We start from the raw sequence: 224,680 nt of genomic DNA, 5'->3' as shown, positions 1-224,680 counted from the left end.
AGGCCGAGGAAGCTCAGCGAAGCCTCGAAGATGATCACCTGGCCGACCTGCAGCGTGGCCAGCACCAGCAGCGTATTGAACAGGTTGGGCAGCAGGTGGCGGCGAAAGATGGTGAGGGTGCCGCAGCCGGCCACGCGCGCCAAGGCCACGTAGTCGCGCTGCTTGAGCGACATCACCTCGCCGCGCACGATGCGCGCGTACCACGTCCAGTAGGTGATCACGATGACCAGCACCACGGTCTCGAAGCCCGGGCCCAGCACTGCGGCCAGCACCAGGGCCAGCGCCAGCGCCGGGATCGACATCTGGATATCGACCAGCCGCATGATCAGCGCATCGAGCCGTCCGCCGAAGTAGCCGGCCAGCATGCCGGCGGCGGTGCCGATGCCTCCAGAGATCAGGATGGCGTATAGCGCCACCACCAGCGAGATGCGGGTGCCGGCCATGATGCGGCTGAGCAGGTCGCGTCCCATGTTGTCAGTGCCGAGCGGATAGGCCCAGCTGCCGCCTTCCAGCCATGCCGGCGGCTGGAAGGCGAGGCCGAGGTCGAGGCCGTTGGGATCGTGCGGCAGCAGCGCGTCGCCGCCGATGGCGCAAACCAGCAGCAGCGGAAATACGGCGAGCGCGAACCACGGCAGGTTGCCGAGTTCGCGCCGACGGCGCTTGCGGGCCGGCGACGCCGCTGCGGTCGAGGGAGGGATGGCGATCTCAGGCATGGCGGATCCTCGGGTCGATCAGGCCATAGCTCAGGTCGACCAGCAGGTTGGACAGCACGAACAGCACGGAGGTGAGCATCACGCCTGCCTGCACCACGGGGAAATCGCGCGCGAATACCGCTTCGACCACGGTGCGGCCGACGCCGGGCCAGGCGAAGATGACCTCGACCACGAAGGCGCCGCCCAGCATTGCCGCGAAATACACGCCCAGGATCGTCACCAGCGGAATCGCCGCGTTGCGCAGCGCGTACTTCCATACCAGCACGCCTTCCGGCAGGCCCATGGCGCGGCCCATGCGGATGTAGTCGCTGTCGAGCACGTCGAGCATGGCCGAGCGCACCACGCGCGTCTGCGCCGCCACCGGATACCAACCCAGCGCGATCGCTGGCAGCACCAGGCTGTTCCATGAGTCGCGCCCGAACGCCGGCAGCCAGTTCAGTTGCACCGCGAAGAACAGGATCAGCAGCAGCCCGACCCAGAAGTTAGGCATGGCCTGGCCCAGCATGGCGAAGACCTTGGCGAAGCGGTCGAACCATGAGCCCCGGTACACCGCGGACAGCACGCCGAACGGCACCGCCATCGCGATCGAGAAGCCCAGCGCGGCCAGCGCCAGTTCCACCGTAGCCGGCAAGCGCTCCAGGATCAGGCCGAGTGCCGGCTCCTGCCAGCGGTAGGAGTTGCCGAAGTCGCCGGTGACGGCGTGGCTCAGGAATACCAGGTACTGAGCCACCAGCGGCTTGTCCAGGCCCAGGTGCTGGCGCGTCTGCGCGATGACATCGGGCGGGGCATCGGCTGGCAGCAGCAGCGCGAGCGGATCGCCGGACAGGCGCGAGATCAGGAAGATGATCACGCTCGCGCCCAGGATGCTGATCAGTCCGTGCAGCAGGCGTTTCGCGATAGGCATGACAGGCTCCGTGGGGCAGCGTCAGCAGCGGGCCGCGCCTGCTGCGTCGCAGGCGCGGTGGCGGGTGCGCGCGAAGAATCAGCGCGAAAGATCAGCGCCGAAGGATCAGCGCTGTTTCCAGCTCACTTCCTGGAACGAGCGCCAGTAGTCGCGGATCGGCCACGGGACATAGTCGATCTTGTTGTCGCGCCAGGCAAAGGTGACCAGCGGGCGGTAGGTCGGCAGGCCGCCCAGCACGCGCTCTTGTTTCAGTCTGGCGATCTGCTTGAGCAGGTCGGTGCGCGCCGCAGGGTCCATGGTCTGGCGCTGCTTTTCAAGCAGCGCGTCGACTTCGGGGTCGTTGGTATAGGAGTACGTGCCCCAGCCACCGCCGCCCTGGTAGCTGTGCAGGTGGCCGGACCACGCCAGGCCCGGATCGCCGGGCAGGCCCTGCGACCACATCCAGCTCAGCACGCCATCCATCTCCGGCGGGCCAGTGCGGCCGCGCTTGCCGAGGCTGATCCACGCGCCGTATTCCAGGTTGCGCACCTGGCAGCGGATGCCGACCGAGCTCAGGTAGGCATACATGGCTTCGCCGACTTCCTTCACGCCCGGCTCGCGCGGCGTGGTGAGGTTGTAGCAGGGCGTGTCGAAGCCGTTGGGATAGCCCGCCTGCTTCAGCAGTTCGCGCGCGCGTTTCTGGTCGAACGGGTAGGGCTTGAGCGCGGGATCGTAGCCGTTAGACTCCTTGCCCACCTGCGCATAGCGCTCGCCCTGGCCGAACAGCACGCGCTTGATGATGGCATCGACGTCGATCGCATGCGCTGCCGCCTGCCGCACGCGCACGTCGTTGAACGGCGACTTCGGCATCTGCGTGTTGAAATTTAGGAAGAGGTTGTTGCCGCTCACCAGCGTGACGGTCTTCACGCCCGGCATCTTCTTGAACTCCTCGACCATCGCGGGCGGCACGTTGTCGATGAAGTCGACCTTGCCGGTCTTGAATGCCGCCACGCGGGTCAGGTCTTCCGGGATTACCTTGATGGTCAGGTCCTTGATGCCAGGACGCTTTTCCTTGTTCCAGTAGCCATCGAAGGCTTCCAGCTTCAGCTCGTCCTTGACCGTGCGCGACACGAACTTCCACGGGCCGGTGCCGATGGGCTTGCGCGCGAATTCTTCCTCGCCCACCTTCTGGATGTACTTCTTGGGCATTGCCCACAGCTGCATGTTGCCGACGATGAACTGCGCGTCGGGTTCCTTGAAATGCAGCTTGAAGTGGTGCGGGTCGACGATCTCGAAGCGTTCGATCGACGACACATAGTGCGAGAAAAAGCTGCCCTTGGGATCACGCTGGCGTTGCCAGGAAAACTCGAAGTCCTCGGCGGTCAGCGGATCGCCGTTGTGAAAGCGCACGCCCTTGCGCAGCCGCACCTCGAGAACCGGCTTGCCGTCCTTGGCGGTCTCCAGTTTCCAGCTTTCCGCCAGCCAGTTCTCGTCCTTCAGCGCGGCATTGCGGCGCACCAGCATCTCGAAGATCTGCCCGACAAAATAGTGGTCGACACCGGCGGAAATCTTGACCGGATCGAGCGTGGTCGATTCCGCGCCGAACGCCACGGTGAGATTGCCGGTGGCGGGGGTGGTATTTGCTGCATTGGCTGCATGCGCCAGCGGCAGGCTGGCGGCGGCCAGCATGCCGGCAAGCAGGCGTCGCTGTGCGGCGCCGGTCAACTTCGGTTGCATGGTGTGCTCCTCCTGGGTCGCCGTCGGTCGCGGCGTGTTGGGTATGCGGACGAAGTCGTTCAGCGGCCGGCTTCCGCGTCCAGCAATGCCTGCAGTTCGACCTTGCGCACCTTGCCGGTGGCGGTCAGCGGCAGCTCGGGCAGGATGCGGATCTCGGGCACCTTGTAGACCGCCATCTGCTCGCGGCACCACGCGTGCAGCGCGTCGGCGGTGGTGCCGCCCGCGTGCTCGGGACGCAGGCGGATAAAGGCCACGGGAATCTGCCCCTTGTCGGCATCGTCGCGCCCCACGACAGCCGAGCCCAGCACTGCCGGGTGCCGCGACAGCAGCACTTCCAGTTCGGACGGGAACACGCTCATGCCGCGCACCTTCAGCATTTCCTTGCGGCGCCCGAGGAAGTGCAGATAGCCCGCCTCGTCATACGCGCCGATATCGCCGGTGCGGAACCAGCCGTCGCGGAAGACTTCGGCGTCGACGTCGGGGCGGCCCCAGTAGCCCTTGAACAGCGACGGCGTGCTCACCACGATCTCGCCCTCGGCGCCCACCGGGAGCACGGCGCCGGTGTCGAAGTCGCAGATCTTGATGCGCGTGCCCGGCACCGGCAGGCCGACGAAGACGGGGCGGCCGCGCAGGTCCATGTCGTCGGCCTGCATGCCGGTGGTGAAGGTGTCGCTGGTGTGGGTCTCGGTCATGCCCCACGCGCCTTCGGCGATGATGCTGCCGGTCAGCGCCTGCCACCGCTGGCGGATGTCGGGGGTGATCTTGCGGATAAACGACGCGGCGCGCGCGTGCCGGAGCGAACGCAGGTCGTAGCGTCCGCACTCCGGGTGGTTCATTAGCTCGACAGCGTTGTCGACCACCAGGAAGGTGCGGTTGACACGGTAGCGCTCGATGGCGGCCATCACCGCCACCGGATCCCAGCGCGCCAGCAGCACGAGCGTGGCGCCGCTGAAGATCGGACTGATCAGCCCCAGGTTCTCGCCGGCGATCCAGAACATAGGCAGGAAGTTCAGCATGATCTCGTCCGAGCCTTCGGCGAGGCGCTGGGCGTCGGCGCTCCCGGAGAGCGCGTACGAAGCCGCGGCGGTGTAGACCATGTCGCGCTGCGTGTGCATGCAGCCCTTGGGCAGGCCGGTGGTGCCGCCGGTGTAGTTGAGGGCAGCGAGCGCGTCCATGTCGATCGGCGCCAGGCCGCTGGCTGGCTCGGTCTGGCGCAGTGCCTGCAGCAGGTCGGTGGCGCCTTCTACTACTACCGGCGGCGCATCCAGGCCGGCCGGCAGCGGCAGCGTGGGCTGGTCCGGCAGCATTGCACCCGCACTGGTGGTGTAGATGGTGCGCAACCGCGTCTGCGCGCGCACCGACATCAGCAGCGGCGCCAACTGGTCCTGCACGACGATGGTGGTGGCACCGGCATCGTTCAGCTCGTAGACCAGTTCGTGTTCCTTGAACAGCGGGTTGACCGGCACGTAGACCGCGCCCAGCTTCAGGATCCCGTAGAAGACCACGTGGAACTGCGGGCAGTTGCCCATCATCACCGCGACCCGGTCGCCCGCGCCGATGCCGTCGGCCTTGAGCAGCGCGGCGCAGCGCTCGGACAGGTCGTCGAGCTCGGCATAAGTCACGGTGGTGCCGTACCATGCCAGCGCGGCATGCTCGGGCCGCGTGCGCGCCCACGCGCGCAGGTAGTCGCCCAGCGGCGCTTCGCCGTGCGGGTAGGCCGGGGCGGTGGGCAGGCCGGCGGGCCAGATCTTGCGATGCCGGGCTTCCAGGTCTTCGAAGAACGCTTGCTCGTTCATTCCTGCTGTCTCCTCTCGCTCTTGTTCTGACTGTCCGTGCCGCGCGGACTGCTGCCCGCTACCGGGCCCCGCTTTTAGGTCCCGCTTCCAGGCCCCGCTACCAGGCGTCGACGTAGCTCCGCACCGGCCGGTCCGGATTCGCCGCGCCGGCGTCCAGGCCGCTGACCAGCCACTGGCGCGTGGCGGCGGGATCGATCACCGCATCGATCTCCAGCGCCGCCGCGGCATTGATGGCGTGGCCGCGCTCGTACATCTGCGCCACCAGTTGCTGGTACAGCGCATCGCGCTGCGGGCCCGCCGGCAGCGCTTCGAGCTCCTTGCGGAAGCCCAGCCGCACCGCGCCTTCCAGCCCCATGCCGCCGAATTCGCCGGTCGGCCACGACACCGTGAACGACGGCGCGCGGAAGCCGCCCGCGGCCATCGCCATTGCGCCCAGTCCATAGCCCTTGCGCAGCACCACGGCGAGGAACGGCACACGCAGCTTGGCGCCGACGACAAACATGCGCGATACGTGCCGCACCTGCGCGCGCGCCTCGACCTCGGGGCCGACCATGAAGCCCGGCGTGTCGATCAGCGAGACGATGGGCAGCCCATGCGCGTTGCACAGCTGCATGAAGCGCGCGGCCTTGTCCGCCGCGTCGGCATCGATGGCGCCGCCGAGGTGGCGCGGGTTGTTGGCGAGGATGCCGACCGGCCGGCCTTCGATGCGCGCCAGCGCGGTATGGATGCCGGTGCCGAAGCCCGCGCGCAGTTCCAGCACACTGCCGGCATCGGCCACGCCGGCGATGGCGGCGCGCGTGTCGTACACGCGCAGGCGGTTCTCCGGCACCACATGGCGCAGCGCCAGCGGATCGGGCGCCTTCCATTCGGCAAGGCGGCCCTGGAACATCGACAGGTAGTGCCGGGCGGCCGCCACCGCGGCGGCCTCGTCGTCGACCAGCAGGTCGGCCACGCCGTTGTGGTACTGCACCGCGGCCGGGCCGATGTCCTCGGGCCGGTACACGCCCAGGCCGCCGCCTTCGATCATGGCGGGGCCGGCCATGCCGATGTTGGCGTTGCGCGTGGCGATGATCAGATCGCAGCAGCCCAGCAGCGCGGCATTGCCGGCAAAGCAGCGCCCGGAAGCGATGCCGACCACCGGCACCTCGCCGCTCAGCTGCGCGAACGCGGCGAACGAGGGCTGGTACAGGCCAGCCACGGTCGGAAAATCGACATCGCCCGGACGTCCGCCGCCGCCTTCGGCAAAGATCACAGTCGGCAGGCGGTTCTGCAGTGCGACCTCCAGGATGCGGTCGGTCTTCGTATGGTTGCGTTTGCCCTGCGTCCCGGCCAGCACGGTGGCGTCATAGGCCAGCACCGCGCAGCGCGCGCGCTCGGGCGCGAACAGGCTGCCGTTGATGGCGCCGGTGCCGGTGATGAGGCCGTCGGCGGGGGTGTTGGCGATCAGGTCGGCTTCGCTGCGGCGGCTGGCCTGTGCCGCCACCGCCAGGCCGCCGTATTCGCGGAAGCTGCCGGGATCGCACAGGTCGTCGATGTTCTCGCGCGCGGTGCGCTGCCCGCGTGCGCGGCGCCGCGCCACGGCATCGGGGCGGGCGGCGTCGTAGAGGAAGGCATGGCGGTCGAGCACGCGCTGCAAATCGGACCGGACCGCTGACGGGTCGGTGCGTTCGGCCTCGCCTTCGGCATGGGCACCGGCATCGGCAGGTTCCAGCACCAGCATGACCTGGCCTTCGGCCACCTGCGCGCCGGCATCGGTGCGCAAGTCGATCACGCGGCCGGCGCGTTCGGCCACGATGGCGTGCTCCATTTTCATCGCGTCGAGCACGGCGACGGTCTGGCCGGCCTTGACCAGGTCGTTCTCGGCCGCCAGCTCGATCACGCGCCCGGTCATCGGTGCGCGCACCGCGCACAGGCCTTCGCCCAGTTGCTCGTCGAAGCTGGCCGCGGCTGCCACGGCGGCGGGGGTGCCGACCGACAGCGCCTGGCGGGCCGCGTCCTGTGCCGCAATCTGCGCCGCGCGCTCCAGCAACGCCGGCAGCGCCGCTTCCATATAGCGGGTGTGCAGCCGCTGGCTGGCAAAGTCTTCGCGTTCCGCCAGTGCGCGCAGCAGGTCCAGGTTGGTATCGATGCCGCCGATATTGAATTCCGCCAGCGCGCGCTGCAGCCGCCGCACCGCGTCGCCGAACCGGTCGCTGGCCGAGGTGACGATCAGCTTGGCCAGCAGCGTGTCATAGTGCGGCGAGGGCGCGTAGCCGGTATAGCCGTGCGTGTCGACGCGCACGTCCGGGCCGCAAGGCGGATCGAAGCGCTCCAGCCGCCCCTGCGCCGGCCGCGCCAGCCCTTGCGCATCGGTGGACTCGGCATTGACCCGCACCTGGATGGCATAGCCGCGCACGCGCGGCGGCTGCTGCGGATCGAGGCCGACCTCGGCCAGGCTGCGGCCTTGTGCCAGCCCCAGTTGCACGGCGACCAGGTCGACGCCGGTCACCTGTTCGGTGACGGTGTGTTCGACCTGCAGGCGCGGGTTGGCTTCGATAAAGACGAAGGAAAGCGCGGCGCCGTCGCGGCGCGTGCCATCCTCGGGTTCCTCGACCAGGAACTCGAACGTGCCCAGGCTGCGGTAACGCGCCTCGCGCGCCAGCGTGCAAGCGGCTTCGACGATGCGCCGGCGCAGCGCAGGGTCCAGCGCAGGACTGGGCGCGATCTCGACCACCTTCTGGAAGCGGCGCTGCAGCGTGCAGTCGCGTTCGCCCAGCGCGATCACGCTGTGGCCGTCGCCGGCGATCTGCACTTCGATATGGCGCGCGCGCGCGACCAGCCGCTCGGCGTAGATTGCATCGATGCCGAACGCCGAGCGCGCCTCGGAGCGGCAGCGCGCATAGGCTTCGGGCAGCGCCTCGCGCTCGCGCACCACGCGCATGCCGCGCCCGCCACCGCCGCCCACGGCCTTGAGCACGATCCCCGCGCCGTCCTGTTCGTCGAAGAAGGCGGTGACCGCTTCCAGGCTGGCGCCACCCGCGGTGGCCGGCATCACCGGCACGCCGCAGCGCGCGGCCAGCGCCAGTGCGCGGCCCTTGTCGCCGAACAGCGCGAGCTGCTCGGGCTGCGGCCCGACGAAGACGATCTCGGCCGCGGCGCACGCGCTGGCGAAGTCAGCGCGTTCGCTGAGGAAGCCATAGCCGGGGTGGATGGTGTCGCAGCCGGTGTCGCGCGCGGCGGCGATGATGGCGGGAATGTCGAGATAGGATGCGGCGCCCTGGCCTGGCAGCGCGACGGCTTCGTCGGCCAGCAGCCGGTGCCGGCTGGCGTGGTCGTCGGTTGCATAGACGGCCACGGTGGCGATGCCAAGGTCGCGGGCGGCGCGCTGCACGCGCAACGCGATCTCGCCGCGGTTGGCGATCAGGAGCTTCTTCACAGGTGTCCCCTTCCGTGCGAAGCGGCTTCACGCAGCCAGTGTTTGCGCGGCGCGCTTCTGTCTGTTGGTTTGTGATTCTGCGCAGCAAAATCTACGCGGCGGGCTCAAGTGCTTCAAGCGCGATGCGCCGGAACCATGTATGACATGCCGCGCGTGCATGACCGGGCCGCGCGCATGGAAGCGTGACGGGGGTGGCTGCGAGGGAGGACTGCGAGGGGGATTTTTGCCGCTGCCGGTTGGCGGCGACTGGAGGGGGTGAAACGATGCCGCGCTCCCGTGAGCGGGAGCGCGGCGCGCAGGTCCTGCGTTTAGCGGATGCGCATGCCCGGCACGGCGCCGCTGTGCGGCTCCAGGATGTACAGGCCCGGCGCGGCCTTCTCGTCAGCCGCGGATGCCGCCAGCACCATGCCCTCGGACATGCCGAATTTCATCTTGCGCGGCGCCAGGTTGGCCACCACCACGGTCAGCTTGCCGACCAGTTGCTCCGGCGTGTAGGCCGACTGGATGCCCGAGAATACATTGCGAGTCTTGCCTTCGCCCAGGTCCAGCGTCAGCTGCAGCAGCTTGTTCGAGCCTTCGACCTTCTGGCATTCCACAATTTTGGCCACGCGCAGATCCACCTTGGCGAAATCGTCGATGGTGATGGTCTCGGCCACCGGCTCGATCGACGGTGCAGCGGCGGCGGGCGCCGCCGTGGCCTGCAGCGATTCACGGTTGGCGGCCAGCAGCGCGTCGACCTGCTTGGCATCGACGCGCGTCATCAGGTGCTGGTAGGCCTGTACCGGGTTGGCTGCGGACAGCTGCTTGTCGATCGCGCGCCAGTCGAGCGGCTCGACGTTCAGGAAACGCTCCACTCCGGCGGCCACGTTCGGCACCACCGGCTTCAGGTACACCGTCAGCAGGCGGAAGGCTTCCAGCGACACCGAGCAGGCGGCGTGCAGCGCGGCGCGCTTGCTCTCGTCCTTGGCCAGTTCCCACGGCTTCTCGGTGTCGACGAAGGCATTGACCGCGTCAGTCAGTTCCATCACCTGACGCAGCGCCTTGCTGTACTCGCGCGCTTCATACAGCTGCGCGATCTGCGGCGCGGCCTGGCGCAGTTGCTCCAGCAGCGGGTGCGCCAGCGCAGCCTCGTCGACCTTGCCTTCGAAGCGCTTGACCAGGAAGCCCGCCGCGCGGCTGGCGATATTGACGTACTTGCCGATCAGGTCGCTGTTGACCCGGGCGATGAAGTCGTCCAGGTTCAGGTCCAGGTCTTCCATGCTCGCATTGAGCTTGGCGGCGAAGTAGTAACGCAGCCATTCCGGGTTCATGCCGGTGTCGATGTAGCTCTGCGCGGTGATGAAGGTGCCGCGCGACTTGCTCATCTTGGCGCCGTCCACGGTCAGGAAGCCGTGCGCGAAGACGTTGGTCGGGGTACGGTAGCCCGAGAAGCGCAGCATCGCCGGCCAGAACAGGGTGTGGAAGTAGAGGATGTCCTTGCCGATGAAGTGGTATTGCTCGGCGGTCGAGTGCGGGCCCACCCAGGCATCGAAGTCGATGCCGCGCTGCTGCGCCAGGTTCCTGAAGCTGGCGTAGTAGCCGATCGGGGCGTCCAGCCACACATAGAAATACTTGCCGGGCGCGCCGGGGATCTCGAAGCCGAAGTAGGGCGCGTCGCGCGAGATGTCCCAGTCGGACAGCGTCGAGGCCTCGCCCTCGCCGCCCAGCCATTCCTGCATCTTGTTGGCAGCCTCGGGCTGCGCCAGGTCGGCCACCCATTCGCGCAGGAAGGTCTCGCAGCGCGGATCGGACAGCTTGAAGAAGAAGTGCGTCGACGACTTGCGCACCGGCGTGGCGCCCGACACCACCGAGTACGGATTTTTCAGGTCGGTTGGCACGTAAGTCGTGCCGCAGACCTCACACGAGTCGCCGTACTGGTCCTTGGCGCCACACTTCGGGCATTCTCCCTTGATGAAGCGGTCCGGCAGGAACATGTTCTTGACGGGGTCGAAGAACTGCTCGACATCGCGCTCGGCGATCAGGTCCTCGGCCTTCAGGGCGAGGTAGATCTTCTCGCACAGCTCGCGGTTTTCTTCCGCGTCGGTGCTGTGGTAGTTGTCGAACGACACCAGGAAACTGTCGAAATCGCGCTTGTGCTCGGTCCAGACGCGGTCGATCAGCTGTTTCGGGGTGATGCCTTCCTTCTCGGCGCGCAGCATCACCGGGGTGCCGTGCGTGTCGTCGGCGCCGACGTAGTAGACCTCGTTGCCCATCATGCGCTGGAAACGCACCCAGATATCGGTCTGGATGTATTCCACCAAGTGGCCGATATGGATCTGGCCATTGGCATAAGGCAGGGCGGATGTGACGAGGATGCGACGTGCGGTCATAGACAAAGAGCCGGTCAGGAGCGGGGAATATCAGTGGCGACGGCGCTGCGCGCGGGGCGGGCGCGTGCCGGGGAGGGGCTATTTTAGCAATGTAGTGCCGCAGATGCGCCGGTTCCGCATGGCGGAATTTCCTGAAATGGGCGAGGCGATCCGCTTCAAGCAGCCAAAAAAAAGCGCCGGTCAGTGCCGGCGCAGCTTTCCACAACGGAAAAGGAGGAGAAATCAGGCACCGCCCGGGAGGTCAGCCACCCATCGCGAGCCAGCAACGGTGGCAAGCGGTACCTGTTTCTATGACTAGGTCACCCTTGAATTGGTTTCAAAAAAATTTCGACGCGGCGATTTTGTTGTCGGCCAGCATCGGTTGCGTTGTCTGCCACGGGCTGGGACTGGCCCCGGCCCTCGGCCGTCAGGCGGTTCCGGGAGACGCCGCGGTCACCCAGGTAGCTCGCCACGCTCTGGGCACGGCGCTGCGAAAGCTGCATGTTGTAGTTGGGATTGCCGGTGCTGTCGGTATGGCCCACGACATTGGCACTGACTTCCTGGTGCTGGCCCAGCGTCTGGGCGACCTGGTCGAGCACGGAGCGGAACGACGGCTTGATGCTGGCGCTGTCGGTATCGAAGGTCACCTGGCTGGGGATATTCACCTTCAGCGAGCCGTCCGGCTGCTCGCTGATCTGCGTGCCGGTTCCGGCGGTGTCCTTGTTCAGCTTGCCGCGGATGGCATTCCAGTTGTAGCCGGTCGCACCGCCGACGGCACCGCCCACGGCCGCGCCGACCAGCGTGCCGGTGGTATTGCCGCCGATCAGGTTGCCAAGCCCGGCGCCCACTGCGGCACCCACGCCGGTACCGACCGCCGTATGGGTCTGCTGTTCAGTGGCGCAACCCGCTGCCAGCAGGGTGGCGGCGGCGAGCGAGACAGTGACGAGCTTGATCTTCATGTTTTCTCCTTCTGATGTTCCCGTAAATGTTCCTGGTACCGCATGCAGATGGTAACCCCATGGCGATACCGCAGATAATCCTTTGTACGCGTTGGCGGCGGCGCGGCCGGCGCGGTGGCCAATGCCGGGTGCCTGTCCGCCCAACCGCACTACAATATGGATATGGCGGCGCGCGCACAAGTGCAAGGTTGTGAGATTTGTAAATGTGTGTAATCCCACACCTCGGACAGGGCCTTGCCCTGCGCGTTACCGGCAACCCATGGCCGGAGCTTCATACTTTGATACATTAAGTGCCGGTTCATCCGGCGCCGGCCCTCCGGGCCATCCCCACATTGAGAAAACCAAGCGGAGTTTGTCTTGAGCGTCAGCACTGAGCAGGTCACCGAAGCCCTGCGCACCGTCATCGACCCCAACACGGGCAAGGACCTGGTGTCCACGCGCTCGGCCCGGAACATCCGGGTCGACGGCGGCGAGGTTTCTCTGGAAGTCGAACTCGGCTATCCCGCCAAGAGCCAGCTGGACCCGATCCGCAAGCTGGTGGTTGCTGCGGTGCGGCAAGTGCCGGGCGTGACCAATGTCAGCGTGGCCGTGACCATGAAGATCGTCGCCCACGCGGTGCAGCGGGGCGTCAAGCTGCTGCCGGGCGTGAAGAACGTGATTGCCGTCGCCTCGGGCAAGGGGGGAGTAGGCAAGTCCACCACCGCCGTCAACCTGGCGCTGGCGCTGGCCGCCGAGGGCGCGCGCGTGGGCATGCTCGATGCCGATATCTACGGCCCCAGCTTGCCGATGATGCTTGGCATCGACGGCCGCCCCGAATCCGCCGACGGCCAGACCATGGAGCCGCTGGAGGGCCACGGCGTGCAGGCCAACTCGATCGGTTTCCTGATCGAGCAGGACAACCCGATGGTCTGGCGCGGCCCGATGGTCACCTCGGCGCTGGAGCAGTTGCTGCGCCAGACCAACTGGCACGACCTGGACTACCTGATTGTCGACATGCCGCCGGGCACCGGCGATATCCAGCTGACGCTGTCGCAGAAAGTGCCGGTTACCGGCGCCGTGATCGTGACCACGCCGCAGGACATCGCGCTGCTCGATGCCAAGAAGGGCCTGAAGATGTTCGAGAAGGTGGGCATCCCCATCCTCGGCATCGTCGAGAACATGGCGGTGTACTGCTGCCCGAACTGCGGCCACGTCGAGCATATCTTCGGCCAGGGCGGCGGCGAGAGGATGTGCGCCGACTATGGCGTGGAGCTGCTGGGCAGCCTGCCGCTAAACCTGCAGATCCGCGAGCAGGCCGATTCGGGCCGCCCCACCGTGGTGGCCGAGCCTGACAGTCCGGTGGCCGAGCTGTACCGCGGCATCGCGCGCAAGGTGGCGATCAAGGTCGCCGACAAGGCGCGCGACATGACCAGCAAGTTCCCGAGCATCGTCGTGCAGAACACCTGAGCGCGCGGCTTGCCGCGCCAGAGAGCCATGGAAGCCGAAACCGCACCCGTGCCGCAGTCGCCGCCACCCGGCGCCCGTCCCGCCGTCACCATGGCGGTGGTGATGCGCAAGGTTGCGCTGACCAGCCGCTGGCAGCCATGGAAGTGGCAACTCGACGCGGTACTGCCGGACCTGGGCGAGTTCGGCACGCACCCGGTCTGCCTGGAACACGATGAACACGGCGCGCGCTGGCTGTATCCGGGTTTCGAGGTCGAGCTGTTCCGCGACCAGGGCGAGGGCTACTATCTGAACCTGACCTCGACCACGCCATGCTGGTTCGTGCTGTGGCGCATGCCCGAGGACGAGGACGGCGGCGGCACCGGTGAAGACGCCCACCCGGTGCCGATGACGGTCACGCTGTCGTACAACGAAGCCGGCCGCTGGCTCGACGCCGGCGAGATCGTCGAGAACGTGCCGCTGGCGCCGGAGCAGCGCGACTGGCTGCAGGCCTACGTCAGCGAGCATTACCGGCCCGAGCCCAAGCAGCGGCGCCGGCCCGAATCCTTCAAGGCGCCGCAGGACCGCGCGCGCTACTGACCCCACTGTTCGAACACGCCGATGAGCGATTCGTCCTTCCTGTCACGCTGGTCGCGCCGCAAGGCCGCGGTGCGGGAGGGCGTGGCCGTGCCGGCGGAGCCGCCGCAGCCTGCCGAGGCGCCACCGTTGCCCGTGCCACCGAAGGCCGTGGGCGCGGTGTCGGAGGCCGAGCCGGAAGTCCCGCCGCCGACCCTGGCGGACGTGGCGGCGCTGCGCCCCGGCGACAACATCGCCCGCTTCGTGGCGCGCGGCGTCGATGAATCGGTCAAGCGCGCCGCGCTCAAGACGCTGTTTGCCGATCCGCACTTCAATGTGATGGACGGCCTCGATACCTACATCGACGACTACAGCAAGCCCGACCCGATCCCGCCCGAGATCCTGCGCCAGCTGCGCCAGGCCGAGTCGCTGGGGCTGTTCGAGCCGACCGACGAGGAGCGCGCGGCAGCCGAGGCAGCCGCCGCACGGCCGGACGCACCAGCGGATGCAATAGCAGACGCTCAACTGGACAACCCAGCGGACGATGTACCGCCGGCGGCGCCTGCCTTGGCCAGCGACCCGGCCGGTGCTACGGACATACCCGCATCTTCCGAAACGCCGCCGCCGGTGGCCAGTCAAAGCGCAAAACAGGGCCCGCAAGACCCGCAACATCTGGATAAGTGCGCATAGCCCGACCGGGCAGCGCAGCCTACAATAGGCATCCCACAATCCGCCGGGCCGCAGATCCTCGCAAGAAGGACGTCCGGACCGGTCAGCCGCATTCGCCATGCCGACGCTGATCTGCAATTGCAACGACACCATGCCGCTTGACGGGGCGGCGCTGTCGGAAGCCTGCCAGGGCCCGCAACAAGGTTCGCAACAAGGCCCGCAACACGGTCCGCTTAAGGTCCACCATCTGCTGTGCCGGCGCGAAATTGGCGCCTTCACCGCTGCGCTGGACGGCACCGACGATGTCATCGTGGCCTGCACGCAGGAGCGCGCGCTGTTTACCGAAGTCGCCGCGCAGACCGCGCAAGGCCAGGATGGCCGGCCGGTGGTGACCGCGCCGGTCCGCTTCGTCAATATCCGCGAGACTGGCGGCTGGTCGCAGGGCGCGCGGCGCGATCCGCGGACCGCCAATGCCAAGATCGCCGCGCTGCTGGCGGTGGCCGCGTTGCCCGAGCCGGACCCGGTGCCCGTGGTCGACTACCGCTCCGACGGCACGGTGCTGGTGCTGGGCCCCGCGCAGCGCGCGCTGCCCTGGGCCGAGCGTCTTGCTGCGATGCAGTTCGAGGTCACGGTACTGCTGACGGGCAGCGCACCGGGCGAGGGCGCTGCCGCTCAGCCTTTCGGGCGTACCTATCCGGTCCATAGTGGACGGCTGGCCGCGCTTGCCGGCTGGCTTGGGGCCTTCGAGGCCAGCTGGGAAACCGGCGCGGGACGCAGCAACCCGATTGACCTGGACCTGTGCACCCGCTGCAATGCCTGCATCGACGCCTGCCCCGAAAATGCGATCGATTTCAGCTATCAAATCGACCTGTCGCGTTGCCGCTCGCATCGCGACTGCGTGCGCGCCTGCGGCGCGGCCGCGGCCATCGACTTCGACCGGCCGCAGGGCACCGTGCAAGGCCGCTTCGACCTGGTCTTCGACCTGTGCGACCAGCCCGCCTTCACCATGCACCAGCCGCCGCAAGGCTACCTGCACGCCGGCGCCGACCCGGCCCGGCAGCATGCGCTGGCGCTGACTCTGGCGGGCCTGGTCGGCGAGTTCGAGAAGCCGAAATTCTTCCGCTACAAGGACAGCCTGTGCGCGCATGGCCGCAACCAGACCACCGGCTGCACGGCTTGTATCGACATTTGCTCGACCCGGGCGATCCAGTCGCGCTGGCATGACGGCAAGGGCCACATCGAGGTCACGCCCAACCTGTGCATGGGCTGCGGGGCCTGCACCACGGTGTGCCCGAGCGGCGCCATCAGCTACGGCTATCCCGGTCCGGAGACGACCGGCGCGCGGCTGCGCACGTTGCTGGCGGCCTACCGGCAGGCCGGCGCGCGCGACCCGATCGTGCTGCTGCACGGCGAGGAATATGGCACGCCCGCCTTGCTGGCGCTGGGCCGCGCCGCGCGGGCGGGCCGTGCCGCCGGCGTGCCCGCCAATGTGATGCCGCTGTCGCTGTTCCACCCGGCCGCGGCCGGGCTGGAGCTGTGGCTGGCCGCGCTGTGCTGGGGCGCCAGCCGCGTGGCGGTGCTGCTGACCGGCGACGAGGCACCGCAATACCGCACCGCGCTGCGCGAACAGATGGAAGTCGGCCGCGCATTGCTGGCGGGGCTGGGTTATGACGCCGAAGTGCTGTCGCTGGTCGATGCGACCGATGCGATCGATACGGCGGCACTGGATGCCGGCCTGTCCGCGTTGCGCCCGGGCCGCAACGCGCTGCCGCCGGCCTCGTTCGGCGCCGTTGCGGCCAAGCGCGAGATGCTGGACTTCGTGCTCGATCACCTGGTGCGCCACGCGCCGGTGCCCGCCGACATCGTGCCGCTGCCGGCCGCCGCGCCGATCGGCGCGATTGCCGTCGATACCGGCAAGTGCACGTTGTGCATGGCGTGCGTCGGCGCCTGCCCGTCACAGGCCCTGCGCGACAACCCCGAACGGCCCATGCTCAGCCTGATCGAACGCAACTGCGTGCAGTGCGGCCTGTGCGAGAAGACCTGCCCGGAAGATGCGATTACGCTGGTGCCGCGCCTGCTGGCAGGCGAAGCCGCACGCCGCCCGGTTACGCTCAACGAGGCCCAGCCGTTCCACTGCGTGCGCTGCGCCAAGCCGTTCGGCACGGCGCAGATGGTGGAATCGATGCTGGTCCGGCTTGCCGGCCACCCGGCGTTTGCCGGCGCCGCTGCCGAACGGCTGAAGATGTGCCCGGATTGCCGCGTGGTCGACATGATGGAGCACGATACCGGCACGGCAAGCGGCGCCACGCTGCGCTGAGCCGCCAGCGACACAATTCATCACGACATGACAGATTCCCAGCCGATCCAGCTCACCGCCGCACTGCCCGCCGACGATGCCGAGGACACCGCCCGCGCCGACCTGTACGGCCTGCTGGCCACGCTGTTCTATCGTGCCCCCGATGCCGCGCTGCTGCACCACATCGCGGCCAACCGCGCCGTCGGCGAAGACGCCGATACGGTACTGGGCAAGGCGTGGAATGCGTTGTGCGACGCAGCAGCCGAGACCACCGCGGCAGAGGCTGAAGAGGAATATCGGCAACTATTCGTCGGCGTGGGCCGGCAGGATGTGTTCCTGTATGGCTCGTTCTACCTGACGGGCTTTCTCAACGAGCGCCCGCTGGTGGCGCTGCGCGAAGACCTCGCCCGCTATGGCCTGGAGCGCCACGACGGTGTAAGCGAGACCGAAGACCACATCGCCACGTTGTGCGAAGTGATGCGCTTCCTGGTGGCGGGCGATGACCTGTCGGTGTCCAACCTCGGCGAGCAGCAGCGCTTCTACGCGCAGCACCTGCAGCCCTGGGTCGAGAAATTGTGCGATGCAGTGATTGCGCACCCGCAGGCGCGCTTCTATCGCAGTGTTGCCGGCTTGCTGGCCGCGTTTGCCAGTGTCGAGGCGCTGGCGCTGGAGATGAACTGAGAAGCGCTCGAAGTCAGGATAAACCCTTGCATATCATGGTCTTTCCTTTGAGATGCTTCTAGAATATGCATAACAACGCATAACGGCGAAAACCATCGGGCTTTGACAGCCGAGGAGCCCCCACATGAGAGAGAAGCCAACCCGGGTCGCGCGCCGCTCGTTTCTCGCGGGCGCTGGAGTTGTGGCTGCCGCAACCGGTGCGGCAGCGCTGACAGCGCGTGGACCGGCACTACCGGACCAGGCCGCCGCTCTACCGGAACCCGCCGACACCCCGTCGGACAACAAGGGCTACCGGGTCTCAGAACACATTCGCAAGTACTACCGGACCACACTGGTGTAAATGCCAGGGCGGCGTGGTTCGCCGCGCCGCCTGCAACCGGACGGCTCTCGTCCGTATCTGAGGTGAGACATGATCTTGACCCGCAAACGCGCGGCGCAGGGCGCATCCGCCCGCCTCGCTGACGGCCTCGCCAACCGGCACGACCCTGCCGGCGCGCAAGCCGGAACCGGACGCCTCTCACAGCGGCTCGCCGCAAGCCTGGCCGGCGCCATGCCGACCATGGACCGCCGCAGCTTTCTCAAGCGCTCGGGCATCGGCGTCGGTGCCGGCCTGGCGGCGTCGCAACTGACGCTGCTGCGCAAGGCCGATGCCGCCGACGACAAGAAGGGCGCCGCCGATGGCAAGAGCGGCATCGTCGTGCGCCGCACCGTGTGCGGCCACTGCTCGGTCGGCTGCGCGGTCGATGCGGTGGTGCAGAACGGCATATGGATCCGCCAGGAGCCGGTGTTCGATTCGCCCATCAACTTGGGCGCGCACTGTGCCAAGGGCGCCGCGCTGCGCGAGCACGGGCACGGCGAATACCGGCTGAAGTACCCGATGAAGCTGGTCAACGGCAAGTACCAGCGCATCGGCTGGGACCAGGCGCTGGACGAGATCACCGCCAAGATGAAGGAGATCCGCCAGCAAACGGGGCCGGACTCGCTGTTCTTCGTCGGCTCGTCCAAGCACAGTAACGAGCAGTCCTACCTGCTGCGCAAATGGGTCTCGTTCTTCGGCACCAACAACACCGACCACCAGGCGCGCATCTGCCACTCGACCACCGTCGCGGGCGTGGCCAACACCTGGGGCTACGGTGCGATGACGAACTCGTACAACGACATGCAGAACTCGAAGGCTGCGTTGTATATCGGTTCGAACGCGGCCGAAGCGCACCCGGTATCGATGCTGCACCTGCTGCACGCCAAGGAAAACGGCTGCAAGGTGATCGTGGTCGATCCGCGCTACACCCGCACCGCGGCCAAGGCGCATCACTATGTTCGCATCCGCTCGGGCACCGACATCGCGTTCCTGTTCGGCATGCTGTACCACATCTTCCAGAACGGCTGGGAAGACCAGAAGTATTTGAACGACCGCGTCTACGGCATGGACAAGGTCAAGGAAGAGGTGCTGGCCAAGTGGACGCCCGACAAGGTCGAGGAAGTGACCGGCGTGCCCGAGGCAGAGGTCTACCTCGTTGCCGAAACCATGGCCAAGAACCGCCCCAGCACGCTGGTGTGGTGCATGGGCCAGACCCAGCACACCATCGGCAACGCGATCGTGCGCGCGTCGTGCCTGGTGCAGCTCGCGCTGGGCAACATCGGCGTGGCGGGCGGTGGCGCCAACATCTTCCGCGGCCATGACAACGTGCAGGGCGCCACCGACGTCGGCCCCAACCCCGATTCGCTGCCCGGCTACTACGGCCTGGCCACCGGCGCGTGGAAGCACTACGCCGCGGTGTGGGGCGTGGACTACGAATGGATCAAGAAGCAGTTCGCCTCGCAGGCGATGATGGAGAAGTCCGGCACCACGGTGTCGCGCTGGATCGATATCGTCACCGAGAAGAACGAGCTGATCGACCAGGACAACAACGTGCGCGGCGTGTTCTTCTGGGGCCATGCGCCCAACTCGCAGACGCGCGGGCTGGAGATGAAGAAGGCGCTCGACAAGCTCGACCTGCTGGTGGTGGTCGACCCGTATCCGTCGGCGACCGCGGCCATGGCCAACATGCCGCCCGCCGAGGGCGACAAGGTCAACCCGAACCGTGCCGTGTACCTGCTGCCGGCGGCCACTCAGTTCGAGACCTCTGGTTCGTGCACGGCCTCCAACCGCTCGCTGCAATGGCGCGAGAAGGTCATCGAACCGCTGTTCGAGTCGATGCCCGACCAAACCATCATGCAGGCGTTCGCCGACAAGCTTGGCTTTGGCAAGGAGCTGTCGAAGAACATGAAGCTGATCGAGGTCAAGCGCGCCGGCCGCACCTGGATGGAGCCGGAGCCCGAGTCGATCCTGCGCGAGATCAACGCCAGCAACTGGACCATCGGTTACACCGGCCAGTCACCGGAGCGGCTGAAGTCGCATATGCGCAATATGCAGATGTTCGACGTCAAGACGCTGCGCTGCAAGGCAGGCAAGGACCCGGTCACGGGCTACGACCTGACCGGTGATTACTTCGGCCTGCCGTGGCCGTGCTACGGCACGCCGGAACTCAAGCACCCGGGTTCGCCCAACCTCTACGACACCAGCAAGCATGTGATGGACGGCGGCGGCAACTTCCGCGCCAACTTCGGCGTGGAGCGCGACGGCGTCAACCTGCTGGCCGAGGACGGTTCGTACTCCCTGGGCGCGGAGATCACCACCGGCTATCCGGAGTTCGACCACGTGCTGCTGAAGAAGCTGGGCTGGTGGGACGACCTGACCGAGGCCGAGAAGGCCAAGGCCGAAGGCAAGAACTGGAAGACCGACCTCTCCGGCGGCATCCAGCGCGTGGTGCTGAAGAACCATGGCTGCCACCCGTTCGGCAACGCCAAGGCGCGCGCGGTGGTGTGGAACTTCCCGGATCCGATCCCGCAGCACCGCGAGCCGCTGTACTCCACGCGGCCCGACATGGTGGCCAAGTACCCGACCCACGACGACAAGATGGCGTTCTGGCGGCTGCCGACGCTGTACAAGTCGGTGCAGCAGCGCAATATCGAGAACAAGGTCTACGAGAAGTTCCCGATCATCCTGACCTCCGGGCGGCTGGTCGAGTACGAGGGCGGCGGCGAGGAAACCCGCTCCAACCCGTGGCTGGCCGAGCTGCAGCAGGAGAACTTTGTCGAGATCAACCCGCGCGCAGCCTCCGATCGCGGCATCCGCAACGGCGACTTCTGCTGGGTCAGAACGCCGACCGGCGCCGCGCTGAAAGTGCGCGCGCTGGTGACCGAGCGGGTCGGGCCGGATACCGCCTTCATACCGTTCCACTTCTCGGGCTGGTGGCAGGGCAAGGACCTGAAGGACTATTACCCCGAAGGCGCAATGCCGGTGGTGCGGGGCGAGGCCGTCAACACCGCCACCACGTATGGCTATGACTCGGTGACGATGATGCAGGAGACCAAGACCACCGTTTGCCAGATCGAGCGGTTTGCATAAGCCACAGGACAGAGCAGAGGAACATCATGGCACGCATGAAATTCATCTGTGACGCCGAGCGCTGCATCGAGTGCAACAGCTGCGTCACGGCCTGCAAGAACGAGCACGAGGTGCCCTGGGGTGTGAACCGGCGCCGCGTGGTCACCGTCAACGATGGCATGGTCGGCGCCGAGAAATCGATCTCGGTGGCCTGCATGCATTGCTCCGACGCACCGTGCATGGCGGTGTGCCCAGTCGACTGCTTCTACCGCACCGACGACGGCGTGGTGCTGCACGACAAGGACGTCTGCATCGGCTGCGGCTACTGCTCGTATGCCTGCCCATTCGGCGCGCCGCAGTTCCCGTCGGCCGGCACCTTCGGCGTGCGCGGCAAGATGGACAAGTGCACGTTCTGCGCCGGCGGCCCGGAGAAGAACGGCAGCGAGGCCGAGTTCGAGAAGTACGGGCGCAACCGGCTGGCCGAAGGCAAGCTGCCCTTGTGCGCGGAGATGTGCTCGACCAAGGCGCTGCTGGGCGGCGACGGCGACGTGATTGCCGACATCCTGCGCAACCGCGTGATCAAGCGCGGGACCGGCGGCGATGTGTTCGGCTGGGGCACGGCTTATGGCGTGCCCAAGGCCGCGCCGGGGGCGCCGGCAGCGCCGGCTGGCCCCGCCGGGCCGGACGCGCCCGGGGCCCGCTCCACGCCAGCCGCGCCAACCCCAGCTGCCGCGCCGGCAGCACCGACTACCCCAGCCGCAACCGGCGCTCCGGGAGGCCAGTCATCATGAGCCGCACCAGCGCCATCCTCCTGTTGACACTGTGCGGCGCGCTGCTGGCCGCGTGCGGCGAAAAGCCGCAGACCATCAACCAGTCGCACCGCAAGGCCGACGCCCAGGCCTACCAGGGCGCGCCCGACGACCCCTTCGTCGCCAAGGGCTGGACCGCGGGCGACAAGACCAGCTGGGATAACCAGATCCGCCAGCGCAACCAGTACCAGAACGAGTACAACCGCGTGCAATGAATGCGCCGCAGTGGGGAGGCGGTGCCATCCGCGCGCCTGCTCCCGATGACCTGAAGGAGGGCGTATGACGCCGTCGCACAATGCATGCCGCAGCGGGCAGGGCGCCGGATGGCGCCGCTGGCTGGCGGCCGGCGCGCTGGCACTGATGGCCGTGGCCGGCAGCGCCGCCGCCCAGGCTCCCGCACCGGGGCCGTCGACCGGCCCGGCCACCGCGTCGGGCAGCGCCGATGCCAACAACCCGGCCACGCATCCGGCCCAGCCGCTGGCCGGCATCGCATCGCAAAACATCTTCGACGTGCCGCCCCGTGACATCGCCGCCGAGGCCCGCTCGCAGCAGGAGCGTACCGTCACGCAGCCCGGCAACAACGCGCCGGCATGGCGCGAGGTCAATTCCGACCAGCGCCACTACAGCAGCCTGCCCGACAAGGAAGCCGGCGTGCTGATCCAGCGCGCCGGACAGCAATGGCGCCTGTTCCGCAACGGCGTGATCACTGTCTGGGGCGGCTGGCTGATGCTGGTGGTGCCGCTGGCCATCCTGGGCTTCTACCTGTGGCGCGGCACCATCCCGCTGCGCGAGCCGCGCACCGGCCGCATGATCGAACGCTTTACGCCGCTGGAGCGCATCGTCCACTGGACCATGGCGATCTCGTTCGTGGTGCTGGCGGTGTCGGGCATCGTGATGCTGCTCGGCAAGCATTTCCTGTTGCCGCTGATGGGGCACATGCTGTTCGGCTGGCTCAGCTACATCCTGAAGAACCTGCACAACGTGGTCGGGCCGATCTTCACGGTGTCGGTCATTGCGGCCTTCGTGGTGTTCGTGCGCGATAACCTGCCCGGCCGCGAGGACGTGCGCTGGGTCACCCGCCTGGGTGGACTGGCGTCCGGCAAGCACGTGCCGAGCGGGCGCTTCAACGCCGGCGAGAAGATGTGGTTCTGGGTGGGCGTGTTCATCTTCGGCATCGTGCTATCGGCCTCGGGCTGGGTGCTCGACATGATCGTGCCGGGCATGGACTACTATCGCGCGACCATGCAGATCGCCAACGTGATCCATGGCATTTCCGCCGTGCTGATGATCGCGATGGCGTGCGGCCATATCTACATGGGCACGATCGGCATGGAAGGCGCCTACCGTGCCATGCGCGACGGATGGGTCGACGAAGCGTGGGCGAAGGAACATCACGAGCTCTGGTACGACGACATCCAGTCCGGCAAGATCCCTGCGCAGCGTTCGCCCGGCCCGGCCAGTCCGGATGCGGCGACGGGCCGGCCCGGGCGGCATACCCCGGGCGAAGCTTGATAGGGCAGGACACCCAACACTTCGGGAAGCATCGACCATGACACGCACCCTGACGCTGATCGCCCTGGCCGCCGGCGCCACCCTGAGCGCCGGCGCGCTGGCCAAGCTGCCGCCGCCCAGCGAAGCCCAGCAAGCCAAGGCCGCCGAGACCAAGGCCCGCGCCGCCTGGTCGGACAAGGTCGCTGCCTTCCAGTTGTGCCGCGCGCAGGACAAGATCGCGACACGCTACTACGCCGAACGCCAGGCACAGGGCAAGGACGCGCGCGCGGCGGCGCAGACCGCGCCATGTGCCGATCCGGGACCATTCGTTGCGCCCGTTTCGGCGGCGCCCCCAGCAGTGCCGGTGCCCGCGGTTGCGAGCACCGGTCCCGATGCCAGACCGGTTGCGCCCGGCACGGTACAATCTCCCGCAAAGGCACCGTAACCGCAGCCCCGATGCTCGCCTGAACGGCACGGGGCACCTTCCAGCAGCCCTTGGCCTTTCTGTCATGACCCTGCGTCCCGAGCTTACCCAGGCAGCCGTTCCGCTGATCGAAGAGGTCGAAGTCGTCGACGAGCAGGGACGCGTGCGCGCGGCCTACCTGCCGGGCGAGCGCCCGCTGACGGTCTACCTGGACAAGCGCGAGCTGGTCACGCTGATGACGCTGGGCGGCGCGCCCGAGCACCTCGTGCTGGGTTACCTGCGCAACCAGCGGCTGATCGAATCGATCGAGGACATCGCCGCGGTGCAGGTCGACTGGGAAACCGAATCCGCCGCCGTCACCACCCGCACCGGCGTTGACCGCATCGAGGAGCGCACCGCGCGCCGCGTGGTGACCACCGGCTGTGGACAGGGCACGGTGTTCGGCTCGCTGCTGGACGAGGTCGACAATATCCGCCTGCCGGTGGACGCCATGCTCGACCAGGACACCCTGTACGGCATCATCGACACCATCCGGTTGCAGCAGTCGGTCTACAAGCAGGCTGGCTCGGTCCACGGCTGCGCGCTGTTCAAGGGGACCGAAATGTTGATGTTTGTCGAGGACGTCGGCCGCCACAACGCGGTCGACGCCATTGCCGGGCGCATGTGGCTGGAGGGCATGACCGGCACCGACAAAATCTTCTACACCACTGGCCGCCTGACCTCGGAAATGGTCATCAAGGGCGCGCAGATGGGCATCCCTTTCCTGCTGTCGCGCTCGGGCGTGACACAGATGGGGTATCAGATGGCCAAACGGGTCAACCTGACGTTGTTCGCGCGCTGCACCGGCAAGCATTTCCTGCTCTACACGGGGCGCGAACGATTCCGTCACCGGATTCCCGAAGACGCAGTCGCTTGATTGTGTATTAAGCGCCACTTGTCGCCGGGCGGCGGATGCGGTGTTGTCTCAACGGAACGCGGGCGGAATGGTTGTACAATGCGGCGCACTCCGAGCCAGTGTGTCTACCTCCCAACTATGAGCATCAAATCCGACAAATGGATCCGCCGCATGGCGGAGCAGCACGGCATGATCGAGCCGTTCGAGCCAGGCCAGGTCCGGGAGGCCGACGGGCGCAAGATCGTGTCGTACGGCACCTCGAGCTACGGCTACGACATCCGTTGCGCCGACGAATTCAAGATCTTCACCAATATCAACAGCACCATCGTCGACCCGAAGAACTTCGACGAGAAGTCCTTCGTGGACTTCAAGGGTGATGTCTGCATCATTCCCCCGAATTCCTTCGCGCTGGCGCGGACGATGGAGTATTTCCGCATCCCGCGCAGCGTGCTGACCATCTGCCTCGGCAAGAGCACTTATGCGCGCTGCGGCATCATCGTCAACGTGACTCCGTTCGAGCCGGAATGGGAAGGTTATGTGACGCTGGAGTTCTCCAACACCACGCCGCTGCCCGCCAAGATCTACGCCGGCGAAGGCTGTGCCCAGGTGCTGTTCTTCGAGAGCGACGAAGTCTGCGAGACCTCGTACGCCGACCGGGGCGGCAAGTACCAGGGCCAGCACGGTGTCACACTGCCGAAGACCTGATCGCATTACAATGCCGGCGTTTGCCGGAACGGCCGCTCCGCGATGACCGCGCGGGGGCGCCCAGACCTGACGTGAGAGCCACATGTCGCCGTCGCAGGGGAACCCCTGCCGGCCATGTGGCTCAAGTCCTTTATGTCCTGCTTTCCATCAAGGATGCCCGATGAAATTCCGCTTCCCCGTCATCATCATTGACGAAGACTTCCGCTCCGAGAACATCTCAGGCTCGGGCATCCGCGCGCTGGCCGAGGCGATCGAGAAAGAGGGCATGGAGGTCATGGGGCTGACCAGCTACGGTGACCTGACGTCGTTTGCGCAGCAGTCCAGCCGCGCGTCGACCTTTATCGTGTCGATCGATGACGATGAGTTCGTGCGCGACGACGACCAGCCCGAAGTCGCCGCGATCGAGAAGCTGCGCGCGTTCGTTGCCGAAGTGCGCCGCCGCAACTCGGACCTGCCGATCTTCCTGTACGGCGAAACCCGCACCTCGCGCCATATCCCCAACGATATCCTGCGCGAGCTGCACGGCTTCATCCATATGTTCGAGGACACGCCGGAGTTCGTGGCGCGCCATATCATCCGCGAGGCGAAGGTCTACCTGGACACGCTGGCGCCGCCGTTCTTCAAGGCGCTGATCGACTACGCGCAGGACAGCTCGTATTCGTGGCACTGCCCCGGCCACTCTGGCGGCGTGGCATTCCTGAAGAGCCCGGTGGGCCAGGTGTTCCACCAGTTCTTCGGCGAGAACATGTTGCGTGCCGACGTCTGCAACGCGGTGGATGAACTTGGCCAGCTGCTCGACCACACCGGCCCGGTGGCCGCGTCCGAGCGCAATGCCGCGCGCATCTTCAACTCGGACCACATGTACTTCGTCACCAACGGCACCTCGACGTCGAACAAGATGGTGTGGCACGCCAACGTGGCGCCGGGCGACATCGTGGTGGTGGACCGCAACTGCCACAAGTCGATCCTGCACGCGATCATGATGACGGGCGCGATTCCCGTGTTCCTGATGCCGACGCGCAACCACTACGGCATCATCGGCCCGATCCCGAAGAGCGAATTCGATCCGGAAACGATCAAGCGCAAGATTGCTGCGCACCCGTTCGCCAGCAAGGCCAAGAACCAGAAGCCGCGCATCCTGACGATCACGCAGGGCACCTACGACGGCGTGCTGTACAACGCCGAGCAGATCAAGGAAATGCTGGCCGCGGAAATCGACACGCTGCATTTCGACGAAGCCTGGCTGCCGCACGCGGCGTTCCACGACTTCTATCGCAACATGCATGCGATCGGTCGCGATCGCCCGCGCAGCAAGGACGCGCTGGTGTTTGCCACGCAGTCCACGCACAAGCTGCTGGCCGGCCTGTCGCAGGCCTCGCAGATCCTTGTGCAGGACTCCGAGACGCGCAAGCTGGACCGCTACCGCTTCAACGAGGCGTACCTGATGCACACCTCGACCAGCCCGCAGTACTCGATCATCGCCTCGTGCGATGTGGCCGCGGCGATGATGGAAGCACCGGGCGGCACCGCGCTGGTGGAAGAGAGCATCCAGGAGGCAATGGACTTCCGCCGCGCCATGCGCAAGGTCGAGGGCGACTACGATGCCGGCCACAACGGCGACTGGTGGTTCAAGGTGTGGGGCCCGGAAGCACTGATCGAAGACGGCATCGGCGACCGTGAAGAGTGGATGCTCAAGGCCAACGAGCGCTGGCACGGCTTCGGCGACCTGGCGGATGGCTTCAACCTGCTCGACCCGATCAAGGCCACCCTCATTACCCCGGGCCTGGACGTGGATGGCGAGTTCAGCGAGCGCGGCATCCCGGCGGCGATCGTCACCAAATACCTGGCCGAGCACGGCATCATCATCGAGAAGACGGGCCTGTACTCGTTCTTCATCATGTTCACCATCGGCATCACCAAGGGCCGCTGGAACTCGCTGGTGACCGAACTGCAGCAGTTCAAGGACGACTACGACCAGAACCAGCCGCTGTGGCGCGTGCTGCCGGAATTTGTCGGCAAGTATCCGCAGTACGAGCGCATGGGCTTGCGTGACCTGTGCGATGCGATCCACAGCGTGTACAAGGCCAACGACGTGGCGCGCGTGACCACCGAGATGTACCTGTCGGACATGGAACCGGCGATGAAGCCGTCGGATGCGTGGGCAATGATGGCGCACCGCGAAATCGAGCGCGTGCCGGTCGACGACCTCGAAGGCCGCGTCACCGCGATCCTGCTGACGCCGTACCCGCCGGGCATCCCGCTGCTGATCCCGGGCGAGCGCTTTAACCGCACCATCGTGCAGTACCTGAAGTTCGCACGCGAGTTCAACAAGCTGTTCCCGGGCTTCGAGACCGACATCCACGGGCTGGTGGAGGACGAGGTGGACGGCAAGAAGGCTTACTTCGTGGACTGCGTGAAGCAGGTAGTCTGAGCTGTAAGCGAATCCGGCACTGGAAGGAGCCCCGCGCATGCGGGGCTTGAGGATGCTGACAAAGTCAAAGCTGCGAGTGTTGTCTCCCCTCTCCCATTTATGGGAGAGAGGAGGGGGAGAGGGCCGGAGTCTCCACGAAGTGAGGCGCTACGGTGCTTGCCATGCGCCTGCCCTCTCCCCCAACCCCTCTCCCGCAAGCGGGAGAGGGGAGCAAACAAGCTGGCACGCCAGCTTTGTCAGCAATCTGGAGCCCCGCGTATGCGGGGCTTTTTCTATCTAGTCAGCCGAACGGATTCAACAACTCCACCCCCGTCCCGCTGAAATCCTCCACATTCCGCGTGACAATCGTCAGATCGTGGATCAGCGCCGTTGCGGCAATAAACTTGTCCAGCGCATGCTCCGGACGCGGCACGCGTAGCCGCCCCCATATCTGGGCGACATCGGCATCGACGGGCAATACTTGCCGGCCGAAATCCTGCAGCACGGCCGTCAGCCATTGCTCCAGCGCCTCGGCCTGCGCCGTGTCGCCGCGATGGCGGATCAGCGCAATGCCGCGCCGCAACTCCCCCACGGTCAGCGCGGACAGGAAGAGCGCCGAACCATCGCGCGCCGCCTGCCGGAAGAACGCGCGCACGCCGGGATTGGCGCGTTCGCGCTTGCGCGCCTCGCTGATGACATTGGTATCAATCAAATACACGCGGCGCCTCGCCAGAATCCTGACCGCGTTGGAAATCGGCATCCTCGCCGACGTCCGGCATGCTGGCCAGCACTTCGGCAAAACTGCGCCTTCGCGTGCCGCCCAGTGCCAGCGCCAGGATGGCCCTGTGCTCGGCCTCGGCGCTGCGGCCATTGGCGGCGGCCTGCTCGCGCAGGCGCTGGACCAGGGATTCATCGATGCCACGAACGAGCAGGGTTGCCATCTTGCGCTCCTCACAATCGGATGCTCGGATGCTAGCATTGATAGCGTCGTGCCGCTCACGTATATGCGCTGGTACGTGCAATTTGTGGCGCGACCTCGCGGCAGGAGGGGCAGGAGGAAAGGGCAGTGGCGTGACGGCATGCATGGCGCGGCTCCGTGAGTTGGCAATAAGAGGCGCCCAGTGTGCGCCGCGCCCGGATGCCGGTCGATGAGGCGATTCGCATTTGCCCGCGCCACGCCACTGCCGAGCGCACCCGTCAGCGCTGTCCCATCGCTTCCGCCAGCGTCACGTGTCCCATGAAGCCGCCATTGCTGTGCGCGGCCTCCTGGCGCTCGATCGCGTGCGCGAAGCGCACCGCCGGATCGGCTTCGAGCTTGTCGAACAGACGCTGCAGGCCGGGATAGTCCTTGCGATCAAGCACCTTGTGGTAGCGGGTCCAGCGAGCGATACCGATGAAGTACGCATCTGCCAGCGTGCGTTGCTCGCCCAGCAGCCAGGGCTTGTCACCCAGCATGGCCTCCAGTTCGGCATGCACGTTGCGCACTTCGGCCGCGCCATAGCGGGTCAAGGCCTCCAGGTCGGCACCCTCTGCGCCATGCTCCAGCGCATACCAGAGCGGGGCGAAGGCACCGAAGAAGCTGGTGTTGAGGTAGGCCAGCATCTGGTTGAGCCTGTCGAAATCGCGCGTACCCTGGGCAAAGCCGAGGCCACGCCCGATGCCGCGCGCACCGATGTGGTTCAGGATGGCCAGGCTTTCGCTGATGGCGTTGCCTTGCGCGTCCATCAGCGTGGGTGTCTCGCCGACCGGGTTGATGCGGCGATAGGCGTCGCCGGTGACTTCTTCGGGCATGCCGATGCGGCACAGCCGATACGGTTCGCCCAGCCATTCGAGCGCGACGATGGAGCCGAACGAGCAGCCGGAAGGAACGCCGTAGAAGAGGGTGGGATGCATCTTGTTCTCCAGGATCAGGTTTCTGGCCCGCCAGCCGGGCACAGGAGAAATGTAATGCTGTGGACTTTGGCTGAGTAGTGGGCAAGAATCCGACATATCGTCCACACTTGTAGACTTTGCGCCGATGCTGAATCTCAACGACCTGCGCTTCTTCGTTGCCGCCGTGGCCAACGGCGGTTTTGCCGCCGCGGGACGGGCGCTCGGCGTGCCCAAGTCCACCGTCAGCAAGCGGGTGGCCGAGCTGGAGCAGGCGCTGCAGGCGCGGCTGGTCTACCGCAGTTCGCGCAGCTTCACGCTGACCGATGCCGGCCGCGATTTTCATGAACACGCGCGCGCGGCACTGATCGAGGCGGAGGCGGCGCAGGAGGCGGTGCAGCGACGCGTGGCTGAGCCCAGCGGCACGGTGCGGATCACGGCTTCGGTGCCGACCGCGCAGCTATACCTGGCGGCGCACCTGCCGGCGCTGGCAAGCGCCTACCCGCGCCTGCACGTGCAGCTGGAGGTATCGGACCGCATGGTCGACCTAGTGCAGGAAGGCTTCGACATCGCCGTACGCAGCCATTTCGCGCCGCTGCCCGACTCCGGCCTGGTACAGCGTGCGCTGGCGGTCGAAGCCATCGTGCTGGTTGCCTCGCCGGACTACCTGGCAGCACGCGGCGTGCCGGCCTTGCCTGAGCAACTGGCAGAGCACGATGGACTGCTGACCGGCGCTGCAGCCGGAACGTGGCGCCTCAACGGCCCGGACGGTGCGCACCGGGAGGTCACGCCGCGGGCACGCATGACCGTGAACGAATCCATGGTGCTGCTGGGCGCTGCCACGGGCGGGCTCGGGATTGTGCCGCTGCCCGAGCAGACGTGCCGCGCGGCGCTGGCGGCCGGCCAGCTGGTTCGCGTGCTGCCCGGCTGGAGCGCGGGCAGCGTGACGACGACGCTGCTGATGCCTGCGCGCCGTGGGCAGTTGCCTGGCGTGAGGGCTACGGTGGAGTTCCTGGTGCAATGCCTGCAGTCCAAAGCAGCAGCGGCAGCGGCAGCGAAATGAAACACGTAAAAAAAGCCCCGCATCGCTGCGGGGCTCGATTCATCGGCCGTTGCTTATCACTTCTTCTCGAACTCGAATTGCGGTCCGGCCGGTTCGCTCTCGGCTGCCGGCTGGCTTGGCAACTCAAGCGTGCCGCTCTCGGCAGGCCCGGATGCCGGTGCCTGCAGGGAGGGCGTCTGCGGCTTGGCACTGCTGCCCTCCATGTCGATCGACAGGTCGCGTGTAATGCTGCGGTCCTGCGCCTTGTGCCCGCCCGTGCTGACCAGGCCTGGGAAGACGATGATCAGCGCCACCATCACCAGCTGGATAACCACGAACGGGACTGCTCCCCAGTAGATGTCCGAAGTCTTCACATCACGCGGCGCCACCGAGCGAAGGTAGAACAGCGAGAAGCCGAATGGCGGGTGCATGAACGAGGTTTGCATGTTCACCGCCAGCAGCACGCCGAACCAGATCAGGTCGATGCCCAGCTTGTCGGCCACCGGGCCCACGAGCGGCACCAGGATGAAGGCCAGCTCGAAGAAGTCCAGGAAGAACGCCAGCAGGAAGAACAATACGTTCACTGCGACCAGGAAGCCGGTCTGGCCGCCAGGCAGGGCGGTCAGCAGGTGCTCCACCCAGATATGACCGTCCACGCCGTAGAAGGTCAGCGAGAACACGCGAGCGCCGATCAGGATGAAGATCACGAAGGCCGACAGCTTCATCGTCGCTTCCATTGCCTGCTTGGTCAGCTTCAGGTCCAGGCGGCGCTTGATCAGCGCCAGCACCAGCGCGCCCAGTGCCCCCATGCCGCCGCCTTCGGTGGGCGTGGCCACGCCGACAAAGATCGTGCCCAGCACCAGGAAGATCAGCGCCAGCGGCGGGATCAGTACGAACGTGACCTTCTCCGCCATCTGCGACAGCAGGTTCAGCTTGAGCAGCCGGTTGACCATAGCAAGCACAAAGGCGAACAGGATGGCTGCGCCCACCGAGATCACCAGGCGCTCGTCCAGCGGCGCCTCCGGCTTGTACATCTTGTCCACTGCCACGCCCACCGCGATCGCGAGCGCGGTCAGCACCAGCACCGAGGTTGAACCGCTCTTTCCGCTGGCTTCGCGGAAGGTGCGCGCCTCGAGCGGCAGGGCCGGGGCCGCGGCCGGCTTGATCAGCGTGACCAGCAGGACGTAGCCCATGTACAGGCCGGTCAGCACCAGGCCCGGCACGAAGGCGCCCTTGTACATGTCACCCACCGAGCGGCCCAGCTGGTCGGCGAGCACGATCAGCACCAGCGACGGCGGGATGATCTGCGCCAGCGTGCCCGAGGCGGCGATCACGCCCGATGCCAGCCGCTTGTCGTACTTGTACTTGAGCATCAGCGGCAGCGAGATCAAACCCATCGAAATCACCGAGGCTGCCACCACGCCGGTGGTCGCCGCCAGCAGCGCGCCGACGAAGATCACCGCATAGGCCAGGCCGCCGCGGATCGGGCCGAACAGCTGGCCGATGGTGTCGAGCAGGTCTTCGGCCATCCCGGAGCGCTCGAGTATCAGGCCCATGAAGGTGAAGAACGGGATCGCCAGCAGCGTGTCGTTCTCCATGATGCCGAACAGCCGGCTGGGCAGGGCCTGCAGCAGTTCGGGCGGCAGCATGCCCAGCTCGATGCCGATAAAGGCGAACAGCAGGCCGTTGGCGGCCAGCGCGAACGCGATCGGGAAGCCCGACAGCAGAAATACGACCAGCGAAGCGAACATGATCGGGGCCATGTTCGCGATCAGGAATTGCGTCATCGTGCGCGCCCCTTATTGTTTTCCGGACGGGCCGGGCTGGTTGGCCTCCGCGATCGCGGCGATCTCCAGCGCGGGGTCGACGGCGTGCTTGCGGAATGCCGAGAATGGCAGTTCGCCCTTCAGGTAGGCAAAGCGCTTGATCAGCTCGGAAAGGCCCTGCAGGATCATCATCAGGAAGCCCGCGACGATCAGGAACTTGGCGGGCCAGCGGATCAGCCCGCCGGCATTGCCGGACATCTCATGACCGGCATATGACAACCAGAAGTAGGGGATCGCCAGCCAGAGGATGATCGCGGAGATCGGCAGCAGGAAGAACAGGATGCCGAAGATATCGATCCAGACCTGGGTGCGTTCGGAAAAGCGCCCGGCAATCACGTCGATGCGCACATGCTCGTCGCGCCGCAAGGTAAAGGGCGCGCCCAGCAGGAATACGGCGGCGAACATATACCACTGCAGTTCGAGCCAGGCGTTGGAGCTGATGCTGAAGGTGTAGCGAATGATGGCGTTGCCCGCGCAGACCAGCACGGCCAGCAGGATCAGCCATTTCGCCCACTGCCCGATGAAATCGTTCACGGCATCGATAAGCCGTGAGATTCTCATGAGGAAAGACATGTGATCGTCCTAGGATGTGGGGGATACAGGGTGGCGCGTTAGTCTACGGCCTCGCCCCCGTGGCATCTTTAGGGTGAATCCCCAGTGCGTCACATATGCAGGCGTTGCTGCACTGAATTCGCGGTAATGGCGTGGATTTTTGGTCAGATTCGGTATTTTTATGCGCAACCACGTGCCCGGCGCCGCTGCACCTTCGTGTAATTCACAACAGATGGCGGTACGTTGAGCGCACCGAATAAAACAACGGGAGCCCCGTGGCTCCCGTCTTTCCGGACTGGCTAACCCGCGAAGGGGTTGACCGGATCAGCCGTTGAGCGCCTGGCGTGCCGCCGCGATGGCAGCGCGCACCTGGTCCGGCGCGGTGCCGCCGATATGGCTGCGCGCGGCGACCGAGCCTTCCAGCGTCAGCACGGCATGCACATCGTCGCCGATCAGCGCGGCCTTGTCGCCCAGGCCCGACACCTCGCGCAGCTCGGCCACGCTCAGGTCGGCCAGGTCGCACTGGCGGCTGTCGCAGGCACGGACAGCGTGGGCCACGGCTTCGTGGGCATCGCGGAAGGGCAGGCCCTTCTTGACCAGGTAGTCGGCCAGGTCGGTGGCGGTGGCGTAGCCCTGCAGCGCGGCGGCGCGCATCGCTTCCGGCTTGACGGTGATGCCCGGCACCATGTCGGCGAAGATGCGCAGCGTGTCCACGACGGTGTCGACCGTGTCGAACAGCGGCTCCTTGTCTTCCTGGTTGTCCTTGTTGTACGCCAGCGGCTGGCCCTTCATCAGGGTCAGCAGGCCGATGAGGTGGCCGTTGACGCGGCCGGTCTTGCCGCGCGCCAGCTCGGGCACGTCGGGGTTCTTCTTCTGCGGCATGATCGAGCTGCCGGTGCAGAAGCGGTCGGCGATGTCGATAAAGCCCACGCGCGGGCTCATCCACAGCACCAGTTCTTCCGAGAAGCGCGACACGTGCGTCATCACCAGCGCGGCGGCGGCGCAGAATTCGATGGCGAAATCGCGGTCCGACACGGCATCCAGCGAATTGCGGCAAACGCCGTCAAAGCCCAGCTGCTGCGCCACGAACTCGCGGTCGATCGGATAGCTGGTGCCGGCCAGCGCGGCGGCGCCCAGCGGCAGGCGGTTGACGCGCTTGCGGCAGTCGGCCATGCGCTCGGCATCGCGGGTGAACATTTCCACGTAGGCCAGCAGGTGGTGGCCGAAGGTGACCGGCTGCGCGACCTGCAGGTGGGTGAAGCCCGGCAGGATGGTGTCGGCGTTCTGGTCGGCCAGGTCCAGCAGCGAAGTGCGCAGCGCGCCGAGCAGGGCAATGATGTTGTCGATCTCGCTGCGCAGCCACAGGCGGATGTCGGTCGCGACCTGGTCATTGCGCGAGCGGCCGGTGTGCAGGCGCTTGCCGGCATCGCCGACCAGCGCGGTCAGGCGCGCCTCGATATTCAGGTGGACGTCTTCCAGGTCCAGCTTCCATTCGAAGTTGCCGGCCTCGATCTCGCCCTTGATCTGGGCCATGCCGCGCTCGATCTCGGCGCGGTCTGCCTCGGCGATGATGCCCTGCTTCGCCAGCATGGCCGCGTGGGCCAGCGAACCCTGGATGTCGAACAGGGCCAGGCGCTTGTCGAAGAACACCGAGGCGGTGTAGCGCTTCACCAGGTCGGACATCGGTTCGGAGAAGCGGGCGGACCAGGCTTCGCCTTTCTTGGCAAGTTGGGAGGTGGACATGGACGTCGGCTGCAGTGGTTCGCCGCGGGCGGCCGGCGCATGAGCGTCGGCGGGCGCAAGCGAATTGGAGAATTTGGGAAAAGGGCGATTATATCGTCCGCCGGGGGCATGGCGGCGCCGTGCGGGCGCCCGTTACAGCGGGTTGTGGAGTACAGGCCCCTTGAACACTACCGGGCCGCTCGGCCCGTCGGCATTGGGGGAGCCGCCGGTCGGCTCGATGCTGACCGCCAGGGCCGGCACCGCGGAGGGGGGCTCGGCCATCGCCAGGCGGGCCTGCGGCGCCCGGCCGATCACGCCGAGCGAGCGCGGCTTGCCGTCGGCCGGCAGGGCCCACAGCTGCAGCACCTGCCGTTCGCTCAGTTTCAGGTGATCCAGGCGCCGCACGATCAGGCTGCGTGCGCTCGCGTCCCACGACACCAGCATGGCGGGCTGGGCGTGGTCGTCGTTGAGCACGGCGATGACCGCGGCCGGCGCGGCCTCGCGCTGCTGCCCAACCTGCATGCCGATCCCGATCGACAGCACCGTCACCACGGCCATTGCCGCCGCCGCGCCGCGCCAGTACACCGGGGTCGACCACAGGCGCTGCCACCAGCCGGCCGCCGGTTCTTCAGCGGGCTTGGCGGACATAGCGGGCCGAGCAGGCTGGGCAGCCTCAACGGGCGGCTTCCAGCCCAGCCGGGTTTCGATGCCGCACCAGACCTTGTCGACTGGCTCCGCCGTCGCCTGCAACTCGGACACGCCGGCCAGCCGGTCCTGCCAGCGCAGGATGGCGGCGTGCACCGCCGGCTCTTCGCGCGCGAGGTGTTCCATGCGCCGGCGGGCACCGCCGCGCAGCACGCCCAGCGCGTACTGGGCGGCGAGGCGGTCGAGCAGCTCGGGATGGGCGGCCAGCTTCATGTCGCCGCCTCCATGCAGTGGCGCAGCCGCTCCAGGCCGCGGCGCACCCAGGACTTGACCGTGCCCAGCGGCACGCGCAGCCGCGCCGACAGTTCGGCATGGCTCAGGTCCTGCAGGTACGCCAGCACGATGGCCTGTCGCTGCGCCTGCTCCAGCCGTTGCAGGCAGCGGTTCAGCGCGCGCGCCTGCTGGCTGGCATCGGCCAGTTCGGCGGGGCCGGCGGCGTCGTCGGCAAGCCACTCGCCCAGGTCTTCGTCCAGCTCGACAGTTTGCGCAACGCGCGCGGCGGCGGCACGGCGCAGGCTGTCGAGCGCCCGGTTGCGCACGATCGCGGTCATCCAGGTCATCGGTGCGGCCAGGTGCGGCCGGTAGTCGCCGGCGTGGTGCCAGATGCTGACAAAGCTCTCCTGCACGACATCCTCCGCCCAATCGCGCCTCCCAGTAATACGCAGTGCGAGGCCAAACAGTTTCGTCGCCGTGAGGTCATAGAGGCCGCGCAGCGCCTGGCGGTCGCCCACGGCGACGGCCTGCAGCAGTGCCCCCAGCCGATCGGGACTGGCAGGCGCGGAATAGGACGGCTGGGGGGAGGACGGCACCGGGACAGGTCCTTGCAAGGGAGCTTTGCCGGATTATAGGTAGCGCCGCATCCAAACGCGCGGCGCGTGCGTAGAAGTGACAGGCGCAAGCCAGGCACCCCGGCCACGGGGTGCCACGTTGTCATCCCTCACAGGAGAACACCATGGACCGCATGTCACAGAAACCCACGCACGAGGCCGGAACCATCGTCACGCTGCCGGATGCCCGCCGGCGGGGCTTGCTCAAGGCGCCGGGCCTGTTCGCGCTCGGCTCGCTGGCAGTCATCACGCTCGGCGAGTCGATGCCGGCGTGGGCGCAGACGCAGTCGGGCAGCACCAAGGACGACATCAATATCCTGAATACCGCGCTGGGGCTGGAATACCAGGCGATCGCCGCTTACCAGGTCGGCGCCGAAAGCGGGCTGCTGCAGAAGCCGGTGCTGGCCACCGCGGTGAAGTTCCAGGACCACCACAAGGCCCATGCGCAGGTGCTGGCCGGGACGGTGTCGAAGCTGGGTGGCATGCCGGTGATGGCGAAGAAAGCGTCGGAATACAAGTTCCCGACCGAGAGCCTGAAGAACCAGGCCGATGTGCTGCGCTTTGCCGCGGGGCTGGAGAAGGGCGCGACCGCCGCCTACCTGGGTGTGCTGCCGAACTTCCACAACCGCGAGCTGACCCGCACCGCCGGCAGCATCCTCGGGGACGAGGCAATGCACTGGGCGGTCCTGCTGCACGCGCTGGGTGAGGATCCGGTGCCGGGGGCGTTTGTCGGCTGAGGCGTTGGGATCGGCTGAATCGGCTGAAACTTGCCGAATGTTGGCTCCCCTCTCCCGCTTGCGGGAGAGGGGCGGGGGAGAGGGCAGGCGGTGGCAGGACCGCAGGGATTCAAAGTCTCCGCGCGAGCCGGCAGTGGCGATCCGGGCGGTGTCATGCTGGCAAGCGCCTGCCCTCTCCCCCGGCCCCCCTCCCATAAATGGGCGAGGGGAGCCAACCGGCGGTCCCGCGATTGCCGTCACCCGGTATTGCGCAGCCCCGCCGCCACCCCATTGATAGTCAGGTGGATCCCCCGCCGGACACGGATATCATCCCCGTCCTTGCCGGCCCGGTAGCGCTTCAGCAACTCCACCTGCAAGTGGTTCAGCGGATCCAGGTAGGCAAACCGGTTCTTGATCGAGCGCGCCAGCAGCGGGTTGTCCGCCAGCCGGTCCTGGTGCCCGGTGATCAGCGCGAGCATCTCGCTGGTCAGGTGCCATTCCTTGCTGATGCGGTTGAACACGTTGCGGCGCAGCGCCGCGTCATCGCACAGCTGCGCATAGCGCGAAGCCACCGCCAGGTCGGTCTTGGCCAGCACCATGTCCATGTTGGACAGCAGCGTGGAGAAGAACGGCCAGGTCTTGACCATGCGGCGCAGCACGGTGACGGCGGACTTGCGGGCCTTGTCGTCCGGCGCGCGGTCCAGCAGCGCCTTTACCGCGCTGCCAAAGCCGTACCAGCCCGGCAGCAACAGCCGGCACTGTCCCCACGAGAAGCCCCACGGGATCGCCCGCAGGTCTTCGATGCGGCGGTGCTTCTTGTCCATCAGCTTGCGCGAGGCCGGGCGCGAACCCAGGTTCAGGTCGGCGATCTCGGTGATCGGCGTGGTGGCGAAGAAGTAGTCCTTGAAGCCCGGGGTCTCGTAGACCAGGTCGCGGTAGGCCGAGAAGGCGCGGTCCGACAACTGCTGCATCACCGCCTCGAACATGTCGAGGTCCTTGGGCGCGTTCTGCTGCGGCAGCAGCGACGCTTCCAGCGTGGCCGCGACCACGGTCTCCAGGTTGCGCCGGCCGATTTCGGCATTGGCGAACTTGCTGTTGATGATCTCGCCCTGCTCGGTCAGGCGGATCTGGCCGTTGACCGTGCCCGGCGGCTGCGACAGGATGGCGTCGTAGGTCGGGCCGCCGCCGCGGCCGACGGTGCCGCCGCGGCCGTGGAACAGGCGCAGCTTGACCTTGCGCTCTTCAAAGAGCTGAACCAGCGCCAGCTCGGCCTTGTACAGCTCCCAGGTGGAGGTCAGGAAGCCGCCGTCCTTGTTGGAGTCCGAATAGCCGAGCATCACTTCCTGCTCGATGCCATGGTGCGCGATCACCGAATCGAAGCCCGGCAGGTCCAGCAGCGACTGCATGATGCCGGCGGCGTTGCGCAAGTCCTCGATGGTCTCGAACAGCGGGATCACCATCAGTTCCATGCGCGCCGGGTCGGTCTTGCTGCCCAGCGTGCCCTGCAGCATGCCGGATTCTTTTTGCAGCAGCATGACCTCGACCAGGTCCGACAGCGTCTCGGTGTGCGAGATGATGTAGTTGCGCGCGATGCGCTTGCCGTAGCGCTTGCGCAGTTCGCGCGCGGCGGCAAAGATCGCCAGCTCCTTGCGGGTCTGCTCGGAGTACTCATGCCACGGCAGCGTCAGCAGGCGCGGCTGGCGCAACTCGGCCAGCAGCAGCTCCAGCTTGCGCTGCTCGGGCAGGGCGGCGTAGTCGGCGGCGATGCCGGCGGCGGCGAACAGTTCGGCGATGACGGCTTCGTGCACGTCCGACACCTGGCGCATGTCGACCGACGCCAGATGGAAACCGAACACGCCGATGGCACGCGCCAGCGCGTCGATGCGGGCGCCTGCCAGCGCCTGGCCGTGGTTTTCGCGCAGCGAGTCGATCACCACCTGCACGTCGGCGGCGAAGGCTTCGGCGCTGTCATACGGCTCGGCCGGCGCCACCGGACGGCGCGGCGCGGCGTGGCCGGTCAGCGTCTTGCAGGTGGCGGCCAGGCGCGCGTAGATGCCGATCAGCGCGCGGCGATAGGGCTCGTCGGCGCGGTGCTCGGAAATATCGGGCGAGCGTTCGGCCAGCGCCAGCAACTCAGGGCTGGCATCGACCATCAGCGTCGACATCGACAACTCGGCGCCCAGCGCGTGGACTTCATCCAGGTACCAGTCCAGGATCATCTGGGCCTGCTGGCTGGAGGCATGCTCCAGGGTCTCGGCGGTCACGTTGGGATTGCCGTCGCGGTCCCCACCGATCCACGAGCCCATCTGCAGGAACGGCGCCAGCGGTGCCGGCTGGTTACCCGCGGTGCCTGGGGTGCCCTTGCGCTTGCGCGTGGCCGGGAACACTGCCGCGATGTCTTCTTCCAGCTCCGTCATCAGCTGCGGGATGCCGCGCAGGAAGCAGGTGCGGTAGTAAGACAGCGCGTTGTCGATCTCGTCGCCCACCGTCAGGCGCGCGTCGCGCAGCATGCGGGTCTGCCACAGCGTGGTGACCTTGGCGCGCAGCTGGGCGGTGTTGTGCTCGCGCTCGCGCGCGGTTGTCGGCAGGTCGCGCTCGGCCAGCAGGCGGGCGATCTCGCGCTCGGCGTCCAGGATGCTCTTGCGCTGGACTTCGGTCGGGTGCGCGGTCAGCACCGGCACGATCAGCGCCTCGTCCAGGAACTTGCGCAGCTGCTTGCCGGTGACGCCGGCGGCGTCGATCTTTTCCAGCGCATGCTGCAGGCTGCCGGCCTGCGGCGGCGAGCCGGCCAGCGCATGCACGCGACGGCGACGGTTGTGGTGCTGGTCCTCGGCGATATTGGCCAGGTGGGAGAAATAGCTGAACGCGCGCACCACCTGGTTGGTCTGGTCGCGCGACAGGCGCTTGAGCAGGCGGTCCAGCTCGGTGCCGGCGGCACGGTCGTTCTCGCGCCGGAAGCGCACTGCCGTCTGGCGGATGGTCTCGACCACCTCGAAGGCGGCGTCGCCTTCCTGCTCGCGCAGGCAATCGCCGAGCAGGCGGCCCAGGAAGCGGATGTCCTCGCGCAGCGGCAGGTCTTTGTCGGGGGTGCGGCGGCCGGGGGCGGCCGCGATGGTGGTTCCGTTGCTCGACACGATGGAAAGCTGGGGTTTGGCGACGCGCTTGGCGGTGCGCGGGGTGGCGCCGCTGGTACCTTCGGTGCCGCTGCGGCGGGCCGCGCGGGTCGCGCGGGTAGGTTCGGCGGCGGATGCGCCCTTTGCTTCACCCGAACCGGCGGCCCGATCCTTCGCGGCCGAAGCGCCGGCGGATGTGCCCGAAGCGCCCGAAGTGGCGGTCTTGCGGCCAGTGGGGCGCGCAGCGTGCTGCGTCATGCAATCTCCTCGTCTGCTTATCTGATATGGTGCGGAGCGGCTATTGGGTCGCGTGCTACCATTTAGGATGCAAGCATCCGCAACCCCGTCTTCCTCTACCGCTGTCGTGTCTAGCAACCTTCCGCAAAAGCTCGTCATTGCCTCCCGCGAGAGCCGTCTGGCCATGTGGCAGGCTGAACATGTGCGTGCTGCATTGCAACAATACTATCCCGCGTGCGACGTGTCCATTCTGGGCATGACCACGCGCGGAGACCAGATTCTAGACCGTACGCTGTCCAAAGTCGGCGGCAAGGGTCTGTTTGTCAAAGAACTGGAGTTCGCGATGGACGAAGGCCGGGCGGACCTGGCGGTGCATTCGCTCAAGGATGTGCCGATGGAGCTGCCCCCCGGCTTCACGCTGACTGCGGTGATGGAGCGCGAGGATGCGCGCGATGCGCTGGTCTCGAACCGCTTCGCCTCGCTCGACGAGATGCCGCCCGGCACCGTGGTCGGCACCTCCAGCCTGCGCCGCGAGGCCTTGCTGCGCACCCGCTACCCGCACCTGGTGGTCAAGCCACTGCGCGGTAACCTCGACACGCGGCTCGGCAAGCTCGACCGTGGCGAATATGGCGCCATCATCCTGGCCGCCGCGGGGCTCAAGCGCCTGGGCTTGCATGACCGCATCCGCGCGGTGATCCCCGTTGAATCGTCGCTGCCTGCTGCCGGGCAGGGCGCGCTTGGCATCGAGATCCCTGCCAACCGCCCCGAGCTGGCCGCATGGCTGGCACCGCTCAATCACCAGCCGACGCTGCTGGCTGTGACCGCGGAACGCGCCGTGGCACGCATGCTGGGCGGTTCATGCCAGGTGCCGCTGGCCGCCCACGCCTGCTGGGAGGGCGATCAGCTCAAACTTGACGCCTTTGTCGGGATGCCCGACGGCACGCGCGGCCTGCGCGCCGCAGCCGCGGGCCCGGCCGCCGATCTGGCCGCCGCCGAGGCGCTCGGCCAGGCTTGCGCGCGCGACCTGCTGGCGCAAGGGGCCGAAGCGATTCTTGCCGCGCTCGACGATCAGGCAGCCGGCTCGCCCGGCACGCAAGCACCCGCCTGAGGCTGCCCGATGCCCCGCCCGACTGTCGTTGTCACACGACCCGCCGGGCAGTCCCGGCAACTGACCGAGGCGCTGCAGGCAGCGGGTCTCGACGTGCTCAGCTTTCCGCTGCTGGCCATTGGCCCGGCCGCCGACGACGCGCCGCTGCGCGCGGCGCTGGCGCGGCTCGATCAATTTGCGCTGGTGGTCTTTGTCAGTCCCAACGCCATTGCTTATGCGCTGGATGCGCTGGCCGGCGTGCAGGGTGCCGCCACGGCGCAATGGCCCGCGCAGGTGCCAGCCGCCGTGGTTGGTCCGGCCAGCGTGGCGGCGCTGGCCGAGCGTGGCATCGCGCCGCCCACCTGCAGGGTGATCGCGCCGGCTGGCGCCGCCACGAACGGGCAGGGTGCCGATGACGCGGGCGACAATGGCAATCACAGTCTCAACCACCACTCGAACCACGACTCGAACCACGACGCCGATGGCCCGCGCTTCGATTCCGAGGCATTGTGGGCCCAGCTCGATTCCGCCACGCTCGCCGGCAAACCAGTCCTGATCGTCCGCGGCAACGGCGGCCGCGACTGGCTCGGCGACCGCCTGCGCGAAGTCGGTGCCCGGGTCGAGGCCGTCGAGGCCTACCGGCGCACGCTGCCCGAGCCCGGGGCGATGCAATGGCAGGCCGTGCGCGACAGCCTGCAGGCCGGCGCGCCGCCCCATGTCTGGCTGCTGACCAGCTCCGAGGCCGTGCGTAACCTCGACACGCTCGCGCGTCAACATCTTTCACCGCAGGAAAATGCCGGCCTGCGGCAGGTGCAGTGCATCGCGCCGCATGCGAGAATCGCCGAACAAGCGCTGGCACTGGGCTTCAGCCACATCCTGCGCGCCGCGCCGGGCGATGCCGGCCTGCTCGCGGCGTGCCTGCAATGGGCCGATGCCCACGCCGGTCCGGTGCCGGCCCCGGTGCCCGCTGTGCCTGAAGCTCCCGGTGCGTCCGGTGCATCCGGCCGCGCCAGTGCGACAACAGACACCGGCCAGGCGCGCGCCGAGGCACCGGCGCCCGCGCCGGCTGTCGCAGTCCCCGCAACGTCAACGAAGGTCGAACGCGTGACGCAAGAAACCACGTCCTCCTCCGCTACGCCGCCGCCCTCGGCGGCCTCCGCGCCCGCTCCGGGCCCCGGCGCGCCCGCTTCGTCCGCCGGCCACCCTGCCGCCGCGCGCAGGCCCGCGGGGCTGTGGGCCCTGGTGGCCGTGCTGGTGGTCGCCACCGCCGGCGGCTTCTGGTGGCTGCAGCAGCGCGTGGACCACCTGACCGGCGAACTGGCCCGGCGCCAGCAAAGCAACGATGCGCTGGTGCAGGAGTCGCGCGTGCTGACGCGCAATGCGCAGGACACCGTCAAGGAACTGCAGGCCAAGGTCGGCGCGCTCGAGAACCAGGTCGGCGAGACCCGCGACAAGCAGGTGGCGCTGGAACAGGTCTACCAGGACCTGATGCGCAACCGCGACGACTGGGAAATCGCTGAGATCCAGCAACTGCTGACCAACGCCGGCCAGCAGTTGCAGCTGACCGGCAACGTGCAGGTCGCGCTGGCCGCGCTGCAGAGTGCCGACGCGCGCCTGGCACGCGCGGACAAGCCGCAGTACAACCTGCTGCGCCGTGCCATCGCCCGCGACATCGCGCGCATGAAGGCCGTGCCCGACACCGACCTGACCGGCGCCGCGATCAAGCTGGACGAAGCCATCAACCAGGTCGACGCGCTGCCGCTGCTGTCCAGCGAACGCATGCTCGAACGCACCGAGGCCGATGCCCGCAAGGACGTCGCGGCGGGCAAGGGCGGCGCCAGCGCCCCGGCGGCGGCCGCTGCCACCAACGGCTGGTTCTCCCGCCTGTGGACCTACCTGCGCGATGAAATGGCCCAGGTCGTCCGCATCCGCAAGGTCGACGATGCCGAGGCGCTGCTGCTGTCCGGCGACCAGGGCTGGTTCCTGCGCGAGAACGTCAAGCTGCGCCTGCTCAATGCGCGGCTGGCGCTGCTGTCGCGCAACGAGCCGGTATTCCGCAATGATCTGGCCGCCGCGCAGGCGATGATCGGGCGCTACTTCGACACCAAGTCGCGCCGCGTGCAGGGCGTGCTGACCCTGCTCAGGCAGGCACAGGCAGGCGCGGTGACGGTGCAGTTGCCGACCATGTCCGAGAGCCTGGGCGCGCTGCACGCCCTGAAGAAGGAGTAAGCCCATGCGCCTTCTGTTCTGGGTTGCAGTCCTGTTCGGCGGCGCCGTCGGGCTGGCGCTGTTCACGCAGTTCAACCACAGCAATGTGGTGCTGTTCTATCCGCCATACCGCGTCGAGCTGTCGCTGAACCTGGCGCTGGCCTTGCTGCTGCTGTTGTTCTTCGTGGTCTGGACGGTGATGTCCACCATCCGCCATCTGTCCGACATGCCGCGCCGCGCTGCCGCCTACCGCGAGCGCAGCCGCATGAACAAGGCCCAGGCGGCGCTGCGCGAGTCGATCGAAAACCTGTTCGCCGGCCGCTTTGCCCGCGCCGAGCGCTGCGCGCGCGAGGCCCAGTCCTGGGGAGACCAGGCCCAGACCGCCGCGCTGATCGGGGCGCGCGCCGCGCACCGCATGCAGGAAACCGACCGGCGCGATGCCTGGATGTCGCAGGTCACCGATCCCGAGCGCGAGCAGGCCCGGCTGGTGTCGATGGCCGAGCTGCTGGTCGATGCCCGCGACGCAGACGGCGCGCTGGAAACCATCGCCCAGCTGCAGGCGCAGGGCGCGCGCCAGATCCACGTGCAGCGCATTGCGCTGCGCGCGCACCAGCACCTGAAAAACTGGTCCGAAGTGCTGCGCCTGGCACGCTCGCTGGAGAAGCGCAACGCGCTGCATCCGGTGCTGGCGCTGCGGCTCAAGCAGATGGCGGTCGAGGCCATGCTCGACGAGCGCCGCCACGATGCCGACGCCCTCGGCGAATTCTGGCGCTCGCTGTCCGCCGACGAGCGCCGCGCCACGCGCATCGCCGAACCCGCCGCGCGCTACTTTGCCGCGCTGGGCCGTCAGAACGAAGCCCGCCGCATCGTCGAGGACGCGCTCAAGGTCAACTGGGACAGCCGCCTGGTGCTGCGCTATGCCGACTGCGCGGTGCCCGGCCACGCGCTGCCGCAGATCCAGCAGGCCGAGAAATGGCTGGCCGAGCATCCGGCCGATGCCGACCTCTACTACACGCTGGGCGTGCTGTGCCTGGGCGAGAAGCTGTGGGGCAAGGCCCAGTCCAGTTTCGAGCGCGCGCTGAAGTATGCGGATATCGACCAGCAGCGCCGCCTGCGCGTGCGCACGCACCTGGCGCTGGCGCGGCTGTTCGAGGAAACCGAGCGTTTCGAGGAGGCGCAGCGGCACTATCGCGAAAGCGCGATGCTGGCGGCGTGAGGGCTTCAGCCCGCGCGAGTTTTGCCAATTGTTTTCAGCCGGGCGGACCCTCCGATAGCGTTCGCGAATGCTGTCGTCCCTGGCAAACGCTCCCCTCTCCCGCGCGCGGGAGAGGGGTGGGGGAGAGGGCCGGAGTCTCCACGAAGTGAGGCGCTTCAGTGCTGCCGCCGCCGGCCCTCTCCCCCGGCCCCTCTCCCGCAGGCGGGAGAGGGGAGCAAACCGGCAGCAATTGGATATGGCCTCTCACGGCACGCGTACCACCATCCATTACTACCACCGAACCCCATGACACTCGACCGCATTCTCCAATCCCAGGGCTTCGGCACCCGCCGCTACTGCGGCGACCTGGTCGCCGCCGGGCTGGTCGAAGTCAGCGGCGAACTTTGCGACGACCCGCGCGCCCAGTTCGAGGTGGATGGCCTGCGCCTGACCGTCGACGGCGAGGCATGGATCGCCTGCACCAAGGCCTACCTGATGCTGAACAAGCCTGCCGGGTATGAGTGCTCGCAGCGCCCGCGCCACCACCCCAGCGTCTACAACCTGCTGCCAGTCCCGCTGCGCCAGCGCGACGTCCAGGCCGTGGGCCGGCTCGACCACGACACCACCGGCCTGCTGTTGCTGACCGATGACGGCCATTTCATCCACGCCCAGACCTCGCCCAAGCGCAAGGTGCCCAAGGTCTATGAAGTGACGACTGCGGAGCCGGTCACGCCGGAACAGGCGCAGGCACTGGTTACCGGCGTGCAGTTGCTGGACGAACCGGCGCCGATCGCCGCAGAAGCCTGCGAGATCACCGGCGAACACAGCCTGCGCCTGACCCTGCTGCAGGGCAAGTACCATCAGGTCAAGCGCATGGTGGCCGCGGCTGGCAACCACGTCAGCGCCCTGCACCGCAGCGCGCTCGGCAGCCTGCAGCTGGACCCGGAGCTGGCTGAAGGGGAATGGCGCTGGCTGACGGCGGACGAGCTCGCGGCGCTGACCCGCAAGGCATGAACAAAGGCCGTATCATCGGCCGGTAACTCCCGGCAAGCGGCTCGCGCGGGCGCCCATTGCTGCACTGCAACGCCCGCCAATCTTTTCCGGAAGACCCCCGGCGATTTGATAAAATGCAAGGCATGGCGAAGCCCGAAGCACCCATCAATCTGACCAATCAGTTCCTGATTGCCATGCCTGGCATGGCCGATCCGACCTTTTCGGGTTCCGTCGTCTATATGTGCGAACACAATGAGCGTGGCGCGCTCGGGCTGGTGATCAACCGGCCTATCGACATCGATATGGCCACGCTGTTCGACAAGATCGACCTCAAGCTTGAAATCCAGCCAGTGGCGCAACAGCCGGTCTACTTCGGCGGCCCGGTGCAGACCGAGCGTGGCTTCGTACTGCACGACCCGGTCGGCGTCTACGTCTCGTCGCTGGCGGTGCCGGGCGGACTGGAAATGACCACCTCCAAGGATGTGCTGGAGGCCGTGGCCAATGGCAGCGGCCCGCATCGCTTCCTGCTGACGCTGGGCTATTCCGGCTGGGGTGCCGGCCAGCTGGAAGAAGAACTCAGCCGCAACGGCTGGCTGACGGTACAGGCCGATCCCGAGATCATCTTCAGCGTGCCGCCCGAAGGGCGCTTTGCCGCGGCCATCGGCCTGCTGGGCGTCGACGTCAACATGCTGTCGGGCGAGGCCGGGCATGCCTGACGCCGTGGGGCGCGAACTGCCCCGCGACGGCACGGTCCTGGCATTCGACTACGGCGAGAAAAAGATCGGCGTTGCCCTGGGCAATTTCATTACGCGTGAGGCGCGCGCGCTGACCATCCTTCCCAATATCACCGTTGAAGGCCGCTTCGAGGCCGTTGGAGCACTGATCCACGAGTGGAATCCGGTGCAGCTGATCGTTGGCATGCCGGTCAACCCGGATGGCGACGAGCAGCCGATGATGCGGCTCGCGCGGCGCTTCGGCAACCAGCTCAACGGCCGCTTCAACCTGCCGGTGGAATGGGTGGACGAGCGCTACTCCTCGCGCGCCGCCTCGATGGCCGGCGCTCGCCGCGGCGAACTCGATGCGGAAGCCGCGCGCATCATCCTGCAACAGTACTTCGACCAATTCCCGCTATGACGCAGATTTCCGCACCCGACGCCGAGGCGCTGTACCGCAAGCTGCTCAACCAGGCCCGCGCCCTGATCCCCGACGCCGAGCGTGAGCGCTGGTCGGTGGCAGGCATCCATTCCGGCGGCGCGTGGATCGCCGCGCGCCTGGCCAAGGACCTGAACCTGCCCGAGCATGGCGTGATCAACGTCGCCTTCCATCGCGACGACTACGCCAAGAAGGGCCTGCACAGCCAGGCCCAGTCGACCACGCTGCCGTTCGCCGTGGAAGACCGCAACATCCTGCTGATCGACGACGTGCTGGCCACCGGCCGCACCATCCGCGCCGCCGTCAACGAACTGTTCGACTACGGCCGTCCGGCGCGCGTGGCGCTGGGCGTGCTGGCCGACCGCGGCGGACGCCAGCTGCCGATCGCCGCAGACCTGGTGGCCGCCGAACTCGAACTGCCGCGCGGCACGACGCTGGTGCTGTCGCGCCAGGGCGAGGGCGCCGACGCGCGCTTCACCTTCGCCACCGAACCTACCGACACCGTCGCCGGCTAAGCCGGCGTTGCTGCCAGGCGCCGAAATTCACTATAGCGCGCGCCTGGCCCCTGCCACGAGACCAGACCACCCCGTTTTTTGCCCGCGCCCGACCTGCCATGACCAAGACGTTCCGCAACCCGCAGCTCACCAAGAACGGCGAACTGAAGCATTTGCTGTCGATCGAGGGGTTGTCGCGTGACATGATCACGCACATCCTCGATACCGCCAGCCAGTTCGTATCGCTGTCCGACTCAGACCGCGACGTCAAGAAGGTGCCGCTGCTGCGCGGCAAGAGCGTGTTCAACCTGTTCTTCGAGAACTCCACCCGCACCCGCACCACCTTCGAGATCGCGGCCAAGCGGCTGTCGGCGGACGTGCTCAACCTGAACATCAATGCGTCGTCGACCAGCAAGGGCGAGTCGCTGCTCGACACCATCAACAACCTGTCGGCCATGTCCGCCGACATGTTCGTGGTGCGTCACGCCAGTTCCGGCGCACCCTACCTGATCGCAGAGCACGTCGCGCCGCACGTGCATGTGATCAACGCCGGCGACGGCCGCCACGCGCACCCGACGCAGGGCCTGCTGGATATGTACACGATCCGGCACTTCAAGAAGGACTTCACCAACCTGACGGTAGCCATCGTCGGCGACATCCTGCACTCCCGCGTGGCGCGCTCGGATATCCATGCGCTGACCACGCTGGGCGTGCCCGAAGTGCGCGCCATCGGCCCGCGTACGCTGCTGCCGTCCGGGCTGGAGCAGATGGGCGTGCGGGTCTTCCACAACATGGAAGAGGGCCTCAAGGGTGTCGACGTGGTCATCATGCTGCGGCTGCAGAACGAGCGCATGAGCGGCGCGTTGCTGCCGTCAGCGCAGGAATACTTCAAGGCGTACGGCCTGACGCCGGAGCGCCTGGCGCTGGCCAGGCCTGACGCCATCGTGATGCACCCGGGCCCGATGAACCGCGGCGTGGAGATCGACTCCGCCGTGGCCGACGGCCCGCAGTCCGTGATCCTGAACCAGGTGACCTTCGGCATCGCTGTGCGAATGGCCGTGATGGGCATCGTGGCCGGAAATAACGACTGATGACGATGCCGTCGAGCCAGAACATACCGAGCACGCCAAGCGAACGACAAGCCAAGCTTTGACATCCTCTCCTCCCTAAAAACTAAAAAGGGAGGGGATTCCCTCTGCAGGCGATCGATGTCCCGATCGGGCAAGGATATTTAGCGCAGCGTTCACATCGCGATCATGTACAGCACCGCATTCACTGCATACCCACTGCCTTATTCCAAGGTCTGCGATACCTTTCGGCCTCTCCGGCGGCATCGCGTCGCACGAAGAACAAACCTGGGTGGTGAAACGTTCGTCGACTTCCTCGTACCACGCGCCATGCGCAATCGCCTTGTACGCGAGCATTGTGCGGAAGGACGACCAGCCCGCATCGAGGACGGACTTTGCCATGCTGGTCCTGGCGAGTCCGGCGGCATTCACATTACCCACCGCGATGTAGTCAAAGTCCCGCACGATGCGATGCGAGAGTTGGTGCAAAAAGTCACGCCGCGCATTCTTAATGCGTGCGTGGAGGTTCGTGGTCTGTCGTTTCTTGCGCGCACGCTGCGCTTTGGCAAGGACTTGCTCGAGTTGGCCAAGGTGGCGCGGATTCCCGATCTTCTCGCCGGTCGAGAGTGTTGCAAGGTCCTGCAGGCCCAGATCGATGCCGACGCCGCGGTCCGGGCAGCGGGCTTGAGTGTCGGCAACTTCAATCACGATGTTCAGGAACCAGTTGCCTCGCGCGTCGCGCGAGAAATTCGTGCCGTCCTTGATCTTGCCTTCGGGAGGAGGGCGGGAGTTGAAAACGCGAAACGTATTGCCAGCAAAGCGGAAGGCATCGCCCGAACGCTTGAGATCCCGCCCCTTGAGTGGCACCCACCCGAGGGACTTACGGCCGCGATAGCGCAAATAGGGCCGGCGATGCTGGCTACGCGACTTGGCGTACTGCTCACAAACCGCATTGACGGTACCCGAATGGATACCAAGTTCCTTGCTGCTGCCGCTCGTCAGCACATTCAGATCGAAGCCCGTAGGCCATTTTTTGCCCCATTTGAGCGCGTGCTTCTGCTTGTCATTGCAGAAGTTCCAGACGTAGTTCACTACGCGGCTCTGCTGATTGAGCAGGCCGTTCAGCGACTTCACCCGGTAGCGATAGACGAGAAGCATGCCGGTCATTCTAATTTGGGATTGCTTGCTGCTGGCAGCGCTCCTTTCCTTCCCCGCCCTGAAGGTCGGGGTTTCTCGGAGCAAATCTGATGAAGATTCACATCCAGGGCGGCCGCCTGATCGACCCGGCCAGCAACACCGATGCCGTGCAGGACCTCTACCTCGCCGCCGGCAAGATCGTCGGCGTCGGCAGCGCCCCGGCGGACTTCACCGCCAACAAGGTGATCGACGCCAAAGGGCTGATCGTGTGCCCCGGCCTGGTCGACCTGTCCGCGCGCCTGCGCGAGCCCGGCTACGAATACAAGGCCACCCTCGAATCCGAAGTCGCCGCGGCCGCGGCCGGCGGCGTCACCAGCCTGATCTGTCCACCCGACACCGACCCCGTGCTGGACGAGCCGGGTCTGGTCGAGATGCTCAAGTTCCGCGCCCGTACGCTGAACCAGACCCACGTCTACCCGCTGGGCGCGCTGACGCTGGGGCTGAAGGGCGAAGTGCTGACCGAAATGAACCAGCTGACCGAGGCTGGCTGCGTCGGCTTCAGCCAGGCCGAGGAGCCGGTGCGCAACACCCAGGTGCTGCTGCGCGCGCTGCAGTACGCGCAGACCTTCGGCTTTACGGTCTGGCTGCGCCCGGAAGATCCCTTCCTGGGCGGAGGTGTGGCCGCCAGCGGCGCGGTCGCATCGCGCCTCGGCCTGTCCGGCGTATCCGTAATCGCCGAGACCGTGCGCCTGCACACCATCTTCGAACTGATGCGCTCCACCGGCGCCCGCGTACACCTGTGCCGCCTGTCCTCCGCTGCCGGGCTGGAACTGGTGCGCCAGGCCAAGCGTGAAGGCCTGCCGGTCAGCTGCGATGTCAATATCCATCACGTCTCGCTGACCGACATGGATATCGGCTACTTCAACTCGCAGATGCGCTTCTCGCCGCCGCTGCGCAGCACCCGCGACCGCGACGCCATCGTCGCCGCGCTGGCCGACGGCACCATCGACGCCCTGTGCTCCGACCACACGCCGGTGGACGACGACGAGAAGCTGCTGCCCTTCGCCGAAGCCACTCCCGGCGCCACCGGCCTGGAACTGCTGCTGCCACTGACCCTGCGCTGGGCCGCCGAGCACAAGGTGCCGCTGGCGCAGGCGCTGGCCCGCATCACCTCCGAGCCCGCGCGCGTGAGCGGCCTGAAGGCCGGCACGCTGGCCGCCGGCGTCGCAGCGGACGTCTGCGTGTTCGATCCGAAGCAAGTGTGGAAGGTCGATCGCCGCTCGATCAAGAGCCAGGGCAAGAACACGCCGTGGCTCGGCTACGAGATGGAAGGCAAGGTGCGGATGACGCTGGTCGGCGGCCAGATCGTCTATGGCAACGGCAGCGGCAGCGGTAACGGCAACCACGCCAACGCATGATCTGGCTGCGTAAGACCGCGCTGGTACTGCACCTGCTGCGTGGCCTGCTGACCTGCGCGGTGCTGTTCCCGTGGCTGGGCGCGCGTTCGCGCGCCTGGCACATCCGGCGCTGGTCGCGGCGTCTGTTGCGCATCTGCGGGGTGGAGGTCGAAGTCGTCGACGTCCGCGGCGCGGCCCCGCACGGTGCCGCGCGCCAGGGTGCGCTGGTTGTGTCCAACCATATCTCGTGGCTGGACATCTATGTGATCCATAGCTGGCAGCCGGTACGGTTCGTTGCCAAGTCCGAGATCCGCGCCTGGCCGCTGATCGGCTGGCTGTGCGACAAGACCGGCACCATCTTCATCGAACGCGCGCGCAAGCGCGACGCCCACCGGGTCCTGCACGACATCACAGACGTCATGCTCCAGGGCGACCTCGTCGGCGTGTTCCCCGAGGGCACCACCACCGACGGCACCGGGGTACTGCCGTTTCACGCCAACCTGATGCAGGCGCCGATCTCCGGCGGCCTGCCGGTGCAGCCGGTCGGACTGAACTACCTGGACGCGGCCACCGGCCAGCCGACGCTGGCCGCCGCCTATATCGACGACACCACGCTGCTGCAGTCGCTGAACGCCGTCCTGCGCGCCCCGCGCATCAGGGCGCGAGTGGTCGTCGGCCCGCCGCTGGCCCCGCTGGCTTCGGTGTCCGCCGACCGCCGCGAGCTGGCAAGCGCCGCCCGCGAGGTTGTGCAGCATCTCGCGCAGGGTGCCGGTGACGAGGCAGTGGCAACGGCCGAGCGGCTGAATCAGCCGGCCAAGCCTGCCGCCGAACCCGCGGTAGCCCCCGCTGCCATCAGCTGACGCGATTGTCCTCCCCGCCAACGCGGGATTGCGCCTCAGGCCAGCGGATCACAATATTGCGGGCAATCGACCTGGACCACGGTCCGCTCGGCCGGATCCGCCGCCATGCGCGCCGCCGTCAACTTGCCGCCCCAGACGCAGCCGGTGTCCAACGCCATCAGGTCCGGCCGCATCACCAGGCCCAGCGTCGACCAGTGCCCGCATACCACGGTCACATCCCCGGTGCGCCGTCCCGGCACATCGAACCACGGCATAAAGCCGTCCGGCGCCTTGCCGAGCCCTTCCTTGGTCTTGAAGTCCATCACGCCATCGACGGTGCAATAGCGCAGTCGGGTAAGGGCATTGACCACCACGCGATGCCGTTCGATGCCACGCAGGCCGTCGTGCCAGCGGTCGGGGGTATTGCCAAAGATGTCGGCGAGGAAGCCTTGCCAGTTGGGGCCTTGGAGTTGGGCTTCGACTTCCTGGGCTAGGTCGATGACCTGGGTGGCGGTCCATTGAGGGAGGACGCCGGCGTGGACCAGGAGGAAGTTGTTTTCGAGCAGGGCCAGGGGGCGGTGGCGCAGCCAGGTGAGCAAGTCCTCACAATCGGGGGCGGCAAGAATATCATCCAGGGTGTCGGACTTGCCTTTCTTGCGGACGCCGGAGGCTACGGCGAGCAGATGAATGTCGTGGTTGCCGAGGACGGTTTCGGCCCGGGGTGCCATGGCATGGACGGTGCGTAGAGTTTGGAGGGACGCCGGGCCGCGGTTGACGAGATCGCCGACAAAGCGAAGCGTGGGTTGCTCGCCGAGCTTGGGGAGTAGGGTGGACAAGGATGGTGCGCAGCCCTGGAGATCGCTGATGGCGAAATGTGGCGTAAAGGATACATCGAGTCTGGTCATTGAATGATCTGAGCAATTATTTCGCTTCTATTTGTAGTTTTGTGACCGATATACCGTGGCTCGGTTACATGAGGCTACAAAAAGAGGGAGGCAGCACGTAAGTTGGTGCATTCAGTCAGATAGAATACCGCCACTTCTGCAGGCACTTAACGCCCCGCCGTCCAGGAAGAGGACAAGGTGGGCGCTCGGCTTTTGTCGGGTCATCGAAACATATCGACGCAAGGAGCAAGTTTTGTCCCATATTTTGGTCACTGGGGGCGCCGGGTTCATTGGCGCCAATTTCGTTCTGGCATGGCTGGGCGACAAATCGGCGGATGGGGTCGTCAACGTCGACAAGCTCACCTATGCGGGCAATCGGAAGACGCTGGCGTCGGTCGAGGATGATCCGAGGCACGTATTCTCGCAGACGGATATTTGTGACCGTGATGCACTGGACAAGCTCTTTGCTACCCACAAACCGCGTGCAGTTGTGCATTTCGCCGCCGAAAGCCACGTGGATCGATCCATCCATGGGCCGGCTGAATTCATTCAGACGAATATCGTAGGCACCTTTACGCTGCTGGAAGCAGCGCGTGCCTATTGGGGCGGGCTCGAAGAACCTGCCAAATCAGCTTTCCGCTTCCTGCACGTGTCCACGGATGAAGTGTTCGGTTCGCTCAGTGAGACCGATCCGCAGTTCTCCGAGACAACACCATATGCGCCAAACAGTCCATATTCGGCGTCGAAGGCAGCATCCGACCATCTGGTCCGGGCATATCACCATACCTATGGCCTGCCGGTACTGACGACGAACTGCTCAAACAACTACGGCCCGTATCATTTCCCTGAGAAGCTGATCCCGCTGGTCATTGCCAATGCCCTGGCTGGCAAGCCGCTGCCGATTTATGGTGATGGGCAGAACGTGCGTGACTGGCTATACGTGCGCGATCATTGCTCAGCCATCAGGGAAGTGCTGGCGCGGGGCCAGCTCGGCGAGACCTACAACGTTGGTGGCTGGAACGAGAAGACCAACCTCGACGTTGTACACACCCTATGCGACCTGCTTGACGAATTGCGCCCCAAGGCGGCGGGCTCCTACCGCGACCAGATTACGTTCGTGAAAGATCGTCCTGGCCACGACCGCCGCTACGCCATCGATGCGCGCAAGCTGGAGCGCGAGTTGGGCTGGAAACCGGCGGAGACGTTTGAGTCCGGCCTGCGCAAGACGGTTCAATGGTACCTGGACAACCAGGCATGGGTGCAGGACGTGATGTCCGGGGAGTATCGGAACTGGGTGGAAAAGCAATATGCCGCGTAGTGCAGGCGTTCCCACTCTCCTCGTAACCGGTAGCAACGGCCAGGTCGGCTTCGAGTTGCGCCGCAGCCTGGCACCGCTTGGGCGGGTGGTCGCGCTGGATCGCGCCGGCTGCGACCTGTCGCGCCCGGACGAGATCCGCCGGGTGGTGCGCGAACACCGCCCCGATGTGATCGTCAACCCGGCTGCCTACACCGCTGTGGACAAGGCCGAGACCGAAACTGAACTGGCATTCGCGATCAATGGCACCGCCGCCGGCGTCCTGGCCGAAGAAGCGAAGGTGCTCGGCAGTCTGTTAGTCCATTACTCCACCGACTATGTCTTCGACGGCAGCAAGGACGGCGCCTACGTCGAAACCGACCCTGTCAATCCGCAATCGGTGTACGGCAAGAGCAAGCTTGCCGGCGAGCAGGCTATTGCCGCGGCCGGCGGTTCGGCATTGGTTCTGCGGACGTGCTGGGTGGCTGGGGCCCATGGCGGCAACTTTGCCAAGACAATGCTCAGGCTCGGCCGTGAGCGCGATAGCCTGCGCGTGATCGCCGACCAGTTTGGTGCCCCTACCACGGCCTCGCTGATCGCTGACGTGTCCGCGCAGATCGTGGCGCGGCACTGGCTCCACGGTGACCGCCGCACCTTCGCCTCAGGCGTCTACCACTTGGCTGCCGCCGGCGAGACAACCTGGCACGCCTACGCTACCGAAGTTCTGCACTACGCCACGGCCCAAGGCATCGAGCTGAAGGTAGACCCGTCCCGCATCGAAGCCATTCCTGCCACGGCGTATCCACTGCCTGCCCCGCGCCCGGCCAATTCGCGCCTGGACACTGGCAAGCTGCGCCAGACCTTCGGCATCCATCTTCCAGATTGGCAGCAAGGTGTGCACCACCTGCTGGACCAGATCTTTTCCTGAGTGAGTCGCTATGCGCAAGGGCATCATCCTGGCCGGAGGCTCCGGCACCCGGCTCTATCCGATCACGCGATCGGTCTCCAAGCAATTGCTGCCGGTGTATGACAAGCCGATGATCTACTATCCGCTGTCGACGCTGATGCTGGCGGGGATTCGGGACATTCTGATCATCTCGACTCCGGAAGATACGCCGCGCTTTGTTGATATGCTCGGCGATGGCAGCAAGTGGGGTATCAACTTGCAGTATGCGGTGCAGCCATCACCGGATGGACTGGCGCAGGCCTTTATCATCGGACGGGATTTTATCGGTCGAGATCCATCCACGCTGATTCTCGGAGATAACATCTTTCATGGCCACGATTTGGTGAATCAATTGACTCGCTCGGCACAGCAGCCGGACGGTGCGACCGTGTTCGCATATCATGTGCATGATCCTGAGCGCTATGGTGTGGTTGAGTTCGACGAGAATTTTCGGGCGCTGTCGCTTGAAGAAAAGCCGCTAAAGCCGCGATCCCATTATGCGGTGACCGGCCTCTATTTTTACGATAATCAGGTTTGCGATATTGCAGCCAATATCGAGCCATCGGCGCGTGGTGAGCTCGAAATTACCGATGTCAATAAGCGTTACCTGGAGGCTGCACAACTTGATGTGGAAATCATGGGGCGCGGGTATGCATGGCTAGATACGGGAACTCATGACTCCTTGCTGGAGGCTGCGAGTTTTATCGCTACACTGCAAAATCGCCAAGGTCTTATGGTGGCTTGTCCTGAAGAGATAGCCTATCGAAGTAGGTGGATCAGTGCTGAGCAGGTAGCTAAGTTGGCGGCACCTCTCTGCAAGAGCGGATACGGAAAATATCTGCAGCAAATTATAGCGGATCACGTTAAATGAATCTCACCGTTACAGCAACAACGCTTCCCGACGTATTGATCCTTGAGCCCAAAGTGTTCGGGGACGAGCGAGGTTTCTTCATGGAGAGTTTTAATGCCAGCGCATTCGAGGAAGCGACGGGGGTAAAGCGGATATTTGTTCAGGACAACCACTCACGTTCAGTGCGTGGAGTTCTGCGAGGACTTCACTTCCAGATTCAGCATCCGCAGGGGAAGCTTGTCAGGGTCGTGACTGGCGAGGTATTTGATGTCGCGGTGGATCTGCGTCGTAGCTCTCCAAATTTTGGGAAATGGGTGGGTGTTCATTTGTCTGCGGAAAACAAGAGACAGTTATGGATTCCCGAGGGTTTTGCGCATGGTTTCGTTGTTGTGTCGGACCATGCGGAGTTTCTGTATAAAACCACCGACTATTGGTATAAGGAGCATGAGAGGTCACTGTCTTGGCAGGATCCCGTGCTAAATATTAAGTGGCCGAATTTGCCAGAGTTGCTGCTGTCTGAAAAAGATCGAAATGCTCCTGCATTAGCGGATGCTGAGATTTTTCCGTAATCCGGTCACCTTCGGAGTCCATCGTTTTGTACCGGTGACGTCGCGTGGATGGTTAAGAAGTGGCTCGCAAGAAATGAGTCGCGCTACCTTATAGTTTAAATATTATGTCTCATTCCAGCCAATTTTCACTTTCGCCTTATTCCATGCTGTCTGTAGTATGGCGACAGCGAAATCTAATTTGGCAGATGACAAAGCGTGAAGTCATTGGGCGGTATCAGGGGTCGGTAATGGGAGTGTTGTGGTCATTCCTGAACCCATTGTGTATGTTGCTCGTATACACGTTTGTTTTTAGCATTGTTTTTCAGTCGCATTGGGGGAAGGAATCGGCTGGCAACAAGGGTTCCTTTGCCCTGATATTGTTTTCGGGATTGATTACATTTTCTGTTTTTTCAGAAGCGATAAGTCGAGCGCCAGGTCTAGTGACGTCAAATGTGAATTATGTGAAAAAGGTTGTTTTTCCTTTGGAAATTCTGCCGATAGTGTCGCTCGCGTCGGTTATTTTTCACGTGGCGATTAGCTTTGCAATATTATTATTCGCCTTTCTTGTAATTGAGGGGGTGCCGCCTCCAACAGTTATACTGTTCCCAGTAATTCTGGTGCCGCTTATTTTTTTTGTGCTCGGCGTGTCATGGGTATTGGCATCAATTGGGGTCTATCTTCGCGATGTTCAGCAAACGATGACCCTGTTGGTGACCGTCACAATGTTCATGACGCCGATATTTTATCCGTTAGAGGCGTTGCCTGTGCGATTCCGTCACTATTTGGAATACAACCCAATGGCCTACTTTGTAGAAGAAGCGCGGCGGGTCCTAGTGTTCGGGCTGCAGCCGCATTGGTCAGCATTTGTATTGGCGTTAATGCTGAGCTTCGGAGTTGCATACATCGGCTACGTTTGGTTCCAAAAGACCCGGTCTGGATTTTCAGATGTCCTATAAAGATAAAGCGGAATCCGCAATTGCCATTTCGGTAAAAAATATAAGTAAGGCCTTCGATGTTTATGAAAAACCTTATCACAGATTAATGCAATTCTTTTCGCCTCGTCCGCAAACTTGGTCGAGGCAGTTTTGGGCACTTCATGATGTTTCTTTTGAGGTCAAGAAAGGCGAGACCGTTGGAATTATTGGACGCAACGGGGCAGGAAAGTCCACGTTGTTGCAGATTATAACGAGGACACTTTCTCCAACCAGTGGTGAGATTGCGGTGAATGGCCGTGTCGCGGCGTTATTGGAGCTTGGCGCTGGATTTAATATGGAGTTCACTGGGCGCGAGAATGTGTTTATGAATGGCATGCTTCTCGGTATGAGTAAGGAGGAGCTGGCGGATAAATATGATGAAATTGTCGCATTCTCGGGGATTGGGCATTTTGTTGATCAGCCGGTAAAAACCTATTCTAGCGGGATGTTTGCGCGCCTCGCATTTTCTGTTGCGGTATATTCCGAGCCAAGTGTTCTCATTGTTGATGAGGCCTTAAGCGTTGGTGATTCTGCGTTTCAAGAGAAATCCGTGACGCGGATGAAGGAAATCAGAGACTCAGGCACATCGATTCTTTTTGTTACACATTCGCTTCCGATTGTACGAAATTTCTGTGACAGAGCTGTGTGGTTGGAAAAGGGATCGGTAAAGGCAGTTGGCGAGCGACTCTCAATATGTGAACAATATCAGATTACCGTTGATGAGGAAGTAAGGCGAGATAAAGTCTCTAGCAACCCTTCAACACGATCTGAAAAAAAACCAGATTGCGTTCTAGATAAGAAAATACAAGTTGTAAAAGTCGCTACGGATCAGGTGCGCTATCCCATGGGGGGTGATATCGGTATAGAAATTTCCCTTCAATTCATGACTGAGCCTCCGCCCTACGGCGTCGGTGTTCTTATTCATGACGTTCGGGGAAATTTGGTGGCAGTCCTGAATACCTTGCGAGATGATCTTGTGCTGACAGAGCGTCATGATATGGTTAGTCTCGAAATCAGGAACAATCATTTCAGTCCAGGGGAATACGCCATTACGGTCGCTATCTCCGACGCTGATGCTATGTTCCCCTATGATCGGGTGGATCATGTCTGTCAATTTTTTGTTGCTGGTGAATACTCACAACGAGGGTTGCCAACAGTAGAGGGTTATGTAAGGTGTGTGCATGAGTGGTCCTACTGATTGGGCGCTGGATGACGACGAGGAACTGCTGATAAAGCGATCTTTCGCGAATCGGGCAGTAAGATCCCCTCTGGTCGCCTTGACGCGGGTTCGTAATGAAGCTGCGATACTTCTTGATACCCTTGATCATGTTGCAGAGTTTGCGGACGAAATTATTGTCTATGATGATGCGAGCCATGATGGAACATTCGATATTGCCTGGGCGCATCCTAGCGTTGCCGGTGTAGTAAGAAACCGTAGATGGCGAGACAGTATGGAGGAGCGGCTTCTGTCTGAGACCCGCCATCGCGGACTTCTTCTAAATATCGCGAAGCAGCATTTCGCAGCGCGCTGGTTTTTTTGTTTTGACGCTGACGAGCGTTACATAGGGGATATTAGGAATTTTGTGCGATCGTCATGGGCGGATCGATTGGCAGCTGTTCGAGTTCGGCTATTTGATGCCTACATCACTGAAACCGATTCGGCGCCGTATGTGGAAGGACATTCGCTACTGAATTTTCGGAAGTATTTTGGTCCTGAGTACCGAGATATTCGGATGTTATGGAAAGATAATGGGACTGATCGCTATTCCGGTCTGGATGCACGTGAGCCGATTGTGGATGGAGATGAGGAGGTGCTGTTCTATTGCCAGCACTATGGAAAAAGTCTCTCCATCGAGCAGTGGGATGCAACTTGTGAATATTATGTGAAGTACTTTCCATATGAGCCATATGGAAAAAAATGGGCAGCAAGGAAAGGAAAGGCTGTTCACATACGATCGGACTTCGGCGCCTCGCTGTACCCATGGGGTGGGGAGCTCTTTGGACGTGCCATACCAGTCACTTGAAGCGGGTCGATGGATTTTATGAATATTAAGACGGCTGTTATTTCAAACTCTAGGCTAGTTGAGCTTGCCGGTTCTGAAATCTCTACAATGGAGATTGCCGAAGTTCTTACAGAACTCGGTGTGTCCGTTACGATTGCTGCTTTTGAGATATCCGAGTCATACCGCCTGGAGCTTGCGCGCCGTGGTTACTATTATATAGATCTTTCAGAGCCAACAGAGCTCAAACCAACGTACTTCGATTTAGCCTGGCTTCATCACACAACAACTTACTATTCTTTATTCTCTCTCTCCATTCAGGCGGGGCGAGTAATATTTTCATCGCTATCGTATTTCGAGCCTATCGAGTCACCACCGCTCGAAGTCTTTCCGGTTGATGCTTTTTTAGTGAACTCCGAAGAAGGGCTCGAAAAATTTGAGCAACTCTACGAGGAATATGCTCGACGGTGCCGGGTCTTCTCAAATGCCGCTCCCGCAGAATATTGGGATGCATTTGTTGAAAATAATGATAAGACGCTACGTAGCGTTGCCGTAATATCGAATCACGTTGCTCCGGAGGTAAGCCATCTCGGCGAAATTCTCGCGGCTGAAGGGGTGGCTGTGTCTTTTTACGGAATCGAAAGCCGCCCTCGTAAAATTACTGCGGATGTGCTTAAAGAGTACGACGCCGTTATTACAATTGGAAAGACCGTGCAGTATTGTCTTGCTGCAGGAATACCAGTGTTCTGTTACGACCGATTCGCGGGACCAGGTTGGATTACATTAGAAAATTTCGAGGCGGCACGCAAAGCAAATTTTTCTGGACGTTCGCACCCTAGTAAGCGACCTGCTGGTCTCCTCTATACGGAGTTTCTGAAGGGCTTCGATAATGCTATCGCGCAGAGGTGTCAATTGCGTGATATTGGAAAGCAATATTTCGTCCTTCGTGAGAATCTAATCACTCTTCTTACTGAGTTGGAACGAACAGATCGAAATCAGCGCCCGTGGCCAACCTTGAGCGCTACTACTTTAAATTTGATTCGCAGGCATAACGATATTATCCTTCGCAATCGTTCCATTTCTGCGAATGCGGAATTTAGGGCCAATATTGCTGATCAGAAGGTTGCGCAGCTGAGAAGTAGGAGTGACCAGCTTGTCGCCGAAAATGAATCACTCTTTGCTGAAAAGAAGACGCTCCAAGATAGGCTGATCCAGGTTCAGGATCAATTACAGCAGAGTCAAGATCGATTGAAGGGCGAGCATCAAAGAATTGAGGCAATATATCGCTCTACATCGTGGCAGCTAACATATCCAATTCGTATGGCAAAGACAGGAATCACCTCTAGCATTGAAGCAGTTCGAATCAAGGCTGCTTGGGTGATGTTTCTATTCTCGAAAGGAATAAGCGTGGCGAGACACGAGGGAATACGCCCATTCTTTCGCAAGAGCACTGGTTATCTGTCTAGTGTGATCAGAAATAGAGCGGCAAGAGTTAAGCGGCGGGGTGGCTCTTTCGATTTTGAACGAGATGCACGTGCACCACTGGTTTCCTTTGTAATTCCGATCTATGACCGCACAGATGTACTGCGGGAAGCGATTCAGTCCGCGCTTGGACAAACTATGCCTAATGTCGAGGTTATTTTGATAACCGACGGATCGCCGCAGGCAACACTAAATGTAGTGAGCGAATTTTCTGCAGATCGTCGAGTGAGAATTTTTCATTTTCCGGTGAGCTCAGGTAATGCCGTACGAGGCCGTAACAAGGGAATTTTAGAGGCACGCGGAAAGTACATCGCTTTCTTGGATAGTGATGATGTTGCGAAGCCAGATCGACTGGAGAAATCCCTCCCCCTTTTGGAGTCGGGTGCGGCGGACGTTGTCTACGGCGGATGGCAAGCTAAGCTTGACGGTAGCCGTCTGATCGATGGCATCAAAGACCGCCAGATAGTGTTCAGCCCGGATGCCGATTTAGCTCTTCTCAAGAAGCATTGTGTTCCTTGTCAAAGCACGGTATTGGTTCGGCGTGAACTGCTTATTAAAGCTGGTTTTTTGAAGCCGCAAATGGAGTATCGTGAAGATCACGAACTATGGGCGCGGATTGCCTATTTTGGCGGAGTTTTTAGATCGATCACTCAGGTTCTGGTGGACTTGCGTTTGCACTCGGGGAATAATGAGTTGAATTTTAAGGGTAATGATGAGCGTTGGTTGGCTATGCTCGAAGGTGAGTATGAGCGGCAGGGACCTCTACCCAAGAAAATCATGTTTATTTTGCCGGGCGTGGGAATCTCAGGAGGGGTTGCGGTTGTATTAAAGCACGCATCGATGCTAATGAAGGCTGGTCATGACGTTACGATTATTAATGTCGGATTGGCCGGAGATGCAACCTGGTATCCCGGAAACATTGCGCCCATTGTTAATGTAAATGATCCGAGGGATTATATCTTCCGATCGATCGATATTCTGATTGCGACGGGTTGGCAGACTGTAGAGTGGCTCGATCATTTTGAGGCGATACGTAAGCTCTATTTTGTTCAATCGGATGAGCGTCGTTTCCATGACGATCCATCTCTCAAAATGAAAATTGGGAATACTTATGGGTTGAAGTGCGAGTATTTCACCGAGGCTCGCTGGATACAGCGAATGCTTCGCGACGAATTTGGGAATGAATCAGCATATGTTCCCAATGGCTTGGATTCATTATCATTTTATCCGGATGCCCCTCTTGAACCTAAAAGTTCTCGGCGACCTAGGGTTTTGATTGAGGGGCCAATCGCAATCCCATTTAAGGGGATGGCGGATGCATACGCTGCCGTTGCGCCACTTGATTGTGAATTGTGGATTGTAAGTAGCGCAGGTAAGCCAGAGCCTCATTGGCGGTATGATCGCTTTTTCGAGGCCGTACAAATGAGTGATATGCGCAAAATCTATTCATCTTGTGACATTTTTCTCAAGATGAGTAGGGTTGAGGGGTTTTTTGGCCCACCAATGGAAGCGATGGCCTGTGGATGCGCAGTTGTCGTGGGCGAGGTCACTGGTTGGGATGAGTACATAGTCAGCGAAGAGAATGCACTAGTTGTCCCGCAAGGCGATGTGGCGGGTGCCCGGGCAGCGATTCAGCGCCTTATTGAAGATCCAGCGCTGCGAGGCCGACTTATCTCAGCCGGTACAGCTACTGCAAAGGAATGGACTTGGGAACGATCGGGGCATGCGATGCTCTCGGTAGTAAACGAGACGGCGATCAGCGAATCGGAAATCGAGAGCCTGGCTGCATAGGAATGGGGTCTCTACGAATCGGTAGCCTGGCGATCTAAAGCTCGGCGCCGATTCTGTATCTTTCAGAGTGTGCGCGATGTTAGGCATCTCTTGAGACCACGAACTCCCAACAAGGCTTCGAAGGTATACAGTTCATCGTTCACGTATTGGATTCTATAGAGAGCCAAAATCGTTATCGCTTTACGCTGGATCGTGGATCCTCGTTGCGAGAATGAGTTGGATCGTCATTAAGATGGAATGGACGCAGATAGGAAGGCATTCGTGCTTACGGTATCCATAGTAAGTCACGACCAAACCGAGCTTATGAAGCCGTTGCTAGAACAGTTGGCCGTGGCGGCACAGAGCATACCTTTGCGTGTTGTTGTGACGGAAAATCTGCTTACTCGGAGAAGTGAGAAATTGGTAGTGCCAGGTTTGGATATGACTTATATTCTGAATCGGACTCCAAAGGGATTCGGTGAGAATCACAATGCTGCATTCGCTTACTGTGATACACCTTTTTATTGTATTTTAAATCCCGATATAAGATTGATTGGCAATCCATTTCATGTGTTATTGGACTGCTTGAAGATGATGCCGGGGATCGCTGCACCCCGCGTAGTTGGTGAATCTGGATTGATTGAGGACAGCGCACGCAGGGTACCGAGTGTGAGTCGCTTGTTCAAGCGATTAGGCAGGCGGATGATAGGCCATCCTAATCGCTCAGATTATTATGGTGATGACACGGTCCTCGTTGATTGGCTGGCTGGTATGTTCCTTGTTTTTGACAGCGATGTATTTCGCCAGCTAGGTGGATTTGACAGTCATTATTATATGTACTGTGAAGATGTTGATATATGCCTGAGAACGTGGCTCGGTGGTAGAACGGTTTCCTGGGTAAATGAGGTAAGCGCGCGGCATGAGGCGAGACGTGATAGTCATCGCAAACTGCGCTACCTGAAGTGGCACTTGGCAAGTCTATCGCGGCTTCTTACGTCGCGAGCTTATTGGCAGTTTATTGATACGAAGACTTGATAGATGCAGTCGGCAATGTATTACTGAACGCGAGCATCCATGTTTAATTTTTTCTGGGTTCCAGCCTTTGCCTTTCTCGTGTCGGCACTGGGCATTCTGCTCTTGCGCCCAGTGGCAATGGTTGGTGGCTTGCTGGACCGCCCGGACAACCGAAAGCGTCACCACGGCGTCGTACCGCTTGTTGGGGGAATAGCAGTCACGCTTGCAGTGTGGGCCGGTTGCCTGCTTTTCATGCGTAACCAAGGATACTACGTTGCCTTGCTTGGCGGGTTAACCTTGCTTGCCTTCGTCGGGCTGATTGATGACCTGCAAGGCATGTCGCCAGTGGCTAAGCTCGCGGCACAACTGTTTGCTGCCATACTGATGACATCATGGGGCGGGGTTTATTTAACTTCGTTAGGCGATATTTTTGGCAGGCGTGAAATTGAGCTAGCGAACTGGGCCATCCCACTCACACTATTTGCCGTAGTTTCAGTTATCAATGCGATGAATATGAGTGATGGTCTGGACGGTTTGGCGGGTGGCCTGTCGTTCATCGTATTCGGCTGGTACAGCTATCTTGCCGGAGAGCTAGGAAACATGGCGGCTCAGCGCGTATGTGTAATTTTCTGCGGCGCAATTCTGGGCTTTCTGCTCTTCAACATGCGTAATCCTTTCCGAGGACGCATGCGGGTCTTTCTCGGTGACGCCGGCAGTCTGATGCTCGGATACGGCATCGTATGGTTCGCGGTGGAATTATCGCAGGAGCCATTCAACAATGGTCGACATGTGCCGCCGGTTGTGATGCTCTGGGTACTCGGCTTCGTGTTGATTGACCTGCTGGTTGTTGTGATTCGACGTGCAATGAAGCGCCGCAATCCCTTGGCGGCCGACCGGACTCACTTGCATCATGTGCTATTGCGCCTGGGGCTAAGTCCGGATGCAATTGTCTGGACGATTCTCGTAAGCAACGCGCTGCTAGGGTTTGTCGGAGTCTACGGCTGGAAGCAAGGTGTCTCGGAGCAGGTATTGTTTCTTGCGTTCCTGGGAGTTACTGCGGTTCACTTGTTGCTAATGCGCAATGCTTGGCGCTGCCTTCGCGTAGGACGACGCATCATAGTCCGTGGAAAGCGGGGTTTCAATGCGACCCAAAGCAAAGAATAAATTTGCGCCTGTCGTTCGGGCCGGCCTGTCAACTGTAAGACTTGGTTGTGTACTATGACTCGATTACTGAACCAATGAGTTGGGTCAGTTGGGGTTATGGTCTTGGGGACAAGGAGTGCTATTGCTGAGTGAATTAGGATAGCTTGCTTCTGGCGTGATTAGGTATCCCTTTTTCCGAGGGGTATGCTTCTATGCGGGACGTCCATGCTTCGTCATCAATGCAGAATCTACTGCATTCGGGGGATGTCATCGTGCTTGAGATGACTTAAAGTCATCCGACGCGACCTGCGACATGCTTGATACCATCCTGACTCTGCATTCACTAGTGTTTGGATGCTGCTATACCTTGCTTGCCCCAGTCAGCGTTAGATTTTTTGGGCATTCTAGCTCCGAGTTGCCGGACAATGGAGGTGATGTCTGGAGCATGTCTTCCGATCAGCGGCTGGATTCACGCAGGAGGCGAGTGCAGACGAGGAGATCGCGGGCTACCCTGCCGCAAGTCTAAACGGAAGTTGAACGGAGTTGAACGGAAGTTGAACGGAAGTTGAACGGAAGTTGAACGGAGGTTGAAGGGAAGTTTTCCCATTTCGCGACATATAACTAGGACGCGGAGGAAGATGAAAACTGAGAGCCGGAAGTCTGAGTCTTTGCTTTCTGACGCGGAGATTGAGCGGATCCGTTTGCAGATGCAAGGTGACATTGCATCTCCCCACAACGTTAAGTTGCTTTCTCGACTCTCCATCGCTGAGCGCGAGTATTTCTCGCTCAAATCGAAGACGGTGGTGCTCTATCTTGGTGATGAGGTTGGCCGCCTCACTCGGAGTGAAGAGGAGGCCGTGATGCGCGCAGCGCCGCCTGGCTATCCGCTCAGGAAACTGAATGGCCTGAATGTCGGTTGCGGAGCCAGGACCGTTTCGCCATATCTGATGCCAGTCGACATCATGCGAGAGGCAACCTTTGGTGCGCGCTGCGGCGAACACCAGGCGCTCAACAAAACCGCCTTCCTCGCCAATCCCACGGATTTACCATTCAGGGCAGGTTCACTTGATCTGATTGTTTCCCTGCACATGCTGGAACACTTAGAAGATCCTATCGACACCATTATCCATTGGCTGTATCTGCTCAAGCCAGGAGGTGGTATCGGTATTGTCGTACCAGACTGGCGCTACACATGGGATTCGCGGAACGATCATGCACCGCTCAGCCACAAATGGAATCCGACGCCAAGCCTGATCAAGGCTATTTACGAGACGCATTGGAAGCCATTCGCCGAATTGGAGCAGCTTTGCTCCTATGATATGAAACTGTCGTTCGATTTCGTGCTACGAAAGTATGGCGAGTTTGTCCCTTTCTCCCCACCAGACGTATCGACGATTCGCTCCGGTGCAACTCTCCACTCGGAAGGAGTTTTCCTTTCGGATGAAACTTTCGGATCGGTTGCATCTAAGGATCCGATTGCGGTAGCCAAATCAGCCTAGCGCAGATCCTCCACCTGCCTACTGATTGCTGACTAGATTGCGCTGCCAAATTGGGTCTTTGGATCGGCGTTGGTGTACAAATCCAGGGCTGCGCCTCACGTTTACGCGCAACGATTTGGGCAGCAGCTCTGTTACCTTGCGTAGAGTCTTGGTCTTTTGCCAAGACGATGCAGGGAAAGACGACAGCAAAGCGAGCCCAAGGCGGTCTACCGCGTTCGGAATTTGGCACAGTGCAAGTGCCCAAGCGAGGCCATCCGCTCGTCTATACTCTTCACGCTATCCCAGCCAAATAACAACTTGCCCCCGCCGAACCTCAACCTTTACCGATTGCCCAACTGCAAAGCCAGCCTCTTCCAACCAAACCCCCTTCAAACGAATCCAAGGTACAGCCCGCAGCCCGCTAAAGCCATTACTACGGGCAGGTAATACTGGAAAATAGGTACGCCCAGTGGTGAGAGTACGCACGTGCGTGCGATCAGATCCGTTCGTCATAGCCAACTCCTGTGAGATGTCAATTCGCCCCTGTTCAGAGGGCGGCCGGGTACTTGAACACCGCTCACAGACGGCCCGCATTCTTCCCCTTCCGGGTCTTGTATCAATGCGCGCTACCCGGCCCAAGTGAAAGCTATGGACGCAACGTAACCACGACTGTCGAGTGTGGTTGAGTCGCTGTGAGAGGTGTGTTCAGCACCAGCGGCAACACTACGCGGCAAGACGAGCCGGGAGAATGAGATAACTCTAAGAATCCCCAGAGGCGACGACAATGTGGTGCGCGCCTCGCCAGGCAAGAAGCGGTTCCGGATTGGCTTATGCCGACGCGATAGCAGTGGCAGGGCGCGTGCGAAGCACCAAAGCTAACCCAAAGATCAATGCGACGGCATTAGCCATGGCATAACCCAGCACGGCCCCGCGTGTGCCCAGGCGCGGTACAGCAACCAAGTCGACAACTACCGTTGTTGCGAGGACCAGCGCCCACTTTACTGCTACCCACCGCGGCTTGCGCAGATACACCGGCAATAAACTCAATCCAACATCCGCAAAGATCAGCGTCGACGCCAGCGCTGCCAGCCGCAACAGCACGACCGTCTCGCTGAACTCCTGCCCGTACAGCAACTGAACCACCCATTCAGCACAAAGTACCAGGATAATTGCCCCGCCAAGCCCGATTGCGATCATGCCGCCGGTTACGCGCAGCACATTCCGTCGTGCCGCCCCCACCGATTGCTGACCGAACACATACATCGGCGCAACCCCGGCCGCCAAGATCGTAGCGACAGTCGTAAAATTGTCCAGCACTTGCATCGTCGCTGCATATGCCCCCAACTCGGCTAGCGGCACAAGCGGCTTGAGAATTAACTGGTCGGCGCGGCGAGCGCACACCATCAGCATGAAGCTCACCCAGAACAGCGTCCCATCGCGTACCAGGTCTCGGGTCAGCGACGCGTCGCGGGTTGGTACGGTACCCGGCGCGCGTGACAGGTAGTACCAGGCTAGCAGCGCAGCGGCAATCAGCGGTTCGATGGCAAATGCTGTCGCATACGCAGGCACTAGGTTGACGCCGGTAAAGAACAGTGCGCCGATCAGCCCGGCCTTCGCAGCCAGTGCAATGAGGTTGAAGACTACGTTCGGCCGGTTATGCGTACGCGCCTGCATCCACGCGATGACCACGCCGAACGGTTCGCGCAGCATGATGGCTGTGCCGAGGATGGCTGCGGGAATCCACGTGTCTGCCGACTGTTGTGTGAATGCCAGGTAGGCGCACATCAGTGCATAGCCGGCAATGCCTGCGGTCAGGCGGATCGCAAAGGCATGGGCGAGCAGCGCGTGCGTGGCTTCTGGGGCCGGCCGGGCGACGAGCCGCGGCACGACGACTTCGGCCGAGCAGATCAATGGAATGGACGCCGCGATAAACACCAGCGACTGCGCATACTGGAAATGCGCGAAGCCCTCGGTACCAAGCGCGCGCGCCAGCATGCCGACCACGGCGATCCCGACCGCGACTTGAAGCCCGCGGTCCGTGAGCATCCAAAGCACGTTGCCGGCAACTCTGCTGCGCATCAGTGGGCTTCCATCAGCTGTTGGTATTGCGCCAGCCATTGGCCTGCGACGGCGGATATGTCGAAGCGGCTGATCACTTGCTGTCGGCGCCGCCACTGTTCAGCTTGGGTGCAGGGCAACTGCTCGATAGCGGTCGCAAGAGCACTGGCCAGCGCAGGGGCGTTGCCGACGGGCGTGATCGTAGCGACATCGCCCGCAAGTTCGGCCACGCCGGCCGCTGCGGTCGAAACTACCGGCAAGCCGCTGGCCAGGGCTTCGCCGACGGCCAGCGGCATGCCCTCGATGCGCGATGACAAGACAAATACATCAGCTGCGCGCAATAGCTCAGGGATGTCTTTCCTTGCACCGGCCAGCAGCACTGCTTGATTCAACCCATACTCCGCGATCTGGATTGCGAGTTTGGCGCGCAGCGGTCCGTCGCCGGCGATCACTAGCCTGGCCCCCGGAATCCTGCGATACACCTCGTGGAAAGCCTCGATCAGCATAGCCTGATCCTTCTCCGGCACAAGCCGGCCGACATTCAGCACCAGCACTTCCCCGGCATTGAGGCCTAGATCCCGGCGCATGCGCTCACGAGAGGCATCGTCCTGCCGGAAGCGATTGGTATCGATGCCGTTCGGCATCACGATCACGCGGCCGCTTGGCACGGCTCCGCTCGCAATCATGGCCAGCCTGCCTGCTTCGCTGACATGGGTGGTAAGGTCGCACCAACGGTCAGTCGCGCGATAGGCGAGCGCGCGCAGCCTGCCCCCTTCGCGCGCGCTATGTGCGGAACAGATAACTGGTGGCATTGGGCCGGTCCGTGCCAGCGTCCGTGCGAATAGGTTGCCGTGGATCATGTGGGCGTGGATCACGTCCGGTTGCCACTGGTGAATAATGTGTCGCGCCTTGCGCAGCGCAGCGAGCACCGCTGCCGGCGTTTTGCGCATGCCGAGCTCTGTCACGGGAACGCCTGGTGGCAGGTCGACTTCCGTGCCTGTCGTTAAATTCAGGATGGCAACGTCGTTGCCAAGGGCTACGAAGCTTCCGGCAAGCGCGGCGATTTGCTGCTCGGCCCCACCTAGCTTGAGCCCAGTGGTGATCAGCATGATGCGCAATGGCCGTTGCGCATCAGGACTGCCTGCCTTTGCCATCAGCGGGCCCCGTACCCGGTCAACAGCGTGCGCATCGTCTTCACCGCAATCAGCATATCCAGTGCCAGCGAGCAGTGCTTGACGTAGTACAGGTCGTAGCTCAGCTTGGTTACCGTTTCTTCATGACTACCGGCGTATCCCTGTTGTACCTGCGCCCAGCCGGATAGCCCAGGACGAACCAGGTGACGGTAGGGATAGTAAGCAATCGTTTCCGAGAACTGCTCGACCATCGGCACTTGCTCCGGCCGGGGCCCAATGAAACTCATTTGGCCGGCCAGGACGTTCCACAGTTGTGGAATTTCGTCGAGCCGGTATTTGCGGATGAATCGGCCCACGCGGGTGACACGCGGATCGCGCCGCGCGGCGAACTGCGCCGGGGCGTTTTTGTCGACGCCCATGCTGCGGAACTTAAGCATGACAAACGGCTTGCCGAACAGGCCCACGCGTGACTGGCGGAAGATGGCGCCGCCTGGCGTTTCCATCCGGATCGCCAATGCCACGGCCAGGCCGAGGGGTAGGACAATTGGTGCCAGGCAAAGCACGGCAAGGATGTCGACTGCTCGCTTGAGATAACCATAGAGGTAATGGGCGGCGTAGTCATCGAGGAAGTTCTCATCGATATGCGCCAACCCCACCCGCCCAGTCAGCATTTCCCCAACCCGCTCGACCGAATACATCCGCACATGGCTCATCTTGTAATGCGCGAGCAGCCGGGTACGTTCAGGATCCCCAGTCGCACTCCGATCCACCATCAGCCCATCAAAATGCCTGGCATCCTCCAGCGACCCGACCGGTTCAAACCGCATGCGCGCCGCCGGCGCGGCGCCAGGCATGGCGAGGATGCCTTCGAGCTGGGCCAGGGTATGTGGATCGGTGTATCCGAACAACGGCACATAGTTATGCACGTAGCGGCGATAACCCGCCCAGATCCAGCCAAGCGTAATGAGATACGAGAGCAGCAGGGCCCCACGCGAATATTCGATATGGAAGGCCGCGAAGCCGAACAGCAAGCCGGCAAAGGGCAGTGTCACGGCCAGCCCGACCAGGCTGTTGCCCTCCATCGCCGGCAGGTGCAGCGAGCGGTGGAGCAGCATGAACGCCGCCAGGTACGGCGCTATCGACCACAGCAGCGTGCGCGTGAAAACGTAGGTGACCAGGCCGGCGCGGTGCGCGGCTTCGGCAAAGACCGCGCTGAGCGCGAACAGCGATAGCCCGAGCACTGCCCAGGCGAGCATCCGGCTGACCCGGCGCATGGTTTCGGAACCGCCGATGCGGCCACGCAAGGCGTGGCGGCGCAGGTTGTCGGTCTTGGCGTTCATCATGTCGGCACCCGCGCGGTGGCGGGGAGTCTGGGCAAGGCATCGCGATAGACTTGCCACGTTGCCTCGGTCATGCGGTCCAAGCCATAGCACTGTTCCCACCTGCGGCGCGCGGCGATGCCGAGTTCGGCCCGCAATGCGCCGTCGCCCGCAATGCGCACCAGCGCAGCGGAAAATAAACTGGCGTCGTTGCCGGCGACCAGCAGGCCATGCCGTGGATCCTGGATCTGCTCCCGGATGCCGGGCAGGTCCGACGCGATCACCGGCAGCCCGGCCCGCATCGCTTCGAGCACCGACAACGGAAAGCCTTCGTGGTCCGAAGCCAGCACGAACACCTGTGCCGAGGCCAGCAAGCCCGCGATGTCGGCGACATTGCCCGGAAAGGTCACGCGTCCCGGCGCGAGTTGTGCGGCGAGTGCCTCCATCGCAGCCCGTTGTGGTCCGTCCCCGGCCAGCACCAGCTCGCAGTCGGGGAGATTCGCGTGTGCGAAGGCGCGGATCAGGGTGTCGGGCCGTTTGGGCGCCGCGAAGCGGGCGACCATGACGATGCGGCGCATCGGGTCGGCAGGCGAGGCGCGAACTGCGGTGTCGGCGATCCCGTTGGGAATGACGGCGATACGGCGGGCAGGGATCGGAAGAGCCTGCGCCAGCCGCTGTTCGGCTTCGGCCACGCAGATCAGCCGGCTGGTCAGTGGCGCGAGCAGCCATTCCGCAACGCGTGCTGCCAGTCGCTGGCGCGTGGGAGCCTGTGGCTTGAAGGCAAAACCGTGCACGGTGTAGACCACCGGAAGGCCAAGGAGCGCCCCCGCGATTCGCCCCAGCGCGCCGGCCTTGGCGCTGTGCGCATGGATCAGGTCCGGCCGCGCCTGCTTCAGGGCTTGCAGCAGTTCCCGCAATGCCCCCACCGCGCGCAAGGGTGACAGAGCGTTGTCCAGCCGCGCCAGCCGGATGACTTGCGCGCCGGCGCGCCTGGCGATGTCCAGCAGCGGTCCATCGCCGCCAGCCAGCAGCAAGATGTCGGCATCGGCCGGTGCCGCCTGCACCAGGTCGGCAACATGCGACTGCGCCCCGCCGATCTCCGAATTGGTGATCAGATAGGCGATGCGCAGGCGCGGCGAGGGCTGTGCGGCGGTGGTCAAGTTTGCTTACGAAATTTGCCAGGCTGCAACCGCCACAGGACCTGAATATGCCGGTGACTTATGGCAAGTTCAGGATGGTCGGGCGATCGCTTCCGTGGCCGATATGTCCGGACGGCGCAAGACGCGGCCGGGTGGACGGCAATGTGTAGCCTCAGGTGTAGGACAGACGCTGAAAATTGCGCCTGTCCGGTATATTGCCGCGATTATACCGCCCGCCAGCCGCGCAATCCGGCAAAATACCCCCCTTTGGTTCTTTCCAAGAGCCCTATCCGGTATCGCCGGCGTACCCTTGCGGTGTGCGGCGTGCCCGACAAGACTGACAGGAAGCCACATGCAAATTGATCCGTCCATCTTCAAAGCCTATGACATCCGCGGCATCGTGGGCAAAACGCTCACGCGCGAGGTCGCACGCCAGATTGGTCTGTCGTTCGGCTCAGCGGCTGTGGAGCTGGGTGAGAACTCCATTGTGGTCGGCCGCGACGGGCGGCTTTCGGGGCCTGACCTGATCGACGGCCTGGTTGAGGGGCTGCGCTCCGCCGGCCTCGACGTGATCGACCTCGGCATGGTCGCCACCCCCATGGTCTACTTCGGTACCAACATCGAGCTCAATGGCGTCCGTGCCACCTCCGGCATCATGGTCACCGGCAGCCACAACCCACCCGACTACAACGGCTTCAAGATGGTCCTCGCCGGCCAGGCCATCTATGGCGAGCAGATCCAGGGCCTGCGCCAGCGCATTGAGGCGGGTGACTTCACCAGCGGTGCAGGCACCTACCAGAAAGTCGATGTGCGCCAGAAGTACCTCGACCGCATCACCAGCGACGTCAAGCTCGCCCGCCCCATGAAGATCGCGCTCGACGCCGGTAATGGCGTGGCCGGCGCCTTCGTCGGCGACCTGTTCCGTGGCCTGGGCTGCGAGGTGACCGAGCTGTTCTGCGATGTCGACGGCAATTTCCCCAACCACCACCCCGATCCGGCGCATATCGAGAACCTGCAGGACCTGATGAAGACCCTGCGCGAGACCGATTGCGAACTGGGCCTGGCTTTCGACGGCGACGGCGACCGGCTGGGCGTGGTGACCAAGGACGGGCAGGTGATCTTCCCGGACCGCCAGCTGATGCTGTTCGCCGAGGAGATCCTGTCGCGCAATCCGGGCGCGCAGGTGATCTACGACGTGAAGTGCACCGGCAAGCTGGCCCCGTGGATCCGCGAGCATGGTGGCGAGCCGCTGATGTGGAAGACCGGCCATTCGCTGGTGAAGGCCAAGCTGAAGGAAACGGGCGCGCCGATTGCCGGCGAGATGAGCGGCCACGTGTTCTTCAAGGACCGTTGGTATGGCTTTGACGACGGCCTGTACACCGGCGCCCGCCTGCTGGAGATCCTGTCGCGCCACGCCGACCCCAGCGCGGTGCTGAACGCGCTGCCGAACGCCAACAACACGCCGGAGCTGCAGCTCAAGTGCGCGGAAGGCGAGCCTTTTGCGCTGCTGGACAAGATCAAGGCGAACGCGAAGTTCGAGGGCGCGCGCGAGGTCAACAAGATCGATGGCGTGCGCGTGGAATACGCCGATGGCTTTGGCCTGGCGCGTCCGTCGAACACCACGCCGGTGGTGGTGATGCGCTTCGAGGCGGACAACGACGCCGCGCTGGCGCGCATCCAGGCCGAGTTCAAGCGTGTGATCCTGGCCGAGAAACCGGATGCTCAACTCCCGTTCTGAGCGCACGGCGGTGCCGCCGGCACCGCCACCTTCGCCCGATGCCGTCGGCGCGGCCGGCATGGCGCAGCCCATGCCGGCCGCCGTGCCGTTCACGCTGCCGGATCGGCCTCGCATCCTGCTGGTCAAGGTGTCGTCGCTCGGTGATGTGGTGCACAACATGCCGCTGGTGCACGACCTGCGCGCGCGCTGGCCCGGTGCCGAGATCGACTGGGTAGTGGAAGAGGGCTATGTGGAGCTGGTGCGCCTGCTGCCGGAGGTGCGGCAGGTGATCCCGTTCGCGCTGCGGCGCTGGCGCAAGCGCATCCTGCAGGGCGCGACCTGGCAGGAGATCGGCGCGGTGCGCGACGCCTTGCGCCAGGAGCGCTACGACGCCGTGATCGAAAGCCAGGGCCTGCTCAAGACCGCGGTAGTGGCGCGCGTGGCGACACGCGCGCCGGGTGCGCCGATCATCGGGCTGGGCAATGCGACGCAGGGCTCGGGCTATGAGCCGGCGGCGCGCCTGCTGTACACCGATGCGGTGCAGGTGCCGCGGCAGACCCATTCGGTGCAGCGCTCGCGCTTGCTGGGTGCGGCGCTGACCGGGGTCGCGCCGGCGGAGCCGCCGCAGTTCTTCGGTCCGGCGGCGCAGTCGCTGCATGTCGAAGATCCGTTGTGGGCCGACCTCCCCGCGCGCTATGCCGTCTGCTTCCACGCGACTGCTGGGGCGCGCAAGAAGTGGGCGGTGCAGAACTGGCACGCGCTGGGCAACCGACTGGCCGCTGAAGGGTTGGCGATGCTGCTGCCGTGGGGCAACGACAAGGAGCGCCAGGCCGCCGAGGAGATCGCCGCGGGCGTGCCGCAGGCCCGCGTGCTGCCGAAGTTCTCGGTGATGCAGGGCTTTGGCCTGATCAACCGTGCCGAAGTGGTGATCGGGGTCGATACGGGTCTGGTCCATATCGCCGCGGCGCTGTGCCGGCCGACGGTGGAAATCTATACCGCCACGTGGCGCTGGAAGACGGAAGGGTATTGGTCCGACCGCATCGCCAACGTGGGCGACGACGGCGTGGTGCCATCGGTCGATGAAGTTTATGAGGCCGCCCGCCGCGTGCGCGGGGTGGCTGCCTGATGCTGCGCCTGATCTATAGCCTGCTGTGGGTGGCGGTGCTGCCGCTGGCGCTGTTGCGGCTGGCATGGCGCGCGCGCAAGGAGCCCGGCTACCTGCACCATGTCGGCGAGCGGCTGGGCGTGTATGGCAGCTTGCCTAACCAGGGGCCATGGCTGTGGGTCCACGCCGTGTCCGTGGGCGAGACCCGTGCCGCGCAGCCGCTGATCGAGTCTTTGCTCCGCGCCTATCCGCGCCACCGCCTGCTGCTGACGCACATGACGCCGACCGGGCGCCAGACCGGGGCGCAGCTGTTCGGCAACGAGCCGCGTATCGTGCAGTGCTACCTGCCGTACGACCTGCCATGGCTGGTGCGGCGGTTCTTGCGGTATTTCCGGCCCGAGGCGGGGATTCTGATGGAGACCGAGGTGTGGCCCAATGTGGTGCACGGCGCGCGCAAGGCGGGCGTGCCGTTGTACCTGGTCAATGCGCGCTTGTCGCCCCGCAGCTTCCGGCGCACGGCGCGCTTCGGTCGTGCAGCGGCGTCGATGTATCGGGACTTTGCCGGTGTGCTGGCACAGACGGCTGGCGATGCAGAGCGCTTCCGCGCGCTGGGCGTGTCGGGGGTGCAGATCACGGGCAACCTCAAGTTCGACATGCAGCCGGCGCCCGCGGGCGTGGCGCTGGGCGAGCGGCTGCGCAAGGCCTTCAATGGCCGCCGGGTGCTGGCCGCCGCCAGTACCCGCGAAGGCGAGGAGCCGCTGCTGCTCGATGCCTTCTCGCGCTGGCAGGCGCTGGCCGGCGACGTGCCGCGCCCGGCGTTGCTGCTGATTCCGCGCCATCCGCAGCGCTTCGATGAAGTGGCGGCGATGGCGGCGCGCGCAGGGTTCTCGGTGGCTCGCCGCAGTGCGCTGGATCTTGATGCCGAGACGGCGCCGGTGGACGCGGACATCCTGCTGGGTGATTCGATGGGCGAGATGGCGATGTACTTCGCCGCATCGGACCTCGCCTTTATCGGCGGCAGTCTGTTGCCGCTGGGCGGCCAGAACCTGATCGAGGCGTGCGCCGTCGGCACGCCGGTGCTGATCGGCCCGCATACCTTCAACTTTGCGCAGGCGACTGAAGACGCTATCGCCGCGGGCGCGTGCGTGCGCGTGGACAATGCGGATGAACTGGTGCGCACCGCCGGCAGCGTGCTGGCGGACCGGGCGCGGCTGGCGGATATGCGTGCGCATGCGCAGACCTTTGCCGGGCTGCATCGCGGTGCGACCGTGCGCACGCTGGCGGCGCTGGCGCCAGCACTGGAACACTAAGCGGCCAGGTCAGCGTGCCGCCGGAGCCGGCGGCGTCCTGACCAGCGCATCCCACTGCAGCGCGATCCGCTCTAGCGCAAAGCCGGCTGCCTTGCGGCGTCCGGCGTCGGCAAGCCGGGTGGCGGTTGCCGGCTCGCGGATCACGGTCAGCAGCGCGTGCGCCAGTGCATCCGCACTGCCTGTCGCGACCACCAGCGCATCTTGCCCGGGCGTCAGCAGTTCGCGCGGGCCGGTCTCGCAATCCGTTGAGACAATGGGCAGGCCAAACGCCATGGCTTCGATCAACACCAACCCGAAGCCTTCGTATCGCGAGCTCAGGCAGAACACCGACGCGCGCCCGTACGCTTGCTCCGGATCGTGGCAGATGCCCGGCATGCTGACGCGGTCCTGCAAGCCTAATTCAACGATCAGCGCGGACAGGGCCGGGCGCTCCTCGCCCTCGCCGTGAATCAGCAATTGCCATTCCGGCGCCTGCGCGGCGACCTGCTGCCAGGCATGCAGCAGCACATCGAACCCCTTGGCCGCAACCAGCCGGCCCATGGCGAGCACCGTGTTCTGCGTGCGCGGCGCAGGTTCGGACGGCATCGGGAATGGCAGGGGGTTTGGCAGGCAGACGATATCGCTGCGCGGCTGCAGCGCTTCGCGCCAGCGCTGGCGGTCCCGTTCCGTCAACACCACGACCTGGCGGCAGAAGCGTGCCGCAAGCCGCCGCGCCAGTTTGCGCGCCGGCCTGCCGAGGTCCTCGTCGAAGTGGCAATGCTCCCAGGCGATATGGTGCAGGCCCAGGCCAGCGGTGGCGGGCAGCACGAACAGGGCGAGCATGGTGTCGACCTGCACCAGCACTTCGGTCCTGTGCGCGCGGCAATGGCGGCGGATGCCGGCCACGGTGGCCAGGTAAGCCCGCTTGAACGAAGGCCGCTGCGCAAACAGCGCTTCATGCCGGATGCGCGGATCGAGCGCGAACTGGCTGGCCTTGTCCCACAGGCTCAGAATGGTCACGTTGTGGCCGAGCGCGGCTAGCGCATTGGCGACCGTCGCCGTCATGCGTTCGGCGCCGGCCATGGCGTTCAGCGTGCCCGTCAGGAAGCAGATGTTGCGGCCGGGAGGCGAGGGGTGCGTGGTGGTGGGCAAGGCGATCTGAGCGATCCAAGTGTTCTGAGGCACTCGGGGACACGAAAGGCCAGCCGGCATCCGGCCGCGGCGAGACATGGGGCGCACGTTACACTAGACGGCAGCATTGTGCAGCCGGCAATGCTGAAACTTGCATGGATCCGCCAGGCTCTAAGCCAGCATGAAGCGCGGACGCTGCCGTGCGATCGTCAATCGTTTGCCAGCGGCGTTCCCGCCCAAGTCACAGGAGCTTACCGAAATGCAGACATCCCTTCGCGGCGTATGCCGGAACATGGGCCGGAACATCGGCCTGCGCAGCGCGGCCATTGCGCTGGCCACCGCCGCCGCCACACTTGCCGCCTGCGCCACTGCACCAGCCCCCGGCCTGCCCAGCGCCGGCGCCAACCTCAACCAGACGCAGCCGTCCGGTCCCAGCCGCTGGGAACTGGTGCGCTGGCAGCAGGCCGATGGCACGCTGCGCGACATCCCGCATGGCGCGCATGGAGATAGCGGCCAGCCCATCATCTTCGAGTTCAGCGATGGCATCGATGCCGCGCAGGGCACGGTCAGCGGCACCAGCGGCTGCAACCGCTTTACCGGCAGCTACGGCAAGACTGACACCGGCGTGCGCTTCGACCGCGTCGCCGGCACGCGCATGGCCTGTCCGCCGCCGCGCATGGAACTGGAGTCGGCGCTGCTCAAGGCGATGCAGGCATCGTTTACCACCGTCGGCACGCAGCCGTCGGCGGGCAGCACCGGACGGCAGGTTATCTGGAAGACCGCCAGCGGCGACCTGCTGCAGTTTGCCGAGCGCGAAGGCGTGGGCAAGCGTGGCGCGAGTGCTGAGGCGGGCGGCGTGGAGAAGATCGTCTATATCGATTCGCAGCGCGTGGAGTGTTCGGGCGTCGGCAAGATGATGTGCTACCGCTGGCGCGAGTCGCCGGATGCGCCGTGGCAGCTCTGGTATGGGCCGATCGAAGGGCTGGACTTCGAGCAGGGGATTTCGTACAAGCTGCGCGTGCGCGAATACCAGGTGCCGAACCCGCCGGCGGATGCATCGTCGATCCGATGGCAGTTGTTGAAGGTGGAGTCGCGGACGAGGGCGCAATAGCAATAGCAATAGCAATCGCAATCGCAATCGCAATCGCAATCGCAATCGCAATCGCAATCGCAATCGCAATCGCAATCGCAATCGCAATCGCAATCGCAATAGCAATAGCAATAGCAATAGCAATGCGCTTTGCGGTGCGGCAGGTTTGCTCCCCTCTCCCGCTTGCGGGAGAGGGGCAGGGGGGAGAGGGCCGGCATATGCCAGGCATGGTGACGTATCACTTCGTGGGAACTCCGGCCCTCTCCCCCGCCCCTCTCCCATAAATGGGAGAGGGGAGAGAACCAGCGCATTTGCACCCGTCGTCAGCGAAGTCTGCCGGTTTTCTCTCCCGCTTGCGGGAGAGGGGCCGGGGGAGAGGGCCGGCGTGTGTCAAGCATGGCGACGTATCACTTCGTGGAGACTCCGGCCCTCTCCCCCGCCCCTCTCCCATAAATGGGAGAGGGGAGAAAACCATCGCATTGCGCCATCGTCATGCAACAAGGGCCGCGTATTGCGGCCCTTATGTATTAACCAGCCCGCTCACGAACGCGGCGTACCACCCGGGTTTGCCTCGCGCCGCGGCGCGCGCCGCTCGGCCTGCGGATTGGCTGACAGCTTGCCGCCCGCCTGCCCCGGCACCGGCAGCTTGTACATCGACCCCGGCACCGAAGTCAGCAGCGTATTGATCTGCACCACATCCGCTTCCTGCAGCACGCCGGTGGAAGCCTTCAGCCGCAAGCCGTTCATGATCGTGTCATAGCGCGCCTTGGCCAGGTCGCGCCGGGTGGAGAACAGCTGCGCCTCGGCATTCAGTACATCGATATTGATGCGCACACCGACCTCATAACCCAGCTGGTTCGATTCCACCGCGCTCTGCGCCGAACGCTCTGCGGCTTCCAGCGCCTTGACCTGCGCCAGCCCGTTGGATACGCCGGAGTAGGTCTGCCGCGCGGTCTGCGCGGCCGTGCGGCGCGCGAATTCCAGGTCGCTGGCGGCCTTGTCGGCCAGCGCAATGGTCTCGCGCACGCGCGACTGGATCTGGCCCCCGGAGAAAATCGGCATGGTCAGCTGCACGCCGATCTGCGACGCGTTGTAGTGCGTCGAGATCGCCTGCGTGGCGCTGCCAGTCTGGTTGTTGAAGCCATACGACGCCACCAGGTCTACCGACGGCAAGTGCCCGGCCTTGGCCTTGTTGGTCTCGCGCTGCGCGGTTTCCAGGTTGTAGCCGGCCAGGTTGACCTGGAGGTTGCTGGTCTCGGCCTGCGCGGCCCAGGCGTTGACGTCGGGCGGCTGCGGTCCGGGGATGGGTGCCTCGGAGCGCAGGCCCATCAGTTCGTCGACCGGCTTGCCGGTGATCTGCTGCAGCGTGGCGCGCTTGATCTCCAGGTCGCTCTGCGCGGCGATCTCGGTCGAGGTGGCCAGGTCGTAGCGCGCCTGGGCGTCGTTGGCATCGACGATGGTGGCGGTGCCGACCTCGAAGTTGCGCTTGGCCTGTTCCAGCTGCTCGCCGATCGCCTTTTTCTGCGCGCGCGCCAGGTACAGGTTGTCCTGCGCGGCGAGCACGTCAAAGTAAGCCTGCGCGCTGCGCGTGATCAGGTCCAGCTCGGCCTGCTGGAAGGTGACTTCGCCGGCCATCGCGGCCAGCTCGCCCTGCTTGTAGGTTTCCCAGCGGTCCCAGCGGAACAGCGGCTGGCTCAGCTGCAACTGCCAGTTGTTGTTGTTGAAGAAACGCGTGCCCGATGCGCTGGGCGAGCCGCCGATCGGCAGCGAGGCGGTCTGGTCGAGCTTGGTGCGGTTGGCGCCGGCGGTGCCCACGATCTGCGGCAGCAGCCCGGCGCGGCCCTGCGGCAGCTTCTCGCGCGTGGCGAGCAACTGCGAGCGGGCGCTGGCGAACTGCGCGTCATTGGATTGCGCATCGCGATAGACCTGCAGCAGGTCGGCCGCGCCTGCCGGTGCCGCGGGCAGCATGGCAAGCAGTGGGGCGAGCAGGGTAGCCGCGATCGCCAGGCGTGTCCGGATCGCTCCGGGCAGGGCGTTGGGCGCAAACTTCATGACACCTCCAGGTTGGCGGGCGCGGGGCCACGGCCTACGGTCGTTTCTTCTTCGGAATGCTGCTTGCGGTGCGAGCGAAAGCGGCCGGCCCGCGCGGGCCGGCCGTGGTTCGCTTCAGTACTTCGGCATTGCCGGGTCCACCTCGCTGGCCCAGGCGTCGACGCCGCCGGTCAGGTTGTAGACCTTGGCGTAGCCCTGGCGCTCGAGGAACGCGGCCACCTGCATGCTGCGCATGCCGTGGTGGCAGATGCAGACGATGTCTGCGTCTTCGTCCAGTTCGGCGGCGCGCGCCGGGATGTCGCGCATCGGGATATGGGTGATGCCGGGCATGGCGCAGGTCTGCACCTCCCAGCCTTCGCGCACATCCAGCAGGACCGGCTTGGCGCGGCTGGCATCGGCCAGCCACTGGGCCAGTTCGGTCGGCTTGATCACCTGCATGATGGAACGGTCCTCAGAACTGGAACTGCGACGGACGGGCCGCGCCCTGCAGGGGCTTGACCGCGGTCTCGAACAGGTTGACGACCTGGTATTCGGTCTCGGACACGCGCGTGATCAGGCGCGCTTCCATCACCGGCAGTTCGCCCACGATGGCGGCGATGCGGCCGCCCACCTTGACCTGCGACAGGATCGACTGCGGCAGCGCCGGCAGCGAGCCCGAAATGCAGATCACGTCGTACGGCGCCGCGGCGGCCCAGCCGTCGGCGGCATTGCCTTCGGCGACGTCGACGTTGGTGACGCCAGCGTTAGCCAGGTTGGTGCGGGCCAGTTCGACCAGCTCGGGAACGATGTCCACGGTCAGCACGTGGCGCGCGCGGTTGGCCAGCAGGGCGGCCATGTAGCCGGAGCCGGCGCCGATTTCCAGCACGTTCTCATGCTTGCGCACGGCCAGGTCCTGCAGGATGCGGGCTTCGACCCGCGGCGGCAGCATGTTCTGCCCGGCGGGCAGCGGAATCTCCATGTCGACGAACGCCAGCGAGGCGTACGCGGCCGGGACGAACTGCTCCCGCTTGACCACCGCCAGCAGGTCCAGGATTTCCTGGTCCAGCACGTCCCACGGGCGGATTTGCTGTTCGATCATGTTGAATCGGGCTTTTTCGAGATCCATCTTGCCATTCCTTACCAAGTACCAAGGCCAACCGCTGTCGTTCTGTGCGCCGGCCGCGCGGTGCCCACGGCCGGACAGTCTTGTCTAACCTCTTATTTTAACCTTGCGGGCGCCGTCGGGTTCATTCCGCGCTGGCCTCCGTGGGCCGCGGCAATTCCGGTGCGGCCGGGCGGGGGGCGGCGGCCGCGACGTGGGTCGCGGCGGCCGGGGAGGGCGCGGCCGCCTTGCCTTGCCACAGCCGGCGCAACCACGCGCCGAAATCATCAAGATACGTATAGGTCACAGGCACCACCACCAGCGTCAGGATCGACGAGGTAATGATCCCGCCGATCACCGTCTGGCCCATCGGCGCGCGCTGCTCGGCGCCTTCGCCGAGGCTGAAGGCCAGCGGCACCATGCCGAAGATCATCGCCAGCGTGGTCATCAGGATCGGGCGCAGGCGCACTCGGGCGGCTTCGACCAATGCGGCCTCGCGCGACAGCGGCTGGCGGCCGTCGCCGCCGTCCGTTCCATCGACATGGCCCTGCCGGGCCTGGTTGGCGAAGTCGACCAGCAGGATCGCATTCTTGGTCACCAGCCCCATCAGCATAATGAAACCGATGATCGAGAACATGTTCAGCGTCGAGCGGAACAGCAACAGCGCCGCGAACACGCCGACCAGCGTCAGCGGCAGCGAGGTCATGATGGCGATCGGCTGGAAGAAGCTGGCGAACTGCGAGGCCAGGATCATGTAGATGAAGATTACGGCCAGGGCCAGCGCCGACACCGCATAGCCGAAGGATTCGTTCATCGACTTGGTCGAGCCCCCGAATCGGTACTTGTACCCCGCCGGCCAGTTCATGCCGTCCAGCGTGGCCTTGACGTCGCGCGCCACTTCGCCGGCGGAGCGCCCGGCGACGTTGGCGGTCAGCTCGACCTCGCGGTTCAGGTCGCGCCGGCTGATCTGGTTGGCGCCGGTGGTCGGCACCAGCTCGGCGATCTGGCGCAGCGGCACCATTTTCGGCGAGCCGTCGGCGTTGGTCTGGCTGCTGGCGATCATCAGCGCGCTCAGGTCGGCCATGCCGGTGCGCGCATCCCTGGGCAGGCGCACGCGCACGTCGTAGTTCTCGTCATCGGGCGCGCGCCAGGAGCTGATGGCGTCGCCCGCCAGCAGCGGGCGCAGCGCGTTGCCGATCTGCGCCACGCCCACGCCCAGGTCCGAGGCCAGCTCGCGGCGGATGCGGATCTCGATGGTGGGACGGTCGTCCTTCATGCTCGAATCCAGGTCGGCCAGGCCGGGGATCGCCCGCATGCGCTTGCTGGCTTCCTGCGACAGCCGGCGCAGTTCGTTGAGGTCGTCGCCCTGGATCGAAACCTGGATCGCCTTCTGGCCGCCGGCGCCGTCTGGCATGCCGACCATGTTCAACGTGATGCCGGCGATGCCGGCCAGCCGCTCGCGGATCAGCGGGTTGAGCTGCGCGGTCGAGAGCTTGCGCGCGCGCCGCTCGGTCAGCCGCACCGAGACCAGCGCGTTGTTGCGGCCCGAGGCGTTGCCCGAGTTGATGGTGGCGTAGGTGTAGGCGACTTCCGGGAAGGACTTCAGCGCGGCTTCCACCTGCCGCACCTTGGCCTCGGTGACTTCGATCGACGTGCCTACCGGCGTGGTGAATCCGACCTGCGTTTCACCCAGGTCGGCATTGGGCACGAACTCCGTGCCGATCAGCGGCACCAGCGCAAAGCTGCCGAAAAAGGTCACCGCCGCGATGATCGCAGTCGCCAGCCGGTGCTTCAGCGCCCAGCCCAGCATCGCGGCATAGCCGTTGCCGAGGCGGTCCATGCGGGCCGAGAACCAGTCCAGCATCCGGCCGATGGTGCGGCCATACCAACTCTTCTTGTTGCCAGTCCCGTGAAGGTCGGGATCGTGCCAGACCGACGACAGCATCGGATCCAGCGTGAACGAGACAAACATCGAGATCAGCACCGCCGCCACCACCGTAATGCCGAACTGGTGGAAGAAGCGCCCGATGATCCCGCCCATGAAGCCCACCGGCAGGAACACCGCCACGATCGAGAAGGTGGTGGCCAGCACCGCCAGCCCGATCTCGTTGGTGCCGTCCAGTGCCGCGCTGCGGTGGTCCTTGCCCATCAGGTTGTGCCGCACGATGTTCTCGCGCACCACGATGGCATCGTCGATCAGCAGGCCCACGCACAGCGACAGCGCCATCAGCGTGATCACGTTGAGCGTAAAGCCGCACATGTACATCACGCCGAAGGTGCCGATCAGCGCGATCGGCAGCGTCAGGCCGGTGATGACGGTGCTGCGCCACGAGCCGAGGAACAGGAACACGATCGCCACGGTCAGGAACGCGCCTTCCAGCAGCGTGGACCGCACCTCCTTCACGCTGCTGCGGATGCCGCGCGCGGTGTCGTTGACCACGTTGAGCTGCACGCCGGCGGGCACGAGCTTGCGGATCTCGTCGGTCATGCGCACCAGGCCGTCGACGGTATCGACGGTGTTCTGGCCCTGTGCCTTCACCACCGACAGGAAGAGGGCCCGCTTGCCGTCGAGCAACGCCAGGCTTTCCTGTTCTTCCTGGCCGTCGCGCACGTCGGCGATCTCGCCCAGCGTGACCGGCTGGCCGGCGCGGCGCGCCACGATGATCTTGCGGAAGGCATCGGGCGTAGGCACGCGGCCCTTGATCTGCACCACGGTCTCAGTGGACGAGGACCGCAGCTCGCCCGCGGGCAACTCCTGGTTCTCGTTGCGGATCGCGTTCATCACCTGGTCGACGCCGATGCCCAGCGCCTCCAGCTGCGCGGGGCGGATGCGGATCTCGACCTCGCGCTTGGTGCCGCCGACGATATTGATCGCGCCCACGCCGCGCACCGTCTCCAGCCGCTTGCGCACGATCTGGTCGGCGATGGTGGTCAGCTCGCGCTGGCTGCGGTTGGCGCCGGGCGCGTTGGACACCGACAGGTAGAAGATCGGCGCGTCGGACGGGTCGTAGCGCAGCACGCGCGGGTCCTTGACCTCGTCGCGGAACTGGGGCCGGATCAGCGCGATCTTGTCGCGCACGTCCTGCGCGGCCTGGCCGACATCGACGCTGAGGTCGAACTTGATGACGACGACCGAGGTGCCCTGGTAGGAGTGCGAAAAGATCTCGTCGATGCCGGAGATGGTGTTGACAATCTCCTCGACCTTGCGCGTGACGTCGGATTCAACCGATTCCGGCGCGGCGCCCGGGTATTCGGTCTGCACCACCACCACCGGGAAGGTGATGTCGGGAAACTGGTCGACCGGCAGGCGCTGGTAAGAGAACAGCCCGACCACGATGAAGGCCATCATCATCATGGTGGCCAGCACGGGGTTGCGGATGGACAGGCGAGTGAACCACATGGGGCGCGTTCCGTTCCGGGGCTAAGCGTCAGGCCTTATGCAGGCCTTATGCAGGTTATGCAGGCTTCACGCGCCGCACCTGGCTGCCGCTGCGCAGCGTGCCGAGGTTGGTGCGCACGATCTCGGTGCCGGCGTCGAGGCCGGAGACGATCTCCACCAGCCCGCTGCCTTCGTCGCGCACGCCCAGTTGCACCGGGCGCTCGGCCAGCACGTCCTTGTCGATGGCGTAGACGAAGGCACGCTCGCCTTCCATGCGCACCGCCGAGGCCGGCACCGCCACCACGCCGGACCGCTGGCCCAGCACCAGCGCGCCGCGCGCGAACATGCCGGCGCGCAGCTTCGTGTCGCTGTTCTCCACGCGGACGTAGACCATGATGCTGCGCGTGCCCTGCATGACGGCCGGGTTGATCCGCACCAGCTTGCCGGTAAAGCGCCCGGCACCTTCCACGTCGAGTTCGACCGCCTGGCCGACGCTGGCGCGCGCCACGTCGGCCATCGGCACCGGCGCCTCCAGTTCCAGCACGCGCAGGTCGACCACGTCGACCAGGCGCGTATCCGGCGATACCTTCTCGCCCGGCTGCACCGCGCGCGCGGCAACCATGCCGTCGAGCGGGGCCTTGACCACGGTGTCGGCCAGCGCCTTCTGCGCCACCGCCAGGCCGCCCTGGGCGGCATCCAGATTGGCGCGGGCCACATCGAGGTCGGACTGGAATTTGTCGAATGCGGTCTTCGAGATAAAGCCTTTGCCGACCAGCTCGCGGTTGCGCTCCCAGGTCTGGCGCGAGTTCTGGAACTGACCCTGCATGGCCAGCATCTGCCCGCGGGCTTGTGCCACCCTGGCCTCGTATTCGGTCGGGTCAATGCGCGCGATGACCTGGCCGGTGCGCACCGGCTCGCCTTCGCGTACCAGCACCTGCTGCACTTCGCCCGAGACCTTGGCCTTGACCGACGCCTGGTTGAGTGCGCGCAGGCTGCCCGACAGCGGCAGCGACACCTGCAGGTCCTGGCGGCCCACGTTGACGAGATCGGTCTGCAAAAATTCCACCACGTTCGCGGCGGCCTGGACTGACGGTTGCGGCTGGCGTGCGCTGCCGGCCTTGCGCACAGCGGCCACGGCGCTCAGCACCACGATGGCGCAGGCCACGCCGATCAGCAGGGTCTTTCGTTTCATGTTGGCTTACCCGGGCGCGTGCCCGGGTCGTTGGCGGCATCGCTGTCCGCACCGCCATCCGCATCCGCGGCGCCTTGCGCCAGCATCTCGTCGCGGATGCGCTCCCACACGTAGGGGCCTTGCTGCGGCGGCAGCGGGCGCTCGCGCGCCTCGCCGGTGGTCAGGCCGAACAGCAGCGTGTCGAGCAGTTGGTCAAGGAAGACCTCGGGATCGATGTCTTTTTCAGAGGTGGCGCGCAGCGCGCGCTGCCACAGCATCAGGAACACCAGCGGGGCACAGATCAGCGTGGTGGTGGGGTTGGCGGGCACCGGGCGGAACTCGCCGCGCGCCACGCCGCGCGCCAGCACCCTGGCGAACAGCTCGTCGCCCGGCACCATCACCTCTTCGTTATAGAAGCGGGCGATGTCGGGGAAGTTGGCCGACTCGGCCATGATCAGCTTGGTCAGCCCCGCCACCGGCGTGGCGCCGATCAGGCCCCACCAGCCGCGCAGCAGCTCGCGCAGCAGTTCCGGGGTGCTGCCCTCGTAGCGGTCGACCAGCTCGGTGCCGCGCGACAAGGCCGGGACCAGGTTGGTGCGCACCACGGACTTGAACAGCTCTTCCTTGTTGGCGAAGTACAGGTAGACCGTGCCCTTGGATACACCCGCGGCCGCCGCCACGTCTTCCAGGCGCGTGGCCGCGTAGCCCCGCTCGACGAAGAGGTCGAGCGCCGCCGCAACCAGTTCCTGCGGGCGCGCGGCCTTGCGCCGGCTCCAGCGTGGCGCATCGGACTCTTTGTGCGGTTCGGCGGGTGACTTCACGGTTGTCTTGCGAGGACTGCGGGGCACGGTGGGATGGGGGCTGGATGTTAATAACTTGTGGGTCAGTAATGTAGAGTAGCGCCATGTGAGGGTCAAGCGCGGCCGGGTCAGGCTAGGGTACACACCGAGGCCAATCCGAGACATGTGATGCCGGGGTCGCGTGCCGTGCCTTTTTCTATGTATGACAGGTGCGATCGCGCACGCGGCGCTTTCCTTTTCTTACAGGAGGATGGCGGCCCTTCGGGCACAATGGCGCCTTGTTGTCAGCCGCCTTGCCTGACCTGGCATGCCGCGGCCTCCCTGAACCACGCGATGAGTTGCCGGTCACACCTTTCCTGCCGCGATGGCTGCGGCGCCTGTTGCATTGCCCCGTCGATTGCCTCGGCCCTGCCGGGCATGCCCGAGGGCAAGCCCGCGGGCGTGCCGTGCGCGCAACTGCTGCCCGACATGCGCTGCGCGGTGTTCGGCCGCCCTGACCGGCCGGCGTTCTGCGCCGGCCTGAAGCCGTCGGCGGAAATGTGCGGCGACTCGCGCGAAGCCGCGCTGCACTGGCTGACCCGACTCGAAATCCTGACCGCGCCGCAGGCCACGCTTGCACGGCCCGGCTCGCGCGGGTGACGCTGGCCACCGTGCCGACGCGCTCGCCATCAACTCCTGAACTCGGAGGCAACATGATCCGGACTTCCCGACGGCGCTGGCTGGCCGTCGCCAGCGCGGCCGCGCTGGCCGCCGGCCTCGCCGCCTGCGGCGCGTTCCGCAACGAGTACACGTTCTCGCAAAGCCAGCTGCAGGCCGCGCTGGAGCGCAAGTTCCCGTTCAACAAGCGTTATATGGAGCTGTTTGACATCCAGCTCACCAATCCGCAGTTGACGCTGGACTCGGTGCGCAACCGCGTCAACGTGCAATTCGACGCCGTCATCGACAACAAGCTGTTTTTCCGCCAGGCGCTGGCGGGGCGCTTCGCGCTGGACAGCGGGCTGCGCTATGACGCGCCGACGCGCTCGGTGGTGCTGCAGGATCCTGAAGTGCAGCGATTCGACGTGCAGGGCATGCCGGCGCAGTTCACGCGCCAGCTCAATGCGCTGGGCGGCATCCTGGCCGAGCAGCTGCTGCAGGACTATCCCCTCTATACGTTCCGGGAAGACCAGCTGCGGGTTGCCGGCACGCAAGTCGAGCCCGGTACAATCACCGTTTTGCCTGACGGCATCAACGTCAAGGTCAACCGCCCCTGATCGCCCTATTGGGTATCGGGGCGCTCGAACAACAAGCCAGGCGGTCCGGCGCATGCCGGGCAACGCCGATGACAACGTTTCTCCGTTCCGCATGGAAATCGCACTTGCCCTGAAAGCCGTGATCCTCGGCATTGTTGAAGGACTGACCGAGTTCCTTCCCATCTCGAGCACCGGCCATCTGATCCTGGCGGGCCAACTGCTCGACTTCAACGACGAAAAGGGCAAGATCTTCGAGATCGTGATCCAGTTCGGTGCCATCCTGGCGGTCTGCTGGGAATTCCGTGCCCGCATTGGCAGCGTGGTGCGCGGCCTGGGTTCGGAGCCGAAGGCGCAGCGCTTCGCCATCAATGTCGTGATCGCCTCCGCGCCGGCGATCATCCTGGCCTTTATCTTCGGTAAATGGATCAAGGCCCACCTGTTCAACCCGATCTCGGTGGCGCTGGCCTTTATCGTCGGCGGTGTGGTGATTCTGCTGGCCGAATGGCGCGACGCGCGCCGCGGCACGGTCTCGCATCCGCAGGGCAATGCGCTGCTGGAAGTCGCCAAGGCGGGCGCGCCGCGGGTCGAATCGGTTGATGACCTGAACTGGCGCGATGCCCTCAAGGTGGGCCTGGCGCAGTGCTTCGCGCTGGTGCCGGGCACCTCGCGCTCGGGCGCCACCATTATCGGGGGCATGCTTTTCGGTCTGTCGCGGCAGGTGGCCACCGAGTTTTCGTTCTTCCTGGCGATCCCGGTGATTTTCGGCGCGACGGTCTATGAACTGTACAAGGCGCGTGCGCTGCTGAACGGCGACGACCTCGGCATCTTCGCCGTGGGCTTTGTCTTTGCCTTCCTGTCCGCGTTCATGTGCGTGCGCTGGCTGCTGCGTTTTGTCGCCACGCACGATTTCAAGCCGTTTGCGTGGTATCGCATTGCGTTCGGCATCGTGGTGCTGTTCACCGCTTACTCGGGCCTGGTGTCCTGGCACGCATAAGCGGCGCAGAGTAAGCGGCTAACATCCAGGCAACAAAAAAGCGTGGCACTTGCCACGCTCAGATTGCTGACAAAGGGAAAATGTCCCCTCTCCCGCTTGCGGGAGAGGGGCTGGGGGAGAGGGCGGGCGCGTGGCAAGCACCGTGGCGCCTCACTTCGTGGCAACTCCTGCCCTCTCCCCCGCCCCTCTCCCACAAATGGAAGAGGGGAGACAACATTCGCAGCCTTTGACTTTGTCAGCAGCCAAAGCGTGGCATTTGCCACGCTTTTTCGTTTGCGCCGGATGCCTGCGCTCAGGCGCGCTTGCGGAACACCACGTCCCATACCCCATGCCCGAGCCGCACGCCGCGGCGCTCGAACTTGGTCACCGGCCGGTAGTCCGGCCGCTCGGAAAAGCCACCCGCCGCGCTGGAGGTGTTCTCCAGCAGCGGTTCACCCGCCAGCACCTCGACCATCTGGTGTGCGTACTCTTCCCAGTCAGTCGCGCAATGGATATAGCCACCCGGCTTCAGCCGCGCTGCCAGCAGCTTCACCAGCGGCGGCTGCACCAGCCGGCGCTTGTTATGGCGCTTCTTGTGCCACGGATCCGGAAAATAGATGTGCACGCCGTCCAGGCTGTCGTCGGTCAGCATATGGGCGATGACCTCGACCGCATCGTGCTGCAGGATGCGGATATTCTCCAGCCCGCGCTCGTCGATCAGCTTGAGCAGGGCGCCAACGCCGGGCTCATGCACTTCGCAGCCCAGGAAATTGTCCTGCGGCCGCAGCCCCGCGATATGCGCGGTGGTCTCGCCCATGCCGAAGCCGATTTCCAGGATCGATGGCGCCTGGCGGCCGAACGTGGCTTCCCAGTCCAGCGGCTGCGGGGCGTACGGCACCAGCATGCGCGGACCGACTTCGTCGATGGCGCGCTGCTGCCCGGTCGACGTCCGCCCGGCACGGCGCACGAACGAGCGGATGCGGCGCGGATGCGCGACGCCTTCGGGATCGGCAGGAGAGGGGGCGGACGGCTGCTGGGCGTTATCGACCAGCGTGGCGTCATCGGACGGCTTCGGTCCGGTGCTGGGGTCTTGGGGAAGCATGGCAACAAAAAAGCCGCCGGGCAGATCACCGTAACAGTGTTAACGGTGGCAAAGGCGGCTTGTCTCGACTTGAGGTGGAGCGGGCGATGGGAATCGAACCCACGTCTTTAGCTTGGGAAGCTAAGGTAATGGCCATTATACGACGCCCGCGAACCGTGCATTGTATGCGGGATGCCGAGAAGAAGGCAAGCGCGGGATGCGTGGGTTGCCTGCGTAAGTGCATCTATTGCCACTTGATCCACTGGCCTTTCTCCGTCTTGCCGGGCCGTCCCAAAGGCGCTGTTGCTTGCCGCGCTTCGTCGGAAGTGCCGGCGCGCGCGCCGTACCCCCATGCAGCCCCCATCTCGCCGCAGTCCTGGCGGATTTCAGTTATGCCCGCGGCGCAATGGCTTCCACCAGATCCCCTCGCTAATCTGCACTCACTTTGGCAACGGTGCCAGACAAGACAGAAGAGGAGGGGGCGTGGAGACCGCCAGCAAACTCGTGATTCGACCTGCCGAGCCGGACGGTGACCTTGCGCCGCTGCGCGAGGCGGTGCGTGCCTTCCTGGCCCGCACCATGGCGGACCGGCCGCCGCAGCTGCGGGCCAAAAGCTGGTCCGGTGCCGACCGGGAATTCAGCTGCGCGCTCGGCGCGCAGGGCTGGATCGGCATGACCTGGCCGAAGGCGTACGGCGGCCAGGAGCGTTCGATGCTCGAGCGCTATGTTGTCCTGGAGGAACTGCTTGCCGCGGGGGCGCCCGTGGGCGCGCACTGGGTGGCGGAGCGCCAGAGCGGCCCGCTGCTGATGCGCTACGCCGACAAGGCCGTGGCCAGGGATATCGTGCCGCGCATCGTGCGCGGCGAGCTTACCTTCTGTATCGGCATGAGCGAGCCCGACTCGGGTTCGGACCTGGCGTCGATCCGTACGCGGGCCGACCGCGTCGACGGCGGCTGGGTCGTGAACGGCACCAAGCTGTGGACGTCGAGCGCGCATCGCGCCGAGTACATGATCGCGCTGGTGCGCACCGACCGGAACGCCGATGACAAGCACAAGGGCCTGTCGCAGTTCCTGATCGACATGAAGACATCGCAGGGCCTGCAGGTCCGGCCGATCCGCAATCTGGGCGGCGAGGAGAGCTTCAACGAGGTTGTCTTCGAAGACGTCTTCGTGCCGGAGAACATGCTGATCGGGACAGAGGGGGAAGGCTGGGCGCAGGTCACGGCCGAGCTGACCTTCGAGCGCAGCGGTCCCGAGCGCTACCTGAGCAGCTATGCGCTGCTGACCGAGATGGTCGATCACGCCGATGCGGACGATCCGCGCCACGCCGTCGAGATCGGCCGTCTGGTTGCGGAGCTGTCGACGCTGCGCCAGATGTCGCGGGGCATCGCCGCCATGCTCAACCGCGGCGAGAACCCGCAGCTTGCCGCGGCCAACGTCAAGGATCTCGGCGCGCTCTTCGAGCAGCGCATTCCGGAGGTCGCGCACCAGCTGTTCGACCACGAACTGCGCGCGGGCGGGTCGCCCTTCGTCGCGACGCACTGCTATCTGACGCAAGCCGTGCCGTCGTTCTCGCTGCGCGGCGGCACACGCGAAATTCTGCGCGGCATCATTGCCAGGGGATTGGGGGTCCGATGAACGAACTCGAACAAATGCTGGCCGACAGTGCCGAAAAGCTGTTCGGCCGGGAAGTCACCACGGCGCTGATCGAGGCCGCCGAGCAGGGCGAATGGCCGCGGGCACTGTGGAATACGGTGGAAGAAAGCGGGCTGCCGCGGCTGTTCGCCGACGAGGAACAGGGCGGCGCCGATGCAAGCTGGCAGGACGCGCTGCCCGCACTGCTGCAGGCCAGCCGTTCGCTGGCGCCGATTCCGTTCATCGAGACGGCGGTGTGCGGCTGGCTGCTGCAGCGGCTTGGTCTCCGCATGCCGGAAGGGCCGCTGGGGCTGGCCGATCTGGACGCCGAAGTCACGGCGCGCCGTGCCGGCGACGGCTGGCGCCTTGACGGCACCGTGGGCGTGCCCTGGGGCCGCCAGGTCAGCCACGTGCTGATACGTGCCCGCAGCGGATCGGAGTCGGTGTGGCTGCTGTTGCCTACGGCAGGCTGCATGGTCGAGCAAGACGTCAATCTCGCCCGCGAGCCGCGTGACCGGCTGACCTTCGCGGACACTGCCGCGGTGGCGGCGGTGCAGGACTGCCCGCTCGGCAGCGCGTCGGCGGCGAAGGCACTCGGCGCGGTGATGCGCGCGATCCAGATGGCCGGTGTGCTGGAGCGCGTGCTCGACCAGACTGTCCGGTACGCCAACGAGCGGATTCAGTTCGGCCGCCCCATCGGCAAGTTCCAGGCGATCCAGCAGCAGCTCGCGGTGCTCGCCAACGAGGTCGTGGCGGCACGCATGGCGGTGTCCAGCGCGTGCGCGGCGATGGCGACGTCGCAGTGGGAGCAGCAGGCCATGGTCAGCAAGGTGATCTGCGGCCAGGCCGCGGGCCGCGTCGCGGCGATTGCCCACCAGGTGCATGGCGCGATCGGCTTCACCTACGAGCATGACCTGCACTTTTCCACGCGCCGGTTGTGGGCCTGGCGCGCCGAGTACGGCAGCGAAACCTGCTGGGCGCGCGAGATCGGCGAGCGCGCGATCCGCCTGGGCGGCACCGCGCTGTGGGCCGACGTGACCGGCACGCTGCCGGCCTGACCAGGCCGGCTTCGAAGCATGGCGCATGGGGCGGCCGCCGCCCCATGCCAACAGACAAGACAGAGAGAGGAGACAGTATGAGCATGCGACGATTGATTGCCTTGCTGACCAGCGTTTCGCTGTGCGTCGGCGCCACGGCTGCCCTGGCCGAGTCGGCCGGCGAGTTCCCATCGCGCCCGATCAGGATTCTGGTGCCGTTTACTGCTGGCAGCGGTTCCGATTCATCGGCGCGCTATTACGGCGAAGCGCTTGGCCGCCTGCTGCGCCAGCCCGTCGTCGTGGAGAACCGCCCGGGCGCCAACGGCGTCATCGCCATCCAGGCGCTCAAGAGCGCGCCGGCCGACGGCTACACGATGCTGCTGGCGAGCAACTCGCCGATGTCGGTCAATCCGCTGGTGCTGAAGAACCTGCCGTACGACCCCGTGAAGGACCTGCGCCCGGTGTCCGGCATCAGCCGCAACATGAACGTATTCATTGTCGCGGTCGATTCGCCGATCAAGTCGCTGTCGGACGTGGTCAGTAACGCCAGGGGCAAGGACAAGTCGCTGAGCGTCGGCACCTACTCGGCCGGCTATCAGCTTGCCGCCGCGTGGTTCGCCAACCTGGCGGGGCTGAATTTCGTCAACATCCCGTACAAGGGCCAGGCGCAGATCATGACGGATGTCATGGGGCGCCAGCTCGACCTTGCGCTGGTGGATACCAGCGGCGCGCTGACGCTGATCCGCGAGGGCAAGCTGCGCGCGCTGGCCGTGTCGGGCGAAGCGCGCCACCGCGAGCTGCCCGACGTGCCGACCGTGCGCGAGCTTGGCTATCCCGAGTACAGGCAGTACAGCTGGGTGTCGTTCTACGTGCGCGCCGGAACGCCGGACGCGATCACCGACAAGCTCGCCAGGGCGATGCAGCAGATCCTGAAGACGCCCGAGTCGACGGCCTTCCTCGATACCAAGGGCAGCGATGTGATGGCCTACCCGCCGCAGCAGATGCACGCCTTCCACCTGGCCGAGATCGAGCGCTTCCGTAAGGTGGCCAAGGGGGCCGGCATCAAGCCCGAGTAAGGGAAAGGGCGGCGTCAGGGTGCGCTACGGCGCTACCTGCCGCGCGGCCGACACCAGCATGGAGCGCAGCAGCGACACGAAGGGATGGGCATGGACATTGTTGTGCCAGCACAGGTGCACGGGCAGGGTAAGCGCAGCATCGTCGATCGGCACGAAGCGCACGCCCGGGTGCCGGCACAGCACCGGCGTCAGGAAGCGCGGCACCATTGCGTAAAGGTCTGTGCCCGCGATGGTGTCCGGCACGGACAGGTAGCTGGTCAGCGTGGTGGCGACCTGGCGCTGCAGGCCATGCGCGGCAAAGAACCGGTCCATCATGCGCGACACCACGCCGAACTGCGACAGGTCGAGGCTGGGCAGTGCGGCCAGCGTGACTGCGTCCGGACGGTCGAGGATGGCGGCATTGCCGGCGTCGCACAGGCAGCCGAACGGCGCGTCGAACAGCAGTTCGGAACGCAGTTGCTCGAACTGCACCGGGTAGAAGGCAACCATCACGTCGATCTGGCCGCTGGCCAGCGCGCTGACACCGCTTGGCATCGGTACCGGGTGCAGGCGCACCCGGGCGCGCGGCGCGACACGGCGCAGCTCGGCCAGCAGCGACGGCACCAGCAATGCCTGCAGCGAGTCATTCATGCCGATCGCGTAGGCGCCGGTTTCCTGCGCGGGATCGTAAGCCGCGGTGCGCGAATAGACGCTGTCGATCAGCCGCAGTGCTTGTTCGAGCAAGGGCCGCAGTTCCTGCGCGCGCCGCGTGGGAACCATCTTGAGCGCGCTCTTGATCAGCAGCGGATCGCCGAACTGGTCGCGCAGCCGCTCGAGCACGCGGCTGGTGGCCGGCTGGCTGCTATCCAGCCGGCGCGCCGCGGCGCTGACGCTGTTGGATTCGAGCAGTGCGGCCAGCACGACCAGCAGGTTCAGGTCTTTGTGCCGCAGCTCGGCCAGCGGCAGTTTGCGCGCGTCGCCGGCGGCTGCCGCGCTGGTGTCGGGGGTGTCTCCTCGCTGCATCGTTGCTTTGCTGTATGTATATCAAATCAAGCATAACGCATTATTCATTGGCAGGCGCGCCGGCTTTCGCCCGGCGATGCCAGGACTCAGGAGGCCAGCGATGAACACCGTTTCAATTCCTGCTGACGCCGTGCGCGTTTCAAGACGTGGCGACGTGGCCCAGGTCACGCTCTGCAGGCCACCGCACAACCATATCGATATCGATGCCGTGACGGCGCTGGCCGAGGCGCTCGAAGCCCTCGACCGCGACGACCAGTGCCGTGCCGTCGTGCTCGCGGCGGAGGGCAAGTCATTCTGCGCGGGCGCTGACCTGGCTGCGCGCGAGCCCGGCGTCAAGCGCGACCCGTCGCCGTTCTATCGCCAGGCGATGCGGCTGTTCCGTACCGCCAAGCCGATCGTGGCAGCCGTGCACGGCGCGGCGATCGGGGCGGGCGTCGGCCTTGCACTGGTGGCCGATTTCCGCGTCACTTGCCCGGAGGCGCGCTTCTCGGTCAACTTCAACCGGCTGGGCTTCCATCCCGGGTTCGGCCTGAGCCTGACGCTGCCGCGGCTGATCGGAGAGCAGCGCGCCGCGCAGCTGTTCTACACGGGACGGCGCATCGACGGCGAGACCGCGGTCCACGTGGGCCTGGCCGACGAGCTGGCCGATGCCGGGCAGGTGGTCGCGCGTGCCTGGGCGCTGGCCGAGGAGATCGCCGCCTCCGCGCCGCTCGCCGTGGAAAGCACGCGTGCCACATTGCGCGCAGGGCTGGCCGATCGCATCGAGGCTGCCAACCGGCACGAGCTTGCGGTGCAGTTGCAGCAGTTTCCCACCGAGGATTTCCGCGAGGGCGTCAAGGCCATGGCGGAACGCCGCTTGCCAAATTTCCAGCGCCGTTGAGCGGTGCTGCCAGGTCGAATCCGCAGGAGCAGATGTGAAGTCAGTGGCAGATGTGAAGACAGTCGATAAGCAGCCGGACGCCAAGGCCGGCATGACGCAAGGTACGGTGCATGGTCCGTTGCACGGCATCAGGGTGCTCGACCTGTCATCGGTCGTGCTGGGCCCGATGGGCACGCAGGTGCTGGCTGACATGGGCGCCGATGTGATCAAGATCGAATCGCCCGAGGGAGACCTGATGCGCAGCAACGGCGTGGTCGAGCACGCCGGCATGAGTTCGATCTACCTGGCGCTGAACCGCAACAAGCGCTCGGTCGTGCTCGACCTGAAGACTGCCGAGGGTGTCGAGGCGCTGATGCAGCTGGCGTCCCAGGTTGACGTGTTTGTCCACAACATGCGCATCGGCGCGATCGAGCGGCTCGGGCTCGGCTACGAGGCTGTGGCGCGCGTGAATCCATCGATCGTCTATTGCGCGGCGACCGGCTTCGGACAGGAAGGCCCGGACCGCGACAAGCCCGCCTTCGACGACATCATCCAGGCCGCGTCGGGCCTGGTCGGCGCGGGCCTCGCGGCCGGCCACGAGCCGGACTACCTGCCAAGCCTGATCGCCGACAAGACCACGGGCCTCGTGGTGGCAAACGCGGTGCTGGGGGCGCTGGTCTATCGCGGGCAGTGCGGCGTCGGCCAGTATGTCGAGGTGCCGATGCTCGAGACGATGGCCGCATTCGTGCTGACCGAACACATGGGCGGCATGATGTTCGCGTCGTCGCAGGCGAAGGCTGGCTATGCGCGGCTGCTCGAGGGCGGCCGCAAGCCGCTGCGTACCCGGGACGGCTGGGCGAGCATCCTGCCTTACACGGAGCGGCACTGGAAGGCGTTCTTCCGCGAGGTGGGCCGCGAGGATCTTGCCGACAGGTACGACATCGCCGACCGCCGCGAGCGCAACCGGCATATCCGCGAGCTGTACGCCCATATGACCGAAATCGTGCCCGGGCGGACGACTGCCGAATGGATGGCGCTGTGCGCGCGCCTCGATATTCCGGCCACGCCGATCTACCGGCTCGAGGACCTCCCGCGCCATCCGCATCTCGACGCGGTGGGCCTGTTCGATGAGTCCGAGCACCCGGTGGTCGGGCGCGTCCGCCAGGTGCGGCCCACCACGCGCTTCGCGCGCACGCCGACCTCGATCCGCCGCCACGCGCCGTCGCTTGGCGAAAACACCGAGGAGGTGCTGCGCGAGGCGGGCATCGTGCCAGAGCGGATCGCTGCGCTGATGCGCAGCGTGCCTGTGCCCTGAGGTTGCGACACGCCGCGTCATCCCCGGGGCGGCATGGCTGGCGATGGCGATGCAACTACCGTGAGCCGTTCAGCGGTGCCGCGTGCGTGCCCCCACCCGCCCATCCTCCCCCACCACCGCCTCCAACGCCTTCTTCAACACCGCCACCGCCGGCGGCATCGCCACCTCCGCCGGCGTGATAAACACCAGCCGCCCCGACGCGAACGGCGTGCGCAGCCGTACTTCCTGCACGTTCGACATCGCCTTGTAGGCGGCCAGTGCGCTGGACGGCGCGACGGTCAGGAAGCCGCTGGCGGCGGCCATGGCCAGGTTGCTGTGGAACGAGGACGATTCGATGTGCGGTACCGGCGGCAACTGGCCGCTATCGAGGAAGGGCTGCTCGAACACATCGCGCGTATGGGTGCCACGCGGCGGCAGGATCCATGGCTGGTCCAGCAGGTCTGCCAGGGCCACCTGGCGGCGCCGCGCCAGCGGGTGCCCGGCCGCACACACGACCGCCAGATATTCATCGCGCAGCGCGGTGATGCGCACCTGCGCCTTGAGCGTGTCGGCCTCTTCCTTCTGCAGCCGGCCCACGATGCAGTCGAGTTCGCCATTGCACAGCAGCGCGGTCAGGCCGCCGACGGTGTGTTCGCGTACCGCCAGCCGCGGCAGCGTGCCCTGGCCGCGCAGCAGGGCCACCACGCGGGGCAGCACGTCGACGCCGACCAGCGGCAGCATGCCGAGCCGTACCAGCGGCACTTCAGGGCGTGCCTGCAGCGCCTCGCCGGCGGCATCGATCGCCCCCAGCACCACGCGCAGCCGTTCGAGCGCGCGCTCGCCCGCCGCGGTCAGCCGGCCGCCGCGCGTGGTGCGCTCGACCAGCTTGCAGCCGAAGGCGTGCTCCAGCTCCTGCAGCATCTTGGTGACGGCGGGCTGGCTGATGTGCAGTGCTTCGCCGGCAGCGGTCAGCGAGCCGCTGCGCGCGACCAGGTCGAGCAGGCGCAGGTGGCGGATGCGCAGGCGGTCGATGCGATTGGAGGAGGGCGTGTCCGTCATAACAAATCGTGATGGCTTCATCAAGACTGGATAATTGTTTCGAATGAGGCGCGGCGGGACAATCCGGTCAAACCATGGAGGAGACCTGCGATGCAAGCCACCACCGGCAAGCGCGCCCATGCGCGCCGCCTGTTGCTGAAGTCCTTGCTGGCGCTGCCGGCTGCCGCCGTGCTGGGGAGTCCGCCTGCCGCCCTGGCGGCGGATGCCTACCCGAACCGGCCGATCCGCCTGGTCGTGCCGTACGCCGCGGGCGGCGGCCCGGACATCCAGACCCGCAAGCTGGCCGAGGTGCTGGCACGCGAGCTGGGCCAGCCCATCGTGGTGGAGAACCGCGTCGGCGCCGGCGGCATCCTGGCGGCCGAGTTCCTGGCGCAGCAGCCGGCCGACGGCTACACGCTGATGCTGGGGGCGTCCACCCATGTCACGCAGAAGTTGCTGCAGTCGAGTGCGAAGTTCGATCCGGTGAAGTTCACGCACGTCATCCGCATCGGCGTCAGCCCGGCGGTGCTGCTGGTCAGCGCCAGTTCGCCATATCGCACCGTGGCGGACCTGGTGGCCGCGGCGCGGCGCGCGCCGGGGGCGCTGAACTACGCCTCGGGCGGAATCGGCTCGGCGGCGCACGTGTCGGGGGCGGCGTTCGCGGCGGCCGCGGGCATTGACGCGGTGCACGTGCCGTACAAGGGCTCGGTCGAGATCGTGCCGTCGCTGATCAAGGGCGACACGCAATTCGGCTTCCCGGTGGCGACCACCGCCATCCCGCAGATCGCCAGCGGCAAGGTGCGCGCGCTGGCAGTGGCCTCGGCCAGCCGGTCCGCAGCGCTGCCCGACGTGCCCACGCTGAATGAAACGCTGGGCCGCAAGGACCTCGACCTGGATTCCTGGAGCGGGGTGTGGGCGCCGCCCAACCTGCCCCGGCCGATCGTCGCGCAACTGCACGCCGCCATCCTGAAGGCGCTGGCGGACCCCGGCCTGCGTCGCCTCTACACCGAGATGGGCGCGGTGATCGCGCCCACGCCGACGCCGGAAGCGTTCTCGCGGCTGGTGGCCGACGAGACCGCGCGCATCCGCCAGGTCATCGCCAGGAACCGCATCACCATCGAATGAGCCAACACATGACCCTTACCTCGCAATCGGGCTTTGCGCCGCTGGCCGGCGTCAGCGTGCTGGACTTCTCGCACGTGATCGCCGGGCCGTTCGCCACCTTCCTGCTGTCGCAGCTGGGCGCGCACGTCACCAAGGTCGAGAACGCCGGCGGCGGCGACGTGATGCGCCGCGCTGGCCGTGGCCATGCCGCCTTTGTCGCGCTCAACGCGGGCAAGTCGTCGCTGGCGCTGGACTTGTCCGATGCGGCGGGGCGCGAGCATGCGCTCGATCTGGCCAGCCGCTGCGACGTCTTTGTCGACAACCTGCGGCCGGGCGTGCTGGAGCGTTTCGGGCTGGGCTACGAGGCAGTGCGCGCGCGCAATCCGCGCGTGGTCTACTGCAGCATCTCGGGGTTTGGCCGTGGCGCGGCGGCATGGCATGGCCGGCCGGCGTACGATCATGTGGTGCAGGCCGCCACCGGCATGGCCTGGATGGGCGGCAGCGAAGGCGATCCGCCGATGAAGACCGGCTTCCCGGTGATCGATGCCGCGACCGGCATGCTGGCGGCCTTCGCCATCCTGGCCGGCGTGCGCGAGAGCGAGCGCAGCGGGCGCGGCATGCTGCTCGATGTGTCGATGGCCACGGCCGGCATGCAGCTGATGTACCCCATGACGTGCGATGCCATGACCACCGGCACGGTGCCGGTGCGGCAGGGCAACCAGGGCTACTCGGGGAGCCCGTCGGCGGACTTCTTCCGCACGCGGGACGGCTGGCTCGCGATCGGCGCGAATACGCCCCGGCAGTTGCTGGCGCTGCTGGAGGTGCTCGGCCTTGGCGCCCTGGCCCACGATCCTGCCTTGTTCGAGGCGCCGCTCGATGCCGGCGCGTTGCCGGCCTTCGTGCGCTCGCTGGACCCGGCCGCGCTCAAGCGCGCCATTGCCGCGGCGGTCGATGCCGGTAGTGCCGAGGCGCTGGAAGCCCGCCTGAGCGCGCAGGGCATCCCGGCGGCCAGGCTGCGCAATATTGCCGAGTTCGCGGCGGAGTCGATGGCCAACGGCAGCCTGGCGCCGGTAAAACTGGAGGAGGGCGAGACCGCGGTGCTGTCACCGGGCCTGGGCTTCCGGGTGTACCAGCCAGCCTGATGCAGCGGCGGCGGGGCCGGCGCCGGTCAGGCTGTCAGGCCGTCAGCCGTAGCCGGCACACCGCGCTTTCCGCCTGGCCCGGCTCGAGCCAGCGCAAGCCGTGGCCGTGGTGGATGGCATCCGGCAGTCCCACCCATGGCTCCACGCAGTAGAAGTCCGAGGTCTCGCTTTCGGACCAAGTCGTCACGGCATGCCATGGCGCGCTGCCGGGCAGGCCGAGCTCGAACACGACGGTGCGCGCCGGCATCGCCAGCGTGGCGGCGGCGCCGCTGCGGAAGACGTGGAAGGTGTCCTGCAGGCGCGGATCGTCGAGCCGGTAAGCCGATTCGCCCGCTTCGGCGGGCCCCGGCCTGCCGTCGGGCAGCTGGCGCACGCGGTCGGCGTGCGCCAGCGTCAGCGTGGTGGCCGCGCGTTGCGTGTGCGGCAGCGCGAAATAGAAATGGTGGCCGGGATAGCACGGCAGGCGCCGGTCGCCGGTATTGGTGGTGCGCAGCGTGACTTCCAGCCCGTCGGGCAGCAGCGCATACCTGGCATCGAAGACGAAGGCATACGGGTAGCCGGGCCGGGTCGCCTCGCTGTCGCGCAGCGTCATCGTGATGGCGTTCGCGGCGTCGTTCGCGGTGACGTCGAACGGCAGGTCGCGCACGAAGCCATGCTGCGCCAGTGCATGCACGGCCCCTTGCGGATCGCGCCATTGCCCGGGCGTGCCATCGACGAAATGCCTGCCGATAAACGGGAACAGCAGCGGGTTGCCGCCGCGCACCCTGGCCGGCCGGCTCCAGTCGGCGTGGTCGGGCCAGTAGAGGATGTCCTGGCCGCGGTGCACCCAGCGCACGAGGCGCCCGCCGTGTCGCGGGGCGAGCAGCAGGTAGGTGTCGGCAGAGCCGACGCGGACCAGCGGCTGGCCCTGGAAGTCTTGGGTCGGAGGCATTGGCATGGAGGTCATGGCGGCGCGCCGGTGCGTGTGGCCCCCGATGATAAGCCAGCGCACTGCCGGCAGTGGACTTAGCTACTCGTGTAGATGGTATTGCGCACCAGCGGGTACACCTGCGTCTCCCACCGCTTGCCGTTGAACACCCCGTAGTGCCCGACCCCGGTCTGCACGTGATGCATGCGCATGTAAGGCCGCAGGTTCGGGCAGAGGTCCTGCGCGGCCATGGTCTGGCCGATGGCGCAGATGTCGTCGCGCTCGCCCTCGACCGTGAGCAGCGCGGTGCGGCGGATGGCGCGCGTGCACACGCGGCGTCCGGCGACGTCGAGCAGCCCCTGCGCCAGCAGGAAGCGCTGGAATACCAGGCTGACGGTTTCCAGGTAGAACTCCGCCGTCAGGTCCATGGTGGCGAAGTATTCGATATAGAAATCGCGGATGGCGTCGGCCTTGTCGTGCTCACCGCGCTCGCGATACGCATAGAGTTCGCGCCACGCCTGCTCATGGCGCTCCAGGTTCATGATCATGAACGCCAGCAACTGCACATGGCCAGGGTAGACGCGCCGCATGCCGCCGGCAAAGCGCAGCGGCACCATGCCGATCAGCGTACGCTCGAACCAGTCGATCGGCTGGCTGGTGGCCAGTTCGTTGACCCTGGTCGGGTTGACGCGCGCGTCGATCGGGCCAGCCATCAACGTCAGGCTGGGCGGCTGGGCGGGATCGCCGTCCTCGGCCATGATGGCCGCCGCCGCCAGTGCGGCAACGGTAGGCTGGCACACCGCCACCACGTGCGTGCCGCCGCCGAGCGCCTGCAGGAAGTGAATCAGGTGCTGCACGAATTCATCAAAGCCGAAGCGCCCGGCCACCAGCGGGATATCGCGCGGATTGTGCCAGTCGGTGATATAGACGTCGTGGTCGGCCAGCATGGTCTGCGCGGTGCCGCGCAACAGCGTGGCAAAGTGGCCGGACATCGGCGCCACCAGCAGCACGCGCGGCTGGCCGCCGATGCCGTGGCGGCGGAAGTGCAGCAGCGAGCAGAACGGCGTGCGCAGCACCACTTCCTCGGTGACCGGCACCGGCTGGCCGGCGACCATCGCGCTGTCGATGCCGAAGGCCGGACGATGGTGCGTCAGGCGCCCGAGCGCGACGATCTCGCACGCGGCGCGCAGCGTGCGTACGGTATCGAAGCCGCTCGCCCTGGGATGGGCGGCCAGCGTTGCCGCGGCCAGTTCCGCCAGCGTGCATGCCGGCAGTATGATGTCCGCGTAGGTCTGGTACGCGTGGTACAGCATGGCTGGGCCCCCGTGGTTCTGGTGTCCCCATGCCGCAATATACATGCCATTGGCGCGCGCCTGGCATGCGCTTTGCGCGATGCCACGCGCATGACAGCGCTGCATGCGTAAAGTTGTGCAAGCTGCGCCCGCCGTACCGGCGGGGCATCGTCTCATGATGGGGGCCGGGGCGCAGGCATCAGACTGGTGCCGCGCGAGTGCACCGTCCAAGTGCGCCGCTAAGGAGGCGTGATGAGCAAGACCACACTCACCATCAGCAGCAAGACCTATTCGTCCTGGTCGCTGCGCGGCTGGCTGCTGGCGCGTTTTGCCGGCCTGGAGTTCGAGGAAGTCCTGGTCCCGCCGGACGACGCTGCCGCCCGGGCCGAAATCCTGCTGCTGTCGCCGTCGATCCTGGTGCCGTGCCTGCGCCACCAGGGCGTGACGGTATGGGACACGCTTGCCATCGCCGAATACCTGAACGAGATCCGTCCCAAGGCCGGCCTGCTGCCCGAGGACCGCGCCGCGCGCGCGCATTGCCGCGCCATCTGCGGCGAGATGCACTCCGGGTTTGCGGCGATGCGCTCGGCGCTGCCGATGAACCTGAAGGGCAATTTCCCGGGGATGAAGGTGTGGTCGCGCGCCCAGGCGGACATCGACCGCATCACGGCGATCTGGACCGAGTGCCTGACGCGCTACGGCGGGCCCTACCTGTTCGGCACGCGCACCATGGCCGATGCCATGTACGCGCCGGTGGTGACCCGTTTTGTCACCTACGGCGTGATGCTCGATCCCGAGCCGGTGGCCTACTGCAAGCAGATCCTGGCGATGCCGGAACTGCAGGAGTGGATCGCGGCGGCGCGCGCGGAACCCGACGAGATCAGTGAACTGGACGTCGAGTTCTAGCGGCCGCCGCCGCGCCTATGCCGAGGCGGACTCGGCTTGCCGCGCCTGCAGGAAACGCGCGGCGTAGTCGAAGTACCAGTCCAGCGTGTCCGGGTTGGCCATGGCATCGCGGTTGGCGATGCTGGCCGGCGCATGGCCGAGCAGCAACTTCTTGATCGGCACTTCCATCTTCTTGCCCGACAGCGTGCGCGGCACGCCCGGCACCTGCACGATTTCGTTGGGCACGTGGCGCGACGAGAGTGCTTCGCGGATGCGCGCGCGCAGGGTGTCGCGCAAGGCGTCGTCCAGCACCAGCCCTTCGCGCAGCACCACGAACAGCGGCATGTAGGATTCGCGGCCCAGGTATTCCAGGTCGACCACCATGCTGTCGAGCACTTCCGGCAGGTCTTCCACCACGCGGTACAGCTCGCTGGTGCCCATGCGGATGCCGTGGCGGTTGATGGTGGCGTCCGAACGCCCGTAGATCACCGCGCCGCCGCGCGGTGTGATCCTGATCCAGTCGCCGTGCCGCCAGGCGCCGGGATAGGTGTCGAAATAGCTGTCGCGGTAGCGCTTGCCGTCGGCATCGCCCCACAGGAAGAGCGGCATCGACGGCATTGGCTCGGTGCAGACCAGCTCGCCGACCTGGTCAACCAGCGCCTGCCCGTTGTCGTCGAATGCCTGCACCTTGGCGCCCAGGCAGCGACACTGCATCTCGCCCGAATAGACCGGCAGCAGCGGGCAGCCCGCCACGAACGAGCCGGCGAAGTCGGTGCCGCCAGACATCGGCACCAGCCAGATGTCTTCGCGCACATGGCGGTAGATCCAGTCGTAGGCCTCCACCGGCAGCGGCGAGCCGGTCGAGCCCAGGCCGCGCAGCCGCGACAGGTCGGCGATGCGCGCCGGCTCGATGCCCGCCTTCATGCAGTTGGTGAAGAATGCCGCGCCGGCCCCGAACATCGTCACGCCGGCATCGTCGACAAAGCGCCACAGCACGCCGGCATCGGGCCAGGCCGGGTTTCCGTCATAGAGCGCGATGGTCGTGCCGAGCAGCAGCCCGGCGACCTGCGCGTTCCACATGATCCAGCCGCTGCTGCTGTACCAGTGGAAGACGTCGTCCGGGCCGAGGTTGTTGTGGAACGCCATCAGCTTGAGCTGCTCGATGACGATGCCGCCGTGGCCATGCACGATCGGCTTGGGCATGCCGGTGGTGCCGGAGGAATAGACGATCCACAGCGGATGGTCGAATGGCACCGGCTCGATTGCCAGCGGCACGTCGTGCGCGAGCACGTCAGGCCATGCGTGGATGCGTACGCCGGAAAGCGCCGGTACGTTGGCGCCGGCTTGCGGCACCAGCACGAGGTCGGTCAGCGAGGGCAGGGCGGATACCAGGTCCGCCAGCACCGGCCCGCGGTCGTAGACCTTGCCGCCGTAGCGGTAGCCGTCGACGGCGATCAGCACCTTCGGCGCGATCTGGCGGAAGCGGTCGATCACCGCCACCTGGCCCATGTCGGGCGCACAGCCGGACCAGACCGCGCCCAGGCTGGCGGTGGCCAGGAAGGCGACGATGGTGGCGGGGATATTGGGCAGGTAGCCGGCGACGCGGTCGCCACGCTGCACGCCCATCTGGCGCAGCGCATACGCCAGCGAGGCGACCTGCGCTTCGAGCCCCGCCCAGCTCATTTCCGCCAGGGGTTGCGCCTCGCCCGCGTAACGGATGGCGGTGCGCTCGCGGGCCGCGCCCGTGCCGGCGTGACGGAACACCTGCTGCACATAGTTCAGCGTGGCGCCCTCGAACCAGCGCGCGCCCGGCATGGCGCGCCGGTCCAGCACCCGCGCCGCGGGCGTGTCGAAGCGGACATCGAAATAGGCGCGCACCGCGTCCCAGAAGGCTTCCAGCTCGGTGACAGACCACTGCCAAAGGCTGTCGTAGTCATCAAAGGCGAGGCCGCGCTCGGCGCGCAGCCAGCGCATGAAGGCGGCAATCTGGCTGCTGTCGCGGAACGCCTCGGACGGCGTCCACATCAGGTTCCCTTCGGCGAGAGGGGCAGTGCTGCTCATGTCTCCTCCTTGGACCCGTCTGTCGCGGGCATCGGATGGTGGGCGATGGGATCCCGGGCGCCTGTGGCGGCACCCGGGCATCAGGCTGACATGATAGCCGGGGATGGGGGCGGGTGCCGGTCAGGCCTTTGCGGGGCGATCGAACAGGCTTTCCCACATGGCGTCGACCCTGGCCTTGATCGCCGCGTCCATGGAGATCGGCGTACCCCATTCGCGCGTGGTCTCGCCGGGCCACTTGTCGGTGGCGTCGATACCCATCTTGGAACCCAGGCCCGACACCGGCGAGGCGAAGTCCAGGTAGTCGATCGGCGTGTTGTCGACCAGCACCGTGTCGCGGCTGGGATCGACGCGCGTGGTGATGGCCCAGATCACTTCCTTCCAGTCGCGCACGTCGACATCGTCGTCCACCACGACAATGAACTTCGTATACATGAACTGGCGCAGGAAACTCCATACCCCGAACATCACGCGCTTGGCATGGCCAGCGTACTGCTTCTTCATCCGCACCAGCGCCATGCGGTAGCTGCAACCTTCCGGCGGCAGGTAGAAGTCGGTGATTTCCGGGAACTGCTTCTGCAGCAGCGGCACGAACACCTCGTTCAGTGCCACGCCCAGCACGGCGGGCTCGTCGGGCGGCTTGCCGGTGTAGGTGGAGTGGTAGATCGGGTCGCGCCGCATGGTGATGCGGTCGATGGTGAACACCGGGAACCAGTCCTGCTCGTTGTAGTAGCCGGTGTGGTCGCCGAACGGGCCTTCCAGCGCATGCTGGTAGCCGGACGGGTGGTTCGGGTCTGGCTGGATATGGCCTTCCAGCACGATCTCGGCCGACGCCGGCACGCTCAGCTCGGACAGGCTCGGTGTCACGCAGCCGGCCAGCGCGGTGCGGCTGCCGCGCAGCAGGCCGGCGAACTGGTACTCGGACAGCGTATCGGGCACCGGCGTCACCGCGCCCAGGATGGTGGCGGGGTCGGCGCCCAGCGCCACTGCGATCGGGAACGGCTTGCCGGGGTTGGCCAGCGCATGCTCGCGGAAGTCGAGGGCGCCGCCGCGGTGCGCCAGCCAGCGCATGATGACCTGGTTGCGGCCGATCACCTGCTGGCGGTAGATGCCCAGGTTCTGACGCTTCTTGTGCGGGCCCTTGGTGACGACCAGGCCCCAGGTGATCAGCGGCGCGGCGTCGCCGGGCCAGCAGGTCTGGATCGGCAGGCGCGCCAGGTCGACGTCGTTGCCTTCCCAAACCACCTCCTGGCAGGCCGGACTGCTGACGCGCTTTGGTGCCATATCCCACACAGATTTGGCGAGCGTAAACAGCTTGCCCGCTTCGCGCAGTCCGCGCGGCGGCTCAGGTTCCTTCAGGGCTGACAGCACGCGGCCGATGTCGCGCAGGTCTTCCATCGATTCGGCGCCCATGCCAAGTGCGACCCTGTGTGTCGTACCGAACAGATTGGCCAGTACCGGGACGCTATAGATACCGTCACCGGCCCCCGCGCCGGCGGGCCGCTCGAACAGCACGGCGGGTCCGCCGGCACGCAGCAGCCGGTCGCAGACCTCGGTCATTTCCAGGTTGGGCGAGACCGGGCGGGAAACGCGGCGAAGTTCGCCCATCTGCACAAGCTGGCCGATAAAGTCGCGCAAGTCTTTGTATTGCATAGTGAATTCGATTGTTGTGCGGGCCGTGTGCGGCCGGCTCAAGGCGGCATCCAAGTCGGTGACGATACACATACACCGGCGCCCCGGCAAAAAAATAAGCAAACCGGGGTGGGGGAAATTGTAAGTTTTTTGTCGCCGCAGGCGTGGCGTCAAGGCCGACGAGGCTAGGCCAGGACTACGTTTGCAGGTCCACGAGTGATGTGGACACGACAAGATAAGACTTGTTACAAATAACTAAAAGTAGTGTGAATCGTTATTCTTATTCTTGACGAGGTATAACACCGTTCCTACAATCCGGTCTTGCTGATGGAGTGTTGCGTCGCAACATAGATTTCACCCTTGTGTCAAGGGGTGCACATAGAAAAAAGTGCGGGGGATCGCACGATTCGCTCCATTCAGATCGAACCGAGGTTACCGGCCCGATGCAATAGCGGGCCGAGGCGGTTGCCTCCGGCAGGGAGCCGGAGCGTTTTGCGGTTGTCGAGATTAGTCGTGGCAGGGTGGGCTCCCCCAGGGTCGACCCTGTTTCCAGTTGGGCGCATGGGGAGCGCCTGCCAACAGATGCTTGGCTGTCACTGCTAGACGGCGCGGCATCCTTACTTGAGTACGTTGAGATCGGGCGTATGCCGCAGTCTGGCATGCGAAGCGGGCAACGGATGGAGGTAAGCATGAGCGGTTGGAAAACCCTTCATCTTCCCGGTATCGGACGCGCCTTGCAGGTTCGCTTCCGACAGCCGGTACCCGGAGTGAGTCGGGCGTTGCAGGTCCGTCTCGCGCATCCGGTCGCGGGCCGCGCCTTGCGTGGTGGCCGCACAACGCTGAAGTACGCGCTGAACAGCCTTGGCGTGGTGGCGGTCGTTTCGGCCGTGTCGCTGTGGCTGAGCCAGGAATGGCGCACCACGCTGGCGGCACTGCTGGCGGGCGACCAGGCACCGGCGGTGCTGGTCGCCGCCGCCATGCCGACGGCGGAAGCCACGCCAGCCGTGGCCAGTGCAGCCGTGCCGGCCCTGTCGGCCGACGCCGCTGCCGCTCGGCTGGCACGCGGCAAGGGCGGCCTGCCGACGGTTTCCGGCGTGGACGAATGGGGCCTGGCGGCGAACGCCAAGGTGCCGTCGGTCGCACACCTGGCCGAGCGGATCCCGGTCACGCGCGTGGCGGCGGACGCCCGCAACAGCGCCACGCTCGGCACCGCGCGCGAGCAGGCGGCCGTGGCCGACTACATCGCCCGCAAGTACCGCGTGGCGGCGCAGGCCACCGCGCAATTGGTCAAGGCAGCCTATCTGACCGGCCGCGAGGTCGGCATCGACCCGCTGCTGATCCTGGGCGTGATCGCGATCGAGTCGAGCTTCAACCCATACGCCGAGAGTGGCATGGGCGCGCAGGGCCTGATGCAGGTCATGACCAAGGTCCACCAGGACAAGTACGAGGCCGTTGGCGGCGTCGCCGCGGCGCTGAACCCGTACGCCAATATCAAGATCGGCGCGCTGGTGCTGAAGGACTGCATCGCCCGTGCCGGCTCGCTCGAGGGCGGCCTGAAGTACTACGTCGGCGCCACCACGGCGACCGACGGCGGCTACGGCGCCAAGGTGCTGGCCGAGCGTGCCCGCCTGCGCCAGCTGATCGGGGTGCGCGCGGCGCCGGCCGATAGCGGCAAGGCCGGTGGCAACAGTAAGGCACCGGCGGAGCATGTCGCACCGACCGAGAAGCTGGAAGCCAGCAACGGCTCGAACAACGCCTGAGGCTTGCGACTGGGCATTATAGAAAAAGCACCCCGCGGGGTGCTTTTTCTTTGCCTGGCGCCTCTGGGTGCCTCAGCGGAACAGCTTGGCCAGCCGGGTCATTGCTTCCTCGATGTTCTCGCGCGAGGTCGCATAGGAGATGCGGATGTAGTCGCTGGCGGTATGCGGTCCGAAGTCCTGTCCCGGCACCATTACCACGCCCGCGTCGTGCAGCATTGCCTGCGTCAGCCGGTCGGCGTCGCCGGCGGCCGGGTGGTTGACGCCGCGGCAGTCGGCATAGACGTAGAAGGCGCCGTCCGGGCGCACCGGCACGCGCAGGCCCAGCGCCTCCAGCGCCGGCACGATCAGGTCGCGGCGGCGGCGGAATTCGGCCTTGCGCTCGTCGTAGATCGCCAGTGCCTCGGGGGTGAAGCAGGCGAGCGCCGCGTACTGTGCCACGGCGGAGGCGCAGATAAAGAGGTTCTGGGCGACCTTTTCGAATGCCTCGACCAGCGCATCCGGCACCACCAGCCAGCCCAGCCGCCAGCCGGTCATATTGAAGTACTTGGAGAAGCTGTTCACCGTGACCACGTTGTCGTCCAGGCTCAGCGCCGAGACCGGCGCCGCATCGTAAGACAGGCCCTGGTAGATCTCGTCGACGATGGCGAAGCCGTTGCGTGCGCGCACTGCCTGCAGGATGCGGCCGAGTTCGTCGGGCAGGATCGAGGTGCCGGTCGGGTTGGACGGCGTGGCCAGCAGCACGCCGCGGGTCTGCGCGTTCCAGTTGGCCTCGACCTGTGCGGCGGTGAGCTGGAAGCGCTCGGCCGGGCCGCTCGGGATCATGCGCGCTGCGCCGTCGAAAGCGGCGACGAAGTGGCGGTTGCAAGGGTAGCTGGGATCGGGCATCAGCACCTCGGCGCCGATCTCGACCAGCACCGCACACGCCAGTAGCAGCGCGCCGGAAGCGCCCGCCGTGACGATCACGCGCCGCGCCGGGATGTCCAGGCCGTAGGCCGTCTTGTAATAGCCCGCGATGGCCTCGCGCAGCGGATGGATGCCCAGCGCGCCAGTGTATTGCGTGACGCCGCGGCGCATCGCCGCCTCGGCCGCGCGCACCACCGGCTCGGCGGCGGTGAAGTCCGGCTCGCCGATGCCCATGTGGACGATATGGCGGCCGGCGCGCTCGAGTTCGGCGGCCTGCTTGGCCAGTTCCATGACATGGAAGGCATTGATGTTGGCGACGCGGGCGGCGGTGGCAAGACGTTGCATGTCCATGGCGATGGGGAGTGGCGGGCGGGGCCCGTTCAGAAAAAAGGATAGGTAAGAACGAAAACACCCGCCGCGGCGGGTGTTTCGTCAGGTCCGGGCGCCGGCACTTGCACCGGCTCCGGCGCGTGCCTGGCTCAGCGGCGCGCCGCGACCTCGGTCGCGCGCACCTGCGCGGCGAGCTTGTCCAGCACGCCGTTGACGTACTTGTAGCCTTCGACGCCGCCAAAGGTCTTGGTCAGTTCGACTGCTTCGTTGATCACGACCTTGTACGGGATGTCGATGCAGTGCACCAGCTCGTAGCTGCCGACCAGCAGCGCGGCGCGCTCCACCGGCGACAGCTCGTCCACGGTGCGGTCCAGGAACGGCTCGAACGCGGCGGTCAGGCGGGCCTCTTCACGCACGGCGCCATTGAGCAGCGCGTCGAAGTGCTCGCGGTCGGCCTTGTTGAAGCCTTGCGCGTCATGCAGGTGAGCCTGGATCGCGCCGATGTCGTTGCGGTTCAGCAGCCACTGGTACAGGCCCTGCAGCGCCAGCTCGCGCGAGCGGCGGCGTGCGCTCTTGGGCGGTGCCTTGGCTTCGGTGCGGGCCGCGGGCTTGTTGCCGGCGTTGTTGCTGGCGGACTTGCCGCCGTAATTGCCGCCCGCATTGTCGGGGGCGTTGGACGTATCACTCATCATCGTCCTCATCGTCTTCCTGGCCGCGCAGCGAGTCCAGCGCGTCGACCAGGTTGGCCATCTCCACCGCGGCGCGGGCGCAGTCGCGGCCCTTTTCGCGGGTGCGGGAATGGGCCTGCTCGTCAGTATCGACGGTCAGGATGCCGTTGGCGACCGGCACGTTGAAATCCAGGCCGACGCGGGTGATGCCAGCGCCGGATTCGTTCGAGACCAGCTCGAAGTGGTAGGTCTCGCCGCGCACCACGGCGCCGAGCGCGACCAGCGCGTCGAACTGGCCGCTCTCGGCCATCTTCTGCAGTGCCAGCGGCACTTCCAGCGCGCCGGGGACGGTCACCACCAGGGTGTCCTCGCCTTCGACGCCGAGCTTTTCCAGCTCGGCCACGCAGGCTTCGAGCAGTTCGGCGCAGACCGGCTCGTTGAAGCGGGCCTGCACGATGCCGATACGCAGGCCTTCACCGTCGAGGTTGCTGGGGTAGAAGCCGTGATCCATTGTTCAGTTCTCCAGTTTTCGGGGCGGCCGTGGCGGCATGGCGCCGCGGCCGGGGTATTTGGGGGAAGCTTAGTCGGCCTGGCCACTCATGGGCTGGTAGCCGGTCACTTCCAGGTCGAAGCCGGTCATGCTGGGCATGCGCTGCCTGGTGGCCAGCACGCGCATCTTGCCGACGCCGACATCCTTCAGGATCTGCGCGCCCATGCCGTAGGTGCGCAGGTCCGGCTTGCGGCGGGGGCGGGTTTGCGGGGCGTCCAGCGCGGTGAACTGCGTGAACAGCTGCTCGACGGTGTCGCCGCAGTTCAACAGCACGATCACGCCGCTGTCGGCCTGGTCGATGGCCTGCATCGCTGCCGGGATGCTCCACGAGTGCGTCGTCGACTTCACTTCCAGAAGGTCCAGTACCGAGAAAGGCTCGTGCACGCGCACCAGCGTTTCCTTGTCCGGTGTCGGCGTGCCGCGCACCAGTGCCAGGTGGGCCTGGCCAGTCGGCTTGTCGCGGTAGGCGATGCTGTGGAAGGTGCCGTACGGCGTCTGCATGGCGCGTTCACCCACGCGCTCGATAATGCTCTCGGTGCGGCTGCGGTAGTGGATCAGGTCGGCAATGGTGCCGATCTTCAGGTCGTGTTCCTGGGCGAATTCGATCAGGTCGGGCAGGCGCGCCATGGTGCCGTCGTCCTTCATGATCTCGCAGATCACGGCGGCCGGCGTCAGGCCGGCCAGGGCGCCCAGGTCGCAACCGGCCTCGGTATGGCCGGCGCGGATCAGCACGCCGCCGGGCTGGGCCGTCAGCGGGAAGATGTGGCCGGGCTGGACCAGGTCGGCGGGCCTGGCGTCGCGGGCCACCGCGGCCTGCACGGTGCGGGCGCGGTCGGCGGCCGAGATGCCGGTGGTCACGCCTTCGGCGGCCTCGATCGACACCGTGAAGTTGGTGCCGTGCTGGGTGCCGTTGCGGGTGACCATGGGATGCAGGTCCAGCTGGCGGCAGCGCTCGGCGGTCAGCGTCAGGCAGATCAGGCCGCGGCCGTGCTTGGCCATGAAGTTGATCGCTTCCGGAGTGACGAAGTCGGCGGCCAGCACCAGGTCGCCTTCATTCTCGCGGTCTTCCTCGTCAACAAGGATGACCATGCGGCCGGCACGGATGTCGGCAATGATGTCTTCGGTACGGGCGATTGTCATGGCGTGCAGGACGGCAAATTGAGGCGAAACGAGCGAAATGCCGCGAATAAGGCGGACGGGAACGGTGGCCGCGTCGGAAGGCGGCCGGACTGAGGCGGGGCGTCGGGCCGGGCCCGCAGGGCATATACGCCCGGCAGGATGCCCAGTCAAGCCCGGTATTGTACGCCAAGGCAGGCGGTGCGGGCGGCCGCGCCGCGGGAAAGTGCGGCGGCGCGGGCCTACTTGCCGGGGCCTACTTGCCGGTGTCAGCGGTCGACAGCATCCGCTCCACGTAGCGCGCGATCAGGTCGATTTCCAGGTTCACGCGGGCGCCGGGCTTAAGCTCCTGCAGCGTGGTGACCTCGACCGTGTGCGGGATCAGGTTGATCGAGAACACGCAGCCGTCGGCTTCGTCGCTGACGCGGTTGACCGTCAGCGAGACGCCGTTGACCACCACCGAGCCCTTGTAGGCCAGGTACCGGGCCAGCTCGCGCGGCGCGCGGATGCGCAGTTCATGCGATTCGCCGACGGGCGCGAAATGCACCACGTCGCCCAGCCCGTCGACATGCCCGGAGACCAGATGGCCGCCGAGGCGATCGGCCAGCCGCAGCGCCTTCTCCAGGTTGACGCGGCCGGCGCGCTCCAGGCCGACGGTCTTGTCGAGCGATTCGCGCGAGACCTCGACGTCGAAGCTGTCCGCATCCATGGCGATCACCGTCATGCACGCGCCCTGGATCGCGATGCTGTCGCCGATGATCACATCGGACAGGTCCAGGCCGCCAGCGGCGATATGCAGGCGCACGCCGGCATCGGCGGCACCCAGCGGGGTTACGGTTTCAATGCGGCCGACGGCCGCGACAATGCCTGTGAACATGGTGGTGTCTTCTGTCTTCGTCAATCTGGGTTTGCCGGTCAGGCGTCGTTGCGGCGCGCGATCAGCCGCAGATCGTCGCCGATCTGCCGGACTTCATGCCAGCGGAACTGCGCGGCATCCTGCAGCCGCGCCAGCGGCGGCAGGTTGAACATGCCCTGCGCGTCGCCGAGCAGCTTGGGCGCCAGGTAGATCAGCAGCTCGTCGGCGCAGTGTTCGCGCACCAGCGAGCCATTGAGCTTGAAGCCCGCTTCGACGTGCAATTCGTTGATGCCGCGCCGGCCAAGTTCCTGCAGCATCCGGGGCAGCTCGACCTTGCCGTGCGGGTTGGGCAGGACCACCACTTCGGCGCCGCGCGCTTCCAGCGCCCGCTGGCGTTCGCGGTCGTCCACGGCGCAGAACACCAGCACCGGCTTGGCGAACTCGCCGGCGTCCGGGGTCAGGATCTTAGCGTCGAGCGGCACTTCCAGCCGCGAATCGACCAGGACCCGCTGCGGCTGGCGTGGGGTGGCAAGCGCGCGTACAGTCAGCGCCGGGTCGTCGTCGCGGACCGTGCCGATGCCGGTCAGGATCGCGCAGGCGCGTGCGCGCCAGGCATGGCCGTCGTCGCGCGCCGCCTGGCTGGTGATCCACTGGCTGGTGCCGTCATGCAGCGCGGTGCCGCCGTCCATCGACGCCGCCACCTTGACCCGCACCCACGGCAGCCCGCGCGTCATGCGCGACACGAAGCCGATGTTGAGATCGCGCGCTTCCTTTTCCAGCAGGCCGCAGCGCACGTCGATGCCGGCATCGCGCAGCCGCTGCAGGCCACGTCCGGAGACCGAGGGGTTGGGGTCTTCCATTGCCGCCACCACCCGCGCCACGCCGGCGCGCACCAGCGCATCGGCGCATGGGGGCGTGCGGCCGAAGTGGCTGCACGGCTCGAGCGTGACGTAGGCGGTGGCACCGTCCGGATCCAGTCCGCGCGACAGCGCGTCTTTCATCGCCTGGATTTCGGCATGGTCCTGTCCGGCCGGCTGGGTATAACCCTGGCCGATGACCTGGCCGTCCTTGACCAGCACGCAGCCGACGCGCGGATTGGGCGTGGTGTTGAACATGCCCCGCGCGGCGAGCGCGAGAGCCTGTTGCATGGCGGCGTGGTCGGTATCGGAAAACATGGCGCCTGTAGCTCGTGGCCGGTTTGCTGTGGATGGGAGAAGAGTCTGTCCGGGTTCCAGGGTTACGGCGGCTCGGGGCCGTCCGCCGCGTCGCAATCGCTGTCGCGGCCCGGCGTGCAGAGCCGGATGCGGCCTTGGGCGCCAAGGCGCACCTGGCGCTGCGCGCCGCGGCAGCTGAGCGCGAAGGTGACGGCCTGGAAGCCGCCTTGTTCAGACCGAGAGTATCCCACAGCTGTGAATCGCACCGTATGGCTGTCGCGGCCGGTCTGCCGCAGCGTCACGCGCAGGCAGGGCGTGGCGGGCTCGACCACCGCCAGCGGCGTCGTGTCCTGGCCGGACCCGGCCACCAGTTGCCAGCCGCGGTCCAGTTCGGGCTGCCCGGCCAGTGGCTGCAACGTCACTTCGACGCGGCGCGCCATGGCGATGGAGCGTGCCAGCGCCAACGACGTGGCAAGCCGGTCGGCGGCCTGATCCACCGCCTGGCGCGCCAGCAGTTCGCTGAAGGATGGCCAGGCCGTGGCGGCCAGCACCGACAAGATGGACAGGCAGGCCAGCAGCTCGGCCAGGCTCAGGCCGGCGCAGCGAGAAACGGGGGGCATCTCAGCAATCGGCCGGCAGCGGACCCGGCCGTTCCACGTTGTCAGGCCACGACAGCCACTGGCCGGTGCTGCGCAGGATCAGCACGCCGCACTGCCGATCCGGCTGGCTCGGCGTGGCGCGCAGTTCCACGCAGGTATCCAGGCTTGCCGCAGGACAGGGCGTCGGCGAAATGACATGGCGTGCCAGGCCGGCAGCGGGTACCGGGCGCGGCCAGTCGCCGGCAACGGTATCGTCGCCGGGCTGAACGGCAAAACTCATGGCTTGTGCGGCGTGCCGTTCCAGCTCCAGCAATGCGGCGGCCAGCTCCGCGCGTGCCTGGGCGCGCCAGCCGCGCCGAAGATGCTCGTGCCAGGTGGGCACGGCAAGAGAGGCCAGCAGGGCTGAGATCACTACCACGACCATCAGCTCGACCAGGGAAAAGCCGCCTGACCTCATGGCGCGGTCTCCTTTGCCGGACCGGTCAGTTCGCGCCATGCCAGGCGCCCGGTGCGGCGGCTTGCCACCACGTGTGCCAGGCGCGTGGCTACGCCGTCCTTCAATGCCCATGACGCCACCGCCTGGACCTCGCGGCCGGCGCTGCCGGCCTGGGGTGCCGTCCCCGGCAAGGGTTCGCGAGTGAGGATCGGCGCGCTTGCGTCGGCGGTGCCGCTGACTTGTCCCGTGACAAAGGGAAGCAGTGGGGCACCGTCCGCATTGCGGCCGACCGACTCGCCACTGGCTGCCAGCACCAGGTAGGTCCGTTGCCGGCCATCCGGCAGCCGGGTCACGAAGACAAGATAGCCTGGCGAGGCCAGGCTGACGTGCTCGACCAGTTCGCCCGCATCGGGCAGGACAAGGTGCCAACCCACCGTTTGCCCCGACGGGTTCGTGCCCGGCATGGCCTGGAGCACAAAGCCGTCGCCCTGCGCCCGCGCTTCGATACTGGCGGGCTGGCCGGCGGCATGGCTGCCATCTGCCACGGCTGCCAATTCGTTGCCGGCCCCATAGACCACGAGCGGTTGTGCTGGCGTGCCGAGCACCACCGGCGACGCCGGCTCTACGACGCCGGGCCCGCTGCGCAAGCGGTGCAGGCAGGTGGCTGGCGGTGCGGTCTGCCGCAAGACATCGCCCAGCGCAAAGCGCCATAGCTGGCCCGCGTCATCGGTGGCGTAGGCGGCCAGCGCCGTGCCGTCGAACGCCGTCGCCACCGTCACGGTGCGCAGCGCGGCCGTGGCCAACTTGCCGTCGCACCCTTGTGCGGCCACGCGCAGCATTCGCCATGGCGCCGCTGGCGTGTCGAGCGGCAGCAGGGCGAGGCCGGGCTCGGCAGGCGGTGCCAGCAGTGCGACGGCATGCCAGCGTTGTGCGTGGCCGTCGCCCAGTGCGGCTGCGCGAACCGGGCCAGTGCCGGCAAGCGGCGATTCCGCCGTGGCTGCGTGCTCCCACAACAACCGCAATGGTGGCGCGGCGTCTGGTTCGGTGATGTCGAGCGCAAACACCCCGGCGATGTCCTCCGGTCCGCCGCGGAACGCGCACAGCAGCAGCGTGCGCCAGACACCGCCGACGACGGCGTCGGTGCTTTCCGGCCGTGGGCACGGATTGGGCGCGACCGGCGCCTTGGGGTCGGCCATGGCGGCGGCAAGCGGCAGCAGCGTGCGCGGCAGGTAGGCGGCACGCTCCTCGCCGGTGATCGCATCGAAGCCGTGCAGCTGGCCGTCAACGGTGCCGATCCATGCCAGGTGTGGCCGCTGTGCGTACCGCACGCGGAAGGATGCATGGCCAGGCTGCCCCGGCTGCCAGGCCGGCGGTGCGACCACCAGCACGTGAGCGCCGCGCGCGCTGGCCAGCCGCGTGTCGCGCGGGCGCAGTGCGGGATTGGCGTTGTCGCCGCGCAGCCACGCCAGTTGCTGGGTGTCCAGGCGCTCGCGCATGGCCTCGTCCAGTTCGGGCCACTGAAGCGCCGCCAGCCGCTCCGGCTGGGGTATGGCGGCCTGCAGCGAGGTGTAGATCCTGCGCGATGCGGGTTGCCTGGCATCCAGCAAGGCTCCCGCTTCCCACAGACCCGACAATGGCTGACGATCATCGTCAGTTGCTAGCAGCGACGCCTGCCAGCCGACCGCGCGCAACCGCCCGGTCCAGGGCCTGGCGCCGGGTTCGATCAGGTAGGCGACCGGGAGGCGGCCTGCGGTGCGGTCATTGCCGGCCGGAATCGCGAGCGCGGGGATCAGTGCGAGCACGCATGCAAGCAGGAGAGCGGCGCGTGCGTTCATGGCTGTATCACGCTCTGCACGACGGCCCGTACCGCGGGCGTACGGCCGAAGCCGACTGCGGTGATGCGCAGCCGCGGCAGGGCAGGCCTGCCTTCGTCGATCAAGGGGCCGTCGTCAAGCAGTTCGGCAACGTAACGCGCCGCGGTGTGCGACCCCGCAACGGCTTCGGGCACGAAAGCTTCCGGCACGCCGGCAGAGGTGCTCACCGGCACGCCAATCGCCAGGCCTGTTGCCGAGCCATCCAGCCACGGCTGCCATACCGGCGTCCGTGCGTTCGCGGTGTTGCACAGCCATGCCTGCGCGCCGCCGCTGCATTGACCTGCGGCGGGCCACTGGTCCAGGCGGTCGCCCTGGCTGCCGGTAGCGGCGAGCACTTCGGCTTCCGCCTCGAGCAGCGCCGCTTCGGCTGCCCGGAACGCGATCTCGCGGTCGCGGCCGGCGACCGCCAGCTGTCGGCCTGCCAGCAGCATCTGCAGTATCGCCGCCGCGGTGGCGGAGACCAGCAGCAGCATCGTCGCCGCGAACAGCAGCGTGATGCCGCCAGCCTGCGTCATGGTGTGGTGCCTCAACATAGTGTCTCCTCGCAGCGCGGGGCATTGCGCAAGCGGACCGTCGTGGCGAACACGCGGCGGTTGGCGCGCTTCGTGTCGACCGGCGCAGCCTGCAGGTCGGCCAGTGCGTCGTCAGCGCGTGCCACGCCGGCAGCGCCGCCGGCAGCACCGCGTTGCTCGCCCTGCAGGGCGAGCGCGATCTGCACTGCCAGCACGCGATGCCATGCCTGCGCTCCCATTGCCTGGATCCGTGCGGCGGGCAGGAACGCGTCGGGCTGCCCGTCGCCATCGATGTCTACCCCGTAGCGCAGCTGCAGCGATGCCACGCCACGGACCAGTGCGCCGGAAGTCCAGCCGTGCCCGTCGACCTGGCCGTTGTGACGAGACGGGTACCGGCACAGCAGTTGCGGCTCGCCGTCCACCGCGGCGGCGATGTAGAGCAGGTTTGCCGCGACAAAATCCGTGGCGCTTTCGGCCCCGGCTACGCGTGCTGCCAGCGGATAGCCGCTGCAATCGAGCATCGTCTCGTCGGGCTGGCTCGGATCGCCGGGCTGCCCCTGGCCACTGAACCGCACTAGCAGGGCGTCGCTTTGCGCGACGCCGCGGCGAGCGCATGTCGGCATCTCGGCGATGCCCGGCTGCCCGCAGTCGTCGGCGCCGCTGACTGCGGGCGGCACTGCCGCATCCAGTGGGCCTGGATGCCAGCCGGCCTGGCGCAGCACTGCGGCCAGGATGGCGAGCGCGCGTTGGCCGCGCTCTTCCAGCAGCACGCGCTCCGCTGCGCTGCGGTAGGCGGACAGTGCCACCTGCCACGCCGCCGCGGCGACGGCGGCTACGATCAGCCCGAGCGCCAGGCCGACCATGGCTTCGGTCAGCGAAAAGCCAGAGGCATTGCGGCGCATCGGAAGCGTTCTCATGGCAACCCCGCACCGACGCTGTTCAGCGGCAATCCGGCCGGCCATGGCGCCAGCTCGGCTGACTCTGCTGTCCTGCGCGTGTCATGAGTGGCCTGATCCAGCGCTCGCTGCCAGCCAAGGCCAGTCGGCCCAAGGATCGAGAGCGATGCCAGGCCGGCGGTAAAAATGGCCAACCCGCAGAGCGATTCGAACAGGATGTAGCCGCGGAAGGCGCCAGGACGGCGAGGCAGACGTCTGGGCAGACGGCAGGGCAGGGAGAAGGGGTGGTGCATGTCGCGCGGCGCCAGGACGTTTCAGGACCTCCACCGTAACCGGCCGCCGCGATGCGGTTTGTAGACGCCTGATATGGATGCGCAAAATTTGGTTAGGCCGCGGTTAACCTGCCGCCAGCTACGAATTGCAGCGTTGACAGCGTTGTCCGCCAACGACAAATGAGAATCATCTCCTTGCCAAGTGGTATTGACACCGCATATTGAATTCCCCACTATGGCGGGGTATCGCTTTGGCCGGAACTTGATCCACAGTCTTCCGGCTAATGCCTGCCGCCACGGCAGGCTGACAAAATCAAAAGAACGCAGTCGGGTGTGGCCATGGCGTGCCTCCGCAGAGAGGCACCCGTCGCCAGAACGGAATTTTCCGGGGGTCATCATGAGCAGGGTCGTTCCACGAGCTTGGCAGCAAGGCTTGCCAGTCAGCCGGTTGCGTTGACATGGGCAGCCCAATTCGCACCCGCGCGGCCGGGTGTGGAGGGCGTTCGCCGTCTGCTCGCGCGCAGCGCGCGGGCATCGATGGCGTGCGCGCTTCACCGCTGGCTCGCCCCCGGCCTTCGGCCGGCTTTACGCTGATCGAACTGATGGTCGTGATCGCGCTGATCGCGATCACGACTTCGATGGCCATTCCTTCCTTCCAGCGCTTCCTGGAACGCGCCCGCGCCGATGCGGCGGCGGCCGAGGTGGCGGGGCTGTTCTCGCTGGCGCGCAGCGAAGCGATTCGCCGCAACGCGCCCGTGACGATCTGTCGGGCGACAACGGCGACCAGCACCGTCTGCGCACAGGATGCGCAGGCCGACTGGGGCGGCCGCTGGATCGTGTTCCAGGACACCGACAACGACCAGCTCCGTGCCGCCGGCGAAGAAATCATCCGTATGCGCGATGCCGGCAATGGTGGCTTGTCGCTGTTGCTGTCGGCGCCGTTGCAGGCGATTCAGGTCAGTGCACGCGGCTTCTTGTCTGCCGATGGCGCGCTCGCCTTGCGCGTGGCGGCATCCGGGTCGGATGACCGTGCGCTGAATATCTGCGTGTCGCATGCCGGGCGCGTCGACCAGCGGACTGCGGCATGCAGCTGAGCCCATCCGCGGAGCGCCAGCGCGGCGCAAGCCTGATCGAGGTGCTGATCACCATGGTGCTGGTCGCGATTGTGCTGATCGGCATGATGTCACTGCAGGCGGCGTCGCTGCGCTACCGCTCAGGGGCCAGCGTGCGCTACAGCATCGTCGACGCGGCCACCGACTTGTCCGAGCGTATCCGCGCCAATACGTCGGGGCTGGCCGAAGGCGTGCCCGAGAGCGCCAACGCTTACCTGGATGCGCTGGCCGTGCAGCCTCCCGCCGCGCCGGCCAAGGACTGCAGCCGGGTTCCCTGCGACGGTGCGGAGTATGCCGCCTGGGACGTCTCGCAATGGTGGCGCGCGCTGTCGGCGCAACTGCCCGGCGCCGGCGTGGCGGTATGGACTTCCCCCGCGGTTGCGGCACCGGCCGGCACCGTACCGGCGGGTTTTGTCAGCTACCGGCTGGAGTTGTACTGGAAGGATCCCGCATCGAATGCTGCTGCCACGGCTTGCTCCGCGGCGGCCAACGCTTACTTCGCCACGCTGGCCGGGTTTGACACCAGGGGAGTCACATGCGCGACCGTCACGCTCCGGCCCTGATCCGGCGTCGCACCGCAAGCCGCGGCCGCTCGCTGGTGGAAATCATGATCGCGCTGGTGCTCAGCCTGTTGCTGCTGGCAGCGATCACCGCGTTCTACCTGACCACGCAGCGCAGCACGCGCACGCAGGAAGGCCTGCGCAGCGCCGATGACGGCGCGCGCTGGGCCCTGTCGGTCATCGGCGACCAGTTGCGCCTGGCCGGTCTGGGCCGCGTCGATCTGTCGCTGCTGAGCGCGCGCCCGGTCACGTTCGATGGCGCGCCCGTGCTTGGTTGCGAGGGCGGGCTCGCCGATGTCGGCACGGGCGCCTGCGTGGCACCCGCGACCGCCAACGCAGATGCGATCACGGTGCGCTATCAGCGCATCGACGGTTCGCTGGCCAGTGTCACCGATTGCAATGGGCGCGCCGTCCCGGTCGCTCGAGGTGTCGCCGAAAACGCCTTCTACGTGACCGGCAGCACGCTGATGTGCCGAGGCTCGGATGGCGCGACCATGGCCGCGTCGCGCACCGAACCGATCCTGGAGAACGTCCAGGACCTGCAGCTGACCTACGGCCTGGCGCAGGACGCCGACTCCGCCAACGTCACGCAGTACCAGCCGGCCAGCGCGCTGGCAGCAGCCGACTGGAGCCGCGTGGTCAGCGTGCGTGTATGCCTGCTGGTGGCGGATCCCAGCCCGGTCAACGCGGATGTCGCCACGACTTACCGCGACTGCGCCGACAACGTGCAGAACATCGCCGACGGCCGCCTGCGCCGGCGCTTTACCAGCAGCTTCGCGCTGCGCAACCGGGTGGGATAGATGAGCCAGCGCATGGACAGAAAAGGGCACGGCCTGCTGCTCCGCAGGCGCCGCGCGCGCGGCGTGGTGCTGGTGGTGGCGCTGGTGATCATCGCGGTGGTGTCGTTGCTGACCGTATGGAGCATGCGTGGCAGCCTGTTCGACGAACGCCTTGCGGGCAACAACCGCGATCACCAGGTCGCGTTCCAGGCGGCGGAGCTGGGGCTGCGCTTCTGCGAGGGGGTGGTGGTCACCGGGCAGCCGGCCGCGCTGTTCAACCGCATGTACCGCAAGGACATGAGTGCCATCGTCAGCGCAGCCAGGCCGCCGATGGACAGCAGCGGCCAGCTCAAGCTGGGCTACCTCGATGCCAACGGCCGCCAGTTCTGGGAGGTGCCGGCTAACTGGGATACCAGCGTGAACGCCGAGCCCAACACCAGCGTCATCGTCATTCCTGCCAGCGACGGTGTCACGCTGCAGGAAGCCGCGGCGCCGCCGCGCTGCTTTATCGAAGAGATCCGCAAGCCGTCCAAGGTCAGGAATCCGCAGACCGGCATGCCGATCAATATCCATTACCGGGTGACGGCGCTGGGCACCGGCATCAATCCCGGCACGCAGGTCACGCTCCAGTCGGAGGTACGGCAATGACAGGCTTCACCAGGAGGTTCCGCCAGGGCGTCGCAGCGACGATGGCTGTCGCGATCGCGCTGTTGCCCACCGCCGGCGGCGCGGCGGTTTCGCAGCAGCCGCTGATCTTCAGCACCTCGGTGGCGCCCAACGTGATGTTCACGCTGGACGATTCCGGCTCGATGATGTTCGAGATCACGCCGGAGAGCCTGTCGCCGAATGGCACCGAATCCAGCTGGGACCTGACGCCCGACCGTGGCAACTGGCTGATCTATACCTTCCCGTTGCCCTCCGGCGGCCAGGTCTATTCGACCGACGGCACCTACTACAAGGACACCAGGGCGTCGGTCGTCAATTTCAGCAGCACCTCGCTGGCGGCGGCACGCTACCGGACGGCGGCGCTGAATGTGTCGTACTACAACCCGGACGTTACCTACGGCGTATGGTTCGATCCGTCCGGCAAGCTGGCCAAGGCGTCTCCAAAGCAGGCCTGGTACAACCCGATGCTGCCAAACAACGGCTCGATCGATCTGACCGCCGACAACACCGTCAAGGCGTACTGGCTGGACGACGATGGCAAGGGCTTCAGCGAAAAAAGGGTAACGTTCTATCCGGCCCTCTACTATCGGTACGACAGCACGCTCAGCGGCTGCAACGCCAGCACGTCGAGCCTGAAATGCTTCAAGCGCTATGAAATCCGGTCCGGCTCGACGTTTCCGCATAACGGCAAGCGCACGGACTGTGCATCATCGGCCATCTGCACCTATGACGAAGAAATCCAGAACTTCGCCAACTGGTTCCAGTATTACCGCTCGCGCATCCTGGCCATGCGCGCGGCGGTCGGACAGGCCTTCGCCGGGCAGAACGAAGCCATCCGCGTAGGCTTCACCAGCATCAACGACGGGACGCGCGCGGGCTCGTCCAGCTTCGCCGGCATCCGCCGCGCCGTTGCGCCGTTCAATACCGCCAACAAGACGCAGTTCTACCAGGATTTCTACAGTCTGGACCTCGGCGCCAATGGCACGCCGCTGCTGGGCGGCATGGACACCGTGGGCAAGTATTTCCAGAACAACGCCCAGCCATGGGTCGAGCCGGGCGGCACCAGGGAGAGCGCCTGCCGCGCCAGCTACCACATCCTGTCCACCGACGGCTATTACAGCGACAGCACCTCGGTTGGCGATGTCGACAGCAGCAAGGGTTCAAAGGTCACGCCAGTGTCAGGCACGGCTTACCAGTACCAGCCGGTGGCGCCGTACAAGGACGGCTATTCGAATACCCTCGCTGACGTGGCAATGAAGTACTGGGTCAACGACCTGCGCACCGCCGAGAACCGCGTGCCCACCAATGCGCGCGACGAAGCCTTCTGGCAGCACCTGGTCACCTTCACGCTGGGGCTGGGCGTGAAGGGCTCGCTGGAGTCTGACCCGGCCAACAAGCCGGCCAACGCCAATGCCACGCGCAGCGATGTGCTCGACGCCATCCTGGCCAGGCTGAAGGCGGGCACGATCAGCTGGCCCAAGCCGTCCAGCAGCGACCAGAACAAGATCGACGATCTCTGGCATGCCGCGGTGAACACGCGTGCCGACAACTACAGCGCGGGGGACGCCACCGGGCTTGCCGCGGCGCTGAACAACGCGCTGACGCAGATCGCCTCGCGCAGTGGCTCGTCCTCGTCGGCGGCGACCAACTCGACCACGCTGAATACCGACACCGCGCTGTTCCTGACGCGCTTCCGCTCGGGGGCATGGACGGGCGAACTGCTGTCGCAAAGCTATAACGCCACGGACCGCGCCTTCACGACACTCAACTGGAATGCCTACCAGCAGATGCCGGCCGCGACGTCGCGCAAGATCTATACGTGGTCGCCCGGTACCGCACCGGCCGGCAAGCCGTTCCAGTGGACCAGCGACAGCGACGCCTCGCTGACCACCGCGCAGAAGACTGCGCTGGGCGGCGACAAGGCCATCGTCGCCTACCTGCGCGGCGACACCGCACTGGAGAAGCGCAACGGCGGCAAATATCGCGACCGCGTCACCGACAACGGCGCCGGCGGTTCGGTGTCCAACGTGCTGGGCGACATCGTCAATTCCTCGCCGATCTACGTGAAGGCCGCGGATGCCGGCTATGACTACCTGAACGGAGACGGCGGCGGCAGTTACTTCAGCTTCCTCGCCAACAACCGCACCAATCGCCGCGCGATGATCTATGTGGGCGCCAACGACGGCATGCTGCACGGCTTCGACGCGCTGACCGGCGTGGAGAAGTTCGCCTACCTGCCCAACCAGGCGATCGTCGGCACCAACTCGGTCAAGGCGCTGGCTTCGCCCGACTACGTCCATCGCTTCCTTGTCGATGCCACGCCAAGCGCCGGCGATGTTTTCATCCGGCGCGGCACGGAAAGCACGGCCAGCTGGCGCACGGTGCTGGTGGGCGGCATGGGCGCCGGCGGCAAGGGCATGTTCGCGCTCGACGTGACCGACCCGTCGGCCTTCGACGAGAAGAAGGTCATGTGGGAGATCGCCGCCGATAGCGACAATGACCTGGGCTATACCTTCGGCACGCCGGTGATCGGCCGCGTCAACAACGGCAAATGGGTGGCGATCTTCGGCAACGGCTACGAGAGCAACACCGGCAAGGCGGTGCTATATATCGTCGACCTGGCCAACCCGTTTGCCAGCAACGGCATCCAGAAGATCTATGCCGATTCGAAGGAGACTGCCGCCAGCGGCAACAACAACGGACTGGGCAGCCCGGAAGTGGTCTATGACGACAACCTGACCATACAGGCAGTCTATGCCGGCGACCTGAAAGGCAGGATGTGGAAATTCGACCTTGCCGGCGACAACCCGGCGGCGTGGAGCGCCCGCATGGGCACCACGCAGGGCGCGCCGCTGTTCACCGCGCAAAGCGCCGCGGGCGTGGCCCAGCCGATCACCGCCGCGCCGACCGCGCTAGTCAATCCCAAGGATCCTAAGAAGGGGTTCCTGCTGACTTTTGGCACCGGCCGCTTCTATGATGCCGCCGATACCGCGGCCACCGGCTACAACTCGGTCTACGGCGTGTGGGACAACAATGCCGCAGCGGCAACGCGCAGCGACCTGCGCGCGCAGACGCTGACGCCTGGTTCGACGATCGTGGACGGGGTGTCACGTCCCGTCCTGACGCTCAGTAGCAATACGGTCGACTACACCACCCGGCGCGGCTGGTACATCGACCTGCTGACGCAGGGCGAACGCGTGGTGGTCAAGCCGAAGACAGACGCGGAACGGCTGGTCGTCACCACGCTGACGCCATCGACCGACGAGTGCGTCGGTGGCATCAGCTCCAACCTGCTCGATTTTGCCGCGCTGACCGGCGCCGCGCTGCCGTATCCGGTGCTCGACGTCAATGGTGACGGCAAGGTCGACGGCGGCGACAACATGAAGGTTAACGACAAGGTGCTGGTGGTATCGGGCATCGCGCAGCAGGGCAACTTCGGCTCGACCATCTTTACCGGGGGAGGCGGCAGCAGCGACCACCTCAAGGTCGCCAGCGCCACCACGGGCGATGTCATCAGCGTGGTCGAAAAGGGCAATATCGCCCGCAACCGGCTGTCGTGGAGGCAGATTTCACAATGAACGGGTTCCGTAGCCGCCGTGTCATGCCGAGCATGGGTGGCATGACGCTGATCGAGCTGATGGTCGCGGTATCGATCCTCGGCATCATCGCCGCCATCGCCATCCCCAACTACACCGAGCACGTGCGGCGCGGCTACCGCACCGATGCGCGCGGCATGATGACAGAGGCGGCGCAGCAGCTTGAGCGCTTCCGCTCGGTCAATGGGCGCTACGACCAGGACACCGCAGGTGCGGCGTTTGCCTTGCCGGCGGCGTTCCGCACCTCGCCGCGCGACAGCAACCGGGTTCGCTACAACATCTCGCTCGTGGCCAATTCGCTGACGGCGAACGGCTATGTGCTGCAGGCTGTGCCGGTGGATGCGACGGACGCTTGTGGTACCTACCTGCTGGACCAGGCTGGCACGCGGCTGAACGCGGTCGGGGCGACTCCCGCCGCGTACCGGCAGGACTGCTGGGAGCGTTGAACGGCGAGTTGAATGACGTGGAAGGGAAGGGCGCTCAGCGCTTGCTGTTGCCCGCGGTCACTTCGGCGAGCACATCGGAGAATTCGGAAACATCCTCGAAACTCCGATACACCGACGCAAAGCGGATGTACGCGATCTTGTCGAGCTTGCGCAGCTCGCGCATCACCAGCTCGCCGACCTGGCTGCTGGGGATTTCCTTCTCGCCCAGTGACAGCAGTCGTTCCTCGATGCGGGTAATGGCTTCATCGATGGCCTCGGCCGAGACCGGGCGCTTGCGCAGCGCCAGGCGCATCGAATCCTTCAGCTTGGCGCGCGCGTAGTCGACGCGCGAACCGTTTTTCTTGACGATGGCGGGAAAGAACAGCTCGATCCGCTCATAGGTGGTGAAGCGGCGGTCGCAGGACTCGCAGCGGCGGCGCCGGCGCACGGCATCGCCGTCTTCCGACATGCGCGTGTCGAGCACCTGGGTATTGGAATGACCGCAAAAGGGGCATTTCATGCCGGACCACCTTCAGTTGAATTCCGTCGCCTGTTCCGCGTGGGTGTTCTGCGCCAGGCGGCGGGTTGGCGAGGCCCGCAAGCCGGAACGCCTGCGTCATGTGACAGGGCGCGGCTTGCGGGGCTGCCGGCCACCCTCACGGGCGGCCTGGAAGCATCAGCCGTAGACCGGGAAACGCTTGGTCAGCGCAGCCACCTGCTCGCGCACGCTGGCGATGTTGGCGGCGTCGTGCGGGTTCTCCAGCACGTCGGCGATCAGGTTGCCGACGATGCGGGCTTCTTCTTCCTTGAAGCCGCGCGTGGTCATGGCCGGCGAGCCCAGGCGCACGCCCGAGGTCACGAACGGCTTTTCCGGATCGTTCGGGATGGCGTTCTTGTTGACGGTGATGTGCGCCTCGCCCAGGATGCGCTCGGCGTCCTTGCCGGTGATGTTCTTGGGGCGCAGGTCGACCAGCATCAGGTGGCTTTCGGTGCGGCCCGAGACGATGCGCAGGCCGCGCGCGATCAGGGTCTCAGCCAGCATGGCGGCGTTCTTCACCACTTGCTGCTGGTATTCCTTGAACTCGGGCGTCAGCGCTTCCTTGAACGCGACGGCCTTGCCGGCGATCACGTGCATCAGCGGGCCGCCCTGGATGCCGGGGAAGATCGCCGAGTTGATGGCCTTCTCATGCTCGGCCTTCATCAGGATCACGCCGCCGCGCGGGCCGCGCAGGCTCTTGTGCGTGGTGGTGGTGACGAAGTCGGCGTGCGGCACCGGGTTCGGGTAGACGCCCGCGGCGATCAGGCCGGCGTAGTGGGCCATGTCAACCATGAAGTAGGCACCGATCGACTTGGCGACGCGGCCGATGCGCTCGAAGTCGATGCGCAGCGCGAAGGCCGAAGCGCCGGCGATGATCAGCTTGGGCTTCTTCTCTTGCGCGAGCTTTTCCAGCGCGTCGTAGTCGATGTCTTCCTGCGCGTTCAGGCCGTAGCTGACCACGTTGAACCACTTGCCGCTCATGTTCAGCGCCATGCCGTGGGTCAGGTGGCCGCCTTCGGCCAGGCTCATGCCCATGATGGTGTCGCCCGGCTTGAGCACGGCGAAGTACACGCCCTGGTTGGCCTGCGAGCCCGAGTTGGGCTGCACGTTGGCAGCCTCGGCGCCGAACAGCTGCTTGACGCGGTCGATGGCCAGCTGCTCGACCATGTCGACAAACTCACAGCCACCGTAGTAGCGCTTGCCGGGATAGCCCTCGGCGTACTTGTTGGTCAGTTGCGAACCCTGCGCGGCCATCACGGCCGGCGAGGTGTAGTTTTCGGAGGCGATCAGCTCGATGTGGTCTTCCTGGCGCTGGTTTTCCTTCTGGATGGCGGCAAAGACCTCAGGGTCGATCTGGTCGATCGTGAAACGGCTGCGTTCGAACATGGCGAGACTCGTCTGAAAAAAGGGAATCCGATTCAAGCATCGGGAGCATCGGTTAGGGCGCGCGGGGAAGGCTAGCGGCGACCGGCGCTGGCGGCACATTGCAGCCGTCGGCGCAGGGCGCACCCTGCTTCCCATTCGCTGCCCAGGCGAGCGGCAGGCGTGTGAAACAACACGCCAGAGAACTTGCGCTTCCTCGTGGTAGTGCCCACTGACTTCGCCAGTCGCGCAAGATGGAATGGTTGCGCGCAGTGTAGCGCGTAGAGTGCGCCCGCCGCAAGCCGTCAACCCGCCAGCCAAGGCTGGTCAAGGGCTGGCCAGCAACTTGCTGTTGCAAACTCGTACTGCGGGTTTACACGAAACCGCTAACTCTCTCCGTTACAATCGCGGCCATGACAAACTTTGTCTGGACCCTGCGGGTGTACTGGGAAGACACCGACGCGGGCGGCGTAGTGTTCTACGCCAACTACCTCAAGTTCTTCGAACGGGCCCGCACCGAGTGGCTGCGTTCGCTCGGTATCGAGCAGCAGGCGCTGGCCGACGAGGCCGGCGTGGTCTTTATCGTCCGTAGTACGGCGGTGGACTACAATGCGCCCGCCCGCCTCGACGACCAGCTCGAGATCCGCACGCGCATCGACCGGGTCGGCCCGGCTTCGGTCCAGTTCACGCAGGAGGCCTGGCGTGACGAGCTGATGCTTGCATCCGGCGCCATTCGCGTCGGGTGTGTCGATCGAAGCACTTTTCGTCCCGCCCCGATTCCCGCCCCCGTCCTAGCTACCATCAAGTCCGCCCGATGAATCCCGTGACCGTCACGCAAGACATGTCGATCGTAACGCTGGTGCTCCACGCCAGCCTGCTGGCACAGGCCGTCATGGTGCTGTTGCTCGTCATGTCGCTGTTTTCGTGGACCTATATCTTCCGCAAGCACCTGGCGCTGCGCTCTGCGCGCACCCAGACCGAGGGGTTCGAGCGCGACTTCTGGGCCGGCGGCGATCTGCAGGCGCTATATAACAGCGCCGTCAACAATCGCCACAACACCGGCGCGCTCGAGCGGATCTTCGAATCCGGCATGGGCGAGTTCCTGAAGGCGCGAGAGCGCGGCAACGAACCCGGCGCGCTGCTCGACGCCGCCCGACGCGCCATGCGCGCCGCCTACCAGCGCGAGATGGACGTGCTCGAGTCGCACCTGCCGTTCCTGGCCTCGGTGGGCTCGGTCAGCCCGTATATCGGCCTGTTCGGCACGGTGTGGGGGATCATGAACGCGTTCCGCGGCCTGTCGAATGTGCAGCAGGCCACGCTGGCATCGGTGGCCCCCGGCATTGCCGAAGCGCTGGTGGCCACCGCGATCGGCTTGTTCGCGGCGATCCCGGCGGTGATCGCCTATAACCGCTATGCCACCGAAATCGACCGCCTCGCGATCCGTTTCGAAAGCTTCATGGAAGAGTTCCTGAACATCCTGCAACGGCAGACCCGCTAACCGAATTCAAGACAGGCAGTCCGGGTGACCGGCCCGGGCTGCCGTCGTTTCCAGGAGTCCTGCAATGGCAGCCATTCAGCGCCGCGGCGGTTCGCGCCGCCGGGCAAGCGCCGACATCAACGTCGTGCCTTATATCGACGTCATGCTCGTGCTGCTGGTCATCTTCATGGTGGCAGCGCCGATCGTGAGTCCCGCCACCGTGGACTTGCCCACCGTGGCCAACGCCACGCCGCAGCAGAAGGCGCCGCCGATCGTCGTCACCGTGCACGAGAACGGCGACTTGACCGCGCGCGGCAAGGACAACGCGGGCAATGCCTTCGAGCGCAAGCTCGACAAGCAGGGCCTGCTCGATTTCGTGCACCAGCGCCAGAACGAGAACCCCGACCAGCCGGTGGTGATCGCAGCCGACCGTTCGGTGAAGTATGAAGCCGTGCTCGATGTCATGTCGGTCCTGAAGGCCGACGGCATCAAGCGCGTGGGCCTGATGGTCAAGTCCAAGACTTCCTGACGCGTTGAGCCCGTATTGAGCCCGTATTGAACCCGTATCGAAGCCGCATTGATGCGCCCGACTGACAGCCATTGCGATTGCCGCTGCGCCCGATGAATACCGTCGCCGCCTATCCCTACCAGCCGGTGAGAGAGCGGGGAACCATGCGTTCCTTCGTGCTCGCGCTCGTCATGCACCTGCTGCTGGGCATCGTGCTGTATTACGGCGTGCACTGGCAGAGCAGCACGCCGGTAGGCGCCGAGGCCGAACTGTGGGAAGAGATCCCCGCCGCCACCGCGCCGCCTCCGCCGCCGCGCGAGCCTGAGCCCGAGCCGGTGGTGCTGCCGCGCCCGGTGCCCGCGCCGCCGGCGCCGCAGGTGAAGAGCAAGGTCGAGGAAGACGCCGACATCGCGCTCGAGAAAAAGAAGCGCCAGGCCGAGGCCGCCGCGCGCGAGGAAGCCGAGCGCAAGGAAGCGGTCCGCAAGGAGGCCGAGCGCAAGGAAGAGGCACGGAAGGAAGAAGCCCGCAAGGACGCGGCGCGCAAGGAAGCCGAGCGCAAAGAGGCTGAGCGCAAGGAAACCGAACGCAAGGAAGCGCAGCGCAAGGAAGACGCGAAGAAGAAGGCCGCGCAGCAGGAGCAGGATCGCAAGGAGCAGGCTGAGCGCGAGCGCAAGGAAGCCGCGGACGCCAAGGCCAAGGCGCAGGCCGACGCCAAGGCGAAGGCCCAGGCTGAGGCGAAGGCCAAGGCACAGGCCGATGCCAAGGGTAAGGCGCAAGCGGAGGCGGCTGCCAATGCACAGCGCAAGAGCGAGCTGGCGCGCCTGCAGGCGTTGGCCGGCGGCGGTGCCGGCGGTGGCGGCGTGGGCAGCACGACCGGCGCGGGCGCCGGCGGTGGCGGCAAGGCGTCGCCGGGCTATGCCGACCGCGTGCGCCGCCGGGTGAAGCCGAACATCGTGTTCACGGAAGACGTGCCGGGAAATCCGAGCGCGGTGGTATCGGTGCGACTGGCGCCGGACGGCTCGCTGATGTCGGCGCGGCTGTCCAAGTCCAGCGGCAATTCGTCGTGGGACAACGCCGTGCTGCGCGCGGTCGAACGTTCCGACCCGCTGCCGCGCGACGAGGACGGCAAGGCGCCGGCCAGCTTTACCATCACCTTCCGGCCGAAGGACTGAGTGACCGGCAGGCCATGATTTGCAACATAATGCAACCTTCATCGCCGGCTTTCAGTCCCATCGCTACGATGGCAGGTTGCCTGACGCAGCCGGCAGTGTGCAGACCGCACGCACAACGGGGATGCGCCATGCGCGGTCCTGCCCGTGTCGCCGTCTGCCTGATTCCTGCCGTGCCCGACGAATCTTGAAATCGACTGAGGAGCAGCATGCGAAAGCTTTGGGCCCCCAACTGGCTGTCCGAGAGGCGGCACCATGCAAACCAACGAGCCGCCCGCCGGGCGGGACGCCGCGCGCTGATGGCGTGGCTGGCCGCGGCACTGACCGTGGCCGCCGGTGCCGCGCACGCGCAGCTCAACGTTGAGATCTCCGGGGTTGGCTCCAGCCAGATCCCGGTCGCTACCGCCAATTTCCAGGGCGAGGCCCAGGCCCCGCAGAACCTGACCGCGATCATCCGCGCCGACCTGGCGCGCAGCGGCCGCCTGCGCAATGTCGACCCGGGCGGCGCCACGGTGGCGGAATCCGCCAATGTCGACCTGGGCAGCTGGAAGTCGCGCGGCGCCGACGCCTTCGTCGCCGGCAGCGTGACCCCGGCCGGAGGTGGCCAGTACGAGGTGCGTTTCCGCCTGTACGACACGGTCAAGGGCCAGAGCCTGGGCGGGCTGGCCTTCACCGTCAACCAGGGCCAGCTGCGCGTGACCGCGCACAAGATCGCCGACTACATCTATGAAAAGCTGCTGGGCGAGCGCGGCGTGTTTGCCACGCGCCTGTCGTACGTGTCGAAGGTGGGCGGCCGCTACCAGCTGCTGATCTCGGACTCGGACGGCCAGAACTCGCAGGTCGCGCTGACCAGCAACGAGCCGATCATCTCGCCGTCGTGGTCGCCGGACGGCCGCCGCGTGGCCTATGTCTCGTTCGAAGCCAAGAAGCCGGTGGTGTACGTGCACGACCTCGCCAGCGGCAAGCGCACGCTGGTGTCGAACCAGAAGGGCAACAACAGTGCGCCGTCGTGGTCGCCTGACGGCCAGCGCCTGGCACTGGCGCTGTCGCGCGATGGAAATACCCAGATCTACCAGGTGAACGCCGACGGTTCGGGCATCCGCCGCCTGTCGCGCAGCAGCGCCATCGATACCGAGCCGCAGTACTCGCCCGATGGCCGCAGCATCTACTTCACCAGCGACCGCGGCGGTGCGCCGCAGGTCTATCGCATGCCCGCCGGCGGCGAAGAGTCCGGCGCGGCGCAGCGTGTCACCTTCAAGGGCAGCTACAACGTGAGCCCGCGCATCTCGCCGGACGGCAAGTACCTGGCGTACATCTCGCGCGCGGGCGGCTTCAAGCTGCAACTGCAGGACCTGAGCAACGGCGACGTGACGTCGCTGACGGATACGGCCAACGACGAGGCGCCGAGCTTCGCCGCCAACGGCAAGTACGTTCTCTATGCCACCCGCGTGGGCGGTCGCGCGGTGCTGGCGGCGGTGTCCACTGACGGGCGTACCCGGCAGGTTCTGTCCCTCCAGTCCGGCGATGTTCGCGAGCCGTCCTGGGGTCCTTTCATGCAATAACAGGAGTCATTCACCATGCCCCAACTGATGAGCAAAACCCTTGCCGTCGCCGCACTGCTGGCCCTGGGTGCCTGCAGCTCCGGCGTCAAGCTGGACGACACCGCCAACGCCGGCGCCGGCAAGGCCGGCACGGGTGCGGACCCGCGCGCCGTCACGCCTGTGACCGCCGCCGATCCGCTGAACGACCCGAACAGCCCGCTGGCCAAGCGCAGCGTGTACTTCGATTTCGACAGCTACACCGTCAAGTCCGACTACCAGGGCATGCTGACCGAGCACGCCAAGTACCTGGGCAGCAACAAGGGCCGCAAGATCCTGATCCAGGGCAACACCGACGAGCGTGGCACCAGCGAGTACAACCTGGCGCTGGGCCAGAAGCGCGCCGAAGCCGTGCGCCGTTCGCTGGCCTCGATGGGCGTGCCCGACGGCCAGATGGAAGCCGTGAGCCTGGGCAAGGAAAAGCCCAAGGCCACCGGCCACGATGAAGCCTCGTGGGCGGAAAACCGCCGCGCGGACATCAACTACTGATCTGCGGACTGACCCTCCATGAAAGCACGCGTTTCCACCCTGTTATGGCTTGCCGCCGTCGCCGGCGGCGGCATGCTCCCGCTCGCGCAGGCGCAGGCCGGTGTGTTCGACGATGACGAGGCCCGCAAGGCGGTCATCAGCCTGCGCGACCAGTTCAACGGTTTCCAGGCGACTGCCACGCAGCGCATCGAGCAGAACAGCCGCACTACGCTCGACATGCAGAACCAGCTCGAGGGCATGCGCCAGGAAGTGGCGCGGCTGCGCGGCCAGAACGAAGTGCTGCAGAACACGGTGGACACGCTGCAGAAGCAGCAGAAGGACTACTACGCCGACCTCGATTCGCGCCTGAAGAAATTCGAGCCGCAGCAGGTCACGGTCGAGGGCCGCGAAGGCGTGTCGCAGCCGGGCGAAAAGCCCGAATACGATGCCGCGCTCAAGCAGTTCCAGGCGGGCGACTTCAAGAGCGCCGGGAATTCGTTCTCGTCGTTCGTCAAGAAGTACCCGCAGAGCCCGTACCTGCCGCTGGCGCAGTACTGGCTCGGCAACTCGCTGTATGCGCAGCGCGACTACAAGGGGTCCACCTTCGTGCTGCAGAACATGGTCAACGCCAACCCGACGCACCCCAAGGTGCCGGACGCGATGATCGCCATTGCCAACAACCAGCTCGAGTCCGGCCAGAAGGCGGCCGCGCGCAAGACGCTGGAGCAGGTGGTGGCAAAGTATCCGGGCACTGAGGGCGCGCAGGCGGCCAGCAACCGTCTCAAGACGCTGAAGTAAGCGGCGGCGGCGCGCCGTCCTCTGCTGCAAGGCTCGCTTCGGCGGGCCTTTTTCGTTTGTCGCGCTAGAATATGTGATTCGCCTGAATGTTCTTGCGCGCCGCCCCCGGTGCGCCCTCCGCATCATGACCAAACGCGCCATCGTCCTGCTTTCCGGCGGACTCGACTCCGCCACCGTACTTGCCATGGCCCGCGCCCAGGGTTTCGAGACCTATGCGCTGTCGATGCGCTATGGCCAGCGCCATTCTTCTGAACTGGAGGCCGCCAAGCGCGTGGCCGCGGCGCTGGGCGCCACCTGCCACGAGATCGTCGACCTGGACCTGCGCCGCTTCGGCGGTTCGGCGCTGACCGACGACGCGCTGGAAGTGCCCACCGACGGCGCCACCGGCGGCATCCCCGTCACTTACGTGCCGGCGCGCAACACCATCATGCTGTCGCTGGCACTCGGCTGGGCCGAGGCCGTGGGCGGGCGCGACCTGTTCTTCGGCGCCAATGCGGTGGACTACTCCGGCTACCCCGATTGCCGGCCCGAGTACGTCGCCGCCTACGAAACCCTGGCCAACCTCGCCACCAAGGCGGGCGTCGAGGGCGACCGCTTCCGCGTGCATGCGCCTATCATCGACATGACCAAGGCCGAGATCATCCGCGCCGGCATCGGCCTGGGCGTCGACTACAGCCTGACGGTGTCGTGCTACCAGGCCGACGACGACGGCCGCGCCTGCGGCGTGTGCGACTCGTGCCGCATCCGCCGCGCCGGCTTCGAGGCCGCCGGCGTGCCCGACCCGACCCGCTACCAGGGCGCCGCCTGAACATATCGAACCGAACGCCGCCAGAAGCCGTCCTCCCTCTCAACGACATGCCTGATATCGACCTTGGCGCGCTCTCGCGCACCGTGCTGCTGAGCACGTTCGTCCTGACCTTCCTGTTCGGCGCCGTCCTGCAGCGCACGCACTTCTGCACCATGGGCGCCGTCTCCGACGTGGTCAACATGGGCGACTGGACCCGCGCGCGCATGTGGGGCCTGGCGATCGGGGTGGCCATGATCGGCACCGGCGTGCTGGCCTGGGCCGGCGCGGTCGATCCGACCAAGACCATCTATACCGCCAGCAAGCTGGGCTGGCTGTCGGCGCTGGCTGGCGGGCTGATGTTCGGCTTCGGCATGGTGCTGGCATCGGGCTGCGGCAGCAAGACGCTGGTGCGCATCGGCGCGGGCAACCTGAAGTCGCTGGTGGTGTTCGTGTTCCTGGGGCTGTCGGCGTACATGACGCTGCGAGGCCTGTTCGGCGTGGTGCGCGTCAATACCGTCGACGCGGTGGCGGTCACGCTGCCGACTACGCAGGACCTGCCGTCGGTGCTGGCGCAGGGCACCGGCGTGGCGCGCGGCGCGTTGCAGCTTGGGCTCGGGCTGCTGCTGGGCGGCGTGCTGGTGGTGTGGGCGCTGGCGGGGCGCGGCTTCCGCTCGTTCGACAACCTGCTCGGCGGCATCGGCGTCGGGCTGATCATCGTGGCGATGTGGTACGTGTCGGGCCACCTGGGCTACGTCGCCGAGGATCCGAACACCCTTGAAGAACTGTTCGTATCGACCAACTCCGGCCGCATGGAAAGCCTGAGCTTTGTCGCGCCGTTCGCCTATACGCTCGACTGGCTGATGATGTTCAGCGACAAGAGCAAGGTGCTGACCATTGGCATCGTCAGCGTGTTCGGCGTGATCGCCGGCGCCGCGGTCTATGCGCTGGCCACGCGCACGTTCCGCTGGGAAGGTTTCGGCAACGCCGAGGACGTGGCCAACCATATGGTCGGCGGTATCCTGATGGGTGCGGGCGGCGTGACCGCGCTGGGCTGTACGGTGGGGCAGGGGTTGTCAGGTGTATCGACGCTGGCGATCGGGTCGTTTATCGCACTGGCCGGCATCCTGTTGGGTGCGGTGCTGGCGTTCCGCTACCAGATGTGGCGGCTGGAACGCATGATCTGAACGCCGTATTCGGTGAGCCCTTGACACATCGAGAAGGGTGTCACTATAATCGCGGTTCTGTTTTTTCGGGTCGTTAGCTCAGTCGGTAGAGCAGCGGACTTTTAATCCGTTGGTCGCGTGTTCGAGTCACGCACGACCCACCAGCATTCGAAGTACACAAAGGGCCTGCGCATTGCGCAGGCCCTTTGTCGTTTACCTCTCGCTTGTGAGGCCGCTCGATCCCGCGCGCAGCGACGTCATGGCGTCACGCACCATACGGCCCATCTATCCCATAGTGATGCAGATTGCATCACAAAACGTCTCGCCATCCACTGGTTTAACCAGATCGAGTTAGAGACTTATTGTCTTACCCACAGGACAATAAAACGTCGCGCAGCCTGGCGCGACGGGGGGACACAGAATGAACTGAGCCGGGCAAGCAGCCGGCAGGATTCCATATGCGGCAAGCGGGTGAATCGTTACCGGCCAGCGGCCACGTGCTGCGCATCATCTGGCCGTTCATTCCGGTGGTGGTCGCGCTGGCGTTGTTCAGCATCGCCAGCCTTGACCTATTGTCGGCCGCGCGTGCATTCGGCGCGGGCGAGAGCCAGTGGTCCAAGGGCCAGAAAAATGCGGTGCTACATCTGTTGCGCTATGGCGAGGACCGCAACCCCGCGGATTTCACCTCCTATCTGGCTGCCATTGCGATTCCGCTGGGCGATCATCGCGCCCGCCTGGAACTCGACCGCGACGAGCCGGACCTGGAGCGCGTGCGCGAAGGGCTGCTCGCCGGCGGCAACCACCCGGAGGACATCCCACGGATGGTGCGGCTTTACCGCAATTTCCGCCATATCCACGAGGTCGATGCCGCGATTCGCGTATGGGCCGCCGGCGACGAAGAGATCGCCGCGCTGCACGAACAGGCGCTGGCGCTGCGACGTTTGGTCGACCGCCCCGGCTGCGACGACGATTGCGTGGCGCCGGTGCTGCGTCGGATCGCGCAGATCGATGCGCGGCTGAACCCGCTGGAGCGCGCCTTCTCGGAACACTTAGGACAGGCCTCGCGCCGGGTAACGCGGCTGCTGACCACCGGCAGCGCGGTGGTGGCGACCCTGATGCTGATGTCGGCGATCCTGCTGTCGTACGGCCCGCTGCGGCGCGAACGCCGGTTGCGCGAGGCGCTGGCCCAGAGGGAGGAGCAACTGCAGCTGGCGGTGGAGGGCAGCAATGATGGTCTGTGGGACTGGCACCTCGGCAGCGGCGAACTTTACTTTTCCCCGCGATGCGCGCAGATGCTGGGCTATGGCGCAAGTGAGCTGCCGCATGCGCGCGAGACCGTGCTCGCCCTGCTGCATCCGTCGGACCTCAAAGCCTTCGAGGCCAAGCTCGCTCGGCACCTGCGCAGCGGCGAGCCGTATGACACCGAGTTCCGGCTGCGCAAGTGCGACGGCAACTACCTGTGGGTGCGCGCACGCGGCAGGCTGGTGCGCGCCGCCGCGCAGCGGCGATCGCGCATGGCGGGCTCGCTGACGGATATCTCGGATAACAAGCGCTATGAGTCGCAGCTATTCGCCGAGAAGGAGCGTGCCCAGGTCACGCTGCAGGCGATCGGCGACGCGGTGGTGACCACCGACGTATGGGGCCGCGTGCAGTCGCTCAATCCCGCTGCCGAGGCGCTGACCGGCTGGCGCGAGGCCGATGCCCTCGGGCTGCCGCTGGGCAAGGTGTGCATGCTGCGCGACGAGGACAGCCTGGCGCCGCTGCCCGATATCGTCACGCTTGCGCTCAGGCAGCGTTGGCGTAGCCAGTCGGCACAACTGGTGCAGCGCGCCGCATCGGGACATCCCGGCCAGTCGCTGGCGGTCAAGCCCTCGGTGGCTCTGATCCGCGACCGTGCCACGCACGCGATCGGCGTGGTGGTGGTGCTGCACGATATCAGCCAGGAGCGCGCGCACGCCGCGCGGCTGGCGTACGAGGCCAGCCACGACGGCCTCACCGGCCTGGTCAACCGCGCAGAGTTCGAACGCCGCGTCGGTGCGGCGATCACGCGGGCGCGTGCGCAAGGTGTCAGCCACACGCTGATGTACCTGGACCTCGACCAGTTCAAGGTGGTCAACGATACCTGCGGCCATGCCGCCGGCGACGAGCTGATCCGTCAGATGGCCGAGGTCATGCGCAGCCAGTTGCGCCGCAGCGATACGCTGGCACGCCTTGGCGGCGACGAATTTGGCGTGCTGCTCGAGCATTGCGCCACCAGCGACGGGGAGCGCGTGGCCGAGGCGCTGCGCCACGCCATTGCGTGCTTCCGATTCGCGCACCGGGAGCGCACCTTCGCGCTGGGCGTGAGCATCGGCCTGATCTCGCTAGACGCCCAGACCGGCAGCGTCGCCGAAGCGCTCAGCGCAGCCGACGCGGCTTGCTATGTGGCCAAAGAGGGCGGACGCAACCGCGTGCAGGTCTATCACCCGAAGGACAGCGTGGTGCAGGCGCGGCACGGCGAGATGGAGTGGGTCAGCCGCGTGCACGCCGCGCTGGCGGCTGGGCGCTTCTGCCTGTACGCACAGGAGATCGTGCCAGCGCAGCCGGACACCGCGGCGCGGCCAAGGGGCCGGCATATCGAACTGCTGCTGCGCATGCTTGACGAGCGCGGCCGGCTGGTGCCGCCGATGGCTTTCGTGCCGGCGTGCGAGCGCTACAACCTGATGCCGATGATCGACCGCTGGGTGGTCGAGACTGCCTTCCGCGCGCTGGCGGGTCGCCAGGGGGAGTTCGCCACCTGCGCCGTCAACCTGTCTGGCTCGTCGCTGGCGGATATCCACTTCCCCGAGTTCGTGCGCGAGCAGGCGCAGCGCGCCGGCATCGCGCTGGACGGCATCTGCTTCGAGATCACGGAAACCGCGGCGATCGCTAACCTCGCTCAGGCGGGAGCATTTATCCAGCAGCTGCAGCAGCTCGGTTGCAGTTTCGCGTTGGACGACTTCGGCGCGGGCATGTCCTCGTTCACATACCTGAAGCACTTGCCGGCCGCGTATCTGAAGATCGACGGCAGCTTCGTGCGCGACATGCTGGCCGACCCGGTCAACCTGGTGATGGTGGAAGTGATCCAGCGCATCGGCCATGCCATGGGCAAGAAGACCATCGCCGAATTCGTCGAGAGCGAGGCCATGCTGGAGCGGCTGCGGGAGCTTGGCGTCGACCTGGTGCAGGGTTTCCATATCGGCCTGCCGCAGCCGTTCGCCCCCTCCGGCCTCGCCGCGATGGTGCCGTCCACGGCGGCGCGGACGGCCTGAGCGCAAGCGCGAGGCTCAGGGCACGAGCGGGTCGCGGAAGCCGGTGTCGGTGGGAGGCGCGCCTGGCGTGGTGGTCGCGGTGGTGTCCGGCACGGTGGCAGGAGGGATCGCCTGCCGCTTGGCGTCACGCCAGGTGTTGTAAATCCAGTACGCCGCGCCGGCCGCCAGGCCTACCTTGGACAACTTCCAGGTCCAGCGCAGTACCGGCGTGCGCCGGAGCAATGGCAGTGCCAGCGTGACGGCGGTGCTCAGCAGCGGGTAGTCCTTGGTGAGGCCCGCCACCTTCATTAACGAGCCCGGCCGCGCGAAGCGCGGCAGCCAGCTGGCGACATTGCCCAGCCGTCGTGCGCCGCCGCGTACCTGGTGCAGTGCCTGCAGGCAGTCATGACGCTCCAGCGCCGCGCGCGTGAGCAGCAGTTCCTTGCGCACCTCGAGCGGCAAGCGGACTTCCTGCGTGAAGCGGACGGGCCGCGCATGCTCGCGGCGGTTGCGCTCGGTCGCGCCTTCGTCGGGTCCCAGGGTGGTCATCGGCGCAGGATCTCCCGGTCTTTGTCGATTTCGGCGAGCGTGGCCTCGAACATCGGCGGGGCGTTGCGCACCAGGTTGCGGGCGTACGCCAGGCAGCCGGCGCACAGCAGCAGGTAGATGACCACCAGCACGCCCAGCGCCTGCCATCCATAGCTGTTCCAGAACAGGATGGCGACGAGCGCGGTAAAGGTGACCAGCGCGATGCCGAAGAACACCAGCCCGAAGCAGGCCAGCAGTGCGACCTTCATCAGGCGCGTGCGCTCCTCGGCGAATTCGACGCTGGCAAGCTCCAGACGGGTCTGGACCATGGCAACCACCGAGTTGAGGAGGTTGCGCACGGATTCCAGAAATTTGGGGGAGGGGGTGGATTCGCTCATGGGTTCGCTCGGCGGCTCCGGCGTAAAAGCGGCACGCCGGCCTGGCCGTGCGTGCCTTTCTGCGGACGGGGCCGGGCGCCGCTGTGCGGGCCCCCGGGCCTCTGGCAACCCATGCCTCGTGCGGGTTGCCGCTCTGGTGCGGCACCTGGCGCCGCACCGGGACTACAGCCGCTTACTTGCGGTTCAGCAGCAGACCGACCAGCAGGCCCACGCCGGCCGCCACGCCCACGGCGCGCCACGGGTGGTCGTGCACGTAGTCGTCGGTGGCGCGAGCGGCTGCCTTGCTCTTGGTCACGACGGCATCCTGCAGGTCCTGGGCCTTTTCTTTGGCTTGCTTGAGCAGACCCATGCCGCGCTCGCGCAGTTCGGCGGCTTTTTCGCCGGTGGTCGAAGCGGCTTGCTTCAGCAGCTCCTCGGCGTCGGACAGTACGGTCTTGACATCGCTCATCAGTTTCTCCTGTTTGCGGGCGGTTGGTTCGGTTTGTGCGGATTCTGACATTTTCTACGCTCCGAGGCTAACGGCATTGTCTGTCTGATACTTAGCATATGTGGCGTGCGACGGTGGTTTCAAGGCCACGCGCCTCAACGCCGGTATCGGTGGGGCCATTGCCAGCATGCCCGAAAGCGCGTGAAAAGACTGTCAGAAAATGTCTATATGACTACGAGTGATTTTGTAGTGACTTTATATTCGTTTGGGTTGGATATCAATCGGGATACTCTGGTTCCACTTCAAAATAGGAGTTCTGAACATGGCATTGCGTCTCGGCGATATCGCCCCGGACTTCGAGCAGGATTCGAGCGAAGGCCGCATCCGCTTCCATGAGTGGCTCGGCGACGGCTGGGGCGTGCTGTTCTCGCACCCGGCCGACTACACGCCGGTGTGCACCACCGAGCTTGGTCTCACGGCAAAGCTGAAGGACGAGTTCGCGCGCCGCGGCGTCAAGGCGATCGCGCTGTCGGTCGACGGCGTGGAATCGCACCACGGGTGGATCCGCGACATCAACGAGACCCAGTCGACCACGGTCAATTTCCCGATTCTGGCCGACGGCGACCGCAAGGTTTCGCAGCTGTACGACATGATCCATCCGAACGCCAACGAGACCCTGACGGTGCGCTCGCTGTTCATCATCGATGCGAAGAAGAAGGTGCGCCTGATCATCACCTATCCGGCCAGTACGGGGCGCAACTTCAACGAGATCCTGCGCGTCATCGACTCGCTGCAGCTGACCGACAGCCATAGCGTGGCAACGCCCGGCAACTGGCAGGACGGCGACGACGTGGTGATCGTGCCCTCGCTGAAGGACGAGGCCGTGATCCGCGAGAAATTCCCGAAGGGCTACTCGGCCGTGCGGCCGTACCTGCGGCTGACGCCGCAACCCGACAAGGCATGACGACCAAATGAACGCGGCCCCGCAAATTGCGGGGCCGGCGTCCGGAACAGGTGTTTTATCGACGGGGGCAGCCTCGTCGTCTCCTTGGTAGTGTGCTTGGCCCGGCTTTGCAGCCGGGCTTTTTTCATTGCGGAGTCCTGTCCCTGTCCGTAAGGAGAGTTTCCGGATGCTTCAGAAGAACGCCTGGAGACCGGTCTGGGCGCGGCCGAGGATCAGCGCGTGGATGTCGTGCGTGCCTTCGTAGGTGTTGACCACTTCCAGGTTCACCACGTGGCGGATCACGCCGAATTCATCCGAGATGCCGTTGCCGCCGAGCATGTCGCGGGCCACGCGGGCGATGTCCAGCGACTTGCCGCACGAGTTGCGCTTCATGATCGAGGTGATTTCCACCGCGGCGGTGCCTTCGTCCTTCATGCGGCCCAGGCGCAGGCAGCCTTGCAGGCCCAGCGTGATCTCGGTCTGCATGTCGGCCAGCTTTTTCTGCACCAGCTGCGTCTGGGCCAGCGGGCGGCCGAATTGCTTGCGGTCCAGCGTGTACTGGCGCGCGGTGTGCCAGCAGAACTCGGCGGCGCCCAGCGCGCCCCAGGCGATGCCATAGCGTGCCGAGTTCAGGCAGGTGAACGGGCCCTTCAGGCCGCTCACGCCCGGCATGATGTTCTCTTCCGGCACGAACACCTGGTCGAGCACGATCTCGCCGGTGATCGAGGTGCGCAGGCCGACCTTGCCGTGGATGGCCGGTGCCGACAGGCCCTTCCAGCCCTTTTCCAGGATAAAGCCGCGGATGGCTTCCTTGCCGTCGTCGCCCTGCAGCTTGGCCCAGACCACGAACACGTCGGCGATCGGCGAGTTGGTGATCCACATCTTGGCGCCGGTCAGCTCATAGCCGCCGTCGACCTTCCTGGCGCGGGTCACCATCGAGCCCGGGTCGGAGCCGTGGTTCGGCTCGGTCAGGCCGAAGCAGCCGATCCACTCGCCGGTGGCCAGCTTGGGCAGGTATTTCTGCTTCTGCGCTTCGGTGCCGAATTCATAGATCGGCACCATCACCAGCGACGACTGCACGCTCATCATCGAGCGGTAGCCCGAATCTACGCGCTCGACTTCACGGGCGATCAGGCCATAGCTGACGTAGTTCAGGCCGGGGCCGCCGTATTGCTCGGGGATGGTCGGGCCGAGCAGGCCGAGTTCGCCCATCTCGCGGAAGATCTCGACGTCTGTCTTCTCGTTGCGGAACGACTGCAGCACGCGCGGCATCAGCTTGTCCTGGCAGTACGCCGCGGAGGCGTCACGCACGGCGCGTTCGTCGGCGGTCAGTTGCTGGTCGAGCAGCAGGGGATCGGCCCAGTGGAATTCGGCGTTGGCAGCCATGCAGGTCTCCTTCGGTGGCGCGGCGGAAGCGGGCGATTTGCGCTGGTGCTTCCGGAGTATCGGGTTCGGTGATCGTTTGCGGAGGATTTTATGGTTCCGCATTGCGGAACTGTGTTCCGTTGAATTAGTATATCGCAATGGATTTGCCGTGCAACAGGCAAAACCCCAAGCCACCGATCCCTTGTGCGATGAGCGGACAACCGCCGAACTGAGAGGAGCACATCTTGAACAGTCCGTCACTTTCGAACGACGCACCAACGCCGGTGCGGGAGAGCGATCCCAATTTCGTCACCGCGCTGGCGCGCGGGCTGGAGTTGCTGCGCTGCTTTCGCACCGGCGAAGCGATGCTTGGCAACCAGGATTTCGTGCGCCGCACCGGGTTTCCCAAAGCCACCGTCAGCCGACTGGCCGGCACGCTGGTGCAGTTGGGTTACCTGCGGTATGACGACAGCCTGGGCAAGTACGCGCTCGATGCCGGCGTGCTGGCGCTGGGGTATGCGTACCTGTCGGCGTCCGACGTGGTGACACTGGCGCGGCCGCATATGCTGGCGTTCGCGCAGTCGTATGGGGTATCGGTATCGCTTGGCAAGCGTGAGCGGATGGAGGTGATTTACCTCGAGTCGATCCGTAATGACGCGGGCGTGATGCTGGGGTTGGGGGTGGGGTCGCGGCTGTCGCTGGTGTCCAGTTCGATGGGGCGGGCGTATCTGGCTGCGCTGCCGGCAGCGCGGCGGGATCGGGTGCTGGCTGAATTCAGCCAGGCGTTTCCGGAACAGTGGAAACAGCAGGAAGGCGCGACGCGGGTGGCGTTGGCCGATGCGCAGCAGCGGGGGTATGCGTCGTCATTCCGGGATTGGCATCCGGCGATTCATGCTTGCGCGGTGGCGTTTCGGCCTGTTGGGGAGAAGGATCTGCATATGTTGAGTTGCAGTGCTTCTTATGGGGCGGTGGAGGAGGAGGTTTTTCATCGGACGCTGGCGCCGGCGTTGGTGGCGTTGGCGGGGAGGTTGTCGGATGGGGGGTGAGGTGGATGGCTTCTGGTGGGGGGTCTTTTGCTTTGCGGCTTGGTATCTGGTGGATATTTGAAATGCCCCGGTTTCGCCCCTAAAGGGCGAGTCACTTTTGCCCGAGCGGCAAAAGTAACCAAAAGCGCGTTTACTGTCCTGGGCGGACGGCCACTTTTATCGTAGTGGGCGGCGGCTTTCGTACGGGGCTTCGCTTCCTCACAAAGCAGGGCTGCCTGCCGCAGGGGTACGCCACGTTGGCTGGGATTAACGCGGTGATTGAACGAGCCCAGAGCTGTGGGTGGCCCCTGCTGCTGAGGGCATGGTAGGAACGCCTGCGGCTGCGCTGCGCGCGGGTCCTGGTTGGTCTGCCGGGTTTAGTGATATAGCTATCGTTGACGAGGTCCGCGACCCGCTGCGCGAATTGGCCGGCTTCGCTTCGTGGAGGCTCCGGCCCTCTCCCCCGGCCCCTCTCCCGCAGGCGGGAGAGGGGAGAGAAACAAGGTAGGCCTGCACAAGCTGTTGGGTTCACCCGGCGATATGGCCAAGCGAGCGCAGCGACGCGTTCCGTGCCGGGGCCAGTGACCTGAGAATGCTGCCGGCGCGCAGCGCAGCCGAAGGCGTTCCTACGTTGCCGCCAGCAGCAGGGGCCACTCACAGCTCTGGGCTCGTTCAATAATTGCGTCAATCCCGAGCCACCATGGCGCACCACCGCGGCAGGCAGCCCTGCTTTGTGAGGAAGTGAAGCCCCGTACGAAAGCCTTAGAACACTACGATAAGAGTGGCCGCCCGCCCAGGGCAGTCAACGCGCTTTCTGGTGACTCTTTGTCGCTCGGACAAAGAGTTACCCGCCCTTTAGGGCGGAACCGGGCGCATCAAATAGCCACCAAATGCCAAGCCGCAGCCGCATCCCCCGCACGCCGACACAACAAATCAAAGATCCGTCCTCAACCTCCAAAGCTCCGGAAACAACACCACATCCAGCATCTTCCGCAAATAGCTGACACCCTCGGTGCCGCCAGTGCCACGCTTGAACCCGATCACGCGTTCAACCGTCGTCACATGCCGGAACCGCCATTGCCGGAACGCATCCTCCAGGTCGACGAACTTCTCGCCAAGTTCATACAGTTCCCAATGCGCAGAAGGATTGCGATAGACCTCAAGCCAAGCCGCCTCAACCGAAGCGTTGTAGGCAGTAGGCTGAGTCCAGTCGCGCTCGACGCATTGTGCATCGATGGCAAATCCACGCCGCGCCATCAGCCGGATCGCTTCGTCATACAGCGACGGCGTCTTCAAAGCAGTTTCCACCAGCGACAAATGCTCAGCCCGATGCGCATGCGGCTTCAGCATGGCCGCATTCTTGTTGCCGAGGATGAATTCGATTTCCCGATACTGGTAGGACTGGAAACCAGACGACATCCCCAGATAAGGCCGCATCGCCGAATACTCGGGCGGCGTCATCGTCGCCAGCACGTTCCACGCCTGCACCAGCTGGTCCATGATCCGCGACACGCGTGTCAGCATCTTGAATGCTGGCGGCAAGCTATCGGCCTTGACCGATTCCCGCGCCGCGCGCAGTTCATGCAGCATCAGCTTCATCCACAACTCGGTGGTCTGGTGCTGCACGATAAAGAGCATCTCGTTGTGGTCCGGCGACAGCGGGTGCTGCGCGCTCAGGATCTGGTCCAGGCCCAGATAATCGCCATAGCTCATGTCCTTGGCGAAATCCATCTGCGCGCCATGCCAGCCATCGCCTTGCGCCGCCGGTTGAGCCGCCGCGCCCGAGAAAGGGCATCCCTTGAAATCACTCATGATGCGCTCCCGATCAGGTCACCTGGCCGCGCACCTGGAAGCGCGCATCGCGATATGCGCCGCTGTCCAGCACATCGCGCAGGATTTCCACCGCATCCCAGACTTCGGTGAAGCTGGTGTACAGCGGCGTGAAGCCGAAGCGCGCAATGCGCGGCTCGCGGTAGTCGCCAATGACGCCGCGCTCGATCAGGGCCTGCACCAGGGCATAGCCTTCCGGATGCTCCCAGCTCACCTGGCTGCCGCGGCGCGCGTGCTCGCGCGGCGTGACCAGCGTAAGCGGATGGTGGCCACAGCGCGCTTCTACCAATTGGATGAAGAGGTCGGTCAGCTGCAGCGACTTGGCGCGCAGCGCCGCCATGCTGGTCTGCGCGAACACGTCCAGCCCGCACTCGACCATCGCCAGCGACGTGACCGGCTGCGTGCCGCACAGGAAGCGGCGCACGCCTTCCACCGGCCGGTACTGCGGTTCCATCGCGAACGGTGCGGCATGGCCCCACCAGCCCGACAGCGGCTGCCAGAACGCATCGCGCAGCGCCGGCGCGACCCATACGAACGCGGGCGAGCCCGGGCCGCCGTTCAGGTACTTGTAGGTGCAGCCGATGGCGTAGTCGGCGCCGGACGCCTTCAGGTTGACCGGCACGGCGCCGGCGGAGTGGCACAGGTCCCAGACGGTCAGCGCGCCGCGGGCATGGGCCAGTTCGGTCAGCGCGGCCATGTCGAGCATCTCGCCGCTCTTGTAGTTGACGTGCGTCAGCATCAGTACCGCGGTATCGGCGCCGACGGCGGCGTCGATCTCGGCCGGCGAGTTGACCAGGCGCAGAGAGTAGCCCTGCTGCAGCAGGTCGGCCAGGCCCTGTGCGATATAGAGGTCGGTCGGGAAGTTGCTGGCTTCGGACACGATCACCTTGCGTGCCGGATCGCGCGTCTGCTGCACGCGCAGCGCGGCGGCGAGCACCTTGAACAGGTTGATCGAGGTGGTGTCGGTCACCACCACTTCATTCTCGCCGGCGCCGACCAGCGGCGCGAGTTTGTTGCCCAGCCGCTGCGGCAGTTCGAACCAGCCGGCGGTGTTCCAGCTGCGGATCAGGCCATCGCCCCATTCCTCGGCCACCACCTGGGCGGCACGCGCGGCGGCGGCGCGCGGGCGGGCGCCGAGCGAGTTGCCGTCGAGATAGATCACGCCCTCGGGCAGGGCGAACTGCTCGCGCAGGGGGCGCAGCGGGTCTTGCTGGTCGAGCTGTAGACAGTGCTCGCGGTCAATAGTCGTCATGTCTTGTGGTGGGTATGCGTGAATCTTTAAAGCGATCAGTCCAGGCTGCGCAGCACGGCGCGCACCGGGCTGGCATCGAGCCCGGCAAAGCGCAGCGGCAGCGCGATCAGCTCATAGTCGCCTTCGGCGACGTCATCCAGCACGATGCCTTCCAGGATCGCCAGCCCATGCCGGCGCACGGCCTTGTGCGCGTCCATGGTCTTGGATTCCTGCGGATCGAGCGAAGGCGTGTCGATGCCGACCAACTGCACGCCGTGCGCTGCGAGCAGCGCGATGGTGTCGGCTGCGACGGCACAGAAAGCAGGGTCCCATTGCGCCAGCGGCGCCTGCTCGTACGTGCGCAGCAGCACGCGCGGCGGCAGGTCTTGCAGGGCGTGCTCCACATGGCACGGCTCCACCAGCGGCGACGCGCCGATGCAGTGGATCACCCGGCAGGTGCCGAGGTAGGGCGCCAGCGGCACGTCGCCGATCGGCGCGCCATCGGCGGCATAGTGCAGCGGCGCGTCGGCGTGGGCTCCGGTGTGCGGCGACAGCGTGATGCGGCCGACATTCACCGGGCAGTGTTCGTCCATTTGCCACGCGGGCGCTTGCTGGAAGGGGGTGTCGCCGGGCCACACCGGGATGGCCGGGGACAGCGGCGGGCTGATGTCCCACAGCCGGCGCGGGTCTTGTCTGGGGGCGGTCATGGAATGGGGCGGCGGTGCCGTCTTTTGTCTGCCTCGATGTCGGCATATTAGACAAATTCCCCGGGAAGAGGCTTGCGAAATGAGCCGTCAGACACGCCATCTTTCGCATAAAATTCGAGTATCCAAATATTCTTCGCAGGAAATTCGAATGACACTCGACCCCATCGATCTACGCATCCTCGCGTGCCTGCAAGAGAACGGCCGCATCAGCAACCAGGACCTGGCCGACCGGGTGGCGTTGTCGCCTTCGGCATGCCTGCGCCGCGTGCGGCTGCTGGAAGAGTCAGGGGTGATCGGCGGCTACCGCGCCTGGTTCGATGCCGAGCAACTGGGGCTTGAACTGGAGGCCATCGTGCAGGTGTCGATGCGCCATGACGTGGAGGGCTGGCACGACACCTTTATCGCCGCGGTTCAGTCCTGGCCCGAAGTGCTGTCGGCCTACATCATCACCGGCGACAGCAATTACATCCTGCGTGTGCAAGCGCGCAACCTGAAGCACTACTCGGACTTCATCGTGAACCGGCTGTACCGCACCAAGGGCGTGATGGATATCCGCTCGAACATCGTGCTGCAGCGGATCAAGACCGACAGCTCGCCGCTGGCGATCCTGAAGGCGGGCGGGGAAGACGCCTAGCGACGCGTGTGCAGCGCGATCAGCTGCCGCAGCGTTTCCTTGAGCTGCGCCCCTTGGTCGGGGCCGAAATCGTTCAGCACCGTGCGCTCGTGCTGCGCGGCGCGCTCCAGCAGCGGGTTGGCCAGCGCCAGCCCGTGCGGCGTGATCGAGATCAGCGCATGGCGGCGGTCGGTGGTGCCGGCGGTGCGCCTGACCAGCCCCTCGGCGGCCATGCGGTCGACCAGCTTGGTCAGCGTGGGCTGCTTGGTCAGCGTGATTTCGGCCAGCGCGCCGATGGTGCAGTCGGCGCGGTCGGCCAGCGTCGCCAGCACGCGCCATTCCGGCACGGACAGGCCGCGGGCTTCGACCTCGCGGTGGAATTCGCCGGAAATCAGATGGCTGGCGCGGGCCAGCAGGTAGGCCAGGTAGCCGTCGACGAAAGGCTGGTCCGCCATGATGGAGCCGCGGGTAGTCAGGGTTCGAGCGGGCTGGTGGTGGAGAACTGGCCGCCCTGGAACACCAGCGGGCCATCCGGACCTTCGAGCACGCCGCAGCGCTCCACCTCGCCGACGAAGATCACGTGGTCGCCCTCGTCGTAGCGGCTGCGGTTATGGCATTCGAACCACGCCAGCGCGTTGGCCAGGATCGGCAGGCCGGTGGCTGACAGTCGGTAGTCGACGCCCGCGAAACGGTCGCCCTTCAACGTGGCGAAGCGCTGGCACAGATCCAGTTGCGACGCGGACAGCACATTGATGATGTAGTGGGTGCCGTCGCGGAACATCGGCAGGCTGTTGGCCCGCGTGGCCATGCTCCACAGCACCAGCGGCGGATCCAGTGACACCGAGTTGAACGAACTGGCGGTGATGCCGATGAACGGCGGCGCGCCGGCTTCGACCGATTCGGCGCTGGCGCGCGTGGTGATCACGGTCACGCCGGTCGCGAACTGCGACAGCGTGCGACGGAAGTGCTGCGCGTCGAAGTCCGGTGCGGCGGCGACGTTGGTGATCCGTGGCTGGGCCTCAGGCATGCCCATGGGGGCTCCACTGGAGTTCATGAAATTTCATATATATTATTCGCGCCAGGGACTTTCAACCAAGTCCGCTGACACGTCGCCCTGCAGCGGCTGTCGGCCGAGGCGCAAAAAACAGTGCGGCACATGCCCGCACGATAACAAGCAGGAGACAAGACATGCTCATCGAGCAGATCGAACACCGCTGGCTGGCGGCGTTCCGGCGCACCCTGGAACTCTGTGCCCTGCAGGGCGCGGAAGTCGTTGGAATTGTAACGGAGTCGCAATCCCGCCTTGTCAACGTGGCCTTGGCCGAGTTGGCGGTGCAGTCGCTGGGCGCCACGCCCATCCGTATCCAGGTGCCGACTCCGGCACTCAGTGCGCCGGCGCCAGTGCGCTCGACCGGCGCCAGCGATGCCTTGCAAAACCTCGCGCCGGTCGTAGCGGCCCTGTCCCGCTGCCATCTGGTGCTGGACTGCACCGTCGAAGGCCTGCTGCATGCGCCCGAGCTGCCGCTGATCCTGCGCGGCGCCGACGGCGTGGTGCCGCGCATGCTGATGATCAGCAACGAACACCCCGAGATCCTGGAACGCTGCCAGCCCGATCCGGCGCTGGAAGGCACCGTACGCGCCGCAATGAAGCGCCTGCGCGGCGCGAAGGAAATGCGCGTGCATTCCGCCGCCGGCACCGAGTTGCGCATCGGCCTGGCCGACGCTCGCGTGGGCGGCGTCTGGGGTTTCTGCAACAAGCCGGGGCAGGTCTCGCACTGGCCGGGTGGGCTGTGCCTGGCGTTCCCGGCCAGCCGCCAGGTCAACGGCACGCTGGTGCTGGCGCCGGGCGACGTCAACCTGACCTTCAAGACTTACCTGCGCGACACCGTGGTCTGCCATATCGAGGACGACTACATCGTCGGCGTCGAAGGGCAGGGCGTCGACGCCGACATGATGCGCGGCTACTACCAGGCCTGGGCCGACCGCGAGGGCACGCGCGACGCCTACGCGGTGTCGCACGTCGGCTGGGGCCTGAACCGGATGGCGCGCTGGGATGCGCTGGCCTTCTATGACAAGCGCGACTGCAACGGCACGGAGTTGCGCGCGTTCGGCGGCAACTTCCTGTTCTCCACGGGTGCCAACGAGGTGGCGGGCCGCCATACGCTGGGCCATTTCGACCTGCCGCTGCGCAACTGCACGGTCTCGCTCGACGGCCGCAATGAAGTCGAGGCCGGCCAGCTGGTGGAGGTGTCGGCATGAGCGCCCCCGCTTCCCACAAGCGCCCCAATGGCATCGCCATGCTGGAGTGGGGCGCCGGCCCGGTCGCGGTGGTGATGCTGCATGGCATCGGCGGCGGCAAGGCCGCGTGGCCGGCGCAGGGCGAAGCGCTGGTGCAGGCGGGCTACCGCGCGCTGGCGTGGGACATGCCCGGCTATGGCGACAGCGACATGATCGATCCCTATGACTTCGACGGCCTGGCCCGCGCGCTGGCGCCGCTGCTGCAGGCCGAGCGCGATGCCGGCCGGCGCGTGGTGCTGCTGGGCCACAGCATGGGCGGCATGGTGGCGCAACAGGCGTACGCCGCCACGCCGGCGCTGGTCGAAGGCATGGTGCTGTCGGGCACCTCGCCCGCGTTTGGCAAGGGCGACGGGCCGTGGCAGCGCGAGTTCATCGCCGCCCGCACCGCGCCGCTGGATGCCGGCAAGAGCATGGCCGAGATGGCGGCGGGGCTGGTGCGCACGATGGTGGCGCCGGATGCCGAAGGGCCTGCCGTGGCCTTCGCCACCGCAGTGATGGCCGCCGTGCCCGCGCCCACCTACCGCGCCGCGCTGGGCGCGCTGGTGCGCTTCAACCAGCGCGACGCGTTGCCGCACATTGCCGTGCCGGTGCTGGCGCTGGCCGGCCAGCACGACACCAACGCCTCGCCCGAAGTCATGCAGCGCATGGCGCAGCGCATCCCAGGCGCCGAATACCACTGCCTGCCCGATGTCGGCCACCTGGCCTGCATGGAGCGGCCGGCGGCCTTCAACGCTCCCGTACTCGCTTTTCTCCAGCGGCATTTCCCGGTGCGCTGACGCGTGCGCCGATCCCGAAGTCCCAGAAAACCAGATCAACGGCGCAGGTTCGTATCGACCAGCGCCAAGGAGACCGCGACATGCCTTCCGGCCAGCTCGACTTCATTCCTGCCGTCGGTACGGCGGATTTCACCCCGCGCCAGGCGCGCCTGCTGGCGCTGGCCAACCGCCTGGGGCGCGAACGCTTCGCCGCGCGCGCCGCCACCTGGGACCGCGAGGCCAGTTTTCCCTTCGCCAACTACGACGATCTGCGCGAAGCCGGCCTGCTGGCGCTGTGCGTGCCGGAAGCCTTCGGCGGCGAGGGCGCGGACTTCGCCACCTATTGCATGGTGGGCGCCGAGATTGGCCGCTTCTGCGGCGCGACGGCGCTGACGTACAACATGCATATCTGCTCGACCATGTGGACCGGCACGCTGTCCGATGGCATCGAGATGACGCCCGCACAGCGCGCCGAGCACGAGGCCCGCCGCGCCCTGCATTTCGCGCGCGTGGTGCGCGACGGCGCGGTCTACGCGCAGCCGTTCTCCGAAGGCTCGGCCGCGGCCGCCGGCAAGGCGCCGTTCGGCACCACCGCGCGCAAGGTCGAAGGCGGCTGGGTGCTGAACGGCCGCAAGATCTTCGCCTCGCTGTCGGGCGCCGCCGACTACTACGGCATCCTCTGCACCGAGGACCACGGCGACCAGCATCCCGACATGCGCGATACCCTCTATATCGCCGTGCCCGGCAAGGCCGACGGCCTCACCGTGACCGGCGAATGGGACCCGATGGGCATGCGCGGCACGGTCTCGCGCACGCTGCTGCTCAAGGACGTGTTCGTGCCCGACCAGGAGCAGCTGATGCCGCGCGGCGTCTACTACCGTGCCGCGCAGACCTGGCCGGCCATGTTCTTCACGCTGTCGCCGACCTACCTCGGCGTGGCGCAGGCCGCCTACGATTTCACCGTGCAGTACTTGCGCGGCGAGGTGCCGGGCCAGCCGCCGGTCAAGCGCCGCATGTATCCGACCAAGCAGATCGCGGTGGCGCAGATGCGTATCCAGCTCGAGACCATGCGCTCGATCTTCTGGCGCGTGATCCATGAAGCCAGGCCCAACCCATCCAAGGACGAGCGCCTGCGCCTGTACGCCGCGCACTACACCGTGATGGAGGGCGCCAACGATATCGCGCGGCTGGCGATCCGTACCTGCGGCGGGCAGTCGATGCTCAAGGATCTGCCGCTGGAGCGCCTGTACCGCGATTCGCGCTGCGGTGCGCTGATGCTGCCCTGGACCGCCGAGCTGATCCTGGACCGCATGGGCCGCGAAACGCTGTACGAATCCGGCGAGCGCGACGAATGAGCGGCGCCCGCCTTGGTCCGTCCCGTCCCGGCACCGCCGGACTCGGCGCGCTGCCGGCCATGCTGTGGGCGCACGCCGACGCGGCGCCACGGCAGCCCGCGCTGCATTACCTCGGCCGCACCTTCAGCTACGGCAAGCTGTGGCGCCGCGTGGAGCGCGCCAGCGCCCACCTGGCGGCGACATGGGGCATCCGCCCCGGCGACCGCGTCGGCACGCTTTGCCTGAACCATGAATTGCAGCTGGTGCTGCTGTTCGCCTGCGCGCGGGTCGGTGCGATATTCGTGCCGTTGAACTACCGGCTCGCCGCAGCCGAGCTTCACGCCATCGCCGGCCATGCGCAGCTGGCGCTGCTGTTCCACGACGACGCGCATGCCGCACTGGCGCTGGAGACCAGCGATGGCCAGTGCCGGCTGGCGCATCTGGAACGCATCGTCGCTCACCCGGCGCCGCTCGTTGCCAGCTTCCCGCACGTTGCCGACGGCGCGCCGCTGCTGCTCGTTTATACGTCGGGCACGACCGGCAAGCCCAAGGGCGCGGTGCATACGCAGGCAGGGGTGCTGGCCAATGCGCGCGCCAGCTGGTGGGCGCACGGCATGACGCAGGACGATCATGTGCTCTCCGTGCTGCCGGCCTTCCATGTCGGAGGCCTGTGCATCCAGACGCTGCCGGCGCTGTTGACCGGGGCGCAGGTGACGCTGCATGACCGCTTCGCGCCCGGCGCGTGGCTGGCGTCGGTGGCGCAAGCGCGCCCGAGCCTGTCGCTGATGGTGCCGGCCACGCTGCGCGCGGTGCTGGAGCATCCCGGCTGGGACGGCGCCGACCTGTCGCCGCTGCGCGGCGTGATGGCCGGTTCCTCGACGATCCCCGGGTCGTATATCGACGCGTTCCACGCGCGTGGCGTGCCGCTCGGCCAGGTCTATGGCGCGACCGAGACCGGACCGGTGTCGGTGGTGCTGAAGCTGGAAGACGCCATGGCGAGGTCGGGCTATGCCGGCTGGCCGGTGCCGGAGGTGACAGTGCGGCTGGCTGGCCCCGATGGCGCCGAGGTGGCGCAGGGCGAAGTCGGCGAATTGTGGGTGCGGGGCGCCAACGTCATGGCCGGATACTGGAACGGGCCCGACGATGGCCTGCCCGGCGGCTGGTTCCACTCCGGCGACCTGGCCCACCGCGATGCCGACGGCTGCATCGAGGTGGTCGGGCGCAGCAAGGACATGATCATTTCCGGCGGCGAGAACATCTATCCGGCCGAGATCGAGAACGTGCTGCTCGGCCTGCCCGGCGTGCAGGAGTGCGCGGTGGTGGGGGTGGCCGACGCGCGCTGGGGCGAGGTGCCGGTGGCGGTGATCGTGCCGGCGCCGGGCGCCGACCGCGCGCCGCTGGCCCCAGCACTGGTGCGCGAGGCGCTGGCCGCCCGCATCGCCCGCTTCAAGCTGCCGCGGGAGGTGGTGCTGCTCGATGACCTGCCGCGCAGCGCACTGGGCAAGGTGATGAAGCCCCAGTTGCGGGCGCTGCTGGAATCGCAACGCCAACCCGGCTGACACGGCAGTCCGGCCGCATGGCCGATGCACGCGCGCCCGTCTGCGCTTATGCTTGAGGTCCGTGACACCGGACACAATCAAGACATAGACATATGCCAGGCAAGGGAGCGGCGCACATGGAACATCGATTCGAAACGGCCACGCTGGGCGGGGGGTGCTTCTGGTGCCTGGAGGCGGTCTACCAGCAGGTCAAGGGGGTGGTCGCGGTGGAGTCGGGCTATACCGGCGGCCATGTGGATCACCCGACCTACCAGCAGGTGTGCGAAGGCGATACCGGCCATGCCGAAGTGGTGCGCGTCACCTTCGACCCGTCGGTAATCACGTTCCGCGAGATCGTCGAGATCTTCTTTGCCATCCACGACCCGACCACGCCAGACCGGCAGGGCAACGACGTCGGGCCGCAGTACCGCTCGGTGATCTTCACGCATTCGGAAGCGCAGCGCGCCGTCGCCGAGTACGTGATGCGCGAGCTGGCCGCGGCCAAGGTCTACGATGCCCCGATCGTCACCCAGGTCGAGCCCGAGCAGCCGTACTGGCGCGCGGAGGAGGGCCACCAGAACTACTTCCAGGACCACCCGAGCCAGGGCTACTGCGCCTTCGTGATCTCGCCCAAGCTGGCCAAGTTCCGCAAGCAGTTCGCCGCCAAGCTGCGGCTGTAGCCGACGCCTACAGCCGTGCGGCGATAGCCTCGGCGAGCCGCACGATGCTTAGCGGCGCGCAGCCTTCGGCATTGTTGCTGACGATGACGATGGCGGGCTGGCCGGCGCGCAGGGTGCGCGCCACAACGCCGGCGATGGCGTCGCGCGTGCCGGGATCGTCATCGACGATGCGGTCGAACGGCGTGTACAGCTTCTCGGCATACGCGTATGGCCGGCCCGCATGCAGCATCCAGCGCAGCAGCAGCGGCCCTGGGCCGGTTTCATCCATCAAGGCTTGCGCCGCGGCCTGGCGCGGCACCGCCGGCAGGCGGTCGCGCGCCGACAGGCAGAAGCGCGCGCCGTGGCGGCGCAGCAGCCTGATATAGCGCGGCGTCAGCAGCGCCGGGTCGCGCAGCTCGACGGCATAGCAGGCATGCGGCGTGATGGACGGATCCAGCGGCGGCAGCGCGCCCAGGAACGCGTCGAACCGCTCCAGGAACGTGCCGCTGTCCGCCAGGCTGCCCATCGGCGACAGCTGGAACAGCAGCGGCCCGCATTTGCTGCCGAGGCCGGCGGTGGCCGGGGCGATGAAGTCGCGCACCGCGATCTCCGCGTCCAGGAACGCCGCATTGGCGAGCCGGCCGGCGCCATCCGAGCCGCGCAGCCAGGCGTCGCAGACGCTGGCTGGCGCCTTGACCACGAAGCGGAAGCCGTCCGGCACTTGCGCCGCGTACGAAAGGTAGTCCGCCAGCGGGATCGGCCCGTAGAAGCCGCGATCGATCCCCGCCGCGCGCAACAGCGGATGGCGCGAGTACGCGGCCAGTCCCTTGCGCGACAGCACGCTGTCACCGTACTCGCCGTCGTAGACCAGCTTGTTCCAGCCGGGGTACGCCCACGACGAGGTGCCGAAGTAAAGGTTGGCGGGCAGGCGCGCCGACAGCGCGCGCAATGCCTCGTCCACCGTCGCGGGTCGCACGCCCTGGGCACGGACGGACTTTGCGGGAGGGGCGGAAGGGATGCCGCCCGCGCCCCCGGACGGGGCGGGGCCTTGTTGCGGGACGGGCAGGGGCAGCCCGCCAAAGAGGTCTTCGGTCAATCGGTTCGGTATCGTTCAGTCGTTGCGCCCGATGGGCTGCTCATAGATATAGCGGCGCGACCACGGCACCGTGCCCGACGACATCCCGGCCTTGTGGCAGACCACCTGGTAGATCGACATCTTGTCGGTCTCGAAGGCATGAGAGCAGCCGGCCAGGTACACGCGCCAGATGCGGTACTTCTTCTCGCCAACCATATCGCGGATGGTATCGCCCTTCGCCTCGAAATTATCGGCCCAATGGCGCAGCGTCTGCGCGTAGTGGCGGCGCAGCAGTTCCACGTCGAACGCTTCCAGGCCGCCTTGCTCCAATGTCTTCAGCACCAGCCCGATGTGCGGCAGTTCTCCTTGCGGGAACACGTAGCGGTCCATGAACTCGGCGCCGTCCATCGGCGTCTGGCCGTTGTCGGGATCGGGCGAGGTGATGCCGTGGTTCATCGCGTAGCCGTCATCGGCCAGCAGATCGTGCATGCGGCGGAAATACCCGATCAGGTTGTCCTTGCCCACGTGCTCGAACATGCCGACGCTGGTGATGCGGTCGAAGGTGCCGGTGGTGTCGCGGTAATCCTGCAGCCGGATCTCGATGCGGTCGGACAGCCCTGCCGCCTTGACGCGCTCGCTGGCCAGGTCGAACTGGTTCTGCGACAGCGTGATGCCCACGCAGCGCGCCCCGTATTTCTGCGCGGCGCGCAGCACCAGCGCGCCCCAGCCGCAGCCGATATCCAGCAGCGTCTGCCCGGGCTGCAGCCGGATCTTGGTCAGGATATGGTCGATCTTCTTCAACTGCGCGGTGGCCAGGTCCTCGTCGCCGTTCTCGAAATAGGCGCACGAATACACCATGTTGGGATCGAGCCAGAGCTTGTAGAAGTCGTTGGAGACGTCGTAGTGATACTGGATCGACTTCTTGTCTTCCTGCTTGGTGTGCGAGAAGTGGTGCGCCACCTTGGCCAGCGCGCCGCCGGCCCGCCGCTTGGCGGCCGCCGACAGGCCGTAGCCGACCTTGATGATGTCGGCCAGCCTGCCGTCAAAGTCGATCTTGCCCTGCACGTAGGCCTCGCCCAGGTTGTCCAGGCTTGGCGTCAGCAGCAGCGGCAGTGCCGCGGCCTCGCGCACGGTCAGCGTGACCTGCGGCTTGTCGAAATGGCCAAGGGCATATTCGGTGCCATTCCACAGGCGCAAGCAGACCGGCAGATTGGCATTGTCACGCAGGTCGGCGATCCAGTTGTCGAGTTGCTTTTCCAGGGCTTGCTTGAAAAACATGCGCTTTACCTCCCGATGGTTGCGGCACACGCTCGACCAGATTCTCTGGGCACGGCAGGTACTGCCCCGAGCCTTGACCCGAGTCCGTCGCGAGCGCTTGCATATAATCACCAAGCGACGCCAGTCACACTTTAGTCGAATTCTGCGGGCAGTGCAGCGCACCCTCGTGAAGGCCCCGGGACAGACCCTTTCGGACCCCCGCGTCCAGCGCGTCAGGGCGACAGGCGCACGATCTGCCAGGCGCCGCCCGGGTGAACGCGATACACAATACGGTCATGCAGGCGCGACGGACGCCCCTGCCAGAACTCCAGTGCGGTCGGCACCAACCGGTAGCCGCCCCAGTGCGGCGGGCGCGGCGGGTTGTCGCCGAACTTGCTGCGGTATTCCAGCTCGCGCTGCTCCAGCACGTTGCGCCCGGGCACTTCGCGGCTTTGTTCGGAAGCCCACGCGCCCACGCGCGAGCCGAGGGGGCGCGAGGCGAAATAGGCATCGCTCTCGTCGTCGGCAACTTTTTCGACAATGCCTTCCACGCGCACCTGGCGCTCCAGCTGCACCCAGTGGAACAGCAGCGCGGCGCGCGGGTTTGCCGCCAGGTCCAACCCCTTGCGGCTCTCGTAGTTGGTGAAGAAGGTGAAGCCGCGGTCGTCGATGCCCTTGAGCAGTACGATGCGCGCGGAGGGCTGGCCATCGGCGCCGACGGTGGCCAGCGTCATGGCATTGGGTTCGGGCAGCTTGGCCGTGACCGCCTCGTCGAACCAGCGCTTGAACTGGCTCATCGGGTCGGGGGCCACGTCTGTTTCGGACAGCGAGCCCAGGACATAGGTACGGCGGAGGTCGGCGAGTTGAGTCATGTCGCAATCATCAGAGAATCGGTCGGGATGCGCGGCGAGCCCGGGGGCGAGGGCGCAGGTCCGGCTGATTCGAGTATAGCGAATGCTTCGGGGGGCGCATTTGCGCGCCGCCAAGGCGTGCCGGCCGCGCCACAACGGGCAGGGGCGCGCGCCGGTGGTCTACGCCGGTGGCAGCGCCCTGCGTCCCTGGCGCCGCGAGTAGTAGCCGGCCACGCCCATTGCCCCGGCCATCGACAGGAAGATCGGCAGCATGCCGAGCGCCGTGCCGACCACGCCGAAGGTCAGCGGCCACACCACCTGGCTGGTATTGAGCACCGCCGACCGCAGGCCCAGCGCCTCGCCGGCGCGTCCATGCGGTGACACGGTGTGCAGGATGTTCATGACATTGGGCTGCGCACTGCCCAGCGCCAGCCCGAGGACGAAGGCCAGCCCGCACATCAGCCAGAAGTGCGTGACGAACGGGTAGACCAGGTAGGCCAGCGCGCCCACCAGCAGTGCGGTGCGGATGATCTTCCACTCCGACAGGCGGCGCGACACCACCGGCATCGCCACGCGGATGAGCAGGGTCGCCATGGCAAAGGCGCCCAGCACCCAGCCGATCGACGAGGGCGACAGCCCGACGCGCGAGCCCTGGATCGGGATCAGGAAGGCATGCAGGTCCCAGGCCGCCGACAACACCGCGCTGGCGATAAAGACGGCGCGCAACTCGGGATGCTGCAGCAGGTCCAGCGTGGAACGGCGGCTGCCGTCCTCGATAGCGATGCGGCCGGCATTGCCCCCCTGCGCCGGCAGCCGCGGGCGCACCCACTGCAGGCCGGCCTGGCCGACCAGCGCCACCGCGACCAGCACAGCAAAGGCGGGCCGGAAGCCGGCATGCTCGATGACATAGCCCATCGCCACCGGTCCCAGGGTGCCCGACACCGACAGCCCGAGCGCGTGCCAGGTGTAGTTGCGCAGCCGTGTGTCGTTGGTCGAGATCTGGCCGATCAGCAGCTGCATTGCCACCTGGACCAGCATGAAGCCCACGCCGATCAGCGCGCACGACAGGTACAGCGCATCCAGTGCATGCCACACCGCGGGCAGCAGCGTGCCGGCCACTACCATCAGCGAGCCGGCAGTCATCGGCTTGCGCGGGCCAATCTCATCGATGCGCTTGCCGGCGCGGATGGCCAGCAACATCGGCAGCAGCGCATACAGCGACATCAGCACGCCGAGCGTGACGGTGGAAGCCTTGAGGGAAATCGCGAACAGCGACACCACCACGCGGCTGGCGTTGAATGCCACGTGGTTGCACACCGTCAGCGCGATCAGCCAGGTGATCGGCGGGACGGCGGCGTGCGGCAGCGACATGGGGGCGGACGAGTGGTGTCGTGGGACCGCGCTCGCGGGTGGCCGGCGGCCATGCCGAGGCGGGCAGCAAAACGGAAACAAAGGGCGGCCGCAGCCGCGCCTTCCGAAAGATGCGAACGGGCGAGCCCGCATCGCATCCGATGCTTGCCATGCTTAAGTTTCTTGTAAATGGCCGTTTAATTATGCGCCGCATGTGGGCGAGTTACAACGGCAATCTGAGATGGGATGTCGCAGCTGGCGGAAGTGTTGCGGTTACGCTTCAGACAATGGAAGACATGTCGCCACGTGGCGACACTCCCGGCGAGGCGCCGGGAGTGCCCGTCGGCTCAACCGCCCTTGTACAGCGTCGCGTCGTTGTCCGGGCCCACTGGCTTGCGCACTTCGCGCTCGGCCGGACGTGCGGGGCGGCCGGCCTGCGCCTCGGCCTGTGCGGCGGTGCCGGGGGTTTCCTTCGGGATCGGCTTGCCGGCGGTCATGCCCGCAGTGCCGCCTGCCTTGGGATCCCTATAGGTCTTGCCGGGAGGCGGCGCGACCGGGCGCTTGCGCAGGTCAGCCAGCAGTGCGGCGCATTTGTTGCTGTCGCCGCCGGGCGACAGGTCCACCAGCGGCAGCACCGCGGTGGCGACCGGCGCGAGCAACGCCAGCGACAGCGCGCCGCCGGCGCGTAGCGCCAGCACACCGATGTCAGGGCTGACGGTCGGCTTCTTCATGGTTCCGCCCACGTACAGCGGCGAGCGCAGGGAAAAGATGCGCAGGCCCTTGGAGTCCGGGTGGATGGTCAGTGCCAGCCGCTCGTTGCGCAGGTCGATGCCGCCGGTGGTCTCGATGACTGCATCGTCGGTATCCAGCACGAAGGTGCGAGCGCGGGCGATGCCGTCGGTAAAGGCAAAGTCGCTGACGCCGCAGTTGATCTGCACCGGCTTGTCGCCGAACAGCTTGTTGATGACGAGGCTGCCAACGTTCAGGCCGATCGCTTCCAGGATGAACTTGCTGACCGTGCCGTTCTCCACCAGCAGCTTGGCCTCGCCGTTGGACGATCCCAGCAGCGCCCCGACCGAATTGCCGGTGGCCGACAGCCTGGCGCTGCCGTTCAGCTCACCGATGCTGGCGCGCATCAGGTCGACCGTGGGAAACAGCTGCTTGAGTTTCATATGGCGCGCGGTCATGTCGACCACCGCGCCCATCGGCTCGCGCTTGCCGTCCAGGCGCACGGTCGACACCAGGTTGCCGCCGGCTACGCCGAAGTTGAGCGGATCGAGCAGCAGCACGCCGTCCTGCATCTTCAGGTGCGTGACCAGGTTGGTGATGGGCAGCTCCGCGTCGCGGATGATGCGCTTGCCGGTAAAGTGGACGTCGGCATCGATCTCGTCCCAGCGTTCGGTACGGAACGGCGCCACCGGCAGTGCCTTGTCGGGTGGTTGCCGCACCGCGCTGTCCTTGGCCGGGCGCCCGGGCTTGGCGTCGGCGCCGATCAGCGGCGCCAGGTCGACGAAGCGCAGCTGGTTCGACAGCAGGGTGCCGGCCAGCAGCGGGCGCGGCTCGCGCTTGGTGAAGGTCAGCGTGCCGGACAGGTCGCTGCCACCGACACGGCCAGTGAATTTCTGGTACTCGTAGATCGAGCCTTCCTTGCGCAGCGTGGCCATCAGCCGGCCGCGGGTTTCATAAGGCGGGGTAGACGGCAGCACCACGCCTGTGAGCGCATACAGCTTGGCCATGCTGTCGCCGGCCAGCGTCAGGTGGACGTCGACCGCGGCCAGGTGGGCGGGGTTGGTCACGGTGCCTTCGATGACCGCGCGGGTGGTGCCCACGCGCACATCGGCCAGGAACGGGAAGGGCACATTGGTATTGCGCAAGCTCAGCACGGTGCCAGCCTTGCCGCTGGCATTGATGGTGGCATCGTTGTAGCGGCCGGTGGCTTTCCAGCGCAAGCCATAGCGGTCGTTGCCGGCGGAGGCCGAGGCGGGCGGCCCCGATGCAGAGGGGGCTGAGGCGGATGGGGCAGACGGCGCGGATGCCGCCGCCGCGCTGGCGGGCGGCCCGGGCGGCACGGCAGACGCCTGCGGCCCGACCAGCGCGCCGTCGCGCGCCTTGTCATAGAGCGGGTTGTCGCCGATCGTGTCGAGCTGGGCCTGCAACTCGATCTTCTTCAACTGGTCGGACAGCGCCAGGTTGCCGCGCGCCAGTACTACCTCGCCAATATCCAGCTCCCATTTCGACGGGCCTTTCTTGGGGCCGAACTCGAGCGTCCAGTTGTTGCGCGAATCGGCCAGCCGCTCCAGCCATACCGCCGGGCTGTCGACGACGATAGTGGGCACGGCGATCTGGTGCGCCAGTAGCGGGATCGGGCGCAGTACGAAGATCAGTTCGCGTACGGTGGCGAGGTGGGGTTGGCTGGCCCAGTCGGTATTGGCGATGGTGATGTCGCGTGCCGACAAGCGCGGCCACGGCACCAGCGTATGCCAGCCGGTCTCGCCCTCGCCGCGACGCCAGGTCACGACAAGGTCGCCGTTGATGGCAAAGGGACGCCCGATGGCCTCGGAAACCTTGTCGTTGAGCCAGGGCTTGACGCGGTTCCAGTCGAAGGTCAGGAACAGGACCACCAGCAGCGCGATCAGCGCGATCGGCGTCAGCACACTCCACAGGACGACCTTGCGGCGCACGGGCATGACGCGGGCTCCTCTATGGCGGGACAGGTCCGCTGGTACCGGCCGGCCCCAAAGGCTTGCCTGGGCTTGCATGGGCTTGCGTGAGGCGGCGAACGGACCACTGCAGGTCTATTGTATAGTTGCGCGCTTCCCGTCTTTGTCGGGGATTGGCTGACATCGCCGCCGGATAATGCCGGATTTTTCTCCCGGCGCAGCCCCGGCCGCGGCCGCCTCGTCCCCACGCTCCGAACCCTCAGCATGAACGATGCCGCACACCCCTTGCCTGGCGACCTCCCCGGTCATCTGCCTGGCCTGCCCGAGCCGCTGACCCACGAAAGCCCGGCCGACGACGACTACCACCGCCGCTTCGGCGGCGTCGCGCGGCTATATGGCGCCGCCGGGCTGGCGCGGCTGGAGGCGGCCCATGTGTGCGTGGTCGGCATCGGCGGCGTGGGCAGCTGGGCCGCCGAGGCGCTGGCGCGCAACGCGGTCGGCAGCATCACGCTGATCGACCTCGACCATATCGCACTGTCCAACACCAACCGGCAGATCCATGCCCTGGGCGAAGCCTACGGGCGCGCCAAGGTCGAGGCCATGGCCGAGCGCATCGTCGCCATCAATCCGCGCTGCCGGGTGACGCAGCTCGACGACTTCGTCACCGTCGACAACGTGCCCGCGATGCTCGGCGCTGGCTATGACTATGTGATCGACGCCATCGACGCGGTGCGGGTCAAGACCGAAATGCTGGGCTGGGCGCGGCGCCAGGGCGTGCCGGTGATTACCTGCGGCGGCGCCGGCGGCCAGCTCGATCCCACGCGCGTGCGCATCGACGACCTCGCGCGGACGATCCAGGACCCGCTGCTGGCCAAGGTGCGCGCCGGGCTGCGCAAACAGTGGGGTTTCACCCGCGACCCCAGGAAAAAGTTCGGCATTGCCGCGGTGTATTCCGACGAACCGCTGCAGTATCCGGAGCCCGAGCAGCAGGCCTGCGAGATCGACGAGGCGCCGCCGCACGATGGGCATGCCGGCCATCCGCCTGCGAACGGGCCGCAGGGGCTGGCTTGTGCGGGCTTCGGCTCGTCGGTGGCGGTGACCGCCGTGTTCGGCTTCGTGGCGGCGTCGGCGGCGATCGGCGCGATCGCGCGCGGCTAAGGTTGCAGAACGATCAGGCGCGCAACGTTCAGGCGCTCAACGCGCGCAGCAGGCCGTCGACCTCGGCCTCGCCCGGCGCCAGGTTGTCGAAGAAGATCAGCTCGGGATATTCGTCCGCGGTCGGCATGAAGCGCCGCGTGCGGTACGCGTCCCAGTGCTTCAGCTTGTAGGCGTCGTTAGGGTTGCCGCGCCGGATGATGCGCGCGTGCGCCTCGTCTTCCGGGAGGTGTACCCAGACGATGCGGACAGTGGTGCCTTGCGGCACCTGCAGCCATTCCGGATCGTTCAGCAGGTGGGCGCGAATCTCGCGCGACAGCGGGCCGATCACCAGCACGCTGATGCCCAGTGCCAGGTTTTCCCGCGCGGTATCGAGCAGGCCCTGGTATTCGGGATCGCGCAGGTGGTCAAGGTAGGCCAGGCTGTCGCGGTCGTTGGGGTCGCCGGTGATGGCGGCCATGGCCGCGGCACTGTAGCGGCCGTACAGCGTGTCCTTGTCGAGCAGGCAGAAGGGCTCGCCGGTGGCCTGCATCAGCGGACCGATCAGGCGGTGGGCGAGGCTGGTCTTGCCGGTGCCGGCGTGGCCGCAGAAGAAGATCAGGCGTGGCATGAGCGATAGACGTGGCGCGCGGAGCGCATACCCCACAGCATACCCGCCCGGCTTGCGCGAGATCAGGTCCGGGCCGCGGCGATTCGGTATCCTTGCTGTTTCCCACGATTGCCGCCGCTCCCCATGGACGCCAAAGACCAGCTCTCCTCCGCCGGCCTGCCCGAAGACCTCCATCTCGGCGAACCGGTCACCGATGCCACCCATGCCGAGTTCGTGCAACTGCTGGCCGCCGTGGCCAGTGCCGAGGATGCCGGCTTCCTGGCCGCCATGGACGAGTGGATCGACCATACGCGCCACCATTTCGCGCAGGAAGAACAGTGGATGGAGGCGATGGGCTTTGGCCCGCGCCATTGCCACGCGGGCGAGCACAAGCAGGTGCTGGCCGTGGCCGTAGCCGTGCGCGACAAGGTCCATGCCGACGGCGAATTCGGGCTGGGCCGCCGGCTGGTTTCCGAGCTGTCAGGCTGGTTCGACCATCACGTCAAGTCGATGGACGCGATGATGGTCGAGCATATGCGCGAGAACGGCTTCACGCTGGTGGAAGGGCCGGCCGCGGCGGCCTGAAGCTCGCCCGAGCCCGTCGAAGCCCGCCGGGCTCAGACAGGCCGCGCCGCGTCGCGGTCGATCACTACGAAAACCTTGCGCACCGGCTCCAGCACCTGGAACAGGCCGGTGAAGCCCGCCGGGATCACGCAGGCATCGCCCGGGCCGAATTCGCGGGCCTCGCCCGCGTCGTCGCTGATGCGGAGGCGGCCGCTGATCACATGGAAGAACTCTTCCTTGCCTGCCGGAAAGGCGATGCGCCACGCGCCAGGCTCACAGGCCCAGATGCCGCAATCGAAATCGCCGTGTTCGGCGCTGTAGTGAGTCCAGGTGGTGCGGTCGGGGTTGCCCGACACCAGCCGGTCGGGCCGTGGGCGGTCGTGGGTCGGGACGGGTTCGGACTTGAAATCGATCAGGCGGGGCGCGGACATGGCGATTGTCTCTCCGCTCAGTTCAACGACGTGCTCAGCTGGCGGCGCCAGCGCGACACCACATCGGGCCGGTCGGCCAGCATCTCGAATACCGACAGCATGGTCTTGCGGCCGATATCGTCCTCGAAGCCGCGGTCGGTGCGCACGATCGCCAGCAGTTGTTCCAGCGCCGGCTCGTATTGCTGGCGTGCGATCATCAGCCGCGCCAGGTCCCGTCGTGCCGCGAGGTCGCGCGGATCGGCGTCGATGCGGCCGGCAAGGGTGGCCTCGTCGGGCAGTCCGGCGGCGTTTTCCATGGCTTCGATGCGCGTGCGCAGTGCGCCGTAGCCATCTTCCTGCTCGGCGCGCGGCGACAGCGCGGCGAATTCAGCCCGGGCCCGGTCGATGGCATTGCCGTCCAGCAGGAAGCCGATATAGGCCAGCCGCGCAGTGTCGGATTCCGGATCCGCGGCAATCGCGTCGGCGAACAGGGTCTCGGCGCCGTCGCGGTTGCCGGCGGCGGCAAGTTCCTGCGCCTCGGCCAGCGGTGACTTGGCCTGGCCCGGTGCCAGCCGGCCCAGGAACTCGCGCAGCCCCGACTCCGGCAGCACGCCGATGAACTGGTCCACGGCCTGACCGTCAGCGATCGCCACCACATGGGGGATGCTGCGCACGCCGAAATGCGCGGCCAGCTCCTGGTTCTCGTCGACATTGACCTTGACCAGTTTCCAGCGGCCTTCCGCTTCCGCCTCCAGCCGTTCCAGCATCGGGCCCAGCGTGCGGCAGGGGCCGCACCAGGGTGCCCAGAAATCGACCAGGACTGGCGCCTGGTGCGAGGCGTCGATCACTTCGGTCTCGAAATTCTGCAGGTTGACGTCGCTCATGAACAATCCAGGAAAGAGGCGTAGGTCGCTCTATTGTGAGGGCGAAGGCGCCAAATACAACCGCTGCGCGCAGCCGCCGCAAACCGGCGTTCGGGAAAGTCATTGGTTGAAAATAGAACGATCGTTCAGTTATAGTCTTTGACCATACCGACAGACCCGGTCCAAGACCGACGCACAGGAGACGTTTCATGCAGAATCCAGCTCGCCCGCATTTCCAGTTCTGGCCAAAGCGCTTGCCGACCGCCATCGTGCTGCCCGAGACGTCGCTCTGGTACAACCTGGAAGTGTCGGCGCTCCGCTATGCGGACAAGGCGGCGATCCGCTATTTCGGCAACGCCATCATCTTCCGCGAGCTGGAAGCGCAGGCCACCGCGCTGGCCGGCTGGCTGCAGCAGAAGGCGGGAGTGAAGAAGGGCGACCGGGTGCTGCTGTACATGCAGAATTGCCCGCAGTTCATCGTCAGCTACTACGCGATCCTGCGCGCCGACGCGGTGGTGGTGCCGGTCAACCCGATGAACCGCGCCGAGGAATTCAAGCACTACGTCACCGATGCGCAGGCGCGCGTGGCGATCTGCACGGCCGACCTGGCCGCCGGCGTGGATCAGGCCGTGGCGGAACTGGCGCCGGCCGAGCGCCTGCAGCACCTGCTGGTGACGCAGTACGCCGACGCGCTGCCGCCCGCGCACGAGCACCCTGAAGACGCGCCGCCCGCTTGGCTGACCACCCCGCACGCGCTGCCCGCCGGCGCGACCCCATGGGCCGAGGCGCTGGGCGCCGGCCTGCAGCCGGGGCCGCATACCGCCGGACCTGACGACATGGCCGTGATGCCATACACCTCAGGCACCACCGGCTTTCCCAAGGGCTGCATCCATACGCACCGCTCGGTCATGCACAACATCGTTGGCGGTGCTACCTGGTCGGGCTCGGGCGCCGAGTCGGTGATCCTGTCGGTGCTGCCCCTCTTCCACGTCACCGGCATGCAGTACGGCATGAACGGCCCGATCTACAGCGGCGCCACCGTGGTGATGCTGCCGCGCTGGGACCGCGAAGTGGCCGGCCGCCTGATCTCGCGCTACCAGGTCACGCACTGGACCAATATCCCGACCATGGTGATCGACTTCCTGGCCAGCCCCAACCTGGCGCAGTTCGACCTGTCGAGCCTGCGCTACATCGGCGGTGGCGGCGCGGCCATGCCGCAGGCCGTGGCCGAGCGCCTGCGCGAGCAGTTCGGGCTGCATTACCTTGAGGGCTACGGCCTGTCCGAGACCATGGCGCCGACGCACAGCAACCCGTCGGACCGGCCCAAGCTGCAGTGCCTGGGCGTGCCGACCTTCAACACCGACGCGCGCGTGATCGACCCGGTCACGCTCAAGGAGCTGCCGCCCAACGAGATCGGCGAGATCATCGTCAGCGGCCCGCAGGTCTTCAAGGGCTACTGGGGCAAGGAAGACGCCACGCGCGAGTCATTCATCGAGTTCGAGGGCAAGACCTTTTTCCGCACCGGCGACCTGGGGCGCATGGACGAGGAGGGCTACTACTTCATCACCGACCGCCTCAAGCGCATGATCAACGCGTCGGGGTTCAAGGTGTGGCCGGCCGAAGTGGAGAACCTGCTGTACAAGCATCCGGACGTGCAGGAGGCCTGCATCATCGGCACGCGCGACCCGTACCGGGGCGAGACCGTCAAGGCGGTGGTGGTGCTGCGCGCCCATGCGAAGGGGAAGACCACGCCGGACGAGATCATCGATTGGGCCAAGGAAAACATGGCCGCGTACAAGTACCCGCGGGTGGTGGAGTTCGTGGACGCGCTGCCCAAGTCGGGGACTGGCAAGGTGATGTGGCGGCAGCTGCAGGAGAGCGAGAACGCGCGGGCGGGCGTCTAGGACGAAAAACGAAGCCAACGGTTTCGGGTGCACCAAAGCCGCTCGAACTAGCCTCAGCAAGGTGTTCTCCCTCTCCCCTCACGGGGAGAGGGCCGGGGTGAGGGGTGGATTAGCGAGGAACCACAAAAAGCAAGGCCAACGGTTTTCTCCAGCATGGTGGCTCCGGCCGGCCCCCGGCCCTCACCCCAACCCTCTCCCGCGCGCGGGAGAGGGAGCACCCAATTGGCATGCGAACCGCCCCGGGGCAAGGGCTTAATGCCCCCGCACCCGCATCAGCATCTTCACCATGGTCTTGTACCCCCGCTCGCGGGCGTGGCGGGTCGGCGTCACGCCTTCGCGGTCGGCCAGGTTGGCGTCGGCGCCGGCATCCAGCAGCAGCTGCACCGTTTCCTCGTAGCGCGTGCTGCCATCGCCGAGCACCACCGCCTCCAGCAGTGCCGTCCAGCCGAGGTTGTTGACGTGGTCGACGGCAATGCCCGCTTTCAGCAGCAGCTTCACCACTTCCACATGGCCCTGCTGGCTCGCGCCGATCAGCGCGGTGCCGTCGTAGCGGTCGGTGCTGGCCAGGTCCGCGCCATGGGCCAGCGCCAGACGGACGATCTCGGCCTGGCCACTGGCAGCGGCCAGCAGGAAGGGACTGTTGGCGTCGGCGTCCTTGTGGTTCACGTCCGCGCCGGCCATCATCAGCATCCGCGCAACATCGACGTGGCGGCTCTGCACGGCGGCCAGCAGCGCGCTGCGCCCGCGTTCGTCGGCTGCGCGCGCGGTGGCGCCTGCGGCCAGCAGGCGTGCCACCAAGTCCTGGTCGCCGATGCTGGCGGCGGTGATCAGATTGCGGTCGAGTGCGCTCAGGCCTTCACTGCGCAGCGGTGCACGCGCCGTGCTGCGCGGCCGCGCGGCGCCGGGCTTGCTGGCCGCGCCGGCCGCGGGCCGTGCGGCCAAAGTCTGGCCGCCCTGCGCCGCCAGCAAGCTGCCCCCGACCAGCAAGCCCATCAGGCCCAGCATCTCATTGAGAGCTTGTCTGCGGCTGCGGGCGGCGGGGCGCGTCATGGCGGGAGCTCCTGGGCTCAGACGGTTTCGCGAGGCAGGGCCGGCAAGGGCGGGGTGTTGTCCGTGCGGATGCCGGCGGTGCCAGCCTTGATGGCGGCACTTTCGGCATCGGCGGCATCGTCCGCCTGGAGCTGACGCCACAGCCGGCCCAGGTAGGGGTCATCGACGCCGTTGGTGGCCAGCCCCAGCAGGGTTTGCTGCAGGTATTCGCGCGCCGGGCCGTACAGTCCGGCGGCGTGGCGCAGCCGCTCGACCACGCTGGTGTCCGGCAGCCGGCCGGCATAGGACTCGTGCGCGCGGTTCATGACGAAGGCCAGGGCGCGTTGCTCCGGCCCCGCGTCGCCATCGCCATGGCCATCGGCGCCGGTGCGGATACGCAGCCAGCGCGGGTGGTACGCGCCCGTCAGCATCTCGCGGCGCCACAGCACGCGGAATTCCTGCTCGACCACGTGGCTTGGGATCCGGAACACCATGCCGTGGCAGCAACCGCCGCGATCCAGGCCCAGCACCAGCCCCGGGTTGTCCCAGGTGCCGCGGTTGATGCGGGAGTAGAGGTAGAAGCCGCGGTGGTAGCCATGCACGGTCGCGCGCCGGCGCTCGGTGTGCACCACCATCGGGTTCCAGATCAGGGAGCCATAGCCGAATACCCAGACATCGCCGCCAAGCGTGGGATCGTCGGGCTTGCAGGCCAGGGCGTCGCAGAGGGACTGCTCCAGCACGTGCTCGGGCAACAGCGAGGACGCGACCGGGGTACTGCACAGCGAGGTGCGCAGCCGGTCGGATTCGAGGTCCTGTCGCGTAATGGCCATGCTGCAAGCATAAATCAAAGCAGCGTCCCGGGCAGGTGGGGGAAATGACACAAGTGCCAGTTTTCCCCGGAAATGTCTGAGCCGGCGGCATCGGTGTGGGCGTTAGGCAACGGTCGCCGGCGCGTGGCGGTCTTGCCACCCGGCGTGATGCCGGGATGGTTGCGTGCCCACGCACGCTTGTCCGCGGTCAGCCCGGGGCGTTTTGCTGGCCCGCGGTGGCAGGCAGTCTTTACAATGGGAGCTTCAATCCGACCAGGAGGAACCTGCGATGGCGCGTACGCTTACGGTGGTGTTCGGCAGCGGCAAGGAGTATGACTTCACGATCGGCACGGACGAGCTGGCCGCGGTCGGCGAGGATGCGGCGTGGCGCTGGTTCGACCGGGAGTACACCGAGCTGGATTGCCAGGCGTCGAGCCCGGTCGGCAAGGTGCTGGTGATCGACAAGATCCTGAATGTCGCCAAGTTTTCCGGAGAATCGCGCTTTTCCAGTGATCCTGCCTGGGCGCAGGACTATGCGCGCCATGCGGCGCGGCTGCTGGACCGCGACAAGGTCCGCGTCGATGTCGGCAATGCCGCCATCGGTTTCTGAGTCTGGTACTGAGGCGCGCGGCGCGCGCCTCATATTGTCGCTCCCGCCCACGCGGGAGCGACGCGGCGGCGATCAGACCGCCAGCAGTTCCACTTCAAACAGCAGCGTCGCGTTCGGCGGGATCACGCCGCCGGCACCGCGCGCACCATAGCCGAGGTCGGCCGGGATCACCAGGCGGCGCACGCCGCCCACCTTCATGCCCTGCACGCCTTCGTCCCAGCCGCGGATCACGTGGCCGGCGCCCAGCGGGAACACGAACGGGTCGTTGCGGTCCTTGCTCGAATCGAACTTGCGGCCGGCCTGGCCGTTCTCGTACAGCCAGCCGGTGTAGTGCACGGTGACGTGCTTGCCGGCGGTGGCTTCGGCGCCGGAGCCGACGGTGGTGTCTTCGTATTGCAGGCCAGAGGGCGTGGTTTGCATGGTGATTTCCTTCCGATGAAAACTGGCAGGGACCAGTCGAGGTGAATCGGGAGCGCGGCGGTGGCCGCCTCGTTCAATCCTGGGCGCGCTGCAGCACGTCCAGTTGCAGTTGCACGTTGCGGTCGTCATCGGCGACCCAGATATCGCCATCCTGGATCGTCACCGACAGACGCATCGCGCGCTGAGCCAGCGCCGCGAGCGCGTCGACCGCTTCCGTCGGGACATTGTAGACGGTGACGTTGCGCAGCTTGCCGGCCTTGCCCGCCATGCCTTTCCACCACTCGCGCGCGCTGGCGCCGTTGTAGGTGTAGACGGTCACGCGCTCGGCGCGGGCAGCCGCGCGCTTCAGGCGCGCTTCGTCGGGCTGGCCCAGTTCGACCCAGTGGGCGATGTCGCCGGTCAGGCGCTTGTCCCACAGGTCTGGCTCATCCGGGTCGTCCAGGCCGCGGGTAAAGGCCAGCGTCTCGGTGGCTTCGCAGGCGAAGGCGAGCACGCGCACCATCATGCGAGCGTCATTCTCGGACGGATGCTGGGCGATGGTGAGGCTGTGGCTGCCGTAATAGGGCCGGTCCATGTCGGAGACGGCCAGCTCGGCTTTGAAGATGGTGGACTTGAGCGCCATGAAGTGAGGTGTGCAGCTGCGTCCGGCGCGGCGGCGCGGATCGCGAAAGGCCGCATCATACGCGATTCGGCGGCGCCGCCGTGCGCGCGTGGGCAGGGCAAAGTGGGTCAGCCGGCACTGGGCTGGCCGGGGACGTCTCTTGGGCGCCTGGCCGACCGTCGAGTGCCTCATGTTCGCCAGCCCCATTGCGTACAGATATCAGTCCAGAATTGACGACCTTCTTCCGAGTAGCTTATGAAGCACATATAATTAACTTTACTAAAGATTTTTGATAAGTTACTTAATTTTTGATATTGTCCTCAAAACTTGATTTGGCATCTGCCCGGAGACTACGGAAATGGATATTGAGGCACTTGTGCGGTTGGTGTTGAAAACCCTCGGCTGCAGCCAAAAGGAACTAGCCGTTCGCGTCGGCGTTTCACCGGCCCAGATTAGCAAATGGAAAAGGGGCGAGCACATGTCGCGCGAAATGGACAAGAAGCTCCGCGGGATAGCAAACATCGGGGATCGGGATCCTTCGTTTGTGCTTTGGGCGGGCTCCCTCGATCAAGCCATAAAGTGGGAACACCTTATAGGTTATCTGGCAGAGGTCGTCCGGGAAAACGCCGAAACAGGATATAACACCTATCCGTTGGAAGACGAGTACGAGCTACTGTGCTCGGATACTATCTATACGCTTAGCGAGATGGGCGTTGTTCCTCCGAAAGAATTTCCCGAGGAGTTGGATGTCGACTACGATGAGATCGATGGTCATGAGCTTTCGGATTTGATTTGTAAGAACCCATATTCCTCGCTCATCTCGGCAATTTATCGGTCGCTTAACGATGTGTACGGTTTTTACGCGGCCTATGTTTCAGAGTTCATGGAAGACCTGGAGCTAGGTTTGACAGACACAGCGGCTTGTGACATTGAGTCGTCTCTGATGGCCCTTGCGGCATGCAAGATTGAGGTCGAGGAAAAGTTTGCGCCGAAGTGCAAAGAGTTCAGATATCGAACTAAGAAGAACTTTGACGAATGGCTCAATATCGTTAAGGAACGAGCTTTTCGGGAGGGAATTCCGTTGCGAGCTGAGCTTCTTGATTTGGTCTATGACTCTCACCAAGTACTCGGGCATGAAGCTGAGGCGGAAAGTCTGGGATTTAATAAGTCGCGCGTACACCCTGATATCTATATGAACGAACTTCTGGTTGGAATGAGGGTAATTCATCAAGTTCTCCCGGCTATTATGAAGAAGCTCGGAATCGATGAAGGCTTTGAGCTTGATGAGTCGTTGCTTCGAATCAGCTAGGGTGCGTGGGCCTATGGGATGGCAGTCTGCCATCCCGACACAATCGACGACTACATAATGTTCTTCGAATACATCGAAGGGGAGTGCTTCATAACCGTGACTCGTCGGGGCGATCAATAATGCTAACACTCTAAGTCACAATTCTATGAAGGGTAACTATGGTTCTGGAATGAAGCGACGTCGCCTCCTTCGGGCTCACAGACGTCAATTGCCGAAACCATTCTGCACGATGAAGCCGCAGCAGAGGAGAATGTATCGAGCCTTCGGTGTTCCGCACCATGGCTTGAGCTTGTCATTCATCCAGGCGCAAGCGCAAAACTTGGGAGGTGTCGCATGGATGTTTGTGGCCGCCGTCTTAACAGCGCGGGACTACAAGGAGTTCTTCCCCGATTCGAAAGGCTTCGCGGTGATGGTTGCACTATGTATTGCTATAGTGGCATTGTCCATCGGCGTGGCAAGTTGCATTCAATTTGTTGGTGCGCTTAACGTCAAGCCGGCGAAAACATGGATCCAAAAGCTAGGCCGGCGGGCGGCAGCCGTTGTCGTTGTGCTGCTGATGTCCCATCTCATCAGCGTGTGCCTGGTGATTGCCGGCAGGGCGATAGAGATGTGATGATCTTCTACCGCTTGCGGTATTCCTTCAGGTAAAAGCGCAGCAGCGCCGACAGCAGCAGCGTGGTCAGGAAGCCGGCTGCCACCACCAGCGCCTGGCCGGCATCGGTATCGAGCTGGCCGGCCACGCCGAGGCGGAACAGCCATGTGCCGACCATCATGGCCAGGAACGGCATCAGCAGGGCGCCGCGGCCATAGGTGCGCACCGCCCACAGCGGGAAGCGGCGCAGGAAATCGCCCGGAATGCTGCACAGCAGGCAGGCACCAGCGGCGGCCAGGGCGGCCGCAACGATGTCGCCGGATTGGATCTCGAACATGGTCTCTGTCTCGCGTTGCCGCGCACGCGGCGGGCGTGGCAGGGATTTCGGCAAAGCGCTGATTCTACAAGAGAAATCTGTCCGGCAGGTGACGCGTAGGGCTAGCGCGCGGGGCTGGCCGCCGGCGATGCCTCGACCGACACATGGAGCGTCACGATGTCGCCCGCGTCGGGCAGGAAGCGGGTCATGCCGAAGGCACTGCGCGGCACTTCGGCGCGGAAGTCGCCGCCGCACACCTGCCGTGCCACGCCGAACAGCGTGATCTCGCCGCAGCGGAAGCGCTCGGCCTGCAACCGGACCGGACGGGTGACGCCGTGCAGGCTCAGCTCGCCTTCCACCGCCACGAGCCGGCCGCCTTCGCTGATAAAGCGATCGGCGCGCAGCCGCGCCAGGGGAAACTGCGCGATATCGAAGAATTGTGCTGAACGCAGCACGCCGTCGAGTGTGCGATTGCCGGTGTCGACCGAGGCCAGGTCGACGGTCACGTCGAGCGCGCCGGCGCCGCTGTCGGCGTCGTAGACGATGCGGCCGTCGATCTTGCCGAAGCGCCCGCGCACCGAGCTGCGCTCGAAATGGCTGGCGCCGAAATAGACGGAGGTGTGGACTGGGTCCAGCGTGTATTCCACCGGCGCGGCGCTGGCGCCCGCGCTGCCCAGCATGGCGATCGCAACGGCGGCCAGCAGACGAGCGGGTGTCGTCATGACTCAGTGCACGAACACCGGCAGCAGGAAAATCCCCACCACCGACAGGTACCCGATGGTCCAGCACAGCGTGCGCAGCGTGGCCCGGTCGGTCAGGTAGCACACGGTGTAGAGGATGCGGGTGAGGATGAAGACCATCGACAGTTCGTCGATGCGCGCCTGCGGCGCCTGCAGGGAGCTGGCGGTGAGCACTGCCGCAGCGAAGAAGGGGAAGGCCTCGAAATGGTTGCGGTGCGCCATGTCGGCGCGCCGTGCGCGCCCGGACTGCTTGTCGAGCCAGCCACGCGGGTCATGGTTGTCGAAACCGGGCGCGCTGGCCTTGGCGATGGCTACCGTGGCGAGCGGCAGCACGCCGGCCAGCAAGACGCACCAGAACGCGATCGGCATGGTTTCGGTCCTTTCCGTTGCAGTGCCGCAGCAGCCGGGTCGGCCGCCGCGGCCGTAGCGCGATCAGGCGGCGACCACGCGTATCTCGATGCCCGCCAGGCCTACCACCTGCCCGGCGCGAATCTTCGCAGTCTTGCGCGATTCGGGCGCGCCGTCCACCGAGACTTCGCCGGCAGCGACCAGCGCCTTGCCGGCGCCGCCGCTGTCGCACACGCCAGCCAGCTTGAGCAGGTCGTTGAGGGCGATGAATTCGCCCTCGAGCGGGAAGGTGATGGTCTGTACCGGAATTGCCTTGCTCATCACTTGCCCCAGCTGTCCTTCAACCCGACGATGCGGTTGAAGACCGGCTTGCCCGGCCGCGAATCATTGCGGTCGGCAACGAAGTAGCCGTGGCGCTCGAACTGGAAGCGGTCTTCCGGCTGCGCCTCGCGCAGGCCCGGCTCCAGGTAGGCGGTGACCACCTTCTTGGAATCGGGGTTGAGCGCGTCCAGGAAGTTCTTGCCGCCGGCGTCCGGGTTGGGGTCGTTGAACAGGCGGTCGTACAGGCGCACCTCGGCCTCGTAGCCATGCGCGGCGCTGACCCAGTGGATCACGCCCTTGACCTTGACGCTGTCCGCGCCCGGCGTGCCGCTCTTGGTGTCGGGCAGGTAGTTGGCATGCACGGCGACGACGTTGCCGTCAGCGTCCTTGTCCACGCTGGTGCACTCGATCACGTAGCCGTACTTCAGCCGCACCTTGTTGCCCGGGAACAGGCGGAAATAGCCCTTGGGCGGGGTCTCGTTGAAGTCCTCGCGCTCGATCCACAGTTCGCGCGACAGCGGGAACACACGCTTGCCCAGTTCCGGCTTCTTCGGATGGACCGGGGCCGAGCACTCCTCGCTCTGGCCCTCGGGGTAGTTGTCGATGATCAGCTTGAGTGGGTCCAGCACGGCCACGCCACGCGCGGCCCGGCCGTCCAGGTCGTCGCGCACCGCGCCTTCGAGCGTGCTCATGTCGATCCAGCTGTCGGCCTTGGCCACGCCGACGCGGTCGCAGAACAGCTGGATCGATTCCGGCGTATAGCCGCGGCGGCGCACGCCGACCAGCGTGGGCATGCGCGGGTCGTCCCAGCCATCGACACGGTTCTCGTCGACCAGTTGCTTGAGCCTGCGCTTGCTGGTGATGGCGTAGGTCAGGTTCAGGCGCGCGAACTCATACTGGTGCGGCAGCGGGTCGCGGAACACGCCGGCGTCGCGCAGGTGCTCCAGCACCCAGTCATACAGCGGGCGGTTGTTCTCGAACTCCAGCGTGCACAGCGAGTGCGAAATATTCTCCAGCGCGTCCGAGATGCAGTGGGTGAAGTCGTACATCGGGTAGATGCACCACTTGTCGCCCGTGCGGTGGTGATGCGCGTGGCGGATGCGGTAGAGCACCGGGTCGCGCATCACGATGTTGGGGGCGGTCATGTCGATCTTTGCGCGCAGCACGTGCTCGCCGTCGCCGTATTTGTCGGCGCGCATGTCGCGGAACAGCTGCAGGTTTTCCTCGACGGTGCGGTCGCGGTAGGGCGAGGGCTTGCCGGGCTCGGAGAAGTTGCCGCGGCTGGCGGCGATCTGCTCGGCCGACTGGCTGTCCACGTAGGCGGCGCCGCGCTCGATCAGCGTCTCGGCAAAGGCGTAGAGCTGGTCGAAGTAGTCGCTGGCGTAGTACAGGTGCGGCTGCTTCTGGCCGTCCTTGCCTTCGCTGTCCCAGGAAAAGCCGAGCCAGTGCACGGCGTCGATGATCGAATCGACGTATTCGGTGTCTTCCTTGACCGGATTGGTGTCATCGAAGCGCAGGTGGCAGCGGCCGCCGTAGTCGCGCGCCAGCCCGAAGTTCAGGCAGATGCTCTTGGCATGGCCGATATGCAGGTAGCCGTTGGGCTCCGGCGGGAAGCGGGTGATGACGCTCGGCAGCGGCTCGCCTTGCTTGTCCTGGCGGCCGGCGTAGGTGCCGGCGGCGAGATCCTGGTCGATGATGCTCCGCAGGAAGTTGGAGGCGGCTGGGGTGCTGTCGGTAGGCTTGATGTCGTGGCTCATGATGGCGCCGGTTGGCCGGCCGGATATCGATCGAAGGTAAGGATGGATACCGGGCCGGTCGGGTCGTCAGATTGCGTGGCGGAATGCCAATACAGGGATTTTACCGTGCCGGCGGCGCCGCACGCCGTGGGCATCGGCTCATTTGTGGTCTTGTCCGTTGCCGGCACCGGTTGGCCGCACTGAAAGTGACGCGTCGGAGTAGCATGGAGACCCGTGCCGGCTGGCTATGGCCGGCTGTCGTCCATCGCTGCAGGAACGCTCATGAACGCCAATCCCGAGGCGGCGCAAGCGCCGCCCATGCCCCACGATGTCGTAGCCGCGCTGTGGCGCGATGCCGGCCTGCCCGCCGAGGCGCTGACCCACCTGCGCCTGGATGGCACCGAGCCGGTGCTGCCGTCGAGCTTCGCCGTCGGCACCGCCGCGCAGGCCAGCCTGGCCGCTGCGGCGCTGGCCGCCGCCACGCTGTGGCAAGGACGCAGCGGCCGCTGGCAGGACGTCAGCGTCGACATGCGCCATGCCATCACCGAGTTCCGCAGCGAGCGCTACCTCCGCGTCGACGGCGGTCCCGCGCCCGAGTTGTGGGACAAGATCGCCGGCATTTACCGCTGCGGCGACGGCCGCTGGGTCCGGCTGCACACCAATTTTCCGCACCACCGCGACGGCGTGCTGCGCTTGCTGGGCTGCGCCTATGACAAGGCGGCGGTGCAGGCGGCGCTGGAAAAGTGGGAAGCCGAAACGTTCGAAACCGCCGCGTCCGACGCCGGCCTGGTGGTCGCTGCGCTGCGCAGCTTTGAAGAGTGGGATCGCCATCCGCAGGCCGCGGCGCTGCGCGGCCTGCCGCCGGTGACGCTGGAGCGTATCGGCGATGCGCCGCCACAGCCATTATCACCGTCCGCACCGCCCACATCCGCCGAAGCGCAACCGCTGTCAGGCGTGCGCGTGCTCGATTTCACCCGCATCATCGCCGGCCCGGTGGCAGGGCGCACGCTGGCCGCGCACGGTGCCGATGTGCTGCTGGTGACTGCCGCGCACCTGCCGTCGATCGCGCCGCTGGTGATCGACACCGGCCGCGGCAAGCGCAGCTGCCAGCTCGACCTGCGCGACCCCGACGACAAGCGCACGCTGCACAAGCTGCTACATGGCGTCGATGTGATGGTGCAGGGCTACCGGCCTGGCGGCCTGGCCGGGCTGGGCGTGGGCCCGGAAGCCGCGGCGCGGGCGCGTCCGGGCATCGTCTATGTGTCGCTGAGCGCGTATGGCCATGTCGGGCCGTGGGCGCACAAGCGCGGCTTCGATTCGCTGGTGCAGACCGCCACCGGCTTCAACCAGGCCGAGGCCGAAGCGGCCGGCAGCGACACGCCGCGGCCGTTGCCGGCACAGGTGCTGGACCATGCCGCGGGCTACCTGCTGGCATTCGGCGCGATGGCCGCGTTGCAGCGGCGCGCGGTGGAAGGCGGCAGCTGGCACGTACGCGTGTCGCTGGCGCAGGTGGGGCAGTGGCTGCGCGGGCTGGGGCGCGTGCCGCAGGGGCTGAAGGCGCCCGAGCAGAAGATCGACGATGTCGCCGACCTGCTCGAAGCCGTGCCGTCCGGCTTCGGCATGCTGACCGTGGTGCGCCATGCGGCGCAGCTGTCCGAGACGCCGGCGCGCTGGACGCTGCCGTCCGAGCCGCTCGGCACGCATGCGCCGGCGTGGCTGCCGCGCTAGTAGAGCGTGGTGCGCTGCCGCTCGGGCAGGTCGCGGTCATAGGCGGCGCCATCGATGGCGTTTTGGCTCAGTGTGGCCAGAATTTCGCCATTGCTCGGCAGCGTCTGCCGCGACACCTGCGCATCCGCGGCCCACAGGCGCGAACGGATCAGCGCGCGGGCGCACTGGAAAAACACCGACTGCACCGTGATCACCAGCACCGTGGTCGGCGCCTTGCCGTCGACCACGCAGCGCGCGATCAGCGCCGGGTCGACGCTGATCTGTGCGGTGCCGTTGACGCGGATGGTTTCGTTGATGCCAGGGATCACGAACAGCAGTCCCACGCGCGGATCGGCCACGATATTGCGCAGGCTGTCGATGCGGTTGTTGCCGCGCCGGTCGGGCAGCAGCAGCGTGCGTTCGTTCAGCATTTGCACGAAACCGGGCGTGTCGCCGCGCGGCGAGCATTCGGCCCAGCCGTCGGCGACGGTCGACAGCAGGCAGAACGGTGCGGCCTCGATAAAGGCGCGGTAATGCGGATGCAGGTAGTCGACTTCCTTGGACAGCGATGGCGCCGCGGGCTGGGCGTAGAGCGCTTCCAGTTCGGCCAGGGACGTGATGGCGTGCGAGGTCATGGCGGATCGGTGCGGTTGGCGGGGCAAGCCGACAATGTAGCGCAGCCGGCGGAGCAGCGCAGGGCGCTCAGAGCGTCACGGTGCCGCGGCCAATCTCGAGCACGCGGCCACCCACGCGGATCGCGCCGTCCGAGCCGACCGACAAGCGCAGCCGGCACGGGCGGCCGACGGCCTCGCCCTGGTCGACGACGTATTCGGCCGGCAGCGCGCGGCTGGCGGCGAGCAGCCAGCCGCCCAGGTTGGCGCAGGCCGAGCCCGTGCCCGGATCCTCCGCCACGCCGCCGCCCAGCTTGGTGAAGAAATAGCGCGACACCACGCGGCCCGGCTGCTCGGGATCGAACGCGAATATGTACGCGGTCTTGCGGCCGAGGCTGCTCTGCGGCCAGATGTCGAGCCGCGCGCTGTCCGGATTGGCGCGGCGCACGGCATCGGTGCTGTTCACGGCCACCAGCAACTGGTCTGCGCCGGTATCGACCCACATCGGCGACACCAGCAGGTCGCTTTCCTGCAGGCCGAGCAGGCTTGCCATCTCGGCATCGGGCAGGCCGGTCGGGGCGGTCTTCGGCATGCCGCTGTGCGGCGCGGTGAAGGTCCAGACATCGCCCTGCGCCGTCGCCGGGACCACGCCGGCGAGGAATTCGAGCGTCAGCGTGTCGCCGGTGGCGGCCAGATCGCGCACCACGTGAGCGGTGCCCAGCGTGGGGTGGCCGGCGAAACGCATTTCATAGCCGGGCGTGAAGATGCGCACGCGCGCGCTGGCATTGTCCGACGGCAGGACAAAGGTGGTCTCCGACAGGTTAAACTGCAGCGCCAGCGCCTGCATGGTGGCCTCGTCCAACCCGCGCGCGTCTTCGAATACGCACAGGGGATTGCCGCCGAAGGTGGATTCGGCGAAGACGTTGAGCAGGCGGAAGGCGTAGGTGGTCATGGCGCGGGCTTCGGAGGCTGGTGGGGAACCAGTGTACGGCGCCGTTGCGCCGGCGCCATGCACAGTTGCGGCGATCGCGAGCGGGCCAGTTGCGCGATGGGGGCAATAGCAAAAAACGCCCCTTTCGGGGCGTTTGGCTGCTGACAAAGTCAGAGGCTGCGAATGTTGTCTCCCCTCTCCCATTTATGGGAGAGGGGCGGGGGAGAGGGCAGGAGTTGCCACGAAGTGAGGCGCCACGGTGCTTGGCATGCGCCTGCCCTCTCCCCCGGCCCCTCTCCCGCAAGCGGGAGAGGGGAGCAAACAGCCTGGCATTTTCCCTTTGTCAGCAATCTGACGCCTCTTTTGGGGCGTTCCTGGCGTTCAGCATGTCGTCGGCAGCTCAGGCCGGCGGGGTCAGAAGCCCACCGCCTGCCCGTCGCGCCGGCTGTCGCTGGCCGCCACGTACCCTTGCTCCGGATCGTCCGACAGGCGCCAGATAAACTGGCCCGAGCCAAAGTCCATGTACGGGTCTTCCACCGACTTCAACTGGTGCCCGCGCGCCTTCAGCCCCGCGACCGTGGCCGGATCCATGGTGCCTTCCACGTCCAGCGTGAAATCGCGGTTGACCTTCCAGCGCGGCGCGCAGCATGCGGCCTGCGGCTGCTGGTTGTAGTCCAGCATGCGCACTACCGTCTGCAGGTGGCCCTGCGGCTGCATGTCGCCGCCCATCACGCCGAAGCTCATCACCGGGTGGCCGCCCTTGGTCAGGAAGGCCGGGATGATGGTGTGGAACGGGCGCTTGCCACCGGCCACGGCGTTGGCGGACCTGGGATCCATCGAGAAGCCCACGCCGCGGTTCTGCAGGCTGATGCCGGTGCCCGGCACCACCACGCCCGAGCCGAAGCCCATGTAGTTCGACTGGATGAACGAGACCATCATGCCGTTCTCGTCGGCGGCGGTCAGGTAGATGGTGCCGCCCACCTTGGGCATGCCGAAGTTGAAATGCGTGGCGCGCTGCATGTCGATCAGCCTGGCGCGCGATTTCAGGTAGGCGTCATCCAGCATTTGTTCCGGCGTGACCTCCATGCTGCGCGGGTCGGCCACGTAGCGGTACAGGTCGGCGAAGGCCAGCTTCATCGCTTCGATCTGCAGGTGCTGCGAATCGACCGAGTCGACCGGGATCGAAGCCATGTCGAACTGGCCGAGGATGCCCAGCGCAACCAGCGCGGCAATGCCCTGGCCATTGGGCGGGATCTCGTGCAGCTCGTAGCCGCGGTAGCTCTTGCTGATCGGCTTGACCCAGTCGGGGCGGTAATTGCGCAGGTCGTCCAGCGTCATCGCGCCGCCGCACTGCTTGCTGAAGGCGGCGATCTTCTCGGCGATCTCGCCTTCGTAGTAGGCGCGGCCGCGGGTCTCGCCAATCTTGCGCAGCGTCTCGGCGGCGGCCTTCATGGTGAACTTCTCGCCGACCAGCGGCGCACGGCCGTTGGGCATGAAGGTCTCGGCATAGCCCGGCTGGTCCTTCAGTTCGGGCACCGCGGCGGCCCACTTGTGCGCCACCACTGGCGGCACGGCGTAGCCGCGCTCGGCGATCTCGATTGCCGGTTCCATCAGGTCGGCGAAGGGCAGCTTGCCGAAGCGCTCATGCATCGCCGCCCAGCCGGCGATCACGCCGGGTACGGTGACCGAGTCCCAGCCGCGGATCGGGCGGTTGGCCAGGCCGTTGGCGTCGGTGCCGTACTTGTTCTTGAAGTACTCCGGGTTCCAGGCGGCCGGGGCCACGCCGGAGGAGTTCAGCCCATGCAGCTCCTTGCCGTCCCACAGGATGGCGAAGGCATCGCTGCCCAGGCCGCACGATACCGGCTCGACGATTGTGATCGCGGCCGCCGCGGCGATGGCCGCATCGACCGCATTGCCGCCCTTGAGCAGCATGCGCAGGCCGGCCTGCGCGGCCAGCGGGTGCGAGGTGGACACCACGTTGCGCGCAAACAGCGGGATGCGCACGGAGGGGTAGGGGTTGGTCCAGTTGAAGTTCTGCATGGCTTTGTCTGTCGTCTCAGGAAGCGGCCGGGCCAGCCGGGCCTGCCTTGTTGGCACCGGCCGCATTGGCACGCTCGGCGCCGTTATTCTGCCGTGATCTTGCGATCCTTGATCAGCTTGCCCCAGCGGGCGCTGTCCTTCTTCACCATGGCGGCGAACTGCGCCGGCGTGCCGCCGACCGGCTCGGCGCCCAGCTTGCCCAGGCGCTCCTTGACTTCCGGCGACTGGATTGCCTTGTTGAACTCGGCATTCAGCCGGCTGACGATATCCGCCGGCATGCCCTTTGGCCCATAGATGCCGAACCACGTATCGGACTCAAAGCCGGGCAGCCCCGACTCGCTGGCCGTGGGGATCTCCGGTGCCAGCGGCGAGCGCTTCGCGCTGGTCACTGCCAGCGCCTTGAGCTTGCCGTCCTTCACGTGCGGCAGGCCTGAGACGATGCTGTCGAACAGCACCTGCACCTTGCCCGAGATCAGGTCGGGCACGGCCAAGCCGGTGCCGCGGTAGGGAATGTGGGTGATGAACACGCCCGCCTGCGCCTTGAACGCTTCAGTGGTCAGGTGCACCACGGTGCCGTTGCCGCTGGAGGCATAGTTAAGCTCGCCGGGGTGCTTCTTGGCGTAATCGACCAGCTCGCGCACGTTCTTCACCGGCAGGCTGTTCGGCACCACCAGCACGTTGGTAGCGATCGCCACCTGGCCGACCGGGGTGAAGTCGGTCTCGGTGTTGTACGGCAGGCGGGTGTTGATGTGCGGGCCGATCGAGTGCGTGCTGGTGGTCGCGATCAGCAGCGTGTAGCCGTCCGGCGCGGCCTTGGCCGCCATGTCGGAACCGATCGCGCCGCCGGCGCCCGGGCGGTTGTCCACCACGATCTGCTGGCCGATGTTGGCGCCCACCTTCTGGGCAATGGCACGCGCCAGCAGGTCGGTCGCGCCGCTTGCCGGGAAGGGCACGATCAGGCGGATCGGCTTGCCGGGATAGTTGTCGGCCAGTGCGGGCGTGGCGGCCAGGCACATGCCGCAGGCAGCGGCGATGCCGGCGAGGTGCAACCAGGATTTCATGCTTGTCTCCGGAGTCAGGCTTGGGGCGGACATAAAGCGGGCAAGGATTGATGAGCCGGCTTAATTATTCCGTGCCTCCGGTCACAAAGAAAGCTAATATTTCTTTTCAATGTCACAAGAAAAATTTAAGTATCGACGCAACTTCGCCAGTGTTGCGCACGTGCACCGATGAGCACCATCCGATTCCTCCGTACCTTCATCACCGTAGCCGAGCAGGGCTCTTTTGCCGCGGCAGCCGGGCAGGTAGCCCTGACCCAGGCCGCTGTCAGCCTGCAGATGCGCGCGCTGGAAAGCGAACTGAGGCGTGAACTGTTCGACCGCAACGGCCGCGTCGCGGTGCTCAATGCCGATGGCCGCGCACTGTTGCCGCAGGCGCGGCGCCTGCTCGCGCTGTACGACGAGATGCGGCTGCCGCTGGCAACGGACCAGGCCATGGCCGGTGCCGTGGCCGTGGGCGCGGTGGTGTCGGTGATGGGCGGCCTGTCGCACGCGGTGGCGCGCATGAAGCGCACCTACCCGGCGCTCGACGTGCGCCTGGTCGGCGCCAAGTCGATCGAGCTGGCGGCACAGGTCGAGGCCGGCGAACTCGACGCGGCGATTCTGGTAGAAGGCGCCACTCGGATCCCCGGCACGTTGCGCTGGACGCCGCTGTACCAGGAGCCGCTGGTGGCGATCGCGGCACGTGGCAGTCCCGGCGGGAACGCGCGCGAGGCGCTTGCGCAGAACCCATACCTGCGCTTCGACCGCAGCCAGCGCACCGGCGTGCTGGTCGAGCGCGCATTGCGCCGCGCGCACCTGAAGGTCAACGAGTTCCTGGAACTGAACGCCATCGAGGCGCTGGTCGAGCTGGTGCGCCAGGAGGTGGGCGTGACGGTGGTGCCGCTGCTGCGGCGCGCGCGCTGGCACGACGACGAGGCGCTGCGCATCCTGCCGCTGCTGGTCAACGGCGAGCCGGTCATGCGCCACATCGGCATGCTGGAGCGGCGCGACCACGGGCGCGGGCAGGTGACCGCGGCGATGCGGGCGGCTTGCAGCGAGCTGTTCGGCGCCTAGCGCGCTCCTTTCACGTCATAACCAAGGTCTATCGGGAGGATAGTCAGATTCGCATTCTCCTGAAGTTCACCATTGCATATATTTTGGTAGCGGACTGCCGCTGACGCGGCCGCATCGCCATGCGCGCTTCGACCCTCCCGCGTCGGCGCAAGCCTGCGCGCGTCCGCTGACCGGCAGCTGACCGGCAGCAATAAGCCGGGATACGGTGGAAGGAGATTTCCGGCGGATCCGCCGGCGCGGGATCGCCGATGTAACAGCGAACTCTGGCGCCATAGCTGCAGGCGTATTCAGTACGTCCCCACAAGGAGAGAGCGTATGTCTAACGAAGCAAAGTGTCCCTTCACGCATGCCGCCGGCGGCGGTCCGACGAATCGCGACTGGTGGCCAGAGCAGCTGCGTCTGGACCTGCTCAGCCAGCATTCCAGCAAGTCCAACCCGATGGGCGCGAACTTCAACTATGCGCAAGCATTCAAGAGCGTCGACCTGGCGGCGGTAAAGAAGGACCTGGCGGCGCTGATGACCGACTCGCAGGACTGGTGGCCGGCGGACTTTGGTCACTACGGACCGCTGTTCATCCGCATGGCCTGGCACAGTGCCGGCACCTACCGCATCGGCGATGGCCGCGGCGGCGCAGGGCGCGGCCAGCAGCGTTTCGCACCGCTCAGCAGCTGGCCGGACAACGTCGGCCTGGACAAGGCGCGCCGCCTGCTCTGGCCGATCAAGCAGAAATATGGCCAGAAGATCTCGTGGGCCGACCTGATGATCCTGAGCGGCAACGTCGCGCTCGAAACCATGGGCTTCAAGACCTTCGGCTTCGGCGGGGGCCGCGAAGATACCTGGGAGCCGGACGCGGATGTGTACTGGGGCAATGAAAAGACCTGGCTGGCCGGGAATGTGCGCTACGGCAAGGGTGCCGGCGGCGAAGGCGTGAGCGCTGCCGCCGAGGCGAGCCACGCCGTGCCCGGACGCGACCTGGAGTACCCGCTGGCCGCCATGCAGATGGGCCTGATCTATGTGAACCCGGAAGGACCCGAAGGCAACCCGGACCCGCTCGCCGCGGCGCACGATATCCGCGAATCCTTCGCGCGCATGGCCATGGGCGACGAGGAGACCGTCGCACTGATTGCCGGCGGGCATGCTTTCGGCAAGACGCACGGTGCCGCCCCCGCGGACAATGTCGGGCCCGTACCAGAGGCCGCCGGCCTCGAGCAACAGGGCCTGGGATGGTCGAGCGCCTTTGGCACCGGCAAGGGCGCCGACACGATCGGCAGCGGCCTGGAGGTGACCTGGAGCAGTACGCCGACCAAGTGGGGCAATAGCTACCTGGAGAATCTGTTCGGCCACGAATGGGAGCTGACCAAGAGTCCCGCCGGTGCCAATCAGTGGGTGGCCAAGGATGCCGGGGAAACCATCCCGCATGCTTACGATCCCTCGAAAAAGCTGCGGCCGACGATGCTGACCACGGACCTGTCGCTGCGTTTCGACCCCGCCTACGAGAAGATCTCGCGGCGCTTCCTGCAGCATCCTGACCAGCTCGCCGATGCCTTTGCCCGCGCCTGGTTCAAGCTGACCCACCGCGACATGGGCCCGCGCGCCCGCTACCTCGGGCCGGAAGTGCCGGCCGAAGAGCTGATCTGGCAGGATCCCATCCCGGCGGTGGACCATCCTCTGGTCAACGAGCAGGACGTCGCAGCGCTCAAGCAGAAAATCCTGGCGTCCGGGCTGTCTGTCTCGCAACTGGTGCAGACCGCCTGGGCCTCGGCATCCACCTTCCGCGGTTCGGACAAGCGCGGTGGCGCCAATGGCGCGCGCATCCGCCTGGCGCCGCAGAAAGACTGGGCGGTCAACCAGCCCGAGCAGCTGGGGAAGGTGCTGAAGGCTCTTGAAGGGATCCAGGCTGAGTTCAACGGCGCGCAGTCCGGCGGCAAGAAAATCTCGCTCGCCGACCTGATCGTGCTGGCCGGTGGCGCGGGGATCGAGCAGGCGGCGCAGAAGGCCGGCCAGCGCGTGACCGTGCCGTTTACGCCGGGCCGCATGGACGCCGCGCAGGAACAGACCGATGTGGTGTCGGTCGGGATGCTAGAGCCGAAGGCAGACGGTTTCCGCAACTTCCTCAAGGCGAAGTACAGCGTCCCGGCGGAGGTGTTGCTGATCGACAAGGCGCAATTGCTGACCCTGACCGCGCCCGAGATGACGGTGCTGATCGGCGGACTGCGTGTGCTGAATGTCCATGCCGGGCAGGACGCGCACGGCGTCTTCACCGACCGGCCGGAAACGCTGACCAACGACTTCTTCCGCAACCTGCTCGACATGCGTACCGAATGGAAGCCGCTGTCGGAGGCCGGGGACGTGTTCGAGGGGCGTGACCGCAAGACCGGGGAGCGTAAGTGGACCGGTACCCGCGTCGACCTGGTCTTCGGTTCGAATGCCCAGCTCAGGGCGCTGTGCGAGGTCTACGCCAGCGAGGACGCGCAGGAGAAGTTCGTCCGCGACTTCGTCGCCGCCTGGGTCAAGGTGATGAACCTCGACCGGTTCGACGTCGCCGCTTAATCAGGCAACCGCCGATGCAACGACACGCGGCCGGCAGGCGCCGGCCGCGTGGCCTGTCAGGGCATGGCCCTGTATTACATGATCCTGTGCGCGAAGTGCCCGCGCTTTGCATCGGCCATCAGTGTCATGAACTGGTCGGTGCTCATGTGCACCAGCTCCTGGTGGTCGCCCGCTTCGAAATAGACGTCGGCATGCGTCAGCAGGCTGTCGTCCAGCCAGGTCTGCGTGCCATACGCCATGCCGACCGGCGGGATCGCGCCATGGTCGCAGTCCCTGAACACTTCGCGCACGCCATCCTCATGCGCCAGCGACAGGTTGCGTCCGGTCTGCTCGCGGATCTCCGATAGTTTCAGGTGGTGCGTGGACGGGATCACCGCGGCGACGTAGCCGCTGTCGTCTTCCAGCAGGACGGTCTTGGCCAGACGGTCTCCAGGGATGTGCGCAGCGTGTGCAGTGGCCATGCTGCTCAGGCTGTAGGGGTGCCGAACGGTGTCGAACTGGCTGTGCTTCTTGCTCAGGCATTTCGCCAGCGTATTAGCCATGGTCATGATGTAACCTCCGACGCGCTCATCGCGACAGTTGTCCGAGTGCTAATACTATAGGTCGCAGCGGGCCCGGTGGAGGCGGGTCACCGTGTCAATCCCTGGCAACAAAAAAGGGCACCTCACGGTGCCCTCAGTGTTGCATTGCGTGCCGGCCCGCAGGCCGGCGGCAAGTCCTGCTTATTCTTCCTGGAACGCTTCTTCGCGCTTGGCCTTGATCGAAGGCAGCGCCACGATCACCACCAGCGCCGCGGCGGCGATCAGCAGGCCCATCGACAGCGGACGCGTTACGAACACGCTGAAGTCACCACGCGACAGCAGCAGCGAGCGGCGGAAGTTCTCTTCCATCATCGGCCCCAGCACGAAGCCGAGCAGCAGGGGAGCGGGTTCGCAGCGCAGCTTGATGAACAGGTAGCCCACCACGCCGAAGGCGGCGGTCTGGAACACGTCGAAGGTGGTGTTCTGGACCGAGTACACGCCGATGCAGCAGAAGGTCAGGATGGCCGGGTACAGGTAGCGGTAGGGCACCTTCAGCAGCTTCACCCAGATGCCGATCAGCGGCAGGTTCAGCACGATCAGCATCAGGTTGCCGATCCACATCGAGGCGATCAGGCCCCAGAACAGCGCCGGATTGCTGGTCATCACCTGCGGGCCGGGCTGGATGTTGTGGATGGTCATCGCACCCACCATCAGCGCCATCACCGCGTTGGGCGGAATGCCCAGCGTCAGCAGCGGGATGAACGAGGTCTGCGAAGCCGCGTTGTTGGCCGATTCCGGACCGGCCACGCCTTCGATCGCGCCCTTGCCGAATTCCTGCGGGTACTTGGAGGTCTTCTTCTCCAGCGAGTATGCAGCGAACGAAGCCAGCGAGGCGCCGCCGCCCGGCAGGATGCCCAGTGCCGAACCCAGCGCGGTGCCGCGCAGCACGGCCGGGATCATGCGCTTGAAGTCGTCCTTGGTCGGGAACAGGTTGGTGATGTGGTCGGTGAAGGTCTCGCGCTGTTCCTTCTGTTCCAGGTTGGCGATGATTTCAGCAAAGCCGAAGATACCCATTGCCACCGAGACGAAGTTCAGGCCGTCGGTCAGTTCCGGCACATCGAACGAGAAGCGCGCGGCGCCCGAGTTCACGTCGGTACCCACCAGGCCCAGCAGCAGGCCCAGCACGATCATGGCGATCGCCTTGACCAGCGAACCCGAGGCCAGCACCACGGCACCGATCAGGCCCAGCACCATCAGCGAGAAGTACTCGGCAGGGCCGAACTTGAAGGCCAGTTCCGACAGCGGCGCGGCAAACGCGGCCAGGATCATGGTAGCCACGCAGCCGGCGAAGAACGAGCCCAGGCCGGCGGTGGCTAGCGCCACCCCCGCTCGCCCTCGCCTTGCCATCTGGTAGCCGTCGATGGTTGTCACCACCGAGGACGATTCACCCGGCAGGTTCACCAGGATGGCGGTGGTCGAGCCGCCGTACTGGGCGCCGTAGTAGATGCCGGCCAGCATGATCAGCGCGGCCACCGGCGGCAGCGTGTAGGTCACCGGCAGCAGCATGGCGATGGTCGCCAGCGGCCCCAGGCCCGGCAGCACGCCGATCAGGGTACCCAGCACGCAGCCCAGGAAGGCGTAGGCCAGGTTCTGGAAGGTCAGGGCAGTGGAGAAGCCCAGGCCCAGGTTAGTGAGTAGTTCCATGTTGGCGGCCTCCTTAGCTTGCCAGGAAAGCCGGCCACACCGGCATCTGCAGGTTGATGCCGTACACGAACGCACCCAGGCTGATCAGCACCAGGATGACGGCGTTCAGGATGGCACCTTTCCAGCTGAACTCGTGGCTGGCCATCGACGACACCAGTACCAGCACCAGCACCGACAGCACCATGCCGAGCGGCTTCAGCAGCAGACCGAACAGCACCACCGAGCCGAGAATCCACAGCAGCGTCTTGATATCCCAGCGGGCCAGCTGATCCTCTTCCATCTTGGAAGACAGCGAGCCCCACAGCACCAGCACGCCCAGCAGGGCGAGCACGATGCCGAGCCAGAACGGGAAGTATCCCGGTCCCATTTTTGCGGCGGTTCCCATGGAATAGCCGCGTGCGGTCCAGGAAAAGCCGAATCCGACCAGGATGAACATCAGGCCGGAGGCGAAGTCCTTTTGGCTACGTATGCGCAAAGTGAATCTCCTCGATAAGACGCTTGAAATCTGCGGTTGACCCTTTGTTGCGCCGCATCAATGCGGTCTGCAACGAAGGGCCCTCCTGCGGGCAGGGTGGAAGTTAAGGGGGCGACCTTTCAGCTACCTTTCAGATGTCTGCAAACAGCGTCATGGTTCGGGTATCCCCTAGTGAGATGGCGCTTAAAAGGCGCCTGGCCGATCCGCAAAGCCAGTCTGGAGGCGGGCTGGCGGGCGAGGCGGCGGGAGTGCTGCGCTATCATCCGGGCAGCCCGGGTATCGGGTCGGCAGTCTTCGCGGGGGGCGCCGGCCTGAAAGCCTTGTAAGGTTTGAAAGGTTCCGGCAAGGGACCGCAACGTGACGCAAGGAGCAGCTTGGAGAGCATCGACCACGTCATCCTGATCGGCGGCATCGTGATGTCGCTGGGCATCGTGCTGGGGGCGTTTTCGGCACGCTTCGGCGTGCCGTTCCTGCTGGTGTTCCTGGCCGTCGGCATGCTGGCCGGCGTGGACGGTCCCGGCGGCATCCGCTTCAACGACACCTGGCTCAGCTTCCTGGTCGGCAACCTGGCGCTGGCGGTGATCCTGCTCGACGGCGGGCTGCGCACGCGCTTCGCCACCTTCCGGGTTGCGCTCAAGCCGTCGCTGTCGCTGGCGACGGTGGGCGTGCTGGTGACGGCGGGGCTGGTGGGTGTGTTCGCGGCGTGGCTGTTAGGTATCGACTGGCGGCTCGGGCTGCTGCTCGGCGCCATCGTCGGCTCGACCGATGCGGCGGCGGTTTTCTCGATGCTGCACAGCAGCGGCATCCGCCTCAAGGACCGGGTCGCGAGCGTGCTGGAGATCGAGTCGGGCATCAACGACCCGATGGCGATTTTCCTGACCCTGACGCTGATCGAATGGGTCACCGCACCCGGCGGGCTGACGCCGCTGGGGTTGGCGACGAGGCTGCTGGTGCAGTTCGGCGTGGGCGGCGCGCTCGGGCTGGCGCTGGGATATTGCCTGGCGCATGTGCTGGAGCGCATCCATGTGGCCGAAGGTCTGCAGGCAATTCTGCTGTGCGCAGGTGGTGCCACGGTGTTCGCGCTGGTGCAGACCGCCGGCGGCAGCGGCTTTCTGGCGGTGTACCTGACCGGCATGCTGATCGGCAACCGTGAGCGCGCTATCACTGCCGACGTCATGCGTGCGATGGACGGCATGGCCTGGCTGGCGCAGTCGGCGATGTTCCTGCTGCTGGGCCTGCTGGTGGCACCACATCGGATCCTGGAAGTGGCCGGGCCCGCGGTGGCGGTCGCCGCGTTCCTGATGCTGGTGGCGCGCCCGGTGGCGGTATGGGTGGCGCTGCTGCCGTTCCGCTTCAATGCCCGCGAGAAGGGCTTTATCGCTTGGATGGGCCTGCGCGGCGCGGTGCCGATCGTGCTGGCGCTGTTCCCGCTGCTGCGCCAGGCGCCCGAGGCCGGCTTGCTGTTCCGCATCGCGTTTGCCGTGGTGCTGGCCAGCCTGCTGTTCCAGGGCACCACCGTATCGGTCGCGGCGCGGCTGGCGCGCGTGCGCCGGCCGGGCTATCCGGAGCCGGTGGCGCGTTCGCGCCTGCGCGGCACGCGCGCGCCGATCCTGGAAGTGATGCAATTCTGCGTGGGCCCGAATGCGCCAGTGGAAAACGTGCGCGCCGACCAGCTTGAACTGCCGCCGCGCAGCCGCCTGCTCACGGTGGCGCGCGACGACGCGCTGGCCGAGCCGGGCCAGACCGTATTGCGCGCTGGCGACTCCGTCTGCGTGCTGGGGCCGACCATCTCGTTGCCGATGCTGTCGGCGCTGTTCCAGACGCCGGGCCGGGCGCCTGCCTGGGAGCAGGTGTCGCATGATTTCCTGCTGTCGGGCGATGCGCCGCTGCGCGACGTGGCAGCGCTCTATGGCACGCGCGAGCTGACACCGGAGGAAGAGCCGCTGACGCTGGAAAGGGCGATGCAGCGCGTGTTCACCTCGCCGCCGGTGGAGGGCGACAGCGTCGAGATCGCGGGGTTGCCGCTGACGGTAACGCGGATGGAGGGCGCGGAGATCGTGCAGGTGGGATTGCTGCTGCCGCGGCTGGAGGGGGATTCCGGCGGAAAGCTGTGGGTGCGGCGGCGCCGGGAGGAAGCGAGCGGCGAGCGCGCGTAATGCGCCGGTTGTCTCCCCTCTCCCGCCTGCGGGAGAGGGGCTGGGGGAGAGGGCAGGAGCGTCAAATGCTGACGCCTGTGGGTTAACACCGTCGGCCTTGCTTGATGTGATAGCTGGCTAGACCACCCCTCTCCCCCGACCCTCTCCCCTGAGGGGAGAGGGAGAACACCTTGCTTGGGCAAGCTCGCGCGGCCTGGGAGCACCCCAAACCGTTGGTGCCGCGAGTGCTTGTCCTTAGTCGACCTTGGCTCCCGACACCTTCACGATCTGCGCATACTTTTTCAGTTCCTTCTGGATCAGCGCCGCGAACTGCTCCGGCGTGGTCGGCGCCGGCTGTGCGCCGATGCGGGCCAGGCGCGCCTTCATGTCGTCCGTCTTCAGGATTGCAACGATCTCGTGGTTCAGCTTTTCCACGATTTCGCGCGGCGTATTGGCCGGAGCGAACACGCCGAACCACGTCGAGATATCGAAGCCTTCCAGCCCCAGCCCCTTGCCGGCCTCGGCAATGGTCGGCAACTCGGGGAACGCCGCCGCGCGGCTGGCGGTGGTCACCGCGAAGGCCTTGAGCTTGCCCGCCTTGATATTGGCCGACGCCGAAGCCAGGTTGTCGAAGATCAGGTCGGTCTGGCCCGACAGCACCGACAACTGCGCGGGCGACGCGCCGTTGTAGGGGATATGGACCATGCTGATCTTCGCCATGCTCTTGAACAGCTCGCCCGACAGGTGCCCGGCGCTGCCGTTGCCGCCCGAGGCGTAGTCCAGCTTGCCCGGGTTCTTGCGCGCGTAGGCGACCAGGTCGCGCACGTTGTTGATGTGCAGCTCGGCGGCCTTGCCGGGGTGCATCACCAGCACGTTGGGCACGTCGGCGACCAGCGTGACCGGCGCGAAGTCCTTGACCGGGTCGTACGGCATCTTGCTGAACAGCGTCGGGTTGATGGCATGCGTGGCCACCGCGCCCATGACGATGGTGTAGCCGTCGGCCGGCTGCTTGGCGACGTAGTCCGCGCCGAGGTTACCGCCGGCGCCCGGCTTGTTTTCCACCACCACGGGCTGGCCGAGGCTGTCGCGCAGCTTCTCGCCGATGGCGCGCGCCACGGTGTCGAGCGGGCCGCCGGCGGGATAGGGCACCACGAAGCGGACGGGCTTGGTGGGGTAGGCGTTGGAAGCCGCGACGGCAGCGGCGGGCATCAGCGCCGCGGTCAGCGCGGCGGCAAGCAGTTTCTTCAGCATGTTGCGGATGACAGAAGGATTGGGATTGTTATCGATGTTCTCAGCGCGCCCCGATGCCGCGCGCCATCATCACGGCGCACAGCGGCAGCAGGATCACCAGGTGCGATTCGATCATGACCCAGCGCCGCGCCGCCTTGATCTCGGACGGCGGCGGCACGTAATCGGGCAGCTTGCGCGCCTGCTTGCGCCAGCGCGCGATGGCAAAGGTCGGCGGCAGCGAGCACAGCGCGATCAGCACGAACACGCCCATCTTGGCGTGGAACCACGGGTTGTGCAGGTAGAAGTCGACGCCCTTGGCGCCGTAGAACAGACGCAGCAGGCCGGTCGCCAGCGCCAGCATCGCCGACAGGAAATAGAACAGGTCGTACCGCGACAGGCGCCGCACGGTGGCCGGGTTGAGGTCCGGGCGCAACGCCACGGCCTCGGCGGCCATCAGCGTGATCAGGACGAAGATCGCAAGGAAATGCAGGAAGGACAAGATGGCGTCGGTCAGCATGGGTTCTCCTTTGCTCTGCGCAGGCTCGCGCGGGGGCGCGGGCCCGAGGAAAGTACGTCAGTGGGGACTGAACTTCCGGAAAGCACCGGCGGCAGGCTGGCCTGCCGCAGGCAGGAGGAGAATCTTACAGCACACCCTTTGTACGAAGTGCCGCGATCTGCCCGGCGCCGTAGCCCAGGGTCTCGGCCAGCACCGTGTCGGTGTGCTCGCCCAGCAGCGGCGGGTGGCGCAGCGCCTGGGGTGGCGTCGCACTCATCTTGATCGGGCTGCCGACCAGTTTGACCTCGCCTGCGCTCGGGTGGGGCAGGTCCACGCGCAGGCCGCGCGCCTTGACCTGGTCGTCCTCGAACACGTCGTCGAGCGTGTTGATCGGGCCGCACGGCACGCCCGCGGCTTCCAGGTCGCGGATCCATTGCGCGCGGGTGCGCGGAAGCACCATCTCGGCCAGGATCGGCACCAGGATGTCGCGGTTGGCGACGCGCTGCGGGTTCCTGGCAAAGCGCGGGTCGTCGGCCAGCTCGGGCCGGCCGCCGTCGGTGACGAACTTGCGGAACTGCCCGTCGTTGCCCACCGCGACGATGATCCAGCCGTCGGCGGCCTGGAAGGTCTGGTAGGGGACGATGTTCGGGTGCGCATTGCCCCAGCGGCGCGGCGCCTCGCCGCTGGCCAGGTAGTTGGTGTTCATGTTGGCGAGCATGGCCACCTGCACGTCGAGCAGCGCCATGTCGATGTACTGGCCCTCGCCGGTGCGGTCCCGGTGCGCCAGCGCCGCCAGTACGGCGATGGTGGCGTACTGGCCCGTCATCAGGTCGGAAATCGCCACGCCGGCCTTTTGCGGGCCGCCGCCGGGCAGGTCGTCGCGCTCGCCGGTCAGGCTCATGAAGCCGCCCATGCCCTGGATGATGAAGTCATAGCCGGGGCGCGCGGCGTACGGGCCGGTCTGGCCGAAGCCGGTGACCGAGCAGTAGATCAGGTCAGGCTTGATCTGCCTGAGCGACTCATAGTCCAGGCCATATTTCTTCAGCTGGCCGACCTTGTAGTTCTCCAGCACCACGTCGCTTTGCGCGGCCAGGTCGCGCACGATCTGCTGGCCTTCGGGCGTGCTGATGTCGCAGGTGACCGAGCGCTTGTTGCGGTTGGCGGCCAGGTAGTAAGCGGCCTCGGCGGTGTCGCGGCCGTCTTCGTCCTTGAGCCAGGGCGGGCCCCAGGTGCGGGTGTCGTCGCCGGCGCCGGGGCGCTCGATCTTGATCACATCGGCGCCGAAATCGGCAAGGTTCTGGGCGCACCAGGGACCGGCGAGGACGCGGGTCAGGTCGAGGACGCGGAGATGGCTTAAGGCTCCCATGGCGGTAGTGGAATGCAGAGGTAGGGGCGGGGGAAGGATCGGAAATCCGGCTGCCGGCGCCGGGTGTCGGGCGGGGGCGATGCGGGTTGCCTGCACTGTACCACCGGGGCTCGCGCAGGCGCGCTCTGGAGTGCCGCATGAGGCGCTTCCAGCGGCCGGATTTGGGCGATAGCCGGCCGGCCCCAGGGCGCGGCGGGCTATCGCCGGACCTGCCCTGCTGGCGCTGCCTTGCCCGTATAATCAACGGTTTGCAAATCCAAAACTGACTCGTCGCGCCCGGCCCAGCCGCGGGAGCGTCCGCCATCCCATGAAAGTCTCAGACATTCGCAGCAAGTTCCTGCAGTTCTTCGAATCGAAGGGCCATACCGTGGTCCGCTCGTCCAGCCTGGTGCCGGCGAACGACCCGACGCTGCTGTTCACCAATTCCGGCATGGTGCAGTTCAAGGACGTGTTCCTGGGCACCGACAAGCGCCCGTACACCCGCGCGACCTCGTCGCAGCGTTCGGTGCGCGCCGGCGGCAAGCACAACGACCTGGAGAACGTGGGCTACACCGCCCGCCACCATACGTTCTTCGAGATGCTGGGCAACTTCTCGTTTGGCGACTACTTCAAGCGTGAAGCCATCCAGTACGCATGGGAACTGCTGACCAAGACCTACCAGCTGCCGGCGGAGAAGCTGTGGGTGACGGTCTACGCGGAAGACGACGAGGCCTACGACATCTGGGCCAAGGAAGTGGGCGTGCCGGCCGAGCGCATCGTGCGCATCGGCGACAACAAGGGCGCGCGCTACGCCTCGGACAATTTCTGGCAGATGGCCGACACCGGCCCGTGCGGCCCCTGCTCGGAAATCTTCTACGACCACGGCCCGGACGTGTGGGGCGGCCCCCCGGGATCGCCCGAGGAAGACGGCGACCGCTACATCGAGGTCTGGAACCTGGTGTTCATGCAGTTCAACCGCGACGAGCAGGGCAACATGACGCCGCTGCCCAAGCCGTGCGTGGACACCGGCATGGGCCTGGAGCGCATCGCCGCGGTGCTGCAGCACGTGCACAGCAACTATGAGATCGACCTGTTCCAGGCACTGATCAAGGCTGCCGCGCGCGAGACGCATATCGACAACCTGAACCAGAATTCGCTGAAGGTCATTGCCGACCATATCCGCGCGTGCTCGTTCCTGATCGTCGACGGCGTGATCCCCGGCAACGAAGGCCGCGGCTACGTGCTGCGCCGCATCGTGCGCCGCGCCATCCGCCACGGCTACAAGCTGGGCCAGAAGACCCCGTTCTTCCACAAGCTGGTGCCGGACCTGGTCGCGCAGATGGGCGAGGCCTATCCGGAACTGGCCGAAGCCCAGTCGCGCGTGACCGAAGTGCTGAAGGCCGAAGAAGAGCGCTTCTTCGAGACCATCGAGAACGGCATGTCGATCCTGGACGCCGCGCTGGCCGATCTGAAGCTCAAGGGCGGCAAGACGCTGGACGGCGAACTGGCCTTCAAGCTGCACGACACCTTCGGCTTCCCGCTGGACCTGACGCAGGACGTGTGCCGCGAGCAGGAAATCGGCGTGGACGAGGCCGCCTTCGACGCCGCCATGAACCGCCAGCGCGAGCAGGCACGCGCCGCCGGCAAGTTCAAGATGGCCGCCGGCCTGGAGTACACGGGCGACAAGACCGTGTTCCATGGCTACGAAAAGCTGGAACTGCCGCGGGCGTTGGTCACCGCGCTGTACGTGGATGGCGCCGCAGTCCAATCCATGCAGCCGGGCCAGACCGGCGTGGTGGTGCTCGACAACACCCCGTTCTACGCCGAGTCCGGCGGCCAGGCCGGCGACCAGGGCGTGCTGAAGGCCGGCAATGCCGTGTTTGCCGTGGCCGATACCACCAAGGTCCAGGCCGACGTGTTCGGCCACCAGGGTACGCTGGAAGGCGGCGCGCTGAAGGTGGGCGACGCCGTGTCGGCGCAGGTCGACGCGCTGCGCCGCGCGCGCACCGTGCGAAACCACTCGGCTACCCACCTGATGCACAAGGCGCTGCGCGAAGTGCTGGGCACGCACGTGCAGCAGAAGGGCTCGCTGGTGGATGCGGACAAGACCCGCTTCGACTTCTCGCACAACGCGGCGCTGACCGAAGACCAGATCCGCCGGGTGGAAGAGATCGTCAACGCCGAGATCCTGCGCAACGACGATACGCACGCCGAGATCATGCCGTTCGACGACGCGGTCAAGAGCGGCGCGATGGCGCTGTTCGGCGAGAAGTACGCCGACGACGTGCGCGTGCTGTCGATCGGCACCTCGAAGGAACTGTGCGGCGGCACCCACGTGCACCGCACCGGCGATATCGGCCTGTTCAAGATCGTGGTGGAAGGCGGCGTGGCCGCCGGCATCCGCCGCGTGGAAGCGATCACCGGCGACAATGCGCTGCACTACCTGCAGAACCTGGACGCGAAGCTGAACGAAGCCGCTGCCGTGCTGAAGGCGCAACCGTCCGAGCTGGTGCCGCGTATCGGCCAGGTGCAGGACCAGGTGCGCGCGCTGGAGAAGGAGCTGGAGCGCCTGAAGAGCAAGCTGGCTGCTTCGCAGGGCGATGAACTGGCGGCGCAGGCGGTCGACATCAAGGGCCTGAAAGTGCTGGCTGCCCAGCTCGACGGCGCCGACGTGAAGACGCTGCGCGAGACCATGGACAAGCTCAAGGACAAGCTGCAGAGCGCGGCGATCGTGCTGGCGGCCGTGGCCGACGGCAAGGTCAGCCTGATCGCCGGCGTCACCGCCGATGCGACCGGCAAGGTCAAGGCCGGCGAGCTGGTCAACTTTGTCGCCCAGCAGGTGGGTGGCAAGGGCGGCGGCCGTCCGGACATGGCGCAGGCTGGCGGCACCGAGCCGGCCAAGCTGCCGCAGGCGCTGGCGGGTGTCAGCGAATGGGTGGCGGCGAAGGTCTGATGGCCTGACCGTACCGCAAGCCGATGAAGAAGGGGCGCCAGTGACGCCCCTTTAGGCTGCTGACAAAGTCAAAGACTGGGAATGTTGTCTCCCCTCTCCCATTTATGGGAGAGGGGCGGGGGAGAGGGCAGGAGTTGCCACGAAGTGAGGCGCCACGGTGCTTGCCATGCGCCTGCCCTCTCCCCCGGCCCCTCTCCCGCAAGCGGGAGAGGGGAGCAAACAATCTGGAATTCTCCCTTTGTCATCAAGCAGAAGGGGCGCCAGTGGCGCCCCTTCTGCTTTCCTACTTCTCGGTGTTCCCCGTAGCACTTCGCAGCGTCGTCAATAAATCGATCGGCAACGGAAACACGATCGTCGAACTCTTGTCCCCCGCGATCTGCGTCAGCGTCTGCATATAGCGCAGCTGCATCGCCTGGGGTTGCCGCGCCAGCATCTGCGCCGCTTCCAGCAGTTTCTCGGAAGCCTGCAGCTCGCCCTCCGCGTGGATCACCTTGGCGCGCCGCTCGCGCTCGGCTTCGGCCTGCCGCGCGATCGCGCGCACCATGGACTCGTTCAGGTCGACATGCTTGATCTCGACGTTCGAGACCTTGATCCCCCACGCATCGGTCTGCGCATCCAGCACCTTCTGGATGTCGAGGTTGAGCTTTTCCCGTTCGGCCAGCATCTCGTCCAGTTCGTGCTTGCCGAGCACCGCACGCAGTGTGGTCTGTGCGAGCTGGCTGGTGGCCTCCAGGAAGTTCGCCACCTGGATGATCGCCAGCTCCGGATCGACCACGCGGAAATACACCACCGCGTTCACCTTGACCGACACGTTGTCGTGCGAGATCACGTCCTGCGGCGGCACGTCCATCACGACCGTGCGCAAGTCCACCCGCACCATCTGCTGCACGGCGGGAATGATCAGCACCAGGCCCGGGCCCTTCACCTTCCAGAAGCGGCCGAGCATGAAGACCACGCCGCGCTCGTACTCGCGCAGCACGCGGAACGACGTGATGATGAGCAGTGCCAGCAGGAAGATCAAACCGCCGAAGCTGAATCCGAATGCCATGTTCACGCTCCCTTGTTTGGAGTCAGTTGAGCAGCAGAAGGCGCGGCAACCACTTCGAGCACCAGCCCGTGCCGCGCGATAACCACCACCGGCGTGCCGCGCGCCAGCGGACTCGCGCTGCGCACGCGCCAGCGTTCGCCGCGCACCGAGGCCCAGCCTTCCTGGCCGGGTGCGTCCAGCACGTCGTCGAGCAGTTCGCCGCGGCTGCCGACCAGCGTGTCGGCGCCGCTGACCACCGGCCGCCTGCGCGAGCGCAACAGCAGCGCCGACATGCCGAACACGAACACTGCTGACATCGCCGACAGCGCCGCCACCATCGACAGCGGCACGCCAAAGCCCGGCACGTCGGTGTCGATCAGCATCACCGCGCCGAAGGCAAAGGCGATGATGCCGCCGACGCCCAGCGCGCCGAAGGTCGGCAGGAACAGCTCGGCGACCATGCAGCCGATGCCGAGCACCACCAGCGCCAGCCCGGCATAGTTGACCGGCAGCATATGCAGCGCGAACAGCGCCAGCAGCAGGCAGATCGCGCCGACGATGCCGGGCACCACCATGCCCGGCGTGGAGAACTCGAAGATCAGCGCGTAGATGCCGATCATCATCAGCAGCAGCGCCACGCTGGGTTCGGTGATGACGGCCAGGAAGCGGTTGCGCCAGTCCGGCTCCAGTGTCACCGCGGGGGCATTGTGCGTGTGCAGCGTGCTGGCCTTGCCGCCGGCAGTGGTCAGCTTGCGCCCGTCGACCTGGCGCAGCAGGGCCGGCAGGTCGGCCGCGACCACATCGATCACGCGCTGGGCCAGGGCTTCGTCGGCCGACAGGCTGACGGCTTCGCGCACCGCGCGCTCGGCCCACTCGGCATTGCGCCCGCGCAGTTGCGCCAGGCCGCGGATATATGCCGAGGCGTCGTGCATCTGCTTGCGCGACATGGTATCGGCGGCCGACGGTTCGCTGGCGGGGGCCGAAGCCGGTGTGGCGCCGGGCAGGGCGTCGGGCTTCTGCGGGCCGCCGATGCCGATCTGCACCGGGCTGGCGGCGCCCAGGTTGGTGCCCGGCGCCATGGCCGCGATATGGCTGGCATAGAGGATGTAGGTGCCGGCACTGGCTGCGCGCGCGCCGCCGGGGGAGACGTAGCTGGCCACTGGCACCGGCGAAGCCAGGATGGCCTGGATGATGTCCCGCATCGACGCATCCAGCCCGCCGGGCGTATCCAGCTCGATCACGACCAGTTGCGCGCCAGCCTCGCGCGCGCGCGCCATGCTGCGCAGGACAAAGCTGGCGCTGGCCGGGCTGACCGCGCCTTTGAGCGGGATCACGTAGACCGGCGCGGTGGCCGTGGCGGCGGGCGCGGAGGCGGGTGCGGCAAGCGCATGCAGGGCGGAGAAGCCGACGGCCAGTGCAGCGCTGCATGCCAGCACTAAGCCGGCCAGCAGCCGAATCGCGCGCATGGGCGCGGTGACAGGTTTCATCGCAAGGGCGGGGCACACAGGGTGCCGGGGTGGCGCCACTTTCAGTGTAGGCCACCGGGCACATCTTGCATGGTGGCCATGCGTGCCGACAGCCGGCCTCCGCCGGTGCGGCTTGGGTGGCGACTCAGGTGGGGGATGCAGGTGTCGATTCAGGCGGCGACGAGTCCGGCCTCGCCTTGCGGCCCCGGCGCGTGCGCGTGCAGCATGTCGACCAGCGCATGCAGCGCGGCGCCGGCCATGGCCGGATGCCAGGCCAGCATGGTGCGCACGCGGCCCGCGCGTCCCAGGCTGTGCTGGCTGATGGCGGGCAGGTCCCGATAAAGGCCTAGCACCGAACGCGGCACGATCGCGGCGCCGATGCCGGCCGCCGCGCAGGCGACGATGGCATGGTAGGAGCCCAGTTCCAGCACGCGGGGCGGCGGTGCGGGTTCGCCGCCGGCATACCAGGCCTCGACCCGCGCGCGGTAGTTGCAGCCGGGCTCGAACGCCAGCAGCGTCGGCACCTCCAGGTCGGCGGAGGAGTGGATCGGGCGATGCCCCGCACGCGCGATCACCACCAGCTCTTCCTCGAAGGCCGGAACGGTCTCCAGTCCTGGCTCGGATAGCGGCTCGGCGACAAAAGCGCAATCGACCTCGAAGCGCGCCAGCGCATCGAGCGCCTGGCGCGTCGCCAGCGTCACCAACTCCAGCTGCACATCGGGCCACGCCTGGTGGTACGCGGCCAGCACATTGGGCAACCGGCTGGCGGCGGTGCTTTCCATCGAGGCGATGCGCAGGCGGCCGCTCGGACGTGCCGGCAGCACCGCCTGGCGCGCTTCCTCGGTCAGCTGCAGGATGCGGCAGGCGTAGTCGAACAGGGTCTGTCCCGCCGGCGTCAGCACCATGCGCCGGCCGTCGCGCACGAACAACTCGACTCCGAGCGACTGCTCCAGCTGGCGGATGCGCGTGGTGACATTGGATTGCACCCGGTGCAGCCGCTCGGCTGCGCGGGTGACGCCGCCGGCTTCGACGACGGTGCGAAAGATTTCAAGTGCGGCAAGGTCCATGGCCACGGGCTCCGGAACGTGAATCCGATATCCATCTTATATCAGGATGCATGCCATCTTGATAATTCATTTTTCGGGATGGCTTGTGCAACGTAGCATACAGAGACTGCAATGCAACCGCTGTCCCACAGCCAGAGCCATGTCCAAGCTTCACAGCCTCGATCCCGACCAGGCCGCCGGTGCCGCCAGCCCGATGCAGGCCGCGCAGCTGCGTCGCGCCGGTCCGGTGGCGGTGGCGATGGCCGGCCTGGTGTCGCTGGCGGTTGTGATGGGAATCGGCCGCTTCGCTTTTACCCCCTTGCTGCCGATGATGCTGCACGACGGCATCGTCGACCTGCAGCAGGGAGGGTGGCTGGCAACGATCAACTACATCGGCTATTTCCTTGGCGCCGCGTTGTGCATGTTTATCCGCCCGGACGCCGTGCGCATGGTGCGCTGGGGCCTGGTGGCAACCGTGCTGCTGACGCTGGGCATGGCGCTGCCGGGCGGCATGCCGGCGTGGTCGCTGTGGCGCTTCGCCGCCGGCGTGGCCAGTGCGGTGGTGCTGGTCTATACCGCCGGCTGGTGCCTGCAACGGCTGGCCGAACTGGGCAAGCCGGAACTGGGCGGGCTGATCTTTTGCGGGCCGGGGCTTGGCATCGTCGCCACGGGGCTGGGCGCCTCAGGCATGGTTGGCGTGGGCTGGCATGCCGACTACGGCTGGCTGGCCTTCACCGTGCTGGCCGCGGTGCTGGTGGCCCTGGTGTGGCGCATTTTCGTGACCACACCGATCGCCGCGGACGCTGGCCCGACACCGCCGGCTGAGGCCGCGCCGACAGCCGGTGCCGCGGCGCGGCTCGACGCCCAGACCTGGACCCTGACGCTGGCCTACGGCCTGGCCGGCTTTGGCTACATCATCACCGCCACCTTCCTGCCGGTGATCGCGCGTGAAGCGCTGCCGGGCACGGTCTGGGCCGATCTGTTCTGGCCGGTCTTCGGCGCGGGCGTGGCGGTCGGTGCCTTGCTGGCGACGCGGGTCAGCATGGCGCACGACAGCCGCAAGCTGCTGACGGTCTCTTACGGCATGCAGGCGCTGGGCGTGGCGATCGCGGTGGTGTGGCCGACGGTGGCGGGCTTTGCGCTGAGCAGCCTGCTGGCCGGCCTGCCGTTCACTGCGCTGGTGGCCTTCGCCATGCGCGAGGCCCGGCGCCTGTGGGGCCCGCACGCGGCGCGGCTGATGGGGCTGATGACCGCATCGTACGGCCTCGGCCAGATCGCCGGACCGCCGCTGGCAACCGCGCTGGTGGCGCGCACGGGCGGCTTCGCCAGTTCGCTGGCATGCGCGGCGGCGTCGCTGCTGGCGGGCGCGCTGGTGTTCGCCTGGATGCGCCGCGCCTGGCCGCTGGCGCCCGCACGGAGCGGATCGTGAAGGTGCGCTACAGTATTGCCTTTGCCGCCTGACGCGCCACGCATCGCGGCTGCCGCGCGTGCGCCGCAGCCCGTGGCGCAGCGCAGAAGGCCGGGGCCGACCCCGGCACGCACGACCGGGCGGCGCAGGAGCGAGCCCCATGTCTTTTGCCTTGCAGCCCGCGCGTGCCGCGGGCGCCTCCCCACAGCCTGTCTCCGCCGAAGAGCAGCGCGTGCGCGTCGACCTTGCCGCCGCCTACCGGCTGGCCGCGCGCGAGGGCTGGGATGACCTGATCTACACCCATATCTCGGCCACCGTGCCCGGTGAGCCCGACCATTTCCTGATCAACCCGTTCGGCTTCGCCTTCGACGAGATCCGCGCCAGCGACCTGGTCAAGATCAACGGCCGCGGCGAGGTCATCGGCGAGACGGTGCATCCGGTCAACGTCACCGGCTTCGCGCTGCACGCCGCCGTGCACGCGGCCCGGCCCGACGCGATGTGCGTGATGCACCTGCATAACACCGCGGGCATCGCCGTGTCGGCGCAGGCCGCCGGCCTGCTGCCGCTGTCGCAGCACGCGATGCGCTTTTACGGCCGCATGGCTTATCACGACTACGAAGGCCTGGCCTTCAGCCCGGCCGAAGGCGGGCGGCTGACCGCTTCATTGGGCGAGCACTTTGCCATGCTGTTGCGCAACCACGGCACGCTGACGGTCGGCCGCACCGTGGCCGAGGCCTACGTGCTGATGGCGACGCTGATCAAGGCCTGCGAGATCCAGATCGCCGCGCAGGCGGGCGGCGCGCTGGCGCAGCCCGACACCGCCGTTGCGCACAAGGCTTCGGAACAGCTGTTCGACAACGGCGCGGTCGAGGGCGTGATGGAGTGGCCCGCGCTGGTGCGCAAACTCGATAGAATCGATCCTTCTTACCGGGACTGATGGGACTGATTTCCACGTTCCCTGACGACTTTCCAGAACACCAATCATCACAAGGAGCATTGCATGCCGACTTTCCACGTCGAAATGTTTGAAGGCCGTACCGTTGACCAGAAGCGCAAGTTCGTCGAGGAAGTGACGCGCGTCACGTGCGAGACGCTGGGTTGCTCGGCCTCCGCCGTCGACATCATCATCACCGACGTCAAGCGCGAGAACTGGGCCACCGGCGGTGAGCTCTGGGTCGACAAGAAGTAATCCGCCGGGTCCTCTCTCGGCGTCCTCACCTCGCCGTCCTGACTGAACACCATGCAGCACTTCGCCTCCGACAACTACGCCGGCTTCTGCCCGGAATCGCTCAAGTATTTCCTGGAAGCCAACGCCAGCGGCCACGAGCAGGCCTATGGCGACGACAGCTGGACACAGAAAGTCTGCGACCGCATCCGCGACCTGTTCCAGACCGATTGCGAGGTGTTCTTCGTGTTCAATGGCACGGCGGCCAATTCGCTGGCGCTGTCGGCGCTGTGCCAGTCGTACCACTCGGTGATCTGCCACGAGCTGGCGCATATCGAGACCGACGAGTGCGGCGGGCCCGAGTTCTTTTCCAACGGCTCCAAGCTGCTGACCGCGCCGGGCGAGCATGGCAAGCTCACGCCCGATGCGATCGAGGCGCTGGTCACGCGCCGCTCCGATATCCACTACCCCAAGCCCAAGGTGGTGTCGCTGACGCAGTCGACCGAGGTTGGCACGGTGTACAGCGTGGAAGAGGTGCGCGCGATCGCCGCCATCGCCAAGCGCCGGCAGCTGCGCGTGCATATGGACGGCGCGCGCTTTGCCAATGCGGTGGCGTCGCTGGGCGTGCATCCGTCCGAGATCACCTGGCGCGCCGGTGTCGACGTGCTGTGCTTCGGCGGCACCAAGAACGGCTTGCCGGTGGGCGAGGCGGTGGTGTTCTTCGACCGCCGCCTGGCCGAGGATTTTGCGTACCGCGTCAAGCAGGCCGGGCAGCTGGCGTCGAAGATGCGGTTTATCTCGGCGCCATGGCTGGGCCTGCTCGAGAACGATGTGTGGCTGGCCAACGCGCGCCATGCCAACGCGATGGCGCAGTTGCTGCAGCAGCGCATTGCCGATATCCCTGGCGTGCGCATCATGTTCCCGACACAGTCCAACGCCGTCTTCGCCGAACTGCCGCTGCCGGCGATCGAGGCGCTGCGCGCCAAGGGCTGGCGCTTCTATACCTTTATCGGTGCCGGCGGCTGCCGCTTCATGTGTTCGTGGGACCTGCAGCCGCAGACGGTGGAGGCGCTGGCCGACGACATGCGCGCGGCATGCGGTGCCTCAATGGGTGCCTGAACGCGGCAGCGCGATCATACTGATAACGAGAAACGAGACCCCTACAGGAGCCCCCAAATGCAATACCGATTCTGCCCGCAGTGCGGTGCGCCGCTCGAGGTGCTGCCGCTGTCCGGGCGCGAACGCCACGCCTGCGTGCAGCATGAATGCGGCTTCGTGCACTGGAACAACCCACTGCCGGTGCTGGCCGCGGTGGTGGAGTACCAGGACAAGCTGCTGCTGGCGCGCAACGCCGCCTGGCCGCAGCAGATGTTTGCGCTGGTGACGGGGTTCCTGGAGCGCGATGAGCCGCCCGAGCTGGGCGTGGCGCGCGAGCTGAAGGAAGAAACCAACCTTGATACCGAGTCGGTGTCGCTGATCGGCGTCTACGAGTTCATGCGCAAGAACGAGCTGATCATCGCTTACCACGTCAAGGCGACTGGTACCGTCCAACTGTCCGAGGAACTGGCCGAATACAAGCTGATGGCGCCCGAGGACGTGCGCGTATGGTCGGCAGGTACCGGCTTCGCCGTGGCCGACTGGCTGGCCGCGCGTGGCTACCCGGTGCGCTTCTTCGACCGGCAGACCGGCGAGGACATCCAGGACCCGCGCCGGCCGCATGACTTCAGCCAGGTCGGGGCTTCGCTACAATACCGCTGGTAACAGTCCCCCGAATAGTCCCAGAAGCCGAAGGAAGAGACGAATGGAGTTCCAGAAAGAAGTGGATGCGCGCGGCCTGAACTGCCCGCTGCCGATCCTGCGCACCAAGAAGGCCCTGGCCGACATGGCCAGCGGCGAAGTGCTAAAAGTGCTGGCGACCGATCCCGGTGCGACGCGCGATTTCCAGGCCTTTGCCAAGCAGACCGGCAACGAGCTGTTGTCGCATTCGGAAGTCGACAAGGTGTTTGTGTTCTACATGCGCCGCCGCTGATCGAACAAAAAACAAAGAAAAAGCCGCTTCAAGCGGCTTTTTCTTTCGGTGAACGAGGCGAACGCTCAGCTGTTCGGTCGCGTCAGGTGCTCGCGCGACTCCAGGTAGGCGCTGAATTCGGCGCCCACTTCAGAGTGCTTCAGCGCAAACTCGACCGTCGCCTTCAGGTAGCCCAGCTTGCTGCCGCAGTCATAGCGGCGCCCCTGGTAGCGGTAGGCCAGCACCTGCTCCTGGCCCAGCAGCGACTGGATCGCGTCGGTCAGCTGGAACTCACCGCCGGCGCCGGGCTTGAGCTCGCGCAGGTGGTCGAAGATGCGCGGCGTCAGGATGTAGCGGCCGACCACGCCCAGGTTGGACGGGGCGTCTTCCGGCGCGGGCTTTTCCACGATGCCCGAGCACTTGATCACGCCTTCATCCCACTCGCGGCCATCGATCACACCGTAGGAACGGCTTTGCTCCGGCGTGATTTCCTCGACGCCCAGCACCGAGCAGTTGTAGTGGTTGTAGGTATCCACCATCTGCTTCATCACCGGCGGGTTGCCGTCGATCAGGTCATCGGCCAGCATGATCGCGAACGGGGTGTCGCCGACCAGCTTGGCCGCGCACAGCACCGCATGGCCCAGGCCCAGCGCCTCGGGCTGGCGCACGTAGTAGCACTCCACGTTGGCGGGCTTGATCGAGCGCACCACGTCCAGCAGCGCCTGCTTGTTCTTGGCTTCCAGCTCGACTTCCAGCTCGAAGGCCTTGTCGAAATGGTCCTCGATGGCGCGTTTGGAGCGGCCGGTGACGAAGATCATCTCGGTAATGCCGGCGGCCATGGCTTCTTCCACGGCGTACTGGATCAGCGGCTTGTCCACCACCGGCAGCATTTCCTTCGGGCTGGCCTTGGTGGCTGGCAGGAAGCGGGTGCCCAGGCCCGCGACCGGGAAGACGGCCTTGGTGACGCGATTTTCCATATCAGGTGTACCTCTCAGATTCTGGTTCATAACCCTGCCAGCCATTACCGGCGCCGTCTGTCCGGTTCCGTCCGACGCCGCCGGACGGAAACCAGACTGGCAGGGGCGTCATCGGCTGCCGGTCAGGCCGGCAACCGTTGCAGCTGGCCCTGCAGCTTGGCCAGCGTTTGCTCGAAATCGGCCAGGCGCTGTGTCTCCTGCGCCACCACCGCGGGCGGCGCCTTGGCGACAAAGCTTTCGTTGGAGAGCTTGCCGCGGCACTTGCCGATCTCGCTGCCGATGCGCTCGATCTCCTTCGACAGGCGCACGCGCTCGGCGGCGACGTCGATCTCGATCTTCAGCAGCAGGTGGTTGCCGCCGGCGATGGCCACCGGGGCACCGGCGCCTTCAGCTTGCAGGGCGCTCTCGTCTTCGAAGACGCGGACCTCGGAAAGTTTCGCCAGCGCCTGGATATGTGCGCTGGCCGCCTTCAGGAATTCGCTGTCGCCTTCGGCGTAGAGCGGAATGCGCTGGGCCGGCGAGATGTTCATCTCGCCACGCAGGTTGCGGCACGCATCGACCACTTCCTTCAGGCGCGCCACCCATTGCTCGGCGTCCTCGTCGATCTTGGCGACGGCCGGCAGCGGGTAGGCCTGCAGCGAGATGGTCTCGCTGCCGTCGCCCTTGGCGAGGCCGGCCAGCGGGGCCACCTTCTGCCACAGCTCTTCGGTGATGAACGGGATGATCGGGTGCGCCAGGCGCAGCACGGTCTCGAGCACGCGCAGCAGCGTGCGGCGGGTGGCGCGCTGCTGGGCCTCGGTGCCCGTCTGGATCTGTACCTTGGCCAGTTCCAGGTACCAGTCGCAGTACTCGTCCCAGACGAACTTGTAGATTGCGTTGGCGATATTGTCGAAGCGGTACTCGGCGAAGCCCTTCTCGACGTCGGCTTCCACGCGCTGCAGCAGCGACACGATCCAGCGGTCGGCCTGCGAGAAGTGCAGGTAGCCGTCCGGTCCGCAGTCGTTGTTGCACGGGCCCATGCCGCAGTCATGGCCTTCGGTGTTCATCAGCACGAAGCGGGTTGCGTTCCACAGCTTGTTGCAGAAGTTGCGGTAGCCCTCGCAGCGGCCGGTATCGAAGTTGATGTTGCGCCCGAGCGTCGCCAGCGATGCGAAGGTAAAGCGCAGCGCGTCGGCGCCGAAGGCGGGAATGCCTTCCGGGAATTCCTTCTTGGTCTTCTTCTCGATCTTGGGCGCGTCCTTGGGACGGCGCAGGCCGGTGGTGCGCTTCTTCAGCAGCGTGTCGAGGTCGATGCCGTCGATCAGGTCCACCGGGTCGAGCGTGTTGCCCTCGGACTTGCTCATCTTCTTGCCTTCCGAATCGCGCACCAGCCCGTGCACGTAGACGGTATGGAAAGGCACCTTGCCGATGAAGTGCTTGGTCATCATGACCATGCGCGCCACCCAGAAGAAGATGATGTCGTAGCCGGTGACCAGCACCGACGACGGCAGGAAGTGCTTCATCTCCGGGGTTTCCCCCGGCCAGCCCAGCGAGGAGAACGGCACCAGTGCCGACGAGAACCAGGTGTCGAGCACGTCTTCCTCGCGGCGCAGCGCGCCGGTGCTGCCGGCGGCCCTGGCCTTGGCGAGCGCTTCCTCTTCGGTGCGGCCGACAAAGCAGTTGCCGGCATCGTCGTACCACGCCGGGATCTGGTGGCCCCACCACAGCTGGCGCGAGATACACCAGTCCTGGATATTGCCCAGCCACTGGTTGTAGGTGCTGATCCAGTTCTCCGGCACCAGCTTGATCTCGCCGCTCTGCACGGCTTCCAGCGCCACCTCGGCGATCGAGCGGCCGGGGTAGAAGGTGCCTTCCGGCGCCGGCTTGCTCATCGCGACGAACCACTGGTCGGTCAGCATCGGCTCGATCGCGCTGCCGGTGCGCTCGCTGCGCGGGGTCATCAGCTTGTGCTTCTTGACCTCCGCCAGCAGGCCTCGCTTGTCCAGGTCGTCGACGATGGCCTTGCGCGCATCGAAGCGGTCCAGGCCGGCGTAGGCGGCCGGCGCGTCGGCGACGATCTTCGCGTCCAGCGTCAGGATCGATAGCTGCGGCAGGTTGTGGCGCTGGCCGACGGCGTAGTCGTTGAAGTCGTGGCCCGGGGTCACCTTGACCACGCCGGTGCCGAATTCGCGGTCGACGTATTCGTCGGCGATCACCGGGATCTGGCGGCCGGTCAGCGGCAGATGCACCGACTTGCCGATCAGGTGCGCGTAGCGCTCGTCTTCCGGGTGGACCATCACGGCCACGTCGCCCAGCATGGTTTCCGGACGCGTGGTGGCCACGGTCAGGTGGGTCAGGACGCCCTTGGCGTCAGCCTCGACCAGCGGATAGCGGATATGCCACAGCGAGCCTTCTTCCTCGACGCTGTCGACTTCCAGGTCCGACACGGCGGTGCCCAGCACCGGGTCCCAGTTGACGAGGCGCTTGCCGCGGTAGATCAGGCCCTGCTCGTGCAGGCGCACGAACGCTTCGGTCACCGCCGTCGACATCTCCGGCGACATGGTGAAGTACTCGCGGCTCCAGTCGATCGACGCACCCATGCGCCGCACCTGGCGGGTGATGGTCGAGCCCGACTCCTCCTTCCAGGCCCAAACCTTTTCGGTGAACTTCTCGCGGCCGAGATCATGGCGCGACACGCCCTCGCCCTCGAGCTGGCGTTCCACCACGATCTGGGTGGCGATGCCGGCGTGGTCGGTCCCCGGCACCCACAGCGTATTGGCGCCCTGCATGCGCGCGTGGCGGGCCAGGCCGTCCATGATGGTCTGGTTGAAGGCATGGCCCATGTGCAGCGTGCCGGTCACATTCGGCGGCGGCAGCTGGATCGCGAAGTCCGGGCGGGCAGGGTCGAAGGTCGGCTTGGCGATGCCGCGGCTCTCCCACTCGGGGGCCCATTTCGCCTCGATGGCGGCGGGTTCGAAGCTCTTGGCAAGCGATTGGTCTTGGGCGGTCATGCTGGGATGTCGATGTTGGCGTCTGGATGCGTCGCAGGGCTCAGCGGGGTGCGGCAGCCTGCGCCTGGCGGCCTTGCGCCAGTGAAACCCCAAATTATACGGGGGCGGGCCGGTCGCTGCCTATTTTGCGGACAGCGGTCCCAGGCAGAAAAGGCTGGCCGAGGCCGGCGCACGCCTGCATGCCGGGCAGTTTTCGCCCCTCGGATGTGACGGATCGGACAGGGCCGACCGGTATAATTGGCGCCATTCCACAAGGCCCCTCCGATGTCCGACCTGCTCGCCAACCTGAACGCCGAACAACTTGCCGCCGTCACCCTGCCTGACGAGCCGGCGCTGATCCTGGCGGGCGCGGGCAGCGGCAAGACCCGCGTGCTGACCACGCGCATCGCCTGGCTGCTGCAGAACGGCCGGGTTTCGCCGGCGGGCATCCTGGCGGTGACGTTCACCAACAAGGCCTCGAAGGAAATGCAGACGCGGCTGCAGTCGATGCTGCCGATCAACACCCGCGGCATGTGGATCGGCACCTTCCACGGCCTGTGCAACCGCATGCTGCGTGCGCATTTCCGCGACGCCGGCCTGCCGCAGACCTTCGCCATCCTGGACAGCCAGGACCAGCTTTCGGCACTGAAGCGGCTGCTCAAGTCGCTGAACGTTGACGACGAAAAGTACCCGGCCAAGAACCTGCAGTACTTCATCAACAACGCCAAGGAGCAGGGCCTGCGTCCGGCCGATGTCGAGGCCAACGACGACTTCAACAAGCGCTTCGTCGACCTCTACGCCGCCTACGACATGCAGTGCCAGCGCGAGGGCGTGGTCGACTTCGCCGAGCTGCTGCTGCGCTGCTTCGAGCTGCTGCGCTACAACGACGCGATCCGCCAGCATTACCAGCACCGCTTCCGCCATGTGCTGGTCGACGAGTTCCAGGACACCAACGTGCTGCAGTACCAGTGGCTCAAGCTGCTGGCTGGCCACGGCACGCAGAACCCGGCCGCGGTCTTTGCCGTGGGCGACGACGACCAGAGCATCTACGCCTTCCGCGGCGCCAACGTCGGCAATATGCGCGACTTCGAGCATGAGTTCCGCGTGCGCCGGCTGATCAAGCTGGAGCAGAACTACCGCTCGCACGGGCATATCCTGGATTCGGCCAACCACCTGATCTCGCACAACGCGCGCCGCCTGGGCAAGAACCTGCGCACCGACGCCGGCCACGGCGAGCCGGTGCGCGTGTACCAGGCCGGCTCCGACGGCCAGGAAGCGGGCTGGATCATCGAGGAAATCCGCGACCAGATCGCGCAGGGCGCCAGCCGCGCCGAGATCGCCATCCTGTACCGCAGCAACGCGCAGTCGCGCGTGATCGAACACGCGCTGTTCTCCGCCGGCATCCCGTACCGCGTTTATGGCGGCCTGCGCTTCTTCGAGCGCGCCGAAATCAAGCACGCGCTGGCGTATATGCAGCTGCTGGAGAACCCGCGCAACGATGCCGCTTTCGGCCGCGTGGTCAACTTCCCCGCGCGCGGCATCGGCGCGCGTTCGCTGGAGGTGCTGCAGGACATGGCGCGCCAGTATGACTGCGCGCTGTCCGAGGCGGTGGCCTACGTGCCCGGCGCGGCCGGCAGCAAGCTTGCCGCCTTCACGCGCCTGATCGACAAGATGCGCGACGAGACCCGCCGCATGACGCTGGCCGAGACCGTCGAGTACATGATCAACACCAGCGGCCTGATCACCCACTACCAGGGCGAGAAGGAAGGCCAGGACCGCATCGAGAACTTGCAGGAACTGGTGACCGCCGCGCAGGCCTTCGTGGTGGAAGAAGGCTACGGGCTGGATGCGCTCGCCGCGGTGATTCCCGCGGATCGTGCGCCCGCCACGCCGGTGCTGGCCGACGGCGACCAGTCCCAGCAGGTGCTCGACCCCGAGGCGCTGCCGGTGGTGATGACGCCGCTGGTCGCGTTCCTGACGCATGCCTCGCTGGAGGCCGGCGACAACCAGGCCCAGGCCGGCCAGGACGCCGTGCAGATGATGACGGTGCACGCGGCCAAGGGGCTGGAGTTCGACGTGGTCTTCATCACCGGACTGGAGGAAGGGCTGTTCCCGCACGAGAACAGCATGATGGACCCCGACGGGCTGGAAGAAGAACGCCGCCTGATGTACGTGGCGATCACGCGTGCGCGCGAGCGCCTGTTCCTGTCGTTCGCGCAGAGCCGCGTGCTGCACGGCCAGACCAAGTACCACGTGCGCTCGCGCTTCTTCGAGGAACTGCCCGAAGACGCGCTCAAGTGGCTGACGCCCGCGGTTCAGGGCTACGGCGGCGTACGCCGCCAGGAACGCGACAACGCCTGGGGCCGCGACTGGTTCCGCAAGCCGGAGGATGTTCCCTACACCGGCACGCGCCCGACCGGTGGCATGGACAAGGGCAACGGCTACGCCGACGCCAAGCGCGAGGCCGGCACCGGCTTGCGCGTGGGCCAGTCGGTGTTCCACAACAAGTTCGGCGAAGGCGTGATCACCGCGCTGGAGGGCGAAGGCAACGACGCTCGCGCCAACATCAAGTTCAAGCGCCACGGCGCCAAATGGCTGGCGCTGTCGGTGGCGAAGCTCGACGCGATCGACTGAGCGGCGCCGGCAGGGCCGGCGCCGCTGGCAGGCTCAGGACAGCGCGTGCCGCACTTCGCCGGCCTTGGACTCGGGGCTGTCCACGGTCCGCAACGGATTGATGAACAGCGATGCCACCGCGCCGACGCCCAGCAACGCCCCCGAGATCATGAACGGCAGGTCATAGCTGCCGGTCCGCTCGATCAGGTAGCCGAACACGACCGGCGACACCATGCCGGCCAGCCCGAAACCGGTGTTCATCATGCCGCCCGCGGTGCCGGCGTACTTGCCGGCAATGTCCAGCGGCAGGCTCCACAGCACGGCGTTGGTCAGCTCCAGGAAGAAGAACGACAGCGACAGCAGGATCACCGCGTTGACGGCATCGGCCGTGAAGGTCATCGGTGCGATGAACATCAGCGAGCCTGCCAGGCCGACGAACAGGATCGCGCCCCGAGCCAGGCGCAGGTTGCCGGTGCGCCGGTAGATGCGGTCCGACAGCACGCCGCCGAGCGTATCGCCGACCACCCCTGCCATCAACGGCAGCGCGGTGAACAGCGCCAGTTGCTTCAGGTCGAAACCGCGCGCTTCCTTCAGGTACGACGGCAGCCACGTCAGGTAGACCCACAGCGACCAGCCATAGCAGAAGTCGACGAAGGTCACCAGCCACATGCGGCGGAACAGCCGCCGCCACGGCGTGGGCGCCTTGGCCGCCTGCTGCGAATCGCCGCGCCGGTAGCCGATCTCCTGCAGTTCTTCCGGCGTGACGCGCTTGTGCTTGTCGGGCGAGTCCTTGAACGTCATTGCGTACAGCACGGTCCAGCCCAGGCTCACCACCCCCAGCACGACAAAGGCTTCGCGCCATCCCGCCGCCGCGACGATGGCCAGCACGATCGGCGGCGTAATTGCTCCGCCCAGCCGCGCGAAGCTGTGCGTAATGCCCTGCGCGAAGCCGCGTTCCGCCACCGGCATCCAGTAGGTGAAGGCGCGCGTGGCGGTCGGGAACGCACCGCCTTCGCCGATGCCCAGCACGAAGCGCAGCACCACCAGCATCATCACGCTGCCGGCAAAGCCGGTCAGCACCGTGGCCACGCCCCAGATCAGCGACAGCACGATCAGCACCTTCTTGGGCCCGAATTTGTCGGACATCCAGCCGCCCAGGATCTGCATGGCGGCATAGGGATAGGCAAAGGCCGAGAACACCAGCCCCAGCTGCGAAGACGTCAGCCCCATCTCCTCGCGGATCAGCGGGGCGGCAACCGAGATGTTGACGCGGTCGATATAGGCGATGAAGTACATCAGGCACATGACGCCGAGGATCATGTGCCGGGTCTTGATGCGTTGCTGCATAACCACCTCCTATGCGCGGCGGGCGCGCGTGGTGTTGACGGGGCGGCGGCCGGCGCATGGTCCATTGCCATGCGCTTGCGGCTCGCCGGGGCGCACCAGGGATGAGTCCTGGCCGCGCTGCCCCGTCCTTGAGCAATCAGCTGTGTGTCTCTGTGCGTGTCTCCGGATGTCGTGATGGCGGGTAAGCGGACTCCTTGGCTAGGGTTAGGGAAGGGAAGAGGCGTCAGGTCAGGCAGGGTCCAGCAGCTTCAGCCGCTGCACCTTGCCGGAGGGCCCGCGCGGCAATTCCGCGATGAAGCGGAATTCCCTGGGCGTCTTGTAGCGGCCCAGTTCGCGCAGGCAGTGCGCGCGCAGCGCTGCGTCGTCGCAGGCGGCGGCTTCGCGCCTGACGACGAAGGCGACGATCTCCTGCCCGTACGCCGGGTCGGGCACGCCCACCGCCGCCGCTTCCAGCACGCCCGGATGGCGCAGCAGCGCTTCGTCGATCTCGCGCGGGGCGATGTTCTCGCCGCCCTTGATGATCAGTTCCTTGGCGCGACCGGTGATGTAGAAGTAGCCCTCCGCATCGCGGTAACCGAGGTCGCCGGTGCGCAGCCAGCCGTCGGGCGTGAAGGCCTCGCGCGTGACCTCTGGCGCCTTGTAGTAGCCCGCCATCACGCTCTCGCCGTGCAGCACGATCTCGCCGGTCTCGCCGTCGGGCAGCGGTTGCCCATCGCGTCCGACCACGCGTGCTTGCGTGCCGGAGGGCCGGCCGATGCTGCCGATGCGCCGCTGCTGCGGATCGAGCGGATTGCTGAACGCCGGCGCCGCGGTTTCGGTCATGCCCATGGTCTCGATCACGCCGATGCCGAAGCGTTGCTCGAACGCGCGATGGTGCTCCGGCGGCAAGGCGGCGGAAGCCGAGCGGCAGAAGCGCACGCCGGCGGGCGCACGGCCGTCGGGATCGTTGAGCAGGTAGGCGATGATGGTCGGCACCACGTTGAGCCAGGTGCAGCCATGGCGGGCAATGTCGTGCCAGAACGCGCTGGCCGAGAAGCGCGTCGGCATCACCACCGAACCGCCATGCACCAGTGGCGCGATCGCGGTCACCACCAGCCCGTTGATGTGGTACAGCGGCAGCGTGGCCAGCACGCGATCCCCCGCGCCGAGCGCATGCTCGCGGCTGACGCTGGCGCCGTTGGCGGCCAGGTTGCGGTGGGTCAGCAGCACGCCCTTGGGTGTGCCCGTGGTGCCGGAGGTGTACATCAGCAGCGCCGGATGGTGCGGTTGCGGCGGCGGAAGGGGGGCAGCGCCGGCCTGCCGTACCGGCAGCGCGGGCAAAGTGTTGCCGTCCGGCGCGGTGACCACCACTGGCACCTCCACGCCGGCTTCGGCCAGCGCCGTGCGGATCGCGGCTTCGCCTTCGGGCGACGTGAAGACCAGCCGCGTGTCCGCGTGCCCGACGATGTAGCGCAGTTGCGCGGGCTGGCACAGCAGGTTGATCGGATTGGCCACCAGCCCGCACGCCATGGTGCCGAGCAGCAGCCGCGCGGTCTGTTCGCCGTTGGGCAGGTACACCGACACCGTCTGGCCGCTGGCGAGGCCGGCCTCGGCATAGCAGCGGCCAAGCGCGTCCGCGTCGGCGGCCAGGGCGCTGAAGCTCAGCGCGCGGCCGCTGTCGGGAGACAGCAGGTAGGCCTTGTCGGGAAACTGCGCGGCACGGGCGGCCAGCAGCGTGGCCAGCGTGGCCAGCGTGTCGGGCACTTCGGGTCGGATGCGCGCGTTCATTGGCCGACCCTCGCGAAATAGTCGCCCAGCAGTTCGCGCTCGTCGGGTACGCGCTCGGCGATCGGTTCGGCGATGCGCGTGATGTTGAGGTATTGCCGCCAGCCGAGGTTGTCAGAGAAGTTGTTGCCGCCCCAGGTGCCGCAGCCCATCGACAGCGAGAACGGCAGGCCGTTGTCGAAATTGCCGCCGGTGGCGAAGCAGTGCGCCTGGTTCACGATCACGCGCGCCACCGGCAGTTCCTGCCCGAGTTGCAGCGCCTGCTGCGGATCGGCCGTATGCAGCCCGACGGAGTGGCCCGCACCCATGTAGTCGTAGAGGCTGGCCACGCGCGCCACGGCGGCTGTGAAATCGGCGGCGCGGTAGAGCGTGAGCACTGGCGACAGCTTTTCGCCGGAGAAGGGATAGTCGCTGCCGACGCCGGTCTCCGGCACCAGCAGCATGGTCGGCTGCAGCGCACGCACGCGCGCCAGGCCCGCCAGCTCGGCCATGCGCAGCGCGCTCTGGCCGGTCATGTCGCCGGCGAGCTTGCCATGCCGCCACATCAGCGCTTGCAGCCGCGCCTTTTCCTCGGCCGTCAGCAGCACGCCGCCGACAGCGGCAAGCGCTTCGAGCATGGAGTGGTAGACCGCGTCGAGGATCACCAGGCTGTTCTCCGACGAGCAGCTGGTGGCGTTGTCGAAGGTCTTGGAGCGGACGATCTTTGCCGCCGCATCGCCCGGCGCCGCGCTGGTATCGACGATGGCGGCCACGTTGCCTGCGCCCACTCCGAACGCCGGCGTGCCGCAGGTGTAGGCCATGCGCACGTTCGCCTGCGAGCCGGTGGCCACCACCAGGTCGGCCAGGCGCATCAGCTCGGCGGTCGAGGCTTTCGACACCGGCGCGGGCAGCATCTGCACCAGGTCGGCGGGCAGGCCGGCGCGCGCGAATTCGGCGTGGATGAATGACAGCAGCAGTTCGCACGTGCCCTGTCCCTTGGGCGAGGGCGCGACCACCACGCTGTTGCCGCACTTGAGCGCATTGATGATCTTGTTGGCCGGCGTCGCCCCGGGGTTGGTCGACGGCGTGATCGCGGCAACCACGCCGACTGGCCGCGCGATCTCGGTGATGCCGGTGGCCGTGTCACGCGCGATCACGCCGACGGTCTTGCGTCCGTGCAGGTCGCGCAACAGGCCCAGTGTCTTGCGATGGTTCTTGCGGATCTTGTCGTCGACGTTGCCAAGGCCGGTGTCGGCCACGGCCCGCTCGGCCAGCTGGCGGTTACGCGCGGGCTCCATGATGGCCCACGCGGCGGCGGCCGCGGCACTGTCGACGGTGGCCTGGCCGGCACGCGCGAACGCGCGCTGCGCCTGCCGGGCGCGCGCCACGATCGCATCGACCTGGTCTTCCTGCGCGGGCACATCGGTGGGATGGGACTGCTGGCGCTGCAGTGTCTGCACACTCATGGATCGGCTCCGGGGTTGGATCGCGGGGTTGGTGGGTAGGTCCGCCGCAGCGGCCCCGGATCGAATCTAGAGAACCCAGACAGGCATGCCGTCCCAATTTGTGCGCTTTCGCGAGCACGGCTGCGGGCTGCAACCGGTAATGCAGATTTCGGGACGCCATGGCGTCCCGGAATCCGCTAAATTGCATCCATGAGCAATCACTCGAACGCCGCCGCGGTGCGCGCCTTCCGCATCCTGGAGATCCTGTCCGCGGCCGACGGGCCCATGCCGCTGTCGGCCATCGTGCAGGAGATCGGCCTGCCCAAGCAGACCGTGCACCGCATCCTCAAGCAGCTGGAAAGCACCTGGCTGGTATCGCGCACGGCGGGCAGCCCCGGCTATGAATGTTCGTCACGCGTGCGCCAGCTCGCGGTCAATGTGCTGATGCAGGCGGGTCCGGCCGCGGCGCGGCACGCGATCCTGCAGCAACTGGTCGACAAGGTTGGCGAGACCTGCAACCTGACCATGCTGTCGGGCGACGACGTGGTTTATCTGGACCGGGTCGAAACGCAATGGCCGCTGCGCATGCACCTGCAGCCTGGCTCGCGCGTGCCGCTGCATTGCACCGCCAGCGGCAAGCTGCTGCTGGCGTTCCTGCCTTGCGCGCAGCGCGAGCGGCTGGTGTCCAACCTGCCGCTGCGCGCGCATTCGGCGCGTACCATCACCGATGCCGCGACCCTGCATGCGGAACTGGCCGAGACGCGGCGGCGTCGGCTGGGCATCAACAACCAGGAAAACCTTGAGGGGATGATTGCAGTGGCGGTGCCGGTGATGCGCAACCGCAGCCGCGCCTGCGCGGCGATCGCGGTGCAGGCGCCGCTGGCGCGGATGACGATGGACCGACTGATGGGATTCGTGCCCGACCTGCGGATGGCGGCGGACGCGATGGTGAAGACGTTTGGGGAGTAATTATGGGCGTGTTTGCCGCCGGTGTGCTCCCCTCTCCCGCTTGCGGGAGAGGGGGCAAACCATCAGCGCTGAAAAATGCAGACTTAAACCACCGGCGCTGCCGGCTCCACGCCCGGCGGCGTCACGTTGAAACACCCGCGGTACGTGGCATAGAACGAGCAATACAAGATCGCCAGCATCAGCAGCGAATACGGCGTCACCAGGAACGACAGCACCGTCTCCGCCCCGAACGCGCTGAACACCGCTTCCAGGAAGAACGGGATTGCCACCAGCAGCATTGCGAACAGCACGATGTAGGTGAAGAACGCTCCCCGGTTACGCCAGCACGCGGTCCAGCTGAAGAACAGCGCCTTGACCGGTGGCACGCCGTGCCAGGCCGCCAGCAACGGCGCGAACCAGAACATCATCGCGATCGGCGTGTATAGCAGCGCGCCGATCATCATCGCGTAGTACAGCTGCCGCACCGCTTCGGCCGAGGGCGCTTCTTCCTTCAGCACGATCGGCACCAGCGCGCTCATGTCGACCACGGCGCCGGCGATCAGCCCCAGCAGGAACACCAGCCCGGCGTAGATGCCGCCCAGCACCAGCAGGTTGCGCGTGGCTTCCTTGCCGTTGGTGCGAAAGCCCGCCAGCAGCACAGTGGGCAGCACGCGCTTGTTCTGGATCACGTCGCGGCATGCGGTCATGACGCCGACCGACAGGCCCGGCGTGACCACCAGCAGCGCGATGATGCCGATCAGCGGCACCACGATGGCCAGCTGCGCGGCGATCAGGTAGACGAACAGCAGCATCAGGAAAGTCAGCGGATTCTTGCGGAACAGCCAGATACCCTGGCGGAACCAGACGTAGCCTTCCTTGGCAGGAACTTCCAGTAGTTGCATGACGGATCAGATCCAGGGGAGCGGGCGCGCGGGACTGGCGTCCAGGCGCCGGCGCAGGATGCGTTCGAAATGAGTGGGGTCGTGCGGCTGCAGCATGTCGGCCTCGCGCGGCAGGTAGAAGTCCCACAGCCGCGATACCCAGAAGCGCAGCGCGCCCGCGCGCAGCATGTCTTGCCAGTGCGCGGCCTCGGTGCCGGTCAGTGGCCTGACCGCATGATAAGCCCGCAGCATCGCCTGCGCCCGCGCGTGGTCAAGTTCGCCGTTGGCCAGGTCGATGCACCAGTCGTTGACGGTGACCGCCAGGTCGAACAGCCATTTGTCGTTGCCGGCAAAATAGAAATCGAAGAAACCGCCGAGACGGTGGCGTCCGCTGCCGTCTTCCTCGAACAGCACGTTGTCGCGGAACAGGTCGCAGTGGCACGGGCCTTCGCCCAGGCTGGCGTAGTCGGCGCTGGCAAAAAATGCGGCCTGGCGCGCGATTTCCTGTTGCAGCAGGGTACGCTGGCCGGCATCGAGGAAAGGCAGGATTTCGGGCTCGGTCCGCTGCCACCAGGCCAGGCTGCGCAGGTTGGGCTGGCGGCGCGGATAGTCCTGGCCGGCCAGATGCATGCGCGCCAGCATGTCGCCGACTTCGGCGCAGTGCTGCGCGTCCGGCGTCAGCTGCGAGGCGCCAGGCAGGCGCGTGACGATGGTGGCGGGCTTGCCCTTGAGCGGGCGCAGGATCTCGCCGTCGCGCGCCGGGATCGGCGCCGGCACGCGGATGCCGCGCTCGGCCAGGTGCGCCATCAGGTGCAGGTAATAGGGCAGCTGCGCGAACGACAGCCGCTCGAAGATGGTCAGCACGTACTGGCGTGTCTGGCCATCCTGCTCCAAGGTTAGGAAGAAATTGCTGTTCTCGATACCCGAGGCGATGCCGCGCAGTTCGCGCACTTCGCCAAGGTCGAAATCAAGCAGCCAGCTGGCGATCTCGTCCTGCGAGACCGTGGTGAATACGGCCATACTCGTTGTGTGAAGCGAATCGGAAAGCGGCGGCAAAACAAGGGCCGCCGCCGCGGCATGACTGCCGGAGGGCCGGCGCGGCCCGGTCATGCCGGGCCGTGGGTCAGCGTCCCGCCGCCGCTGCGGCAGGGCGCTTGCGTGGTCAGAACTTCAGGTTGACCGAGGGCACGCGGTTGACATCGTGCTCGCGGATCCGCGGCGAGCTGTCTTCCGGCTTGCTCATCTCGTACTTGGTGCCAAAGCCGGACTTGACCTGGATATCGGTGGCCCGGCCCTTGTCGCGGTACTCGCGCACCTGCGTGCCGTCGCGCTCGTTGAGCTGGAAGCTCGGCTGGCGCGGCTGGTTCAGCTGCGTCTTGGCTGCCGGCGCGATCGGCTGGTTGTTGATCTGGTTCAGTTCCTGTTGCGTCAGTGCGCTGCTTTCCTGGTTGCCCTGTGCCAGTACGGGGGCTGCCAGCGCGAACGTCGCGGCAGCCGCGGCCAGCAGGCGCAGGCCTGCGGGCAGGGGGTCTTCGGACCGGGCAGAACGGCACGACCGGGTGGAACGGGAGGTCATCAGGGGCTCCTGTGCGGCGTCGCGGCGCCATAAGGGCAATAAGGGCGGCGGGCGGCGCCGCGGCATGCGGCGGTTGGCTGCAACCCGGCGGCGCCGGGCTTGGCAGAACGGACAGGTTCCATTCTAGCAATTCTGCCGTCGCTGGAGGCCGGGCCGTGCCCCGCTGCGCACCCGCGCAACGCCCGGTGTGCCGGACGCGTGGCTTGCGGTGGCAAGCCGGCCGGGCCTGGGCCCGGCGGTGCGCTTACAGGTAGAACATCTCTTCCTTGGGCGGAATCGGCTTGTCGCCGCCACGGCGCTCGTAGTAGTCGTAGACCGCTTCGAGCACTTCATGCGGCTCGTCGACGATCTTCATCAGGTCGAGGTCGTGCTCGGCGATCAGGCCCATCGGCAGCAACGTGAAGCGGAACCAGTCCAGCAGGCCCTTCCAGAAGCGGCTGCCGAACATGACCACCGGCACCGAACGCGACTTGCCGGTCTGCACCAGCGTCAGCACCTCGGCCAGCTCGTCCAGCGTGCCAAAGCCGCCCGGCATCACGATGAACGCGTCCGAGTTCTTGACGAAGGTGACCTTGCGCGTGAAGAAGTGGCGGAAGCGCATGGCAATGTCCTGATAGGGATTGCCCTGCTGCTCATGCGGCAGTTCGATGTTCAGGCCCACGCTGGCCGACTTGCCGGCGTGCGCGCCCTTGTTGGCCGCTTCCATGATGCCGGGGCCGCCGCCCGAGATGACGGCGAAGCCGGCATCGGAGAACAGCCGCGCGATCTCGATGGTGCGCTGGTAGTAGGGCGAATCCTCGCGCAGGCGCGCGCTGCCATAGATCGACACGGCCGGGCGGATCTCCGAGAGGTACTCGGTCGCCTCGATGAACTCTGCCATAATCGTGAACATTTGCCACGATGCGCGCGCCTTCTTTGCGGTAGCGCGGTCTTCGTCGGCCAGCGCACGCAGGCTGGGGATCATCTTGCGCGGATTGGCGCGCGCGGCCGCGGCGGCGGCGGCTTCTGCCGATTTCTGCGCTGCCACTTCGGGCGGATGGCCTGCGGCGGCGGCATCGGCCGCGGCAGCTACGGCCGCGGCGTGTTCGGACGCTGCCTCCGGCGGGGGTTGCACGGTATCGCCGGAAATATCGGAAACATCCGGATCAGCAAGGGGGGCGGTCGAGGCACCGCCCGCAGCGGCACCAGTCAATTTTGAGTCCATGGGAATGTCGGATAGTCCAAAAACACTCTTGCTCGTCGACGGATCGAGCTATTTGTATCGCGCTTATCACGCTCTGCCGGACCTGAGGAATGGAGAGGGTCTGCCCACAGGGGCAATCTACGGCATGATCAACATGCTGCGCAAGCTGCGCAACGATTACCCGGCAGAGTATAGCGCCTGCGTGTTCGACGCAAAGGGCAAGACCTTCCGCGACGACATGTATCCGGCCTACAAGGAACACCGCCCGTCCATGCCGGAAGACCTGGCCCGCCAGATCGAGCCGATCCACGAGGCAGTGCGCGCGCTGGGCTGGCCGATCGTGGTGGTGGACGGCGTGGAGGCCGACGACGTGATCGGCACGCTATCGCGCCAGGCCACCGAACAGGGCGTGCGTACGGTTGTATCCACCGGCGACAAGGACCTGGCGCAGCTGGTCAATGACCAGGTCACGCTGGTCAACACCATGAGCGGCGAAGTGCTTGATCCCCCGGGCGTGGCGGCCAAGTTCGGCGTGCCGCCCGAGCGCATCATCGACTACCTGTCGCTGATCGGCGATGCGGTCGACAACGTCCCAGGCGTGCCCAAGGTGGGCCCCAAGACCGCGGTCAAATGGCTGGCCGAGCATGGCTCGCTCGACGGCGTGATGGCCGCCGCGCCGGGCATGAAGGGCGTGGTGGGCGAGAACCTGCGCAATACGCTCGACTGGCTGCCGATGGCGCGCCAGCTGGTCACGGTCAAGACCGACTGCGACCTGAGCAAGGCCGTGGCGGATTTCCACGCGCTGCGCGAGATCGGCGAGGACAAGGACAAGCTGGTCGAATTCTTCCAGCGCTACGGCTTCAAGACCTGGCTGCGCGAAGCCACCGGCGAACGCTTACCCGACGCGCGCGCGCAGGCCCGCGCGGCCGCGGCGCCGGCGCAGGGTGGCCTGTTCGATGCGCCGGCTGCGTCCGCTGACAATGTCGTCCAGGCGGCAGAAGAGAGCGCGCCCACCGAGATCCGCCACGAGACGGTCACCACCCAGGGCATGCTGGAAGACTGGATGCGGCGCATCGAGACCGCGCCGCTGGTGGCGATCGATACCGAGACCGATTCGCTCGACCCCATGCAGGCGCAGCTGGTGGGCATCTCCTTGTCGGCGACGCCTGGCGAAGCCTGCTACATCCCTGTTGCGCACCGCGGCCCGGACGTGGCCGGCCTGTCCGAGCACGGGCAGCTCTCGCGTGAATTCGTGCTGGAGCGCATGCGCGGCTGGCTCGAAGACGCCAGCCGCCCCAAGCTCGGCCAGAACCTGAAATACGACATCCACGTCTTCGCCAACCACGGCGTGACGCTGCGCGGCGTGGCGCACGACACCATGCTGCAGAGCTACGTGCTGGCCTCGCACCGCAACCACGGCATGGACAGCCTGGCCGAGCGGCTGCTCAGCCTGAAGACCATCACCTACGAAGAGGTGTGCGGCAAGGGCGCCGGCCAGATCGGCTTCGACCAGATCGACCTGGCGCGCGCCACCGAGTACGCCGCCGAAGACGCCGACGTGACGCTGCGCCTGCATCGCAAGATGATCCCGCAGGTGGAAGCCGCCGCAGGGCTGCGCCGCGTGTACGAAGAGATCGAGATGCCGGTCTCGGTCGTGCTGCAGAAGATCGAGCGCAACGGCGTGCTGATCGACGCCGAACGCCTGGCCGCGCAGAGCGCCGAGCTGGGCCAGCGCATGCTGGCGCTGGAGCAGTCCGCTTACGAGGCCGCGGGCCAGCCGTTCAACCTGGGCTCGCCCAAGCAGATCGGCGAGATCCTGTTCAACCAGATGAAGCTGCCGGTGGTGAAGAAGACCGCCAGCGGCGCACCGTCGACCGATGAAGAGGTGCTGCAAAAGCTGGCCGAGGACTACCCGCTGCCCAAGCTGCTGCTCGACTACCGCGGCCTGGCCAAGCTCAAGTCCACCTACACCGACAAGCTGCCCAGGATGGTCAATGCGCGCACCGGCCGCGTGCACACCAGCTATGGGCAAGCCACGGCGGTGACGGGCCGGCTGGCATCGACCGAGCCCAACCTGCAGAACATCCCGGTGCGCACCGAGGAAGGCCGCCGCATCCGCGAAGCCTTTATCGCCGAGCCGGGCAGCGTGATCGTGTCGGCCGACTACTCGCAGATCGAGCTGCGCATCATGGCCCATATCTCGGGCGATGAGAACCTGCTGCGCGCCTTCGCCAACGGCGAGGACATCCACCGCGCCACCGCGGCCGAGATCTTCGGCGTGGAGCGCGATGCGGTCAGCAGCGAGCAGCGCCGCTATGCCAAGGTCATCAACTTTGGCCTGATCTACGGCATGAGCGCATTCGGGCTGGCCAGCAACCTGGGCATCGAACGCGACGCGGCCAAGCACTATATCGACCGCTACTTCATGCGCTACCCGGGCGTGGCGCACTACATGGAAGAAACCCGGCAGACCGCGCGCGAGCAGGGCTATGTCGAGACCGTGTTTGGCCGCCGGCTGTGGCTGCCCGATATCAACGGCGGCAGCGGCCCGCGCCGCCAGGCCGCCGAGCGCGCGGCCATCAACGCGCCGATGCAGGGCACGGCCGCCGACCTGATCAAGCTGTCGATGATCGCGGTGCAGGGCTGGCTGGAGCGCGACGGTCTGCAGACGCGCCAGATCATGCAAGTGCACGATGAACTGGTGCTGGAAGTGCCCGAGCATGAGCTGGAGCTGGTGCAGGCGCGCCTGCCGGAGTTGATGTGCACGGTGGCGCAGTTGCGCGTGCCGCTGGTGGCCGAGGTGGGCAGCGGCGCCAACTGGGAGGAAGCGCACTGAGGTTGAGCTGACAACCCTCCGCCCGCGTTGCATGGTGGTATCGATTGAAGCGACTGCTGAGTCGGGCTATGCGGCTTGCCAGGCATGCTGCAATGCAGCAGACTGTGGTCATGCCTCAGGCACGGATTTCACAATACGCATCGGGTAGACCATGACAGAAGCAAAGGCGCACCGCATCGTTGTCGTCGGCGGCGGGGCAGGAGGGCTGGAACTGGTAACCAGGCTTGGCGACAAGCTTGGCAAAAAGGGAACGGCGCAAGTGGTTTTGGTAGACCGCCTGCCCACCCACATCTGGAAACCGCTGCTGCATGAGGTTGCGGCCGGCAGCATGGATCCCAACACGCACCAGCTCGAATACGCGGCGCAGGCGCGCTGGCACCACTTCGAGTTCCAGCAGGGCGAGCTGACCGGTATCGACCGTGCCCGCAAGACCATTGCCGTGTCGGCGTGCTACGACCAGGACGGCGCCGAGCTGCTGCCCGCGCGCGAGCTGCCGTACGACACGCTGGTGCTGGCGATCGGCTGCGTCACCCACTTCTTCGGCGTGCCGGGCGCCGCCGAACACGCCATCGCGCTCGATACCGTGGCGCAGGCGGAACGCTTCCGCAAGCGCCTGATCGCCGCCTGCGTGCGCGCGCAGAACGGGCGCGGGCGCATGGGCGAGGACGGCCGCCCGCGCGTGGACGTGGCCATCATCGGTGCCGGCGCCACCGGCGTCGAATTGTCGGCCGAGCTGCGCAACACCGCGCATGTGCTCAGCGCCTATGGCCTGCACCGTCTCGACCCGCGCCGCGACGTGCGCATCCATGTGGTCGAGGCCGGCCCGCGCATCCTGCCGGCGCTGTCGGAGCGGGTCTCGGCCGAGACCGCCAAGCTGCTGAAGAAGCTCGATGTCGATGTCTTTACCAGCGAGCGCGTGACCGAGGTCACGCAGCAGGCCG

General features: G+C 66.1%; 196 protein-coding genes, 2 tRNA genes and 1 riboswitch (2 of these 199 cut by a window edge). Of the genes, 99 read left to right on the top strand and 99 right to left on the bottom strand.

The features are described from left to right. The 7 genes from ACIP1U_RS04870 to ACIP1U_RS04840 all read right to left on the bottom strand — a co-directional run. Window positions 1-713 carry the 5' portion of an ABC transporter permease gene (locus ACIP1U_RS04870; RefSeq protein WP_400312370.1) on the bottom strand. 181 nt of this gene lie to the left of the window's left edge, so only the first 713 of its 894 coding nucleotides appear in the window; it begins with the start codon at window positions 711-713; the stop codon falls past the left edge of the window. Next, a complete protein-coding gene (locus ACIP1U_RS04865; RefSeq protein ID WP_063240113.1) occupies window positions 706-1,617 on the bottom strand; it encodes an ABC transporter permease in 912 nt (303 codons plus the stop codon). Before ACIP1U_RS04865 ends, ACIP1U_RS04870 begins: the two co-directional genes overlap by 8 nt. Before the next feature lie 105 nt (window positions 1,618-1,722). Next, the gene (locus ACIP1U_RS04860) at window positions 1,723-3,333 is read right to left on the bottom strand and encodes an ABC transporter substrate-binding protein (protein ID WP_400312369.1); all 1,611 of its coding nucleotides are present in this window, start codon (window positions 3,331-3,333) and stop codon (window positions 1,723-1,725) included. 59 nt (window positions 3,334-3,392) lie between these two features. Then, complete coding sequence (locus tag ACIP1U_RS04855) at window positions 3,393-5,129, bottom strand: AMP-binding protein (protein ID WP_400312367.1); 1,737 nt, start codon at window positions 5,127-5,129, stop codon at window positions 3,393-3,395. A 97-nt stretch (window positions 5,130-5,226) separates the two neighbouring features. Beyond that, window positions 5,227-8,544, bottom strand: a complete 3,318-nt coding sequence (locus tag ACIP1U_RS04850) for a carboxyl transferase domain-containing protein (RefSeq protein WP_400312365.1) — start codon at window positions 8,542-8,544, stop codon at window positions 5,227-5,229. A gap of 308 nt (window positions 8,545-8,852) precedes the next feature. Then, window positions 8,853-10,913: a methionine--tRNA ligase gene (metG, locus tag ACIP1U_RS04845; protein WP_400312363.1), complete on the bottom strand. Its 2,061-nt coding sequence runs from the start codon at window positions 10,911-10,913 to the stop codon at window positions 8,853-8,855. A gap of 299 nt (window positions 10,914-11,212) precedes the next feature. Further along, on the bottom strand, window positions 11,213-11,851 hold the full coding sequence (locus tag ACIP1U_RS04840; RefSeq protein ID WP_400312361.1) for an OmpA family protein: 639 nt from the start codon (window positions 11,849-11,851) through the stop codon (window positions 11,213-11,215). A 357-nt stretch (window positions 11,852-12,208) separates the two neighbouring features. On the opposite strand from ACIP1U_RS04840, the gene apbC reads away from it, so the two are divergent. The 14 genes from apbC (at window position 12,209) to ACIP1U_RS04770 (ending at window position 27,677) form a co-directional block, all read left to right on the top strand. Next, window positions 12,209-13,297: an iron-sulfur cluster carrier protein ApbC gene (apbC, locus tag ACIP1U_RS04835; RefSeq protein WP_400312360.1), complete on the top strand. Its 1,089-nt coding sequence runs from the start codon at window positions 12,209-12,211 to the stop codon at window positions 13,295-13,297. Window positions 13,298-13,324: 27 nt separating this feature from the next. Then, window positions 13,325-13,873, top strand: a complete 549-nt coding sequence (locus tag ACIP1U_RS04830) for a DUF3305 domain-containing protein (protein WP_400312358.1) — start codon at window positions 13,325-13,327, stop codon at window positions 13,871-13,873. A 21-nt stretch (window positions 13,874-13,894) separates the two neighbouring features. After that, window positions 13,895-14,539, top strand: coding sequence for a DUF3306 domain-containing protein (locus ACIP1U_RS04825; RefSeq protein WP_400312356.1), 645 nt, complete (start codon window positions 13,895-13,897; stop codon window positions 14,537-14,539). Window positions 14,540-14,636: 97 nt separating this feature from the next. Then, window positions 14,637-16,835, top strand: coding sequence for a 4Fe-4S binding protein (locus ACIP1U_RS04820; protein ID WP_400312354.1), 2,199 nt, complete (start codon window positions 14,637-14,639; stop codon window positions 16,833-16,835). 27 nt (window positions 16,836-16,862) lie between these two features. Beyond that, window positions 16,863-17,495, top strand: a complete 633-nt coding sequence (locus ACIP1U_RS04815) for a molecular chaperone (protein ID WP_400312352.1) — start codon at window positions 16,863-16,865, stop codon at window positions 17,493-17,495. Window positions 17,496-17,619: 124 nt separating this feature from the next. Continuing rightward, a complete protein-coding gene (locus ACIP1U_RS04810; RefSeq protein WP_400312350.1) occupies window positions 17,620-17,835 on the top strand; it encodes a formate dehydrogenase in 216 nt (71 codons plus the stop codon). A gap of 69 nt (window positions 17,836-17,904) precedes the next feature. Then, on the top strand, window positions 17,905-20,943 hold the full coding sequence (locus ACIP1U_RS04805) for a molybdopterin-dependent oxidoreductase (protein ID WP_400312348.1): 3,039 nt from the start codon (window positions 17,905-17,907) through the stop codon (window positions 20,941-20,943). A 26-nt stretch (window positions 20,944-20,969) separates the two neighbouring features. Further along, entirely contained in the window at window positions 20,970-21,713 is a 744-nt protein-coding gene (gene fdh3B, locus ACIP1U_RS04800) for a formate dehydrogenase FDH3 subunit beta (protein WP_400312347.1), read from the top strand. Next, window positions 21,710-21,946 carry a hypothetical protein gene (locus ACIP1U_RS04795; protein ID WP_400312345.1) on the top strand — a complete coding sequence of 79 codons (237 nt, stop codon included), beginning with the start codon at window positions 21,710-21,712 and terminating at the stop codon, window positions 21,944-21,946. The genes fdh3B and ACIP1U_RS04795 overlap by 4 nt, the downstream gene beginning before the upstream one ends. Window positions 21,947-22,010: 64 nt before the next feature. Continuing rightward, window positions 22,011-23,243 (top strand): formate dehydrogenase subunit gamma, encoded by a 1,233-nt coding sequence (locus tag ACIP1U_RS04790; RefSeq protein WP_400312343.1) that lies wholly within the window; start codon window positions 22,011-22,013, stop codon window positions 23,241-23,243. A 37-nt stretch (window positions 23,244-23,280) separates the two neighbouring features. Then, complete coding sequence (locus ACIP1U_RS04785) at window positions 23,281-23,667, top strand: hypothetical protein (protein ID WP_400312341.1); 387 nt, start codon at window positions 23,281-23,283, stop codon at window positions 23,665-23,667. Between the two features lie 64 nt (window positions 23,668-23,731). Further along, window positions 23,732-24,562, top strand: coding sequence for a formate dehydrogenase accessory sulfurtransferase FdhD (locus ACIP1U_RS04780; protein ID WP_400312339.1), 831 nt, complete (start codon window positions 23,732-23,734; stop codon window positions 24,560-24,562). A gap of 117 nt (window positions 24,563-24,679) precedes the next feature. After that, window positions 24,680-25,246 (top strand): dCTP deaminase, encoded by a 567-nt coding sequence (gene dcd, locus ACIP1U_RS04775; protein ID WP_029046089.1) that lies wholly within the window; start codon window positions 24,680-24,682, stop codon window positions 25,244-25,246. 160 nt (window positions 25,247-25,406) lie between these two features. Beyond that, the gene (locus tag ACIP1U_RS04770) at window positions 25,407-27,677 is read left to right on the top strand and encodes an Orn/Lys/Arg decarboxylase N-terminal domain-containing protein (RefSeq protein WP_400312337.1); all 2,271 of its coding nucleotides are present in this window, start codon (window positions 25,407-25,409) and stop codon (window positions 27,675-27,677) included. Window positions 27,678-27,957: 280 nt separating this feature from the next. Here the strand turns inward: ACIP1U_RS04770 and ACIP1U_RS04765 are convergent, their stop codons facing one another. The 3 genes from ACIP1U_RS04765 to ACIP1U_RS04755 all read right to left on the bottom strand — a co-directional run bounded on the left by ACIP1U_RS04765 (window position 27,958) and on the right by ACIP1U_RS04755 (window position 29,549). Continuing rightward, complete coding sequence (locus ACIP1U_RS04765) at window positions 27,958-28,374, bottom strand: type II toxin-antitoxin system VapC family toxin (RefSeq protein ID WP_400312335.1); 417 nt, start codon at window positions 28,372-28,374, stop codon at window positions 27,958-27,960. Beyond that, window positions 28,361-28,597, bottom strand: a complete 237-nt coding sequence (locus ACIP1U_RS04760; protein WP_342912456.1) for a FitA-like ribbon-helix-helix domain-containing protein — start codon at window positions 28,595-28,597, stop codon at window positions 28,361-28,363. The genes ACIP1U_RS04765 and ACIP1U_RS04760 overlap by 14 nt, the downstream gene beginning before the upstream one ends. Before the next feature lie 256 nt (window positions 28,598-28,853). Next, window positions 28,854-29,549, bottom strand: coding sequence for a glutathione S-transferase family protein (locus ACIP1U_RS04755; protein ID WP_400312333.1), 696 nt, complete (start codon window positions 29,547-29,549; stop codon window positions 28,854-28,856). Window positions 29,550-29,673: 124 nt separating this feature from the next. Here ACIP1U_RS04755 and ACIP1U_RS04750 point away from each other — a divergent pair, with 124 nt between their 5' ends. Then, window positions 29,674-30,588, top strand: coding sequence for a LysR substrate-binding domain-containing protein (locus ACIP1U_RS04750; RefSeq protein ID WP_400312331.1), 915 nt, complete (start codon window positions 29,674-29,676; stop codon window positions 30,586-30,588). Window positions 30,589-30,644: 56 nt separating this feature from the next. Here ACIP1U_RS04750 and ACIP1U_RS04745 read toward each other — a convergent pair whose 3' ends face one another. The 5 genes from ACIP1U_RS04745 to ACIP1U_RS04725 all read right to left on the bottom strand — a co-directional run bounded on the left by ACIP1U_RS04745 (window position 30,645) and on the right by ACIP1U_RS04725 (window position 36,181). Continuing rightward, window positions 30,645-32,354, bottom strand: coding sequence for a TRAP transporter large permease subunit (locus ACIP1U_RS04745; protein WP_400312329.1), 1,710 nt, complete (start codon window positions 32,352-32,354; stop codon window positions 30,645-30,647). Between the two features lie 12 nt (window positions 32,355-32,366). Beyond that, complete coding sequence (locus ACIP1U_RS04740; RefSeq protein WP_342912452.1) at window positions 32,367-32,966, bottom strand: TRAP transporter small permease subunit; 600 nt, start codon at window positions 32,964-32,966, stop codon at window positions 32,367-32,369. Between the two features lie 303 nt (window positions 32,967-33,269). After that, window positions 33,270-34,688 carry an argininosuccinate lyase gene (argH, locus tag ACIP1U_RS04735; RefSeq protein WP_400312327.1) on the bottom strand — a complete coding sequence of 473 codons (1,419 nt, stop codon included), beginning with the start codon at window positions 34,686-34,688 and terminating at the stop codon, window positions 33,270-33,272. Window positions 34,689-34,820: 132 nt separating this feature from the next. Then, window positions 34,821-35,585 carry an anti-sigma factor domain-containing protein gene (locus tag ACIP1U_RS04730; protein ID WP_400312325.1) on the bottom strand — a complete coding sequence of 255 codons (765 nt, stop codon included), beginning with the start codon at window positions 35,583-35,585 and terminating at the stop codon, window positions 34,821-34,823. Continuing rightward, a complete protein-coding gene (locus tag ACIP1U_RS04725) occupies window positions 35,582-36,181 on the bottom strand; it encodes a sigma-70 family RNA polymerase sigma factor (RefSeq protein ID WP_400312323.1) in 600 nt (199 codons plus the stop codon). Before ACIP1U_RS04725 ends, ACIP1U_RS04730 begins: the two co-directional genes overlap by 4 nt. Before the next feature lie 143 nt (window positions 36,182-36,324). Here ACIP1U_RS04725 and ACIP1U_RS04720 point away from each other — a divergent pair, with 143 nt between their 5' ends. After that, window positions 36,325-36,936, top strand: coding sequence for a ferritin-like domain-containing protein (locus ACIP1U_RS04720; protein WP_400312322.1), 612 nt, complete (start codon window positions 36,325-36,327; stop codon window positions 36,934-36,936). Window positions 36,937-37,172: 236 nt separating this feature from the next. Here the strand turns inward: ACIP1U_RS04720 and ppc are convergent, their stop codons facing one another. Then, window positions 37,173-40,286 carry a phosphoenolpyruvate carboxylase gene (gene ppc, locus ACIP1U_RS04715; protein ID WP_400312320.1) on the bottom strand — a complete coding sequence of 1,038 codons (3,114 nt, stop codon included), beginning with the start codon at window positions 40,284-40,286 and terminating at the stop codon, window positions 37,173-37,175. Between the two features lie 67 nt (window positions 40,287-40,353). Between ppc and hemC the strand changes: the two genes are divergently transcribed. The 8 genes from hemC (at window position 40,354) to ACIP1U_RS04675 (ending at window position 48,485) form a co-directional block, all read left to right on the top strand. Next, window positions 40,354-41,373: a hydroxymethylbilane synthase gene (hemC, locus tag ACIP1U_RS04710; protein WP_400312318.1), complete on the top strand. Its 1,020-nt coding sequence runs from the start codon at window positions 40,354-40,356 to the stop codon at window positions 41,371-41,373. Between the two features lie 9 nt (window positions 41,374-41,382). Next, entirely contained in the window at window positions 41,383-43,581 is a 2,199-nt protein-coding gene (hemDX, locus tag ACIP1U_RS04705) for a fused uroporphyrinogen-III synthase HemD/membrane protein HemX (RefSeq protein ID WP_400312316.1), read from the top strand. 4 nt (window positions 43,582-43,585) lie between these two features. Continuing rightward, window positions 43,586-44,776: a heme biosynthesis protein HemY gene (locus ACIP1U_RS04700; protein ID WP_400312314.1), complete on the top strand. Its 1,191-nt coding sequence runs from the start codon at window positions 43,586-43,588 to the stop codon at window positions 44,774-44,776. 285 nt (window positions 44,777-45,061) lie between these two features. Further along, on the top strand, window positions 45,062-45,769 hold the full coding sequence (locus tag ACIP1U_RS04695; RefSeq protein WP_400312313.1) for a 16S rRNA pseudouridine(516) synthase: 708 nt from the start codon (window positions 45,062-45,064) through the stop codon (window positions 45,767-45,769). 122 nt (window positions 45,770-45,891) lie between these two features. Beyond that, window positions 45,892-46,464 carry a YqgE/AlgH family protein gene (locus ACIP1U_RS04690; protein WP_400312311.1) on the top strand — a complete coding sequence of 191 codons (573 nt, stop codon included), beginning with the start codon at window positions 45,892-45,894 and terminating at the stop codon, window positions 46,462-46,464. Next, window positions 46,457-46,882 (top strand): Holliday junction resolvase RuvX, encoded by a 426-nt coding sequence (gene ruvX, locus ACIP1U_RS04685; RefSeq protein WP_342912441.1) that lies wholly within the window; start codon window positions 46,457-46,459, stop codon window positions 46,880-46,882. Before ACIP1U_RS04690 ends, ruvX begins: the two co-directional genes overlap by 8 nt. Continuing rightward, entirely contained in the window at window positions 46,879-47,415 is a 537-nt protein-coding gene (gene pyrR / locus ACIP1U_RS04680; protein WP_400312309.1) for a bifunctional pyr operon transcriptional regulator/uracil phosphoribosyltransferase PyrR, read from the top strand. Before ruvX ends, pyrR begins: the two co-directional genes overlap by 4 nt. A gap of 98 nt (window positions 47,416-47,513) precedes the next feature. Continuing rightward, a complete protein-coding gene (locus ACIP1U_RS04675; RefSeq protein WP_029046106.1) occupies window positions 47,514-48,485 on the top strand; it encodes an aspartate carbamoyltransferase catalytic subunit in 972 nt (323 codons plus the stop codon). 75 nt (window positions 48,486-48,560) lie between these two features. Here the strand turns inward: ACIP1U_RS04675 and ACIP1U_RS04670 are convergent, their stop codons facing one another. Next, complete coding sequence (locus ACIP1U_RS04670; RefSeq protein WP_400312826.1) at window positions 48,561-49,619, bottom strand: RNA-guided endonuclease InsQ/TnpB family protein; 1,059 nt, start codon at window positions 49,617-49,619, stop codon at window positions 48,561-48,563. Window positions 49,620-49,708: 89 nt separating this feature from the next. On the opposite strand from ACIP1U_RS04670, the gene ACIP1U_RS04665 reads away from it, so the two are divergent. Further along, a complete protein-coding gene (locus ACIP1U_RS04665; protein ID WP_400312307.1) occupies window positions 49,709-51,016 on the top strand; it encodes a dihydroorotase in 1,308 nt (435 codons plus the stop codon). Further along, window positions 51,013-51,855 (top strand): lysophospholipid acyltransferase family protein, encoded by an 843-nt coding sequence (locus ACIP1U_RS04660; RefSeq protein WP_400312305.1) that lies wholly within the window; start codon window positions 51,013-51,015, stop codon window positions 51,853-51,855. The genes ACIP1U_RS04665 and ACIP1U_RS04660 overlap by 4 nt, the downstream gene beginning before the upstream one ends. A gap of 35 nt (window positions 51,856-51,890) precedes the next feature. On the opposite strand, the gene ACIP1U_RS04655 is transcribed toward ACIP1U_RS04660, so the two are convergent. Beyond that, window positions 51,891-52,739: a symmetrical bis(5'-nucleosyl)-tetraphosphatase gene (locus ACIP1U_RS04655; RefSeq protein WP_400312303.1), complete on the bottom strand. Its 849-nt coding sequence runs from the start codon at window positions 52,737-52,739 to the stop codon at window positions 51,891-51,893. Window positions 52,740-52,971: 232 nt separating this feature from the next. Between ACIP1U_RS04655 and rfbB the strand changes: the two genes are divergently transcribed. From rfbB to ACIP1U_RS04600, 11 genes are all read left to right on the top strand, one after another. After that, window positions 52,972-54,036 carry a dTDP-glucose 4,6-dehydratase gene (rfbB, locus tag ACIP1U_RS04650; RefSeq protein ID WP_400312302.1) on the top strand — a complete coding sequence of 355 codons (1,065 nt, stop codon included), beginning with the start codon at window positions 52,972-52,974 and terminating at the stop codon, window positions 54,034-54,036. Beyond that, window positions 54,026-54,940, top strand: a complete 915-nt coding sequence (rfbD, locus tag ACIP1U_RS04645) for a dTDP-4-dehydrorhamnose reductase (RefSeq protein ID WP_400312301.1) — start codon at window positions 54,026-54,028, stop codon at window positions 54,938-54,940. The genes rfbB and rfbD overlap by 11 nt, the downstream gene beginning before the upstream one ends. 10 nt (window positions 54,941-54,950) lie before the next feature. Further along, a complete protein-coding gene (rfbA, locus tag ACIP1U_RS04640; protein ID WP_400312299.1) occupies window positions 54,951-55,829 on the top strand; it encodes a glucose-1-phosphate thymidylyltransferase RfbA in 879 nt (292 codons plus the stop codon). After that, window positions 55,826-56,377, top strand: a complete 552-nt coding sequence (gene rfbC / locus ACIP1U_RS04635; RefSeq protein ID WP_400312297.1) for a dTDP-4-dehydrorhamnose 3,5-epimerase — start codon at window positions 55,826-55,828, stop codon at window positions 56,375-56,377. The genes rfbA and rfbC overlap by 4 nt, the downstream gene beginning before the upstream one ends. 185 nt (window positions 56,378-56,562) lie before the next feature. After that, window positions 56,563-57,312 carry an ABC transporter permease gene (locus tag ACIP1U_RS04630; RefSeq protein WP_400312295.1) on the top strand — a complete coding sequence of 250 codons (750 nt, stop codon included), beginning with the start codon at window positions 56,563-56,565 and terminating at the stop codon, window positions 57,310-57,312. Further along, window positions 57,302-58,528: an ABC transporter ATP-binding protein gene (locus ACIP1U_RS04625; RefSeq protein ID WP_400312293.1), complete on the top strand. Its 1,227-nt coding sequence runs from the start codon at window positions 57,302-57,304 to the stop codon at window positions 58,526-58,528. The genes ACIP1U_RS04630 and ACIP1U_RS04625 overlap by 11 nt, the downstream gene beginning before the upstream one ends. Then, entirely contained in the window at window positions 58,512-59,354 is an 843-nt protein-coding gene (locus ACIP1U_RS04620) for a glycosyltransferase family 2 protein (protein ID WP_400312291.1), read from the top strand. The genes ACIP1U_RS04625 and ACIP1U_RS04620 overlap by 17 nt, the downstream gene beginning before the upstream one ends. A 9-nt stretch (window positions 59,355-59,363) precedes the next feature. Next, entirely contained in the window at window positions 59,364-62,603 is a 3,240-nt protein-coding gene (locus ACIP1U_RS04615; protein ID WP_400312289.1) for a glycosyltransferase, read from the top strand. Between the two features lie 261 nt (window positions 62,604-62,864). Continuing rightward, complete coding sequence (locus tag ACIP1U_RS04610) at window positions 62,865-63,617, top strand: glycosyltransferase family 2 protein (protein WP_400312288.1); 753 nt, start codon at window positions 62,865-62,867, stop codon at window positions 63,615-63,617. Window positions 63,618-63,656: 39 nt separating this feature from the next. Then, window positions 63,657-64,760 (top strand): MraY family glycosyltransferase, encoded by a 1,104-nt coding sequence (locus tag ACIP1U_RS04605; protein ID WP_400312287.1) that lies wholly within the window; start codon window positions 63,657-63,659, stop codon window positions 64,758-64,760. 617 nt (window positions 64,761-65,377) lie between these two features. Beyond that, entirely contained in the window at window positions 65,378-66,238 is an 861-nt protein-coding gene (locus ACIP1U_RS04600; protein WP_400312285.1) for a methyltransferase domain-containing protein, read from the top strand. 276 nt (window positions 66,239-66,514) lie between these two features. Here ACIP1U_RS04600 and ACIP1U_RS04595 read toward each other — a convergent pair whose 3' ends face one another. From ACIP1U_RS04595 to ACIP1U_RS04575, 5 genes are all read right to left on the bottom strand, one after another. Next, the gene (locus ACIP1U_RS04595; RefSeq protein ID WP_400312283.1) at window positions 66,515-66,730 is read right to left on the bottom strand and encodes a SymE family type I addiction module toxin; all 216 of its coding nucleotides are present in this window, start codon (window positions 66,728-66,730) and stop codon (window positions 66,515-66,517) included. Between the two features lie 315 nt (window positions 66,731-67,045). After that, the gene (locus ACIP1U_RS04590; protein WP_400312282.1) at window positions 67,046-68,296 is read right to left on the bottom strand and encodes a lipopolysaccharide biosynthesis protein; all 1,251 of its coding nucleotides are present in this window, start codon (window positions 68,294-68,296) and stop codon (window positions 67,046-67,048) included. Beyond that, window positions 68,296-69,384, bottom strand: coding sequence for a glycosyltransferase (locus ACIP1U_RS04585; RefSeq protein WP_400312280.1), 1,089 nt, complete (start codon window positions 69,382-69,384; stop codon window positions 68,296-68,298). The genes ACIP1U_RS04590 and ACIP1U_RS04585 overlap by 1 nt, the downstream gene beginning before the upstream one ends. A gap of 44 nt (window positions 69,385-69,428) precedes the next feature. Then, complete coding sequence (locus tag ACIP1U_RS04580; protein WP_400312825.1) at window positions 69,429-70,748, bottom strand: sugar transferase; 1,320 nt, start codon at window positions 70,746-70,748, stop codon at window positions 69,429-69,431. Continuing rightward, window positions 70,748-71,887, bottom strand: coding sequence for a glycosyltransferase family 4 protein (locus tag ACIP1U_RS04575; RefSeq protein ID WP_400312279.1), 1,140 nt, complete (start codon window positions 71,885-71,887; stop codon window positions 70,748-70,750). Before ACIP1U_RS04575 ends, ACIP1U_RS04580 begins: the two co-directional genes overlap by 1 nt. Window positions 71,888-72,218: 331 nt before the next feature. Here ACIP1U_RS04575 and ACIP1U_RS04570 point away from each other — a divergent pair, with 331 nt between their 5' ends. Genes ACIP1U_RS04570 through waaA form a run of 3 tightly spaced genes read left to right on the top strand, consistent with a single transcriptional unit; the run spans window position 72,219 to window position 75,998 of the window. Next, window positions 72,219-73,604: a phosphomannomutase/phosphoglucomutase gene (locus tag ACIP1U_RS04570; protein ID WP_400312277.1), complete on the top strand. Its 1,386-nt coding sequence runs from the start codon at window positions 72,219-72,221 to the stop codon at window positions 73,602-73,604. Further along, window positions 73,585-74,709 (top strand): lipopolysaccharide heptosyltransferase I, encoded by a 1,125-nt coding sequence (gene waaC, locus ACIP1U_RS04565; protein WP_400312275.1) that lies wholly within the window; start codon window positions 73,585-73,587, stop codon window positions 74,707-74,709. Before ACIP1U_RS04570 ends, waaC begins: the two co-directional genes overlap by 20 nt. Next, on the top strand, window positions 74,709-75,998 hold the full coding sequence (waaA, locus tag ACIP1U_RS04560) for a lipid IV(A) 3-deoxy-D-manno-octulosonic acid transferase (RefSeq protein ID WP_400312273.1): 1,290 nt from the start codon (window positions 74,709-74,711) through the stop codon (window positions 75,996-75,998). Before waaC ends, waaA begins: the two co-directional genes overlap by 1 nt. Window positions 75,999-76,007: 9 nt before the next feature. Here the strand turns inward: waaA and ACIP1U_RS04555 are convergent, their stop codons facing one another. Beyond that, window positions 76,008-77,060, bottom strand: a complete 1,053-nt coding sequence (locus tag ACIP1U_RS04555; RefSeq protein WP_400312823.1) for a glycosyltransferase family 4 protein — start codon at window positions 77,058-77,060, stop codon at window positions 76,008-76,010. Window positions 77,061-77,400: 340 nt separating this feature from the next. Here ACIP1U_RS04555 and ACIP1U_RS04550 point away from each other — a divergent pair, with 340 nt between their 5' ends. Continuing rightward, a complete protein-coding gene (locus tag ACIP1U_RS04550) occupies window positions 77,401-78,219 on the top strand; it encodes an META and DUF4377 domain-containing protein (RefSeq protein ID WP_400312822.1) in 819 nt (272 codons plus the stop codon). 519 nt (window positions 78,220-78,738) lie between these two features. On the opposite strand, the gene ACIP1U_RS04545 is transcribed toward ACIP1U_RS04550, so the two are convergent. The 6 genes from ACIP1U_RS04545 to ACIP1U_RS04520 all read right to left on the bottom strand — a co-directional run bounded on the left by ACIP1U_RS04545 (window position 78,739) and on the right by ACIP1U_RS04520 (window position 86,729). Beyond that, the gene (locus ACIP1U_RS04545) at window positions 78,739-80,250 is read right to left on the bottom strand and encodes a TolC family outer membrane protein (RefSeq protein ID WP_400312272.1); all 1,512 of its coding nucleotides are present in this window, start codon (window positions 80,248-80,250) and stop codon (window positions 78,739-78,741) included. Between the two features lie 114 nt (window positions 80,251-80,364). After that, entirely contained in the window at window positions 80,365-80,688 is a 324-nt protein-coding gene (locus tag ACIP1U_RS04540) for a rhodanese-like domain-containing protein (protein ID WP_116317890.1), read from the bottom strand. A 13-nt stretch (window positions 80,689-80,701) separates the two neighbouring features. After that, window positions 80,702-81,355, bottom strand: a complete 654-nt coding sequence (locus tag ACIP1U_RS04535; protein ID WP_133092447.1) for a protein-L-isoaspartate O-methyltransferase — start codon at window positions 81,353-81,355, stop codon at window positions 80,702-80,704. Window positions 81,356-81,476: 121 nt separating this feature from the next. After that, a complete protein-coding gene (locus tag ACIP1U_RS04530) occupies window positions 81,477-84,731 on the bottom strand; it encodes an efflux RND transporter permease subunit (protein ID WP_400312269.1) in 3,255 nt (1,084 codons plus the stop codon). A gap of 55 nt (window positions 84,732-84,786) precedes the next feature. Then, a complete protein-coding gene (locus tag ACIP1U_RS04525) occupies window positions 84,787-85,902 on the bottom strand; it encodes an efflux RND transporter periplasmic adaptor subunit (protein ID WP_400312267.1) in 1,116 nt (371 codons plus the stop codon). Beyond that, window positions 85,899-86,729, bottom strand: coding sequence for a TetR/AcrR family transcriptional regulator (locus ACIP1U_RS04520; protein WP_400312266.1), 831 nt, complete (start codon window positions 86,727-86,729; stop codon window positions 85,899-85,901). The genes ACIP1U_RS04525 and ACIP1U_RS04520 overlap by 4 nt, the downstream gene beginning before the upstream one ends. 285 nt (window positions 86,730-87,014) lie before the next feature. On the opposite strand from ACIP1U_RS04520, the gene ACIP1U_RS04515 reads away from it, so the two are divergent. The 3 genes from ACIP1U_RS04515 (at window position 87,015) to ACIP1U_RS04505 (ending at window position 88,907) form a co-directional block, all read left to right on the top strand. Continuing rightward, on the top strand, window positions 87,015-87,320 hold the full coding sequence (locus tag ACIP1U_RS04515; protein ID WP_400312265.1) for a YkgJ family cysteine cluster protein: 306 nt from the start codon (window positions 87,015-87,017) through the stop codon (window positions 87,318-87,320). A 53-nt stretch (window positions 87,321-87,373) separates the two neighbouring features. Next, window positions 87,374-87,934: a DUF1439 domain-containing protein gene (locus ACIP1U_RS04510; RefSeq protein ID WP_400312263.1), complete on the top strand. Its 561-nt coding sequence runs from the start codon at window positions 87,374-87,376 to the stop codon at window positions 87,932-87,934. Window positions 87,935-88,025: 91 nt separating this feature from the next. After that, window positions 88,026-88,907 (top strand): undecaprenyl-diphosphate phosphatase, encoded by an 882-nt coding sequence (locus ACIP1U_RS04505; protein ID WP_400312820.1) that lies wholly within the window; start codon window positions 88,026-88,028, stop codon window positions 88,905-88,907. A 292-nt stretch (window positions 88,908-89,199) separates the two neighbouring features. On the opposite strand, the gene trmB is transcribed toward ACIP1U_RS04505, so the two are convergent. Both trmB and ACIP1U_RS04495 read right to left on the bottom strand, forming a co-directional pair. Further along, complete coding sequence (gene trmB / locus ACIP1U_RS04500; RefSeq protein WP_400312261.1) at window positions 89,200-89,988, bottom strand: tRNA (guanosine(46)-N7)-methyltransferase TrmB; 789 nt, start codon at window positions 89,986-89,988, stop codon at window positions 89,200-89,202. Between the two features lie 75 nt (window positions 89,989-90,063). Further along, window positions 90,064-90,138, bottom strand: a tRNA-Gly gene (locus ACIP1U_RS04495). A gap of 312 nt (window positions 90,139-90,450) precedes the next feature. On the opposite strand from ACIP1U_RS04495, the gene ACIP1U_RS04490 reads away from it, so the two are divergent. From ACIP1U_RS04490 to ACIP1U_RS04480, 3 genes are all read left to right on the top strand, one after another. Continuing rightward, on the top strand, window positions 90,451-91,605 hold the full coding sequence (locus ACIP1U_RS04490; RefSeq protein WP_400312260.1) for an acyl-CoA dehydrogenase family protein: 1,155 nt from the start codon (window positions 90,451-90,453) through the stop codon (window positions 91,603-91,605). Further along, entirely contained in the window at window positions 91,602-92,660 is a 1,059-nt protein-coding gene (locus ACIP1U_RS04485; RefSeq protein ID WP_400312258.1) for an acyl-CoA dehydrogenase family protein, read from the top strand. The genes ACIP1U_RS04490 and ACIP1U_RS04485 overlap by 4 nt, the downstream gene beginning before the upstream one ends. A 77-nt stretch (window positions 92,661-92,737) precedes the next feature. Beyond that, window positions 92,738-93,715: a Bug family tripartite tricarboxylate transporter substrate binding protein gene (locus ACIP1U_RS04480; protein ID WP_400312257.1), complete on the top strand. Its 978-nt coding sequence runs from the start codon at window positions 92,738-92,740 to the stop codon at window positions 93,713-93,715. 24 nt (window positions 93,716-93,739) lie between these two features. Here ACIP1U_RS04480 and ACIP1U_RS04475 read toward each other — a convergent pair whose 3' ends face one another. Continuing rightward, the gene (locus ACIP1U_RS04475) at window positions 93,740-94,717 is read right to left on the bottom strand and encodes a LysR family transcriptional regulator (RefSeq protein ID WP_400312255.1); all 978 of its coding nucleotides are present in this window, start codon (window positions 94,715-94,717) and stop codon (window positions 93,740-93,742) included. Between the two features lie 100 nt (window positions 94,718-94,817). Between ACIP1U_RS04475 and ACIP1U_RS04470 the strand changes: the two genes are divergently transcribed. Together ACIP1U_RS04470 and ACIP1U_RS04465 are read left to right on the top strand one after the other, a co-directional pair. Next, window positions 94,818-95,597 (top strand): enoyl-CoA hydratase/isomerase family protein, encoded by a 780-nt coding sequence (locus ACIP1U_RS04470; protein ID WP_400312253.1) that lies wholly within the window; start codon window positions 94,818-94,820, stop codon window positions 95,595-95,597. A 91-nt stretch (window positions 95,598-95,688) separates the two neighbouring features. After that, complete coding sequence (locus tag ACIP1U_RS04465; RefSeq protein WP_400312819.1) at window positions 95,689-96,891, top strand: CaiB/BaiF CoA transferase family protein; 1,203 nt, start codon at window positions 95,689-95,691, stop codon at window positions 96,889-96,891. 69 nt (window positions 96,892-96,960) lie between these two features. On the opposite strand, the gene ACIP1U_RS04460 is transcribed toward ACIP1U_RS04465, so the two are convergent. After that, window positions 96,961-97,929 carry a LysR family transcriptional regulator gene (locus ACIP1U_RS04460; protein WP_400312251.1) on the bottom strand — a complete coding sequence of 323 codons (969 nt, stop codon included), beginning with the start codon at window positions 97,927-97,929 and terminating at the stop codon, window positions 96,961-96,963. Between the two features lie 90 nt (window positions 97,930-98,019). Here ACIP1U_RS04460 and ACIP1U_RS04455 point away from each other — a divergent pair, with 90 nt between their 5' ends. Both ACIP1U_RS04455 and ACIP1U_RS04450 read left to right on the top strand, forming a co-directional pair. Further along, a complete protein-coding gene (locus ACIP1U_RS04455; protein WP_400312249.1) occupies window positions 98,020-99,033 on the top strand; it encodes a tripartite tricarboxylate transporter substrate-binding protein in 1,014 nt (337 codons plus the stop codon). Between the two features lie 8 nt (window positions 99,034-99,041). Then, window positions 99,042-100,154, top strand: a complete 1,113-nt coding sequence (locus tag ACIP1U_RS04450; protein ID WP_400312247.1) for a CoA transferase — start codon at window positions 99,042-99,044, stop codon at window positions 100,152-100,154. A 34-nt stretch (window positions 100,155-100,188) separates the two neighbouring features. On the opposite strand, the gene ACIP1U_RS04445 is transcribed toward ACIP1U_RS04450, so the two are convergent. Beyond that, window positions 100,189-101,091, bottom strand: a complete 903-nt coding sequence (locus ACIP1U_RS04445) for an aldose epimerase (protein ID WP_400312817.1) — start codon at window positions 101,089-101,091, stop codon at window positions 100,189-100,191. Between the two features lie 68 nt (window positions 101,092-101,159). Further along, window positions 101,160-102,374, bottom strand: coding sequence for a polyhydroxyalkanoate depolymerase (locus ACIP1U_RS04440; protein ID WP_400312245.1), 1,215 nt, complete (start codon window positions 102,372-102,374; stop codon window positions 101,160-101,162). A 231-nt stretch (window positions 102,375-102,605) separates the two neighbouring features. Between ACIP1U_RS04440 and ACIP1U_RS04435 the strand changes: the two genes are divergently transcribed. Further along, entirely contained in the window at window positions 102,606-103,259 is a 654-nt protein-coding gene (locus ACIP1U_RS04435) for a glutathione S-transferase family protein (RefSeq protein ID WP_400312243.1), read from the top strand. Window positions 103,260-103,274: 15 nt separating this feature from the next. Here ACIP1U_RS04435 and ACIP1U_RS04430 read toward each other — a convergent pair whose 3' ends face one another. Both ACIP1U_RS04430 and ubiD read right to left on the bottom strand, forming a co-directional pair. Then, window positions 103,275-105,299, bottom strand: coding sequence for an acetoacetate--CoA ligase (locus tag ACIP1U_RS04430; protein ID WP_400312241.1), 2,025 nt, complete (start codon window positions 105,297-105,299; stop codon window positions 103,275-103,277). 120 nt (window positions 105,300-105,419) lie between these two features. Then, entirely contained in the window at window positions 105,420-106,949 is a 1,530-nt protein-coding gene (gene ubiD / locus ACIP1U_RS04425; RefSeq protein WP_400312239.1) for a 4-hydroxy-3-polyprenylbenzoate decarboxylase, read from the bottom strand. 668 nt (window positions 106,950-107,617) lie between these two features. On the opposite strand from ubiD, the gene ACIP1U_RS04420 reads away from it, so the two are divergent. Continuing rightward, window positions 107,618-108,688: a transglycosylase SLT domain-containing protein gene (locus ACIP1U_RS04420; protein WP_400312238.1), complete on the top strand. Its 1,071-nt coding sequence runs from the start codon at window positions 107,618-107,620 to the stop codon at window positions 108,686-108,688. A 72-nt stretch (window positions 108,689-108,760) separates the two neighbouring features. Here the strand turns inward: ACIP1U_RS04420 and ACIP1U_RS04415 are convergent, their stop codons facing one another. From ACIP1U_RS04415 to ACIP1U_RS04365, 11 genes are all read right to left on the bottom strand, one after another. Beyond that, a complete protein-coding gene (locus tag ACIP1U_RS04415; RefSeq protein WP_400312236.1) occupies window positions 108,761-109,942 on the bottom strand; it encodes a pyridoxal phosphate-dependent aminotransferase in 1,182 nt (393 codons plus the stop codon). A 128-nt stretch (window positions 109,943-110,070) separates the two neighbouring features. Continuing rightward, window positions 110,071-110,610 carry a transcription antitermination factor NusB gene (gene nusB / locus ACIP1U_RS04410; protein ID WP_400312234.1) on the bottom strand — a complete coding sequence of 180 codons (540 nt, stop codon included), beginning with the start codon at window positions 110,608-110,610 and terminating at the stop codon, window positions 110,071-110,073. Continuing rightward, a complete protein-coding gene (ribH, locus tag ACIP1U_RS04405) occupies window positions 110,603-111,100 on the bottom strand; it encodes a 6,7-dimethyl-8-ribityllumazine synthase (RefSeq protein WP_400312232.1) in 498 nt (165 codons plus the stop codon). The genes nusB and ribH overlap by 8 nt, the downstream gene beginning before the upstream one ends. A 69-nt stretch (window positions 111,101-111,169) precedes the next feature. Beyond that, window positions 111,170-112,279 carry a bifunctional 3,4-dihydroxy-2-butanone-4-phosphate synthase/GTP cyclohydrolase II gene (gene ribBA / locus ACIP1U_RS04400; RefSeq protein WP_400312230.1) on the bottom strand — a complete coding sequence of 370 codons (1,110 nt, stop codon included), beginning with the start codon at window positions 112,277-112,279 and terminating at the stop codon, window positions 111,170-111,172. 232 nt (window positions 112,280-112,511) lie between these two features. Continuing rightward, window positions 112,512-113,132, bottom strand: coding sequence for a riboflavin synthase (locus ACIP1U_RS04395; protein WP_400312228.1), 621 nt, complete (start codon window positions 113,130-113,132; stop codon window positions 112,512-112,514). Between the two features lie 38 nt (window positions 113,133-113,170). Then, window positions 113,171-114,286: a bifunctional diaminohydroxyphosphoribosylaminopyrimidine deaminase/5-amino-6-(5-phosphoribosylamino)uracil reductase RibD gene (gene ribD, locus ACIP1U_RS04390; protein WP_400312226.1), complete on the bottom strand. Its 1,116-nt coding sequence runs from the start codon at window positions 114,284-114,286 to the stop codon at window positions 113,171-113,173. 62 nt (window positions 114,287-114,348) lie between these two features. Then, window positions 114,349-114,885, bottom strand: coding sequence for a GspH/FimT family pseudopilin (locus ACIP1U_RS04385; protein WP_400312224.1), 537 nt, complete (start codon window positions 114,883-114,885; stop codon window positions 114,349-114,351). Between the two features lies 1 nt (window position 114,886). Beyond that, window positions 114,887-115,321, bottom strand: coding sequence for a type IV pilin protein (locus ACIP1U_RS04380; RefSeq protein WP_400312222.1), 435 nt, complete (start codon window positions 115,319-115,321; stop codon window positions 114,887-114,889). Then, window positions 115,318-117,135: a pilus assembly protein PilY gene (locus ACIP1U_RS04375; protein WP_400312220.1), complete on the bottom strand. Its 1,818-nt coding sequence runs from the start codon at window positions 117,133-117,135 to the stop codon at window positions 115,318-115,320. The genes ACIP1U_RS04380 and ACIP1U_RS04375 overlap by 4 nt, the downstream gene beginning before the upstream one ends. Beyond that, window positions 117,132-117,707: a hypothetical protein gene (locus tag ACIP1U_RS04370; protein ID WP_400312218.1), complete on the bottom strand. Its 576-nt coding sequence runs from the start codon at window positions 117,705-117,707 to the stop codon at window positions 117,132-117,134. The genes ACIP1U_RS04375 and ACIP1U_RS04370 overlap by 4 nt, the downstream gene beginning before the upstream one ends. Next, a complete protein-coding gene (locus tag ACIP1U_RS04365) occupies window positions 117,701-118,603 on the bottom strand; it encodes a PilW family protein (RefSeq protein ID WP_400312216.1) in 903 nt (300 codons plus the stop codon). Before ACIP1U_RS04365 ends, ACIP1U_RS04370 begins: the two co-directional genes overlap by 7 nt. A gap of 709 nt (window positions 118,604-119,312) precedes the next feature. On the opposite strand from ACIP1U_RS04365, the gene ACIP1U_RS04360 reads away from it, so the two are divergent. Genes ACIP1U_RS04360 through ACIP1U_RS04335 form a run of 6 tightly spaced genes read left to right on the top strand, consistent with a single transcriptional unit; the run spans window position 119,313 to window position 126,013 of the window. After that, window positions 119,313-119,948 (top strand): GspH/FimT family pseudopilin, encoded by a 636-nt coding sequence (locus ACIP1U_RS04360; protein ID WP_400312214.1) that lies wholly within the window; start codon window positions 119,313-119,315, stop codon window positions 119,946-119,948. Next, window positions 119,939-120,529: a type IV pilus modification protein PilV gene (gene pilV, locus ACIP1U_RS04355; protein WP_400312212.1), complete on the top strand. Its 591-nt coding sequence runs from the start codon at window positions 119,939-119,941 to the stop codon at window positions 120,527-120,529. Before ACIP1U_RS04360 ends, pilV begins: the two co-directional genes overlap by 10 nt. Further along, entirely contained in the window at window positions 120,502-121,326 is an 825-nt protein-coding gene (locus ACIP1U_RS04350) for a PilW family protein (RefSeq protein WP_400312210.1), read from the top strand. Before pilV ends, ACIP1U_RS04350 begins: the two co-directional genes overlap by 28 nt. 12 nt (window positions 121,327-121,338) lie before the next feature. Beyond that, window positions 121,339-121,953, top strand: coding sequence for a PilX N-terminal domain-containing pilus assembly protein (locus tag ACIP1U_RS04345; RefSeq protein WP_400312208.1), 615 nt, complete (start codon window positions 121,339-121,341; stop codon window positions 121,951-121,953). Further along, window positions 121,950-125,549: a pilus assembly protein gene (locus ACIP1U_RS04340; RefSeq protein ID WP_400312206.1), complete on the top strand. Its 3,600-nt coding sequence runs from the start codon at window positions 121,950-121,952 to the stop codon at window positions 125,547-125,549. The genes ACIP1U_RS04345 and ACIP1U_RS04340 overlap by 4 nt, the downstream gene beginning before the upstream one ends. Then, window positions 125,546-126,013 (top strand): type IV pilin protein, encoded by a 468-nt coding sequence (locus ACIP1U_RS04335; protein ID WP_400312204.1) that lies wholly within the window; start codon window positions 125,546-125,548, stop codon window positions 126,011-126,013. Before ACIP1U_RS04340 ends, ACIP1U_RS04335 begins: the two co-directional genes overlap by 4 nt. A gap of 34 nt (window positions 126,014-126,047) precedes the next feature. On the opposite strand, the gene nrdR is transcribed toward ACIP1U_RS04335, so the two are convergent. Together nrdR and glyA are read right to left on the bottom strand one after the other, a co-directional pair. Then, window positions 126,048-126,512: a transcriptional regulator NrdR gene (nrdR, locus tag ACIP1U_RS04330; protein ID WP_133092423.1), complete on the bottom strand. Its 465-nt coding sequence runs from the start codon at window positions 126,510-126,512 to the stop codon at window positions 126,048-126,050. 156 nt (window positions 126,513-126,668) lie between these two features. Next, on the bottom strand, window positions 126,669-127,916 hold the full coding sequence (gene glyA, locus ACIP1U_RS04325) for a serine hydroxymethyltransferase (protein ID WP_400312202.1): 1,248 nt from the start codon (window positions 127,914-127,916) through the stop codon (window positions 126,669-126,671). A 133-nt stretch (window positions 127,917-128,049) separates the two neighbouring features. Continuing rightward, window positions 128,050-128,151, bottom strand: a riboswitch (ZMP/ZTP riboswitch). A 154-nt stretch (window positions 128,152-128,305) separates the two neighbouring features. Here glyA and ybgC point away from each other — a divergent pair. The 11 genes from ybgC (at window position 128,306) to ACIP1U_RS04270 (ending at window position 139,150) form a co-directional block, all read left to right on the top strand. Next, window positions 128,306-128,710 carry a tol-pal system-associated acyl-CoA thioesterase gene (gene ybgC, locus ACIP1U_RS04320; RefSeq protein ID WP_029045460.1) on the top strand — a complete coding sequence of 135 codons (405 nt, stop codon included), beginning with the start codon at window positions 128,306-128,308 and terminating at the stop codon, window positions 128,708-128,710. Then, window positions 128,707-129,390 carry a protein TolQ gene (gene tolQ, locus ACIP1U_RS04315; protein WP_400312200.1) on the top strand — a complete coding sequence of 228 codons (684 nt, stop codon included), beginning with the start codon at window positions 128,707-128,709 and terminating at the stop codon, window positions 129,388-129,390. The genes ybgC and tolQ overlap by 4 nt, the downstream gene beginning before the upstream one ends. A gap of 64 nt (window positions 129,391-129,454) precedes the next feature. Next, window positions 129,455-129,898 carry a protein TolR gene (gene tolR, locus ACIP1U_RS04310; RefSeq protein WP_029045462.1) on the top strand — a complete coding sequence of 148 codons (444 nt, stop codon included), beginning with the start codon at window positions 129,455-129,457 and terminating at the stop codon, window positions 129,896-129,898. 92 nt (window positions 129,899-129,990) lie between these two features. Continuing rightward, a complete protein-coding gene (gene tolA, locus ACIP1U_RS04305; protein WP_400312198.1) occupies window positions 129,991-131,049 on the top strand; it encodes a cell envelope integrity protein TolA in 1,059 nt (352 codons plus the stop codon). Between the two features lie 206 nt (window positions 131,050-131,255). Next, the gene (tolB, locus tag ACIP1U_RS04300) at window positions 131,256-132,608 is read left to right on the top strand and encodes a Tol-Pal system beta propeller repeat protein TolB (RefSeq protein WP_400312196.1); all 1,353 of its coding nucleotides are present in this window, start codon (window positions 131,256-131,258) and stop codon (window positions 132,606-132,608) included. Between the two features lie 15 nt (window positions 132,609-132,623). After that, window positions 132,624-133,133, top strand: a complete 510-nt coding sequence (pal, locus tag ACIP1U_RS04295; protein ID WP_400312194.1) for a peptidoglycan-associated lipoprotein Pal — start codon at window positions 132,624-132,626, stop codon at window positions 133,131-133,133. 18 nt (window positions 133,134-133,151) lie between these two features. Continuing rightward, window positions 133,152-133,910 carry a tol-pal system protein YbgF gene (gene ybgF / locus ACIP1U_RS04290; protein ID WP_400312192.1) on the top strand — a complete coding sequence of 253 codons (759 nt, stop codon included), beginning with the start codon at window positions 133,152-133,154 and terminating at the stop codon, window positions 133,908-133,910. A 124-nt stretch (window positions 133,911-134,034) separates the two neighbouring features. Then, window positions 134,035-134,718, top strand: a complete 684-nt coding sequence (gene queC, locus ACIP1U_RS04285; protein WP_400312190.1) for a 7-cyano-7-deazaguanine synthase QueC — start codon at window positions 134,035-134,037, stop codon at window positions 134,716-134,718. A gap of 47 nt (window positions 134,719-134,765) precedes the next feature. Beyond that, window positions 134,766-135,881, top strand: a complete 1,116-nt coding sequence (locus ACIP1U_RS04280; RefSeq protein WP_400312188.1) for a YeeE/YedE family protein — start codon at window positions 134,766-134,768, stop codon at window positions 135,879-135,881. Between the two features lie 67 nt (window positions 135,882-135,948). After that, window positions 135,949-136,024 (top strand) — tRNA-Lys (locus ACIP1U_RS04275). A gap of 294 nt (window positions 136,025-136,318) precedes the next feature. Then, window positions 136,319-139,150: an EAL domain-containing protein gene (locus ACIP1U_RS04270; protein ID WP_400312186.1), complete on the top strand. Its 2,832-nt coding sequence runs from the start codon at window positions 136,319-136,321 to the stop codon at window positions 139,148-139,150. A 15-nt stretch (window positions 139,151-139,165) separates the two neighbouring features. Here the strand turns inward: ACIP1U_RS04270 and ACIP1U_RS04265 are convergent, their stop codons facing one another. The 3 genes from ACIP1U_RS04265 to ACIP1U_RS04255 all read right to left on the bottom strand — a co-directional run bounded on the left by ACIP1U_RS04265 (window position 139,166) and on the right by ACIP1U_RS04255 (window position 140,554). Next, the gene (locus tag ACIP1U_RS04265; RefSeq protein WP_400312184.1) at window positions 139,166-139,678 is read right to left on the bottom strand and encodes a DUF3318 domain-containing protein; all 513 of its coding nucleotides are present in this window, start codon (window positions 139,676-139,678) and stop codon (window positions 139,166-139,168) included. Beyond that, the gene (locus tag ACIP1U_RS04260; RefSeq protein WP_400312182.1) at window positions 139,675-140,055 is read right to left on the bottom strand and encodes a phage holin family protein; all 381 of its coding nucleotides are present in this window, start codon (window positions 140,053-140,055) and stop codon (window positions 139,675-139,677) included. The genes ACIP1U_RS04265 and ACIP1U_RS04260 overlap by 4 nt, the downstream gene beginning before the upstream one ends. 172 nt (window positions 140,056-140,227) lie before the next feature. Beyond that, window positions 140,228-140,554 (bottom strand): YqjD family protein, encoded by a 327-nt coding sequence (locus tag ACIP1U_RS04255; protein ID WP_022536174.1) that lies wholly within the window; start codon window positions 140,552-140,554, stop codon window positions 140,228-140,230. Window positions 140,555-140,804: 250 nt separating this feature from the next. Here ACIP1U_RS04255 and ACIP1U_RS04250 point away from each other — a divergent pair, with 250 nt between their 5' ends. Continuing rightward, complete coding sequence (locus ACIP1U_RS04250; protein ID WP_400312179.1) at window positions 140,805-141,446, top strand: peroxiredoxin; 642 nt, start codon at window positions 140,805-140,807, stop codon at window positions 141,444-141,446. 171 nt (window positions 141,447-141,617) lie between these two features. On the opposite strand, the gene ACIP1U_RS04245 is transcribed toward ACIP1U_RS04250, so the two are convergent. Beyond that, on the bottom strand, window positions 141,618-142,811 hold the full coding sequence (locus ACIP1U_RS04245; RefSeq protein WP_400312177.1) for an acyl-CoA dehydrogenase: 1,194 nt from the start codon (window positions 142,809-142,811) through the stop codon (window positions 141,618-141,620). Between the two features lie 224 nt (window positions 142,812-143,035). Here ACIP1U_RS04245 and ACIP1U_RS04240 point away from each other — a divergent pair, with 224 nt between their 5' ends. Continuing rightward, window positions 143,036-143,836, top strand: coding sequence for an IclR family transcriptional regulator (locus tag ACIP1U_RS04240; RefSeq protein ID WP_400312175.1), 801 nt, complete (start codon window positions 143,036-143,038; stop codon window positions 143,834-143,836). 912 nt (window positions 143,837-144,748) lie between these two features. Here the strand turns inward: ACIP1U_RS04240 and kynA are convergent. The 3 genes from kynA to kynB are packed head-to-tail and all read right to left on the bottom strand — an operon-like array spanning window position 144,749 to window position 147,583. After that, window positions 144,749-145,627, bottom strand: a complete 879-nt coding sequence (kynA, locus tag ACIP1U_RS04235) for a tryptophan 2,3-dioxygenase (protein WP_400312173.1) — start codon at window positions 145,625-145,627, stop codon at window positions 144,749-144,751. Between the two features lie 13 nt (window positions 145,628-145,640). After that, window positions 145,641-146,897, bottom strand: a complete 1,257-nt coding sequence (kynU, locus tag ACIP1U_RS04230; RefSeq protein ID WP_400312171.1) for a kynureninase — start codon at window positions 146,895-146,897, stop codon at window positions 145,641-145,643. Between the two features lie 35 nt (window positions 146,898-146,932). Next, on the bottom strand, window positions 146,933-147,583 hold the full coding sequence (gene kynB / locus ACIP1U_RS04225; protein ID WP_400312169.1) for an arylformamidase: 651 nt from the start codon (window positions 147,581-147,583) through the stop codon (window positions 146,933-146,935). A gap of 148 nt (window positions 147,584-147,731) precedes the next feature. Between kynB and ACIP1U_RS04220 the strand changes: the two genes are divergently transcribed. Then, window positions 147,732-148,217: an Lrp/AsnC family transcriptional regulator gene (locus ACIP1U_RS04220; protein ID WP_400312167.1), complete on the top strand. Its 486-nt coding sequence runs from the start codon at window positions 147,732-147,734 to the stop codon at window positions 148,215-148,217. Here ACIP1U_RS04220 and ACIP1U_RS04215 read toward each other — a convergent pair. Together ACIP1U_RS04215 and ACIP1U_RS04210 are read right to left on the bottom strand one after the other, a co-directional pair. Continuing rightward, window positions 148,214-148,651, bottom strand: a complete 438-nt coding sequence (locus tag ACIP1U_RS04215) for a MarR family winged helix-turn-helix transcriptional regulator (protein ID WP_400312165.1) — start codon at window positions 148,649-148,651, stop codon at window positions 148,214-148,216. The two genes, ACIP1U_RS04220 and ACIP1U_RS04215, sit on opposite strands and share 4 nt — an antisense overlap. Before the next feature lie 17 nt (window positions 148,652-148,668). Then, window positions 148,669-149,229: a flavin reductase family protein gene (locus ACIP1U_RS04210; protein ID WP_400312163.1), complete on the bottom strand. Its 561-nt coding sequence runs from the start codon at window positions 149,227-149,229 to the stop codon at window positions 148,669-148,671. A gap of 155 nt (window positions 149,230-149,384) precedes the next feature. Here ACIP1U_RS04210 and ACIP1U_RS04205 point away from each other — a divergent pair, with 155 nt between their 5' ends. The 5 genes from ACIP1U_RS04205 (at window position 149,385) to msrA (ending at window position 154,801) form a co-directional block, all read left to right on the top strand. Beyond that, the gene (locus ACIP1U_RS04205; RefSeq protein ID WP_400312161.1) at window positions 149,385-150,455 is read left to right on the top strand and encodes a peptidase M29; all 1,071 of its coding nucleotides are present in this window, start codon (window positions 149,385-149,387) and stop codon (window positions 150,453-150,455) included. After that, complete coding sequence (locus tag ACIP1U_RS04200; protein WP_400312159.1) at window positions 150,452-151,270, top strand: alpha/beta fold hydrolase; 819 nt, start codon at window positions 150,452-150,454, stop codon at window positions 151,268-151,270. Before ACIP1U_RS04205 ends, ACIP1U_RS04200 begins: the two co-directional genes overlap by 4 nt. 80 nt (window positions 151,271-151,350) lie before the next feature. Next, window positions 151,351-152,604, top strand: a complete 1,254-nt coding sequence (locus ACIP1U_RS04195) for an acyl-CoA dehydrogenase family protein (protein ID WP_400312157.1) — start codon at window positions 151,351-151,353, stop codon at window positions 152,602-152,604. Then, window positions 152,601-154,142, top strand: coding sequence for a class I adenylate-forming enzyme family protein (locus ACIP1U_RS04190; RefSeq protein ID WP_400312156.1), 1,542 nt, complete (start codon window positions 152,601-152,603; stop codon window positions 154,140-154,142). The genes ACIP1U_RS04195 and ACIP1U_RS04190 overlap by 4 nt, the downstream gene beginning before the upstream one ends. A gap of 116 nt (window positions 154,143-154,258) precedes the next feature. After that, complete coding sequence (msrA, locus tag ACIP1U_RS04185) at window positions 154,259-154,801, top strand: peptide-methionine (S)-S-oxide reductase MsrA (protein ID WP_400312155.1); 543 nt, start codon at window positions 154,259-154,261, stop codon at window positions 154,799-154,801. A gap of 7 nt (window positions 154,802-154,808) precedes the next feature. Here the strand turns inward: msrA and ACIP1U_RS04180 are convergent, their stop codons facing one another. The 5 genes from ACIP1U_RS04180 to ACIP1U_RS04160 all read right to left on the bottom strand — a co-directional run bounded on the left by ACIP1U_RS04180 (window position 154,809) and on the right by ACIP1U_RS04160 (window position 162,000). Next, complete coding sequence (locus ACIP1U_RS04180; RefSeq protein WP_400312153.1) at window positions 154,809-155,876, bottom strand: DUF72 domain-containing protein; 1,068 nt, start codon at window positions 155,874-155,876, stop codon at window positions 154,809-154,811. Window positions 155,877-155,891: 15 nt separating this feature from the next. Further along, complete coding sequence (locus ACIP1U_RS04175; protein ID WP_400312151.1) at window positions 155,892-157,133, bottom strand: class I SAM-dependent methyltransferase; 1,242 nt, start codon at window positions 157,131-157,133, stop codon at window positions 155,892-155,894. A gap of 212 nt (window positions 157,134-157,345) precedes the next feature. Then, window positions 157,346-157,984, bottom strand: a complete 639-nt coding sequence (gene pdxH, locus ACIP1U_RS04170) for a pyridoxamine 5'-phosphate oxidase (protein WP_400312149.1) — start codon at window positions 157,982-157,984, stop codon at window positions 157,346-157,348. A 159-nt stretch (window positions 157,985-158,143) separates the two neighbouring features. Then, window positions 158,144-159,334, bottom strand: coding sequence for an MFS transporter (locus ACIP1U_RS04165; protein ID WP_400312148.1), 1,191 nt, complete (start codon window positions 159,332-159,334; stop codon window positions 158,144-158,146). A gap of 326 nt (window positions 159,335-159,660) precedes the next feature. After that, window positions 159,661-162,000: an AsmA family protein gene (locus tag ACIP1U_RS04160; protein WP_400312146.1), complete on the bottom strand. Its 2,340-nt coding sequence runs from the start codon at window positions 161,998-162,000 to the stop codon at window positions 159,661-159,663. Between the two features lie 237 nt (window positions 162,001-162,237). On the opposite strand from ACIP1U_RS04160, the gene tcdA reads away from it, so the two are divergent. Then, window positions 162,238-163,131, top strand: a complete 894-nt coding sequence (gene tcdA / locus ACIP1U_RS04155; RefSeq protein ID WP_400312144.1) for a tRNA cyclic N6-threonylcarbamoyladenosine(37) synthase TcdA — start codon at window positions 162,238-162,240, stop codon at window positions 163,129-163,131. A gap of 28 nt (window positions 163,132-163,159) precedes the next feature. On the opposite strand, the gene ACIP1U_RS04150 is transcribed toward tcdA, so the two are convergent. Further along, the gene (locus ACIP1U_RS04150; protein ID WP_400312142.1) at window positions 163,160-163,738 is read right to left on the bottom strand and encodes an AAA family ATPase; all 579 of its coding nucleotides are present in this window, start codon (window positions 163,736-163,738) and stop codon (window positions 163,160-163,162) included. 123 nt (window positions 163,739-163,861) lie between these two features. On the opposite strand from ACIP1U_RS04150, the gene ACIP1U_RS04145 reads away from it, so the two are divergent. Further along, window positions 163,862-164,302 carry a bacteriohemerythrin gene (locus tag ACIP1U_RS04145; protein ID WP_400312140.1) on the top strand — a complete coding sequence of 147 codons (441 nt, stop codon included), beginning with the start codon at window positions 163,862-163,864 and terminating at the stop codon, window positions 164,300-164,302. A 32-nt stretch (window positions 164,303-164,334) separates the two neighbouring features. Here ACIP1U_RS04145 and ACIP1U_RS04140 read toward each other — a convergent pair whose 3' ends face one another. Beyond that, entirely contained in the window at window positions 164,335-164,712 is a 378-nt protein-coding gene (locus tag ACIP1U_RS04140; protein ID WP_400312138.1) for a cupin domain-containing protein, read from the bottom strand. Window positions 164,713-164,729: 17 nt separating this feature from the next. Further along, entirely contained in the window at window positions 164,730-165,575 is an 846-nt protein-coding gene (gene trxA, locus ACIP1U_RS04135; RefSeq protein WP_400312136.1) for a thioredoxin, read from the bottom strand. A gap of 188 nt (window positions 165,576-165,763) precedes the next feature. On the opposite strand from trxA, the gene ACIP1U_RS04130 reads away from it, so the two are divergent. After that, a complete protein-coding gene (locus ACIP1U_RS04130) occupies window positions 165,764-167,458 on the top strand; it encodes a long-chain fatty acid--CoA ligase (protein ID WP_400312134.1) in 1,695 nt (564 codons plus the stop codon). 252 nt (window positions 167,459-167,710) lie between these two features. Here the strand turns inward: ACIP1U_RS04130 and ACIP1U_RS04125 are convergent, their stop codons facing one another. Continuing rightward, on the bottom strand, window positions 167,711-168,508 hold the full coding sequence (locus ACIP1U_RS04125) for an ankyrin repeat domain-containing protein (protein ID WP_400312132.1): 798 nt from the start codon (window positions 168,506-168,508) through the stop codon (window positions 167,711-167,713). Between the two features lie 17 nt (window positions 168,509-168,525). Then, window positions 168,526-169,317, bottom strand: coding sequence for a gamma-glutamylcyclotransferase (locus tag ACIP1U_RS04120; protein WP_400312130.1), 792 nt, complete (start codon window positions 169,315-169,317; stop codon window positions 168,526-168,528). Window positions 169,318-169,585: 268 nt separating this feature from the next. Here ACIP1U_RS04120 and ACIP1U_RS04115 point away from each other — a divergent pair, with 268 nt between their 5' ends. Next, window positions 169,586-169,906, top strand: a complete 321-nt coding sequence (locus ACIP1U_RS04115; protein ID WP_400312128.1) for a hypothetical protein — start codon at window positions 169,586-169,588, stop codon at window positions 169,904-169,906. Window positions 169,907-169,978: 72 nt separating this feature from the next. On the opposite strand, the gene ACIP1U_RS04110 is transcribed toward ACIP1U_RS04115, so the two are convergent. Further along, window positions 169,979-170,326: an FKBP-type peptidyl-prolyl cis-trans isomerase gene (locus tag ACIP1U_RS04110; RefSeq protein ID WP_018008195.1), complete on the bottom strand. Its 348-nt coding sequence runs from the start codon at window positions 170,324-170,326 to the stop codon at window positions 169,979-169,981. A 73-nt stretch (window positions 170,327-170,399) separates the two neighbouring features. Then, window positions 170,400-170,948 carry a YaeQ family protein gene (locus ACIP1U_RS04105; protein WP_400312124.1) on the bottom strand — a complete coding sequence of 183 codons (549 nt, stop codon included), beginning with the start codon at window positions 170,946-170,948 and terminating at the stop codon, window positions 170,400-170,402. Window positions 170,949-171,285: 337 nt separating this feature from the next. Between ACIP1U_RS04105 and ACIP1U_RS04100 the strand changes: the two genes are divergently transcribed. Both ACIP1U_RS04100 and ACIP1U_RS04095 read left to right on the top strand, forming a co-directional pair. Further along, entirely contained in the window at window positions 171,286-172,236 is a 951-nt protein-coding gene (locus tag ACIP1U_RS04100) for a helix-turn-helix domain-containing protein (protein ID WP_400312122.1), read from the top strand. Between the two features lie 250 nt (window positions 172,237-172,486). Then, window positions 172,487-172,849 carry a hypothetical protein gene (locus ACIP1U_RS04095; RefSeq protein WP_400312120.1) on the top strand — a complete coding sequence of 121 codons (363 nt, stop codon included), beginning with the start codon at window positions 172,487-172,489 and terminating at the stop codon, window positions 172,847-172,849. Window positions 172,850-172,856: 7 nt separating this feature from the next. Here the strand turns inward: ACIP1U_RS04095 and ACIP1U_RS04090 are convergent, their stop codons facing one another. The 5 genes from ACIP1U_RS04090 to ACIP1U_RS04070 form a co-directional block, all read right to left on the bottom strand. Continuing rightward, the gene (locus tag ACIP1U_RS04090) at window positions 172,857-173,165 is read right to left on the bottom strand and encodes a hypothetical protein (protein WP_400312119.1); all 309 of its coding nucleotides are present in this window, start codon (window positions 173,163-173,165) and stop codon (window positions 172,857-172,859) included. 101 nt (window positions 173,166-173,266) lie between these two features. Continuing rightward, window positions 173,267-173,866, bottom strand: coding sequence for a YceI family protein (locus tag ACIP1U_RS04085; RefSeq protein WP_400312117.1), 600 nt, complete (start codon window positions 173,864-173,866; stop codon window positions 173,267-173,269). Between the two features lie 3 nt (window positions 173,867-173,869). Next, window positions 173,870-174,253 (bottom strand): MAPEG family protein, encoded by a 384-nt coding sequence (locus tag ACIP1U_RS04080; protein WP_400312115.1) that lies wholly within the window; start codon window positions 174,251-174,253, stop codon window positions 173,870-173,872. Between the two features lie 63 nt (window positions 174,254-174,316). Beyond that, complete coding sequence (locus tag ACIP1U_RS04075; RefSeq protein WP_400312113.1) at window positions 174,317-174,553, bottom strand: RNA-binding S4 domain-containing protein; 237 nt, start codon at window positions 174,551-174,553, stop codon at window positions 174,317-174,319. After that, the gene (locus ACIP1U_RS04070; RefSeq protein ID WP_400312111.1) at window positions 174,553-176,310 is read right to left on the bottom strand and encodes a glutamine--tRNA ligase/YqeY domain fusion protein; all 1,758 of its coding nucleotides are present in this window, start codon (window positions 176,308-176,310) and stop codon (window positions 174,553-174,555) included. The genes ACIP1U_RS04075 and ACIP1U_RS04070 overlap by 1 nt, the downstream gene beginning before the upstream one ends. Window positions 176,311-176,571: 261 nt before the next feature. Here ACIP1U_RS04070 and ACIP1U_RS04065 point away from each other — a divergent pair, with 261 nt between their 5' ends. Continuing rightward, window positions 176,572-178,017, top strand: a complete 1,446-nt coding sequence (locus ACIP1U_RS04065; RefSeq protein ID WP_400312109.1) for a CoA transferase — start codon at window positions 176,572-176,574, stop codon at window positions 178,015-178,017. Here ACIP1U_RS04065 and ACIP1U_RS04060 read toward each other — a convergent pair. From ACIP1U_RS04060 to ACIP1U_RS04045, 4 genes are all read right to left on the bottom strand, one after another. Beyond that, a complete protein-coding gene (locus ACIP1U_RS04060; RefSeq protein ID WP_400312107.1) occupies window positions 178,014-178,631 on the bottom strand; it encodes a pyridoxamine 5'-phosphate oxidase family protein in 618 nt (205 codons plus the stop codon). The genes ACIP1U_RS04065 and ACIP1U_RS04060 overlap by 4 nt on opposite strands. Before the next feature lie 67 nt (window positions 178,632-178,698). Next, a complete protein-coding gene (locus ACIP1U_RS04055; protein WP_400312105.1) occupies window positions 178,699-179,559 on the bottom strand; it encodes a PhzF family phenazine biosynthesis protein in 861 nt (286 codons plus the stop codon). 393 nt (window positions 179,560-179,952) lie between these two features. Next, window positions 179,953-181,578 carry a gamma-glutamyltransferase gene (ggt, locus tag ACIP1U_RS04050; protein WP_400312103.1) on the bottom strand — a complete coding sequence of 542 codons (1,626 nt, stop codon included), beginning with the start codon at window positions 181,576-181,578 and terminating at the stop codon, window positions 179,953-179,955. An 83-nt stretch (window positions 181,579-181,661) separates the two neighbouring features. Continuing rightward, window positions 181,662-182,639 carry a Bug family tripartite tricarboxylate transporter substrate binding protein gene (locus tag ACIP1U_RS04045; protein WP_400312102.1) on the bottom strand — a complete coding sequence of 326 codons (978 nt, stop codon included), beginning with the start codon at window positions 182,637-182,639 and terminating at the stop codon, window positions 181,662-181,664. Window positions 182,640-182,807: 168 nt separating this feature from the next. Between ACIP1U_RS04045 and ACIP1U_RS04040 the strand changes: the two genes are divergently transcribed. Further along, the gene (locus tag ACIP1U_RS04040; RefSeq protein ID WP_400312100.1) at window positions 182,808-183,692 is read left to right on the top strand and encodes a LysR substrate-binding domain-containing protein; all 885 of its coding nucleotides are present in this window, start codon (window positions 182,808-182,810) and stop codon (window positions 183,690-183,692) included. A 315-nt stretch (window positions 183,693-184,007) separates the two neighbouring features. Beyond that, window positions 184,008-186,242 (top strand): catalase/peroxidase HPI, encoded by a 2,235-nt coding sequence (gene katG / locus ACIP1U_RS04035; protein WP_400312098.1) that lies wholly within the window; start codon window positions 184,008-184,010, stop codon window positions 186,240-186,242. Window positions 186,243-186,316: 74 nt separating this feature from the next. Here katG and ACIP1U_RS04030 read toward each other — a convergent pair whose 3' ends face one another. From ACIP1U_RS04030 to ACIP1U_RS04020, 3 genes are all read right to left on the bottom strand, one after another. Continuing rightward, the gene (locus ACIP1U_RS04030; protein ID WP_400312096.1) at window positions 186,317-186,790 is read right to left on the bottom strand and encodes an aminoacyl-tRNA deacylase; all 474 of its coding nucleotides are present in this window, start codon (window positions 186,788-186,790) and stop codon (window positions 186,317-186,319) included. 174 nt (window positions 186,791-186,964) lie between these two features. Then, window positions 186,965-188,467 carry a tripartite tricarboxylate transporter permease gene (locus ACIP1U_RS04025; RefSeq protein WP_400312093.1) on the bottom strand — a complete coding sequence of 501 codons (1,503 nt, stop codon included), beginning with the start codon at window positions 188,465-188,467 and terminating at the stop codon, window positions 186,965-186,967. A gap of 13 nt (window positions 188,468-188,480) precedes the next feature. Then, a complete protein-coding gene (locus tag ACIP1U_RS04020; protein ID WP_400312090.1) occupies window positions 188,481-188,942 on the bottom strand; it encodes a tripartite tricarboxylate transporter TctB family protein in 462 nt (153 codons plus the stop codon). 374 nt (window positions 188,943-189,316) lie between these two features. Between ACIP1U_RS04020 and ACIP1U_RS04015 the strand changes: the two genes are divergently transcribed. After that, window positions 189,317-191,098 (top strand): potassium/proton antiporter, encoded by a 1,782-nt coding sequence (locus ACIP1U_RS04015; protein ID WP_400312087.1) that lies wholly within the window; start codon window positions 189,317-189,319, stop codon window positions 191,096-191,098. A 234-nt stretch (window positions 191,099-191,332) separates the two neighbouring features. Here the strand turns inward: ACIP1U_RS04015 and ACIP1U_RS04010 are convergent, their stop codons facing one another. From ACIP1U_RS04010 to ACIP1U_RS04000, 3 genes are all read right to left on the bottom strand, one after another. Next, the gene (locus tag ACIP1U_RS04010) at window positions 191,333-192,328 is read right to left on the bottom strand and encodes a tripartite tricarboxylate transporter substrate binding protein (protein ID WP_400312084.1); all 996 of its coding nucleotides are present in this window, start codon (window positions 192,326-192,328) and stop codon (window positions 191,333-191,335) included. A 40-nt stretch (window positions 192,329-192,368) separates the two neighbouring features. After that, a complete protein-coding gene (locus ACIP1U_RS04005; RefSeq protein WP_400312081.1) occupies window positions 192,369-192,824 on the bottom strand; it encodes a DUF2214 family protein in 456 nt (151 codons plus the stop codon). 124 nt (window positions 192,825-192,948) lie between these two features. Further along, a complete protein-coding gene (locus tag ACIP1U_RS04000; RefSeq protein WP_400312079.1) occupies window positions 192,949-194,169 on the bottom strand; it encodes a CaiB/BaiF CoA transferase family protein in 1,221 nt (406 codons plus the stop codon). A gap of 307 nt (window positions 194,170-194,476) precedes the next feature. Between ACIP1U_RS04000 and alaS the strand changes: the two genes are divergently transcribed. Next, window positions 194,477-197,101 (top strand): alanine--tRNA ligase, encoded by a 2,625-nt coding sequence (gene alaS / locus ACIP1U_RS03995; protein WP_400312077.1) that lies wholly within the window; start codon window positions 194,477-194,479, stop codon window positions 197,099-197,101. A 283-nt stretch (window positions 197,102-197,384) separates the two neighbouring features. Here the strand turns inward: alaS and ACIP1U_RS03990 are convergent, their stop codons facing one another. The 3 genes from ACIP1U_RS03990 to ACIP1U_RS03980 all read right to left on the bottom strand — a co-directional run bounded on the left by ACIP1U_RS03990 (window position 197,385) and on the right by ACIP1U_RS03980 (window position 200,661). After that, complete coding sequence (locus tag ACIP1U_RS03990; RefSeq protein WP_400312075.1) at window positions 197,385-198,149, bottom strand: slipin family protein; 765 nt, start codon at window positions 198,147-198,149, stop codon at window positions 197,385-197,387. Window positions 198,150-198,151: 2 nt separating this feature from the next. Further along, window positions 198,152-199,615: a nodulation protein NfeD gene (locus ACIP1U_RS03985; protein ID WP_400312072.1), complete on the bottom strand. Its 1,464-nt coding sequence runs from the start codon at window positions 199,613-199,615 to the stop codon at window positions 198,152-198,154. Window positions 199,616-199,764: 149 nt separating this feature from the next. Further along, window positions 199,765-200,661, bottom strand: a complete 897-nt coding sequence (locus ACIP1U_RS03980) for a LysR family transcriptional regulator (RefSeq protein WP_400312070.1) — start codon at window positions 200,659-200,661, stop codon at window positions 199,765-199,767. Between the two features lie 139 nt (window positions 200,662-200,800). On the opposite strand from ACIP1U_RS03980, the gene ACIP1U_RS03975 reads away from it, so the two are divergent. The 6 genes from ACIP1U_RS03975 (at window position 200,801) to ACIP1U_RS03950 (ending at window position 205,242) form a co-directional block, all read left to right on the top strand. Further along, a complete protein-coding gene (locus ACIP1U_RS03975; protein WP_400312069.1) occupies window positions 200,801-202,069 on the top strand; it encodes a YbfB/YjiJ family MFS transporter in 1,269 nt (422 codons plus the stop codon). Window positions 202,070-202,208: 139 nt separating this feature from the next. After that, complete coding sequence (locus ACIP1U_RS03970) at window positions 202,209-202,985, top strand: class II aldolase/adducin family protein (protein WP_400312067.1); 777 nt, start codon at window positions 202,209-202,211, stop codon at window positions 202,983-202,985. 63 nt (window positions 202,986-203,048) lie between these two features. Further along, the gene (locus tag ACIP1U_RS03965; RefSeq protein WP_400312064.1) at window positions 203,049-203,237 is read left to right on the top strand and encodes a 4-oxalocrotonate tautomerase; all 189 of its coding nucleotides are present in this window, start codon (window positions 203,049-203,051) and stop codon (window positions 203,235-203,237) included. Between the two features lie 51 nt (window positions 203,238-203,288). After that, window positions 203,289-204,332: a threonine aldolase family protein gene (locus ACIP1U_RS03960; RefSeq protein ID WP_400312062.1), complete on the top strand. Its 1,044-nt coding sequence runs from the start codon at window positions 203,289-203,291 to the stop codon at window positions 204,330-204,332. A 57-nt stretch (window positions 204,333-204,389) separates the two neighbouring features. Continuing rightward, the gene (locus ACIP1U_RS03955) at window positions 204,390-204,974 is read left to right on the top strand and encodes an NUDIX domain-containing protein (RefSeq protein WP_400312060.1); all 585 of its coding nucleotides are present in this window, start codon (window positions 204,390-204,392) and stop codon (window positions 204,972-204,974) included. A gap of 40 nt (window positions 204,975-205,014) precedes the next feature. Further along, window positions 205,015-205,242 carry a sulfurtransferase TusA family protein gene (locus ACIP1U_RS03950; protein ID WP_029045528.1) on the top strand — a complete coding sequence of 76 codons (228 nt, stop codon included), beginning with the start codon at window positions 205,015-205,017 and terminating at the stop codon, window positions 205,240-205,242. Window positions 205,243-205,307: 65 nt separating this feature from the next. Here ACIP1U_RS03950 and galU read toward each other — a convergent pair whose 3' ends face one another. Next, a complete protein-coding gene (galU, locus tag ACIP1U_RS03945; protein ID WP_400312056.1) occupies window positions 205,308-206,198 on the bottom strand; it encodes a UTP--glucose-1-phosphate uridylyltransferase GalU in 891 nt (296 codons plus the stop codon). Between the two features lie 122 nt (window positions 206,199-206,320). Further along, a complete protein-coding gene (locus ACIP1U_RS03940; protein ID WP_400312053.1) occupies window positions 206,321-209,188 on the bottom strand; it encodes a valine--tRNA ligase in 2,868 nt (955 codons plus the stop codon). Between the two features lie 264 nt (window positions 209,189-209,452). Here ACIP1U_RS03940 and ACIP1U_RS03935 point away from each other — a divergent pair, with 264 nt between their 5' ends. Then, window positions 209,453-211,801, top strand: coding sequence for a UvrD-helicase domain-containing protein (locus ACIP1U_RS03935; RefSeq protein WP_400312050.1), 2,349 nt, complete (start codon window positions 209,453-209,455; stop codon window positions 211,799-211,801). A gap of 33 nt (window positions 211,802-211,834) precedes the next feature. Here the strand turns inward: ACIP1U_RS03935 and ACIP1U_RS03930 are convergent, their stop codons facing one another. From ACIP1U_RS03930 to sauS, 3 genes are all read right to left on the bottom strand, one after another. After that, window positions 211,835-213,127: an MFS transporter gene (locus tag ACIP1U_RS03930; RefSeq protein ID WP_400312048.1), complete on the bottom strand. Its 1,293-nt coding sequence runs from the start codon at window positions 213,125-213,127 to the stop codon at window positions 211,835-211,837. A gap of 228 nt (window positions 213,128-213,355) precedes the next feature. Then, a complete protein-coding gene (locus ACIP1U_RS03925; RefSeq protein ID WP_400312046.1) occupies window positions 213,356-214,894 on the bottom strand; it encodes an acyl--CoA ligase in 1,539 nt (512 codons plus the stop codon). Then, window positions 214,891-216,336: an acylating sulfoacetaldehyde dehydrogenase gene (sauS, locus tag ACIP1U_RS03920; protein ID WP_400312043.1), complete on the bottom strand. Its 1,446-nt coding sequence runs from the start codon at window positions 216,334-216,336 to the stop codon at window positions 214,891-214,893. Before sauS ends, ACIP1U_RS03925 begins: the two co-directional genes overlap by 4 nt. Window positions 216,337-216,525: 189 nt before the next feature. Here sauS and ACIP1U_RS03915 point away from each other — a divergent pair, with 189 nt between their 5' ends. Beyond that, entirely contained in the window at window positions 216,526-217,284 is a 759-nt protein-coding gene (locus ACIP1U_RS03915; RefSeq protein ID WP_400312040.1) for an IclR family transcriptional regulator, read from the top strand. An 83-nt stretch (window positions 217,285-217,367) separates the two neighbouring features. Here ACIP1U_RS03915 and ACIP1U_RS03910 read toward each other — a convergent pair whose 3' ends face one another. The 4 genes from ACIP1U_RS03910 to ACIP1U_RS03895 all read right to left on the bottom strand — a co-directional run bounded on the left by ACIP1U_RS03910 (window position 217,368) and on the right by ACIP1U_RS03895 (window position 220,924). After that, the gene (locus ACIP1U_RS03910; protein ID WP_400312037.1) at window positions 217,368-218,165 is read right to left on the bottom strand and encodes a BPSS1780 family membrane protein; all 798 of its coding nucleotides are present in this window, start codon (window positions 218,163-218,165) and stop codon (window positions 217,368-217,370) included. 6 nt (window positions 218,166-218,171) lie between these two features. After that, a complete protein-coding gene (locus ACIP1U_RS03905) occupies window positions 218,172-219,164 on the bottom strand; it encodes a homoserine kinase (protein ID WP_400312034.1) in 993 nt (330 codons plus the stop codon). Between the two features lie 142 nt (window positions 219,165-219,306). Continuing rightward, entirely contained in the window at window positions 219,307-219,720 is a 414-nt protein-coding gene (locus ACIP1U_RS03900; protein WP_400312032.1) for a hypothetical protein, read from the bottom strand. Between the two features lie 244 nt (window positions 219,721-219,964). Beyond that, entirely contained in the window at window positions 219,965-220,924 is a 960-nt protein-coding gene (locus ACIP1U_RS03895) for a TIGR00730 family Rossman fold protein (protein ID WP_400312030.1), read from the bottom strand. A gap of 4 nt (window positions 220,925-220,928) precedes the next feature. Here ACIP1U_RS03895 and polA point away from each other — a divergent pair, with 4 nt between their 5' ends. After that, window positions 220,929-223,739, top strand: coding sequence for a DNA polymerase I (gene polA, locus ACIP1U_RS03890; protein ID WP_400312028.1), 2,811 nt, complete (start codon window positions 220,929-220,931; stop codon window positions 223,737-223,739). Window positions 223,740-223,890: 151 nt separating this feature from the next. Beyond that, on the top strand, window positions 223,891-224,680 hold the 5' portion of the coding sequence (locus tag ACIP1U_RS03885; RefSeq protein WP_400312026.1) for an NAD(P)/FAD-dependent oxidoreductase. Its footprint extends 536 nt past the window's final position; only the first 790 of its 1,326 coding nucleotides appear in the window; the start codon lies at window positions 223,891-223,893; its stop codon lies beyond the right edge, outside the window.

It is taken from the genome of Cupriavidus sp. NPDC089707, assembly GCF_044748965.1.
In the GTDB taxonomy this organism is placed as follows: domain Bacteria; phylum Pseudomonadota; class Gammaproteobacteria; order Burkholderiales; family Burkholderiaceae; genus Cupriavidus.
The sequence above is the reverse complement of the archived record's forward strand: the minus strand, read 5'-3'. Positions and strand labels throughout refer to the sequence as shown.

What these genes read in the sequence shown, in the direction of transcription:
- ACIP1U_RS04865 (WP_063240113.1), bottom strand. Translation starts at nt 1,617, where the DNA reads ATGCCTATCGCGAAACGCCTGCTGCACGGACTGATCAGCATCCTGGGC.
- ACIP1U_RS04860 (WP_400312369.1), bottom strand. Translation starts at nt 3,333, where the DNA reads ATGCAACCGAAGTTGACCGGCGCCGCACAGCGACGCCTGCTTGCCGGC.
- ACIP1U_RS04855 (WP_400312367.1), bottom strand. Translation starts at nt 5,129, where the DNA reads ATGAACGAGCAAGCGTTCTTCGAAGACCTGGAAGCCCGGCATCGCAAG.
- metG (WP_400312363.1), bottom strand. Translation starts at nt 10,913, where the DNA reads ATGACCGCACGTCGCATCCTCGTCACATCCGCCCTGCCTTATGCCAAT.
- ACIP1U_RS04840 (WP_400312361.1), bottom strand. Translation starts at nt 11,851, where the DNA reads ATGAAGATCAAGCTCGTCACTGTCTCGCTCGCCGCCGCCACCCTGCTG.
- ACIP1U_RS04830 (WP_400312358.1), top strand. Translation starts at nt 13,325, where the DNA reads ATGGAAGCCGAAACCGCACCCGTGCCGCAGTCGCCGCCACCCGGCGCC.
- ACIP1U_RS04825 (WP_400312356.1), top strand. Translation starts at nt 13,895, where the DNA reads ATGAGCGATTCGTCCTTCCTGTCACGCTGGTCGCGCCGCAAGGCCGCG.
- ACIP1U_RS04820 (WP_400312354.1), top strand. Translation starts at nt 14,637, where the DNA reads ATGCCGACGCTGATCTGCAATTGCAACGACACCATGCCGCTTGACGGG.
- ACIP1U_RS04815 (WP_400312352.1), top strand. Translation starts at nt 16,863, where the DNA reads ATGACAGATTCCCAGCCGATCCAGCTCACCGCCGCACTGCCCGCCGAC.
- ACIP1U_RS04810 (WP_400312350.1), top strand. Translation starts at nt 17,620, where the DNA reads ATGAGAGAGAAGCCAACCCGGGTCGCGCGCCGCTCGTTTCTCGCGGGC.
- ACIP1U_RS04805 (WP_400312348.1), top strand. Translation starts at nt 17,905, where the DNA reads ATGATCTTGACCCGCAAACGCGCGGCGCAGGGCGCATCCGCCCGCCTC.
- fdh3B (WP_400312347.1), top strand. Translation starts at nt 20,970, where the DNA reads ATGGCACGCATGAAATTCATCTGTGACGCCGAGCGCTGCATCGAGTGC.
- ACIP1U_RS04795 (WP_400312345.1), top strand. Translation starts at nt 21,710, where the DNA reads ATGAGCCGCACCAGCGCCATCCTCCTGTTGACACTGTGCGGCGCGCTG.
- ACIP1U_RS04790 (WP_400312343.1), top strand. Translation starts at nt 22,011, where the DNA reads ATGACGCCGTCGCACAATGCATGCCGCAGCGGGCAGGGCGCCGGATGG.
- ACIP1U_RS04785 (WP_400312341.1), top strand. Translation starts at nt 23,281, where the DNA reads ATGACACGCACCCTGACGCTGATCGCCCTGGCCGCCGGCGCCACCCTG.
- ACIP1U_RS04780 (WP_400312339.1), top strand. Translation starts at nt 23,732, where the DNA reads ATGACCCTGCGTCCCGAGCTTACCCAGGCAGCCGTTCCGCTGATCGAA.
- dcd (WP_029046089.1), top strand. Translation starts at nt 24,680, where the DNA reads ATGAGCATCAAATCCGACAAATGGATCCGCCGCATGGCGGAGCAGCAC.
- ACIP1U_RS04770 (WP_400312337.1), top strand. Translation starts at nt 25,407, where the DNA reads ATGAAATTCCGCTTCCCCGTCATCATCATTGACGAAGACTTCCGCTCC.
- ACIP1U_RS04760 (WP_342912456.1), bottom strand. Translation starts at nt 28,597, where the DNA reads ATGGCAACCCTGCTCGTTCGTGGCATCGATGAATCCCTGGTCCAGCGC.
- ACIP1U_RS04755 (WP_400312333.1), bottom strand. Translation starts at nt 29,549, where the DNA reads ATGCATCCCACCCTCTTCTACGGCGTTCCTTCCGGCTGCTCGTTCGGC.
- ACIP1U_RS04750 (WP_400312331.1), top strand. Translation starts at nt 29,674, where the DNA reads ATGCTGAATCTCAACGACCTGCGCTTCTTCGTTGCCGCCGTGGCCAAC.
- ACIP1U_RS04745 (WP_400312329.1), bottom strand. Translation starts at nt 32,354, where the DNA reads ATGACGCAATTCCTGATCGCGAACATGGCCCCGATCATGTTCGCTTCG.
- ACIP1U_RS04740 (WP_342912452.1), bottom strand. Translation starts at nt 32,966, where the DNA reads ATGTCTTTCCTCATGAGAATCTCACGGCTTATCGATGCCGTGAACGAT.
- argH (WP_400312327.1), bottom strand. Translation starts at nt 34,688, where the DNA reads ATGTCCACCTCCCAACTTGCCAAGAAAGGCGAAGCCTGGTCCGCCCGC.
- ACIP1U_RS04730 (WP_400312325.1), bottom strand. Translation starts at nt 35,585, where the DNA reads ATGAAGCTGGCCGCCCATCCCGAGCTGCTCGACCGCCTCGCCGCCCAG.
- ACIP1U_RS04720 (WP_400312322.1), top strand. Translation starts at nt 36,325, where the DNA reads ATGGACCGCATGTCACAGAAACCCACGCACGAGGCCGGAACCATCGTC.
- ppc (WP_400312320.1), bottom strand. Translation starts at nt 40,286, where the DNA reads ATGACGCAGCACGCTGCGCGCCCCACTGGCCGCAAGACCGCCACTTCG.
- hemC (WP_400312318.1), top strand. Translation starts at nt 40,354, where the DNA reads ATGCAAGCATCCGCAACCCCGTCTTCCTCTACCGCTGTCGTGTCTAGC.
- hemDX (WP_400312316.1), top strand. Translation starts at nt 41,383, where the DNA reads ATGCCCCGCCCGACTGTCGTTGTCACACGACCCGCCGGGCAGTCCCGG.
- ACIP1U_RS04700 (WP_400312314.1), top strand. Translation starts at nt 43,586, where the DNA reads ATGCGCCTTCTGTTCTGGGTTGCAGTCCTGTTCGGCGGCGCCGTCGGG.
- ACIP1U_RS04695 (WP_400312313.1), top strand. Translation starts at nt 45,062, where the DNA reads ATGACACTCGACCGCATTCTCCAATCCCAGGGCTTCGGCACCCGCCGC.
- ACIP1U_RS04690 (WP_400312311.1), top strand. Translation starts at nt 45,892, where the DNA reads ATGGCGAAGCCCGAAGCACCCATCAATCTGACCAATCAGTTCCTGATT.
- ruvX (WP_342912441.1), top strand. Translation starts at nt 46,457, where the DNA reads ATGCCTGACGCCGTGGGGCGCGAACTGCCCCGCGACGGCACGGTCCTG.
- pyrR (WP_400312309.1), top strand. Translation starts at nt 46,879, where the DNA reads ATGACGCAGATTTCCGCACCCGACGCCGAGGCGCTGTACCGCAAGCTG.
- ACIP1U_RS04675 (WP_029046106.1), top strand. Translation starts at nt 47,514, where the DNA reads ATGACCAAGACGTTCCGCAACCCGCAGCTCACCAAGAACGGCGAACTG.
- ACIP1U_RS04670 (WP_400312826.1), bottom strand. Translation starts at nt 49,619, where the DNA reads ATGCTTCTCGTCTATCGCTACCGGGTGAAGTCGCTGAACGGCCTGCTC.
- ACIP1U_RS04665 (WP_400312307.1), top strand. Translation starts at nt 49,709, where the DNA reads ATGAAGATTCACATCCAGGGCGGCCGCCTGATCGACCCGGCCAGCAAC.
- ACIP1U_RS04660 (WP_400312305.1), top strand. Translation starts at nt 51,013, where the DNA reads ATGATCTGGCTGCGTAAGACCGCGCTGGTACTGCACCTGCTGCGTGGC.
- ACIP1U_RS04655 (WP_400312303.1), bottom strand. Translation starts at nt 52,739, where the DNA reads ATGACCAGACTCGATGTATCCTTTACGCCACATTTCGCCATCAGCGAT.
- rfbD (WP_400312301.1), top strand. Translation starts at nt 54,026, where the DNA reads ATGCCGCGTAGTGCAGGCGTTCCCACTCTCCTCGTAACCGGTAGCAAC.
- rfbA (WP_400312299.1), top strand. Translation starts at nt 54,951, where the DNA reads ATGCGCAAGGGCATCATCCTGGCCGGAGGCTCCGGCACCCGGCTCTAT.
- rfbC (WP_400312297.1), top strand. Translation starts at nt 55,826, where the DNA reads ATGAATCTCACCGTTACAGCAACAACGCTTCCCGACGTATTGATCCTT.
- ACIP1U_RS04630 (WP_400312295.1), top strand. Translation starts at nt 56,563, where the DNA reads ATGACAAAGCGTGAAGTCATTGGGCGGTATCAGGGGTCGGTAATGGGA.
- ACIP1U_RS04625 (WP_400312293.1), top strand. Translation starts at nt 57,302, where the DNA reads ATGTCCTATAAAGATAAAGCGGAATCCGCAATTGCCATTTCGGTAAAA.
- ACIP1U_RS04620 (WP_400312291.1), top strand. Translation starts at nt 58,512, where the DNA reads ATGAGTGGTCCTACTGATTGGGCGCTGGATGACGACGAGGAACTGCTG.
- ACIP1U_RS04615 (WP_400312289.1), top strand. Translation starts at nt 59,364, where the DNA reads ATGGATTTTATGAATATTAAGACGGCTGTTATTTCAAACTCTAGGCTA.
- ACIP1U_RS04605 (WP_400312287.1), top strand. Translation starts at nt 63,657, where the DNA reads ATGTTTAATTTTTTCTGGGTTCCAGCCTTTGCCTTTCTCGTGTCGGCA.
- ACIP1U_RS04600 (WP_400312285.1), top strand. Translation starts at nt 65,378, where the DNA reads ATGAAAACTGAGAGCCGGAAGTCTGAGTCTTTGCTTTCTGACGCGGAG.
- ACIP1U_RS04595 (WP_400312283.1), bottom strand. Translation starts at nt 66,730, where the DNA reads ATGACGAACGGATCTGATCGCACGCACGTGCGTACTCTCACCACTGGG.
- ACIP1U_RS04590 (WP_400312282.1), bottom strand. Translation starts at nt 68,296, where the DNA reads ATGCGCAGCAGAGTTGCCGGCAACGTGCTTTGGATGCTCACGGACCGC.
- ACIP1U_RS04585 (WP_400312280.1), bottom strand. Translation starts at nt 69,384, where the DNA reads ATGCTGATCACCACTGGGCTCAAGCTAGGTGGGGCCGAGCAGCAAATC.
- ACIP1U_RS04580 (WP_400312825.1), bottom strand. Translation starts at nt 70,748, where the DNA reads ATGAACGCCAAGACCGACAACCTGCGCCGCCACGCCTTGCGTGGCCGC.
- ACIP1U_RS04570 (WP_400312277.1), top strand. Translation starts at nt 72,219, where the DNA reads ATGCAAATTGATCCGTCCATCTTCAAAGCCTATGACATCCGCGGCATC.
- waaC (WP_400312275.1), top strand. Translation starts at nt 73,585, where the DNA reads ATGCTCAACTCCCGTTCTGAGCGCACGGCGGTGCCGCCGGCACCGCCA.
- waaA (WP_400312273.1), top strand. Translation starts at nt 74,709, where the DNA reads ATGCTGCGCCTGATCTATAGCCTGCTGTGGGTGGCGGTGCTGCCGCTG.
- ACIP1U_RS04555 (WP_400312823.1), bottom strand. Translation starts at nt 77,060, where the DNA reads ATGGCCGGCGCCGAACGCATGACGGCGACGGTCGCCAATGCGCTAGCC.
- ACIP1U_RS04550 (WP_400312822.1), top strand. Translation starts at nt 77,401, where the DNA reads ATGGGCCGGAACATCGGCCTGCGCAGCGCGGCCATTGCGCTGGCCACC.
- ACIP1U_RS04545 (WP_400312272.1), bottom strand. Translation starts at nt 80,250, where the DNA reads ATGAAGTTTGCGCCCAACGCCCTGCCCGGAGCGATCCGGACACGCCTG.
- ACIP1U_RS04540 (WP_116317890.1), bottom strand. Translation starts at nt 80,688, where the DNA reads ATGCAGGTGATCAAGCCGACCGAACTGGCCCAGTGGCTGGCCGATGCC.
- ACIP1U_RS04535 (WP_133092447.1), bottom strand. Translation starts at nt 81,355, where the DNA reads ATGGATCTCGAAAAAGCCCGATTCAACATGATCGAACAGCAAATCCGC.
- ACIP1U_RS04530 (WP_400312269.1), bottom strand. Translation starts at nt 84,731, where the DNA reads ATGTGGTTCACTCGCCTGTCCATCCGCAACCCCGTGCTGGCCACCATG.
- ACIP1U_RS04525 (WP_400312267.1), bottom strand. Translation starts at nt 85,902, where the DNA reads ATGAAACGAAAGACCCTGCTGATCGGCGTGGCCTGCGCCATCGTGGTG.
- ACIP1U_RS04515 (WP_400312265.1), top strand. Translation starts at nt 87,015, where the DNA reads ATGAGTTGCCGGTCACACCTTTCCTGCCGCGATGGCTGCGGCGCCTGT.
- ACIP1U_RS04510 (WP_400312263.1), top strand. Translation starts at nt 87,374, where the DNA reads ATGATCCGGACTTCCCGACGGCGCTGGCTGGCCGTCGCCAGCGCGGCC.
- ACIP1U_RS04505 (WP_400312820.1), top strand. Translation starts at nt 88,026, where the DNA reads ATGGAAATCGCACTTGCCCTGAAAGCCGTGATCCTCGGCATTGTTGAA.
- trmB (WP_400312261.1), bottom strand. Translation starts at nt 89,988, where the DNA reads ATGCTTCCCCAAGACCCCAGCACCGGACCGAAGCCGTCCGATGACGCC.
- ACIP1U_RS04485 (WP_400312258.1), top strand. Translation starts at nt 91,602, where the DNA reads ATGAACGAACTCGAACAAATGCTGGCCGACAGTGCCGAAAAGCTGTTC.
- ACIP1U_RS04480 (WP_400312257.1), top strand. Translation starts at nt 92,738, where the DNA reads ATGAGCATGCGACGATTGATTGCCTTGCTGACCAGCGTTTCGCTGTGC.
- ACIP1U_RS04475 (WP_400312255.1), bottom strand. Translation starts at nt 94,717, where the DNA reads ATGCAGCGAGGAGACACCCCCGACACCAGCGCGGCAGCCGCCGGCGAC.
- ACIP1U_RS04470 (WP_400312253.1), top strand. Translation starts at nt 94,818, where the DNA reads ATGAACACCGTTTCAATTCCTGCTGACGCCGTGCGCGTTTCAAGACGT.
- ACIP1U_RS04465 (WP_400312819.1), top strand. Translation starts at nt 95,689, where the DNA reads ATGACGCAAGGTACGGTGCATGGTCCGTTGCACGGCATCAGGGTGCTC.
- ACIP1U_RS04460 (WP_400312251.1), bottom strand. Translation starts at nt 97,929, where the DNA reads ATGACGGACACGCCCTCCTCCAATCGCATCGACCGCCTGCGCATCCGC.
- ACIP1U_RS04455 (WP_400312249.1), top strand. Translation starts at nt 98,020, where the DNA reads ATGCAAGCCACCACCGGCAAGCGCGCCCATGCGCGCCGCCTGTTGCTG.
- ACIP1U_RS04450 (WP_400312247.1), top strand. Translation starts at nt 99,042, where the DNA reads ATGACCCTTACCTCGCAATCGGGCTTTGCGCCGCTGGCCGGCGTCAGC.
- ACIP1U_RS04445 (WP_400312817.1), bottom strand. Translation starts at nt 101,091, where the DNA reads ATGCCAATGCCTCCGACCCAAGACTTCCAGGGCCAGCCGCTGGTCCGC.
- ACIP1U_RS04440 (WP_400312245.1), bottom strand. Translation starts at nt 102,374, where the DNA reads ATGCTGTACCACGCGTACCAGACCTACGCGGACATCATACTGCCGGCA.
- ACIP1U_RS04435 (WP_400312243.1), top strand. Translation starts at nt 102,606, where the DNA reads ATGAGCAAGACCACACTCACCATCAGCAGCAAGACCTATTCGTCCTGG.
- ACIP1U_RS04430 (WP_400312241.1), bottom strand. Translation starts at nt 105,299, where the DNA reads ATGAGCAGCACTGCCCCTCTCGCCGAAGGGAACCTGATGTGGACGCCG.
- ubiD (WP_400312239.1), bottom strand. Translation starts at nt 106,949, where the DNA reads ATGCAATACAAAGACTTGCGCGACTTTATCGGCCAGCTTGTGCAGATG.
- ACIP1U_RS04420 (WP_400312238.1), top strand. Translation starts at nt 107,618, where the DNA reads ATGAGCGGTTGGAAAACCCTTCATCTTCCCGGTATCGGACGCGCCTTG.
- ACIP1U_RS04415 (WP_400312236.1), bottom strand. Translation starts at nt 109,942, where the DNA reads ATGGACATGCAACGTCTTGCCACCGCCGCCCGCGTCGCCAACATCAAT.
- nusB (WP_400312234.1), bottom strand. Translation starts at nt 110,610, where the DNA reads ATGAGTGATACGTCCAACGCCCCCGACAATGCGGGCGGCAATTACGGC.
- ribH (WP_400312232.1), bottom strand. Translation starts at nt 111,100, where the DNA reads ATGGATCACGGCTTCTACCCCAGCAACCTCGACGGTGAAGGCCTGCGT.
- ribBA (WP_400312230.1), bottom strand. Translation starts at nt 112,279, where the DNA reads ATGACAATCGCCCGTACCGAAGACATCATTGCCGACATCCGTGCCGGC.
- ACIP1U_RS04395 (WP_400312228.1), bottom strand. Translation starts at nt 113,132, where the DNA reads ATGTTCACAGGCATTGTCGCGGCCGTCGGCCGCATTGAAACCGTAACC.
- ribD (WP_400312226.1), bottom strand. Translation starts at nt 114,286, where the DNA reads ATGTTTTCCGATACCGACCACGCCGCCATGCAACAGGCTCTCGCGCTC.
- ACIP1U_RS04385 (WP_400312224.1), bottom strand. Translation starts at nt 114,885, where the DNA reads ATGCCCCCCGTTTCTCGCTGCGCCGGCCTGAGCCTGGCCGAGCTGCTG.
- ACIP1U_RS04380 (WP_400312222.1), bottom strand. Translation starts at nt 115,321, where the DNA reads ATGAGGTCAGGCGGCTTTTCCCTGGTCGAGCTGATGGTCGTGGTAGTG.
- ACIP1U_RS04375 (WP_400312220.1), bottom strand. Translation starts at nt 117,135, where the DNA reads ATGAACGCACGCGCCGCTCTCCTGCTTGCATGCGTGCTCGCACTGATC.
- ACIP1U_RS04370 (WP_400312218.1), bottom strand. Translation starts at nt 117,707, where the DNA reads ATGTTGAGGCACCACACCATGACGCAGGCTGGCGGCATCACGCTGCTG.
- ACIP1U_RS04365 (WP_400312216.1), bottom strand. Translation starts at nt 118,603, where the DNA reads ATGAGAACGCTTCCGATGCGCCGCAATGCCTCTGGCTTTTCGCTGACC.
- ACIP1U_RS04360 (WP_400312214.1), top strand. Translation starts at nt 119,313, where the DNA reads ATGGGCAGCCCAATTCGCACCCGCGCGGCCGGGTGTGGAGGGCGTTCG.
- pilV (WP_400312212.1), top strand. Translation starts at nt 119,939, where the DNA reads ATGCAGCTGAGCCCATCCGCGGAGCGCCAGCGCGGCGCAAGCCTGATC.
- ACIP1U_RS04350 (WP_400312210.1), top strand. Translation starts at nt 120,502, where the DNA reads ATGCGCGACCGTCACGCTCCGGCCCTGATCCGGCGTCGCACCGCAAGC.
- ACIP1U_RS04345 (WP_400312208.1), top strand. Translation starts at nt 121,339, where the DNA reads ATGGACAGAAAAGGGCACGGCCTGCTGCTCCGCAGGCGCCGCGCGCGC.
- ACIP1U_RS04340 (WP_400312206.1), top strand. Translation starts at nt 121,950, where the DNA reads ATGACAGGCTTCACCAGGAGGTTCCGCCAGGGCGTCGCAGCGACGATG.
- ACIP1U_RS04335 (WP_400312204.1), top strand. Translation starts at nt 125,546, where the DNA reads ATGAACGGGTTCCGTAGCCGCCGTGTCATGCCGAGCATGGGTGGCATG.
- nrdR (WP_133092423.1), bottom strand. Translation starts at nt 126,512, where the DNA reads ATGAAATGCCCCTTTTGCGGTCATTCCAATACCCAGGTGCTCGACACG.
- glyA (WP_400312202.1), bottom strand. Translation starts at nt 127,916, where the DNA reads ATGTTCGAACGCAGCCGTTTCACGATCGACCAGATCGACCCTGAGGTC.
- ybgC (WP_029045460.1), top strand. Translation starts at nt 128,306, where the DNA reads ATGACAAACTTTGTCTGGACCCTGCGGGTGTACTGGGAAGACACCGAC.
- tolQ (WP_400312200.1), top strand. Translation starts at nt 128,707, where the DNA reads ATGAATCCCGTGACCGTCACGCAAGACATGTCGATCGTAACGCTGGTG.
- tolR (WP_029045462.1), top strand. Translation starts at nt 129,455, where the DNA reads ATGGCAGCCATTCAGCGCCGCGGCGGTTCGCGCCGCCGGGCAAGCGCC.
- tolA (WP_400312198.1), top strand. Translation starts at nt 129,991, where the DNA reads ATGAATACCGTCGCCGCCTATCCCTACCAGCCGGTGAGAGAGCGGGGA.
- tolB (WP_400312196.1), top strand. Translation starts at nt 131,256, where the DNA reads ATGCGAAAGCTTTGGGCCCCCAACTGGCTGTCCGAGAGGCGGCACCAT.
- pal (WP_400312194.1), top strand. Translation starts at nt 132,624, where the DNA reads ATGCCCCAACTGATGAGCAAAACCCTTGCCGTCGCCGCACTGCTGGCC.
- ybgF (WP_400312192.1), top strand. Translation starts at nt 133,152, where the DNA reads ATGAAAGCACGCGTTTCCACCCTGTTATGGCTTGCCGCCGTCGCCGGC.
- queC (WP_400312190.1), top strand. Translation starts at nt 134,035, where the DNA reads ATGACCAAACGCGCCATCGTCCTGCTTTCCGGCGGACTCGACTCCGCC.
- ACIP1U_RS04280 (WP_400312188.1), top strand. Translation starts at nt 134,766, where the DNA reads ATGCCTGATATCGACCTTGGCGCGCTCTCGCGCACCGTGCTGCTGAGC.
- ACIP1U_RS04270 (WP_400312186.1), top strand. Translation starts at nt 136,319, where the DNA reads ATGCGGCAAGCGGGTGAATCGTTACCGGCCAGCGGCCACGTGCTGCGC.
- ACIP1U_RS04265 (WP_400312184.1), bottom strand. Translation starts at nt 139,678, where the DNA reads ATGACCACCCTGGGACCCGACGAAGGCGCGACCGAGCGCAACCGCCGC.
- ACIP1U_RS04260 (WP_400312182.1), bottom strand. Translation starts at nt 140,055, where the DNA reads ATGAGCGAATCCACCCCCTCCCCCAAATTTCTGGAATCCGTGCGCAAC.
- ACIP1U_RS04255 (WP_022536174.1), bottom strand. Translation starts at nt 140,554, where the DNA reads ATGTCAGAATCCGCACAAACCGAACCAACCGCCCGCAAACAGGAGAAA.
- ACIP1U_RS04250 (WP_400312179.1), top strand. Translation starts at nt 140,805, where the DNA reads ATGGCATTGCGTCTCGGCGATATCGCCCCGGACTTCGAGCAGGATTCG.
- ACIP1U_RS04245 (WP_400312177.1), bottom strand. Translation starts at nt 142,811, where the DNA reads ATGGCTGCCAACGCCGAATTCCACTGGGCCGATCCCCTGCTGCTCGAC.
- kynA (WP_400312173.1), bottom strand. Translation starts at nt 145,627, where the DNA reads ATGAGTGATTTCAAGGGATGCCCTTTCTCGGGCGCGGCGGCTCAACCG.
- kynU (WP_400312171.1), bottom strand. Translation starts at nt 146,897, where the DNA reads ATGACGACTATTGACCGCGAGCACTGTCTACAGCTCGACCAGCAAGAC.
- kynB (WP_400312169.1), bottom strand. Translation starts at nt 147,583, where the DNA reads ATGACCGCCCCCAGACAAGACCCGCGCCGGCTGTGGGACATCAGCCCG.
- ACIP1U_RS04220 (WP_400312167.1), top strand. Translation starts at nt 147,732, where the DNA reads ATGACACTCGACCCCATCGATCTACGCATCCTCGCGTGCCTGCAAGAG.
- ACIP1U_RS04215 (WP_400312165.1), bottom strand. Translation starts at nt 148,651, where the DNA reads ATGGCGGACCAGCCTTTCGTCGACGGCTACCTGGCCTACCTGCTGGCC.
- ACIP1U_RS04210 (WP_400312163.1), bottom strand. Translation starts at nt 149,229, where the DNA reads ATGGGCATGCCTGAGGCCCAGCCACGGATCACCAACGTCGCCGCCGCA.
- ACIP1U_RS04205 (WP_400312161.1), top strand. Translation starts at nt 149,385, where the DNA reads ATGCTCATCGAGCAGATCGAACACCGCTGGCTGGCGGCGTTCCGGCGC.
- ACIP1U_RS04200 (WP_400312159.1), top strand. Translation starts at nt 150,452, where the DNA reads ATGAGCGCCCCCGCTTCCCACAAGCGCCCCAATGGCATCGCCATGCTG.
- ACIP1U_RS04195 (WP_400312157.1), top strand. Translation starts at nt 151,351, where the DNA reads ATGCCTTCCGGCCAGCTCGACTTCATTCCTGCCGTCGGTACGGCGGAT.
- ACIP1U_RS04190 (WP_400312156.1), top strand. Translation starts at nt 152,601, where the DNA reads ATGAGCGGCGCCCGCCTTGGTCCGTCCCGTCCCGGCACCGCCGGACTC.
- msrA (WP_400312155.1), top strand. Translation starts at nt 154,259, where the DNA reads ATGGAACATCGATTCGAAACGGCCACGCTGGGCGGGGGGTGCTTCTGG.
- ACIP1U_RS04175 (WP_400312151.1), bottom strand. Translation starts at nt 157,133, where the DNA reads ATGTTTTTCAAGCAAGCCCTGGAAAAGCAACTCGACAACTGGATCGCC.
- pdxH (WP_400312149.1), bottom strand. Translation starts at nt 157,984, where the DNA reads ATGACTCAACTCGCCGACCTCCGCCGTACCTATGTCCTGGGCTCGCTG.
- ACIP1U_RS04165 (WP_400312148.1), bottom strand. Translation starts at nt 159,334, where the DNA reads ATGTCGCTGCCGCACGCCGCCGTCCCGCCGATCACCTGGCTGATCGCG.
- ACIP1U_RS04160 (WP_400312146.1), bottom strand. Translation starts at nt 162,000, where the DNA reads ATGCCCGTGCGCCGCAAGGTCGTCCTGTGGAGTGTGCTGACGCCGATC.
- tcdA (WP_400312144.1), top strand. Translation starts at nt 162,238, where the DNA reads ATGAACGATGCCGCACACCCCTTGCCTGGCGACCTCCCCGGTCATCTG.
- ACIP1U_RS04150 (WP_400312142.1), bottom strand. Translation starts at nt 163,738, where the DNA reads ATGCCACGCCTGATCTTCTTCTGCGGCCACGCCGGCACCGGCAAGACC.
- ACIP1U_RS04145 (WP_400312140.1), top strand. Translation starts at nt 163,862, where the DNA reads ATGGACGCCAAAGACCAGCTCTCCTCCGCCGGCCTGCCCGAAGACCTC.
- ACIP1U_RS04140 (WP_400312138.1), bottom strand. Translation starts at nt 164,712, where the DNA reads ATGTCCGCGCCCCGCCTGATCGATTTCAAGTCCGAACCCGTCCCGACC.
- trxA (WP_400312136.1), bottom strand. Translation starts at nt 165,575, where the DNA reads ATGAGCGACGTCAACCTGCAGAATTTCGAGACCGAAGTGATCGACGCC.
- ACIP1U_RS04130 (WP_400312134.1), top strand. Translation starts at nt 165,764, where the DNA reads ATGCAGAATCCAGCTCGCCCGCATTTCCAGTTCTGGCCAAAGCGCTTG.
- ACIP1U_RS04125 (WP_400312132.1), bottom strand. Translation starts at nt 168,508, where the DNA reads ATGACGCGCCCCGCCGCCCGCAGCCGCAGACAAGCTCTCAATGAGATG.
- ACIP1U_RS04120 (WP_400312130.1), bottom strand. Translation starts at nt 169,317, where the DNA reads ATGGCCATTACGCGACAGGACCTCGAATCCGACCGGCTGCGCACCTCG.
- ACIP1U_RS04115 (WP_400312128.1), top strand. Translation starts at nt 169,586, where the DNA reads ATGGCGCGTACGCTTACGGTGGTGTTCGGCAGCGGCAAGGAGTATGAC.
- ACIP1U_RS04110 (WP_018008195.1), bottom strand. Translation starts at nt 170,326, where the DNA reads ATGCAAACCACGCCCTCTGGCCTGCAATACGAAGACACCACCGTCGGC.
- ACIP1U_RS04105 (WP_400312124.1), bottom strand. Translation starts at nt 170,948, where the DNA reads ATGGCGCTCAAGTCCACCATCTTCAAAGCCGAGCTGGCCGTCTCCGAC.
- ACIP1U_RS04100 (WP_400312122.1), top strand. Translation starts at nt 171,286, where the DNA reads ATGGATATTGAGGCACTTGTGCGGTTGGTGTTGAAAACCCTCGGCTGC.
- ACIP1U_RS04095 (WP_400312120.1), top strand. Translation starts at nt 172,487, where the DNA reads ATGTATCGAGCCTTCGGTGTTCCGCACCATGGCTTGAGCTTGTCATTC.
- ACIP1U_RS04090 (WP_400312119.1), bottom strand. Translation starts at nt 173,165, where the DNA reads ATGTTCGAGATCCAATCCGGCGACATCGTTGCGGCCGCCCTGGCCGCC.
- ACIP1U_RS04085 (WP_400312117.1), bottom strand. Translation starts at nt 173,866, where the DNA reads ATGACGACACCCGCTCGTCTGCTGGCCGCCGTTGCGATCGCCATGCTG.
- ACIP1U_RS04080 (WP_400312115.1), bottom strand. Translation starts at nt 174,253, where the DNA reads ATGCCGATCGCGTTCTGGTGCGTCTTGCTGGCCGGCGTGCTGCCGCTC.
- ACIP1U_RS04075 (WP_400312113.1), bottom strand. Translation starts at nt 174,553, where the DNA reads ATGAGCAAGGCAATTCCGGTACAGACCATCACCTTCCCGCTCGAGGGC.
- ACIP1U_RS04070 (WP_400312111.1), bottom strand. Translation starts at nt 176,310, where the DNA reads ATGAGCCACGACATCAAGCCTACCGACAGCACCCCAGCCGCCTCCAAC.
- ACIP1U_RS04065 (WP_400312109.1), top strand. Translation starts at nt 176,572, where the DNA reads ATGAACGCCAATCCCGAGGCGGCGCAAGCGCCGCCCATGCCCCACGAT.
- ACIP1U_RS04060 (WP_400312107.1), bottom strand. Translation starts at nt 178,631, where the DNA reads ATGACCTCGCACGCCATCACGTCCCTGGCCGAACTGGAAGCGCTCTAC.
- ACIP1U_RS04055 (WP_400312105.1), bottom strand. Translation starts at nt 179,559, where the DNA reads ATGACCACCTACGCCTTCCGCCTGCTCAACGTCTTCGCCGAATCCACC.
- ggt (WP_400312103.1), bottom strand. Translation starts at nt 181,578, where the DNA reads ATGCAGAACTTCAACTGGACCAACCCCTACCCCTCCGTGCGCATCCCG.
- ACIP1U_RS04045 (WP_400312102.1), bottom strand. Translation starts at nt 182,639, where the DNA reads ATGAAATCCTGGTTGCACCTCGCCGGCATCGCCGCTGCCTGCGGCATG.
- ACIP1U_RS04040 (WP_400312100.1), top strand. Translation starts at nt 182,808, where the DNA reads ATGAGCACCATCCGATTCCTCCGTACCTTCATCACCGTAGCCGAGCAG.
- katG (WP_400312098.1), top strand. Translation starts at nt 184,008, where the DNA reads ATGTCTAACGAAGCAAAGTGTCCCTTCACGCATGCCGCCGGCGGCGGT.
- ACIP1U_RS04030 (WP_400312096.1), bottom strand. Translation starts at nt 186,790, where the DNA reads ATGACCATGGCTAATACGCTGGCGAAATGCCTGAGCAAGAAGCACAGC.
- ACIP1U_RS04025 (WP_400312093.1), bottom strand. Translation starts at nt 188,467, where the DNA reads ATGGAACTACTCACTAACCTGGGCCTGGGCTTCTCCACTGCCCTGACC.
- ACIP1U_RS04010 (WP_400312084.1), bottom strand. Translation starts at nt 192,328, where the DNA reads ATGCTGAAGAAACTGCTTGCCGCCGCGCTGACCGCGGCGCTGATGCCC.
- ACIP1U_RS04005 (WP_400312081.1), bottom strand. Translation starts at nt 192,824, where the DNA reads ATGCTGACCGACGCCATCTTGTCCTTCCTGCATTTCCTTGCGATCTTC.
- ACIP1U_RS04000 (WP_400312079.1), bottom strand. Translation starts at nt 194,169, where the DNA reads ATGGGAGCCTTAAGCCATCTCCGCGTCCTCGACCTGACCCGCGTCCTC.
- alaS (WP_400312077.1), top strand. Translation starts at nt 194,477, where the DNA reads ATGAAAGTCTCAGACATTCGCAGCAAGTTCCTGCAGTTCTTCGAATCG.
- ACIP1U_RS03990 (WP_400312075.1), bottom strand. Translation starts at nt 198,149, where the DNA reads ATGGCATTCGGATTCAGCTTCGGCGGTTTGATCTTCCTGCTGGCACTG.
- ACIP1U_RS03985 (WP_400312072.1), bottom strand. Translation starts at nt 199,615, where the DNA reads ATGAAACCTGTCACCGCGCCCATGCGCGCGATTCGGCTGCTGGCCGGC.
- ACIP1U_RS03980 (WP_400312070.1), bottom strand. Translation starts at nt 200,661, where the DNA reads ATGGACCTTGCCGCACTTGAAATCTTTCGCACCGTCGTCGAAGCCGGC.
- ACIP1U_RS03975 (WP_400312069.1), top strand. Translation starts at nt 200,801, where the DNA reads ATGTCCAAGCTTCACAGCCTCGATCCCGACCAGGCCGCCGGTGCCGCC.
- ACIP1U_RS03970 (WP_400312067.1), top strand. Translation starts at nt 202,209, where the DNA reads ATGTCTTTTGCCTTGCAGCCCGCGCGTGCCGCGGGCGCCTCCCCACAG.
- ACIP1U_RS03965 (WP_400312064.1), top strand. Translation starts at nt 203,049, where the DNA reads ATGCCGACTTTCCACGTCGAAATGTTTGAAGGCCGTACCGTTGACCAG.
- ACIP1U_RS03960 (WP_400312062.1), top strand. Translation starts at nt 203,289, where the DNA reads ATGCAGCACTTCGCCTCCGACAACTACGCCGGCTTCTGCCCGGAATCG.
- ACIP1U_RS03955 (WP_400312060.1), top strand. Translation starts at nt 204,390, where the DNA reads ATGCAATACCGATTCTGCCCGCAGTGCGGTGCGCCGCTCGAGGTGCTG.
- ACIP1U_RS03950 (WP_029045528.1), top strand. Translation starts at nt 205,015, where the DNA reads ATGGAGTTCCAGAAAGAAGTGGATGCGCGCGGCCTGAACTGCCCGCTG.
- galU (WP_400312056.1), bottom strand. Translation starts at nt 206,198, where the DNA reads ATGGAAAATCGCGTCACCAAGGCCGTCTTCCCGGTCGCGGGCCTGGGC.
- ACIP1U_RS03940 (WP_400312053.1), bottom strand. Translation starts at nt 209,188, where the DNA reads ATGACCGCCCAAGACCAATCGCTTGCCAAGAGCTTCGAACCCGCCGCC.
- ACIP1U_RS03935 (WP_400312050.1), top strand. Translation starts at nt 209,453, where the DNA reads ATGTCCGACCTGCTCGCCAACCTGAACGCCGAACAACTTGCCGCCGTC.
- ACIP1U_RS03930 (WP_400312048.1), bottom strand. Translation starts at nt 213,127, where the DNA reads ATGCAGCAACGCATCAAGACCCGGCACATGATCCTCGGCGTCATGTGC.
- ACIP1U_RS03925 (WP_400312046.1), bottom strand. Translation starts at nt 214,894, where the DNA reads ATGAACGCGCGCATCCGACCCGAAGTGCCCGACACGCTGGCCACGCTG.
- sauS (WP_400312043.1), bottom strand. Translation starts at nt 216,336, where the DNA reads ATGAGTGTGCAGACACTGCAGCGCCAGCAGTCCCATCCCACCGATGTG.
- ACIP1U_RS03915 (WP_400312040.1), top strand. Translation starts at nt 216,526, where the DNA reads ATGAGCAATCACTCGAACGCCGCCGCGGTGCGCGCCTTCCGCATCCTG.
- ACIP1U_RS03910 (WP_400312037.1), bottom strand. Translation starts at nt 218,165, where the DNA reads ATGCAACTACTGGAAGTTCCTGCCAAGGAAGGCTACGTCTGGTTCCGC.
- ACIP1U_RS03905 (WP_400312034.1), bottom strand. Translation starts at nt 219,164, where the DNA reads ATGGCCGTATTCACCACGGTCTCGCAGGACGAGATCGCCAGCTGGCTG.
- ACIP1U_RS03900 (WP_400312032.1), bottom strand. Translation starts at nt 219,720, where the DNA reads ATGACCTCCCGTTCCACCCGGTCGTGCCGTTCTGCCCGGTCCGAAGAC.
- ACIP1U_RS03895 (WP_400312030.1), bottom strand. Translation starts at nt 220,924, where the DNA reads ATGGACTCAAAATTGACTGGTGCCGCTGCGGGCGGTGCCTCGACCGCC.
- polA (WP_400312028.1), top strand. Translation starts at nt 220,929, where the DNA reads ATGTCGGATAGTCCAAAAACACTCTTGCTCGTCGACGGATCGAGCTAT.